At 66.5% G+C, this 230,686-nt stretch carries 196 protein-coding genes, 1 tRNA gene and 1 riboswitch (2 of these 198 cut by a window edge); of the genes, 115 read left to right on the top strand and 82 right to left on the bottom strand.

Annotated elements, in window-relative coordinates:
• The 8 genes from ACZ5CM_RS03015 to ACZ5CM_RS02980 form a co-directional block, all read right to left on the bottom strand.
• On the bottom strand, positions 1–1,331 hold the 5' portion of the coding sequence (locus tag ACZ5CM_RS03015) for a dynamin family protein (protein WP_464641140.1). 733 nt of this gene lie to the left of the window's left edge; the window shows 1,331 of its 2,064 coding nt (coding positions 1–1,331); it begins with the start codon at positions 1,329–1,331; the stop codon falls past the left edge of the window.
• A gap of 155 nt (positions 1,332–1,486) precedes the next feature.
• The gene (locus ACZ5CM_RS03010; RefSeq protein ID WP_464641138.1) at positions 1,487–2,695 is read right to left on the bottom strand and encodes a P-loop NTPase family protein; all 1,209 of its coding nucleotides are present in this window, start codon (positions 2,693–2,695) and stop codon (positions 1,487–1,489) included.
• A gap of 23 nt (positions 2,696–2,718) precedes the next feature.
• Positions 2,719–3,696: a PP2C family protein-serine/threonine phosphatase gene (locus ACZ5CM_RS03005; RefSeq protein ID WP_464641136.1), complete on the bottom strand. Its 978-nt coding sequence runs from the start codon at positions 3,694–3,696 to the stop codon at positions 2,719–2,721.
• A complete protein-coding gene (locus ACZ5CM_RS03000; RefSeq protein WP_464641134.1) occupies positions 3,665–4,942 on the bottom strand; it encodes an FHA domain-containing protein in 1,278 nt (425 codons plus the stop codon). The genes ACZ5CM_RS03005 and ACZ5CM_RS03000 overlap by 32 nt, the downstream gene beginning before the upstream one ends.
• Positions 4,943–4,963: 21 nt before the next feature.
• Entirely contained in the window at positions 4,964–6,286 is a 1,323-nt protein-coding gene (locus tag ACZ5CM_RS02995; protein ID WP_464641132.1) for a serine/threonine-protein kinase, read from the bottom strand.
• Positions 6,287–6,475: 189 nt separating this feature from the next.
• Positions 6,476–8,110 carry an ABC transporter ATP-binding protein gene (locus ACZ5CM_RS02990; RefSeq protein ID WP_464641130.1) on the bottom strand — a complete coding sequence of 545 codons (1,635 nt, stop codon included), beginning with the start codon at positions 8,108–8,110 and terminating at the stop codon, positions 6,476–6,478.
• The gene (locus ACZ5CM_RS02985) at positions 8,100–9,032 is read right to left on the bottom strand and encodes an ABC transporter permease (RefSeq protein ID WP_464641128.1); all 933 of its coding nucleotides are present in this window, start codon (positions 9,030–9,032) and stop codon (positions 8,100–8,102) included. Before ACZ5CM_RS02985 ends, ACZ5CM_RS02990 begins: the two co-directional genes overlap by 11 nt.
• A complete protein-coding gene (locus ACZ5CM_RS02980; protein ID WP_464641126.1) occupies positions 9,029–10,009 on the bottom strand; it encodes an ABC transporter permease in 981 nt (326 codons plus the stop codon). The genes ACZ5CM_RS02985 and ACZ5CM_RS02980 overlap by 4 nt, the downstream gene beginning before the upstream one ends.
• Positions 10,010–10,370: 361 nt before the next feature.
• Between ACZ5CM_RS02980 and ACZ5CM_RS02975 the strand changes: the two genes are divergently transcribed.
• Positions 10,371–11,969: an ABC transporter substrate-binding protein gene (locus ACZ5CM_RS02975; protein ID WP_464641124.1), complete on the top strand. Its 1,599-nt coding sequence runs from the start codon at positions 10,371–10,373 to the stop codon at positions 11,967–11,969.
• 64 nt (positions 11,970–12,033) lie between these two features.
• Here ACZ5CM_RS02975 and ACZ5CM_RS02970 read toward each other — a convergent pair whose 3' ends face one another.
• The 9 genes from ACZ5CM_RS02970 to coxB all read right to left on the bottom strand — a co-directional run bounded on the left by ACZ5CM_RS02970 (position 12,034) and on the right by coxB (position 19,523).
• Positions 12,034–12,624, bottom strand: coding sequence for a GNAT family N-acetyltransferase (locus ACZ5CM_RS02970; RefSeq protein WP_464641122.1), 591 nt, complete (start codon positions 12,622–12,624; stop codon positions 12,034–12,036).
• 10 nt (positions 12,625–12,634) lie between these two features.
• A complete protein-coding gene (locus ACZ5CM_RS02965; protein ID WP_464641120.1) occupies positions 12,635–13,897 on the bottom strand; it encodes a M16 family metallopeptidase in 1,263 nt (420 codons plus the stop codon).
• Entirely contained in the window at positions 13,894–15,285 is a 1,392-nt protein-coding gene (thrC, locus tag ACZ5CM_RS02960) for a threonine synthase (RefSeq protein WP_464642465.1), read from the bottom strand. The genes ACZ5CM_RS02965 and thrC overlap by 4 nt, the downstream gene beginning before the upstream one ends.
• Positions 15,285–15,962 (bottom strand): SURF1 family protein, encoded by a 678-nt coding sequence (locus ACZ5CM_RS02955; RefSeq protein ID WP_464641118.1) that lies wholly within the window; start codon positions 15,960–15,962, stop codon positions 15,285–15,287. Before ACZ5CM_RS02955 ends, thrC begins: the two co-directional genes overlap by 1 nt.
• A 102-nt stretch (positions 15,963–16,064) precedes the next feature.
• The gene (locus ACZ5CM_RS02950) at positions 16,065–16,880 is read right to left on the bottom strand and encodes a cytochrome c oxidase subunit 3 (protein WP_464641116.1); all 816 of its coding nucleotides are present in this window, start codon (positions 16,878–16,880) and stop codon (positions 16,065–16,067) included.
• An 11-nt stretch (positions 16,881–16,891) separates the two neighbouring features.
• Positions 16,892–17,503, bottom strand: a complete 612-nt coding sequence (locus ACZ5CM_RS02945) for a cytochrome c oxidase assembly protein (RefSeq protein WP_464641114.1) — start codon at positions 17,501–17,503, stop codon at positions 16,892–16,894.
• Complete coding sequence (locus tag ACZ5CM_RS02940; RefSeq protein WP_464641112.1) at positions 17,503–17,679, bottom strand: hypothetical protein; 177 nt, start codon at positions 17,677–17,679, stop codon at positions 17,503–17,505. The genes ACZ5CM_RS02945 and ACZ5CM_RS02940 overlap by 1 nt, the downstream gene beginning before the upstream one ends.
• Complete coding sequence (gene cyoE, locus ACZ5CM_RS02935) at positions 17,676–18,617, bottom strand: heme o synthase (RefSeq protein ID WP_464641111.1); 942 nt, start codon at positions 18,615–18,617, stop codon at positions 17,676–17,678. The genes ACZ5CM_RS02940 and cyoE overlap by 4 nt, the downstream gene beginning before the upstream one ends.
• A gap of 57 nt (positions 18,618–18,674) precedes the next feature.
• A complete protein-coding gene (coxB, locus tag ACZ5CM_RS02930; RefSeq protein WP_464641109.1) occupies positions 18,675–19,523 on the bottom strand; it encodes a cytochrome c oxidase subunit II in 849 nt (282 codons plus the stop codon).
• 204 nt (positions 19,524–19,727) lie between these two features.
• On the opposite strand from coxB, the gene tldD reads away from it, so the two are divergent.
• The 5 genes from tldD (at position 19,728) to ACZ5CM_RS02905 (ending at position 26,750) form a co-directional block, all read left to right on the top strand.
• The gene (gene tldD, locus ACZ5CM_RS02925; protein WP_464641107.1) at positions 19,728–21,149 is read left to right on the top strand and encodes a metalloprotease TldD; all 1,422 of its coding nucleotides are present in this window, start codon (positions 19,728–19,730) and stop codon (positions 21,147–21,149) included.
• A 120-nt stretch (positions 21,150–21,269) separates the two neighbouring features.
• Positions 21,270–22,427, top strand: a complete 1,158-nt coding sequence (gene dprA / locus ACZ5CM_RS02920; protein ID WP_464641105.1) for a DNA-processing protein DprA — start codon at positions 21,270–21,272, stop codon at positions 22,425–22,427.
• Positions 22,428–22,723: 296 nt separating this feature from the next.
• Positions 22,724–25,282 carry a type I DNA topoisomerase gene (topA, locus tag ACZ5CM_RS02915; RefSeq protein WP_464641104.1) on the top strand — a complete coding sequence of 853 codons (2,559 nt, stop codon included), beginning with the start codon at positions 22,724–22,726 and terminating at the stop codon, positions 25,280–25,282.
• Positions 25,283–25,415: 133 nt separating this feature from the next.
• Positions 25,416–26,120: a CoA transferase subunit A gene (locus tag ACZ5CM_RS02910; protein ID WP_464641102.1), complete on the top strand. Its 705-nt coding sequence runs from the start codon at positions 25,416–25,418 to the stop codon at positions 26,118–26,120.
• A gap of 3 nt (positions 26,121–26,123) precedes the next feature.
• On the top strand, positions 26,124–26,750 hold the full coding sequence (locus ACZ5CM_RS02905) for a 3-oxoacid CoA-transferase subunit B (RefSeq protein ID WP_464641100.1): 627 nt from the start codon (positions 26,124–26,126) through the stop codon (positions 26,748–26,750).
• Positions 26,751–26,791: 41 nt separating this feature from the next.
• On the opposite strand, the gene ACZ5CM_RS02900 is transcribed toward ACZ5CM_RS02905, so the two are convergent.
• Positions 26,792–27,607: a lytic transglycosylase domain-containing protein gene (locus ACZ5CM_RS02900; RefSeq protein ID WP_464641099.1), complete on the bottom strand. Its 816-nt coding sequence runs from the start codon at positions 27,605–27,607 to the stop codon at positions 26,792–26,794.
• A 348-nt stretch (positions 27,608–27,955) separates the two neighbouring features.
• Between ACZ5CM_RS02900 and ACZ5CM_RS02895 the strand changes: the two genes are divergently transcribed.
• From ACZ5CM_RS02895 to ACZ5CM_RS02825, 15 genes are all read left to right on the top strand, one after another.
• Positions 27,956–28,144, top strand: coding sequence for a hypothetical protein (locus tag ACZ5CM_RS02895; RefSeq protein ID WP_464641097.1), 189 nt, complete (start codon positions 27,956–27,958; stop codon positions 28,142–28,144).
• Positions 28,145–28,519: 375 nt separating this feature from the next.
• A complete protein-coding gene (locus tag ACZ5CM_RS02890; protein ID WP_464641095.1) occupies positions 28,520–28,708 on the top strand; it encodes a hypothetical protein in 189 nt (62 codons plus the stop codon).
• A 96-nt stretch (positions 28,709–28,804) separates the two neighbouring features.
• Positions 28,805–29,005 (top strand): hypothetical protein, encoded by a 201-nt coding sequence (locus ACZ5CM_RS02885; RefSeq protein WP_464641093.1) that lies wholly within the window; start codon positions 28,805–28,807, stop codon positions 29,003–29,005.
• A gap of 160 nt (positions 29,006–29,165) precedes the next feature.
• Positions 29,166–30,020 carry a Flp pilus assembly protein CpaB gene (gene cpaB / locus ACZ5CM_RS02880; RefSeq protein WP_464641091.1) on the top strand — a complete coding sequence of 285 codons (855 nt, stop codon included), beginning with the start codon at positions 29,166–29,168 and terminating at the stop codon, positions 30,018–30,020.
• A gap of 195 nt (positions 30,021–30,215) precedes the next feature.
• A complete protein-coding gene (locus tag ACZ5CM_RS02875) occupies positions 30,216–31,634 on the top strand; it encodes a type II and III secretion system protein family protein (protein WP_464641089.1) in 1,419 nt (472 codons plus the stop codon).
• A 16-nt stretch (positions 31,635–31,650) separates the two neighbouring features.
• Positions 31,651–32,274 (top strand): OmpA family protein, encoded by a 624-nt coding sequence (locus ACZ5CM_RS02870; protein WP_464641088.1) that lies wholly within the window; start codon positions 31,651–31,653, stop codon positions 32,272–32,274.
• Between the two features lie 195 nt (positions 32,275–32,469).
• Entirely contained in the window at positions 32,470–33,708 is a 1,239-nt protein-coding gene (locus ACZ5CM_RS02865; RefSeq protein WP_464641086.1) for an AAA family ATPase, read from the top strand.
• Between the two features lie 29 nt (positions 33,709–33,737).
• Positions 33,738–35,183, top strand: a complete 1,446-nt coding sequence (locus tag ACZ5CM_RS02860; RefSeq protein ID WP_464641085.1) for a CpaF family protein — start codon at positions 33,738–33,740, stop codon at positions 35,181–35,183.
• Positions 35,184–35,192: 9 nt separating this feature from the next.
• Positions 35,193–36,161, top strand: a complete 969-nt coding sequence (locus ACZ5CM_RS02855; protein WP_464641084.1) for a type II secretion system F family protein — start codon at positions 35,193–35,195, stop codon at positions 36,159–36,161.
• Positions 36,162–36,171: 10 nt separating this feature from the next.
• Positions 36,172–37,152 (top strand): type II secretion system F family protein, encoded by a 981-nt coding sequence (locus tag ACZ5CM_RS02850; RefSeq protein ID WP_464641083.1) that lies wholly within the window; start codon positions 36,172–36,174, stop codon positions 37,150–37,152.
• Positions 37,153–37,156: 4 nt separating this feature from the next.
• Positions 37,157–37,750, top strand: a complete 594-nt coding sequence (locus ACZ5CM_RS02845; RefSeq protein WP_464641081.1) for a tetratricopeptide repeat protein — start codon at positions 37,157–37,159, stop codon at positions 37,748–37,750.
• Between the two features lie 30 nt (positions 37,751–37,780).
• Positions 37,781–38,632 (top strand): tetratricopeptide repeat protein, encoded by an 852-nt coding sequence (locus ACZ5CM_RS02840; RefSeq protein WP_464641079.1) that lies wholly within the window; start codon positions 37,781–37,783, stop codon positions 38,630–38,632.
• 4 nt (positions 38,633–38,636) lie between these two features.
• Entirely contained in the window at positions 38,637–39,131 is a 495-nt protein-coding gene (locus ACZ5CM_RS02835; protein ID WP_464641077.1) for a prepilin peptidase, read from the top strand.
• A gap of 124 nt (positions 39,132–39,255) precedes the next feature.
• On the top strand, positions 39,256–40,563 hold the full coding sequence (locus ACZ5CM_RS02830) for an ATPase (RefSeq protein WP_464641076.1): 1,308 nt from the start codon (positions 39,256–39,258) through the stop codon (positions 40,561–40,563).
• The gene (locus ACZ5CM_RS02825; RefSeq protein ID WP_464641075.1) at positions 40,560–41,369 is read left to right on the top strand and encodes an NAD(P)-dependent oxidoreductase; all 810 of its coding nucleotides are present in this window, start codon (positions 40,560–40,562) and stop codon (positions 41,367–41,369) included. Before ACZ5CM_RS02830 ends, ACZ5CM_RS02825 begins: the two co-directional genes overlap by 4 nt.
• 46 nt (positions 41,370–41,415) lie before the next feature.
• Here the strand turns inward: ACZ5CM_RS02825 and ACZ5CM_RS02820 are convergent, their stop codons facing one another.
• From ACZ5CM_RS02820 to ACZ5CM_RS02805, 4 genes are all read right to left on the bottom strand, one after another.
• Complete coding sequence (locus tag ACZ5CM_RS02820; protein ID WP_464641073.1) at positions 41,416–42,447, bottom strand: MaoC family dehydratase; 1,032 nt, start codon at positions 42,445–42,447, stop codon at positions 41,416–41,418.
• Positions 42,448–42,654, bottom strand: a complete 207-nt coding sequence (locus tag ACZ5CM_RS02815; protein WP_464641071.1) for a DUF1737 domain-containing protein — start codon at positions 42,652–42,654, stop codon at positions 42,448–42,450.
• Between the two features lie 13 nt (positions 42,655–42,667).
• On the bottom strand, positions 42,668–43,228 hold the full coding sequence (locus ACZ5CM_RS02810) for an NnrU family protein (RefSeq protein ID WP_464641069.1): 561 nt from the start codon (positions 43,226–43,228) through the stop codon (positions 42,668–42,670).
• A gap of 110 nt (positions 43,229–43,338) precedes the next feature.
• Entirely contained in the window at positions 43,339–44,208 is an 870-nt protein-coding gene (locus ACZ5CM_RS02805) for an HpcH/HpaI aldolase/citrate lyase family protein (protein ID WP_464641068.1), read from the bottom strand.
• 243 nt (positions 44,209–44,451) lie between these two features.
• On the opposite strand from ACZ5CM_RS02805, the gene ACZ5CM_RS02800 reads away from it, so the two are divergent.
• Positions 44,452–44,748 carry a hypothetical protein gene (locus ACZ5CM_RS02800; protein ID WP_464641066.1) on the top strand — a complete coding sequence of 99 codons (297 nt, stop codon included), beginning with the start codon at positions 44,452–44,454 and terminating at the stop codon, positions 44,746–44,748.
• A 15-nt stretch (positions 44,749–44,763) separates the two neighbouring features.
• Here the strand turns inward: ACZ5CM_RS02800 and ACZ5CM_RS02795 are convergent, their stop codons facing one another.
• Complete coding sequence (locus tag ACZ5CM_RS02795) at positions 44,764–45,519, bottom strand: sulfite exporter TauE/SafE family protein (RefSeq protein WP_464641064.1); 756 nt, start codon at positions 45,517–45,519, stop codon at positions 44,764–44,766.
• Between the two features lie 156 nt (positions 45,520–45,675).
• Here ACZ5CM_RS02795 and mdh point away from each other — a divergent pair, with 156 nt between their 5' ends.
• From mdh to denD, 7 genes are all read left to right on the top strand, one after another.
• Complete coding sequence (gene mdh / locus ACZ5CM_RS02790; RefSeq protein WP_464641063.1) at positions 45,676–46,638, top strand: malate dehydrogenase; 963 nt, start codon at positions 45,676–45,678, stop codon at positions 46,636–46,638.
• A 485-nt stretch (positions 46,639–47,123) separates the two neighbouring features.
• Positions 47,124–48,317, top strand: a complete 1,194-nt coding sequence (gene sucC / locus ACZ5CM_RS02785) for an ADP-forming succinate--CoA ligase subunit beta (RefSeq protein WP_464641062.1) — start codon at positions 47,124–47,126, stop codon at positions 48,315–48,317.
• A gap of 66 nt (positions 48,318–48,383) precedes the next feature.
• Entirely contained in the window at positions 48,384–49,268 is an 885-nt protein-coding gene (sucD, locus tag ACZ5CM_RS02780) for a succinate--CoA ligase subunit alpha (protein WP_464641060.1), read from the top strand.
• 79 nt (positions 49,269–49,347) lie between these two features.
• Complete coding sequence (locus tag ACZ5CM_RS02775) at positions 49,348–52,311, top strand: 2-oxoglutarate dehydrogenase E1 component (protein ID WP_464641058.1); 2,964 nt, start codon at positions 49,348–49,350, stop codon at positions 52,309–52,311.
• A 1-nt stretch (position 52,312) separates the two neighbouring features.
• On the top strand, positions 52,313–53,848 hold the full coding sequence (gene odhB / locus ACZ5CM_RS02770; RefSeq protein WP_464641056.1) for a 2-oxoglutarate dehydrogenase complex dihydrolipoyllysine-residue succinyltransferase: 1,536 nt from the start codon (positions 52,313–52,315) through the stop codon (positions 53,846–53,848).
• 108 nt (positions 53,849–53,956) lie between these two features.
• Complete coding sequence (gene lpdA, locus ACZ5CM_RS02765; RefSeq protein ID WP_464641054.1) at positions 53,957–55,345, top strand: dihydrolipoyl dehydrogenase; 1,389 nt, start codon at positions 53,957–53,959, stop codon at positions 55,343–55,345.
• Positions 55,346–55,547: 202 nt separating this feature from the next.
• Complete coding sequence (gene denD, locus ACZ5CM_RS02760; RefSeq protein WP_464641052.1) at positions 55,548–56,546, top strand: D-erythronate dehydrogenase; 999 nt, start codon at positions 55,548–55,550, stop codon at positions 56,544–56,546.
• A gap of 99 nt (positions 56,547–56,645) precedes the next feature.
• Here the strand turns inward: denD and ACZ5CM_RS02755 are convergent, their stop codons facing one another.
• Positions 56,646–58,337: a thiamine pyrophosphate-binding protein gene (locus ACZ5CM_RS02755; RefSeq protein ID WP_464641050.1), complete on the bottom strand. Its 1,692-nt coding sequence runs from the start codon at positions 58,335–58,337 to the stop codon at positions 56,646–56,648.
• A gap of 128 nt (positions 58,338–58,465) precedes the next feature.
• On the opposite strand from ACZ5CM_RS02755, the gene ACZ5CM_RS02750 reads away from it, so the two are divergent.
• On the top strand, positions 58,466–59,155 hold the full coding sequence (locus ACZ5CM_RS02750; RefSeq protein ID WP_464641048.1) for a GntR family transcriptional regulator: 690 nt from the start codon (positions 58,466–58,468) through the stop codon (positions 59,153–59,155).
• A 404-nt stretch (positions 59,156–59,559) separates the two neighbouring features.
• Entirely contained in the window at positions 59,560–60,441 is an 882-nt protein-coding gene (locus tag ACZ5CM_RS02745) for an NAD(P)-dependent oxidoreductase (RefSeq protein ID WP_464641046.1), read from the top strand.
• Positions 60,442–60,537: 96 nt separating this feature from the next.
• On the opposite strand, the gene ACZ5CM_RS02740 is transcribed toward ACZ5CM_RS02745, so the two are convergent.
• The 3 genes from ACZ5CM_RS02740 to ACZ5CM_RS02730 form a co-directional block, all read right to left on the bottom strand.
• Positions 60,538–61,569 (bottom strand): permease, encoded by a 1,032-nt coding sequence (locus ACZ5CM_RS02740; protein ID WP_464641044.1) that lies wholly within the window; start codon positions 61,567–61,569, stop codon positions 60,538–60,540.
• Entirely contained in the window at positions 61,562–61,870 is a 309-nt protein-coding gene (locus ACZ5CM_RS02735) for an ArsR/SmtB family transcription factor (protein WP_464641043.1), read from the bottom strand. The genes ACZ5CM_RS02740 and ACZ5CM_RS02735 overlap by 8 nt, the downstream gene beginning before the upstream one ends.
• Before the next feature lie 146 nt (positions 61,871–62,016).
• Positions 62,017–63,303: an NAD(P)/FAD-dependent oxidoreductase gene (locus ACZ5CM_RS02730; RefSeq protein WP_464641041.1), complete on the bottom strand. Its 1,287-nt coding sequence runs from the start codon at positions 63,301–63,303 to the stop codon at positions 62,017–62,019.
• 249 nt (positions 63,304–63,552) lie between these two features.
• On the opposite strand from ACZ5CM_RS02730, the gene pdxR reads away from it, so the two are divergent.
• From pdxR to ACZ5CM_RS02710, 4 genes are all read left to right on the top strand, one after another.
• Positions 63,553–65,013 (top strand): MocR-like pyridoxine biosynthesis transcription factor PdxR, encoded by a 1,461-nt coding sequence (gene pdxR, locus ACZ5CM_RS02725; protein WP_464641039.1) that lies wholly within the window; start codon positions 63,553–63,555, stop codon positions 65,011–65,013.
• Positions 65,014–65,102: 89 nt separating this feature from the next.
• Complete coding sequence (locus ACZ5CM_RS02720; RefSeq protein ID WP_464641037.1) at positions 65,103–65,519, top strand: YqaA family protein; 417 nt, start codon at positions 65,103–65,105, stop codon at positions 65,517–65,519.
• A 203-nt stretch (positions 65,520–65,722) separates the two neighbouring features.
• On the top strand, positions 65,723–67,501 hold the full coding sequence (gene xsc, locus ACZ5CM_RS02715; RefSeq protein WP_464641035.1) for a sulfoacetaldehyde acetyltransferase: 1,779 nt from the start codon (positions 65,723–65,725) through the stop codon (positions 67,499–67,501).
• A 3-nt stretch (positions 67,502–67,504) separates the two neighbouring features.
• Complete coding sequence (locus ACZ5CM_RS02710) at positions 67,505–68,251, top strand: TSUP family transporter (protein WP_464641033.1); 747 nt, start codon at positions 67,505–67,507, stop codon at positions 68,249–68,251.
• Between the two features lie 127 nt (positions 68,252–68,378).
• Here ACZ5CM_RS02710 and ACZ5CM_RS02705 read toward each other — a convergent pair whose 3' ends face one another.
• The gene (locus tag ACZ5CM_RS02705; RefSeq protein WP_464641032.1) at positions 68,379–69,230 is read right to left on the bottom strand and encodes a phosphate acyltransferase; all 852 of its coding nucleotides are present in this window, start codon (positions 69,228–69,230) and stop codon (positions 68,379–68,381) included.
• A gap of 36 nt (positions 69,231–69,266) precedes the next feature.
• Between ACZ5CM_RS02705 and ACZ5CM_RS02700 the strand changes: the two genes are divergently transcribed.
• The 4 genes from ACZ5CM_RS02700 to ACZ5CM_RS02685 all read left to right on the top strand — a co-directional run bounded on the left by ACZ5CM_RS02700 (position 69,267) and on the right by ACZ5CM_RS02685 (position 75,046).
• Positions 69,267–70,403 (top strand): citrate/2-methylcitrate synthase, encoded by a 1,137-nt coding sequence (locus ACZ5CM_RS02700; protein WP_464641031.1) that lies wholly within the window; start codon positions 69,267–69,269, stop codon positions 70,401–70,403.
• A gap of 111 nt (positions 70,404–70,514) precedes the next feature.
• Positions 70,515–73,340 carry a molybdopterin oxidoreductase family protein gene (locus ACZ5CM_RS02695; protein WP_464641030.1) on the top strand — a complete coding sequence of 942 codons (2,826 nt, stop codon included), beginning with the start codon at positions 70,515–70,517 and terminating at the stop codon, positions 73,338–73,340.
• An 85-nt stretch (positions 73,341–73,425) separates the two neighbouring features.
• Positions 73,426–74,166, top strand: a complete 741-nt coding sequence (locus tag ACZ5CM_RS02690; protein ID WP_464641028.1) for a 4Fe-4S dicluster domain-containing protein — start codon at positions 73,426–73,428, stop codon at positions 74,164–74,166.
• Position 74,167: 1 nt separating this feature from the next.
• Entirely contained in the window at positions 74,168–75,046 is an 879-nt protein-coding gene (locus ACZ5CM_RS02685; protein ID WP_464641026.1) for a dimethyl sulfoxide reductase anchor subunit family protein, read from the top strand.
• A 101-nt stretch (positions 75,047–75,147) separates the two neighbouring features.
• On the opposite strand, the gene dapA is transcribed toward ACZ5CM_RS02685, so the two are convergent.
• Complete coding sequence (gene dapA, locus ACZ5CM_RS02680) at positions 75,148–76,020, bottom strand: 4-hydroxy-tetrahydrodipicolinate synthase (RefSeq protein WP_464641025.1); 873 nt, start codon at positions 76,018–76,020, stop codon at positions 75,148–75,150.
• Between the two features lie 149 nt (positions 76,021–76,169).
• Here dapA and ACZ5CM_RS02675 point away from each other — a divergent pair, with 149 nt between their 5' ends.
• Positions 76,170–78,131: a lytic transglycosylase domain-containing protein gene (locus ACZ5CM_RS02675; RefSeq protein ID WP_464642463.1), complete on the top strand. Its 1,962-nt coding sequence runs from the start codon at positions 76,170–76,172 to the stop codon at positions 78,129–78,131.
• Here the strand turns inward: ACZ5CM_RS02675 and ACZ5CM_RS02670 are convergent.
• Together ACZ5CM_RS02670 and mnmC2 are read right to left on the bottom strand one after the other, a co-directional pair.
• Positions 78,105–78,989, bottom strand: a complete 885-nt coding sequence (locus ACZ5CM_RS02670; protein WP_464641023.1) for a DMT family transporter — start codon at positions 78,987–78,989, stop codon at positions 78,105–78,107. The two genes, ACZ5CM_RS02675 and ACZ5CM_RS02670, sit on opposite strands and share 27 nt — an antisense overlap.
• On the bottom strand, positions 78,986–79,651 hold the full coding sequence (mnmC2, locus tag ACZ5CM_RS02665; RefSeq protein WP_464641022.1) for a tRNA (5-methylaminomethyl-2-thiouridine)(34)-methyltransferase MnmC2: 666 nt from the start codon (positions 79,649–79,651) through the stop codon (positions 78,986–78,988). Before mnmC2 ends, ACZ5CM_RS02670 begins: the two co-directional genes overlap by 4 nt.
• Positions 79,652–79,698: 47 nt before the next feature.
• Between mnmC2 and ACZ5CM_RS02660 the strand changes: the two genes are divergently transcribed.
• On the top strand, positions 79,699–80,742 hold the full coding sequence (locus ACZ5CM_RS02660) for an NAD(P)/FAD-dependent oxidoreductase (protein WP_464641021.1): 1,044 nt from the start codon (positions 79,699–79,701) through the stop codon (positions 80,740–80,742).
• A gap of 24 nt (positions 80,743–80,766) precedes the next feature.
• On the opposite strand, the gene ACZ5CM_RS02655 is transcribed toward ACZ5CM_RS02660, so the two are convergent.
• Positions 80,767–81,417: a GntR family transcriptional regulator gene (locus ACZ5CM_RS02655; protein WP_464641019.1), complete on the bottom strand. Its 651-nt coding sequence runs from the start codon at positions 81,415–81,417 to the stop codon at positions 80,767–80,769.
• A 246-nt stretch (positions 81,418–81,663) separates the two neighbouring features.
• Here ACZ5CM_RS02655 and pcaF point away from each other — a divergent pair, with 246 nt between their 5' ends.
• The 9 genes from pcaF to ACZ5CM_RS02610 all read left to right on the top strand — a co-directional run bounded on the left by pcaF (position 81,664) and on the right by ACZ5CM_RS02610 (position 88,560).
• Positions 81,664–82,866, top strand: a complete 1,203-nt coding sequence (gene pcaF / locus ACZ5CM_RS02650; protein ID WP_464641018.1) for a 3-oxoadipyl-CoA thiolase — start codon at positions 81,664–81,666, stop codon at positions 82,864–82,866.
• A 75-nt stretch (positions 82,867–82,941) separates the two neighbouring features.
• Complete coding sequence (gene paaA, locus ACZ5CM_RS02645) at positions 82,942–83,934, top strand: 1,2-phenylacetyl-CoA epoxidase subunit PaaA (RefSeq protein ID WP_464641016.1); 993 nt, start codon at positions 82,942–82,944, stop codon at positions 83,932–83,934.
• Between the two features lie 22 nt (positions 83,935–83,956).
• A complete protein-coding gene (paaB, locus tag ACZ5CM_RS02640; RefSeq protein WP_464641014.1) occupies positions 83,957–84,241 on the top strand; it encodes a 1,2-phenylacetyl-CoA epoxidase subunit PaaB in 285 nt (94 codons plus the stop codon).
• Entirely contained in the window at positions 84,241–85,008 is a 768-nt protein-coding gene (gene paaC / locus ACZ5CM_RS02635) for a 1,2-phenylacetyl-CoA epoxidase subunit PaaC (RefSeq protein WP_464641012.1), read from the top strand. The genes paaB and paaC overlap by 1 nt, the downstream gene beginning before the upstream one ends.
• A gap of 40 nt (positions 85,009–85,048) precedes the next feature.
• Entirely contained in the window at positions 85,049–85,519 is a 471-nt protein-coding gene (gene paaD, locus ACZ5CM_RS02630; RefSeq protein ID WP_464641010.1) for a 1,2-phenylacetyl-CoA epoxidase subunit PaaD, read from the top strand.
• Between the two features lie 13 nt (positions 85,520–85,532).
• Positions 85,533–85,895: a nuclear transport factor 2 family protein gene (locus ACZ5CM_RS02625; protein WP_464641009.1), complete on the top strand. Its 363-nt coding sequence runs from the start codon at positions 85,533–85,535 to the stop codon at positions 85,893–85,895.
• Between the two features lie 50 nt (positions 85,896–85,945).
• Complete coding sequence (locus ACZ5CM_RS02620) at positions 85,946–87,022, top strand: 2Fe-2S iron-sulfur cluster-binding protein (RefSeq protein WP_464641007.1); 1,077 nt, start codon at positions 85,946–85,948, stop codon at positions 87,020–87,022.
• Between the two features lie 13 nt (positions 87,023–87,035).
• Positions 87,036–87,794 carry a Phenylacetic acid catabolic protein gene (locus tag ACZ5CM_RS02615; RefSeq protein ID WP_464641005.1) on the top strand — a complete coding sequence of 253 codons (759 nt, stop codon included), beginning with the start codon at positions 87,036–87,038 and terminating at the stop codon, positions 87,792–87,794.
• A gap of 106 nt (positions 87,795–87,900) precedes the next feature.
• Positions 87,901–88,560 carry a HigA family addiction module antitoxin gene (locus tag ACZ5CM_RS02610; protein WP_464641003.1) on the top strand — a complete coding sequence of 220 codons (660 nt, stop codon included), beginning with the start codon at positions 87,901–87,903 and terminating at the stop codon, positions 88,558–88,560.
• 27 nt (positions 88,561–88,587) lie between these two features.
• Here ACZ5CM_RS02610 and ACZ5CM_RS02605 read toward each other — a convergent pair whose 3' ends face one another.
• From ACZ5CM_RS02605 to paaG, 4 genes are read right to left on the bottom strand one after another with little or no spacing between them, the layout of a single operon-like run.
• Entirely contained in the window at positions 88,588–89,187 is a 600-nt protein-coding gene (locus ACZ5CM_RS02605; RefSeq protein ID WP_464641002.1) for a TetR/AcrR family transcriptional regulator, read from the bottom strand.
• Between the two features lie 4 nt (positions 89,188–89,191).
• The gene (paaK, locus tag ACZ5CM_RS02600) at positions 89,192–90,502 is read right to left on the bottom strand and encodes a phenylacetate--CoA ligase PaaK (protein WP_464641000.1); all 1,311 of its coding nucleotides are present in this window, start codon (positions 90,500–90,502) and stop codon (positions 89,192–89,194) included.
• A gap of 15 nt (positions 90,503–90,517) precedes the next feature.
• A complete protein-coding gene (gene paaI, locus ACZ5CM_RS02595) occupies positions 90,518–90,952 on the bottom strand; it encodes a hydroxyphenylacetyl-CoA thioesterase PaaI (RefSeq protein ID WP_464642462.1) in 435 nt (144 codons plus the stop codon).
• Between the two features lie 25 nt (positions 90,953–90,977).
• Entirely contained in the window at positions 90,978–91,763 is a 786-nt protein-coding gene (paaG, locus tag ACZ5CM_RS02590) for a 2-(1,2-epoxy-1,2-dihydrophenyl)acetyl-CoA isomerase PaaG (protein WP_464640998.1), read from the bottom strand.
• A gap of 255 nt (positions 91,764–92,018) precedes the next feature.
• Between paaG and ACZ5CM_RS02585 the strand changes: the two genes are divergently transcribed.
• The 4 genes from ACZ5CM_RS02585 to paaZ all read left to right on the top strand — a co-directional run bounded on the left by ACZ5CM_RS02585 (position 92,019) and on the right by paaZ (position 97,072).
• Positions 92,019–93,056, top strand: a complete 1,038-nt coding sequence (locus ACZ5CM_RS02585) for a TRAP transporter substrate-binding protein (RefSeq protein WP_464640996.1) — start codon at positions 92,019–92,021, stop codon at positions 93,054–93,056.
• A gap of 83 nt (positions 93,057–93,139) precedes the next feature.
• Positions 93,140–93,646 carry a TRAP transporter small permease gene (locus tag ACZ5CM_RS02580; protein ID WP_464640994.1) on the top strand — a complete coding sequence of 169 codons (507 nt, stop codon included), beginning with the start codon at positions 93,140–93,142 and terminating at the stop codon, positions 93,644–93,646.
• Positions 93,643–94,983 carry a TRAP transporter large permease gene (locus tag ACZ5CM_RS02575; protein ID WP_464640992.1) on the top strand — a complete coding sequence of 447 codons (1,341 nt, stop codon included), beginning with the start codon at positions 93,643–93,645 and terminating at the stop codon, positions 94,981–94,983. The genes ACZ5CM_RS02580 and ACZ5CM_RS02575 overlap by 4 nt, the downstream gene beginning before the upstream one ends.
• Before the next feature lie 58 nt (positions 94,984–95,041).
• A complete protein-coding gene (gene paaZ / locus ACZ5CM_RS02570) occupies positions 95,042–97,072 on the top strand; it encodes a phenylacetic acid degradation bifunctional protein PaaZ (RefSeq protein ID WP_464640990.1) in 2,031 nt (676 codons plus the stop codon).
• A gap of 71 nt (positions 97,073–97,143) precedes the next feature.
• Here paaZ and ACZ5CM_RS02565 read toward each other — a convergent pair whose 3' ends face one another.
• Complete coding sequence (locus ACZ5CM_RS02565; RefSeq protein WP_464640988.1) at positions 97,144–97,908, bottom strand: DUF1013 domain-containing protein; 765 nt, start codon at positions 97,906–97,908, stop codon at positions 97,144–97,146.
• A 134-nt stretch (positions 97,909–98,042) separates the two neighbouring features.
• On the opposite strand from ACZ5CM_RS02565, the gene ACZ5CM_RS02560 reads away from it, so the two are divergent.
• Positions 98,043–98,678 (top strand): ribonuclease T2 family protein, encoded by a 636-nt coding sequence (locus tag ACZ5CM_RS02560; RefSeq protein ID WP_464640987.1) that lies wholly within the window; start codon positions 98,043–98,045, stop codon positions 98,676–98,678.
• Positions 98,679–98,721: 43 nt separating this feature from the next.
• Here ACZ5CM_RS02560 and ACZ5CM_RS02555 read toward each other — a convergent pair whose 3' ends face one another.
• Positions 98,722–100,062, bottom strand: a complete 1,341-nt coding sequence (locus ACZ5CM_RS02555) for a FliI/YscN family ATPase (protein ID WP_464640985.1) — start codon at positions 100,060–100,062, stop codon at positions 98,722–98,724.
• Positions 100,063–100,149: 87 nt separating this feature from the next.
• Here ACZ5CM_RS02555 and ACZ5CM_RS02550 point away from each other — a divergent pair, with 87 nt between their 5' ends.
• From ACZ5CM_RS02550 to ACZ5CM_RS02510, 9 genes are read left to right on the top strand one after another with little or no spacing between them, the layout of a single operon-like run.
• Complete coding sequence (locus ACZ5CM_RS02550) at positions 100,150–100,527, top strand: FlgB family protein (RefSeq protein WP_464640983.1); 378 nt, start codon at positions 100,150–100,152, stop codon at positions 100,525–100,527.
• Positions 100,528–100,537: 10 nt separating this feature from the next.
• Positions 100,538–100,927 carry a flagellar basal body rod protein FlgC gene (gene flgC, locus ACZ5CM_RS02545; RefSeq protein WP_464640981.1) on the top strand — a complete coding sequence of 130 codons (390 nt, stop codon included), beginning with the start codon at positions 100,538–100,540 and terminating at the stop codon, positions 100,925–100,927.
• A gap of 12 nt (positions 100,928–100,939) precedes the next feature.
• Entirely contained in the window at positions 100,940–101,230 is a 291-nt protein-coding gene (gene fliE, locus ACZ5CM_RS02540; RefSeq protein ID WP_464640980.1) for a flagellar hook-basal body complex protein FliE, read from the top strand.
• Between the two features lies 1 nt (position 101,231).
• Positions 101,232–101,504, top strand: a complete 273-nt coding sequence (locus tag ACZ5CM_RS02535; protein ID WP_464640979.1) for a flagellar biosynthetic protein FliQ — start codon at positions 101,232–101,234, stop codon at positions 101,502–101,504.
• The gene (locus ACZ5CM_RS02530; protein WP_464640978.1) at positions 101,504–102,220 is read left to right on the top strand and encodes a flagellar hook-basal body complex protein; all 717 of its coding nucleotides are present in this window, start codon (positions 101,504–101,506) and stop codon (positions 102,218–102,220) included. The genes ACZ5CM_RS02535 and ACZ5CM_RS02530 overlap by 1 nt, the downstream gene beginning before the upstream one ends.
• Positions 102,221–102,238: 18 nt before the next feature.
• Positions 102,239–103,024: a flagellar basal-body rod protein FlgG gene (gene flgG, locus ACZ5CM_RS02525; RefSeq protein ID WP_464640976.1), complete on the top strand. Its 786-nt coding sequence runs from the start codon at positions 102,239–102,241 to the stop codon at positions 103,022–103,024.
• A complete protein-coding gene (gene flgA, locus ACZ5CM_RS02520) occupies positions 103,024–103,440 on the top strand; it encodes a flagellar basal body P-ring formation chaperone FlgA (RefSeq protein ID WP_464640974.1) in 417 nt (138 codons plus the stop codon). Before flgG ends, flgA begins: the two co-directional genes overlap by 1 nt.
• Complete coding sequence (gene flgH, locus ACZ5CM_RS02515; protein WP_464642461.1) at positions 103,440–104,168, top strand: flagellar basal body L-ring protein FlgH; 729 nt, start codon at positions 103,440–103,442, stop codon at positions 104,166–104,168. The genes flgA and flgH overlap by 1 nt, the downstream gene beginning before the upstream one ends.
• A gap of 5 nt (positions 104,169–104,173) precedes the next feature.
• Positions 104,174–104,680 (top strand): flagellar basal body-associated FliL family protein, encoded by a 507-nt coding sequence (locus tag ACZ5CM_RS02510; RefSeq protein ID WP_464640972.1) that lies wholly within the window; start codon positions 104,174–104,176, stop codon positions 104,678–104,680.
• Between the two features lie 161 nt (positions 104,681–104,841).
• Here the strand turns inward: ACZ5CM_RS02510 and gyrB are convergent, their stop codons facing one another.
• The 7 genes from gyrB to mutM form a co-directional block, all read right to left on the bottom strand.
• Positions 104,842–107,259 carry a DNA topoisomerase (ATP-hydrolyzing) subunit B gene (gene gyrB, locus ACZ5CM_RS02505; RefSeq protein WP_464640970.1) on the bottom strand — a complete coding sequence of 806 codons (2,418 nt, stop codon included), beginning with the start codon at positions 107,257–107,259 and terminating at the stop codon, positions 104,842–104,844.
• A gap of 110 nt (positions 107,260–107,369) precedes the next feature.
• Positions 107,370–108,470, bottom strand: a complete 1,101-nt coding sequence (gene recF, locus ACZ5CM_RS02500) for a DNA replication/repair protein RecF (RefSeq protein ID WP_464640968.1) — start codon at positions 108,468–108,470, stop codon at positions 107,370–107,372.
• 60 nt (positions 108,471–108,530) lie between these two features.
• The gene (dnaN, locus tag ACZ5CM_RS02495; RefSeq protein ID WP_464640966.1) at positions 108,531–109,649 is read right to left on the bottom strand and encodes a DNA polymerase III subunit beta; all 1,119 of its coding nucleotides are present in this window, start codon (positions 109,647–109,649) and stop codon (positions 108,531–108,533) included.
• A 206-nt stretch (positions 109,650–109,855) separates the two neighbouring features.
• Complete coding sequence (dnaA, locus tag ACZ5CM_RS02490) at positions 109,856–111,244, bottom strand: chromosomal replication initiator protein DnaA (RefSeq protein WP_464640964.1); 1,389 nt, start codon at positions 111,242–111,244, stop codon at positions 109,856–109,858.
• Positions 111,245–111,801: 557 nt separating this feature from the next.
• Entirely contained in the window at positions 111,802–112,065 is a 264-nt protein-coding gene (gene rpsT, locus ACZ5CM_RS02485; protein ID WP_464640962.1) for a 30S ribosomal protein S20, read from the bottom strand.
• Positions 112,066–112,294: 229 nt separating this feature from the next.
• Positions 112,295–113,071 (bottom strand): enoyl-CoA hydratase, encoded by a 777-nt coding sequence (locus tag ACZ5CM_RS02480; protein ID WP_464640960.1) that lies wholly within the window; start codon positions 113,069–113,071, stop codon positions 112,295–112,297.
• 65 nt (positions 113,072–113,136) lie between these two features.
• A complete protein-coding gene (gene mutM, locus ACZ5CM_RS02475) occupies positions 113,137–113,988 on the bottom strand; it encodes a bifunctional DNA-formamidopyrimidine glycosylase/DNA-(apurinic or apyrimidinic site) lyase (protein ID WP_464640958.1) in 852 nt (283 codons plus the stop codon).
• A gap of 86 nt (positions 113,989–114,074) precedes the next feature.
• Here mutM and ubiE point away from each other — a divergent pair, with 86 nt between their 5' ends.
• Positions 114,075–114,827, top strand: coding sequence for a bifunctional demethylmenaquinone methyltransferase/2-methoxy-6-polyprenyl-1,4-benzoquinol methylase UbiE (ubiE, locus tag ACZ5CM_RS02470; RefSeq protein ID WP_464640956.1), 753 nt, complete (start codon positions 114,075–114,077; stop codon positions 114,825–114,827).
• A 1-nt stretch (position 114,828) separates the two neighbouring features.
• Positions 114,829–116,361 (top strand): 2-polyprenylphenol 6-hydroxylase, encoded by a 1,533-nt coding sequence (ubiB, locus tag ACZ5CM_RS02465; protein WP_464640954.1) that lies wholly within the window; start codon positions 114,829–114,831, stop codon positions 116,359–116,361.
• Positions 116,362–116,457: 96 nt separating this feature from the next.
• On the opposite strand, the gene ACZ5CM_RS02460 is transcribed toward ubiB, so the two are convergent.
• A tRNA-Arg gene (locus ACZ5CM_RS02460) sits at positions 116,458–116,534 on the bottom strand.
• A gap of 69 nt (positions 116,535–116,603) precedes the next feature.
• Between ACZ5CM_RS02460 and ACZ5CM_RS02455 the strand changes: the two genes are divergently transcribed.
• Entirely contained in the window at positions 116,604–117,674 is a 1,071-nt protein-coding gene (locus ACZ5CM_RS02455; protein WP_464640952.1) for a LacI family DNA-binding transcriptional regulator, read from the top strand.
• A gap of 383 nt (positions 117,675–118,057) precedes the next feature.
• On the opposite strand, the gene ACZ5CM_RS02450 is transcribed toward ACZ5CM_RS02455, so the two are convergent.
• Genes ACZ5CM_RS02450 through ACZ5CM_RS02435 form a run of 4 tightly spaced genes read right to left on the bottom strand, consistent with a single transcriptional unit; the run spans position 118,058 to position 124,780 of the window.
• Entirely contained in the window at positions 118,058–120,112 is a 2,055-nt protein-coding gene (locus tag ACZ5CM_RS02450) for a glutamine amidotransferase (protein ID WP_464640951.1), read from the bottom strand.
• Positions 120,109–122,901, bottom strand: a complete 2,793-nt coding sequence (locus ACZ5CM_RS02445; RefSeq protein WP_464640950.1) for a DUF4159 domain-containing protein — start codon at positions 122,899–122,901, stop codon at positions 120,109–120,111. Before ACZ5CM_RS02445 ends, ACZ5CM_RS02450 begins: the two co-directional genes overlap by 4 nt.
• Positions 122,898–123,776, bottom strand: coding sequence for a DUF58 domain-containing protein (locus ACZ5CM_RS02440; RefSeq protein ID WP_464640949.1), 879 nt, complete (start codon positions 123,774–123,776; stop codon positions 122,898–122,900). The genes ACZ5CM_RS02445 and ACZ5CM_RS02440 overlap by 4 nt, the downstream gene beginning before the upstream one ends.
• Positions 123,773–124,780 (bottom strand): AAA family ATPase, encoded by a 1,008-nt coding sequence (locus ACZ5CM_RS02435; RefSeq protein WP_464640947.1) that lies wholly within the window; start codon positions 124,778–124,780, stop codon positions 123,773–123,775. Before ACZ5CM_RS02435 ends, ACZ5CM_RS02440 begins: the two co-directional genes overlap by 4 nt.
• Positions 124,781–125,011: 231 nt before the next feature.
• Here ACZ5CM_RS02435 and ACZ5CM_RS02430 point away from each other — a divergent pair, with 231 nt between their 5' ends.
• The 4 genes from ACZ5CM_RS02430 (at position 125,012) to ACZ5CM_RS02415 (ending at position 129,224) form a co-directional block, all read left to right on the top strand.
• The gene (locus tag ACZ5CM_RS02430; protein WP_464640945.1) at positions 125,012–126,223 is read left to right on the top strand and encodes a calcium-binding protein; all 1,212 of its coding nucleotides are present in this window, start codon (positions 125,012–125,014) and stop codon (positions 126,221–126,223) included.
• Positions 126,224–126,455: 232 nt separating this feature from the next.
• Entirely contained in the window at positions 126,456–127,661 is a 1,206-nt protein-coding gene (locus ACZ5CM_RS02425; protein ID WP_464640943.1) for a calcium-binding protein, read from the top strand.
• A 146-nt stretch (positions 127,662–127,807) separates the two neighbouring features.
• Positions 127,808–128,395, top strand: a complete 588-nt coding sequence (locus ACZ5CM_RS02420; RefSeq protein WP_464640941.1) for a DUF1285 domain-containing protein — start codon at positions 127,808–127,810, stop codon at positions 128,393–128,395.
• A gap of 28 nt (positions 128,396–128,423) precedes the next feature.
• The gene (locus ACZ5CM_RS02415) at positions 128,424–129,224 is read left to right on the top strand and encodes a hydroxypyruvate isomerase family protein (protein ID WP_464640940.1); all 801 of its coding nucleotides are present in this window, start codon (positions 128,424–128,426) and stop codon (positions 129,222–129,224) included.
• 119 nt (positions 129,225–129,343) lie between these two features.
• Here the strand turns inward: ACZ5CM_RS02415 and polA are convergent, their stop codons facing one another.
• Both polA and ACZ5CM_RS02405 read right to left on the bottom strand, forming a co-directional pair.
• A complete protein-coding gene (gene polA, locus ACZ5CM_RS02410; protein WP_464640938.1) occupies positions 129,344–132,196 on the bottom strand; it encodes a DNA polymerase I in 2,853 nt (950 codons plus the stop codon).
• 94 nt (positions 132,197–132,290) lie between these two features.
• Positions 132,291–132,473 (bottom strand): zinc-finger domain-containing protein, encoded by a 183-nt coding sequence (locus tag ACZ5CM_RS02405; protein ID WP_464642459.1) that lies wholly within the window; start codon positions 132,471–132,473, stop codon positions 132,291–132,293.
• A gap of 239 nt (positions 132,474–132,712) precedes the next feature.
• Here ACZ5CM_RS02405 and ACZ5CM_RS02400 point away from each other — a divergent pair, with 239 nt between their 5' ends.
• Together ACZ5CM_RS02400 and ACZ5CM_RS02395 are read left to right on the top strand one after the other, a co-directional pair.
• On the top strand, positions 132,713–134,032 hold the full coding sequence (locus ACZ5CM_RS02400; protein WP_464640936.1) for a beta-eliminating lyase-related protein: 1,320 nt from the start codon (positions 132,713–132,715) through the stop codon (positions 134,030–134,032).
• Positions 134,033–134,114: 82 nt separating this feature from the next.
• Positions 134,115–134,369, top strand: coding sequence for a GlsB/YeaQ/YmgE family stress response membrane protein (locus tag ACZ5CM_RS02395; RefSeq protein WP_464640934.1), 255 nt, complete (start codon positions 134,115–134,117; stop codon positions 134,367–134,369).
• Positions 134,370–134,412: 43 nt separating this feature from the next.
• Here the strand turns inward: ACZ5CM_RS02395 and ACZ5CM_RS02390 are convergent, their stop codons facing one another.
• Positions 134,413–135,252: a universal stress protein gene (locus ACZ5CM_RS02390; protein ID WP_464640932.1), complete on the bottom strand. Its 840-nt coding sequence runs from the start codon at positions 135,250–135,252 to the stop codon at positions 134,413–134,415.
• Positions 135,253–135,449: 197 nt separating this feature from the next.
• On the opposite strand from ACZ5CM_RS02390, the gene ccoN reads away from it, so the two are divergent.
• The 9 genes from ccoN to ACZ5CM_RS02345 all read left to right on the top strand — a co-directional run bounded on the left by ccoN (position 135,450) and on the right by ACZ5CM_RS02345 (position 145,275).
• A complete protein-coding gene (ccoN, locus tag ACZ5CM_RS02385; protein ID WP_464640930.1) occupies positions 135,450–137,051 on the top strand; it encodes a cytochrome-c oxidase, cbb3-type subunit I in 1,602 nt (533 codons plus the stop codon).
• 14 nt (positions 137,052–137,065) lie between these two features.
• Positions 137,066–137,794, top strand: a complete 729-nt coding sequence (gene ccoO, locus ACZ5CM_RS02380; RefSeq protein WP_464640928.1) for a cytochrome-c oxidase, cbb3-type subunit II — start codon at positions 137,066–137,068, stop codon at positions 137,792–137,794.
• A gap of 11 nt (positions 137,795–137,805) precedes the next feature.
• Entirely contained in the window at positions 137,806–137,994 is a 189-nt protein-coding gene (locus ACZ5CM_RS02375; protein ID WP_464640927.1) for a cbb3-type cytochrome oxidase subunit 3, read from the top strand.
• A complete protein-coding gene (gene ccoP / locus ACZ5CM_RS02370; protein WP_464640925.1) occupies positions 137,991–138,860 on the top strand; it encodes a cytochrome-c oxidase, cbb3-type subunit III in 870 nt (289 codons plus the stop codon). Before ACZ5CM_RS02375 ends, ccoP begins: the two co-directional genes overlap by 4 nt.
• Positions 138,861–139,404: 544 nt before the next feature.
• The gene (gene ccoG / locus ACZ5CM_RS02365) at positions 139,405–140,835 is read left to right on the top strand and encodes a cytochrome c oxidase accessory protein CcoG (RefSeq protein WP_464640923.1); all 1,431 of its coding nucleotides are present in this window, start codon (positions 139,405–139,407) and stop codon (positions 140,833–140,835) included.
• A gap of 3 nt (positions 140,836–140,838) precedes the next feature.
• Positions 140,839–141,297, top strand: a complete 459-nt coding sequence (locus ACZ5CM_RS02360; protein ID WP_464640922.1) for a FixH family protein — start codon at positions 140,839–140,841, stop codon at positions 141,295–141,297.
• Positions 141,298–141,301: 4 nt separating this feature from the next.
• Positions 141,302–143,485, top strand: a complete 2,184-nt coding sequence (locus tag ACZ5CM_RS02355; RefSeq protein WP_464640920.1) for a cation-translocating P-type ATPase — start codon at positions 141,302–141,304, stop codon at positions 143,483–143,485.
• A gap of 4 nt (positions 143,486–143,489) precedes the next feature.
• Positions 143,490–143,648 carry a cbb3-type cytochrome oxidase assembly protein CcoS gene (gene ccoS / locus ACZ5CM_RS02350; protein ID WP_464640918.1) on the top strand — a complete coding sequence of 53 codons (159 nt, stop codon included), beginning with the start codon at positions 143,490–143,492 and terminating at the stop codon, positions 143,646–143,648.
• A gap of 46 nt (positions 143,649–143,694) precedes the next feature.
• On the top strand, positions 143,695–145,275 hold the full coding sequence (locus tag ACZ5CM_RS02345) for a bifunctional aminoglycoside phosphotransferase/ATP-binding protein (protein WP_464640916.1): 1,581 nt from the start codon (positions 143,695–143,697) through the stop codon (positions 145,273–145,275).
• On the opposite strand, the gene ACZ5CM_RS02340 is transcribed toward ACZ5CM_RS02345, so the two are convergent.
• The 4 genes from ACZ5CM_RS02340 to gcvT all read right to left on the bottom strand — a co-directional run bounded on the left by ACZ5CM_RS02340 (position 145,256) and on the right by gcvT (position 151,303).
• Positions 145,256–146,725: a D-alanyl-D-alanine carboxypeptidase family protein gene (locus tag ACZ5CM_RS02340; protein WP_464640915.1), complete on the bottom strand. Its 1,470-nt coding sequence runs from the start codon at positions 146,723–146,725 to the stop codon at positions 145,256–145,258. The two genes, ACZ5CM_RS02345 and ACZ5CM_RS02340, sit on opposite strands and share 20 nt — an antisense overlap.
• A 117-nt stretch (positions 146,726–146,842) precedes the next feature.
• Positions 146,843–149,689, bottom strand: coding sequence for an aminomethyl-transferring glycine dehydrogenase (gene gcvP / locus ACZ5CM_RS02335; RefSeq protein ID WP_464640913.1), 2,847 nt, complete (start codon positions 149,687–149,689; stop codon positions 146,843–146,845).
• Between the two features lie 109 nt (positions 149,690–149,798).
• A complete protein-coding gene (gene gcvH, locus ACZ5CM_RS02330) occupies positions 149,799–150,158 on the bottom strand; it encodes a glycine cleavage system protein GcvH (RefSeq protein ID WP_464640911.1) in 360 nt (119 codons plus the stop codon).
• A 20-nt stretch (positions 150,159–150,178) separates the two neighbouring features.
• Positions 150,179–151,303: a glycine cleavage system aminomethyltransferase GcvT gene (gene gcvT, locus ACZ5CM_RS02325; RefSeq protein ID WP_464640909.1), complete on the bottom strand. Its 1,125-nt coding sequence runs from the start codon at positions 151,301–151,303 to the stop codon at positions 150,179–150,181.
• A gap of 162 nt (positions 151,304–151,465) precedes the next feature.
• Positions 151,466–151,555, bottom strand: a riboswitch (glycine riboswitch).
• 161 nt (positions 151,556–151,716) lie between these two features.
• Between gcvT and ACZ5CM_RS02320 the strand changes: the two genes are divergently transcribed.
• Both ACZ5CM_RS02320 and ACZ5CM_RS02315 read left to right on the top strand, forming a co-directional pair.
• Positions 151,717–152,550 carry a bifunctional allantoicase/(S)-ureidoglycine aminohydrolase gene (locus tag ACZ5CM_RS02320; RefSeq protein ID WP_464640907.1) on the top strand — a complete coding sequence of 278 codons (834 nt, stop codon included), beginning with the start codon at positions 151,717–151,719 and terminating at the stop codon, positions 152,548–152,550.
• 59 nt (positions 152,551–152,609) lie between these two features.
• The gene (locus ACZ5CM_RS02315; protein WP_464640905.1) at positions 152,610–153,605 is read left to right on the top strand and encodes a type I glyceraldehyde-3-phosphate dehydrogenase; all 996 of its coding nucleotides are present in this window, start codon (positions 152,610–152,612) and stop codon (positions 153,603–153,605) included.
• Between the two features lie 163 nt (positions 153,606–153,768).
• Here ACZ5CM_RS02315 and ACZ5CM_RS02310 read toward each other — a convergent pair whose 3' ends face one another.
• The gene (locus tag ACZ5CM_RS02310) at positions 153,769–154,287 is read right to left on the bottom strand and encodes an ureidoglycolate lyase (RefSeq protein WP_464640903.1); all 519 of its coding nucleotides are present in this window, start codon (positions 154,285–154,287) and stop codon (positions 153,769–153,771) included.
• Positions 154,284–155,693 (bottom strand): allantoinase PuuE, encoded by a 1,410-nt coding sequence (gene puuE, locus ACZ5CM_RS02305; protein ID WP_464640901.1) that lies wholly within the window; start codon positions 155,691–155,693, stop codon positions 154,284–154,286. The genes ACZ5CM_RS02310 and puuE overlap by 4 nt, the downstream gene beginning before the upstream one ends.
• 167 nt (positions 155,694–155,860) lie before the next feature.
• Here puuE and uraH point away from each other — a divergent pair, with 167 nt between their 5' ends.
• Positions 155,861–156,214, top strand: coding sequence for a hydroxyisourate hydrolase (uraH, locus tag ACZ5CM_RS02300; protein WP_464640899.1), 354 nt, complete (start codon positions 155,861–155,863; stop codon positions 156,212–156,214).
• Between the two features lie 98 nt (positions 156,215–156,312).
• Positions 156,313–157,110, top strand: coding sequence for a DODA-type extradiol aromatic ring-opening family dioxygenase (locus ACZ5CM_RS02295; protein ID WP_464640897.1), 798 nt, complete (start codon positions 156,313–156,315; stop codon positions 157,108–157,110).
• 139 nt (positions 157,111–157,249) lie between these two features.
• Here the strand turns inward: ACZ5CM_RS02295 and ACZ5CM_RS02290 are convergent, their stop codons facing one another.
• Positions 157,250–158,182 carry a LysR family transcriptional regulator gene (locus ACZ5CM_RS02290; protein ID WP_464640895.1) on the bottom strand — a complete coding sequence of 311 codons (933 nt, stop codon included), beginning with the start codon at positions 158,180–158,182 and terminating at the stop codon, positions 157,250–157,252.
• Between the two features lie 99 nt (positions 158,183–158,281).
• On the opposite strand from ACZ5CM_RS02290, the gene ACZ5CM_RS02285 reads away from it, so the two are divergent.
• The 3 genes from ACZ5CM_RS02285 (at position 158,282) to ACZ5CM_RS02275 (ending at position 164,856) form a co-directional block, all read left to right on the top strand.
• Positions 158,282–159,511 (top strand): urate hydroxylase PuuD, encoded by a 1,230-nt coding sequence (locus tag ACZ5CM_RS02285; protein WP_464640894.1) that lies wholly within the window; start codon positions 158,282–158,284, stop codon positions 159,509–159,511.
• Between the two features lie 141 nt (positions 159,512–159,652).
• Positions 159,653–161,458: an autotransporter assembly complex protein TamA gene (locus tag ACZ5CM_RS02280; protein WP_464640892.1), complete on the top strand. Its 1,806-nt coding sequence runs from the start codon at positions 159,653–159,655 to the stop codon at positions 161,456–161,458.
• On the top strand, positions 161,455–164,856 hold the full coding sequence (locus ACZ5CM_RS02275) for a translocation/assembly module TamB domain-containing protein (protein WP_464640890.1): 3,402 nt from the start codon (positions 161,455–161,457) through the stop codon (positions 164,854–164,856). Before ACZ5CM_RS02280 ends, ACZ5CM_RS02275 begins: the two co-directional genes overlap by 4 nt.
• Positions 164,857–164,877: 21 nt before the next feature.
• Here ACZ5CM_RS02275 and ACZ5CM_RS02270 read toward each other — a convergent pair whose 3' ends face one another.
• From ACZ5CM_RS02270 to ACZ5CM_RS02255, 4 genes are all read right to left on the bottom strand, one after another.
• Positions 164,878–166,464 carry a calcium-binding protein gene (locus tag ACZ5CM_RS02270; RefSeq protein ID WP_464640888.1) on the bottom strand — a complete coding sequence of 529 codons (1,587 nt, stop codon included), beginning with the start codon at positions 166,462–166,464 and terminating at the stop codon, positions 164,878–164,880.
• A gap of 111 nt (positions 166,465–166,575) precedes the next feature.
• On the bottom strand, positions 166,576–167,724 hold the full coding sequence (locus tag ACZ5CM_RS02265; RefSeq protein ID WP_464640886.1) for an ABC transporter permease: 1,149 nt from the start codon (positions 167,722–167,724) through the stop codon (positions 166,576–166,578).
• Complete coding sequence (locus tag ACZ5CM_RS02260; protein WP_464640884.1) at positions 167,721–168,647, bottom strand: ABC transporter ATP-binding protein; 927 nt, start codon at positions 168,645–168,647, stop codon at positions 167,721–167,723. The genes ACZ5CM_RS02265 and ACZ5CM_RS02260 overlap by 4 nt, the downstream gene beginning before the upstream one ends.
• Complete coding sequence (locus tag ACZ5CM_RS02255; RefSeq protein ID WP_464640883.1) at positions 168,644–169,606, bottom strand: HlyD family secretion protein; 963 nt, start codon at positions 169,604–169,606, stop codon at positions 168,644–168,646. The genes ACZ5CM_RS02260 and ACZ5CM_RS02255 overlap by 4 nt, the downstream gene beginning before the upstream one ends.
• A 280-nt stretch (positions 169,607–169,886) precedes the next feature.
• On the opposite strand from ACZ5CM_RS02255, the gene ACZ5CM_RS02250 reads away from it, so the two are divergent.
• Positions 169,887–170,855, top strand: a complete 969-nt coding sequence (locus tag ACZ5CM_RS02250) for a glycosyltransferase family 2 protein (protein WP_464640882.1) — start codon at positions 169,887–169,889, stop codon at positions 170,853–170,855.
• A gap of 4 nt (positions 170,856–170,859) precedes the next feature.
• On the opposite strand, the gene ACZ5CM_RS02245 is transcribed toward ACZ5CM_RS02250, so the two are convergent.
• Complete coding sequence (locus ACZ5CM_RS02245) at positions 170,860–171,612, bottom strand: WecB/TagA/CpsF family glycosyltransferase (protein WP_464640880.1); 753 nt, start codon at positions 171,610–171,612, stop codon at positions 170,860–170,862.
• 206 nt (positions 171,613–171,818) lie between these two features.
• On the opposite strand from ACZ5CM_RS02245, the gene ACZ5CM_RS02240 reads away from it, so the two are divergent.
• From ACZ5CM_RS02240 to ACZ5CM_RS02205, 8 genes are all read left to right on the top strand, one after another.
• Entirely contained in the window at positions 171,819–173,282 is a 1,464-nt protein-coding gene (locus ACZ5CM_RS02240) for a hypothetical protein (protein ID WP_464640879.1), read from the top strand.
• A 249-nt stretch (positions 173,283–173,531) separates the two neighbouring features.
• A complete protein-coding gene (locus ACZ5CM_RS02235; protein WP_464640877.1) occupies positions 173,532–180,041 on the top strand; it encodes a type I polyketide synthase in 6,510 nt (2,169 codons plus the stop codon).
• A gap of 5 nt (positions 180,042–180,046) precedes the next feature.
• Positions 180,047–181,060: a glycosyltransferase family 2 protein gene (locus ACZ5CM_RS02230; protein ID WP_464640875.1), complete on the top strand. Its 1,014-nt coding sequence runs from the start codon at positions 180,047–180,049 to the stop codon at positions 181,058–181,060.
• The gene (locus tag ACZ5CM_RS02225) at positions 181,057–185,718 is read left to right on the top strand and encodes a MupA/Atu3671 family FMN-dependent luciferase-like monooxygenase (protein ID WP_464640873.1); all 4,662 of its coding nucleotides are present in this window, start codon (positions 181,057–181,059) and stop codon (positions 185,716–185,718) included. Before ACZ5CM_RS02230 ends, ACZ5CM_RS02225 begins: the two co-directional genes overlap by 4 nt.
• Entirely contained in the window at positions 185,715–186,410 is a 696-nt protein-coding gene (locus ACZ5CM_RS02220; RefSeq protein ID WP_464640871.1) for a 4'-phosphopantetheinyl transferase family protein, read from the top strand. Before ACZ5CM_RS02225 ends, ACZ5CM_RS02220 begins: the two co-directional genes overlap by 4 nt.
• Positions 186,411–186,462: 52 nt before the next feature.
• Positions 186,463–187,371, top strand: coding sequence for a hypothetical protein (locus ACZ5CM_RS02215; protein WP_464640870.1), 909 nt, complete (start codon positions 186,463–186,465; stop codon positions 187,369–187,371).
• On the top strand, positions 187,326–189,104 hold the full coding sequence (locus ACZ5CM_RS02210) for a hypothetical protein (RefSeq protein WP_464640869.1): 1,779 nt from the start codon (positions 187,326–187,328) through the stop codon (positions 189,102–189,104). Before ACZ5CM_RS02215 ends, ACZ5CM_RS02210 begins: the two co-directional genes overlap by 46 nt.
• A 5-nt stretch (positions 189,105–189,109) precedes the next feature.
• Complete coding sequence (locus tag ACZ5CM_RS02205) at positions 189,110–189,946, top strand: glycosyltransferase family 2 protein (protein ID WP_464640867.1); 837 nt, start codon at positions 189,110–189,112, stop codon at positions 189,944–189,946.
• Between the two features lie 5 nt (positions 189,947–189,951).
• Here ACZ5CM_RS02205 and ACZ5CM_RS02200 read toward each other — a convergent pair whose 3' ends face one another.
• Entirely contained in the window at positions 189,952–191,166 is a 1,215-nt protein-coding gene (locus tag ACZ5CM_RS02200) for a glycosyltransferase (RefSeq protein WP_464640865.1), read from the bottom strand.
• Positions 191,167–191,374: 208 nt separating this feature from the next.
• Here ACZ5CM_RS02200 and ACZ5CM_RS02195 point away from each other — a divergent pair, with 208 nt between their 5' ends.
• Entirely contained in the window at positions 191,375–192,736 is a 1,362-nt protein-coding gene (locus tag ACZ5CM_RS02195) for an oligosaccharide flippase family protein (RefSeq protein WP_464640863.1), read from the top strand.
• A 214-nt stretch (positions 192,737–192,950) separates the two neighbouring features.
• On the opposite strand, the gene ACZ5CM_RS02190 is transcribed toward ACZ5CM_RS02195, so the two are convergent.
• From ACZ5CM_RS02190 to ACZ5CM_RS02170, 5 genes are all read right to left on the bottom strand, one after another.
• A complete protein-coding gene (locus ACZ5CM_RS02190; RefSeq protein WP_464640861.1) occupies positions 192,951–194,177 on the bottom strand; it encodes a GumC domain-containing protein in 1,227 nt (408 codons plus the stop codon).
• Positions 194,178–194,228: 51 nt separating this feature from the next.
• Positions 194,229–195,104 carry a CpsD/CapB family tyrosine-protein kinase gene (locus tag ACZ5CM_RS02185; protein ID WP_464640859.1) on the bottom strand — a complete coding sequence of 292 codons (876 nt, stop codon included), beginning with the start codon at positions 195,102–195,104 and terminating at the stop codon, positions 194,229–194,231.
• A gap of 169 nt (positions 195,105–195,273) precedes the next feature.
• Positions 195,274–195,993 carry a sugar transferase gene (locus ACZ5CM_RS02180; RefSeq protein WP_464640858.1) on the bottom strand — a complete coding sequence of 240 codons (720 nt, stop codon included), beginning with the start codon at positions 195,991–195,993 and terminating at the stop codon, positions 195,274–195,276.
• Positions 195,994–196,440: 447 nt separating this feature from the next.
• Positions 196,441–197,535: a hypothetical protein gene (locus tag ACZ5CM_RS02175; protein ID WP_464640856.1), complete on the bottom strand. Its 1,095-nt coding sequence runs from the start codon at positions 197,533–197,535 to the stop codon at positions 196,441–196,443.
• Positions 197,535–198,062: a thioesterase family protein gene (locus tag ACZ5CM_RS02170; protein ID WP_464640854.1), complete on the bottom strand. Its 528-nt coding sequence runs from the start codon at positions 198,060–198,062 to the stop codon at positions 197,535–197,537. The genes ACZ5CM_RS02175 and ACZ5CM_RS02170 overlap by 1 nt, the downstream gene beginning before the upstream one ends.
• A 133-nt stretch (positions 198,063–198,195) precedes the next feature.
• Here ACZ5CM_RS02170 and ACZ5CM_RS02165 point away from each other — a divergent pair, with 133 nt between their 5' ends.
• Genes ACZ5CM_RS02165 through ACZ5CM_RS02155 form a run of 3 tightly spaced genes read left to right on the top strand, consistent with a single transcriptional unit; the run spans position 198,196 to position 202,551 of the window.
• On the top strand, positions 198,196–198,936 hold the full coding sequence (locus ACZ5CM_RS02165; RefSeq protein WP_464640852.1) for an ABC transporter ATP-binding protein: 741 nt from the start codon (positions 198,196–198,198) through the stop codon (positions 198,934–198,936).
• Between the two features lie 7 nt (positions 198,937–198,943).
• A complete protein-coding gene (locus ACZ5CM_RS02160; RefSeq protein ID WP_464640850.1) occupies positions 198,944–201,307 on the top strand; it encodes an ABC transporter permease in 2,364 nt (787 codons plus the stop codon).
• A gap of 38 nt (positions 201,308–201,345) precedes the next feature.
• Positions 201,346–202,551, top strand: coding sequence for an efflux RND transporter periplasmic adaptor subunit (locus ACZ5CM_RS02155; RefSeq protein WP_464640848.1), 1,206 nt, complete (start codon positions 201,346–201,348; stop codon positions 202,549–202,551).
• A 9-nt stretch (positions 202,552–202,560) separates the two neighbouring features.
• Here ACZ5CM_RS02155 and ACZ5CM_RS02150 read toward each other — a convergent pair whose 3' ends face one another.
• The 9 genes from ACZ5CM_RS02150 to ACZ5CM_RS02110 form a co-directional block, all read right to left on the bottom strand.
• Positions 202,561–203,898: an MmgE/PrpD family protein gene (locus ACZ5CM_RS02150; protein WP_464640847.1), complete on the bottom strand. Its 1,338-nt coding sequence runs from the start codon at positions 203,896–203,898 to the stop codon at positions 202,561–202,563.
• A 463-nt stretch (positions 203,899–204,361) separates the two neighbouring features.
• Entirely contained in the window at positions 204,362–207,019 is a 2,658-nt protein-coding gene (locus tag ACZ5CM_RS02145) for a TRAP transporter large permease (RefSeq protein WP_464640845.1), read from the bottom strand.
• A 23-nt stretch (positions 207,020–207,042) separates the two neighbouring features.
• The gene (locus ACZ5CM_RS02140; RefSeq protein WP_464640843.1) at positions 207,043–208,035 is read right to left on the bottom strand and encodes a TRAP transporter small permease subunit; all 993 of its coding nucleotides are present in this window, start codon (positions 208,033–208,035) and stop codon (positions 207,043–207,045) included.
• Positions 208,036–208,182: 147 nt separating this feature from the next.
• On the bottom strand, positions 208,183–209,271 hold the full coding sequence (locus ACZ5CM_RS02135; protein WP_464640841.1) for a TRAP transporter substrate-binding protein: 1,089 nt from the start codon (positions 209,269–209,271) through the stop codon (positions 208,183–208,185).
• Between the two features lie 163 nt (positions 209,272–209,434).
• The gene (locus ACZ5CM_RS02130; protein ID WP_464640840.1) at positions 209,435–210,229 is read right to left on the bottom strand and encodes a TIGR03084 family metal-binding protein; all 795 of its coding nucleotides are present in this window, start codon (positions 210,227–210,229) and stop codon (positions 209,435–209,437) included.
• Between the two features lie 2 nt (positions 210,230–210,231).
• Positions 210,232–212,208: an acetyl-CoA carboxylase biotin carboxylase subunit gene (locus tag ACZ5CM_RS02125; RefSeq protein ID WP_464640838.1), complete on the bottom strand. Its 1,977-nt coding sequence runs from the start codon at positions 212,206–212,208 to the stop codon at positions 210,232–210,234.
• Positions 212,209–212,219: 11 nt separating this feature from the next.
• Complete coding sequence (locus ACZ5CM_RS02120; RefSeq protein WP_464640836.1) at positions 212,220–213,842, bottom strand: acyl-CoA carboxylase subunit beta; 1,623 nt, start codon at positions 213,840–213,842, stop codon at positions 212,220–212,222.
• A complete protein-coding gene (locus ACZ5CM_RS02115; protein ID WP_464640834.1) occupies positions 213,839–215,659 on the bottom strand; it encodes an acyclic terpene utilization AtuA family protein in 1,821 nt (606 codons plus the stop codon). The genes ACZ5CM_RS02120 and ACZ5CM_RS02115 overlap by 4 nt, the downstream gene beginning before the upstream one ends.
• The gene (locus ACZ5CM_RS02110; RefSeq protein WP_464640832.1) at positions 215,656–216,999 is read right to left on the bottom strand and encodes an NAD(P)H-dependent oxidoreductase; all 1,344 of its coding nucleotides are present in this window, start codon (positions 216,997–216,999) and stop codon (positions 215,656–215,658) included. Before ACZ5CM_RS02110 ends, ACZ5CM_RS02115 begins: the two co-directional genes overlap by 4 nt.
• Positions 217,000–217,220: 221 nt before the next feature.
• Here ACZ5CM_RS02110 and ACZ5CM_RS02105 point away from each other — a divergent pair, with 221 nt between their 5' ends.
• The 5 genes from ACZ5CM_RS02105 (at position 217,221) to ACZ5CM_RS02085 (ending at position 222,556) form a co-directional block, all read left to right on the top strand.
• The gene (locus ACZ5CM_RS02105; RefSeq protein ID WP_464642457.1) at positions 217,221–218,429 is read left to right on the top strand and encodes an acetyl-CoA C-acetyltransferase; all 1,209 of its coding nucleotides are present in this window, start codon (positions 217,221–217,223) and stop codon (positions 218,427–218,429) included.
• A gap of 14 nt (positions 218,430–218,443) precedes the next feature.
• Positions 218,444–220,588: a 3-hydroxyacyl-CoA dehydrogenase NAD-binding domain-containing protein gene (locus ACZ5CM_RS02100; RefSeq protein ID WP_464640830.1), complete on the top strand. Its 2,145-nt coding sequence runs from the start codon at positions 218,444–218,446 to the stop codon at positions 220,586–220,588.
• Positions 220,589–220,960: 372 nt separating this feature from the next.
• Positions 220,961–221,344: a 50S ribosomal protein L19 gene (gene rplS / locus ACZ5CM_RS02095; RefSeq protein ID WP_464640828.1), complete on the top strand. Its 384-nt coding sequence runs from the start codon at positions 220,961–220,963 to the stop codon at positions 221,342–221,344.
• Positions 221,345–221,355: 11 nt separating this feature from the next.
• Positions 221,356–221,577 carry a 50S ribosomal protein L31 gene (gene rpmE, locus ACZ5CM_RS02090; protein WP_464640827.1) on the top strand — a complete coding sequence of 74 codons (222 nt, stop codon included), beginning with the start codon at positions 221,356–221,358 and terminating at the stop codon, positions 221,575–221,577.
• 169 nt (positions 221,578–221,746) lie between these two features.
• Positions 221,747–222,556 carry a division plane positioning ATPase MipZ gene (locus ACZ5CM_RS02085; protein ID WP_464640825.1) on the top strand — a complete coding sequence of 270 codons (810 nt, stop codon included), beginning with the start codon at positions 221,747–221,749 and terminating at the stop codon, positions 222,554–222,556.
• A 28-nt stretch (positions 222,557–222,584) separates the two neighbouring features.
• Here the strand turns inward: ACZ5CM_RS02085 and ACZ5CM_RS02080 are convergent, their stop codons facing one another.
• Both ACZ5CM_RS02080 and ACZ5CM_RS02075 read right to left on the bottom strand, forming a co-directional pair.
• Positions 222,585–223,817 (bottom strand): adenylate/guanylate cyclase domain-containing protein, encoded by a 1,233-nt coding sequence (locus ACZ5CM_RS02080; RefSeq protein ID WP_464640823.1) that lies wholly within the window; start codon positions 223,815–223,817, stop codon positions 222,585–222,587.
• 82 nt (positions 223,818–223,899) lie between these two features.
• The gene (locus tag ACZ5CM_RS02075) at positions 223,900–224,337 is read right to left on the bottom strand and encodes a MarR family winged helix-turn-helix transcriptional regulator (protein WP_464640821.1); all 438 of its coding nucleotides are present in this window, start codon (positions 224,335–224,337) and stop codon (positions 223,900–223,902) included.
• 130 nt (positions 224,338–224,467) lie between these two features.
• Here ACZ5CM_RS02075 and fahA point away from each other — a divergent pair, with 130 nt between their 5' ends.
• The 8 genes from fahA to ACZ5CM_RS02035 all read left to right on the top strand — a co-directional run.
• Positions 224,468–225,724 carry a fumarylacetoacetase gene (gene fahA / locus ACZ5CM_RS02070; RefSeq protein ID WP_464640819.1) on the top strand — a complete coding sequence of 419 codons (1,257 nt, stop codon included), beginning with the start codon at positions 224,468–224,470 and terminating at the stop codon, positions 225,722–225,724.
• Positions 225,725–225,815: 91 nt separating this feature from the next.
• The gene (locus ACZ5CM_RS02065; RefSeq protein ID WP_464640817.1) at positions 225,816–226,766 is read left to right on the top strand and encodes an MBL fold metallo-hydrolase; all 951 of its coding nucleotides are present in this window, start codon (positions 225,816–225,818) and stop codon (positions 226,764–226,766) included.
• A gap of 80 nt (positions 226,767–226,846) precedes the next feature.
• A complete protein-coding gene (locus ACZ5CM_RS02060; protein WP_464640815.1) occupies positions 226,847–228,460 on the top strand; it encodes an FAD-dependent oxidoreductase in 1,614 nt (537 codons plus the stop codon).
• A gap of 5 nt (positions 228,461–228,465) precedes the next feature.
• Positions 228,466–228,666 (top strand): DUF2783 domain-containing protein, encoded by a 201-nt coding sequence (locus ACZ5CM_RS02055; RefSeq protein ID WP_464640814.1) that lies wholly within the window; start codon positions 228,466–228,468, stop codon positions 228,664–228,666.
• Positions 228,667–228,670: 4 nt separating this feature from the next.
• The gene (locus ACZ5CM_RS02050; RefSeq protein ID WP_464640813.1) at positions 228,671–229,213 is read left to right on the top strand and encodes a VOC family protein; all 543 of its coding nucleotides are present in this window, start codon (positions 228,671–228,673) and stop codon (positions 229,211–229,213) included.
• Between the two features lie 99 nt (positions 229,214–229,312).
• On the top strand, positions 229,313–229,954 hold the full coding sequence (maiA, locus tag ACZ5CM_RS02045; protein WP_464640811.1) for a maleylacetoacetate isomerase: 642 nt from the start codon (positions 229,313–229,315) through the stop codon (positions 229,952–229,954).
• 242 nt (positions 229,955–230,196) lie between these two features.
• Positions 230,197–230,469, top strand: coding sequence for a lipid-A-disaccharide synthase N-terminal domain-containing protein (locus ACZ5CM_RS02040; RefSeq protein WP_464640810.1), 273 nt, complete (start codon positions 230,197–230,199; stop codon positions 230,467–230,469).
• A protein-coding gene (locus tag ACZ5CM_RS02035) for an ArnT family glycosyltransferase (protein WP_464640809.1) crosses the window boundary here: on the top strand, positions 230,466–230,686 show its 5' portion. Its footprint extends 1,354 nt past the window's final position; the window shows 221 of its 1,575 coding nt (coding positions 1–221); its start codon is at positions 230,466–230,468; the stop codon falls past the right edge of the window. The genes ACZ5CM_RS02040 and ACZ5CM_RS02035 overlap by 4 nt, the downstream gene beginning before the upstream one ends.

The raw sequence follows: 230,686 nt of genomic DNA, 5'->3' as shown, positions 1-230,686 counted from the left end.
CGCCCGATACGAGGCCGGAACGTCCCGCCGGCAATCGAAATCGAGCCGGCGATCCGAAGGCCGTTGGCTAGGTTGAGCGCGCTACGCGAGACCTTGTCCATCGTCTCGCGTCCGATTCCCTCGACGATGCGCTGGGACAGGATGCGAAACAGGGGGGGGATGCCCGACAGTTCCCACACGGTTTGCTGGGTTGTCATCCCGTCGGGAAGATCCGGCAGGCTGGCCTCGGCCCAGTTGAGCAGGGCCGCGGAACAGTCCTCGGGCATGGATTCGATGTCATCCTGCAGCGCGCGCGCCCCCCAGAAGGCGCTGCCGAAGATGATCTGCGCATCGACCGGGCCGTTGTGATCCTTCAGTGTCTGGCGAATCGCGGATTCGATCTCGGGCACCTGCCGGGCGGGGTCGGACAACTCGTCGATGCGGTTGACGAAGATCACCGCGTCACGCGATTTCACGGTGGAAATCAGTCGAATCAGGGCCATGTCCACCGATGTCAGGGCCTGGTGGGCCGAGAGGACCAGCACGCACAGGCGACTGTCGCGAAGGGCGCGAATGGTGATCTGCTCGCGCATCATGAAGGTGTCGTTGACGCCGGGCGTGTCGCGCAGGCACAGCGGCAGCGGAAAGGCATCGTGCCGCAGGTAGAGATCGGCCGAGCGGGTGATGTCGGCGAACCGGCCCTGTTTCGTCGCCGCAAGACCGGCGTCGCCGCCGATATCGTCGCCAAGGCAGATATAGCGTTCGATCAGGTCGTGATCGAATTCGGAATAGTGGTGTTCCTGTCCCAGCAGCAACTCGAACTTGCGGCCGAGGCGGGCGCGGGTCTTCTCGCGCATGGCCTGCACCTGGGCCCGGATGCGTTCCAGCTCCTGCTCGGCGCCGGCGCGACCTGCAAGCTCGCCGATGCGGCCGCCGCGCGTCAGCAGCCTGTCCCATTCGTCCGCATCGAAAAAACGGAACCGCGCCCCCGAGCCGAGCGCGCGCCCTTCCGGGGCAAGATGCAGCGACGTGACGACGGATGTCCACGGGTTCACATCGGCGGGAAGCAGGCCGGGACAGCCGGCCATGGCGTTTACCAGCGTGGTCTTCCCGGACTTGACCTGCCCGATCAGCGTGACGCTCGGCTCCAGGCCGGTCAGCGTTCGAATCAGCCGGCTCGCCTTGTGGGCGGTATCCCTGTCACCGATATCGACCAGGTGCCGCAGGGCCTCGGTCAGCCGTTCGATCTTCGCGGACAACCGGTCCAGAGGTTCCAGCCCCTCGCGGAACATCGGCAGGCCCGGGATCACCCGATCTGCTCCTTCCGTTCGTGATCCAGTTCCAGTGTTCATGCCAAACCCGGTTTCCATCGCCTCGGCGCGTTCGAAATGTTGTCACAGCCCGGAAAACCGCTCCGGCCGGGGCCGAAACGGCCAGACATTCTTCCCGTCACAGCATCCCGCCTGATTGTGGTCATTTTGCGGCCCCATTCCGTCGAAACCCGCAATCAATCCACTGCCACCGATTCCGCACCGCTTTCCACCAGCGCCTTGCGCATCTGAAGAAGTGCCGACAAGGCATCCTCGGCCGCAGAGTCCGTCCCTTCGAGCTGCATCAGCACGATCATGTCCACCCCTTCGCCCGCATCACCCGCCAGCGCCTCGATCAGAGGGTCGCCGCGAGGGGCCTGCATCAGAATCTCGGACAGTCCGGTGGCCGTCCTGAGGCAGCGATCCAGCACGAATTCCCGCGCCGCCGCGGCATCCTCGGGCAGGTCGCGGGCCATCTCGTCCACACCTTCGGCCAGCAGCTTCATCGCCCGGGCCAGCGTCTCGCTGTTTCCGACCCCGACGCCTCCTTCCGGCGCCGGCGCGGGGGACGGTTCGACCGGCCGCTCATCGCTGTCCGGGGCGGCACAGGTCGCGGCCCCGTGACGGCTGAGAAAGACCAGCGCATTGTCGGCATCGGCGGTGCGACCCAACGCCACCTGTCGACCGATCGCGGCAGCCAGCGCCTTGCCGCCGCTGGCCTTCCACAGCGCCTCGCCCTCCTCGGCCCCTCCCTCACGCGCCGCCAGCGCCTGCAGCGTGGCAAGCGGGAAAAGCCCGTAGAATTCCTCGGCCACGATATCCTGCAAGGCCGCGATCTTCGCGTCCAGCGCGCCGCGCATCAACAGCCGGTCGGCCTTGGTCAGAACAAGAAGGGCATGATCCTTGATCCGATCCGGCACGTCACGCCAAAGCGCCCGCTCGGCCTCGGTGAAGGCCTCCGAGCACCACAGCACGATATCCGCCCTGTCCACGGCAAGTTCGACTGCCGCGCGCTGCTCGCAAAACGATCCGGCAAGGCGGATTTCCGTCAGGCTCATCCCGTTCAGAGCGGGCACCGGCAACTCCAGCCGGACCAGTGCCACGTCGTCAGGGACCGCCCCCCGCAGGGCAAGCCCGTCCGTCCTGTCCGCCGTGCCGTCGGCGTGAACGAAATGGGTGCGGGGAATGCGGCTGCCAACGCATTCGATTACCGGAAGGTCAATCCCCTCGGGGATCACCACCTGCCCCAGCAACGCGTTGATCACGGAAGATTTTCCGCATCCGGGCAATCCCGTCGCAACCACCGAGACCGGAGCGTCGAGCCGGGCGAGAAGCCGGGCGGCGCGCTCCTTCTGGGCGCCGGCGATGCGACCCGAATCGATCGCCGCCTTCAGTTCCCGCGTCATGCGGTCGACCGCCGCCACCCCGGTCATGTCGCCCGCCCCGCCGCACCCGAGACGCGGCACATCATGGCGATACCGGAACGCGAACCGGAAGCCGCAACGGCAACACCGCCGCCCCGCACCGATTTGCGCATGATCGCGGCAGCACTGCCGGGACAGGGCAGATGCGCGGGCGCCGGCGCACTCTCGACCCGGGCGGCCGCCGGGCCGGGGCGAATCACGGCGAATGTCACGTTGTCCTGCCAGGGATCGTCCATCGCTTCGATCCGCATCATGAGTTCGGCGGCAATCTCGGCACTGGGCGCGTCGGAAAGCTTCAGGAGAACCCCCTCGATTTCCTCCTCTTCAAGAAACTCCAGCCCGTCGGTGGCGGCAATGACAACATCGCCCTGTCGCAACTGCACGGGCTTGTCGGGGCAGTCGATGCGGGGAATCTCGAGTCCGATCAGCACCGAGGTCAGGCAGCTTCGGTCCGGGTGATTGCGGCCGCGTTCAGGCGCCATCAGCCCCGCGCGGACGAGATGATCGATCTGCGGCGCCAGCGAATGATCCTCGTTGAGGCGCGACAGCCGCCCGTCGCGAAACAGCAGCAGCGGGGAATCGCCGACCGAAATCCAGTGCAGCCGGTCTCCGATCAGCACGGTGGCAAGCAATGTCGCCCCCATGCCGGTGGTGCCGGGATGCGTCGTGGCGTGGGACAGCACGCATTCATTCGCAATCTGCGCGGCATCGCACAGGATCCGACGAATGTCGCGTTCGAACCCGTCGCGATTGCCGGTCCTGAGCTTTAGTTCGCTGAACACCTCGGTCACGACGATCTTACTGGCCACGTCGCCGGCCGCGTGCCCGCCCATGCCGTCGGAAAGAACCACAAGCCCGACCCCCGCACCCTGCGGGAAATCGGTGACGATCGCATCCTCCTGGCAGTCACGGCCACCGATGCTGATGGCCGATGCCGCATCGTATTCGGGTTCAGCCGAAAACGGCTCTTTCGACATCGTCATCGCCTGTCCTGTCCCAATCGAATTCCGCCCCGCAAAGCGCCACGAACCGCAGGGTCGTCTCCCCGATGGTAATGATGCTGCCGTCCGGCAGTTCCTCGGTGCTGAGCACCGGCTTGCCGTTCAGCCGGACGATGTTCGCCTTGCCTCCATGCCCGAGATAGAATTTCCGTCGCCGCTGGTCATAGGCCACCGCCGCGTGGTTGCTGCGCGAAATGCTCGTGTCGCCGAAATCCAGCCGCACTGCCTGGTCTTCTCCCCGGCCGATCTGCGACACGCCGTTGAACAGGGTGAAGGCGTGGCCGCGCCCCGGACCGGCAATCACCACGATCCAGCCCGTCGGGAACGCGCTTCGCCCCGCCGGGGCAGCCGCCGCCGAATCAAGCGGGTCCGGCTCGGCAATGCCGCCGGCAAAACCCAGCAGGCGCGTCTTGACCGCCCGCCCCGAGCGGCGCGCAGCCCGCCCGACCGCCGGCGAAGGCATTTCCACGCCCTCCCTGTTCAATTGCGACGAAAGATCGTCGGAAAGGCGCGTTCGGGGGCGGTCGGCGCGGGGCGGCCGCTCGGGCGCCGCGGGGGGGCGCCGGTCCGCCGCCTCGGGACGCTGGAACGGCGAGGCTCTTTCCCTTTCGGTCGCGGGCGCCGGCCCTGCCCCTTCCGACTCGAGCCGGTCGAAGGGATCGGGCAGTTCGGCAATGGCTGGCTCCTGCGGGTTGGCGCGGGGGCGAAGCCTCGTCACCGATTCGCGTTGGTGCAGCGGACCGTCCCCCGGCTCCTCCATCTCGTCGGCGACAATCCCCGGCGCAGAGGAAGGCCGTGACCGCTCCGTCCGATCGTCGGCGGCCCTTGCTGCATGGCGGATGTCCCGCGATGACGCCAGTGCCGCCATTGCCCGCTGCGCGGCGCGCTCTCCCAGGTCGCGGCCCAGGGCCTCGTCGTCCTCGCCAGGGGTCTTCTCCTGCAATGGGCCGGGTTCGCCCGCGGCGTTCGCGCCTGAAATGTCCTGCCCGCCCTCCTCGGCCGGCCGGGTCGGCATCCAGGTGGACTCGGTCACCAGCCGGCACAGCTCGTCCTCGTCGACCGTCACCTCGTCCGCGCTCTCGGCGGGGGCGGGTGCCGGCTCGGACGGGAGGGAATATGCCTCGAGGTCTAGGGCATCGCCGGATGCGGCCGCTTCCCGGTCGAAGGCGTCTTCGACATGCCCGGTTTCATCCTGCCGCCTGGAGATGATTTCCTTGATGAACTTCATGTCCGTTCCTTTCCCAGTCCGTCACGAAACCGGCGCCTGCGGCGACCGGCGCCCCAGCAAGGTCCCGAAGAGGCCGGCGCGCCTTTCCATGGCCGGCTTCGACGTGCCCGCGCCCATATGCCTTGTCGCCGAGGCCGCGCCGGCCTTCCGGCCCATGCGCCGCAGCTCGCGTTCCTGCTCTTCCAGCCAGGCTTCCACGTCGTCGATGGGGTTGCCGAAAATGTCCACGAACCGGCGCCGCGGCTCGGGTCGGCCTTGTTCGGCATTGCCGAGGGCCTGATTCGCGGTCTCGCCATTGCGCCGGGGGCCGCGCGGTTCCACCCGATCGGCGCCTGCCTCGGCGATGGCCGCAGAAATGGCGCGCAGGATGTCGGCATCCTGCATCGCCGGAGTGTTGTCTTTCGCCGGCCGTTCGGCGCGGGCCGGACCGGCGATCGCGGCCAGCCAGTCCCGCGCGCTCTGGAACCGGTTGTCGGGGAACAGTTCCAGCGACCTGTCGATGGCGGCCAGAAACTCGCGGTCATACCACGGCGCGCGCGAGACCAGCGGCACGTAAGGGTCGGCCCCGCGCGTAGCCACTGCCGACAGGCGTTGCTGGCTGTCCGGCGGGGCCTCGCCGACGATGAGGTGGTAGAAGGTGGCACCCAGCGAATAGAGATCGCTTGCCGGGCACTGCGGCTCGTCCGACAGGTAGAATTCCTGCGGGGAATACCCGTCCTTGACCGCCGGAAGCGCCGAAACCGACCGGCTTTCGTGCGCCGCATATTCCAGCGCGGCGCCGAAATCGACCAGCGTCGGGTTGTCCTCGCCGTCCAGCAGGATGTTGTCCGGCGATATGTCGCGGTGCAGGATACCCTCTTCGTGGATGTAGCCAACGGCGTCAAGAACGCGCCGCAGGATGGAAGTCACGGTCTCGGGGGCAAGGCGGTCAGGCTGTTCTTCGAGCACCGTCAGAAGATCGCTTCCCTCCACGTAGTCGAGCGCCATGTAGGCGGTGCCGCGTTCCTCGAATACCTGGTGAACGCCGACGATATCGGGGTGATGCAACCTGGACAGGCGATGTGCCTCGCGGATGAAATGGCGCAGGATCGCCGAGAACTGGTCCTCCAGCCGGCGTGATCTGGCCTGCACGCGCCCGTCCACGCGGCGGCAGATGGCGCCGGGGAAACATTCCTTGATGACCACCGGCCGGTCGAGACTGTCCCGGGCAAGATAGGTGATCCCGAACCCGCCATGCACGAGGTATCGCTCGATCACGTATTGCCCGTGCAGCAGCCCGGTTCCCGGAGCAAGCTCTTCGGCAAATTCTTCTTCGGCCTCGATGACGTCGGGTCGCGCGATCATTGGAATGTCTTTCAGCAGCCATGTTTCCGCGAATGCGGGCGGGATTTCCGCTGGTGGCAAGTGTCTGACGAGAATGTGGTGAGAAAGTGGACGTGTTCGGAAAACATGATGGCAGAGGCCGCCGCGGACAGGCGGAACCGGCCCTGCCGGGCACGGGGCGGGGAAAACGGAAGCTGCCCGGGGAACCGCTCAGGACGTCCGATCGCCGCGCGCGGCCAGCAGATTCGTCAGCCAGTCGGGATCCATCTCGGGCACCGAGGACAGAAGAAGCTGCGTGTATTCGGGATGGGGCGGAGAGAGAATCTCGCTTTTCATGCCCTGTTCGATCACTTCTCCCTGATACATCACCACGATCTCGTCCGAGATGGCCTTCACCGTGGCGATGTCGTGGGTGATGAACATGTAGGTGATCCCGAATTCCTCCTGCAGGCGCAGAAGCAGGCGCAGGATGCCCTCCTGCACGATCTGGTCGAGCGCCGAGGTCACCTCGTCGCAGATGATCAGTTCGGGTTCCGCCGCAAGCGCCCGGGCGATGCAGATGCGCTGCTTCTGCCCGCCCGACAGTTCCGAGGGAAAGCGGTCGATGAAGGTTTCATCCAGCTCGATCATCTTCAGCAGTTCGACGACCCGCGCCTCGCGCGCGCGGCCCTTGAGCCCGAGATAGAATTCCAGCGGGCGGCCGATGATCTCTTCGACGGTCTGGCGCGGGTTCATCGCGGTATCGGCCATCTGGTAGATCATCTGGATCTTGCGGAGTTGGTCCTTGCTGCGGTCTTCGAGCCGCGGCGGCAGCGCCTCGCCATTGAAGCGCACCACGCCCCTGGTCGGCAGCAGAAGCCCGGTGATGACCCGCGCAGCCGTCGATTTGCCGGACCCGGATTCACCGACCACGGCCACGGTTTCCCCGCGGGGGATGGTGATGGTGACATCGTGCAGCACCCGGGCCGAACCGTAAGCGGCATCGACCCCCTCCATGGACAGGAGGATGTCTTTCCCCTTCTGCTCGGGTTTGTGCAATGCGCGCACCGACCACAGCGACCGCGTATAGGGTTTCTCGGGCGCGCTCAGCATCTTGCGGGTTTCTGCCTCTTCCACCTCTTCGCCGTAACGCAGGACCTTGATGACATCGGCCATCTGCGCCACCACCGCCAGGTCGTGGGTGATGTAGATCGCCGCGGTGTCGTATTCCTCGACGATCTTGCGCATCGCCGCCAGCACCTCGACCTGGGTGGTCACGTCCAGCGCCGTTGTCGGTTCGTCGAAGATGATGAGATCGGGCCGTGGCGACATGGCCATGGCGGTCATCACCCGCTGCAACTGCCCGCCCGAGACCTGGTGGGGGTAGCGTTCGCCGATATGTTCGGGGTCCGGCAGTTGCAGATCGCGGTAAAGCCGCACCGCGTCGGCGCGCGATTCGGCGTCGGGGCGCAGGTTCATGCGGTTGGCGGCCTCGACCGTCTGGTCGATGAGCCGGTGCGCAGGATTGAACGAGGCCGCCGCCGACTGCGCCACATAGGCGATGCGGGTGCCCCAGAGCCGGCGCTTTTCGGTTTCCGATGCCGCCCGCAGATCGATCCCGTCGAAGACGATCGATCCCCCGGTGATCCGCACGCCGGGCTGGGTGAAGCCCATGGCGGCCAGGCCCAGGGTGGATTTCCCTGCCCCCGATTCGCCGATCAGGCCCATCACCTCTCCGCGGCGCAGGGTCAGGCCCACGCCCTTGATGATCGGGTGCCATCTTTCATCCGAGAAGCCCTCGATGCGCACGTCGCGCATCTCCAACAGGATATCACCCTTGCCGCCTGCCGTGGAGTCAGAGGTCATCGCGCAGCCCGCTTGTCTGATGGAGGAACCAGTCCACGATGAAGTTCACCGCCACCGTCAGCAGCGCGATCGCCGCCGCCGGCAGAAGCGGCGTCAGCCCCGCCTTGAGATCGTACTTGGCGAACTGGATCAGCGAGGCATTGTCGCGCACCATCGACCCCCAGTCCGCGGTGGGCGGCTGGATGCCGACGCCGAGGAAGCTCAGCGCCGCGATCGTCAGGAACACGAAGCAGAAGCGCAGCCCGAACTCGGCCACCAGCGGGGGCATGATGTTGGGCAGGATCTCGCGCCGCATGATCCAGCCCAGCCCCTCGCCGCGCAGGCGCGCGGCCTCGACATAATCCATGACCACCACGTTGACCGCGACCGAGCGGGTCAGGCGAAAGACCCGGGTGCTGTCGAGGATCGCGATGATGAGGATCAGGTTGGGAATGGTCGAGCCGAAGATCGACAGCAGCATCAGCGCGAAGATCAGGCTGGGGATCGCCATCAGCACATCGACCGAGCGCGAGAGCAGCTGGTCCAGCCATGACCGGTTGATGGCGGCGACCAGGCCCAGTCCGCCGCCGATGGCAAAGGCCAGCAGCGTCGTGACCAGCGCAATGCCCATGGTGTTGCGCGCCCCATAGATCAGGCGCGACAGGATATCCCGCCCGATCTGGTCGGTGCCGAAGACATGCCCGCCCTCGCCCCATGGCAGAAAGGCGGGGAAGGAGCTATCGGCCTCGCCGTAAGGGGCCAGCCACGGGGCGAAGATCGCCACGAAGAAATAGAGGAACACGACGATCATGCCGAACCACGCCGTCGGTGGCGCCTTCCTGAGCACCATCCAGACGCGCTCGCGCCGCGAGCGGCGCTGCCGCACGGCCCCGACCTCGGCCGTCGCCGAATATGTTTCGGGGGGGTCGGGTGTCTGGGTCATCGCGGATGCAGCAGCCTCGGGTTGGTGACGATGCCTATGATGTCGGCGATCAGGTTCAGGATGATGTAGGTGGCGGCGAAGATGAGCGCGCAGGCCTGCACCACGGGGATGTCGCGCGTGGTCACCGCATCCACCATGAGCTGCCCGATGCCCGGATAGACGAACACCACCTCGACCACGACGACGCCCACGACCAGATAGGCAAGGTTGAAGGCGATCACCGTGGCGATCGGCGCCCAGGCATTGGGCAGGGCGTGCTTGAGGATCACCTCGGCCTGGCTGGCGCCCTTGAGCCGGGCCATCTGGATGTAGGGCGAGGCCAGAAGGTTGATGATCGCCGCCCGCGTCATCCGCATCATGTGTGCGACGATCACCAGCGTCAGCGTCATGGCGGGTAACGACACGCGGTACAATCGTTCGAAAAACGGCGTCGAGGCATCCACATTCGCAAGCGACGGAAAGATCGGCCAGAGCGAGCCGAACAGCAGGATCAGGATATAGGCCACGAAGAATTCGGGGGTGGCGATGGTGGTCAGCGTCAGAGCATTGACGACCCGGTCATAGACCGAGTTCCTGAAAAGCGCCGCCGTCAGCCCCAGAAAAAGCGCCAGAGGCACGGCGATCACCGCCGTCACGCCGGCCAGGAACAACGTGTTCCACAGCCGCGGTGCCACCAGTTCGCTGACCGGTCGGGAACGGTCCACTCCGGACGAGGCCCTCCCCGAGAACGAGGTGCCCAGATCGCCCTGCAGCACTGCGCCGAGCCATTCAACGTAGCGGACCGGGGCCGGCTTGTCGAGGCCGAGCTCCTTGCGGAAGGCGGCGACGGTTTCCTCGGTGGCGGCCTGTCCCAGCACCGCCTCGCCGAAATCTCCGGGCAGCAGGGAAATCGCACTGAAGATGATGACCGACACGACGAAAAGCGTGACGACCCCGAGCCCCAGCCGCTTGAAGATCGTCCTGACCACGGGATGCAAGAGCCGTTTCCCCCTGTTGATTCGCCTGTCCCCTTCCAGGCCGATCTGCCCGGCTTCCGTCCGGCACGGGGATCTTCACACTATTTTTGCATCGCCGAACCGGCAGCGCAACGAAAACGACGCCTGACCGACGAAAACGACATTGGCGGCGATACCGGCTCTGGCAGCCGGGAGGGCCCTGCATCGGCCCCGCCGTTCCGAAGCAAAGATTGCCGACGGATGAACGAAACGCTGGACATGAACGGGTGAATTTTGTGCAGTATCGGGTGGGTAGGGATCGCACGACCCCGGCGGGGCCGGGAGTTGGCGTGATCATGCGGCTTGGAACTCGCAAGACCCGAACATATCCAGGGAGGACCCCATGAAAGACCTTTTTCTGAAACTTCAGGCCAACCGCCTGACCAACGGCCAGATCGACCGCCGCCAGTTCATCACCTCGGCGCTTGCGGCCGGTGTGGTTCTGCCTGCGGCCCTGTCGCTGGCCGACAAGGCCATGGCGGCCGCACCCAAGCAGGGCGGCAAGCTGCGAATCGGGTCGGCACATGGTTCGACCACGGACTCGATGGACCCCGGCACTTACGAGAACGGCTTTTCCCTCAACATGGGCTTCCTTTACGGCAACTGCCTGACCGAGGTGGACAATACCGGCGAACTGGTTCCCGAACTCGCTGAAAGCTACGATTCTTCGGATGCGAAGACCTGGGTCTTCAAGCTGCGCAAGGGCATCCAGTTCCATAACGGTAAGACGCTGACCCCCGAGGACGTGGTCGCCACCATCAACTATCACCGCGGGGAAGATTCGAAATCTGCTGCCAAGGGACTGCTTTCCGCCATTACCGATGTCCGCACGGACGGCGACAGCGTGGTGTTCGAGCTCAGCGGAGCGAATGCCGACTTCCCCTATCTGATGAGCGACTATCACCTGATCATCCTGCCCTCCACCGACGGCAAGATCGACCCGCTGGCAGGCATCGGCACCGGCCCCTATTCCATCCAGAACTTCGAGCCGGGCGTGCGCGTGGCGGCCAAGCGCAACCCGAACTACTGGAAGGAAGGTCGCGCGCATTTCGACGAGGTGGAAATCCTGTCGATCATCGACGTGACCGCGCGCCAGAACGCGCTGATGAACGGGGACGTGGACCTGATCGATCGGGTGGACGCCAAGACGGTGAACCTTCTGTCGCGCAACCCGGCAATCTCGATCCTGGAAAAGACAGGTACGCTGCACTACACGATGCCGATGCGCGTGGACACGCCGCCCTTCGACAACCTGCACCTGCGGCTGGCGATCAAGCTGGCGGTCAAGCGGCAGGAGCTGCTCGACAAGATCCTTCTCGGGCATGGCGCACTGGGCAACGATCATCCGATCTCGCCGGCCATGCCATTCTATGCCGCCGACATCCCGCAGCGCGAATTCGACAAGGACAAGGCGATCTTCCACTACAAGAAGTCGGGCCATTCGGGCACGCTGCAGCTTTCGACGTCGGAAGCCGCCTTTGCCGGCGCAGTGGATGCGGCACAGCTGATCGCGGCCTCGGCCAGGGAATGCGGCATCGATATCGAGGTGGTGCGCGAGCCGAAGGACGGCTACTGGTCCAACGTCTGGAACAAGAAGCCGTGGTGCGTCAGCTACTGGGGCGGCCGTCCCACCGCCGACTGGATGTATGCGGCGGCCTATGTGAAGGACACCGAGTGGAACGAAACCGCCTGGCGCGACACCGAGGCCGCCAAGCGGTTCAACGAGCTGGTGGTCGCCGCGCGGGCCGAGCTGGACCCGGTCAAGCGGGCGGCGATGTATCGCGAAACCCAGCTGCTGATCCGCGACGACGGCGGCGCGCTGCTGCCGATGTTCGCCAACTACATCATGGGCGTGAGCAAGAAGCTGGCCCACGAAGATGCGGTTGCGGCGAACTGGGAACTGGACGGCGCCAAGGCCGCCGAAAGGTGGTGGTTCGCCTGAGCCCGGCCGGAAACGGCGGAAAAACCGGAGGCGGCGGCGGAACCTTCCGCCGCCGCCGACGTCTTCAGAGCGTTCCCGCATCCGTCCGCCCACGCCGGTCCGGGCGCAGGGCGGCATAGAGGACATGGGTGCGCCAGCGGCCGTTGATCTGGAGATAGGACTGGGCGACGCCCTCGTACTTGAAGCCACAGCTTTCCAGCAGCGCGCGCGAGGGCCTGTTCTCCGGCAGGCAGGCCGCCTCCAGCCGCGACAGATCCAGCCGCGAAAAGGCGTGATGCACCAGCGCGCCCACCGCTTCGCGCATGTAGCCCTGGCGGGCGAATTTCGCACCCACCCAGTAACCCAGCGTCCCCGCCTGCGAAGGACCGCGGCGGATGTTGTCCAGCGTCACCGCCCCAAGCAGTACCTGATCCTCGCGCCGGATCAGGAACAGCGGCACGGCCGAGCCGTTGGCCACCGACCGCTGCGCCCAGTAGACCCGGTTCGTGAACGCCTTGCGTGTCAGGTGATCGCTGGACCAGGCCGGCTCCCACGGGGTGAGGAAATCGCGGCTTTCGGCCCGCAGCGATGCCCACTGGCGGAAATCGGAATGGGTCGGCGGACGCAGTGTCATCCGCTCGGTTTCGATTTTCAGCTTGCGACGGGGAAGCAGCATCGGACGGGTTTCAGGCGGCGCGCCTCTCCTGCAGGCGGCTCAGGCTGGGCGCGGCCGCGATCGGGCCGTAAAGCGCCAGCGCCGCGGGGGCCTGCGTCGCCATGTGCTCGGCAAAGGCGCGCAAGCCCTGCAGGCTCACGGCGTCGATCCGCGCCACGGTTTCTTCAAGCGGCGGCACCCGGTCCCAGATCTGCACCATCCGGGCCAGCCGCTCGGCCCGGTTGGAGGAGCTTTCCAGCCCCATCAGCAACCCGGCCTTCATCTGTGCGCGGGCCCGCTCCAGTTCTTCGGCGGTGATGTCGGAGGCGGCGCGCCTGAGCTCGTCAATGGTGATCCCGGCCAGTTCGGCGATCTGTTCGGCGCTGGTGCCGGCATAGATGGTGGTGGTGCCGGTATCGGCATAGGCGCCGGCCTGGGCGAAGATCGTGTAGCACAGGCCGCGCCTTTCCCGGATCTCCTGGAACAGCCGGCTGGACATGCCGCCGCCCAGGACGCCAGCATAGATCTGCGCGGTATGAATCTCGTCGTCGCGATAGCCGGGACCTTCCAGCGCCAGCGCGAAATGCGCCTGTTCGAGATCCTTTTGCCGGCGCGCCTCGCCCCCGGTGAAGCGGGCCGGCGTCACCGCGCCCCGCTCAAGCGGCGGCAGGTGGCCGAACAGGCGCTCGGCCATGCGGACCAGTTCGTCGTGGTTCACCGCGCCCGCCGCGGAAAGGATCATCTGCCCCGGCCCGTAATGTTCGCCGACGAACCGCGCCAGGTCTTCGCGGGTGAAGCTGCGCACCCGCTCGCTGGGCCCCAGGATGGAGCGCCCCAGCGGCTGGTCGCGATAGCTTTCCGCCTGAAGCCAGTCGAAGATCACGTCGTCGGGAGTGTCGTGGGTCTGACCGATCTCCTGCAGGATCACGCCGCGTTCCACCTCGATCTCGGCGGCATCGAACAGCGGGTTGAGCAGGATGTCGGCGATCACCTCCAGCGCCAGCGGCACGTCGCCCGCCAGAACCCGCGCATAATAGGCCGTCACCTCGCGCGAGGTATAGGCGTTGATGTAGCCGCCCACATCCTCGATCGCCTCGGCAATCTGCAGGGCGGTGCGGTTGGTGGTGCCCTTGAACGCCATATGTTCGAGGAAATGGGCGATGCCGTTCTGTTCGGCCCGCTCGTGCCGGCCGCCGGCGGTGACCCAAACGCCGATGGCGGCCGACTGCAGGCCGGGCATGTGTTCACTGACGATGCGAAAGCCGTTGGCCAGTCGGTCGAGTTGAACGGTCACCTGGAAACCTGCCCCCTGATATGGTCCTCGATGGCGCCCAGGTCGTTGGCGATCCGGGTCAGGCGCTCGGGCCTGTCATACAGATCCGCCATGCGCGGGGGAAGGGGCGGATGCACGCCGCTGGCCTCTTCCACCGCGGCGGGAAACTTGGCCGGATGGGCGGTGGCGAGCGTGATCATCGGCACCTCGGGGCGGCGCATCTCGTTGGCAACCTTCACCGCCACCGCGGTGTGCGGACAGATCAGTTCGCCGCTTTCGCGCAAGGTGGCGGCGATGGTGGCGCGCGTTTCATCCTCCGAGGCCGAGCCGGAATCGAAATCTTCCCGCAGCATCTCAAACGCGCCCTGGCTGACTTCGAAGCGCCCCCGGGCAGAGAGCTCATCCATCAGTTGCGCCACCGCCGCTCCGTCGCGCCCATAGGCGTAGAACAGGGCGCGCTCGAAATTGGAGCTGACCTGGATGTCCATGGACGGGCTGATCGAGGGGCGGGTCTGCCCCTTCACATAGCCCTGCCCCGACAGGCAGCGGTGCAGGATGTCGTTCTGGTTGGTGGCCACCACCAGACGGTCGATGGGCAGCCCCATGCGCCTGGCGATGAAGCCGGCGAAGATGTCGCCGAAATTGCCGGTGGGCACGGTAAAGCTGACCTGCCGGTGGGGCGCGCCCAAGCTGACCGCCGCATAGAAGTAATACACGACCTGCGCCAGCACCCGCGCCCAGTTGATCGAATTGACGCCCGCCAGCCGCAGCTCGTCGCGGAAGGCGAAGTCGTTGAACATGTCCTTCACCCGCGCCTGGCAGTCATCGAAATCGCCCTTCACCGCCAGCGCATGCACGTTCGCATCCGCCACCGTGGTCATCTGCCGGCGCTGCACCTCGGAGACGCGGCCATCGGGGAAGAGGATGAACACGTCCACCGCATCGAGTCCCCGGAAGGCCTCAATCGCCGCCGAGCCGGTGTCGCCGCTGGTGGCGCCGACGATGGTCACCCGCTCGCCCCGGCGCTTGAGCGCCAATTCGAACAGCTGGCCGATCAGCTGCATGGCGAAGTCCTTGAAGGCCAGGGTCGGGCCGTGGAACAGCTCCAGCAGGAAGTGATTTGGTGCCAGCTGCTTGAGCGGCGCGCGGGCGGCGTGACCGAAACCGGCATAGGCGCGCGCAATGGCCCCGCGGAATTCGTCGTCGGAAAAACTGTCTCCGACGAAGGGGCGCATCACCCGAAAGGCGGTTTCCTCATAGCTCAGCCCGGACAGCGCCGCGATCTGATCGGCCTCCATCCGGGGGATCGTCGCGGGCACGTAAAGGCCGCCATCGCGGGCCAGACCGGTCAGCATCGCCGCCTCGAAATCCAGTTCCGGCGCTTTTGAGCGGGTCGAGACGTATTTCATCATGCATCACTCGTTTTGCGGGCGCGGTTGCGCCACAGGAAATAGGCGGTCATCAGGGCCCAGACCAGCGCCAGCCCGTACCATGTCACCGCGTATTGCAGGTGATTGTTCGGAATCCCGGCGGTGTCCACCGGTAAAGGTGTCACCCCCGGATCGGTCCGTGACCGCGCGATGACCAGAACCGGATCGGTTTCCAGCTCGGCGGCCAGGGCCGGCACGTCGCGGGCAAACCAGATTTCGGCCTTGCGGTCCGGTTCCGGGGTGAAGCTGTCGATCTCGTCCGGCCAGTGCAGATTTCCCACCACCGTCATCCGCCCGGTGCGGCGGCTGCGCTCCTTCGCCTGGGTCGGCACGAAGCCGCGATCGATCAGGATGCGCCGGCCGTCATCGGTACGAAAGGGCGCGATGATGCGATACCCGGCACCGAAATCGCGGGTCGAGATGAGAACCGCGATTTCGCCCGGCTCCATCGTCCCGCTCACGGTGACGGCAAGATACTTGTCGGTGTCCGGGTCGGGTTGCGCGGGAATCGGGACCGGATCTTCGCCCAGGCGCGCCTGAATTTCGGACAGGACCGCCTCTTTCCACTGCAGGCGCCGCACCTGCCAGTTGCCCAAGGACACCAGCACGGCAAGCCCGGTCACACCGAAGACGAGAAGAAACAGGATGGAGCGCATGAGTGATCCGTCCGTCAAAGGGAAAGGCGCGCGGGGATCGTCCCGCGCGCCCCGTTGTGTTGCCCATCGCCCGCGGAAATGCAACCGCGGCAGGCACCGGGCCTACATCACCACGGCAGTACCCCAGATATACACGGCGAAGAACAGGAACAGCCACACCACGTCGACGAAGTGCCAGTACCAGGCGGCGGCCTCGAAGCCGACATGCTGTTCCGGCGTGAAGTCGCCCTTGATGGCACGCACGAGGCAGACCATCAGGAAGATCGTCCCGATGATGACATGCGCCCCGTGGAAGCCGGTGGCCATGAAGAAGTTCGAATAGAAGATGTCGCCGCCGAAGGTCCAGCCGTCCTCGAGGATGAGGACGCCGTATTCGTAGGCCTGCAGCCCCGTGAAGGCCAGGCCCAGCACGATGGCGATGGCCAGGCCGTTGATCAGCGCCTTGCGGTTGTTTTCATGCACGAGGGCATGGTGCGCCCAGGTGACGGCAACGCCCGACAGCAGCAGGACCACCGTGTTGAGCAGCGGCACGTGGAAGGGATCGACCGGGACATATTCCGGCGGCACATATTCGGTGCCGGCATATTCCGACATCGGATACATGGCGTGCTTGAAGAACGACCAGAACCAGGCGGCGAAGAACATCACCTCGGAGGTGATGAACAGGATGAACCCGTAGCGCAACCCGAGACGGACCACCGGCGTATGATCGCCGGTCCTGGCTTCGCGCACCACGTCGGCCCACCAGCCGATCATCACGTAAACGACGCCAACCGCCCCGATCCAGAACAGCCACGGCGTGATGTCGCGCATCCACAGGACTGCGCCGAAAAGCATGACGAAGGCGCCGACGGCCCCGAGGAAGGGCCAGACGGAGGGCGCCAGAATATGGTAGTCGTGGTTCTTTGCATGTGCCATGTCAGTGTCCCTCACCTCTTGGCCTGGTTCAGTTTCTTCTCTGCCTGCCCTTGCGCTTCAAGCGACGCGTAGTCCTCGGGCAGGTCGATTTCATGGAAAGTGTAAGACAGCGTGATCGTGTGGATGTATTTCGCCTCCGGGTCGTTCACCAGCTCGGGATCGACGAAGAAGGTCACCGGCATCTGGACCCGTTCGCCCGGTTGCAGCACCTGCTCGGTAAAGCAGAAGCAGGCGATCTTTTCGAAATAGGCGCCGGCGGAATAGGGCGTGACGTTGTAGGAGGCCTGCCCGGCGATGGGGCGATCGGTGGGGTTGTAGGCCTCGTAGAAGGCAAGGCCGGTCTCGCCGATGCGGAGTTCCATGGTGCGTTCGACGGGCCTGAACTCCCACGCCATGCCGCGTTCGATGCTGGCGTCGAAGCGGACCTTGATCGTCTGGTCGAGGATCACGTCCGAACCCGTCTCGGCCACGTCCGTGGTGCCGCCGAAGCCGGTCACCTTGCAGAACCAGTTGTAGGCCGGCACCGAGGCCCAGGCCAGCCCGCCCATGACCACCACCACGCCCACGAGGCGGAACGCGGTGCGCGCGGGGTTGGCGTTTTCGCGGTTCGGCTGCCTGGACATCACGGCCTCCCCCCGCTTGCCGAAGGCGGCGCGTAGGGCGCCACGAAATCGCCGTTGGAGATCTTCGCCATGGTCAGGCCGAAGACGATGGCAACGAACGCCAGCAGCGTCAGGCCCAGCCCGACATTGCGGCTCATCCGGCGGCGGTGCAGCTCGTGAAGCGGTTTCAGAGTCATACCCAACCTCCCAGCCCCGCGGGCTTCAGCAGCGCCTCGGCGAGGATGGCGCCGAAGTGCAGGAACAGATAAAGCAGCGACAGTCTGAAAAAGCCCCGCTCGGCGGCGAAGTCGTCCGCCTCGGCGGCCGCTTCGTCGCGCCGCCAGATGCGCAGCGCGCCGCGCAGGAACAGAAGGTTCATCGCCACCGCCACGATCAGATAGAGCGGGCCGCCGATATCGGTGAAGGCGGTCCCCACCGACAGCACGGCCAGAAGAACCGTATAGACGAGGATATGCACCCGCGTCGCCCGGCGACCATGGGTGACCGTCAGCATCGGCACGCCCGCGTCGTCGTAATCCGAGCGCATGAACAGCGCCAGCGCCCAGAAATGCGGCGGCGTCCACATGAAGATCAGGGCAAACATCAGCCACGGCTCGATGGCCATGCCGCCGGTCGCCGCGACCCAGCCGATCACCGGCGGAAAGGCTCCGGCGGCGCCGCCGATCACGATGTTCTGCGGCGTCCGCCGCTTGAGCCACATCGAATAGATCACGACATAGAAGAAGATGGTGAAGGCCAGAAGGGCCGCGGCGGCGATGTTCGTGGCCAGCGCCAGCATGACCACCGCAAAGCCCGACAGCGCCAGCCCCAGCGCCAGCGCCTCGCCGGCCTCGACCCGCCCCGACGGGATCGGCCGGTTCCGGGTGCGCCGCATCAGCCGGTCGATATCCGCATCCCACCACATGTTCAGCGCCCCCGAGGCACCGCCGCCGATGGCGATGAACAGGATCGCGCTGAAGGCGATCATCGGATGCACCGTCCCCGGCGCCGCCACCAGCCCGACCAGCGCCGTAAAGACCACCAGCGACATCACCCGCGGCTTGAGCAGGGCGAAATAGTCGCCGAATCCTGCCTCGTCCTCGCGAATGCCGGTGTTGAGGCTGACGTCGCTCATGCGGATTCTTCTCCGGGCTGGCAGGCGGCGGGCATGGCGCGCCCGCGCCCCTGGACCTCAGTTCGATGCCACCTTGTAGTTCTGCGGGAGGCCTGCGAATTCTTCCTTCGCCCGCGCCAGCCATGCCTGGTAGGCCTCTTCCGAAACCACCTTCACGGTGATCGGCATGTAGGCATGGTTCTTGCCGCACAGCTCGGAGCACTGGCCGAAATACACGCCCTCGCGGTCGGCCTTGAACCACAGCTCGGCCAGCCGCCCGGGCACGCCGTCCTGCTTCACCCCGAAGGCGGGGATGGTCCAGGAATGGATCACGTCCGACCCTGTCACCTGCATCACGATGACCTTGCCCTTGGGCAGGACCACCGCGTTGTCGGTGGCAAGAAGATACTCGTCTTCACTGTAGCCGTAATCGGCAAGATCCTCCTTCGCCAGCATGAAACTGTCGAAGCCGAAGCCTTCGTCCACGTATTCGTAGCTCCAGTACCACTGGTTGCCGGTGACCTTGATGGTGATGTCGGCCTCGGGAATTTCCTGCTGGCGGAACAGCTCGGGCAGCGAGAAGGCGCCGATGAACACGAGGATGAGGATCGGCCCCACCGTCCAGAGGATCTCGATCGGGGTGTGATGGGTGAAAGAGGCCGGTTCTGGATTGGCGCGGCGGTTGTAGCGGACGATGATCACCAGAACCAGCGCCACCACCAGCACCACGATCGCGGTAATGATGACCAGGATGAGATAGTCGAGCGACTGCAGCCCGCGCGCAAGGTCGGTCGCAGCCGGCTGGAAGCCCACGCCGCCGGGAATCGGCTTGCCAACGGTTTCGAGCCCTTCCAGGCCATCCTGTGCCAGAGCCGGCACGCTCGAAAGGGCCGCGAAAAGGCCCGATAGCGTCAGTGCGTTCTTCATCTTCTGTCCTGATCGGTTGATCGCGTTGTTCCTCACCACCGACCCTGAATCCACTGGACACGGGCCGGTCCCGTTGTCATTGCGATCTTAAAAAACATAATCGAGGTACCAAATAAAGCGAAATGCTTGCGGCAAACGGACGCTTTCTTTGATTTGGATCAAATTCGCCCGTTTGAGCTGGATCAAATTGCGAGTCTACGGCACATGTCCACCCCTTCCTTCCTTCCGTTCGAATCACTCCTGCCCCTGGACGAGGCGATTCGCATCCTTCGGGCAGCGGCCGATGGCGCCGATGATGGCGAGCTGTTCGTCGAGCGCCGCAAGTCCGAGGCGCTGGTGTTCGATGACGGGCGCCTGCGCTCGGCCAGCTATGACGCGTCCGAAGGGTTCGGCCTGCGCGCGGTCTGCCGCGAAGTCACGGGCTATGCCCATTCCACCGATGTCTCGATCCCCTCGCTCAAGCGCGCGGCCGATACGGTTCGCCTTGCGGTCGGGGATGGTGGCGGCACGCTGGCCGACGCTCCGCCCGCCACCAACCGGCATCTCTATACCGATGCGGACCCGATCGCCGGCATCGACTTTCCGGTGAAGGTGGAGACGCTCAAGGCGATCGACGCCTTCGCGCGCGATCTCGATCCGCGGGTAGTCCAGGTCAGCGCCAGCATTGCGGCCTCGATCCAGGAAGTGGCAATTCTGCGGCCCGACGGCGTGATGGTCACGGATACGCGCCCGCTGACGCGGATCAATGTCTCGGTCATCGTCGAGCAGGGCGGGCGGCGCGAAACCGGCACCGCCGGCGGCGGCGGCCGGATCGGGCTGGACGGGCTGATCGCCCCCGAATCCTGGCGGGCGAAGACGCGCGAGGCGCTGCGCATCGCCCTGGTCAACCTGGACGCCGAACCCGCTCCCGCCGGCGTGATGGAGGTGGCGCTGGGCCCCGGCTGGCCGGGCATCCTGCTGCACGAAGCGATCGGGCACGGGCTTGAGGGGGACTTCAACCGCAAGGGATCGTCCGCCTTCGCGGATCTCATGGGCAGGCAGGTCGCGGCCCGTGGCGTGACCGTGGTGGATGACGGCACCATTCCCGACCGGCGCGGCTCGATCACCGTCGATGACGAGGGCACCCCGTCCCGGCGCAACGTGCTGATCGAGGACGGGATTCTGGTGGGCTACATGCAGGACCGGCAGAACGCCCGTCTCATGGGCATGGAGCCCACCGGCAACGGCCGCCGCCAGTCCCATGCGCATCGGCCGATGCCGCGCATGACCAACACGATCATGCTGGGCGGTGATTCGGACCCTGCCGACCTTGTGGCCGAAATCCGCGACGGGATCTGGGCGGTCGGCTTCGGCGGCGGACAGGTGGACATCACCAACGGCAAGTTCGTGTTTTCGTGCACCGAGGCCTATCGGGTGAAGAACGGCAAGGTCGGCGCCCCGGTCAAGGGCGCCACGCTGATCGGCGACGGCCCGACGGTGCTCAGGCACATCCGGGGACTGGGCAATGACATGGCCCTGGATCCGGGCCTGGGCAACTGCGGAAAGGATGGCCAGTGGGTGCCGGTGGGCGTGGGACAGCCGACCGTTCTGATCGAGGGGCTGACAGTGGGGGGCGCGGCGGCCTGACCGCCCCCCGATCGCCCGGGTCTGCCGGCACCGGAAAAAGTCTGCAGGAAATTCCGACGGGATTCACCCCCTGTTAACGACAGTTCGCCTAAACCGATCCCGCAACAGGCGGAGCGACGGATGACCGGAGAACAACACTCTTCCACTCACCCCCCACTCCCACCCACCACGGAAGACGACCGGTTTTCGTGGCTTCGCCTCTTGCGCTCGCGCCGGGTCGGTGTGACCACGTTCCACCGCCTGATGGCCGAGCATGGCACGGCGCAGAAGGCGCTGGCCGCGCTGCCTGAAGTGGCGCGCGCCGCCGGAGTAGAGGGGTATGAAACATGCCCGGCCGGCGTGATCGAAGCCGAACTCAAGGCCGCAAAAGCCGCCGGCGCGCGGCTTTTGTGCCTTGGGTCGCCGGACTACCCGGAGACGCTGGCGCAGCTGGACGATGCCCCGCCCATCCTGTGGGCCGTCGGCGATATCGGCCTGCTGAAGCGGCCGGCGGTCGCGCTGGTGGGGGCACGCAACGCATCCTCGCTGGGCACGCGCATGGCCCGCAACCTGGCCCGCGACCTCGGCGCCGAAGGCTGCACGATCGTTTCGGGCCTGGCTCGGGGCGTCGACGCGGCGGCCCATCTCGCCGCGCTCGACACCGGCACGATTGCGGTCATGGCCGGTGGGGTGGACGTGATCTATCCGCCCGAGAACGCCTCTCTCGCCGACAGCATCGCGCGCAAGGGTCTTCTTCTTTCGGAACAGCCCATGCGCCTTGCCCCCCGGGCGCAGCACTTCCCGCGCCGGAACAGGATGATTTCGGGCCTGGCCCGCGGGGTGGTGGTGGTCGAGGCTGCGGTGCGGTCGGGGTCTCTCATCACCGCCCGCGACGCGCTGGACCAGGGCCGCGAAGTGATGGCCGTGCCGGGCCACCCGTTCGACGCCCGCGCCGCCGGCTGCAACATGCTGATTCGCGACGGCGCGCATCTGGTGCGCAACGCCGCGGATGTTCTGTCCGCACTGCCGCCCCTCGTCGTCGAGAGTGCGCCGCGGCAGCCGGACATGCTGCGCGACATTCCCCCCCCCCCGCCCGAGCGGCGCAGCCTGCGGGAAACGGCGGCGCTGCACCAGCAGATCCTGTCCCGCCTTGGGCCGTCGCCGGTGGCCGAAGACCAGATCGTTCGCGACCTGGCGGTGCCGGCCCGACAGATCGGCCCGGTTCTCGTCGATCTGGAACTGGAGGGACACATCAACCGGCAACCGGGCGGGTTGCTGAGTCTTGCCCGCCCCGACTGAACCGGCTGCGCGCCTTCGCACATCCTGGCCGCGCAAAGGCGCATCCCCACGGGAAGAAACCCGAGCCGAAGGAAGCCGGAGGCGAACAACCGGGGCTTGCCTGCCTCCCCTCTGGCCCGGTCCCGCTGCGGGAAGAGGGTTCCCGGTTCGCACCGGGCCGGTGGATGGCTGTCCCCGCCCCGGCGCCAGAGGCGAAGCAGAGGCGAAAATGTGCGGATTGACAATCGGCGCTTGTGCACCACATGTTGCGCCGCCATAGAACGCGCCCAGCACCGAGCCAGGAGGTTTTCCCCTAAATGCCCGTCGTCGTTGTCGAATCTCCGGCCAAGGCCAGGACAATCAACAAGTATCTCGGTCCCGATTACAAGGTTCTCGCCTCTTACGGCCATGTTCGCGACCTGCCCGCGAAGGACGGATCGGTCGATCCCGACCACGGATTCGAAATGAAATGGGAGATCGACCCGGACAGTCGCAAGCACGTCAAGGCCATTGCCGACGCGCTCAAGGAGGACAACGCGCTGATTCTCGCCACCGACCCCGACCGCGAGGGCGAGGCGATCAGCTGGCACCTGCAGGAGGCACTGACGAAACGCCGCGCCATCAGGAAGGACACGCCCGTCTCCCGCGTGACCTTCAACGCCATCACCAAGGATGCCGTGACGAAGGCGATGACCAATCCCCGGCAGGTGGACATGCCGCTTGTCGAGGCCTATCTCGCCCGCCGCGCGCTGGACTATCTCGTGGGCTTCAACCTCTCGCCGGTGCTGTGGCGCAAGCTTCCCGGCGCGAAATCGGCCGGACGCGTGCAATCGGTCTGCCTGCGCCTGATCGTCGAACGCGAGATGGAAATCGAGGCCTTCCGCCCGCGCGAATACTGGACGGTCAAGGCCATGCTCGCCACCCCGCGCGGGCAGGAATTCGAGGCCCGGCTGACGGTTCTGGCCGGGCGCAAGCTCGACAAATACGATATCGAGAACGAAACCCAGGCCGAACTGGCCGTGCAGGCCGTCGAAAGCCGCGATCTGGCCGTGACCTCGGTGGTGGCCAAGCCGGCCTCGCGCAAGCCTGCCGCCCCCTTCATGACCTCGACCCTGCAGCAGGAAGCCAGCCGGAAATTCGGCATGGGCGCCCGCCAGACCATGAGCGCGGCGCAGCGGCTCTACGAGGCGGGATACATCACCTACATGCGGACCGACGGCATCGACATGGCGCCCGAGGCGGTCGCGGCCACCCGCCGGGCGATCGAGGCCCTCTATGGCCCGGAGTACCTGCCGAAAAGCCCGCGCATCTACAAGAACAAGGCCAGGAATGCGCAGGAGGCGCATGAATGCATCCGCCCCACCGACATGATGCGCCGGGCGCGCGATCTGAAGGTGACGGACGAAGATCAGCGCAAGCTTTACGACCTGATCTGGAAACGCACCATCGCCTGCCAGATGGAGGCCGCGCGGCTGGAACGCACCACCGTCGAAATCTCCAGTGCCGACGGGCAGGTGGGGTTGCGCGCCACCGGTCAGGTGGTGCTGTTCGACGGCTTCCTGCGCGTCTATGAAGAGGGTCGCGACGATGTGGCGGCGGACGAGGACGACCGCCGCCTGCCGCAGATCGTGCAGGGCGAGGCGGTCGAGAAGCGCCGGGTCACCCCCGAGCAGCATTTCACCCAGCCGCCGCCGCGCTATACCGAGGCCACGCTGGTCAAGCGGATGGAAGAACTGGGAATCGGCCGCCCCTCGACCTATGCCAGCATCGTCACCACGATCCAGGACCGCGGCTATGTCCGCAAGGAGAAGGGCCGGCTGATCCCCGAGGACAAGGGGCGCCTGGTCACCGCCTTCCTGATCAACTACTTCCCGCGCTATGTCAGCTACGACTTCACCGCCGGGCTGGAGGACGAACTGGACCACATCAGCGCCGGCGAGGCCGATTATCGCGAGGTGCTCTCGCGCTTCTGGCGGGATTTTTCGGCCGCGATCGCGGAAACCTCCGAGCTGCGCATCTCGGAGGTTCTGGAAAAGATCGACGAGGTTCTGGCCCCGCATCTCTACCCGCCCCGCCCCGATGGCGGCGATCCGCGGCAATGCCCGCTGTGCGGCAAGGGGCGGCTGTCCATGCGCACCTCGCGCGCGGGCGGGGCCTTCATCGGCTGTTCGAACTACCCCGAATGCCGCTACACCCGCCCCTTCGGCCCGCCGGGCACCGAAAGCGACGAGATCGGCCCCGACGGCAAGCTGCTGGGCCATGACGACGGCCTGCCGGTGACGCTGCGCAAGGGGCGTTTCGGGCCGTTCGTCCAGAAGGGCGAAGCCACCGAGGACAACCCCAAACCGCCGCGCGCTTCGATCCCCAAGGGCTGGGACCTGGACGAGATCGACCTGGAAAAGGCGCTGATGCTGCTGAACCTGCCGCGCCAGATCGGCCCGCACCCGGAAGATGGCGAGATGATCGAGGCCGCGATCGGCCGCTATGGCCCCTATGTGCGCCACGGCAAGACCTACGCCAATCTCAAGGACGTGAACGACGTCTTCACCATCGGCATCAACCGCGCGGTGGACGAACTGGCGAAGAAGGCCGCCCGCGGCAATGGCCGGGGTGCCGCGGCGGCTCCGATCAAGGAGCTGGGCGAACATCCCGAACATGGCGGCCCGGTCAACGTGATGAACGGCCGCTATGGCCCCTATGTGAAATGGGACAAGATCAATGCGACCCTGCCCAAGGATGTCGAACCGACGGATGTCACCATGGACATGGCGGTGCAGCTGATTGCCGAAAAGGCCGCGAAAAAGGGTGGGCGCAAGAAGGCGAGCACCAGGAAAAAGACGGCCGGGAAACGCAGCGCCGCGGCCGGAAAGGGCTGATCCGGCCTTGCCCGGATCGCCAGGCGGTGCGCCTGCCGGGGATAGGTAGAAATACCTGATCCGGCCAGGCTTTGTTGACTTGCCGCCGGCGCAGCGGCAAAAACGCGCCACACCGCGTTTTGGGGAGTCTTCCATGAAAAAAGTCTATGCCAATGCCGCCGAGGCGCTCGACGGTCTGCTGCATGACGGCATGTTCATCGCGGCCGGGGGCTTCGGTCTTTGCGGCATTCCCGAACTGCTGCTGCAGGCGATCCGCGACTCAGGCGTCAAGGATCTGACCTTTGCCTCCAACAATGCCGGGGTTGACGATTTCGGCATCGGTATTCTGCTCCAGACCCGGCAGGTGAAGAAGATGATCTCGTCCTATGTGGGCGAGAACGCCGAGTTCATGCGCCAGTATCTGAGCGGCGAGCTGGAGCTGGAATTCAACCCGCAGGGCACGCTGGCCGAACGCATGCGCGCCGGCGGGGCGGGCATTCCCGGCTTCTACACGAAAACCGGCGTCGGCACGGTGATCGCCGAGGGCAAGGAGCACAAGGAATTCGACGGCGAGACATACATTCTCGAACGCGGCATCGTGGCCGACCTGTCCATCGTCAAGGCGTGGAAGGCGGACGAGACCGGCAACGCCATCTTCCGCAAGACCGCGCGCAACTTCAACGTGCCGGCGGCCACCTGCGGGCGCGTCTGCGTGATGGAGGTGGAAGAGATCGTGCCTGCCGGCAGCCTCGACCCCGACAACATCCACCTGCCCGGCATCTATGTGCATCGCCTGATCCAGGGCGAGCACGAGAAACGAATCGAACAGCGCACCGTGCGCCAGCGTGAGGAGGCCTGATCCATGCCCTGGGACCGCAACCAGATGGCGGCGCGCGCCGCGCAGGAACTCGAAGACGGGATGTATGTGAATCTTGGCATCGGCATTCCGACGCTGGTGTCCAACTACATCCCCGAGGACATCCACGTCACGCTGCAATCGGAAAACGGCATGCTGGGCATGGGCCCCTTCCCCTATGAAGGCGAAGAGGATCCCGACCTGATCAATGCCGGCAAGCAGACCATCACCGAACTGCCGCACACCGCCTATTTCGATTCGGCCACCAGCTTTGCCATGATCCGCGGCGGCAAGATCGCCATGGCGATTCTGGGCGCCATGGAGGTCAGCGAAAAGGGTGATCTCGCCAACTGGATGATTCCCGGCAAGCTGGTCAAGGGCATGGGTGGCGCCATGGATCTGGTCGCCGGCGTCGGCCGGGTGGTGGTGGTCATGGACCACACCAACAAGCACGGTGAGTCCAAGCTGCTGCGTGAATGCACCCTGCCGCTGACCGGCAAGGGCGTGGTGGACCGGATCATCACCAACCTTGGCGTGCTGGATGTAACCCACAAGGGTCTGCATATCGTCGAACTGGCCGATGGCGTCACCCGAGAGGACATGATCGCCGCGACCGAAGCCACGATCGTCTGAGCTGCGTGGCCCTGAACGCCTTCAGGGCCACGACAGGATCGTCATTTCATGGTTACGAAAACACAGCCGTCCGAGATCAGCTCGGGCGGCGTTCTGCACAGGCCGCGGGCAACCTGGAACGCGGCCAGGACCCGAGGCACGTAATCGCGGGTTTCGGGAAAGGGTGGAACGCCCCGCCAGGACCGGACCGCGCCTTCCCCCGCATTGTACGCGGCGAGCACGAGAACCGGGTCACCGTCGAACTCCTGCATCAGCCGGTCGAGGAAGCGTACCCCTCCTGCGATATTGTCCTCGGCTGCCATGGAATCGGTCACGCCGAAGCGTTCGGCCGTCGCCGGCATCAACTGCATCAACCCCTCGGCTCCGGCAGAGCTTGTCGCATCGGCCTGCCCCGCGGATTCGACCGCAACCACCGCAAGGACCAGCGCCGGAGAGATGTGGGTGCCGATCGTCGCCTTAAGAATCGCCACTCCGCGCTCGCGCGCGATCTGCTGCATCACCTGCAATCGCGGAACGCGCACCTTGCCGGACGCGGCGAGAGCAGAAAGCGCCTCGGCCAGACGCCCCGGCCCGGCCGCTTCCAGAGCGGGAGAGATGCGCGCCCAGAAGGCGGGATAGCTCCCGACAGCTGCATTGTCCGTCTCGACAGGTGCCGTCTCGTCCTTCGTGCGCAGCCCTCCGGCATCTTCCCGGCCCGGCTCGATCTGGACCGTGATGCGCCTGCGGGTGCCGGGGGCTGGCGGCTTGACCCTGCGCGCTTCGAAATCGGGGAAAGGCGGCGGCGGCCCGGCCACCACCGGCACCGACAGGGCCGCCGAAACCGCGACCCAAATGGCAAATCGATACCACCTGAACATGAACCTGCCTCGGAACCTTTTTGAAGCAGTGTCGCCCGGACGGTGCTTTCGGGCCAGAGGGACGGGGAAAAATCTGACAAATTTGCCAGATTTGCCGCAGTTCTGCACCGCTCATACGCGGTGCGAAGCAGATATCTTCATTTTTTCACATTATTTTACAACGCATTAACGATTTTCTGCTCGAATCGGCCACCGTTCCGAAAAATCCTTGTTTCGGTCGAAATCCTGCCACCGGGCACTGGCTATATGTCCTCATACCGCGGTGGTTGGGCCGGAAGAGAGAGAGAAGGTTCACAACGGCCGCCGGGGTGGAAAAACAAATCTTGTGATCCTTTGGAGGGACAACCAATGCTGAAGCTCATCAACAAATTCCGCAAGAACGAAGACGGCGCCGTGACGGTCGACTGGGTGGTTCTGACCGCCGCTGTCGTGGCCCTGGCCGCCGCCGCCTACAACTCGATCGAGACCGGCACCTCGAACCTGTCGGCCGACACCCAGTCCTTCATCGAGGGCAAGGATCCGAATACCGGGAACTAACCACCTGACAAGGAAAGTCGCCTAGACTTCGGAGACCGCGCCCTAGTAACAGGGCGCGGTTTTCTCGTGCACGCCCCGGAGTCCCGTTGGCGGATCCGGCGCCGCCCCCGGCCGGTGCCAGAATTTTGCCAGATTTCCACCCCGCCGATTTCGACTGTTGCGATTGGGCAACTATTTTATTGATATATATCAATATATTAGCTGATTCTTCCATTCGGCCTCGACATTTTGCAACACTGGCTCATGTCGCCGCAAAGTTGCCCGAAACCGCCAGTTAGATATGCCCATACCACGCCGGACGGGCCGGAAGAGAGAGCCGGACCAGGGGATGGCGGGGTTGAGTGTGAACCTGATATCCTTTGGAGGGACCAACCAATGCTGAAGCTCATCAACAAATTCCGCAAGGACGAAGACGGCGCCGTGACGGTTGACTGGGTCGTGCTGACCGCCGCTGTCGTGGCCCTGGCCGCCGCTGCCTACAACTCGATCGAGACCGGCACCTCGAACCTGTCGGCCGACACCCAGTCCTTCATCGAGGGCAAGGATCCGAACAGCGGCAATTAACCACCTGACAACGAAAGTCGCCTAGACTTCGGGGCCACGTCTTGGACAAGGCGTGGCCCTCTGACTGAAACGCACCGAACTGGAAGAGAAACATACATGCCGTCCCGGATTTCATCTGCTCTCGGCAGGCTCGGAAAAATCGTTTCCGACGAATGCGGCGCGATCACGGTTGACTGGGTGGTTCTGGTGGCCATGGTCGTGGGGCTGACCGTTCTGGCCTCCACCACGATTTCGGACGGCGTGCTCGGGCTGACGGATTCGCTTACCTCCTACATGTCAGACTGGGATTTCGATTGACGAGATTCGTTGCCCCCGTCGCGGTTCACGGCCTGGAAACAATCCCGTCCTGATCACCGCTTCTCCCTCATTTCGCCACATTCCCGGGCTATCACGTCTTGGGAAACCCCGCGTCCGGCGAAACGTCACTGGCCGGATGCAAGCGAAGAAAGGTTCAGGCATGCGCGCAGTATTCGGCATCGTGCTGGTCGTCGGCATCGCCCTTGCGGGCGGGGCAGTGATGATGGCCAAGCAGTACATCGCCACATATCAGGAGGAGCTTGCACGACAGCGGGCAGACAGCCAGCCGGCCGTGCCGACCACGACGGTGTTCGTCGCCAACCGCCCGCTCCGCTACGGCGAGACGCTCTCGCCCGAAGACGTGCGGCCCGTGGAATGGCCGGTCAATGCCATCCCGGAAGGCGCCTTCACCGAGAAGGCGGCGCTCTTCCCGAACGACAACGAGAAACCGCGCGTCGTCCTTCGCGCCATGGAGAAGGACGAGGCGATTCTGACCGCCAAGGTGACCAAGCCGGGCGAAGATGCCGGGATCACCTCGCGACTGGAGCGGGGGATGCGGGCCTTCACCATCAAGGTGGACGTGACATCGGGCGTGTCGGGTTTCCTGCGCCCCGGCGACAGGGTTGACGTCTACTGGACCGGAACGGTGCGCGATTCGAGCGGCTCACGCGGCGAGATCACCCGCCTGATCGAAGCGGGGGTCAGACTCATCGCCATCGACCAGACGGCCGGGACCGACTTTCAGGAGGCGACGATCGCCCGGACGGTGACCGTTGCCGTCCGGCCCGAGCAGGTGGCCGCGCTGGCCCAGGCCCAGTCCACCGGGCGGCTCAGCCTGGCGCTGGTTGGGGCCGAGGACGACACGATCGCATCCGCCATCGAAGTGGATCAGCGCAAGCTGTTGGGCATCGTGGACAAGGCCCCGCCGCCGGCGAAGAAGGAAAAGAAGGTCTGCACGATCCGAACCCGCCGCGGGGCCGAGGTCGTGGACATTCCGATCCCCTGCACGAACTGACATGACATTGTCCGGATCAACGACGCTGGCGGGCCCTGCAGATCGCGGGCCCGCCTTCGCTTGTTGCCACTTGTCCACATCAACCGCGGCCCGGAAGTGCTTGATTCTTGCAATGTCGCGCCATCTGGCGCACACTGCGGCAAAGATCGGGCGGCAAGACCCGTTTTTCGAGGCGTGATCGGAGAGGCAGGCCAGATGAAACTTTGTGGATGGATCGGGGCGGCCCTGCTCTGGGCGGCTCTGACGTGGGCACCGCCGCCGGGTGGCGCGGTGGCCGAAACGCTGCGCGTGGTCCAGAATGGTACGGGATCCGTCCTGAAGGTGCCCATGAACCGGGCGGTCGTGATCGAAAGCGACGAACCTTTCGCCGAACTCAGCATCGCCAATCCCAGCATCGCCGACATCTCCTCGCTGTCCGACAGGACGATCTATGTCCTGGGCAAGGCACCGGGCCTGACCACGCTGACGCTTCTGGATGCCAGCGGAAAGCTCATCACCAATGTCGAGGTCCGGGTCGCGCCCGACATCACCGAATTCAAGGAGCGCCTGCGCCAGATCCTTCCCGGCGAGAAGATCGAGGTTCGCACCGCCAATGACGGCATCGTTCTTTCCGGCAGCGTGTCCAGCAAGGCGCGCCTGCAACGGGCGCTCGACCTTGCCGAGCGCTACGCGCCCGAGCGGGTCTCGAACCTGATGACCGTCGGCGGCGTCCAGCAGGTCATGCTCAAGGTCCGCTTTGCCGAGATGAAGCGCGCCGTGACCAAACAGCTTGGCGTGTCCTGGGGGATCAAGGGCGGCACCTCCTACGGCGTCAATGGTGGCACCGGCACCCTGAACAACCAGCTTTCCCTGGGTAACGCGCAGCTTGGCAACATCCCGTTGGCCAACGACAATGCGGGGGCCGTGGTGTTCGGCTTCAACGCCGGCTCCATGCAGGTGAACCTGCTGCTTGAGGCGCTGGAACAGAAAGGGGTGGTCCGCACCCTTGCCGAGCCGAACCTTTCCGCCCTGTCCGGGCAGGAAGCCACCTTCCTTGCCGGCGGCGAATATCCGATTCCGGTCGCCCAGGACAACGGCGTCTACACGATCGAGTACAAACCCTTCGGGATCGAGATGAACTTCATCCCCCGCGTGGTGGACGAGGATATCATCAACCTGGAACTCCGCGCCTCGGTTTCGGCCATCGACCCGAGCTCCACCGTCACCGCCAACGGGTTGACTCTAAACGCTTTTTCCAAGCGCGAAACATCTACCACCGTCGAGCTGCGCGACGGGGAGAGCTTTGCCATCGCGGGCCTGATCCAGGATGATTTCCTCGACAACGCATCACAGCTGCCGTGGATCGGCGACGTGCCGGTGCTTGGCGCCCTGTTCCGCAGCGCCGACTACCAGCGCGCCCAGACGGAGCTGGTGATCATCGTCACCGCCCATCTGGTGACGCCGACGCGGGGCGAGGCGCTGGCGCTGCCGACGGATCGGATCAAGCCGCCAAGCGAAAACGCGCTGTTCCTTTATGGCAAGGTTGCAAGCCGCAAGCGAGGCGGCCTTGGCAAGGGGGCAAGCGAAGTCGCCAAGCAGGATTTCAGCGGCTCCTACGGCTATGTGATGGATTGATCGGAAGGACGGGCAGATGTTCAGCAAGATTGCCGCTCTGGGCCTGACACTCACTCTGGCCGCCTGCGGTTACGAGGCCGGCCACGAAGTGGACATGGGGTCGTTCGGCAACGCCACGATGAACAACACCCTTGTTCAGACCGGGGAACGCGACTACGCGATCAGTCTTGCCAAGAGGTTTGCCGAAGAGGTCCCGACCACCATCAATTTCGACTTCGACAAGGCGGTCATCGACGCCGAGGCTGCCGCCATTCTCGACCGCCAGGCCGACTGGATCCGGCAGTTCCCCGAAGTCCGGTTCCGCGTTTACGGCCATACCGACGCCGTGGGCTCGACCGCCTACAACAAGGCGCTGGGCCTGCGCCGCGCCCGCGCGGTGGTGTCCTATCTCGCTTCGCGCGGAATCGACCGTTCGCGGCTTGAAGCGGTGGTGAGCTACGGCGAGACGCAACCGCTGATCCCGACCCCGGGGCGTGAGCGGCGCAACCGCCGGACGGTCACCGAGGTCACCGGCTTCGTCAAGAGCCATCCCGCTGTTCTTGATGGGAAATACGCCCAGATCGTCTACCGCGAATACATCAACAGCGCGGCCCCGAAGTCCGGTCTTTCCGACGGGCAGAAGATCAGCGCAACACAATAGGCGTTCGCCTTGGGGGATCGTCGCCCGATTCCCAACTAATGAGGCTTTTTCGCCCCACTCTCGCCTACATTACCGGACAGATTGCCAGCATGGGTTTGGCGCGGCCGATTCAGGTCGCGCGGCCGACAGGTGCGTGGCGGTCTGACAGGGGGCCAGACGCGCGCGTGGCGGCACCTGGCAACGAGGAAACGGGCAATGAGCAGCGGAACGCCACAACAAGACAGCAGTCCGATCCTGGCCTGCACCGTCAGTCGGGACGTTCAGAATTTCGACCTTCTCATCGAGGACATGGAGGCCGCACTTGGCGAAAGCTGGGGCGATCTGGGCTTTGCCGAGTCGCTGGCCTTCTTCAGTCAGCCCGAAGCCAATTCCCTGGAGTTCATCGCACTCGCCATCGATGACGAGGACGAGGACAATCTCGTCATGCTGGGCGAGATCATCACCCAGGCCAAGGCGCGCGGCATCAAGGTCATTCTCATCGCCGAGGATGTCGGCCCGATCGTGCTCCACCAGCTGCTGCGCAAGGGGGCCGACGAATTCATCCCCTACCCGCTTCCCGATGGCGAGCTGGCCCAGGCGATCGAACGGCTGCGGGCCAAGGAACAGGAAGCCGCCGGGGCGCAACACAACACCGCCAGCCTCAGCGCCGGAAGCTCCAAGGAAGGCGCCGTGATCGTGGTTCAGGGGTTGTCCGGCGGGACCGGCACGACCACGTTGGCGGTGAACCTTGCCTGGGAACTGGCCAATCTTGACGGCGACGATCACCCCAGCGTCTGCGTGATCGACCTCGACCTGCAGTACGGCTCGGTCGGGACCTATCTGGACCTGCCGCGGCGGGAAGCGGTTCTGGAACTGCTGGGCGATACCGAAAACATGGACGAGGAAGTATTCGGCCACGCGCTTCTGACCTTCCAGGATCGGCTGCAGGTGTTCACCGCGCCGGGCGAGCTGGTACCGCTGGACTTCATCACCCCCGAGGACGTGCAACTCATCATCGACCTTGCCCGCGCCCATTTCGATTACGTCGTGATCGACATGCCCAAGACGATCACCATGTGGACGGAAACCGTTCTGCAGGCGGCGCATGTCTATTTCGCGGTGATCGAACTCGACATGCGCTCGGCGCAGAACGTGTTGCGCCTCAAGCGGGCGCTGCAGTCCGAGGACCTGCCTTTCAACAAGCTGCGCTTCGTCCTGAACCGGGCGCCCAAGTTCACCGATCTGAGCAGCCGGACCCGCGTCAAGCGGATGGGCGAAAGCCTTGGCATTTCCATCGACCTGCAGCTTCCGGACGGGGGCCGCCAGGTCCAGCAGAGCAACGACCACGGCCTGCCGCTGGCCTCTTCGGTTCCGAAAAATCCGCTGCGCAAGGAAATTGCCAAGCTGGCGCGATCCATTCACGAACTCGGCCGCGGCGAAGCCAGGGCCGCGTGATCCGCAACAACCGATCGAGGCAGAAACCCGTGTTTTCGAAATATCGCAAGGCCACAGCCAGCAAACCGAAAGCCGCCCCTGCCGCGGTGATCGCGACGGGGGCAGGGAAAGGCCCGGCCGAACAGCGCCCCGGTACCATTCTGCGCAAGTCGATGACGCCGAAGGTCAAGGCCGAGGCCTCGACGCTTGAGCGCGAACGCAAGCGCAAGGAGCGTCTGACCGAAATCAAGATCGAGCTTCACCGCGAGCTTCTGGAAAACCTCAATCTCGCGGCGCTGGAACACGCGCCGGAGAAGGAGCTGCGGGCCGAGATCAGCGCCATCGCCAGCGAGATCCTCGAACGGAAGGGGATTGTCCTCAACCGCGAGGACCGCCAGCAGCTGAACAACGAGCTTTACGACGAGGTCACCGGCCTGGGGCCGCTGGAATCGCTGCTGCGCGACGACACGGTCAGCGACATCCTGGTCAACGGACCGCACCAGATCTTCGTCGAGCGCAACGGCAAGCTTGAATTGTCCGATGTCACCTTCAAGGACGAAAAGCACCTGCTGCGCATCATCGACAAGATCGTCAGCGCGGTCGGCCGGCGGGTCGATGAATCGAACCCCTACGTGGACGCCCGCCTGGCGGACGGCTCGCGCTTCAACGCCATGGTGCCGCCGATCGCCATCGACGGGTCGCTGGTGTCGATCCGCAAGTTCAAGAAGGACAAGCTGAGCATCGACGACCTGATCCGCTTCGGTGCCTTCACCGAGGAAATGGCCGCCTATCTTCAGGCCGCGGTGGCCACCCGGCTGAACATCATCGTCTCGGGCGGCACCGGCTCGGGCAAGACGACGACGCTGAACGCGCTGTCGTCCTTCATCGACAATGCCGAACGCATCCTGACCATCGAGGACACGGCGGAACTTCAGCTGCAGCAGGTCCATGTGGGCCGGATGGAAACCCGCCCGCCCAATGTCGAGGGCAAGGGCGAGGTCACCGCGCGCGACTGCATCAAGAACGCGCTCAGGATGCGCCCCGACCGCATCATCGTGGGCGAGACCCGCGGCGAAGAGGTGATCGACATGCTGCAGGCCATGAACACCGGTCATGACGGCTCGATGACCACGATCCACGCCAACAATCCGCGCGACGCGATTTCGCGGCTGGAAAACATGATCGCCATGGCGGGGCTGGAAATGCCGATCAAGGCCGTGCGGTCCCAGATCGCAAGCGCCGTGAACCTGATCGTGCAGGCCTCCCGCCTGCAGGACGGGTCGCGCCGGATGACCTCGATCACCGAGATCACCGGCATGGAGGGCGATGTCATCTCGATGCAGGAAATCTTCAAGTATCAGCGGGTCGGCCTGACCCCGGACAACAAGATCATCGGCCATTTCACCGCCACCGGCGTGCGCAGCCACTATTCGGAACGCTTCCGCATGTGGGGCTACGATCTGCCGCCATCCATTTACGAACCGACAAAGATGTGAGGAATTCCCATGGAAATCAGTATGGAACCGCTGGTCTACGGCCTCATCTTCGTCGGGGTCTTCGTTCTCGTCGAAGGGCTGTATCTGGTGGCCTTCGGCAAGTCGATCAGCCTCAATTCCCGGGTCAACCGCCGGCTGGAGATGCTCAACAGCGGCGCGGCGCGCGAACAGGTGCTGGAACAGCTCCGCAAGGAGATGAAGCAGCACATGAAATCCACCTCGATCCCGCTCTATTCGCTGCTGGCGGAAAAGGCACAGAAGGCCGCGATCGCCTTCTCGCCCCGCCAGCTGGTAATGATCATGGCGGGGCTGACGGCGGTGGCCTTCGTCGGCCTCAGCATCGGTACCCAGGCGCAGCTGGGTGTGCGGGCGCTGGCCTCGGTCGTGATCGGCGTGGGCGCGGTCTATTTCTGGATCAACCAGAAGGCCAAGAAGCGCATGTCCATGTTCGAAGAGCAGCTTCCCGACGCGGTGGAACTGATGGTGCGCAGCCTGCGGGTGGGCCATCCGTTTTCCTCGGCCATCCAGATCGTGGCCAAGGAGGCCGAGGATCCGCTGGCAACCGAATTCGGCGTCATCGCCGATGAATGCGCCTATGGCCGGGACGTGGGCGAGGCGCTCAAGGAAATGGCCGAGCGGCTGGACATGCAGGATCTGCGGTTCCTTGCCGTCGCTGTGTCGATCCAGCAGCAGTCGGGGGGCAACCTGGCCGAGATCCTGGCCGGCCTGGCCAAGGTGATCCGGGCGCGGTTCCGCCTGTTCCGCCGGGTCAGGGCGATCACCGCCGAGGCCCAGTGGTCGGGCAAGTTCCTGTCGGCCTTTCCCATCGTTGCGCTGATCGTGATCCTGGTGAACGACCCGAACTATTACGACGGCGTTCTGGATCACCCCTATTTCATCCCGGCAGTCTTCTTCGTCGGCATCATGCTCACCGCCAACCTGTTCGTGATGCGGTGGCTGACCAACATCAAGGTCTGAGGAGACGGTCATGGAATTTCTCGCCCCCATCAACGATTTCCTCACCAGTCAGTTCGGCCCCCTCGGCCCGCTGATCGCGGTCGGCATCCTCGGCCTGTTCATGGTGCTTCTGACCATTCCGATTCTGCTCAATCAGCCCGAGGATCCGTTGAAGAAGCTCCAGCGGAACCTGGAAAAGGAAAGGTCCGGGACTCCGAAGAAGAAACGCCTTCGCCAATCGAGGCACAACGAGCAGCTGGAAAAGTTCGCGACCTTCCTCGAACCGAAGGATGCCGAGGAGCTTACGGCCATTCAGCTCAAGCTGACCCAGGCGGGCTACCAGTCCCGCGACGCAGTGCGGTTCTTCCACTTCGCCCAGTTCGCGCTGGGGATGATCGGCCTCGTTGCCGGGCTGGTCTATGTCTTCGTTCTGAATGCGGACACCGAATTCACCGGCCAGCAGCTGGCCATGTATGTGGTCGGGCCCGGCGCCGCCGGATACATGTTCCCGAAATACTGGGTGACGCGCCGGGTCGAGGCCCGGAAGGAGGCGATCACCCGCGGCTTTCCCGATGCGCTGGACATGATGCTGGTCTGCGTCGAGGCCGGCCAGTCCCTGGATCAGTCGATCGTGCGCGTCGCGCGCGAAATCCGCGCCTCCTATCCCGACCTAGCCGACGAATTCGAGATCGTCGCCAATGAACTCAAGGCCGGCAAGGACAAGGAGCGCGTCCTGCGCGACATGGCCACCCGGTGCGGCGTGACCGACGTGTCGTCCTTCGTCACCGTGATGATCCAGTCGGCCACCTTCGGCACCTCGATCGCCGAGGCGCTGAGGGTCTATGCCAGCGAGATGCGCGACAAGCGGGTGATGCGCGCGGAAGAGGCGGCAAACAAGTTGCCAACCAAGATGACCCTTGCCACAATGATGCTGACGGTTCCGCCGCTGCTGGTGATCCTTGTCGGCCCCTCCGTCGGCGGCATCATGGAACTTGGCAACATGAGCAAATGACCAGATGACCACTCCGGGCGGCCTTGCGCTCCGAAAACCCGGAAAATTCCTGTTGGTCATCGCCGCGATCGCGGCGGTGGCCGCCTGCACTCTGCCCCCGGCCGGGCCCGACCTGTCCATGGGCCCCTTCGCCCCCGGCATCGACCCGGACAGGCCGGCCGTGGACGGGCTGGAGGTAGGCCACAGGCTGATGGCCGCGGGGGAATACGAACTGGCGCTCGAGGCCTTTACCCGCGCGGCGCTGCAACACGGCATGACCCCCGAGATCCTGATGGGAATGGGTAGCGCCGACCTGGGACTTGGCCGCTTGGGCCAGGCCGAGCGGATGCTGCGCAAGGCCGTCGAGGATGCCCCGGACTGGCCGGAAGCGTGGAACAACCTGGGGGTGGTTCTCATGGAGCGGGGCAACGTGATCGAAGCGCGCGCCGTCTTTCACCGGGCCTACGCGCTGGACAATGGCGAAAGTGACGCAATCCGGGACAATTTGCGCCTGGCACTCGCAAAAACGAAAAATCCTGATAATAATGCGCCAATAAATGAAGACTACAGATTGGTGCGGCGGGGCGCCGGCGACTACCGGATCCGCAAGACACCATGATCGAGGCAAGAGCAGTAAAGGACGCAAGACATGCGCCACCCCATCCTGATTGCCACCCTGCTGGCAGGCGGGCTGACGGTTTCAGCCTGCGCCGAAAAGAAGACCGACGCCACGGTCGAACGAGCCTTCCAGGACATCAACGTCATCGATGAAAGCGACCTGAGCGACGTCATGCTCACGGTCGCCGACCCGAACGAGGCGATCGACTACTTCACCCGCACGCTCAAGCAGTATCCCGACCGGATCGACCTTCGGCGCGGTCTGGCCAGGTCGCTGGTTCGCGCCAAGCGCAACACCGAGGCGGTCGCCGCCTGGACCCGCGTGACGCAGATGGAGGGTGCCACCGAAGACGACAAGGTGGACCTTGCCGATGCCCTGATCCGGGCGGGCGAATGGGAGAGAGCAAAGAAGGTTCTGGATTCCGTGCCGCCCACGCATGAAACCTTCAAGCGCTACCGGCTGGAAGCCATGGTGGCCGACGCCAACAAGGACTGGAAACGCGCCGACAGTTTCTACGAGATCGCCGTCGGGCTGACCACCCGGCCCGCGGGCGTTCTCAACAACTGGGGCTATTCCAAGCTGACCCGCGGCGACTATTCCGCGGCCGAGCGCCTTTTCGGCGATGCCATACGGCAGGATCCGACCCTGTTCACCGCCAAGAACAACCTCGCCCTGGCCCGCGGAGCTCAACGCAACTATACCCTGCCGGTCATTCCGATGGAGCAGACCGAACGGGCACAGCTTCTGTATACGCTTGCGCTCACCGCGGTGAAACAGGGTGACACCCGGATCGCCAAGGGCCTGCTGCAGGAAGCGATCGACACCCATCCGCAGCATTTCGAAGAGGCGGTTCGCTCGTTGCGGGCGCTCGAGACCTCCTGACGCCATGAGCATTTCGGCAACGGCGGCGCTGTGGTTCCTGCCCTTCGTCCTGCCCCTGTGCTTCTATGTGGCGTTTACGGATCTGCGCGAGATGCGGATCACCAACCAGGCGGTCCTGGCGCTGGCGGCGGTCTTTCTCGTGATTGGGCTGATCGTCCTTCCCCTGCCGGTCTATGGGCAGAGGCTGGTGCAGATGGTCGCTGTTCTCATTCTGGGGATCCTGCTCAACATGGGTGGGGCGATGGGGGCGGGCGACGCCAAGTTCATTGCCGCCGCCGCACCCTTCATCGCGCCTGGCGACCTGCGCCTGTTGCTGGCGATCTTCGCCGCCAACCTTCTGGCCGCCTTCGCCACCCATCGGATCGCCAAATACACCGCCCTGCGCCGCGTGGCCCCGGACTGGAAAAGCTGGACCATGGGATGGAAATTCCCGATGGGCTTCTCTCTGGGCGGCACGCTGGCGCTCTACCTGATCCTGGGCGCGATCTTTGGCAGCTGAGTGCGCGCCATCAGGCCCGAATCCCATCGCCCCGCCCCGCCCCTGCCAAGATGGCGCCACAATCCCGGGCCATCCTGCCGCGTGATCGAAAACCGCATGCGGTTACAGGGGGAAATACCGGCCCATGAACATGCAGACGACTACCGTGATGGCTCCGCCCGCGCCCAGACGGCTGTCGGAAATGCAGCTGCCCATGGTGATGATGCGGGATATCCTGCTCAAGACGATCTTCCGCAAGAGCGTCGATACGGTCAGCGCCATTGCCGAGGCGGTCTGCCTGCCGATCCCGGTCACGCAGGAACTCGTCGATCTCGCCCGCGAGCAGAAGCTGCTGGAGGCCACCGGCACGCTGCATGCCAACAGCGGCAGCGAAATGGGCTATCAACTTACCGATGCCGGCAAGGCCCGGGCGCTGGACGCGCTGTCGCAGTCGGAATATTACGGCCCGATGCCGGTGCCGCTGAGCGTCTATGCCGAACAGGTCAAGCGCCAGAGCATACGCAACATCCAGGTGACCCGCGACCAGCTGATCCGGGCCATGGGGCACCTGATCCTTCCCGACAGCCTGCTCGATCACCTCGGCCCGGCGATCAGCGCCGGCCGTTCGATCCTGATGTACGGCCCGCCCGGGAACGGCAAGTCCTCGATCTCGAACGGGATCCGCGATGCCCTTGGCGACAGGATCTACATTCCCCGCGCGATCGAATATGCCGGGCAGGTCATCACCGTCTATGATCCGATCATTCACAACGCCGCCGAAGAGGCCCGCGACGACCCGACCAGCCTGCGGCGCAACCGGCGTTTCGACACGCGCTATGTGCTGTGCGACCGGCCCACGGTGATTACCGGGGGCGAGCTGTCGCTGAAGATGCTCGACCTCGTCTACAACCCGACCGCGCGCACCTATCAGGCGCCGCTGCAACTGAAATCGACCGGCGGCGTTTTCATCGTGGACGATCTGGGCCGGCAGGAAGAGCCCCCACAGGCGCTGATCAACCGCTGGATCGTCCCGCTTGAAGAAAGCAAGGATATCCTCAGCCTGCAATCGGGCGAAAAGTTCGAGGTGCCCTTCGACACGCTGGTGATCTTCTCGACCAACTTCCACCCCAACGAGATCTTCGATCAGGCCGCGCTGCGGCGCATCTTCTTCAAGATCAAGATCGACGGGCCGAGCCAGGAAAACTTCCTCAAGATCTTCGCCATGGTGGCCCGCAAGAAGGGGATGCCGCTGGACGAAGCGACGCTGGTTCACCTGCTCAAGAACAAGTATCCCACCATCGACAACGTCTATGCCAACTACCAGCCCGGTTTCCTGATCGACCAGATGATCGCGATCTGCGAATTCGAAGGCATCCCCTACCAGATGACGCCGGAACTGATCGACCGGGCCTGGGCCAACATGTTCGTGCGCAACGAACATATCGTCAAATGATCGGGGTTGCCGGTTGCGGCCGGATGGGAGTGCCGATGCTGGCGGCGCTGTGCGGTGCCGGCTTCGATGCGGAAGGCTTCGACATCCGCCCGGCCGCCGAATTCGGGCCGCTGGCCCCCCATGTCGGCAACGATCCGGCCGCCTTCGCGCAACGGCTTGAGACGCTCGTCACCGTGGTTCGGGACATTGCCCAGACCGAAGAGGTGCTGTTCGGGCGCCAGAATTTCGCCACCGCCCCGCGGCTGGAGCGGATCGTCATCTGCTCGACCCTGTCGCCGCGCTATGTGACCGCCTTGCGCGCGCGCCTGCCCCGGCGCATCGCGCTGATCGATGCGCCGATGTCCGGCGCGCAGATCGCCGCGCAGGAGCGCCGCCTGTCCTTCATGCTGGGCGGCGAGCCCGAGGAGCTGGATGCCATCCAGCCGCTGCTCGAGGCCATGGGCCGCCATTTCCTCCGCATGGGCCCCTTCGGAGCGGGCATGCAGGCAAAGGTGCTCAACAACCTTCTGGCCGCCGCCAATACCGCCATGACCCGGATGGTGCTGGACTGGGCCGATCGCACGGGGCTCGAGGAAGGGGCGTTGCTTGCACTCATCCATACCTCCTCGGGGCAGAACTGGTTTGCGTCAAACTTCGATGACATCGAATTCGCCCGCGACGGCCACGCCGAGGACAACACCATCGGCATCCTGGTCAAGGATGTGGAAAGCGCCCTGGACGCGGCCCCCGAGGGCGCCGACACCGACCTGCCGCGTGCGGTGCGCGAGGCCGTCAGGGCGCTGACCCCGCGGCCGCGCAAATCCTGAACTCCTGAACGCGCATGCGCGCCGGGCAGGGCCGCCCGGCGCCCTCTCACTTCGGCATCAAGGCCCAGTAGTCGAGATCCAGAAGAACCCCCGGCAGGTATTTCCCGTCCTCCCCGCGCAGCGCGAAGGGCGCGCCCTCCTTGTATGCCACCAGCCGCAGCCGGATCGCACCCACCCCCGGCGCCGGGGTGTCGGCCTTGTCCAGCACCTCGGACCATGCCCGCACCGTATCGCCGGCAAAACAGGGATTGGCATGCGCCCCGGCATTGAGCCCCACGATCATCTGCGCATTGGCAAGCCCGTTGAAGCTGAGCGCCCGGGCAAGCGAAATCACGTGCCCGCCATAGATCAGCCGCCGCCCGTCGGGCCGCAAGCTGGCATCGAAATGCACCCTGGCGGTGTTCTGCCACAGGCGCGTTGCCATCATGTGTTCGGCCTCCTCCACGGTCACGCCATCCACATGGTCGATCTTTTCACCCACCTCATAGTCGCCCCAGCGATGCGGCTCGCCGGCCAGGGCGAAATCGTAATCGGTGAAGTCCAGCCCCTCGGGGATGACAAGCTGCCCGGGCGGAAGCGCATCGGCCAGCTCGGGGATCACCGTCTCGGGGGCGGGGGCCGCGGCGTCGCGCTTGCGCACCATCACCCAGCGGCAATATTCCAGCACCGCCTCGCCGCGCTGGTTCAGCCCGCGCGTGCGCACCCAGACCACCCCGGTCCTTCCGTTCGAGTTCTGCTTCAGCCCGATCACTTCCGATTCCGCGCGCAACGTGTCGCCCGGCCGGACCGGCCGCAGCCAGCGCCCCTCGGCATAGCCGAGATTGGCCACCGCGTTCAGCGAGATGTCAGGCACGCTCTTGCCGAAGACCAGGTGGAAGGCGGCCAGATCGTCGATCGGGCTGGCCGGCAGCCCGCAGGCGCGGGCAAACTCGTCCGAGGAATACAGCGCATGGCGCGCCGGATAGAGCGCGTGATAGAGCGCCCGCTCACCCCCCGAGACGGTGCGCGGGACGGCATGGGTCAACACCTCTCCGACGCGGTAATCCTCGAAGAAGCGGCCCGGACTGGTCTTGGCCATCTATTGCTCTCCCAGTTTCATATCGGGGGAATAGGGGGGCTCCACCTCCTTGGTCACGGCCTGCGCGCAGCGCATCACCCCGCGGGCGGAATCGAAGGCCATGGCCGGGCTGCCATGCAGCTCCCACCCCGTGGACAGGGCCAGCGACACCTTGTGGCAAAAGGCCGACGTGTCGTCCTCGGTCAGCAGACGGTAGATTTTCGGCATTGCGTTCTCCGTATCAGCCTGGGAATGGCCAGGGGCCGATCATCCCGTGGATCCAGCCGATCACCGCCAGCAGCACGGCCGAGGCGACAAGGAACATCGCATCCGCCCCCAGCGTGCCCGGAGCGCCCGGCGTCCAGTCGGGTTCGGCGCGGTTGACGGCGGCGGCCTGCACCGGAACCCATGCCAGCAGCCCGCCGAACAGGATCAGCGCCGCCAGATCGCCGTTGACCAGAAGATGGGCGATGGCCCACAGCGCCAGCCCGGTCAGCATCGGGTGACGCATCCCATGCAGGATCCGCCCCTTGCGGCCGGCCGGGCTCATCATGAAGATGGCAACCAGAACCAGCAGGTTGTTGACATGGCGCATCCACGCGGGCGGAGACCACAAGTCGATGACCGGAGCGGCCCGGAAGCCACGGGACATCAGCCAGATGGACAGCACCAGCACCAGCGCCACGACCGCCTTGCCCGGCATTTCACCAAGGGCGCCGCGGGCATTCGGCGCCAGGCGCTTGAAAAGATGGGCGACCCACCAAAGGGCCACGCCCGCGATCAGAACTCCGAATCCGCTCATGTTCCAAAACCTGTCCTGTTTGTCTCGCCCGAAACGCGCAAGCGGCCCGGGCACGCGCCCGCCCGCCCCCAGCTGCGGGCAAGGTTGCATCCATCCATGTCCGGCATGGCCTAGAACCCCAGTATTGATTCGATTGCCGCCGCCTTGGCAAGGATATCGCGCGCAGCTTCCACGTGAAGGTTCTCGACGATCCGGCCGTCCACGACGGCAACCCCCTGCCCCTGTGCCTGCGCCTGTTCGAATGCCTCGATCTGACGGCGGGCCAGCTCGATTTCTTCCGGGGTCGGCGCAAAGACACGGTTGGCCACCTCGATCTGGGCCGGGTGGATCAGGGTCTTGCCGTCGAAACCCATGTCGCGGCCCTGTTCGCACTCGGCAGCCAGGCCCTCGCTGTCCCGATAGGCGTTGTAGACGCCGTCCACGATCACCACGCCCTCGGCCTTCGCAGCCATCAGGCACAGGCCCAGCCCGGTCAGCAGCGGCAGCCGGTCGGGGCGATAGCGGGATTGCAGCTCCTTGGCCAGGTCGTTGGTGCCCATCACCATGCCGGTCAGAAGCGGGTGCGCGGCGATTTCGGCGGCATTCAGCATCCCCCGCGGCGTTTCCATCATCGCCCAGATCGGCAGGTCACCGGTGATTGCGGCCAGCGCATCCACATCCGCCGCGCCCGACACCTTGGGCAGCAGCACCACATCCGCGCCCATCTGCGTCACCGCCTCAGCGTCGTCCCGCCCCCATGGCGTATCAAGCCCGTTGATCCGCACGATCTTCATGCGCGGGCCATAGCCGCCCTCCTCCAGCATGGCCGCAAGCGTTCCCCGCGCGTTTTCCTTTTCATCCGCGGCCACCGCATCTTCCAGGTCGAAGATGATGGCGTCGACGGGAAGAGTGCGGGCCTTTTCCAGCGCCCGCTGCTTCGATCCGGGAATATAAAGCACCGAGCGGTACGGGCGGGCGCGCGGGGCGGTTTTCTCAGCCATAGCTCTCTCCTTCGGGACATATTGTTGCGCGGAAAGGGGCATTTCTGGTCGGAAAATTCAAGAAAAATATCGCCGCAACGCAGAATCCCGGCCTCGCCACGAGTATTGTGAACGGTTCGTTAACCATTTCCGGGCATTGCCGGACAGGGTTTTTCGACAGGAGGCGGATGATCCGCCCGAGATTCCGGCCGTCGGGCCGGCGTCGATCGGGGGTTGGCGATGAAACGGAAATTCATGAAGCCAATGACGGGCCTTGGCATGGCGGTGCTGGCGACGGCGCAGGCGCGGGCGGAAGCGCCGCGAAACTGCGCCCCGCGATCGGCGGTGGTCGAACGGCTGGCCTCGACCTACGGGGAAACGCTGCGGATCGTCGGGCTTGGCACGCGGGGCGCCGTCATCGAGGTTTTCGCATCGGCCGCGACGGGAAGCTGGACCATCACCGCCACCCGGCCGAACGGGCTGACCTGCCTGATCGCCTCGGGCGAGGCCTTTGAAACCGTTCTCAACCCGCCGCCCCTACCCATCGGTGTCGAGGCCTGAGCCCGACCCGCAGCCTCAGGTCAGGCCGTCCCGGATCAGTTTGGCGCCGGTCACCAGAAGCAGCACATAGGCAAGGCCGAAAAAGGCCCGCTCGGGCACGATCCGATGGGCGCGGACGCCAAGCCATGCTCCGGCCAGCGCGAAGGGCGTGAGGAGAAGGTCGGCCAGCGCGGTTTTCGCGGTAAACATGCCAAGCGCTGCGTAAGGTGCGAACTTCACGATATTGATGATCCAGAATATCAGGACCGTCGTCGCCTGGTACCGCGCCTTGTTCAACCCCCGCGAAAGCAGGTAGACCGCTGCCGGCGGACCGCCGGCATGGCTCACGAAACTGGTAAAGCCGGCGGCCATGCCCGCGATGATGCCGGCCCAGACGGGAAGCCGGCGACCCGAAAGGCGCAGCAAGCCGCTGCGGCGCCAGAGCTGCCATATCACGAACAGAACCGCGATCGTTCCGATCAGCAGGCGGATTGTGTCCGTATCCACCACGCCGAACAGCGCAACTCCCAGCCCTACTCCCGGAAGGCTTCCAAGGATGATCGCCTTCGCCTCGGGCCAGCTCCACCTGCGCCAGTAGGGTTTCAGCGTCGCCGCGTCGATGAGCATCAGCAGCGGCAACATCACGCCCAGCGCCTGCCCCGGATCGAGGACAAGCGCCAGAATCGTTGCCGAAGCGAAGGCCGCACCCGATCCGAACCCGCCCTTGGAGACACCCGCGAACATCACCGCCGGCGCCGCGACGAGGAAAAACATCGGCGTGAGTTCCGGCATCGCCCGCCACCTAACCCGTTCGTTTCAACCGCTTTAGCGGAAACATCCCCCGCGCGGCAATCGCCACGGCGCGGCGCAGCACGCGCGGAACCCTTGCGCGTCACGGCGTAACGCACTAGCAAACCGCCAATTTCAACCGGACCGGAGATCGAATCCATGGCCAGACCCAAGATCGCGCTGATCGGCGCAGGTCAGATCGGCGGCACGCTCGCCCACCTTGCCGCGCTGAAGGAACTCGGCGACATCGTGCTGTTCGACATTGCCGAAGGCATTCCCCAGGGCAAGGCGCTCGACATCGCCGAATCCGGCCCCGTCGCGGGGTTTGACGCCGCCCTCAAGGGCACCCAGTCCTACGAGGACATTGCCGGCGCAGATGTCTGCATCGTCACCGCCGGTGTCCCGCGCAAACCGGGGATGAGCCGCGATGACCTGCTGGGCATCAACCTCAAGGTCATGAAGGCGGTCGGCGAAGGCATCCGTGACCACGCGCCGAACGCCTTTGTGATCTGCATCACCAACCCGCTGGACGCCATGGTCTGGGCCCTGCGCGAATATTCGGGCCTGCCCCACAACATGGTCTGCGGCATGGCCGGGGTGCTGGACAGCGCGCGCTTCCGCCATTTCCTCAGCCTCGAATTCGGCGTCTCGATGAAGGATGTCACTGCCTTCGTGCTGGGCGGGCATGGCGATACCATGGTGCCTTCGGTGCGCTATTCCACCGTTGCCGGCATCCCCCTGCCCGACCTGGTCGAAATGGGCTGGACCACGCAGGAGAAGCTGGACGCCATCGTGCAGCGCACCCGCGATGGCGGCGCCGAGATCGTCGGCCTGCTGAAGACCGGCTCGGCCTTCTATGCCCCGGCAACCAGCGCCATCGAGATGGCCGAGGCCTTCCTCAAGGACCAGAAGCGGGTTCTGCCCTGCGCCGCCTGGTGCGATGGTGAGCTGGGCGTGAAGGGCATGTATGTCGGCGTGCCGACCGTGATCGGTGCCGGCGGCATCGAGAAGATCGTGAACATCAGGCTCACCCAGGAAGAGCAGGAAATGTTCGACAAGTCGGTGGATGCAGTGAAGGGCCTGGTCGAGGCCTGCAAGAACATCGACAGCGCGCTGGGCTGACAGCGGTAAGGGGGTGCGGGCGTCTTTCGTCCAGGCGAGGGGCGCTGCCCCTCGCGCTCCCCGGGATATTTTCAGCCAGAAAAAGACGTGATCCCGGCTTTGGCGATCGGCCAGGGTGAATACGTGAGGCTTGTTCCTCGATATGGCCCGTGGAGCCGTCGCCAACGCGAATGCCCCGACCACATGTGCGCCGCATGTCGAAGGTGCGCGGGCGGTGGGCCGTGCCTTGCGTGATTTTCGGGTGAAATGGGCGGCGATCGGGCCGACCGCGCGTTTCTTCGCCTCTTCTTTTCGTGTCTGCAAAGCGACTGCGAATCAAGCATTTCCCGTGCGCCCGAAGGTTCGTGATCACACACTTCAGAGCCGTGATCACAAACTGCTAAAATCCTCGCCAATTTCCGATATTCGTGCAAAAAAGGATTAACCGGACTGCGCATACATGCGTATACAGCCCCCAATTGCAGTCAGACGACGGGACGACTTCCATGAACATCCATGAATACCAGGCCAAGGCCCTTCTTCGCAGCTATGGCGCGCCGGTATCGGACGGCCGCATCGTCCTGAGAGCCGAAGATGCGAAGACGGCGGCGGGCGAACTGGACGGTCCGCTCTGGGTGGTCAAGGCGCAGATCCATGCTGGGGGCCGGGGCAAGGGCCGGTTCAAGGAAGCCGATGCAGGTGACGCGGGCGGCGTGCGCCTGGCCCGGTCGGTCGAGGAGGCCGCCGAAGAGGCAAAGAAGATGCTGGGCCGCACGCTGGTCACGCACCAGACCGGCCCGGGCGGCAAGCGCGTGAACCGCATCTATATCGAGGCCGGATCGGGCATCGCGCGCGAGCTGTATCTGGCGCTGCTGATCGACCGCCAGAGCTCGCGCATTTCCTTCGTCTGTTCGACCGAGGGCGGCATGGATATCGAAGCGGTCGCCGCGAAGACGCCCGAGAAGATCCTGTCCTTCGCGGTCGATCCGGCCACCGGTTATCAGCCGTTCCACGGCCGCCGCATCGCCTTTGCCCTGGGGCTGGAGGGCGCGCAGGTCAAGCAGTGCGTGCAGCTCATGGGCCTGCTTTACAAGGCCTTCACCGAAAAGGACATGGAGCTGCTGGAGATCAATCCGCTGATCGTCACCGACGAGGGCGACCTCAAGGTGCTGGACGCCAAGCTGGGCTTTGACGGCAATGCGCTCTACCGTCACCCCGACATTGCCGAGCTGCGCGACGAATCCGAGGAAGACCCCAAGGAGCTGGAAGCCTCGAAATACGATCTCAACTACATCGCCCTGGATGGCGAGATCGGCTGCATGGTCAACGGCGCGGGGCTGGCCATGGCGACCATGGACATCATCAAGCTCTATGGCGCGGAACCTGCGAACTTCCTAGACGTGGGCGGCGGCGCGACGAAGGAAAAAGTGACCGAGGCCTTCAAGATCATCACCTCGGACCCCAATGTGAAGGGGATCCTGGTCAACATCTTCGGCGGCATCATGCGTTGCGACGTGATCGCCGAAGGCGTGGTGGAAGCGGTGAAGGAGGTCGGCCTGAAGGTACCGCTGGTGGTGCGGCTCGAAGGCACCAATGTCGAGAAGGGCAAGCAGATCATCAACGATTCGGGCCTCAACGTGATCGCCGCCGACGATCTCGACGATGCCGCGCAGAAGATCGTGAAGGCGGTGAAGGGCTGATCCGCCCCACCCGGAACATTCGGGCGCAATGCCCGCCAGCAGACAGAAGGACAGGAGAAGGCCGACATGGCAATCCTCGTTGACGAAAACACCAGGGTCATCTGCCAGGGCTTTACCGGCAGCCAGGGCACCTTTCACTCGGAACAGGCCATCGCCTACGGCACGAAGATGGTCGGCGGCGTCACCCCCGGCAAGGGCGGGCAGACGCATCTGGGCCTGCCGGTCTTCAACTCGGTGCATGAGGCGCGCGCCGAAACGCAGGCCAACGCAACCGTGATCTATGTGCCCCCGCCCTTTGCCGCCGATTCGATCCTGGAGGCGATCGACGCCGGGATGGAGCTGATCGTCTGCATCACCGAGGGCATCCCGGTGCTGGACATGATGAAGGTCAAGCGCGTCCTGCAGGACAGCGACTCGATCCTCATCGGGCCCAACTGCCCCGGTGTGATCACGCCGGATGCCTGCAAGATCGGCATCATGCCCGGCCACATCCACAAGCGCGGCTCGGTGGGGGTGGTTTCGCGCTCGGGCACGCTGACCTACGAGGCGGTCAAGCAGACCACCGATGTGGGGCTGGGCCAGAGCACCTGCGTCGGCATCGGCGGCGACCCCATCAAAGGGACCGAGTTCATCGACGTGCTGGAACGCTTCCTTGCCGACCCGGAAACCGAAAGCATCATCATGATCGGCGAGATCGGCGGCTCGGCCGAGGAAGAGGCCGCGCAATTCCTGCGCGACGAGGCGAAGAAGGGCCGCAAGAAGCCGGTCGCCGGCTTCATCGCCGGCCGCACCGCGCCTCCGGGCCGGCGCATGGGCCATGCAGGCGCCATCGTCTCGGGCGGCAAGGGCGGCGCCGAGGACAAGATCGAGGCCATGCGCGCGGCCGGCATCGTCGTGGCCGAAAGCCCGGCGAAACTGGGCGAGGCGGTCCTGGAAGCAATCAAGGGATGAGTCCGATTGCGCCCGGCGGGGCTGTGATCCTGCCGGGCGCACCCTATCTAGAGGTTCGAACCGCGCCCGAGGTGCCACAATGACCGAGCAATCCCCGAACAAGATGTTTCATGCGTCGTCCTTCATGCAGGGACAGAACGCGGAATACCTCGAACAGCTCTACGCCCGTTATGCGACCGACCCCAGGGCGGTGGACGAGGCCTGGGCGGAGTTCTTCCGCCAGCTGGGCGATCCCGAACAGGACGTGAAGGCCGAGGCCAGGGGGCCGTCCTGGGCGCGAACCGACTGGCCGCCGCAACCGGCCGACGAGCTGACCGGCGCGCTGACCGGCGAATGGCCCGCCCCGCAGGAGGCCAGCGCCGCCGGGAAGAAGATCGCCGCCAAGGCCTCCGAGAAGGGGGTCGAGATCACCGATACCCAGATCCAGCGCGCGGTTCTGGATTCGATCCGGGCGCTGATGCTGATCCGCGCCTATCGCATCCGCGGCCACCTGGTGGCCGATCTCGATCCGCTGGGGATGCGCTCCAAGACCCCGCATCCCGAGCTGGACCCGAAGAGCTACGGCTTTACCGAAGCCGACATGGACCGCCCCATCTTCATCGACAACGTGCTGGGGCTGCAGATCGCCACGATGCGCCAGATCCTGGACATCGTGAAGCGCACCTATTGCGGCACCTTCGCCCTGCAATACATGCACATTTCCGACCCCGAGCAATCGGCCTGGCTGAAGGAGCGGATCGAAGGTTACGGCAAGGAGATCACCTTCACCCGGCGCGGGCGGCGGGCGATCCTGAACAAGCTGGTCGAGGCCGAGGGCTTCGAGAAGTTCCTGCATGTCAAATACATGGGAACCAAGCGTTTTGGCCTTGACGGGGGCGAGGCGCTGATCCCGGCGATGGAGCAGATCATCAAGCGCGGCGGCGCGCTGGGGGTGAAGGAGATCGTCATCGGGATGCCGCATCGCGGCCGGCTGTCGGTTCTGGCCAACGTGATGGGCAAGCCCTATCGCGCCATCTTCAACGAATTCCAGGGCGGCAGCTTCAAGCCCGAGGACGTGGATGGCTCGGGCGACGTGAAATATCACCTGGGCGCGAGCTCGGACCGCGAGTTCGACGGCAACAGCGTTCACCTTTCGCTGACTGCCAACCCCTCGCACCTCGAGGCGGTGAACCCGGTCGTGCTGGGCAAGGCGCGCGCCAAGCAGGATCAGCGCAACGACAAGGAGCGCATCGAGGTTCTTCCGGTTCTGCTGCATGGCGATGCGGCCTTTGCCGGCCAGGGGGTGGTGGCCGAGTGCTTCGCCCTGTCGGGACTGCGCGGGCACCGTACCGGCGGCACCATGCATATCGTCATCAACAACCAGATCGGGTTTACCACCGCGCCGCATTTCTCGCGCTCTTCGCCCTATCCGACCGACAACGCGCTGGTGGTCGAGGCGCCGATCTTCCACGTCAACGGCGACGACCCCGAGGCGGTCGTGCATGCCGCCAAGGTGGCCACCGAATTCCGCCAGAAGTTCCACAAGGACGTGGTGATCGACATCTTCTGCTATCGCCGCTTCGGTCACAACGAGGGCGACGAGCCCATGTTCACCAACCCGCTGATGTACAAGCGGATCAAGCGGCACAAGACCACGCTGCAACTCTATACCGAACGGCTGGTCAAGGACGGGCTGATCCCCGAGGGCGAGATCGAGGACATGAAGGCCGCCTTCCAGGCCCATCTGAACGAGGAATTCGAGGCCGCCAAGGATTACAAGCCCAACAAGGCCGACTGGCTGGACGGGCGCTGGTCGCATCTCGACCGTCATGGCGACGAGTATGTGCGCGGCGAAACTGCGATCGCGCCGGAAACCATGGCCGAGATCGGAAAGGCCCTGACCCGCGTCCCCGAGGGTTTCAACCTGCACCGCACCGTGGGGCGGCTGCTCGAGGCCAAAAGGGAGATGTTCGAGACCGGCAAGGGCTTCGACTGGTCCACCGGCGAAGCACTGGCCTTCGGGTCGCTTCTGGTCGAGGGCTATCCGGTGCGTCTCTCGGGCGAGGATTCGACCCGCGGCACCTTCTCTCAGCGCCACTCGGCCTTTGTCGATCAGGAAACCGAAGACCGCTATTACCCTCTCAACCACATCCGCGAGGGGCAGGCCCAGTACGAGGTGATCGATTCGGCGCTGTCGGAATATGCCGTTCTGGGCTTTGAATACGGCTATTCCCTGGCCGAGCCCAACGCCCTGACCCTGTGGGAGGCCCAATTCGGCGACTTCGCCAACGGCGCCCAGATCATGTTCGACCAGTTCATCAGCTCGGGCGAAAGCAAGTGGCTGCGCATGTCGGGCCTTGTCTGCCTGCTGCCGCACGGGTTCGAAGGCCAGGGGCCGGAACATTCCTCGGCCCGGCTGGAGCGGTTCCTGCAGATGTGCGGACAGGACAACTGGATCGTGGCCAACTGCACGACCCCGGCCAACTATTTCCACATCCTGCGCCGGCAGCTGCACCGCTCGTTCCGCAAGCCGCTGATCCTGATGACGCCGAAATCGCTGCTGCGGCACAAGCTGGCTGTCAGCGACGCCGAGGATTTCACGACCGGGTCCAGCTTCCACCGGGTGCTGTGGGACGATGCGCAAAAGGGACGGTCCGAAACCACCCTGGTCCCGGACGACAGGATCCGCCGGGTGGTGATGTGTTCGGGCAAGGTCTATTACGACCTCCTGGCCGAACGCGATGCCCGCGGCATCGACGACATCTATCTGCTGCGCATCGAACAGTTCTACCCGTTCCCGGCGCTCAGCCTGGTCAAGGAGCTCGGCCGTTTCAAGGATGCCGAAATGATCTGGTGCCAGGAAGAGCCCAAGAACCAGGGCGCGTGGAGCTTTATCGAACCCAATCTCGAATGGGTCCTGAACCGCATCGGCGCCCGGCACCAACGCCCCGCCTATGTCGGGCGGGCCACTTCCGCCTCGCCGGCCACCGGGCTGGCCAGCCAGCACAAGGCACAACAGGACGCGCTCGTGAACGAGGCGCTGACCATCGAAGGAAACAGGTAACATGACCATCGAAGTTCGAGTGCCCGCTCTGGGCGAATCCGTGACCGAGGCCACGGTCGCCACGTGGTTCAAGAAACCCGGCGATACGGTCGCGGTGGACGAGATGCTGTGCGAGCTGGAAACCGACAAGGTGACGGTCGAGGTGCCCAGCCCCGCGGCCGGAACCCTGGGCGAAATCCTGGCCCCCGAAGGAACGACCGTCGGCGTGGATGCCCTGCTTGCCACCATCGTCGAGGGCGCCGCCAAGGCCGACGCTGAAACGGCGCCGGCCCCCGAAGCCGCTCCGCCCGCTGCGGCTGCGGCCGCCGCCGCGACGATCGATATCCTGGTGCCGGCATTGGGCGAATCGGTGACCGAAGCCACCGTCAGCTCGTGGTTCAAACAGGTGGGTGAGGCGGTCGCGCAGGATGAAATGCTGTGCGAACTGGAAACCGACAAGGTTTCCGTCGAGGTGCCCAGCCCTGCCGCCGGGGTACTGACCGAGATCCTCGCCCCCGAAGGCGCGGCCGTTCAGCCAGGGGGCAAGCTCGCCGTGATCGCGACCTCGGGCGCGACCGCAACTGCCAGCTCCGCCCCGACCGCGCCGGCACCAGCACCGGCCACGGCCCCGCAGAAGGACGGCGCCGGCGCGCGCGACATCGAACACGCCCCCTCGGCCCGCAAGGCCATGGCCGAGGCCGGGCTTTCGCCGGACGCCATCACCGGAACCGGCCGCGATGGCCGCATCATGAAAGAGGATGTCGCCCGCGCGGTCGCCTCCGCCGCGACCTCTTCCGCCGCGCCCCCGCAGGCTCCGGCCGCGCCGCCCCCGCGCGCCCCGGTCCCGGCCGAGGACGCCGCCCGCGAAGAACGCGTGCGCATGACCCGCCTGCGCCAGACCATTGCCCGGCGGCTCAAGGACGCGCAGAACACCGCCGCCATCCTCACCACCTATAACGAGGTGGACATGTCCGCGGTGATGCAGCTGCGCAAGACCTACAAGGAGGCATTCGAGAAAAAGCACGGCGTCCGCCTCGGCTTCATGTCCTTCTTCACCAAGGCCTGCTGCCACGCGCTGAAGGAAATCCCCGAGGTCAATGCCGAAATCGACGGCACCGACATCGTCTACAAGAACTTCGTGCACATGGGCATCGCCACCGGCACGCCCCAGGGCCTGGTGGTGCCGGTGATCCGCGACGTCGACACGAAATCCTTTGCCGAGATCGAAAAGGAAATCGCCGAAAAGGGCAAACGCGCCCGCGAGGGCAAGCTCGGCATGGCCGAAATGCAGGGCGGCACCTTCACCATCTCCAATGGCGGCGTCTATGGGTCGCTGATGTCCTCGCCGATCCTCAACCCGCCGCAATCGGGTATCCTCGGCATGCACAAGATCCAGGACCGCCCCGTCGTCGTGGGGGGCGAGATCGTGATCCGCCCAATGATGTACCTGGCGCTCAGCTACGACCACCGGATCGTGGACGGCAAGGGCGCGGTCACCTTCCTCGTCCGCGTCAAGGAACTGCTCGAAGATCCGCGCCGCCTGCTGATGGATCTGTGACCGCACGGATGAGAGCTTCCTTCCTCTTGCAGCAAATACTCCGGGGGTGAATGGGCCGCAGGCCCAGAGGGGGCAGCGCCCCCACCCCCACCCAACCAGGAGACCGAAATGGCCCAATATGACGTGATCATCATCGGCGGCGGCCCGGGCGGCTATGTCTGTGCCATCCGCTGCGCCCAGCTCGGCCTGAAGACCGCCTGCGTCGAGGGCCGCGACAGCTTGGGCGGCACCTGCCTCAATGTCGGCTGCATCCCCTCCAAGGCGCTTCTGCACGCCACCCACCAGCTGCACGAGGCGAGGCACAACTTCGCGAAGATGGGGCTGAAGGGGAAGGCCCCCACCGTGGACTGGAAACAGATGCTCGCCTTCAAGGACGAGGTGATCGGCCAGAACACGAAAGGCATCGAATACCTGTTCAAGAAGAACAAGATCGACTGGCTCAAGGGCTGGGGCACGATTCCCGCGCCGGGCCGGGTCAGGGTCGGCGAGGAAGAGCACAGCGCCAAGAGCATCATCATTGCCACCGGCTCGGAACCCGCCACGCTGCCCGGTGTCGAGGTGGACGAAAAGACCGTGGTCACATCGACCGGCGCGCTCGCTCTCGGCAAGATCCCGAAAAGGATGATCGTGATCGGCGCCGGCGTCATTGGGCTGGAGCTGGGCAGCGTCTACAACCGCCTCGGCTCCGAGGTAACGGTGATCGAATATCTCGACGCCATCACCCCGGGCATGGATGGCGAGGTGCAAAAGACCTTCCAGCGCATTCTCAAGAAACAGGGCCTCAAATTCGTCATGGGCGCCGCGGTCCAGGGCTGTTCGGTCTCAAAAGGCAAGGCCAGTGTCTCCTGGAAGCTGCGCAAGGACGACAGCGAACATGCACAAGAGGCCGATTGCGTCCTCGTCGCCACCGGGCGCAAACCCTTCACCGACGGGCTGGGGCTCGACGCGCTGGGGGTGAAGATGACCGAACGCGGCCAGATCGCCATTGATGCGGGCTGGCAGACCTCCGTCTCCGGCATCTACGCCATCGGCGATGCGGTGCCGGGGCCGATGCTGGCCCACAAGGCGGAAGAAGAGGGGATTGCCGTGGCCGAACGGATCGCAGGCCGGCACGGGCACGTCAATTACGGCGTGATTCCGGGCGTGATCTATACCGCCCCCGAAGTGGCCAGCGTCGGCGAAACCGAGGAAAGCCTGAAGGCGCAGGGCCGCGCCTACAAGACCGGCAAGTTCATGTTCATGGGCAACGGCCGGGCCAAGGCCAGCCTCGCCGCTGAAGGCTTCGTCAAGATCCTTGCCGACAAGGGAACCGACCGCATCCTGGGCGCCCATCTGATCGGCCCTGCAGCCGGTGAAATGATTCACGAAATCTGCGTGGCGATGGAATTCGGCGCCGCTGCCGAAGACCTGGCGCTGACCTGTCATGCCCACCCGACCTTTTCCGAGGCGGTGCGCGAAGCGGCGCTTGCCTGCGGCGACGGCGCAATCCACAGCTGAGCACCTGCCGAGAGGCGCGCTGGGACCGACATGGGCCACCCGGCGCGCCCCGGCATCGTGCCCGCGCCCCGAAACCGGTTGGCGAAACCCGTTGGCGACGGGGCGAATGCTCCCCGCTCCCTCCTTCTGGACTCTGCCCGAAGCCTGCGCCACGGTTGCGGCAACGACCTCGGGCTTGGGAACCGCGGAAGGAGGGCCGACCATGCGCGTTCTGATTACCGGTGCGGCGGGCATGATCGGCCGCAAGCTGACCGAAAGCATCGCAACACGCGCAACGCTGGGCAAGCGCGAGGTCTCGGCCCTCGACCTCGCCGACACGCTCGCCCCCACGGCCCCGGACGACGCCCCTGGCGGGTTGCGCCTTGCCGCCGATATCGCCGCCCCCGACACCGCCGCACGCCTCGTTGCCAATCGCCCCGATGTCATCGTGCATCTCGCCGCACTTCCCTCTGCCGGTGCCGAAGATTTCTTCGAACGGGGCTATGCCATCAACCTCGACGGTACCCGGTCGCTGCTCGACGCCATCCGCGCCGAAGCGCGTTCCGCCCCCTACTGCCCGCGGCTGATCTTTTCCTCCACCATCGCCGTGTTCGGCGCGCCCTTTCCCGACCGGATCGACGACGATTTCCTCGCCGCCCCGCTGACCAGCTACGGCACCCAGAAGGCGATGGGGGAATTGATGATCTCGGACTATTCCCGCCGAGGCATTCTCGACGGCATCAGCCTCAGGCTGCCGACGATCTGCATCCGCCCGGGCAAACCCAACCTAGCCGCATCCGGGTTCTTTTCCAGTATCCTGCGCGAACCTCTGATCGGACAGAAAGCCGAACTCCCGGTCCCCGAGACGACCCGCCACTGGTTCGCCAGCCCCCGCGCCGCGGTCGGCTTCATCCACCACGCCACAGACCTCGACCTCGCCCGCCTCGGCCTCCGACGCGCACTCAACATGCCCGGTGTCTCTGCCACCGTGGCCGAGCAGATCGACGCGCTGCGCCGCATCGCCGGGGAAAGGGCGACCCGGTTGATCATCCGCAAACCCGATCCGAAGATCGCGGCAATCGTCGCCGGCTGGCCACGCGATTTCGACACGCGCCGCGCGAGCAAGCTGGGTTTCCGCACCGATGACGGTTTCGACGATATCCTCCTCTCCCATATCGAGGACGAACTTCAAGGATCCCTTCCGATCGATGCCCAGGCCTGAGAAGATCCTTTTTCTGGCCGCAAATATCCCGGGGAGCGCGAGGGGCAGAGCCCCTCGCCCGGCCGGATCGCGCAAGCGAGCCGAGCCCCCGTGCCGGCCTCACCCCATCCACTTGCGTACCGGGGCCCGGGCCTCTTCCAGCGGCTGCACCTCCACGTCCACAAGCGTCGGACCATCATGCGCCACCGCCCTGCCCAGGGCGGTTTCAAGTTCGTCCGGATCCTCCACCCGCCATGATTTCACCCCGAAGGCCGAAGCCACCGCTGCATGGTCGGTCGGACCAAAATCCACGTTGTGATACCGCCCGCCCCTGTCTGCCGCCTGGCTGGCCTTGATCCAGCCAAAGCTGGCATTGGAAAAAACGACATAGGTGATCGGAGCCCGGCACCGCACCACCGTTTCCAACTCGCCGCAGGTAAACCCGAAGGATCCATCCCCCATGAGCCCCACAACCTTGGACCCCGGCCGCCCGAACCATGCGCCCAGCGCTGCCGACAAGGCATAGCCCAACGCGCCATGCGCCCGATTGGTGATGAAATGCCGCCCCGGGCGCTGCAGTTGATAATAGGCCGAGAAATAGGGGCAACTGGTGCCCGGATCGGACACCACCGTCGCATCCTCGGGCAGGACCTTCATCAGCGCCGCGACCACCCGCTCGGGTCGGATGGGCACTTCGTCACTGGCCGCAAACCGCGCGAACGCCGCGAACTTGCGCCGCTTGCGCTCGGCCACCGCCGCCGCACCGCCAAAGGTTTCCGCCCCCTGATCACGCGCATCCAGAACGGCGTTCGCCTCCTCCAGCGACAACCTGAGATCGCCCACCACCGCCACCTCCGTCCGGTAATTGGCATTCATCACCATGGGGTCAATATCGAAATGCACGATTCGCGTGCCCGGCTTCGGGGCCTCCCAGCGCGCGGTCGTCGTTGACCCGGCCCGGCATCCCATGAACACCACCAGATCGGCCGCCTCCATCATCTCCCATGTCTCGTCGGTGCCACCGTTCGACCCCACCACGCCCAGACAGTTCGGATGCGTCTCGGCCAGCGCGCCCTGACCTGAAATCGAAGTGGCCACCGCAATGTCGAGCCGTTCGGCAAACCGCCCAAGCGCCTCCCACGCCCCCGAAATCACCACACCGCCCCCGCATATGATCAACGGCCTGCGGGCCGACAGGATCGCCTCCACGGCCGCCTCGACAGCGCCCGGTGCGGGCGCCTCGCGATAGGCCGGATAGGTCTGCGTCTCCGGATCGGCCCAGATGTCGCTTGCCCCGACCGGATCGCTCTGCACGTCATGGGGCAGGCCCAGATGGGCCGCCCCGGCCCGCCCGGTGGTCATCGCCCGAAACGCGGCTCGCACCATGCGCGGAATGTGATCGGCGCGGCGGATCACGGCATTCCATTTCGTCAGGGGACGCATCAACGCCTCCTGATCCACCTCGGTCAACGGATACTTGCCGTATGATCCAACCGACACATCCGTTGTAATCGCCAAAAGCGCATACGAACTTTCCGTCGCCTCGATCAGCCCCGGCAGGATGTAGGTCGCCCCGCCCCCCGAAGGCCCTTCGGCAACACCGGGCCGCCCCGTCACCCGCGAATAACCGTCGGCCATGTAGGTCGCGCAGCGCTCGTCCCGCACAAGCACATGGGCGATCCCGTGATCGAGCTGCCGCATCGCGTCGTAGAACGGCAACGTCGTATCTCCGCAAAGCCCGAACACATGCTTCACGCCATGCGCCTGCAACATGCGCACCATCGCCTCGGCGCCGTTCATCCGGTTGTCCATCCTGCCGCTCCTCACCGCATGCATAATTGCATACAGCCTTGCATGTAATCTTGCTCCCCTGTCAATCCTTGCATAAAGTCGTCTTGTCGCGCTCCGGGCCGGGGCCACGAAGCATCGGGAAAACCCCCATGTCCACTGCCGAAAGCAACGTCGATCGCCTGTACGAGACATTGCGCAGAATGGCGGCCGATTTCGTCTTCAAACCCGACGCCCGCATCAACGAAAGCGCGCTCGCCGCTCAACTCCATTCCAGCCGGACACCCATCCGCGAAGCGCTCAACCGGCTGGTGGCCGAGGGCTTCCTGACCTTCCGAAGCGGCCGCGGCTTCTTCTGCCGGCCGCTCGATCCGGCGCGCGTGCTCGACCTCTACCAGGCCCGCGTCGCCATCGAATGCGAAGCCGTCCGCCTTGCCTGCGCACATGCCACGACCGCGCAGACCGAAGAGCTGCGGAACTGGCTCGACGTGATCGCCCCTGACTATGGACCACAAGCCGACGTCGCGCGGATGCTCGAGCTGGACGAAGACTTCCACCGGCGGCTGACCGCCCTTTCGGGCAACGCCGAACTGGTCCGACTGCTGGACAATCTCAACGACCGCATCCGTTACGTGCGCATGATCGACCTGCGCCGGATGCAATCCGGAGCGGTACGGCAACGCGATCCTGTCGCCGCGCACCGGCGCATCCTCGATGCGCTCGCCTCCCGCAATTCCGATGCCGCAGCGGCGTCCATGCGCAAGCACATCGAACGCCGACGGGACGAGGCGACCGAGGCCGTCCGCGCCGCCTATGCCCAGCTTTACGTGCCCAACACCTGAAGGGGGAATGCCAATACCCCCGCAACATGGCGGCAAGACCGTTATCGGAGCGGCGGTCGGCATCCCGATCCGCGGGCCCTTCCCAAAAGCCTGGTGGCGCCGACCTGCTGCCCACCTTCATCGAGGCCAACCAAGCGCCAAGACGATTCGCAAGGGAACGCGACGACCACAGGCAATAATCCTTCCTCTTGCCGAAAATACTCCGGGGGTGTGGGGGCAGAGCCCCCACCCCGACCGGTCGCCTGCTCGGCCAGGCAAAACTTTCCTTGCGCGAACCGCGTGCGTTTGGTTAGTTTTCCTAACCAAATCCCCGAAGCATCCCAAGCGGGCGGGGAATCTTGACGTTTCACAGCCGGCCGCGCGGACATGCACCCCCGTGGAGATGAAATCGAAAGGATCGATGGATGGCAAAAGTCGCGTTTCTCGGCCTCGGTGTCATGGGGTACCCGATGGCAGGCCACCTGGTGGCGGCAGGACATGACGTCACGGTGTACAACCGGACCGCAGCCAGGGCCGAGGCCTGGGTGGGCGAACATGGTGGCACGATGGCGCCGACACCGGCCGCCGCCGCTCAGGGCGCGGAATTCGTCATGTCCTGCGTCGGCAATGACGACGACCTTCGCGCGGTCTGCACGGGCGAGAACGGCGCCTTCGAGGGCATGTCTTCCGGCGCCGTGTTTGTCGATCACACCACGGTTTCGGCCCGGGTCACGCGTGAACTTTACGCTGCGGCCAGGGATCGCGGCGTCTCCTTCGTCGATGCTCCGATCTCGGGCGGGCAGGCGGGGGCGGAAAACGGCGTACTGTCGATCATGTGCGGCGGCGACGAGGATGCCTATGCCCGGGCCGAACCGATCATGCAGGCCTATGGGCGCTCGATCAAGCGACTGGGCGAAAGCGGCGCCGGGCAGCTGACCAAGATGGTCAACCAGATCTGCATCGCCGGCCTGGTGCAGGGACTGGCCGAGGGCCTGCATTTCGCCGAGAAGGCCGGGCTGGATGGCCGGGCCGTGGTCGAAGTGATCTCGGGCGGCGCGGCCGGATCGTGGCAGATGTCGAACCGCTATGAAACCATGCTCGACGACAAGTTCGACTTCGGCTTCGCCGTGGACTGGATGCGCAAGGATCTGGGCATCTGCCTGTCCACGGCCAATGAAAACGGCGCATCGCTTCCGGTCACGGCGCTGGTGGATCAGTTCTACAAGGACGTGCAGAACATGGGCGGCGGCAGGTGGGATACCTCCAGCCTGATCCGACGCCTGCGCGCGCTTGACCGGAACAACTGACAACGGTTTCCGCAGCGTTCAGACGCAACCACCACTCACGAAGCGGAAAAGGCCCCGGCGAACACGCCGGGGCCAACGTCTTTCGGCACAACCCCGTCAGGCCACGATCCCGAACAGCAGTCCGGCCAGAACCGCGCCGGTCAGACCGAGCAACAGGTAGATTGCAAAGACCCGAGGGGTCACCAGCGACCACACCGCCGCCATCGCCGGCACCGAACTGACCGCCCCCGACACGATGAAGGCCATGCCGGCACCGGCGCTCATGCCCTGTTCCATCAGCCCCGCCACCATCGCCGGCGCGACATAGGAGTTGAGATATGCGGGCATCCCCACCAGCGCCGCCGCCAGCACCGGCAACGCTCCCTCGCCTCCGACCAGCCCGGCGATCAGCCGCGCCGGCACATATTGCACCAGCAGCGCCTCCAGAACATAGGCCAGGGCCAGCCATTTCAGCAGGAAGAGGGCATTGCGCACAAACTCGCCACGGAAAACCGCACGCCGGTCCGGTTCCGTCCAGAACCGCCAGAGCGGCCGCCCGCCAGATGCCGGACCACAGCTGCACCCGCAGGCGCGATACGCCTTCAGCGGCGCCGCGAACGCCCCGCGCCGCATCAGGGCGCGCACAACGAACCCTCCGAACAATCCCAACCCGACCGCCGCCACAGCCTTGGCCACCGCGAACGGCCAGCCCAGCGCCGCGGCGGTGATCAGCAGCGTCGGCGGATCGATCAGGGGCGAGGACAGCCAGAACGCCATCACCGCCGAAAGCGGCGCGCCCAGCGCCAGCAACCCGGCCACGAAGGGGATCACCTCGCACGAACAGAAGGGCGCCAGCCCTCCGAAAAGCGCGGCCAGCAGGATCATCCGAACCTCGTGCCCCTGAAAGGCACGGGCCACCAGGAGCTCGGCCCCGGTGGCCTTGAGCCACGCCAGGAGCAGGACCGCGAACAGGATGTAACGCGACGTGCTGGCCAGCGCACGGGCGGCGAACTCGACCGTCGCCCGCAGATTGCCGGGGTCGAGCAGCGCCACCGCCAGCAACAACGCCGCGATCGCCGCCCAGGGAGTTTTCAGCGCATCCACCGCCCCGCGCCAGGCGCGCCCCTCATTCAGTGACGTTTCAGACATCCCTCGCCGCCCCCTTTTCCTGATCGGCGCAGCATTCGGCCAGAATGAACCGCGCCAGTTTCTCCAACGCATCATAGTCGGCCCGGTTGATCACCGCCCGACCGGCCTTTTCCTGAATCACCAGCCCGCCGGCGGCGAGGAACTTGAGGTGATGGGCCAGGGTAGATGGCGCAATGCCGGTCCGTTCCCGTATCTCGCCCACGGTCAGCCCCCGCTCGCCCGCACGCACCAGCGTGCGAAGCACCTTCAGCCGCGATTCCGACCCCATCGCGGCAAAGCCCTGTGCAAAAGTTTCCCACATCGCATGATTCCCAATTAAACTATAAAACTAGTTATATCGAACCATAGTTCCCCGCAAGGCCCCCTGTGCAAGCCGGCTTCGGCATGATGACCAAAGAAAAGGACCGCCCGGGGGCGGTCCTGCACTGGCTTGCGCTGGCGGGCGGATCAGAGCCTTTTGACCTCGGTCAACTTGTTGATCCCCAGCACCTTCAGAAGCGCCTTTTCATAGAAGGGCTCGGAGGTGCCCTTGCGCAGCTTGCTCAGGAAGTATTTTTCAAAGCCGATCTTGGCCACATGCACCCACTTGCCCGAAGACGCCCAGTTGACGTTGCGCGGCGGAATCTGCGGCTGCGCCACGAAGGCCACGCCGGAATCTCCGAAATCGGCCAGGCACACGGCGTTCCAGCTGCCCTGGTGGTCGGGTTCCTGCCCGCGCAGGATCTGGCCGATGTTGAGCGCCGTCGCCGTGACCATGGATTCGATCATGAAGCCGGTCTTGGGCACGCCGCAGGGGACCGGGGTCGGCCCCACCGGCGGAATGGCCACGCAGACGCCGATGCCGAAGATGTTGGGATATTTCGGGTTACGCTGATGTTCGTCCACGATGATGAAGCCGCGCGGGTTCACCAGCCCCTCGATGCCCATCACCGCGTCGATGCCGCGAAACGCCGGCAGCATCATGGCGAAACCGAAATCCAGTTCCTTTTCCGCCTTGACCGATCCGTCCTCGGCGATCTCCTCGATGAACATCTTGCCTTCCTCGACCTTCTGCACCTTGGCCGAGGTGATCCACTTGATGTGATGCTCGCGCATCTCGGATTCCAGAAGGCCCTTGGTATCGCCCACGCCATCAAGGCCCAGATGCCCGATATAAGGCTCGGAAGTGACGAAGGTGATCGGTACCTTGTCGCGGATCTTGCGCCGGCGCAGCTCGGTATCGAGGATGAAGGTGAACTCGTAGGCCGGACCGAAACAGGACGCCCCCTGAACCGCGCCGACGATGATCGGCTTGGGGTCCTTGCAGAATTCCTCGAAGGCGACATGGGCCTTCTCGGCGTGATCTACGTGACAGATCGACTGGGTATGCCCGCCGAACGGGCCGAGCCCCTCGATCTCGTCAAAGGCAAGCTCGGGGCCGGTGGCGATGATGAGAAAGTCGTAATCGACAGAGGTTCCGTCCTCCAGCTCCACCCGGTTTTCGTCGGGGTGGACCTTTTTCGCCGGGACCGCTTTGAAATCAATCTTCTTCTTCGCCATGATCTTCGACAGATCGATCGATATGTTGTCGCGCTTGCGCCAACCGACCGCGATCCACGGGTTGGACGGGACGAAGTGATAAATCGGGTCCTTGGTAATGACTGTGATCCGGTCCTCGGGGCGCAGCTGCTCCTGCATCTCGTAGGCCATGATCGAACCGCCCAAGCCGGCCCCCATTACGACGATATGAGCCATCCAGTGTTTCCTCCTGACACCGCGAGCGCAGGGCACTCGTGAATTTCAAGTCAAAGACATTCGAACAATCGGCAAGCCCCCTTCGCCGGACTCGCCGTCCGGCGAAGAGGTGCACACATTCGGTTTAGTAGATATATCAGAAATTCATCGGAATGCCTACAAGATTTTTCATTTCTTGCGAGGCCGGGCGCGCCCGGGGAATATCATGACCGGTTTGCGCGCGGTATGGGTCCGGCATATCGTGCAATCATGGCGATTTCGGTCGAAACCTTTTTCCTCAATCCGGATGCAACAGGCACGCTGCAGGCGCAGATCCAGCAGATGATCGCCGAAGGGATCCTGTCCGGGCGCTTCCATGTCGGGGAAAAGCTGCCCTCGTCGCGCAGGCTGGCCCGGCATCTGGGGGTCAGCCGGATCACGGTGACGCTGGCCTATACCGAACTTGTCGCCAACGACTATCTCACCTCGCGCGGGCGGTCGGGATATTTCGTCTCCGAGAATGCACCGGTGCCGCCGGTCTACGACCCGCCAAAGCGGCGCGAAGACCGGATCGACTGGCCGCGCGTTCTGGCCCGCCGGTTTACCGGAGGCAACACGCTGCGCAAGCCCGGCAACTGGAGCGAGCTGCGCCACCCCTTCATCTACGGGCAGGCGGACCCGTCGCTGTTCGACCATGCCAACTGGCGGCTGTGCGCCCTGCGCGCGCTGGGGCAGAAGGATTTTGCCTCGCTCACCACCGACTATCACGACGAGGACGACCAGCTTCTGGTCGATTTCATTGCCCGGCACACGCTGCCCCGCCGCGGCATCACCGCCCGGCCCGAGGAAATCCTCATCACCCTGGGCGCGCAGAATGCGCTGTGGCTGACCGCGCAGATCCTGCTGAATCGGCGCCGCAAGGCCGCGATCGAGGATCCGTGCTATTATTCCCTGCGCGACCTCCTGGTACAGGCGCGCTGCCAGCTTGCCCCGGTTCCGGTCGATTCGGACGGGTTGCCGCCGCAAGCGATTCCCGCCGATACGGACGTGATTTTCACCACCCCCAGCCATCAGAGCCCCACCTCGGCCACCATGCCGGTTGCGCGGCGTCACGCCCTGCTGAAACGGGCCCGCGAAATCGGCGCCATGATCGTCGAGGACGACTATGAATTCGAGATGGCCTATCTGCGCGCCCCCACCCCCGCCATGAAGTCGCTGGACGACGACGGGCGCGTGATCTACGTGGGCAGCTTTTCCAAGTCGCTCTTTCCGGGGCTTAGGCTGGGCTATCTGGTCGGGTCCGAGGTCTTCATCCGCGAGGCCCGCGCCCTGCGCACAAGCGTCCTGCGCCACCCGCCCGGACACATCCAGCGCACCGCCGCCTATTTCCTGTCGCTCGGCCATTACGACGCCCAGATCCGGCGCATGGCGGAAAAGCTGCACGAACGCCGCCAGACCCTGGAAGAGGCCATCGAAAGGCACGGGCTGACCATTGCCGGGCGCGGGGCCCATGGCGGGTCGTCGCTGTGGATGCGCGCGCCCGAGCGGATCGACACGACCCGGCTGGCCGAAACGCTTTATTCCGAAGGCGTGCTGATCGAGCCCGGCGCGCCCTTCTTCTTCGGACCGTCTCCACCGACGCATTTCTATCGCCTTGGATACTCCTCCATCCCTGCCGCGCGCATTCACGAAGGGATCGAACGCATCGCCCGCGCCATCGAACGGCAGTGACGCGGGCGCCCCTTGCCCGTGGCAAACATGCGCCCCGCGTGGTAGCGACGCCTCGCCCCGATTCCCGAGCAGAAAGTTCCGCATCCGGCATGTCCACCCTCATCGCCCTCGCGACAGGCGCCTTCCTTGCCTCAACGATCCTGCCGTTCTCGTCCGAAGTGATGCTGTCGGCGGCCCTCGCGGCGGGCGATTTCGATCCCCTGCTGCTGATCGCCGTGGCCACGGCCGCCAACACGGCGGGGGCACTGGTGAACTGGGCGCTTGGCCGATGGCTGCTGAACTGGACGGATCGCAGGTGGTTCCCCTTCTCGCGGGCGCAGCTGGACCGGGCCGCCGGCCGGTTCAACCGCTACGGAGTCTGGTCGCTGCTGTTCGCGTGGGTTCCGATCATCGGGGATCCGCTGACCTTCGCCGCAGGCGTGCTGCGGGTTCGCCTCCATCTGTTCCTGCCCCTCGTCGCCTTGGGGAAAGGGGCCCGCTACGCCGCCCTGGACCTGCTCTTCTGACCCCGCCCCCCTCCTTCCTCTTGCCCCAAATACTCCGGGGGGCGGCCGAAGGCCGGGGGGCAGCGCCCCCTGCTCACCGCAACTGGCCCTAATCCGCTACCCCGACTGGCCCTAACCCCGCCCCGCCCCGCGGCCTAAACCCGAAGCAGACCCGGCCCCCTCGGCCGGCACGGCCTGCTGCGCATCAACGGGAGTTTCCGCACATGAAAATGACCACCGAGGAAGCCTTCATCAAGGTTCTGCAGATGCACGGGATCGACACCGCCTTCGGCATCATCGGCTCGGCCTTCATGCCGGTTTCCGACCTCTTTCCCAAGGCCGGCATCCGGTTTTTCGACTGCGCCCACGAAGGTTCGGGCGGGATGATGGCCGATGGCTACACCCGCGCCTCGGGGCGGATGAGCATGATGATCGCCCAGAACGGCCCCGGCATCACCAATTTCGTGACCGCCGTGAAAACCGCCTACTGGAACCACACGCCGCTGCTGCTGGTCACCCCGCAGGCGGCCAACAGGACCATGGGCCAGGGCGGCTTCCAGGAGGTGGAGCAGATGCGCGCCTTTGCCGACATGGTCTGCTATCAGGAAGAGGTGCGCGACCCCGCGCGCATGGCCGAGGTGCTCAACCGCGTGATCCTCAAGGCAAAACGCGCCAGCGCCCCGGCCCAGATCAACGTGCCGCGCGACTACTTCACGCAGGTCGTGGACATCGACCTGCCGCAGATCGTGCCGATCGAACGCCCCGCCGGCGGCGACGAGGCCGTGGCCGAGGCCGCAAGGCTGCTGGGCGAGGCGCGCTTCCCGGTGATCCTGAACGGCGCCGGGGTGATCCTGGCCGGCGCCATCCCCGACACCGTCGCCCTGGCCGAGCGACTGGACGCGCCGGTGTGCTGCGGCTACCAGCACAACGACGCCTTTCCCGGCAGCCACCCGCTCTTTGCCGGGCCGCTGGGCTACAACGGCTCGAAGGCGGCGATGGAGCTGATCGCACGGGCCGACGTGGTGCTGGCGCTGGGCAACCGGCTCAACCCGTTCTCGACCCTGCCGGGATACGGCATCGACTACTGGCCCCGGAACGCCAAGCTGATCCAGAACGACCTCAACCCCGACCGGATCGGACTGACCCGGAGGGTGGATGTCGCCATCGTCGGCGATGCCGGCAAGGTGGCGCGGCAGATCCTTGCCGCGCTGCCCGACCACGCCGGGGACGCAGGCCGCGAGGAACGCCGCGCCCTGATCGCGCAGACCAAATCCGCCTGGGCGCAGCAGCTGGCCGCCATGGATCACGAGGACGACGACCCCGGCACCGACTGGAACGCGCGGGCCCGGGCGGCCAGACCCGACTGGATGAGCCCGCGCATGGCCTGGCGCGCGATTCAGGCGGCGCTGCCGAAAGAGGCCATCATCTCTTCGGACATCGGCAATAACTGCGCCATCGGCAACGCCTATCCCAGCTTCGAGGCGGGCCGGAAATACCTCGCCCCGGGCCTGTTCGGCCCCTGCGGCTACGGCCTTCCGGCCATCATCGGCGCCAAGATCGCCTGCCCCGACGTGCCGGTGGTGGGCTTTTCCGGCGACGGCGCCTTCGGCATCGCGGTCAACGAACTCACCGCCATCGGGCGTCCCGAATGGCCCGCCATCACCCAGGTGGTGTTCCGCAACTACCAGTGGGGCGCGGAAAAGCGCAACTCGACCCTGTGGTTCGACGACAATTTCGTCGGCACCGAACTGAACGAACGGGTCTCCTACGCCGGCATCGCGCAGGCCTGCGGGCTGAAGGGCGTGCAGGCGCGGACGATGGAGGAACTCACGGAGGCGCTCAACCGGGCGATCCGCGACCAGATGGAGAACGGCACCACCACGCTGATCGAGGCGATGATCAACCAGGAACTGGGCGAGCCGTTCCGCCGCGACGCGATGAAGAAACCGGTCCGGGTGGCCGGCATCGACCCGGCGGACATGGCCCCGCAGCAGGTCGGATAAGCCTTGGAATTGCCCTTTGCGCTCCTGCCCGCCCAGGGGGCGTTTCTGGCCGCGGCACTGTTCGTGGCGGCCTTCATCCGCGGCTATTCCGGTTTCGGCTTTTCCGCGATCTTCATCATCCTCGCGGCATTGGTGACCAATCCGATCCCGCTGATCCCCGTGGTGTTCGCCTGTGAAATCGCCATGACCGCGTTTCAGGCGCGCGGAATCGGGGCCGATATCGACTGGCGCCGGGTGATCCCGCTGGGGCTGGGCGCGGCGCTGGCCACGGTTCCGGCGGTTCATGTCATGGCCCGGCTCGACGAGGGTCAGGCGCGGCTGGCGGTTTCGGCGCTGGTGCTGGTGCTCAGCCTGGTGCTGCTGGGGGGCTGGAAACTGTCGCGCCCGCTGCGCGGGCCGGGCCATTTCGGCGCCGGCCTGGTGGCTGGCATGGCCAACAGCGCCGGAGTCGGCGGGCTGCCCACGGCGGCGTTCCTCGCGGCCCAGCCGATGCGCGCGACCGCCTTTCGCGCCACGCTGATCGCGTTCCTGACTGCGCTCGACCTGATGGCACTGCCGGTGATGGCGGCGAACGGGCTGGTGGGGCCGGACACCGGCCTGGGCGCGGCGATCGCCTTTCCCATCCTCGGCCTTGGCATCTGGGCCGGCACGCGCCGGTTTGCGGCGGCCTCAGGCGCGCAGTTCCGCCGCGCGGTGGTGACGCTGCTGGCGGGGCTGGCCCTGCTCAACATCCTGCGAGCGGCGTCATGAGCGGCGCGGCGGGACATGCGCGCGGGCCACGCCCGAGGCCGGACCTGCGCGCCGCTTCGCGGCAACCCGGCAGGTCGCGGCCCACTCCCTCGATCCGCGCCGGCCGGCACCCCCCGGCGGGCCGGGCTCAGGCCTGCGCCGCCGCCAGCACCGTGGCCGCCACGATGTCTTCGACCGTGGCGCCGCGGCTGAGATCGCAGACCGGGCGGGCGAACCCCTGCAGGAATGGCCCCAGCGCCTGCGCCCCGCCCAGTTCCTGGCACAGCTTGTACGCGATGTTGCCCGCATCCAGCGACGGAAAGACCAGCACATTGGCATCCACCGGCGCAATTCCCTTCTTCCCGGCAATCCGCGCATTCAGCGCCGCATCCGCCTGCACCGGCCCTGCAAAGCCCGTCGCCTCGGCCGCCGCGCGCACCCGGCGCACGCTGTCGCCATCGCCCGAGGCGCCGGTGGAAAAGGACAGCAGCGCCACCCGCGCCTGCCCCAGCAGCGCCCGCGCCGATGCGGCCGAGGCCCGGGCGATTGCCGCCAGCCCCTCGGCGTCGGGGGCCACGTTCACCGCGCAATCGGCAAAGATCATCTCGCGCCCGTCCGGGAAGCGCATCAGGAAGAAGGACGACGGCAGCGCCACCCCTTCGGCCAGACCGATGGCGATGGAGGCGGCCTCGATCACCCGCCGGGTGGGGGCATCGGCACCGGCCACCATCGCGTCGGCCTCGCCCGCCGCCACCATCGCCGCGGCCCGATACAGGGGGCGGGCCACCAGGCGCCGGGCGATCGCCTCCTTCATCCCCCGCGCCGCGACCAGCGCCGCCACATGGGCCTCGCCCGGCGGCGCCAGCGGCAGGGGCCGGGCGAGTCCCTCGGCCGCAAGCCGCGCCGCTGCCTCGGCCACCCGGGGTTCGTCCATCTCGGGGAAAACGATGCGCGCCTGCCGCTGCCGGGCGGCCTCATGCGCCTTGTCCAGTACCGACATCTCCACCTCTCTGCCTCTGATGAGAAGGGTTCAGCAATGACCGACACCGTCAAGATCAATCGCGGCCTCAAGGGCATCTATTTCGAACGCTGCGGCGTCTCCGACATCGACGGCGCAAAGGGCGAACTCAGCTATCGCGGCTACTCGATCCACGATCTTGCCACGCAGTCCACATTTGAAGAGGTGGCCTATCTGCTGATCTTCGGAGACCTGCCCACCGCCGCCCAGCTGGCCGATTTCGATGCCCGCCTGAAAGCCGCCCGCACCCTGCCCGGGGAGATTTTCGACATCATCGCCGCCTGCCGGGACGGCCACCCCATGGACGTGCTGCGCACCGCCGTCTCGGCACTGGCGACGCTGGAGCCGCAAGCCCGCGAGGTCAGCGAGGAGGCCTTCATCGAAAACGGCATCCGCCTGACCGCGCAGGTGCCGATGATCGTGGCCGCCCATGACAACATCCGGGGCGGGCGCGACCCGGTGCCCGCCGACCCCGAGCTGTCCCATGCCGCCAACTGGCTGTGGATGCTCAAGGGCGAGAAACCCGATGCCGACACCGCGCGGCTGGCGGATGTGGATTTCATCCTGCATGCCGAGCATGGCTCCAACGCCTCGTCCTTTGCCGCCCGGGTCACCATCGGCACCGAAACCAACCTGCATGGCGGCATCGTCACCGCGATCTCCACCCTGGCCGGGCCGGCGCACGGGGGTGCGGCCGAGGACGTGATGAGGATGGTGCGCGAGATCGGCAGCCCCGAAAACGCCGCCCGCTACGTGCGGGAAAAGCGCCGCAACCGCGAACCGGTGATGGGATTCGGCCACCGCGTCTATCGCAAGGAGGACCCCCGCGCCCGCCATCTGCGCGAGGGGGTGCGCCGGCTGGGCGAGAAGATGGGCGCGCCGGAGTGGTACGAGATCCTTCAGGCCGTGGTCGAGGCGATGAAACCCTATTCCCGTCACGGGCTGAACGTGAACGTCGATTTCTACTCGGGCGTGATCTACCAGCTGCACGGCATCCCGATGGACCTCTATGTTCCGATCTTCGCCATCGGGCGCATGCCGGGCTGGGTAATCCAGTGCATCGAGCAGCTGCGCCGCAACATCCTGATCCGCCCGCTCACGCTGTACGACGGTCCGGCACCGCGCCCCTATGTCCCGATCGAGGAACGCGGCTGATCTCCTCCCGAGAGGGGCCGACAGGACGAGCAACACACATTCAAAAAAACAGTCGCATTTTTTTGAATGTTAAATTAACGTGCCCGCAAACCCGGGGAGGAGAGAGAGCGGATGGGATACCAGCAACCGGTCGTGGACACATCGCCCAAGGTCTCGGACGAGGTGCGCAAGACCACATGCTACATGTGCGCCTGCCGGTGCGGCATCAACGTGCACATGAAGGACGGGAAGGTCGCCTATATCGAGGGCAACCGCGATCACCCCGTGAACCGTGGCGTGCTTTGCGCCAAGGGATCCTCGGGCATCATGCAGCACAACGCGCCCTCGCGCCTGCGCGCGCCCATGAAGCGGACAGGCCCCCGCGGCTCGGGCGAGTTCGAGGAAATCTCCTGGGACGAGGCGCTGGAAATCGCCACCTCGTGGCTGAAGCCCCTGCGCGAAAAAGACCCTGAAAAACTTGCATTTTTCACCGGCCGCGACCAGTCGCAAAGCTTCACCAGCTTCTGGGCGCAGAATTTCGGCACGCCCAACTACGCCGCCCATGGCGGGTTCTGCTCGGTCAACATGGCGGCGGCGGGCATCTACACCATGGGCGGTGCCTTCTGGGAGTTCGGCCAGCCCGACTGGGACCACACGAAGCTGTTCATGCTGTTCGGCGTGGCCGAAGATCACGATTCCAACCCGATCAAGATGGGAATCGGCCGCATCAAGGCGCGCGGGGCGAAGGTGATCGGGGTCAACCCGATCCGCTCGGGCTACAACGCGGTGGCGGATGAATGGGTGGGAATCACCCCCGGCACCGACGGGCTGTTCATCCTGTCGCTGATCCATGTGCTGATGAAGTCGGGACGAATCGACCTCGACTATCTCGCCCGCTACACCAACGCCCCCTGCCTGGTGAACGCCGCTGAAGGCCCCGAAAAGGGCCTGCTTTTGCGCGACGACGACGGCAAACCGCTGGTCATCGACCGCGCCAGCGGCAAGCCGGTGCCCTTCGACCGCAAGGGCGTGCGCCCGGATCTGAATGCCACGCTGGAGCGCGACGGCACCACCCACCGCACCGTCTTTCACCTGATGGCCACGCGCTACCTGTCCGGGGAATTCGCCCCCGAATCGGTGGCCGAACGCTGCGGCGTGCCGGCCGAAAGGATTCGCGCCATCGCCGCCGAGCTGGCCCGCGTTGCCTTCGACGAGGCCTTCGAGCTTGAGCGCGAATGGACCGATTTCCGCGGCGAAACGCACAAGACCATGATCGGCCGCCCGGTCAGCTTCCACGCCATGCGCGGGATCTCGGCCCATGCCAACGGCTTCCAGACCTGCCGGGCGCTGCATGTGCTGCAGATCCTCCTCGGCACCGTCGAGGTGCCCGGCGGCTTCCGCTTCAAGCCGCCCTATCCCAAACCGGCCGAGGCCCACCCCAAACCGCATGTCGGCGTCACTCCCGGTGCACCGCTTGACGGGCCGCACCTGGGCTTCGTCCACGGCCCCGAAGATCTGGCGCTGAAGGAGGACGGCTCTCCCGCCCGCATCGACAAGGCGTTCACCTGGGAAAACCCGATGTCCAGCCACGGGCTGATGCACATGGTGATCTCGAACGCCCATGCCGGCGATCCCTACCGCATCGACACGCTGTTCATGTACATGGCCAACATGTCGTGGAACTCGACCATGAACACCCGGGCCGTGATCGAGTTGCTGACCGACCGCGATCCCGAGACCGGCGAATACGTCATCCCGCGGATCATCTATTCGGACGCCTATTCCTCGGAAATGGTCGCCTATGCCGACCTGATCCTGCCCGACACCACCTATCTGGAGCGCCACGACTGCATCTCGCTGCTCGACCGCCCGATCTGCGAGGCAGACGCCGCCGCCGACGCCATCCGCTGGCCCGTGGTCGAGCCCGACCGCGACGTGCGCGGGTTCCAGTCGGTGCTGATCGACCTCGGCGCACGGCTGGGCCTGCCGGCTTTCGTGAACGAGGACGGCAGCCCGAAATGGAAGGACTACGCCGACTACATCGTCAACCACGAACGCAAGCCGGGCATCGGCCCACTGGCCGGCTGGCGCGGCAAGGACGGCTCGAAGACCGGCCGGGGCGAGGTGAACCCGCAGCAGCTGGACCGCTACATCGAGAATGGCGGCTTCTTCGTGGCCCACATCCCCGAAGGCGCCGACTACTACAAACCATGGAACACCGCCTACCAGGACTGGGCGGTGGGCATGGGCCTCTACGACAGCCCCCAGCCCTACCTGTTCCAGATATATGTCGAACCGCTGCGCCGCTTCCAGCTTGCGGCCGAAGGCCACGGCACCCGCCAACCTCCCGAACATCTGCGCCAGCGAATCCTCGACACCCTCGACCCGCTGCCGATCTGGTACGAAACCGACCAGACCGGCAACGACGGCTTCACCATCAACGCCCTGACCCAGCGGCCCATGGCCATGTATCACAGCTGGGGCAGCCAGAACGCCTGGCTGCGCCAGCTGCACGGGCACAACCCGCTCTATGTGCCCACGAAGATCATGCGCGAGGCCGGCCTCAAGGATGGCGACTGGGCCCGGGTGAGCTCACCGCACGGCTCGATCGTGGTGCCGGTGATGGAAATGGCCGCCCTCAACGACAACACCGTGTGGACCTGGAACGCCATCGGCAAGCGCAAGGGCGCCTGGGCGCTTGAGCCCGACGCGCCCGAGGCAACAAAGGGCTTCCTGCTCAACCACATCATCCACGAACTCCTGCCGCCCAGGGGCGACGGGCTGCGCTGGGCCAATTCCGACCCCGTGACCGGCCAGGCCGCCTGGTTCGACCTCAAGGTGAAAATCGAAAAGGCCGCCGACCCCGACGAGCGCAGTGAATGCGACCCCGCCTTCCCGCCGATCAAGTCCCCCGTCGGCACCGGCCCGAAGGAACTGCGCTGGAAGGTCGGCAAATGAGACGTCTTTTTCTGGCTGCAAATATCCCGGGGTCCGGGGCAGCGCCCCGGCCCGGCTCTCTCAACCCGCGCCGAGGCCCGACGACATGACCCAACTCCCTGCCAAGACCGAAAGGAAGCTCGGCCTGGTGATCGACCTCGACACCTGCGTCGGCTGCCATGCCTGCGTGATCTCCTGCAAGGGCTGGAACACCGAGAACTACGGTGCCCCGCTCTCCGACCAGGATCCCTATGGCGCCAATCCGCGCGGCACCTTCCTCAACCGCGTGCATTCCTACGAATGCACCCCCGCAGACGGCGCCGCGCAACTGATCCACTTCCCCAAGTCGTGCCTGCACTGCGAGGACGCGCCCTGCGTCACCGTCTGCCCGACGGGCGCCAGCTACAAGCGGGTCGAGGACGGCATCGTGCTGGTCAACGAATCCGACTGCATCGGATGCGGGCTGTGCGCCTGGGCCTGCCCCTATGGCGCGCGCGAGCTGGACCGGGCCGAGGGCGTGATGAAGAAATGCACCCTGTGCATCGACCGCATCTACAACGAGAACCTGCCCGAAGAGGACCGCGTCCCCGCCTGCGTGCGCACCTGCCCCGCCGGGGCGCGCCATTTCGGCGACTTCGCCGATCCCGAAAGCAACGTGTCAAGACTGGTGGCCGAGCGCGGCGGCATGGACCTGATGCCCGAACAGGGCACGCGGCCCGTCAACAAGTATCTGCCACCGCGACCCAAGGACCGTATCGACAGCGATGCCGCGCCGGCTCTGACCCCCGTGGCCGAGGAGGCCTCGGGCTTCTTCGCGTGGCTCGACAAGGCTCTGGAGAAAATCTGACATGCACCCGGCTCCTTCCGTCATCATCTTCACCACCTTCTCGGGGCTGGGCTTCGGCCTGCTGTTCTGGCTGGGCATCGGTCTGCCGGAGGTGACCGGCATGACCGCCTTCCTGCTGTTCGCCGTGGCCTATCTGTTCGCCGTGGGCGGGCTGATTGCCTCGACCTTCCATCTGGGTCATCCCGAACGCGCGCTCAAGGCCTTTACCCAGTGGCGCAGCAGCTGGCTGAGCCGCGAAGGCTGGGCCTCGGTCATCGCGCTGGTTCTGATGGCGCTCTACGGAGCCGGGCTGGTGTTTCTCGACCAGCGGTGGGTTCTGCTCGGCTATGCCGGAGCGGCCATGAGCCTCGCCACCGTGTTCACCACCTCGATGATCTATACCCAGCTGAAGACCATCCCGCGCTGGCACACGGCGCTGACGCCGGTGAGGTTCCTCTCCTTCGCCCTGGCCGGCGGCGCGTTGCTGGCCGGACAGGTAAAGACGGCGATTCTGCTGCTGCTTGTGGCCGGGGTGGTACAGGTGGCGCACTGGATGCGCGGCGACAGCGCCCTGGCGGAATCCGGCACCACGCTGGCCAGTGCGACAGGGCTGGGCCGCATCGGTGACGTGCGCGCCTTCGAGCCGCCGCACACGGGCAGCAACTACCTTCTCGAGGAATTCGTGCACGTGGTGGGCCGCCGGCACAGCCAGAAGCTGCGGGTGATCTCGATCCTGCTGATGGTTGCGGTGCCGGTGGCGCTGCTGATGCTGCCCTTCAACCACCTGATCGCGGCGCTGGCGGTGTTCAGCCATGTGCTGGGCGTTCTGGTGGCGCGCTGGCTGTTCTTCGCCGAGGCCGAACATGTGGTCGGCCTGTATTACGGCAAGCGCCACGCTTGAGGGCGGGACGGTGCGAGGGGGCTCTGCCCCCTCGGCCCTGCGGGCCTCACCCCCGGAGTATTTGGGGCGAGATGAAGGCGGGAAAGCTCTGGGGACAGGTGTCAGAGCAGGCCGGCATGTTTCATGGCCGCGTCGATCGCCGCCTTGGTTGAATCTTCCAGCCCGGTAAGCGGCAGGCGCACCTCTTCGCTGCACAGGCCGAGTTTCGAGAGCGCGTATTTGGCCCCGGCAAGGCCGGGCTCGATGAAGATTGCCTCGTGCAGCGGCATCAGCCGGTCCTGGTATTCCAGCGCCTTTGCATAGTCGCCCGCCAGCGTGGCGTTCTGGAATTCGGCGCACAGGCGCGGGGCGACGTTGGCGGTGACCGAGATGCAGCCCACGCCGCCATGCGCGTTGAAACCCAGCGCCGAGGCGTCTTCGCCGGACAGCTGGATGAAGTCCGGTCCGCAGGTGGCGCGCTGCTTGCTGACGCGGGTGATGTCGCCGGTGGCGTCCTTGACCCCGATGATGCGCGGCAGCTTCGCCAGTTCGCCCATCGTGGCCGGGGTCATGTCAATCACCGACCGCCCCGGAATGTTGTAGATGATGATCGGCAGCGCGCAGCAGTCGTGCAGGGCGGTGAAGTGGGCGATCAGGCCGCGCTGGGTCGGCTTGTTGTAGTAGGGGGTGACTACGAGTGCGGCATCGGCTCCGACTCGGTGGGCGTGGCGCATGAAGCGGATTGCCTCGACCGTGTTGTTGGAACCCGCGCCGGCGATCACCGGGACGCGTCCGGCGGCGGCCTTGACCACCTCTTCGATCACGGTTTCGTGTTCCTCATGCGTCAGCGTGGGGCTTTCGCCGGTGGTGCCGACAGGAACAAGCGCCGTCGTGCCTTCGCCGATCTGCCATTCGACAAGGCGTTTGAGCGTTTCCAGGTCCAGCTCTCCGTTCCGGAACGGGGTGACGAGGGCGGTCATAGAGCCTTTGAACATGGGGCACGCTCCCTTTGCTTGGATTCTGGCGGGCCAAAACCCGCCGGTTGACGCCACCGGCCATTCAGGTGTTGATCCGGCCGCGGCAGGGCTTATCGTCAATGGCTCTAGCCTTGGTTGCCGTGGATTTGCAAGGGATGACGCGCAACATGTTTCGCGTGGTGGCGATGCTGGCCCTGGTGCTGGCGGTGTTGGTTCGGCCGGCCGAGGCGGGTGTGGACCGTCTGAAACAGGCGCTGAGCGAGATGCGAAGCGGCAACTGGGAGGTCGCTCTGGCCACCGCCGGCGCGCGCGGATCGGTGGCGCGCGACATCATTGTATGGCACTGGCTGCGGGCCGGCGAGGGATCGGCCGGCGATGCGCTGGTCTTTCTCGGCCGGCGCCCGGACTGGCCCGGTCTGGGCAGGCTGCGGCGCAAGAGCGAAGCCGCCTTTGACGGAGAACGCCCCGAGCGGGTTCTTGCCTTCCATGACGGGCACCCGCCGCAGACCGCCCAAGGCGCGCTGAACCTCGCCCGCACCCTGATCGCGCGAGGGCGCACGGGCGATGCCCGGGCCGAGGTGGTTCGCGCCTGGCGGACGATGCCGATGGAGCCCGAGCTCCAGAAGGAATATCTGGCCGAGTTCGGCCGCCTTCTGAAACCGCACCACTGGGCGCGGCTCGACCGGATGCTGTGGGACGGGCAGCTGGCCAGTGCGCGGCAGATGCTGCCTCTTGTCGATCCTGGCCGCAGGGCGCTTGCCGAAGCCCGCATCGCGCTGGCGGAAATGAAACCGGGGGTGGATGCGCGGATAAGGGCCGTTCCCAGGGCATTGGCGGACGATCCGGGGCTTGCCTGGGCGCGCTTCGTCTGGCGCGACCGCAAGGGACTGGACGACAGCGCGATAAAGCTGTTGCTCGATCGCAGCAAGAACGCCGAGCGGCTTGGCCAGCCGAAAAAATGGGCCGGGCGGCGGCGCAATCTGGCGCGACAGGAGATGCGCGAGGGCGATCCCCGGAGGGCCTACCGGATTGCCGCGCTGCATCGCCTGGGCCCGGAGGACGGCTATGCCTATGCCGATCTGGAATGGCTTGCCGGCTATATCGCCCTGCGCAAGCTGCGCGACCCGGCAACGGCGGTGAAGCATTTTCGCCGGTTCGACGCGGTCGTGGCCTCCCCCATTTCCAAGGGACGGGCGGGGTATTGGCTTGGCCGCGCCTACGAGGCGATGGGAAAGACCGACGAGGCCCACCGCGCCTTTGACATGGCCGCGCGTTACCAGACATCCTTTTACGGGCTGCTGGCGGCCGAGCGGATCGGGCGCCGGTTCGACCCCGCCCTTGCCGATCCGGGGCCGGCTCCGGATTGGCGCAATGCGCCCTTTCTGAAATCCAGCGTGGCTCAGGCCGGGCTGCTGCTGGCTGCGGCTGACGAGCCGGCCCTTGCCGCGCGGTTCTTCACCCATCTGGTCGATTCGCTCGATTCCCCGCAGATTGCCCAGTTGGCGCAGATGGCGATCGACTTGCGTCAGCCCCATGTCGCCGTGATGATCGCCAAGCGCGCGGCGCGGCGCGGGATGGTGCTGCCGGCGGCCTACTACCCGCTGCACCCGGTGGCCGATCTCGATCTGCCCATGGCGAAGGAGATGACCCTTGCCATCGCGCGCAGGGAAAGCGAGTTCAATCCGAAGGTCGTCAGCGGCGCGGGCGCGCGCGGGCTGATGCAGGTGATGCCCGGAACGGCCAAAAGGGTGGCGGCCGAGCTGGGCATCCTTCGCGGCCACCGCACCGACCGCCTGACCGGCGAATGGCGCTACAACGCCCGGCTGGGGGCGCAGTATCTTGCCGGCCTGGCCGCCGAGTTCGGCGGCAACGTGGTGCTGATGGCGGCCGGCTACAATGCCGGGCCGGGGCGGCCGCGGCGATGGATCGCGGATTTCGGTGACCCGCGCGCGCGGCAGGTGGACGTCGTGGACTGGATCGAAAGCATTCCCTTCAACGAAACCCGCAACTACGTCATGCGGGTGACCGAAAGCCTGCCCGTCTATCGCGCGCGGCTGGGCAAGCCGGCCCTGCCGATCCCGTTCTCGCAGGAGCTGAAGGGCTCAACCCTTGCGGCGTTCGCGCCATAGGGTGAACAGGCCGGCGGCGATCACCAGCGCCGCCCCCAGCACCACGTTGGTGCGCAGTGTTTCTCCGAACACGGTGAGGCCGAGAATCGACGCCCAGACCAGGTGGAAATAGGCGAAGGGCTGCACGGCGCTGGCCTCGGCCATCTCGTAGCACTTGATCAGCAGCCAGTGGCCGAAGGCGCCGCTTACGCACAGGACCGCCATCCAGCCCCAGTCGGCGGCACGCATCGGTTCCCAGAAGAAGATGCCGATGGCGGTCATCACCACGGCGCCCGTGGTTCCGGTCCAGAAGAAGCTGGTCGCCGTCGTGTCGCGGCGCGCCACATAGCGGGTCAGAAGGCCGTAGAGCGCGAACATGAACGCCGAGATCAGCGGGATGATCGCTGCCGGGTCGAACACGCCGCTGCCGGGGCGCAGGATGATCAGCACGCCCACGAACCCCACCCCGATGGCTGCCCAGCGCCGCCAGCCCACCGCCTCGCCCAGGACCGGGCCGCTCAGCGCCGCGACCAGCAGCGGATAGGAGATGAACACCGCAAGGCTGTCGATCAGACCCAGAAGGGTGAACCCGTAGACGGCAACGCCGATCTCGGCCGCCAGCAGCGCACCGCGAAAGGCCTGGACGAAGGGCTGGGTGGTGCGCGCCGCCGCCCGCAGGCCTCCCGGAGAGCGCGCCGCCAGCGCGATCACGAAAGCGGCGAAGAACCAGTAGCGGATCATCACCACCATCCAGGTATTGTAGGTCCCGGCCAGGTGTCGCGATATCCCGTCCTGAAGCGCGAACACGATCGTCGCCGCGATCATCAGCGCGATGCCCGCGGGCACGTTGTTGCGTTGCGCGACCGCCGGCCCCGTCATGCCAGCACACCCCGCGTCATGTGTCGCTTGCGCCCGAATCCGGGGCTTCGCTCGACGCGAAAGCCCGCCGCCCCGAGGGCGCGGCGCACATGGCCCGCGGCCGTGTAGGTGGCGACGGTTCCGCCGGGCAAGGTATGGCGGGCGACCTCGGTCAGAAGCGCCTCTTCCCACAGTTCCGGGTTTCGCGCCGGGGCGAAGCCGTCCAGAAACCACGCATCCGCCCGCCCCTGCCATGCGGGAAGGCTGCGCCGGGCATCGCCTTCAATCACGCGAAGCCGCAGGCTGCCCAGATCGGCCGCGCCGCCCTGCCAGCGGTCGAGAAACCGCGCGGCCCATGGGGCAAGTTCGGGGAAGGCGGCCAGCGCGCGGCGAATGTCGCCGGGCGCCATCGGGAAGGCCTCGAAGCTGGTGAAGCGCAGCGGCCCGTCGATGCCGGCCTTCTCCCACGCGGCCCAGGCGGCCAGCATGTTCAGCCCGGTGCCGAAGCCCAGCTCGGCGATATGGAACCCCGGCCGGAAACGCGCGGGCAGGTCGTTGCCGCCCAGGAACACGTGCCGGGTCTCGGCCAGCCCGTCGGCAAGCGAGAAATACGGATCGTCGAAGCGGGCCGAGACCGGCACCCGCCCGTTTCTCCAACTCAGTTCCGCGCTCTGGCCAGTCATGACCCGATCCCTTACACCCGTTGCATCTGTGGACAAGGACGGAGGCCTTGGCAATGGCCGATGTGACGATTCGCGGCGCCGGCATCTTCGGGCTTTCGATCGCCTGGGAATGCGCCCGGCGCGGGGCGCGCGTGCAGGTGGTGGACCCTGCCGGCCCCGGTGCGGGATGTTCCGGCGGGCTTGTGGGGGCCCTGGCCCCGCACGTGCCCGAGAACTGGAACGACAAGAAGGCCTTTCAGTTCGAAAGCCTGATCATGGCCGAAACCTTCTGGGCGGGCATCACCGAGGCGGGCGGCGTGCCGGCGGGCTATGCACGCACCGGGCGGCTTCAGCCCATCGCGGACGAGCGCGCGCTGGAACTTGCCCGCAGGCGCGCCGAATCCGCCCGCGCGCTGTGGCGGGGCCTGGCGGAGTGGCGCGTGCGCCCGGCCGCGGATCTGGGCCCCTGGACACCGCCCAGCGGCACCGGGCTGGTCATTCACGACACGCTCAGCGCCCGGATGTCCCCCCGCCGCGCCTGCGCGGCGCTGGTCGCGGCGCTGGCGGTTCGCGGCATCGAAGTGGTGAAAGAGGCCCCCGACCGGGGACAGGTGATCCACGCCACCGGCATGGCCGGCCTGGAGGAGCTGAACCGCGCCTACGGGCGAACCATCGGCAGCGGGGTCAAGGGGCAGGCCGCGCTGCTGCGCTTTCACGCGGACGAGGATGCACCGCAGATCTTCGCCGATTCGGTCCATATCGTGCCCCATGCGGATGGCACGGTGGCCGTGGGTTCGACCAGCGAACGCGATTACGACGACCCGCGGGCCACCGATTCCCGGCTGGACGACGTGATCGCGCGGGCGGTGGCGGTCATGCCCGTGCTGCACGGCACCGAGGTGATCGAACGCTGGGCCGGAATCCGCCCGCGGGCCAGGTCGCGGGCACCGATGCTGGGACGGCATCCGCTTCGCCCTGGGCAATTCATCGCCAACGGAGGCTTCAAGATCGGGTTCGGCGTGGCCCCCAAGGTGGCGCAGGTGATGGCCGATCTGGTTCTGGAAGGCCGCAACGCGATCCCCGAGGGGTTCCGGCCCGAGGCGTCGCTCTGAGCCTTTTCACCCGCCACTTTTCGCTCAGGACAGGGCCGCGAGAAGATCCATCACCGTCACTTCGTCGAACTGGACATGGGCGATCATGGCCGCCTCGGCCTCGTCCCGGCGGTGCGCGGTGATCAGCGCGGCAATTTCCCGATGCTCGCGCGCCGAGGTCGCGATGGCGCCGGGATAGCGGTAGCGCGCCCGGTAATAGGCCATCAGCTTGCGCGCGTTCATCTTGATCATGTCCACCAGAAACGGGTTGCCCGAGCTCAGCGCCACGACCTCGTGAAAACGCAGGTTGAGCTGATAATACCCGGCCGGGTCGGCATCGCCCTTTTCGCGCGCATGTGCTTCGCAGGCGGCAACGGCCCGTTCCAGGTCGCGTGCGTTCTGCGCCGACAGCCGCCGCGCGGCCAGGCCTGCCGCCTGTCCCTCGAGATTCGCGTGCACCTCCAGAATGGCCAGGAATTCTTCGAGCGTCGGCTTGAACACCACCGCGCCCTTGCGCGGCAGCCGGCGAATCAGACCGGCCGCTTCCAGCTGAATGAAGACTTCGCGCACCGGCGTTCGCGAAACACCGTGCCTTTCGGTCAGCCGCGCCTCCTCGATCACGTCGCCGGGATTGAGGCGTCCGGCATCGATGTCCCGCAGAATCGCGTTCAGAACGAGTTCCGTCTGACCTGCCATGTCTTCCCAAGCTCCGCTTTTCGCCGCAAGGTAAGCCGGGCGGGAGTATCGCGCAAACACTCCCGCACCGGGGCCGGGCATCCGCGTTGCCCGGCCCGAGGGAGGCCGACCGATGCGTCACGTTACACCAATCTCGAAAATCCAGGATTCGCGTTACATTTCTCTTGCCGCGAATCGACTTCGAGGTTATTAAACCGACCATTCGGTCGCTTATTGGCGCGCGAACAGGAGGGAGATTTCACCGAAATGGACGCATTCATCTGCGATGCGCAACGCACGCCCATCGGGCGCTATGGCGGCGCCCTGTCGTCGGTCCGCACGGACGATCTGGCCGCCATTCCCATTGCCGCGCTGGTTCGGCGCAACGGCGATGTGGATTGGGAACGCCTGGATGACGTGGTTTATGGCGATGCCAACCAGGCGGGCGAGGACAACCGCAACGTGGCCCGCATGGCCGCGCTGCTGGCCGGGCTGCCGGTGAGCGTGCCTGGCACGACCGTCAACCGCCTTTGCGCGTCGGGGCTGGATGCGGTCGGCTCGGTCGCCCGCGCGATCCGGGCCGGCGACTACGACATGGCGATAGCCGGCGGGGTCGAAAGCATGAGCCGCGCGCCCTTCGTCATGCCCAAGGCCGAGGCCCCTTTTTCGCGCGCGAACGCGGTTTACGACACCACCATCGGCTGGCGCTTCGTGAATCCGAAGATGCAGGCCGAATACGGCACCGATTCGATGCCGCAGACCGCCGACAACGTGGCCGCCGACTACGACATCAGCCGCGCCGACCAGGACGCCTTCGCCGCGCGCAGCCATGCGCGCTGGGAGGCGGCGCACAAGGCCGGGATCTTCGCCGACGAGATCACCCCCGTCACCGTGCCGCAGCGCAGGGGTGACCCGATCGTCGTGGATACCGACGAACACCCCCGCCCCGGCACCACCGTCGAAAAGCTGGCCGGGCTGCGCGGGATCAACGGCCCCGATCTGACGGTTACCGCCGGCAATGCCTCGGGCGTCAATGACGGCGCGGCGGCGCTGCTGATCGCCAGCGAGGCGGCAGCCGAAAGGAACGGCCTGACGCCCATGGCCCGCATCGTCGGCATGGCGGCGGCGGGGGTCGAACCCCGCGTCATGGGAATCGGCCCGGTTCCTGCCACCCGCAAGCTGCTGGACCGCACCGGGCTGACCATCGAGCAGATGGATGTGATAGAATTGAACGAAGCCTTCGCCGCCCAGGCGCTGGCGGTTCTGCGCGAACTGGGGGTGCCGGACGACGCGCCGCATGTGAACCCCAATGGCGGCGCCATCGCCATCGGTCACCCGCTGGGCATGTCGGGGGCGCGGCTGGTGCTGACGGCCGCCTGGCAACTGAAACGCACCGGGGGGCGCTATGCCCTGTGCACCATGTGCATCGGTGTCGGTCAGGGCGCGGCCCTGATTCTCGAACGCGTGTGACATGGCGCAGCCCGTGCCCGGCCGGCTTCCGCGGTTCGGGCTGCGCGACAGGAAGGAATGGGAGGACTGCCCGCAATGTATGCTCAGATGATCAAGACCGCCTCGAACGGCATCAAGCCGCGCGAGGAAATGACCGAGGAAGAGCGCCGCTTCCAGGACAAGATCGACAATGACGTGAAGATCGAGCCCAAGGACTGGATGCCCGAGGACTACCGCCGCACGCTGATCCGCCAGATCGGCCAGCACGCCCATTCCGAGGTGGTCGGCCAGCTGCCCGAGGGCAACTGGATCACCCGCGCCCCGACGCTGGAGCGCAAGGCGATCCTGCTGGCCAAGGTGCAGGACGAGGCGGGCCACGGGCTCTATCTCTACTCGGCGGCCGAGACGCTGGGCGTCAGCCGCGACGAGCTGATCGAGCTGCTGCACGAAGGCCGGATGAAATATTCCTCGATCTTCAACTATCCGACGCTCAACTGGGCCGATATCGGCGCGGTGGGATGGCTGGTGGACGGGGCGGCGATCATCAACCAGGTGGCGCTGCAGCGCACCTCATACGGGCCCTACAGCCGGGCCATGATCCGCATCTGCAAGGAGGAAAGCTTCCACGCCCGCCAGGGCTATCACGCGATCATGAAGATGGCCTTCGGCACCCCCGAACAGAAGAAGATGGCCCAGGATGCGGTCAACCGGCTGTGGTTCCCGGCGCTGATGATGTTCGGGCCGTCCGACAAGGACTCGGTGCATTCGGAACAGTCCATGGCCTGGAAGATCAAGGTGAAGTCCAATGACGAGCTGCGCCAGCAGTTCGTGGACCAGACCGTGCCGCAGATCGAGTATCTGGGCCTCGACCTGCCCGATCCGGCTATCAAATGGAACGAAGAGCGGGGCCACTACGATTTCACCCCGCCCGACTGGGACGAGTTCTTCAACGTCATCAAGGGCAACGGGCCGTGCAACAAGGACCGGATGCGCGAACGCATCAAGGCCTGGGAGGATGGCGCCTGGGTGCGCGAGGCGCTTCTGGAACACGCCCGCAAGAAAGCCGCCCGCAAGGTTGCGGCGGAATGATCCGCTCTTTGGAGGAAGCGACATGAAAAACGAATGGCCCCTTTGGGAAGTCTTCATCCGCGGCCAGCACGGCCTGGCCCACCGCCATGTGGGCAGCCTGCACGCGCCCGACGCGGAAACCGCGATCCGCAACGCCCGCGACGTCTATACCCGCCGCAACGAGGGTGTCTCGATCTGGGTGGTCGAGGCGCGCCATATCGCCGCCAGCTCGCCGGGCGAGAAGGGCCCGCTGTTCGAGCCGTCCGAGAGCAAGGTCTATCGTCACCCGACCTTTTTCGACATCCCGGAAGAAGTGGGGCACATGTGATGGCGAAGGTGGACAAGGACGCCCTGTTCCAGTTCCTGCTGCGCATGGGCGACAACACGCTGATCCTGGGGCACCGGGTTTCCGAATGGTGCGGACACGCGCCGGTTCTGGAAGAGGATATCGCGCTGGCCAACACGGCGCTGGACCTGATCGGCCAGACGCAGATGTGGCTGGGCTATGCCGGAGAGGTTCAGGGCGAGGGCCGCTCGGCCGATGACCTGGCCTTCCTGCGCGACGCCTGGGATTTCCGCAACCTGCTGCTGGTCGAGCTGCCCAATGGCGATTTCGGCCAGACCATGATGCGCCAGTTCCTGTTCGACGCCTGGGCCTCGGTGCTGCTGGGGCATCTGAAGGCAAGCTCCGACCCGCGCATCGCCGAGATCGCCGCCAAGGCCGAAAAGGAGGCGGCCTATCATGTGGAGCGTTCCTCGGGCACGGTGGTGGGGCTTGGCGACGGCACCGAGGAAAGTCACGCCCGGATGCAGGCGGCGCTGGACTACCTGTGGCCCTATGTGGGCGAGATCTTCGCCACCGACGCGGTGGACAGGGCCATGGCCGAGGCCGGGATCGCTCCGCTTCCCGAAAGCCTGCGCGGCGAATATGACGCGCTGGTGCGCAAGGTGCTGGACGAGGCCACGCTGACCGTTCCGCCGGGCGACTATGTGCACCGGGGCGGGCGCGACGGGCGGATGCACACCGAGCATCTGGGGCACATCCTGTCCACGATGCAGTGGCTGCAGCGCGCCTATCCGGGCTGCGAATGGTAACCGCCCGGGGGCTTCGAGATCCGGTTGCAGGGACTGGACGATGGTGGAACAGGTGAAACCTTCGACCGAAGAGGTCATGGCGTGGCTCGACGCCGTTCCCGACCCCGAGATCCCGGTGATCTCGCTGGTCGATCTCGGCATCATCCGGCAGGTGGCGTGGGAAGGCGACACCCTGGTGGTCAGCGTGACCCCCACCTATTCCGGCTGCCCGGCCACTTCGGTCATCAACAGGGACATCGAAACCGCCCTGCGCGCGCGGGGGATCGAGAAGCTCGAGCTTCGCCAGCAGCTGTCCCCGCCCTGGACCACCGACTGGCTGTCGGAAAAGGGCCGGGCGGCGCTGGAAAGATTCGGCATCGCCCCGCCCCGCCCGGCCGGCAGCCCGCAGCGCTGCCCGCGCTGCGGCGGCGAGGATCTCGAATTGCTCAGCCAGTTCGGGTCCACCCCCTGCAAGGCGCAGTGGCGCTGCCGCGACTGTCTGGAACCGTTCGACTATTTCAAGTGCATCTGAGGAGGCCCGAAACATGAGGACGGCCGACGCGATCGCAGTCAGGGAGGTGCTTGAGGACTATATCCGCGGCACCCGCAACAGCGACGCCGAGCTGTTGCGCGGCCTGTTCCACCCCGGCGCCGTGGTGGCCGGCCATTTCGGCGAGGAACTTCTGGTCAGCGGGCCGGACAGTTTCATCGAAAAGGCAGCCGTCACCCCCGCCGGACCCGATTACACGGCCTGCGTGGCCTCGGTTTCGGTCATCGGGCGGACGGCCACGGCCTGCGTCGTCGAGGACGGCCTTTGGGGCGGCATGTCCTTCGTGAACCGCTTTCACCTGGTGCTGGAGCCCGATGGCGACTGGGTGATCACGGCAAAACTCTATCACCGCGACTGACCGCAAGGACAGGCGCAAACCGACACAGAACGCAGCTTTGGGAGGAACCGATGGCGCGTTTCCATGACCTGAGGGTCACCGACATCCACAAGACAACCCGCGACGCAGTCGTGGTCACGCTCGAGCCGGTCAATGGCGCGGAGGGCAGCTTCGACTTTCGCGCCGGGCAGTATCTGACCTTCCGCCGCGACTTCGACGGCGAAGAGCTGCGCCGGTCCTACTCGATCTGCGCCGGCGAGGGCGAAGGAATCCTGCAGGTGGGGATCAAGCGGGTCGAAGGCGGCGCCTTTTCCACCTGGGCCAATGAGGAGCTCAAGGTCGGGGACATCCTGCAGGCGATGCCGCCGATGGGCAGTTTCCATACCGATCTGCGCCCCGAAAACGCCAGGCAGTATCTGGGTTTCGCGGGCGGGTCGGGCATCACGCCGGTGCTGTCGATCATCAGGACGGCGCTGAAGACCGAGCCGCGGTCCAATTTCACGCTGGTCTATGCCAACAGGGGCGTCAGCTCGATCATGTTCCGCGAAGAGCTGGAGGATCTGAAGAACCTCTACATGGGCCGGTTCAACGTGATCCACATCCTCGAACAGGACGCGCAGGAAATCGACCTGTTCACCGGCATGGTCACGGAAGAAAAATGCGCCCAGCTGTTCCGCACCGGCTGGATCGACATCGAACATGTGGACATGGCCTTCATCTGCGGCCCCGAACCGATGATGCTGGGCATCGCAAAGGCGCTGCGCGACCACGGGCTGGGGGACGACAAGATCAAGTTCGAGCTTTTCGCCAGCGCCCAGCCCGGCCGCCTGAAGCGCAAGGCGGTGTCGAAGGATGCGGCCTCGGGCGCCAACCAGGCCTCCATCGCGATCACCCTGGACGGGGCCACCCGGACGATCACCGCGCCCAAGGACGTTTCGATCCTGGACGTGGCGCTGGAAAACAGCATGGACGCCCCCTATGCCTGCAAGGCCGGGGTCTGCTCAACCTGCCGCTGCAAGGTGATCGAGGGCGAGGTCGAGATGGTCGCCAACCACGCGCTGGAGGACTATGAGGTCGAGAAGGGTTACGTGCTGTCCTGCCAGTCCTATCCGCTGACCGACAAGGTGGTCGTGGATTACGACCAGTAGGGGAGAGGGACACATGACCGAAGACATGAGCATCGAAAGCTACCTGGCGCAGGGCGGGGTTCTGACCAACCCGGCGAACGTGCCGCCGCGCTATCGCGCCGAGCTGCTGAAGCTGATGGCGACATTCGTCGACAGCGAGCTGGCCGGCGCCGCAGGCTTTGCCGACATCATCAACGAAGGCCCCGGCATCAAGGAACGCATCGCCGCGGCAAAGATCGTGCTGGAAAAGACCGACAATGCCGACCGGGTGCTGCGGATCATGGGCGAATTCGGCGCCGACACCGCCCGTTACGCCACCCACCACCCCTGGACCGCGCGGCTGGAGCGCAACGCCGACATCGGCGCCAGCCGCAGCGAACACGACATGCGCCTCGCCGTGTTCAACTACCCGCTTGAGGGCTGGGCCGATGCGGTGGTGATGAACCTGCTGATGGGCCGTGCGGTGGTGGTGCAGCTGGCCGAATTCGCGCTGGTCTCCTACCAGCCGCTGGCCGAGGCCTTCCGCGCCATCGCCCCGGTCGAGGCCCACCACGCCGAACTGGCCGAGGAGGGGCTGGCACGCCTGCTGGAGAGCGCCGACAGGGGGGCGCTTCAGGCCTCGGTCGATTACTGGTGGCCGCGGGTTGCGGCCAGCTTCGGTTCGGCCGATTCCAGAAAATTCGACATGCTGAAGGGCTGGGGCATCCGCCACACCCCCAATGCCGAGCTGCGCACCCGCTGGCAGGGCGAGGCCCGTACCGTCCTCGACCGGCTGGGGCTGAAGGCCGGCTGAGCCGGGCCGAACCGGACCGGGCGGCGGGGCGGGCCATTGCCCGCCCCTTGTCATTGGGCCACAATTCCGGCACTGCACCCCGAAAACCGGCACGAGGATCCCGCCCATGTCCGACAACCCGCAACCGACCGTCCAGGCCGCCGATGTCCGGCAGGTCAAGGAATGGCTCGACCGCAACGAAATCCTGCTGGTCGATGTCCGGGAGACCTCGGAATACGAAAAGGAGCACATCGCCGGGGCGGTGCTGCTGCCGCTGTCGAGCTTCGAACCCGAGATGTTCCCCTCGCTTCCGGGCAAGAAGGTGGTGCTGCATTGCGCGGTCGGCAAGCGCAGCGAGGCCGCGGGCAAGATGCTTCTGAAGGAAGGCTACGACTGCGTCATTCACATGAGCGGCGGATTGCAGGCGTGGAAAGAGGCCGGCTATGCGACCGAGGTGCAGATGGAGCCGGTCGAGGAAAAGCCGGCCGAGCCGGTTTTCCTCTGCCCGCCTCCGGGACAGGTGCTGATGGAGGAATACCTCAAACCGCTGGGCATCTCCCCGCAGGAGCTGGCCCGCGCCATTCATGTGCTTGAGGGCCGGATCACCGAAGTTCTGGCCGGAACGTCTCCGGTCGGGGTGGAACTGTCGCTGAGGCTGGCAAGGTACTTCAGCACCGCGGCCGATTTCTGGATCCACCTTCAGGTCGAACACGACCTGGAACGCGCCCGGCACAGCGTCGGCGAGCAGATCCGCCGGGACATCCGCCCGCGCGTCGCCGGGAAATAGGGCCGCCGCTGATCGCGGGGGGCGGCCTCACTTCAGTCCGCGCACGCCCTTCAGCGTCAGATCGCAGACCAGATCGGCATAGGCCTCGCGCGCGGCGGTGTCGGCGTCGGCGCTCCACATGAAATACCAGTTGAGCATCCCGAATACCGACATGGTGGTGGCCCGCAGGCGGATGCGGTCCTCGGCAAAGACTTCGGGGGCAAGTGCCTTGATGCAGTCGCTCATGAAACGTACCATGTCGCGCTGATAGGCCCGCATCTGCTCCTGCTGGTCCTCGGGCAGGGCCGAAAGCGCGTTGATCTGCACCTGGTGTTCCTCGTCCGCGCCCTTGTAGGCGTTGAGGATCTCGCGCACCATCCGGCGGAACCGCTTCTCCGGGTCGAGCCCTTCGGTATCCACCGACAGGATCAGATCGCGCAGTCCCGAAAGGTAGCTGTCGAGAATGTCGAAAAGGATCGCGTCCTTGCTGTCGTAGTAGTGATAGATGTTTGCCTTCGAGATCCCGCATTCGCGCGCAAGCTGGGTCATCGACGCCCGGTCGAACCCTTCACGCGCGAACACGCGGGCAGCAGATTTCAGGATCTGCGCGCGCTTGAGGTCGTGGTCCTTTGCAATCGTCCGGGCCAAGGGCCTACCCCTTGTCCCGGTTGTCGATCACGCGTTTGGCCTTGCCCTCGGAGCGGACGACCGCGCCGGGATCGCCGACGATGATCTCGGTCGAGACACCGACATTGTCCTTGATCCGCTTGGTCAGCATCCGCGCGGCGGCGGTCTTCGACAATTCGTCCGCCGCGTCCGGGGTCGCCTCGACATAGACGCGCATGGCATCCATCCTGCCCGACTTGTAAAGCTCGATCTGGTAGTGCGGGGCCAGCCCGCCGGTCGCCATCAGCTGTTCCTCGATCTGGCTGGGAAAGACGTTGACCCCGCGCAGGATGATCATGTCGTCCGAGCGGCCGGTGATCTTCTCCATCCGCCGCATCGAGCGCGCCGTACCCGGCAGCAGCCGGGTCAGGTCGCGGGTGCGGTAGCGGATCATCGGCAGCCCTTCCTTGGTCAGGGTGGTGAAGACCAGCTCGCCCATCTCGCCATCGGGCAGGACCTCGCCGGTCTCGGGGTTGATGATCTCGGGGTAGAAGTGATCCTCCCAGATGACGAGACCGTCCTTGGTTTCGACGCATTCATTGGCCACCCCCGGCCCCATGATCTCGGACAGGCCGTAGATGTCCACCGCGTGCATGTCGAAGGCCTCTTCCATCTCGGCCCGCATGGCGTCGGTCCAGGGCTCGGCCCCGAAGATGCCCACTTCCAGCGAGCTTTCGCGCGGATCGAGCCCCAGCTTGTGGAACTGTTCGAGGATGTTGAGCATGTAGGACGGCGTGACCATGATCGTCGTCGGCCGGAAATCGTTGATCAGCCGCACCTGCCGCTCGGTCATGCCGCCCGAAACCGGCACCACGGTGCAGCCCAGCCGCTCGGCCCCGTAATGGGCGCCGAGACCCCCGGTGAAGAGGCCGTAGCCATAGGCCACATGCACGATGTCGCCGGGGCGGGTGCCGCTGGCGCGCATGGAGCGGGCCACCAGATCGGCCCAGTTGTCCAGATCGTTGCGGGTATAGCCGACCACGGTCGGTTTGCCGGTGGTGCCCGACGAGGCATGGATGCGAACGATCTGATCACGCGGCACCGCGAACAGGCCGAAGGGGTAGTTGTCCCGCAGATCGTTCTTGTAGGTGAAGGGAAACTTCGCCAGGTCGGCCAGCGTCTTCAGGTCGTCGGGATGCACGCCGGCCTCGTCGAAGCGCTGGCGATACATCGGGACGTTCTCGTAGGCGTGGCGCAACGACCATTTCAGGCGCTCCAGCTGCAGCGCGGAGATCTCGTCGCGCGAGGCAATCTCGATCGGATCCAGGTCGGATTTCTTCGGGGTGAGGTCTTTCATGTCGTTCTCCGCAGCTCAGCTTTCGGGGAATACCTGGCCGCTGATCGCCCGGGACATGCCCCGGAACTGGGCGATCACGGCGCCGTCCTGATTGGTTACCGTGACATCATAGATGCCGTTTCGCCCGCTGAGATTCACTTCGCGCGCCACCGCCTTCAGCCGGTCGCCTTCCCGGCCCGGCGCGATGTAGCTGATCATGTTGTGCTGGGCAACTGTGGATCTGTTGCGGCTGTTGCAGGCATAGGCGAAGGCGCTGTCGGCCAGCAGGAAGATCACCCCGCCATGGCAGATGCCATGCCCGTTGCAGTGATGCGAACGGACGGTCATTTCCATCGTGGCCGTTCCTTCATCCACCTCCGCAAGTTTCATCTCAGCCCATTTCGAGGCGTGATCCGCGGCCCACATGGTCGCGGCCGCCCGTTCGGCACGCTGTTTCGCGTCAAGCATCATCTGTCCGCCAAAATCTTCGGCCACGTCATTTTCCCTTGAATTCCGGCCGGCGCTTTTCGAGGAAGGCGGCCACCCCTTCCGCATAATCGGCACTTTCGCCGCATGTTTTCATGGCCTCCGCCTCGATTTCAAGGTGGTCGCTCAGCGCGTTCACGGCAGCGGCCTGGATGCACTGCTTGGTCAGGCCCAGCCCCAGCGTGGGGCCACTGGCGAAACCTTCGGTCATGGCGCGGGCCTCGTCCATCAGCTGCTCGTCCGGCAACGCCTTCCAGATCAGCCCCCATTCCTCGGCCTGGCGGGCGCTCAGCGGCTGGGCGGTGAAGGCCAGCCCCTTGGCGCGGGCCTCGCCCAGAAGGCGTGGCAGGTGCCAGCTGCCGCCGGTATCGGGGATCAGCCCGACCTTGGAGAAGGACTGGATGAACTTCGCGCTCTCGGCAGCCAGCACCACGTCGCAGGCCAGCGCGATATTGGCCCCGGCCCCGGCCGCCACGCCGTTCACCGCACAGACCACCGGAAACTCGAGCGACCGGATCAGCCGCACCAGCGGCGCATAGAAGGTCCGCACGGTATTTCCCAGATCGGGCGGGCCATCCATCCTGCGCGGGTCGCGGTCGCCCAGATCCTGGCCCGCGCAGAACCCGCGCCCCGCCCCGGTCAGCAGGATCGCCCGCGCCCCGCCATCGCGCGCGCCCTCGATGGCAGCGCGCAGGGCAAGATGCATCTCGTCGGTGAAGCTGTTGAGCCGATCAGGCCGGTTGAGGGTGATTTCAACCCAATTTCCGTGATCTTGCGCAAGAATCGTATCGGACATGGCTTGGCCGCTTTGTGAATGTTTCGACAAATTCCTTGCATAAACCGAACGGTTGGTCAATAAATAACTCACCGACGCGATTCTCGTGGAAAGGACAGACGGATGTCCAGAACCTGTTCAGACCTTTCGGACCAGCGCACCCGCGCCCCGGTTCGAAGGAATCGGGCACGCCACGGGATCCCGGCCACCGTGGTTGATAGTTGCAATATTGACCATTAACGGCATCATCCATCGACAACCCCGGGAGGAAACAAGATGGCAAAATTCACGAAACTCGCATCCCTGCTTGCCGGCGCGGCACTCGCCGTTTCCGGCAGCTTCGCAGCTGCAGCCGAGAACAAGGCCGAATACACGCTGACCATCTCCAGCTGGGCCCCGCCGACCCACGGCATCAACGCGAAGATGTGGCCCAAATTCACCGAAATGGTCGAAGAGGCCACCGGCGGGCGCGTCACCACCGAGCTGAAGCTGGGCATGGCCCCGCCTCCGGCCCAGCCCGACCTGATCATGGACGGTGCGGCGGATCTGTCGATCATCTTCCACGGCTATCAGCCGGGCCGCTTCACCACCACCAAGCTGATCGAACTGCCCGGCTACGAAGGCTCGGCCGAGGCGGCTTCGGTCGCCTACTGGCGCGCCTACGACAAGTACCTCAAGAAGGCGGACGAGCATCGCGGGCTGAAGGTGGTGGCCATGTTCACCCATGGCCCGGCCCAGCTGCATTCGAACCGGAAGGTGACCTCGCTGGCCGACATGAACGGCATGAAGGTCCGGGTGCCGGGCGGTGTGGCCTCGGATGTGGCCGACAAGCTGGGCATGACCGGCATCAAGGTACCGGCGCCGAAGGTCTACGAGACTCTGGCCTCGAACGCAGCCGACGGCGTGGTAATGCCGATGGAATCGCGCAAGGGCTTCAAGCTGACCGAAGTGGCCAAGAACGTCTACGAGATGCCGGGCGGCCTGTATCGCGGATCCTTCGCCTTCATCATGAACCAGGACACGTTCGACGCCCTCCCCGAGGACATCCGCAAGGCGCTGGACGAAAAGGTCTTTGGCGAGCCGCTGAGCCGCGAGATCGGCAGGATCTGGGACGAGATCGACCAGATCGGGCGTGAGGCCACCCTCGCCGCACCCGACAACGCCATCATCGAGGCCTCGGCCGAAGATCAGGCGAAATTCGCCAAGATCGCCGAAGAGGTGCGCAAGAAGGTCATTGCCGAGGTGGCCGCCAAGGGCGTCGATGCCCAAGCCGCCTACGAGATGATCAAGGCGGACATGGCCGCCTACAAGTAAGGCCGGATGAGCGATCGGGGCCGGCCGCCACTGCCGGCCCCGTTTCCTTTACTTCTCCGACACCGCAATCGGGAGAGCCTCAGATGGGCAGCTTGCTGAAACTGATCCGGTCGGCCAGCGCGATACCGGTGCTGATCGCCTGCATCGCCCTGTTCGTCCTCATGGTGATGACCTTTTTCGATGTCGTCCTGCGCTCGATGTTCAACGCGCCCATCGAAGCGGCGACCGAGCTGACGCGCATCTTCATGGCCATCATCGTCTTTTCCGTGCTGCCCGTGATTTCGGTCAATGGCGGCCATATCGCGGTGGACCTGACCGACGGGATCTTCACGCGCTACCGGCTGCACCGCATCCGCGACGCGCTGATCCACATCCTCTCGGGCGTGATGCTCTACTGGCCGGTGCAAAGGGTCCAGGTGCTGGCCGAGCGCGCCCGCGACTACGGAGACGTCACCGAATACCTCGCCATCCCGACCTTCTACATCGGCTGGTTCATCGCCCTGTTCACGGCCATCTCGGCCTTGGCGATGATCGTCACCGGCCTTCTGCACCTGTTCGCCCCCCACCTGCTTTCGGAGAGAGCCCAATGACCGCCGCCCTGATCGGTTTCGCCATCGTCCTGGTGCTGGTGCTCATGCGCCTGCCCATCGTGTTCGCCATGGGGCTGGTCGGGGCGCTGGGCTATGCCTTCGAGCGCGGCGGCTCCATCTTCAGCGACCGTGGCCTCAACGCCGCCATGTCCATGGTCGGCCGGCAGGTCATGGATACCGCGCAGGATTACGGGCTGTCAGTGGTGCCGCTGTTCATCCTGATGGGGCTGTTCGTAAACAAGGGCGGCATGGCGCGCGAGCTCTACTCGGTCTCGGCGGCCTTTCTGGGCCACATGCGCGGCGGCATCGCCATGGCCACGGTGGCCGCCTGCGGCGGGTTCTCGGCCATCTGCGGTTCCTCGCTTGCCACCGCCGCCACCATGTCCAAGGTCGCCATGCCGCAGATGCGCCGCTATGGCTATTCGGACGAGCTGTCCACCGCCTCGATCGCCGCCGGCGGCACGCTGGGCATCCTGATCCCACCCTCGGTGATCCTGGTCATCTACGGGCTGCTCACCGAGACCTCGATCGGCAAGCTGTTCATGGCCGGCATCGTGCCGGGGCTGCTGGGCATCCTGTTCTATCTCTTTGCCGTGCGCTGGACCGTCTGGCGCAACCCCGAGGCCGGCCCGGCCGGCGAGCGCACCGGCTGGGGCGCGCGCATCAAGGCCCTGCGCGAGGTCTGGGCGGTGCTGCTGCTGTTCTTCCTGGTTATCGGCGGCCTTTACGGATTGTTCGATTTCGAGCCACTGAACCTGACCTTCTCTCCCACCGAGGCCGCCGGCATGGGCGCGATGGGTGCCTTCCTGATCGCCCTGTTCCGCGGCGGTCTGACGATCGGCTCCACCTTCGAGGTGCTCAAGGAAACCGCCTATACCTCGGCGGCGCTGTTCTCGATCCTGATCGGGGCGCAGATCTTTTCCAACTTCATCAACCTGGCCGGCCTGCCCGAGGCGCTGATCGGCATGGTAACCGCATATGACGTTTCGCCCTTCGTCGTGATCCTGATGATCCTCGGGATCTACATCATCCTCGGCTGCGTGTTCGAATCGCTGTCGATGCTGCTCCTGACCGTGCCGATCTTCTTTCCGCTGGTCACCTCGCTGGGCTACGATCCGGTCTGGTTCGGAATCGTCGTCGTGGTGGTGACCGAGATCAGCCTGATCACGCCTCCGGTGGGATTGAACGTGTTCATCCTCAAGGGCGTCGTCGGCGACGTGTCCACCGGCACGATCTTCCGCGGCGTCACGCCGTTCTGGGTGGCCGACATCTTCCGGCTGGGGCTGATCGTGCTGGTACCGATTCTGGTGCTCTATCTGCCCGCCCAGATGAACTGAGCCGGTGGGGCGGCAATCCGTCCGCCCGACCCGAACCCGATCCTGCAAGGACCAGACCATGACCATTCGCGAAATTTCAAGCTATGCCGCCGGGCAATGGGTGGCCCCGGGCGAAGGCGCCCGCAACATCGCCAGCGCCATCACCGGAGAGGTGATCGCGCGCGCCGGAAACGCCGCCCTGGACGTGCAGCTGATGCTGGATCATGCGCGGAATACGGGCGGGCCGGCCCTGCGCCGGCTGACATTCCACGACCGGGCAAGGATGCTCAAGGCGCTGGCGCAACACCTCAACGAACACAAGCAGGCGCTTTACGACATCTCCTTCGACACCGGCGCCACGCAGGCCGATCACCTGATCGACATCGACGGCGGCATCGGCACATTGTTCGTCTTCGCCTCGAAGGGGCGGCGGGAGATGCCCGACGGGCAGGTGTATCTGGATGGCGCGCCCGAGCAGCTTTCGCGGCAGGGCAGCTTTCAGGGGCTGCATGTCTGCACCCCGCTGCAAGGCGTGGCGGTGCATATCAACGCCTTCAACTTCCCGGTCTGGGGGATGCTGGAAAAGCTCGCCCCCACCCTGCTGGCCGGCGTTCCGGCCATCGTGAAGCCGGCCACCGACAGTTGCTACGTGACCGAAGCCGCGGTGCGGCTGATGCTGGAATCGGGGATCCTGCCCGAGGGTGCGCTGCAATTCGTGGCCGGGGGGCTGGGAGACATGCTCGACCGGCTGACCTGCCAGGACGTGGTCAGCTTCACCGGCTCGGCCGCGACCGCGCTGAAGCTGCGCGCGAACCCGAACATCCTGGCCGCCTCGGTCCGCTTCGTGGCCGAGCAGGACAGCCTCAACGCCTCGATCCTGGGGCCGGACGCGGTGCCCGGCAGCCCGGAATTCGACCTGTTCATCAAGGAGGTCGTGCGCGAGATGACCGTCAAGGCGGGGCAGAAATGCACCGCCATCCGCCGCATCATCGCCCCCGAGGAACAGGTGCCGGCGGTGATCGAAGCGCTGCGCGCAAGGCTGGGAAAGACCGTTATCGGCGATCCGCGGCTTGAGCAGACGCGCATGGGCGCGCTGATCTCGGCCGCGCAGAAGCGCGACGTGCTGGAAAAGGCCGCGATCATCGCCACTGAGGCCGAGCGCGTCTTCGGCGACCCCGAGGATTTCGAGGTGGTCGGCGCCAACTCGGACAAGGGCGCCTTCCTGCCGCCGATGCTGTTTCACTGCGCCGAGCCGGACCGCGCCGAGCGGGTGCACGATACCGAGGCCTTCGGGCCGGTCTCGACGGTGATGGGCTATCGCGACCTCGGCCACGCGCTGGAGCTTGCCAATCGCGGGCAGGGCTCGCTGGTGGCCTCGGTCATCACCCATGATCCGCAGGTGGCACGCGAGGCGGTGCTGGCGGCAGGCGCCTTTCACGGGCGGCTCTATTTCAACGACCGGGTGTCGATGAAGGAAGCAACCGGGCACGGATCCCCCCTGCCGCACATGGTCCATGGCGGCCCCGGCCGCGCCGGCGGCGGCGAGGAAATGGGCGGCGTGCGCGGGGTGATGCACTACATGCAGCGCACCGCCGTGCAGGGCAGCCCCGACATGCTGACGGCGGTTGGCGGCCGATGGGTGCCCGGGGCCACCGAGATCGAGGGCCCCGCCCACCCCTTCACCCGCCGCTTCGGCGAGTTGCAGATCGGCGAGACGCTGCACAGCGCCGCACGCACCGTCACGCTGGAGGATATCGAGCATTTCGCCCATTTCACCGGCGACACCTTCTATGCCCACATGGACGAGGAGGCCGCCCGGAGAAACCCCTTCTTCCCCGGCCGGGTCGCCCATGGCTATCTGCTGCTGAGCTTTGCCGCCGGCCTGTTCGTCGAGCCGGACGAGGGCCCGGTGCTGGCCAATACCGGCCTGGACGGACTGCGCTTCATGAAGCCGGTGAGCCCCGGCGACAGCATCAAGGTGCGCCTGACCGTGAAGCAGAAAACCCCGCGCAACGAAGAATATGGCGAGGTGCGCTGGCACGTTACCCTGACCAATCAGGACGACGAAAAGGTGGCGGAATACGAGTTGCTGACCATGAACGCCATGTAGCGCGCCCGGGCGGGCAGACGTGAAAAGGCTCCGGCCGTTTCCGGTTCGGAGCCTTTCGTCATGCTTCCGGCTCAGGGCCGCGATGCGTCGTCGTCTTCTTCTTCGTCGTTGCCATTCTTGGGCAGGTTGAAGAGGCTTTCGGCATCCATGATCGGATCTTCGTCGCGTTCATCATCGCGCGGATCGGACAGGCTGAAGGTTTCAAGCCCCTCGATCGCGGTCGGGATCTTCGGCTCGGCCGGCATGTCCAGGGACTGTTCGGTGCTGACCAGCTTGCGCCGCTCGTCGTCGCTCATCACCGACCCGTCGGCGGCCTTCTTCGCGGCCGCCTTCTGCACGGCGGCGTCCAGTTCGGACTGCTTGCACAGGCCCAGCGCCACCGGGTCAATCGGCTGGATATTGGCGATATTCCAGTGGGTGCGATCACGGATCGACTGGATCGTCGGCTTGGTCGTGCCGACCAGCTTGGAAATCTGCGCGTCCGACAGCTCCGGGTGGAACTTCACCAGCCACAGGATCGCGGCGGGGCGGTCCTGGCGCTTGGACAGCGGGGTATAGCGCGGACCGCGGCGCTTCTCCTCGCCCACGGCGGCCGGGTTGAACTTGAGCTTGAGCTTGTGTTTCGGGTCCTTCTGGGCCTTTTCGATCTCTTCCTGCGTCAGCTGGTTGTTGGCGATGGGGTCGAAACCCTTGACGCCCACGGCGACCTCGCCATCGGCGATCCCCTGCACCTCCAGTTCATGCAGGCCGCAGAAATCCGCAATCTGCTTGAAGCTGATCGTCGTGTTGTCCACCAGCCACACGGCAGTTGCCTTGGCCATCAACGGTTTTGCCATGCGTTCATCTCCTTCGAGCACATCTTCCCCGTCGCCTGAAATCGGCGGTCCCGGAGGTGGCTCCGGAACGGGTTTCCGTTGTCGGGGAACTTCAGGCCTATATAGTCGCCCCGGATCGATAAGGAAAGAGGCGAATGCACCGGGTTCTGATCGTGCTTTTGCTGCTTGCCGGCCAGCCCGCACCGGCCGGGGACGGGCGCGCGGGCGATTTCGACTATTTTGTCCTGTCGCTGAGCTGGTCGCCGAACTGGTGCGCCGCCCGGGGCGACGCGCAAGGTGCCGAACAATGCGCCCCGAGGCGCGGCATGGGCTGGATCCTGCACGGGCTATGGCCGCAATACGAACGCGGCTGGCCCGAGTTCTGCCGCACGGCCCTTTCCCCGCCCTCGCGCGCGATGACCCGGGAAATGGCGGATATCATGGGCAGCCCGGGGCTGGCCTGGTATCAGTGGAAAAAGCACGGAAGCTGCACGGGGTTGAGCGCACGCGACTATTTCGCCCTGTCCCGGCGCGCCTATGACAGCATCACTCGGCCCGGGATATTCCGCCGGCTCGATCGCGCGGTCAGGCTGCCGGCCAGTGTCGTGGAAGAGGCCTTTTTGCAGACGAACCCCGATCTGTCGCCCGACATGATCACCATCACCTGCCGCAACGGTCGCATCCAGGAGGCACGCATCTGCCTGAGTCGGGATCTCGACCCGGTGCCCTGCGGGCCGGACGTGGTGCGTGACTGCCGGCTGAAGGACGCCATATTTGCCCCGATCCGCTGAGCTTGACCCGCAGCGGCGGTGCCGGCGCCGACTTGCCCATCGCTCACGGGCGGCGCACATCCTGCCCCGCAGCCGAACGGCGCAGGATCAGCTGAAGGCGCTGGAAACTGCTGGCAATGCCATCGGTGTCGGTCCGGGCAAAGAAGGCGTCCAGATCGGGCCAGGCGCGAACGGCCTGGTCAAGCACCGGATCGGCCCCGGCCTGATAAAGCCCGGCCCGGATCATCACCTCGGACTGTTCATAGGCACCCAGCAGGCGGCGCGCCTCGGCGATGATCCGGTTTTCCTCTTCGCTGGCGGCATCGGGCAGGCTGCGCGAAACCGACCGCCCAACGTCGATGGCCGGATAGCGGCCGCGTTCGGCGATGTCGCGCTCCAGCACCACATGCCCGTCCAGAACCCCGCGCAGGATGTCGGCCACCGGCTCGTCCATGTCCGACCCGGCCACAAGCACGCTGAAGATGGCGGTGATATCACCCTGCCCCTCTGCACCGGGACCTGCACGTTCGCACAAGCCGGTGATCTGGGGCGTCAGTGACGGCGGAAACCCACGCAGCGCGGCGCCTTCCCCCGCGGCGACCGCCACCTCGCGATGCGCTTCGGCGAACCGGGTCACCGAATCGACCAAAAGCAGAACGTTACGGCCGCTGTCGCGGAAATGTTCCGCCACCGTCATCGCCGCCCAGCCGCAGCGCCGCCGCGTCAGAGCCGACTGGTCGGAGGTGGCCGCCACCACGACCGCACGGGCCATCCCTTCGCGGCCCAGCACCTTGTGCACGAAATCATTGACCTCGCGCCCGCGTTCGCCAATCAGGGCAAGGACGACCACATCCGCCTCCATGTGGCGCGCCAGATGTGCCAGCAGGCTGGACTTGCCAACCCCCGACCCCGCGAACAGGCCGACGCGCTGGCCCCGAACGATGGGCAGCATGGTATTGAGAACTGCAAGCCCGGTCGGCAACCGCTCACCCATCCCGCGGCGCAAGGCGGCCGGGGGCGGCGGCGCCACCACCTCGCGCGCTTGACCGCCCCGGGCCAGAGGCCTGCCGTCCAGCGCCCGCCCCCAGGGGTCGACGATACGCCCGATCCAGGCATCCGACGGGCAGAACGCCACCCGCCCCTGCAGAACGACCGCATCCCCAACCGCCACCCCGTCCGGAGCAGCATCCGGCAGCATCCTGATCCCCAGATCGTCGATCTGGAGCACCTCTCCCCCCAGCGGCCCGCATCCCCGGCGCAGCAGCAGCCGATCACCGACCGCCGCGCGCCGCTCAAGCCCGGAGACCACGATCAGCCCGTCCCGCACCGCCGCCACGCGCCCCATCGGCCGCGCAAGCCGGGCCGAACCCAGATGAGCCTTCAGGATGTCCAGCTCAAGCACCATCACCGCCTCCGCAAAAGATCCGCGCAAACGGTTTCTAAACGAATCGGGGTTAAGCCTTGATTGAAACCGATCGAGGGAGAAGCCCCGATGTTCAATACGCTGAACGTATTCAACATGGCGCGCGCGATGGCCGAACATGCCGCGTACCGCCAGACTGTCGTTGCCAGAAACGTCGCCAATGCCGACACGCCCGGCTATCGGGCACGCGACATCGCCCCGTTCTCGGACCTTGTATCCGGCGCCGGCGACTTTGCCATGCGTGCCAGCCGCCCCGGCCACCTGAGCGGCGTTGGCCTGCGATGGGACGAAGTCGAATCCCGACCCATGTTCGAACCGGGGCGCAACACCGTTTCCCTGGAGGAAGAGATGGTCAAGGCGGCCGAAATTCAGAGCGAACACAAGCGCGCGCTGGCGATCTACAGGTCTTCTCTGAACATTCTGCGCAGCAGCCTCGGGCGCGTGTAGGGGGGCGGACATGAGCGATTTTTCATCCGCCCTCGCGGTCTCGGCCAGCGGTCTGCGGGCCCAGTCGCAACGGCTTCTGCACATATCCGAAAACATCTCGAACGCCGACACGCCGGGATACCGGCGCAAGCTGGTGCCGTTCGAGGTGGCGCACGGCCCGTCAGGGGAAACCCTCGTTCGCGCCGGCCGGGTCCGGCTTGATCCGGCACAGCCGGAAAAGATCTACGACCCGTCCCACCCGCTGGCAGACGAAAGCGGGTATTACCGGGGTTCCAATGTCGATCTAATGATCGAGATCGCAGACGCGCGCCAGGCGCAACGCAGCTACGAAGCCAACCTGAAGATGTTCGAACAGACGCGCGCAATGTCCGCGGCGCTGCTCGACCTTCTTCGCAGATAGGGGAAATCCAGAATGGATATCAGCAGCTTTTCCGCAATCCGCAACTATGCATCGTCACGTCCGGCCACGGAGCCGGCCGCCGGGTCCGACAATTTCGGCCGGAAGTTCGACGCCGTCGCCCGTGATTTCACCGCCACCCTGCGCGAGGCCGAAAACACGGCCATCGGCGCCATGTCCGGAACTGCCGATACGCAGTCCCTGGTCATGGCGCTGGCACAGACGGAGCTGGCGGTGGAAACTGCGGTAACCGTGCGCAACAAGGTGGTCGAAGCCTATCAGGAAATTCTCAGGATGCCGGTGTGACATGCTCACCGATGGCGCGTTCTACGACCTGCTTCGCCAAGGTCTGTGGCTGGCCATGATGCTGTCGCTACCGATCCTGCTGGCGGCGCTGGTGACCGGCGTGGTGATCGGTCTGTTCCAGGCCCTGACCACCATTCAGGAACTGACGCTGACCTTCGCCCCGAAACTGGCCGCCATCGTCCTGGTATTCTGGCTTTCCATGGAGTTCATGACCCGGTTGCTGGTCTCCTTCTTCCAGGACCAGGTCATTCCCCTGATTTCAGGAGCGTCGTGATGGGAACCTTCGGACTGCCTGCCCTGTCCCGCCAATCGGGCTTGATGCGGGAAATGCAGATCATCGCCAACAATATCGCCAACGCCGCAACCACTGGCTATCGCCAGGAGGGCCTGATCTTCTCGGAATTCGTGCGCAGGGCCGAACCCGGCCTGCCCTCCATGTCCATGGGTGCCGCACGGGTGCGCGAAACCTCGCTCGCGCAGGGGGCGCTCGCCTCGACCGGCGGACCTTTTGACCTGGCGATCGAGGGCCGCGGCTTCTTCATGGTGGAAACACCGGAAGGGCTGCGTCTGACACGGGCGGGGAATTTCTCGCCCAATGCCGAGGGAGATCTTGTCAATCCGGACGGTTACCGGGTCATGGACGCGGGTGGCGCCCCCATATTCATCCCGCCCGATGCCGGGCCGATACGCATCTCGGCCGACGGCACGATCGCGGCGCGGGGGGGCGTTCTGGGGCAGATCGGCGTGTTTGAACCACATACGCCCGAGCAACTGACCCGGCAGGATGGCGTTCTGTTCCGCACGACCGGCGATCCGGTTCCCGTGGAAACGCCCCGGGTTCTCCAGGGCTTTCTTGAGAAGTCGAATGTCGATGCAATCCAGCAGATGGCGCGAATGATCGAGGTTCAGCGCGGCTACGAACTGGGCCAAAGCTTCCTCGACGCCGAAGACCGGCGGATCCGAAAGGCCGTCGATTCCATGCTCAAGTAACGTTTCAGGAGACCCCACATGCGAGCCCTTTCCATTGCCGCAACCGGGATGAGCGCACAACAGCTGCGCGTCGAAACCATCTCGAACAACCTCGCCAACATGAACACCACCGGCTACAACCCGCGCAGGATCGAGTTCACCGACCTTCTGTATCAGCAGATGTCCCGCGCAGGCACGGTCAATGCCGCCAATGGCACCGTGCTGCCGACGGGCATCCAGTTGGGAATGGGGGTGCGCCCGGTCGCGGTGTCGATCAACCTCGCCCAGGGCGCGCTGTCCGAAACCGGACAGGATCTCGATATCGCCATCGAGGGCGCCGGTTATCTGGAGGTCACCCTTCCATCCGGCCAATCCGCCTATACCCGGGACGGAAGCCTGAAGCGCTCTCCCGAAGGCGTCATCGTGACCTCGGAAGGCTACCCCGTCTCGCCGGAGATCGTCATTCCGAATGACGCCCGCAGCATTTCGATCAACGCCGCCGGCGAGGTTTACGCCTATTTCAGCGATGCGGCAGAAGGCCAACTGCTCGGTCAACTCGTTCTTGCCGGGTTTACCAACCCGAAAGGGCTGGAGGCCATGGGCGGCAACCTGTTCACCCAAACAGAAGCATCGGGGCCACCGCTCGTATCATCGCCCGGAGAGGACGGACTCGGCGTACTCCGCCAGGGATATCTCGAAGACAGCTCCGTGGACGCTGTGCGCGAAGTGACCGAGTTGATCGAGGCCCAGCGCGGCTACGAAATGAATGCCAAGGTTCTGTCCGCCGTGGACCAGATGCTTGGCACGACCACGCAGGTGCGCTGATGAAGCGGTTGGCCTTCGTTCTCCTGTTTCTCCTTTCTACCCCGGCATCCGCTCAATCGGTTGTCGCGGTGCGGATGATCCGGGCGCAGGAAATCGTGAAATCCGAGGATGTGGCACTTGGCAACAAGCGGCGCGAGGGGGCGTTCTCCGACCCGGCCAAGGTCGTCGGCCTGGAGGCCAGGCGCACCATCTATCCCGGCCGCTCGATCATGCCGCGTGACGTGGGGCCCGTTTCGATCGTGAGACCGAACGACCTGGTGATCATCCGTTTTCGGCAGAACGGCCTGAGCATCACCGCCGAAGGGCGGGCGCTCGGGCGCGCTTCCACCGGGGACTCCCTGCGCGTCATGAACACGATGTCGCGTTCTACCGTGGTCGGCTTGGTCACCTCGGACGGCACCGTCGAGGTCAGATGATGCGGAACATCCTCATACTCTGCGCAACGGCTCTTCTGCTTTCGGCCTGTGGCCGCGCAGATCATCTTGGCAAACCTCCCGGCTTTTCGCCGACGGATGACTCCGCCGAACGCGTCGCCATGATGTGGCCCGGCCTGCCCCGCAATGGGCAACCCGCGAGCGGCGTCTTCCGGTCATCTCTCTGGAGCGGGGAGCGCAACTCCCTCCTGGGCGACCGGCGCGCTCTCAGGAAAGGCGACATCCTGACCGTGGTCGTCGAAATCGATGAAAAGGCCGAGATCTCGAATGACACCAGCCGTTCGCGAACCGGATCTGAAAGCCTGGGCGTTCCGCAGCTTTTCGGAGTCCCGCAACGGCTGGAGCGCCGGCTTCCGGACGGGGCGGTCATGGCCAATGCGGTTGCCATCGATTCGCAAAGCCGGTCGAGCGGAAAGGGGTCGGTGAAACGGAAGGAAAAGCTCACGCTCCGGGTTGCTGCAACGGTGGTGGACGTTCTGCCCAACGGTGTCCTTTCGATTTCCGGATCGCAGGAGATCCGCGTGAATTTCGAAATGAGAGAGCTTCTGGTTTCGGGATTCGTGCGCCCCGAGGACATCTCGCGCCAGAACGAGGTGACCTATGACAAGATCGCCTCGGCCCGGATTTCCTATGGCGGCCGCGGGCAGATTACCGACGTTCAGCAACCTCGGTACGGACAACAGATACTCGATGCGGTTCTGCCGTTCTGAAGCCCATGATCGCAAAACTCATTCCAATCGTCTTTCTTGTCCTGGGTATGGCTGCCGGCGCCTCGGCTGCCTTGTTCATGGAGAAATCCGGCACTCCCTCAGGGGAAGAGAAAACCGCTCCCAACAGCAAGACTTCGGAGAAGGGCACAGAAATTGGACCCTCTGAAAATGGCAAGGAAGGGTCAGAAGAAAAGGAATATGTGAGGCTGGCCAACCAGTTCGTGGTGCCCGTGATCGAAAGGGGAAAGATCCGGTCCCTGGTCGTACTGACCATCAGCATCGAAACCAGCCCCGGACATCAGGAGGAAATTTTTGCCAAACAGCCCAAACTGCGGGATTCCTTTCTTGAAGTCCTGTTCGATTATTCCAACACGGGTGGATTTGCCGGCGCGTTCACCAATACGACCGCACTTCAGTCTCTCAAGGCGGATCTGACGAGGGTCGCCCGACGCGAACTGGGGGAGTTCGTCGATGCCGTGCTGATCGAAGATATCATGCGGCAGGACAAATGACGGTGTTCTGGTCCTGCTCCGTCATTTCGATATCGGTCGAACCCGAACTGACCCCCTAGTGAATGCCGCGCAAATCCATGTCACGATCGACACGATCCCCGTGGAAACACGCTCTGGAATCACCGGGGAGCATGCAGGCTTTCCCGGCATCGGAGAGCGGCTCAGAAGTCGAGGTTTTCCACGTTCAGCGCGTTTTTCTGGATGAATTCGCGCCGGGGCTCCACCACGTCACCCATCAGCTTGGTGAACAGGTCGTCAGCCTCGGCGACGTCGTCCACGCGCACCTGCAGAAGCGTCCTTGCATTCGGATCAAGCGTCGTTTCCCACAGCTGTTCCGGGTTCATCTCGCCCAGACCCTTGTAGCGCTGAAGTGTCAGCCCCTTCTGGCCCTCTTCAAGGATCGCGTCCAGCAGGCCGAGCGGACCGAAGATCATCTGTTCCCGCTCCTTGCGCACCAGCAATGCCGGCCCGCCGTAAACCTCCTGCAGGCCCGGCGTGAAACTGCCGGTTCTGCGCGCCTCTGCCGAGCGCAACATCGGACCGTCCAGAGTTCGCACCTCTTCCACGCCGCGCAGGACCCGCGAAAGCCGGATCCCGTGATCCTGCGTGACCCTGCCCTGCCATCCGCGTTCATATTCGGCCGCGATCATGTCAAGCCGCGCCGCCACCTTGTCGGCAACGCCCTGAAGATCCCTCTCGACCGCGCCGGGAGCAAAGGCGCCGGCAATCGCCGCCTGTTCGAGGATATGACGCGGATAGTGGGTGGGAAACGCCTCCAGCACGCGCCGCATCTGGCGGGCATCGTCAATGACGCGGATCAGATCCTGGCCGATGATCTCTTCGCCCGAGGCCAGCCGCAGCGCCGCGCCATCGATGCCCTGTTCGATCAGGTAATCCTCAAGGGCCGGCTGATCCTTGAGATAGACCTCGGACTTGCCGCGCGACACCTTGTAGAGCGGCGGCTGGGCGATGTAGAGATGCCCCTTTTCGATCAGCTCGGGCATCTGCCGGTAGAAGAAAGTCAGCAGCAGCGTGCGGATATGAGCGCCGTCCACGTCGGCATCGGTCATGATGATGACCTTGTGATAGCGCAGCTTCGAGATGTCGAATTCGTCCCGACCGATTCCGGTGCCCAGCGCCATCACCAGGTTGCCGATTTCCTGGCTTGACAGCATCCGGTCGAAACGGGCCCTCTCGACGTTCAGGATCTTGCCGCGCAGGGGCAGGATGGCCTGGGTCATCCGGTCCCGGCCGGTCTGTGCCGAACCGCCGGCGCTGTCGCCCTCGACGAGGAAAAGCTCGGTCTTGGCGGGATCCTTTTCGGAACAGTCCTTGAGCTTGCCAGCCAGAAAGTTCACGTCCATCGCCGTCTTGCGCCGGGTCAGTTCGCGCGCCTTGCGGGCAGCTTCGCGGGCAAGGGCGGCCTCGACGATCTTGCCGACGATGGTCTTGGCCTCGGCGGGATGTTCTTCAAGCCAGTCGGTCAGTTTGGCGTTAACCAGGCTTTCGACCGCCGGCCGCACCTCGGAGCTGACCAGCTTGTCCTTGGTCTGCGACGAGAACTTCGGATCGGGCACCTTGACGGAAAGGACGCATGTCAGCCCCTCGCGCGCATCGTCACCGGTGAAGTTCACCTTTTCCTTCCGGGCAATCCCGCTTTCCTGCGCATAGCGGGTCAGCGTCCGGGTCAGCGCCCCGCGGAAACCGGCCAGATGCGTGCCGCCATCGCGTTGGGGGATGTTGTTGGTAAAGGGCAGCACCGTTTCGTGGTAGCTGTCGTTCCACCACATCGCGATCTCGACCACGATGCCGTCACGTTCACCCAGAATGTGAATCGGCTCTTCCATCATCGGCTGCTTGTGCCGGTCGAGATATTTGACGAATTCCCGGACCCCGCCCTCGTAATGCAGTTCGACCCTGTGCGGCTCGGCCGGGCGTTCGTCGATCAGGACGATTCGCACCCCGGAATTCAGGAAGGCCAGTTCGCGCAGGCGCCGCTCCAGCACATCGAAGGAGTAGTCGAGGTTGGAAAACGTATCCAGCGAGGCGAGAAAACGCACCTCGGTTCCGGTGCGGTCGCCGCAATCGCCCACGACCTTGAGATGCTCGACCGTCTCGCCCCGCTCGAAGCGGGCGAAATGTTCCTTGCCGTCGCGCCAGATGCGCAGCTCCAGCCAATCGGACAGCGCGTTGACCACCGACACGCCGACCCCATGCAGACCGCCCGAGACCTTGTAGGAGTTGCTGTCGAATTTCCCCCCCGCATGCAGCTGGGTCATGATGACTTCAGCCGCCGACACCCCTTCCTCGGGGTGAATGTCCACCGGAATGCCACGCCCGTTGTCGCGCACCGAAACGCTGGAATCGGCATGGATGATCACGGTCACCTCGTCGGCATGACCGGCCAGTGCCTCGTCAATGCCGTTGTCCACCACCTCGTAGACCATGTGGTGCAGGCCGGACCCGTCATCGGTATCGCCGATATACATGCCGGGGCGCTTGCGAACCGCCTCCAGGCCCTTGAGAACCTTGATGGAATCGGCGCCGTATTCCTGCCGCGCCTGTGCCTGTTCGGACATTCGGAAAATTCCCCTGTTCGTCACGTCCTATATACGAACCGTGGGGGGCAATGTCACGCCGAAGCCCCAGATTTTGTGCCCCGGAACCGCGCCGATCTGCCCGCCCTGCATCACGCCGCGCGCAGCACGGACAGACCATTGGCGTCGGTGACCTCGAACCATTGCGCCCGGCCCTCCAGCCCCCCGAACAGCTCTGCCCCGGTGCCGGTCATCCAGGCCTGCGCCCCCAGCGCGCAGATCTCGTCGAACAGCGCGGCGCGGCGCTCCGCATCCAGATGCGCGGCAACCTCGTCCAGAAGCAGGATCGGAGGATCCCCCGTCCGGTCCGCAAGAGCCCGCGCATTGGCAAGGATCAGGGAAACCAGAAGCGCCTTCTGCTCTCCGGTGGAACATTGCGCCACCGCCACCCCCTTGGCCGCATAGACCGCCCGCAGATCACTGCGATGCGGCCCGATCAGGGTCCGTCCCGCCATCAGGTCACGCCGGCGACTTTCGGCAAGCGCCGCGCGCAGGGCATCCTCGTCCCCGGGCATCTCGCCCTCGGCCTGAACGAGGGCCAGATCAGCCGCGGGAAAGGCGGTCTCGGCCCGCGCCTGGGCCTCGGCCAGCAAGGCCAGCGCCGCCTCCCGTCCCTCGTGGATGCGCCGCCCCGCAACCGCCATCTGCGCCTCGAGCGCATCGTACCAGCCGGCATCGGTCACCTGATCCTTCAGCAGCCGGTTGCGCTCGCGCATGGGCTTTTCCCACGCCAGCACGGCCTCGGCATGGTCGGGCTCGAAACTCATCGCAACCCGATCCAGAAACCGCCGCCGCCCTTCAGCGCCCTCGGTCCACAGACGATCCATGGACGGCACCAGCCACAGAACCCGCGCAATCCGCCCCAGCGCCAGCTGGCTTGCCGCCTTTCCATCAATCCGCACCTGCCGGGCGGCGCCGCCTTCGGACCAGGTCGCAATTTCATGAAACCGCCCTGCCACCCGCAGAACGCCCGCCAGCTTCCAGCCCGCGCCCCCGGGCCTGCGCACCATCTCGGCCGCACTCGCCCGCCGCAGCCCACGCCCCGGCGAAAACAGGGAAACGGCCTCCAGAAGGTTGGTCTTTCCCGCCCCGTTCGGACCGAAGATCACGACCGGCCGCCCGTCCAGCGACAGGCGCGCCACGTCATGCGACCGGAATTGCGAAACCACCAGCTGCGTCAGGGCCAAGGCCATCGCCAGCCCCTTCCTCTTGCCCCAAATACTCCCGCCGGAGGCATCGCGCGGAACGCGCGATCACACCCGCATCGGCATGACCACGTAAACCGCGCTCGGGTCATTGCCCTCGCGCATCAGGGTCGGATCCCCGGACGAGTTGAACAGGAACACGGCATTTTCCCGATCGACCTGGCTGGCGATTTCCAGCAGGTATTTCGCGTTGAACCCGATCTCGAGCGGCTCGTCGCCGTAGGCGACGGCCAGTTCCTCCTCGGCGGCACCGCTGTCGGGAGCGTTGACGGACAGCACCAGCCGGTCGTTCTCGAGCTGCATCTTCACCGCCCGCGACCGCTCGGACGAAACCGTGGCCACCCGGTCCACAGCCTGCGCGAACTCGGCCGCATCCACTTCCAGCCGCCGCGAATTGTTCACCGGAATGACACGCGTGTAATCGGGAAAGGTGCCATCGATCACCTTGGAGGTCAGGGTGATGTCGGGCGTGGCAAAGCGCACCTTGGTTTCACTGACCGAAACGGCGATCTCCATGTCGTCATCATCCAGCAGCTTGCGCAGCTCTCCCACCGTCTTGCGCGGCACGATCACCCCCGGCATGTCGGCAGCACCCGGCGGCAGATCTGCATCGATGCGCGCCAGCCGATGCCCGTCGGTCGCCACGCAGCGCAGCACCTTGCCGCCATCCGCATCGGCCACATGCATGTAGACACCGTTCAGATAATAGCGCGTCTCCTCGGTCGAGATGGCAAAGCGGGACTTGTCGAACAGCCGCCGCAACACCGGGGCAGGCGCACTGAAATTCGACTGGTATTCCGACGAGGCCATCACCGGAAAATCCTCTTTCGGCAGGGTCGCCAGCGAAAAATGCGACCGCCCTGCCTCGACCGACAGCCTGCCGGCGGCATTGTCCGCGGTCAGCGTCACAAGCGCGCCATCGGGCAGCTTGCGCACGATTTCATGCAGGGTGGTGGCGGAAACGGTGGTCGCGCCCGGCCGCTCCACCCGGGCCGGAGCCTTGTCCACGATCTCGATATCCAGGTCGGTGGCCCGGAACTGAACCGTGTCGTCCTCGGCCTCGATCAGCACGTTGGCAAGGATCGGTATCGTGTTTCGGCGTTCGACAACCGATTGCGCCTGGGACACGGCCTTGAGCAGCGCGCCGCGTTCGATGCTGATCTTCATATCCCTTCTTCCCTTCAAACGGCCGGGACAGGCAAACTAGCCGTTTGCACCGCCGGCACAAGGTTTTTGTGGATTTGTCCGCTGCTTTGCGGAAAGGGTCAAGGGGGCCGGCCGAGGTTGACCGGCCGCTATGGCTTTGCCGTCAGTTATGGCTTTGCCGTCAGTCCGGCCGCAGCCGCTTTTCGGCCAGCCGCGCCCCCGCGCCGTTACGCTTCCAGGGCCCGGCGGAGAATCTCCACATCCTCGGCAAGCTGGCCGTCGGTCAGTTTCAGTTCCTCGATCCGGCGCACGCCATGCATGACCGTGGTATGATCGCGCCCGCCAAAGCGGCGCCCGATCTCAGGCAGGGAACGGCTGGTCAGCTGCTTGCACAGATACATCGCCACCTGCCGCGGGCGGGCGAAGGCGCGCAGGCGCTTGGGGCCGATGATATCGCTCAGGCGGATGTTGTAGTATTCGGAAACCTTGCGCTGGATTTCCTCGACGGTGATCTTGCGCTCGGACGCCCGCAACACGTCGGCCAGGCAGTCCTGGGTCAGCTCCATGTCGATTTCGCGCCCGACCAGCGACGCAAAGGCAAAAAGCCGCGTCAGTGCCCCTTCGAGCACGCGCACATTGGTCGAAATCCGCTGGGCCAGGAATTCCAGAACGCCATCCGCGATCTTCAGGTCGGGATAGGTGGAGGCGTAAAGCTGGACCTTGCTCTGCAGGATGCCCAGCCGCAATTCGTAATTGGTCGGGTGCAGGTCCACCACCAGCCCGCATTGCAGGCGCGACTTCACCCGCTCTTCGAGATCCTTGATCTCGCCCGGCGCGCGGTCGGCGGAAATGATGATCTGCTTGTTCTGATCCACCAGCGCGTTGAAGGTGTGGAAGAACTCCTCCTGCGTGCTGTCCTTGCCGGCGATGAACTGCACGTCATCTACCATCAGCACGTCCACGGACCGGAACAGATGCTTGAAATCCATCATCCGCCGTTCGCGCAGCGCCTGCACGAAACGGTACATGAACTGTTCGGCCGACAGGTAGATCACGTTCAGTTCGGGATGGCGCGAGCGCAGCTCCCAGGCAATCGCGTGCATCAGGTGCGTCTTGCCCAGACCCACCCCGCCATAAAGGACCAGAGGGTTGAAGGTGACCGGACCGCCTTCGCTGACCCGGCGGGCCGCGGCATGGGCCAGCTCGTTGGGCTTGCCGACCACGAAACTGTCGAAGGTAAAGCGCGGATCCAGCGGCGCAGCCTGAATCGCCTCGAGCCCGTCAGAGGCGGCCCGCGCCTTCGCGGTCCTCGATTCGGCCCTCGATCCCGTGCCCGCCGCCTTGCCGTCCGGCCGCGCCGGGGAAGCCGGGGAATTGGCAATCACGCGAAAGGCGACGCGCTGGGCCTTTTCACCGGCGGTGTTCAGTTCGTAAAGGATCAGGTCCGCGAAATTCTGGCTGACATAGTTTCCCATGAAATTCGTGGGAACGCTGAAGACTGCCACGCCATCCTGCAGTTCGAGGAATTCGAGGGGTTCGATCCAGGTGGTAAAGTTGTTCTTGCCGACCGTCTTGAGCAACCTCTGCCTGAGCTGACCCCATTTTTCCTCTGTCATTGCGTGCCTCACATATCCCACTTGTCCGGCCCCATCACCCGCCTTGTTCCTTGACCGGCTGTCGTTGCCGGCAGAGCGCACACGCAAAGGCCACGAGTTCCGCAGACAAAGCCATGCAGAAGGACACCTGCAACAGGCGCCCGCAACGGCCTGGTCCCCTACTCGCAAGGTCGAACCGTTCCTCCTTCGGGCCGACCCGACACCAAACCGTTACACACTCATGCCATGACAGGATGCGAGTCGGCGAAACCGATTTCGCACAGCAGACCGAGTCGACCGAACAGCCCGGCCATGCCGGCCCATGCCCGATGAGTGACGCCTTGTCCCACCGTCATCATCAGGCGCCGCCTGTCCCCCCAAGCGCGTGAATCGCTGCCAAAGGGATAACAATTCCGTGGGCGAGGCAGCAACGAAACTATGCTGTTGACTCGGCGATTCCGGGCAAAGAATCTCTCGCGGTTGCAGAAAGGCTCCTCCCCCGCCGGCCACGAAAAAAGGCGCCGCCGTCGGCAACGCCTTTTGGAAACTTGCGAATTCGTTCCTGCCGCGCTGCGGGATCAGCCAAGCGCCTTCACGCGGGCCGAAAGGCGCGACATCTTGCGGGCGGCGGTGTTCTTGTGGAACACGCCCTTGGTCACGCCGCGCATCAGCTCGGGCTGGGCGGCACGCAGTGCGGCCTGGGCGGCTTCCTTGTCGCCGGAAGCGATGGCTTCCTCGACCTTGCGCAGGAAGGTGCGGATGCGCGAACGGCGCGCCTTGTTGACGGCATAGCGCCTCTGGTTCTGACGGGCGCGTTTCTTCGACTGGGGCGTGTTGGCCATGTGTCTTTGGACCTCTTCGGGTTTGGTTCACTCGATTGGCGCGATGCCAAACCCGCCCGGCCACGCCTCTGCCGGGTGATTCGAGCCTGAGCGGGCTGCACGCGCATGTCTGACGGCGCTGGTTACCCGAGTTTCCCGTGCTTGCCAAGCCGGAAAAGAACCGCGGCGACGGGCCTGCCCCGCCGCCCCGGAATGGAGCGGTCGCCCCGCATTGCCGGGCCGCCGCGTGTCACTTGTCGCGGAACTGCGCGCTGCGCTTTTCCATGAAGGCGGCCATGCCTTCCTTCTGGTCCTCGGTTGCGAACATGGAGTGGAACACGCGCCGTTCGAACAGCACGCCCTCGCGCAGCGTGGTTTCGTAGCTGCGGTTCACCGCCTCCTTGGCGGCCATGACCGAAGGCATGGATTTCTCGGCGATCTTCTGGGCCGCGCCCAGCGCCTCTTCGACCAGCTTCTTGGCCGGTACGACCCGGCTGACCAGCCCGCTGCGCTCGGCCTCTTCGGCATCCATGAAGCGCCCGGTCAGGTTCATGTCCATCGCCTTGGACTTGCCGACGAAGCGCGTCAGCCGCTGGGTGCCGCCCATGCCGGCGATCACGCCCAGATTGATCTCGGGCTGGCCGAATTTCGCCGTATCGGCAGCAATGATGAAATCGCACATCATCGCCAGTTCGCACCCCCCGCCCAGCGCATATCCACCCACGGCCGCGATGATCGGCTTGCGGATGGCGGTGATGCGGTCGCTGGCATCGGCGAACAGGTTTTCCCCGAACACGTCGGCGAAGCTCTTGGACGACATTTCCTTGATGTCGGCCCCGGCGGCAAAGGCCTTTTCCGACCCGGTGATGACGATGCAGCGCACCTTGTCATTGGCGTCCGCCTCTTCCAGCGCCTGGCAGAGCTCGTTCAGAAGCTGGGTGTTCAGCGCGTTCAGGGCGTCGGGGCGGTTGAGCCGGATCAGGGCTACGTGATCCTCGACTTCGACGATGATCGTCTCAAAGGCCATGGGAACTGCTTTCGGTTGTTCACTGTCAGGGCCGATTCCTTACCATGCGGCGTGCCCGGTTCAAGCTATCTTTGGCAGCGCGGGCAGTAGAAGCTGGATCGCCCCGACTGCCTGATACGGGCGATGACGCCGGAACAGCCGGGCCGCCTGCAGGGTGTGCCCTCGCGGCCGTAGACATCGAAGGCGTGCTGAAAATACCCAAGCTCTCCATCGGCTTGGCGGAAATCGCGCAAGCTGGAGCCGCCCGCCCGGATGGCCTCTTGCAGCACCTCGCGGATCGCCGTGACCAGCCGCGCGAGGCGGGCGCGCGAAATCCGCCCGGCCTGGCGCCTGGGCGATATGCCGGCCCGGAAAAGCGATTCGCAGACGTAGATGTTTCCCAGCCCGGCAACGATTCCCTGGTCCAGCAGCGCCGTCTTGATCGGCGCGCGCCGCCCCCGCAGCGCGCCCGCCAGCCAGCTTTCGCTGAACCCGTTGCCCAGCGGCTCGGGCCCCAGCCCGGCCAGCAGCCGGTGGCCTTCCACCGCATCCGTTGCCACCAGATCCATCATCCCGAACCGGCGCGGATCGTTGAAGGTGATGCGGGCGCCATTGTCCATGTCGAGGATCACATGATCGTGCCGGTCATACGGGGGATGATCGCGCAGGAACCGGCCCAGAGGGTCACCCGAAACCGTCATCCGCCCCGACATGCCCAGATGCACGATCAGCGTCTCGACGCGGTCGAGATCGGCGAGGATGTATTTCGACCGCCTCCGCAACCGCAGGACCCGCGCCCCGGTCAACCGTTCGGCCATGCGCTCGGGAAAGGGCCAGCGCAGATCGGGGCGATTCACCTGCGCCCGCGCGATCACGGCGCCCTCCATCACCGGCGCCAGACCGCGGCGGACGGTTTCGACCTCGGGCAATTCGGGCATGATCGCGCTCCTTCTGCAATGGGCCGCATTGTGCCCGCCCCCAAGACCCCTATAAGGGGGGACGGAATCGACATTGGGCAACCGCCATGGCCGAGACAAGCGACAAGACCACCCATTTCGGGTTCCAGACCGTTCCGGAAGAGGAAAAGGCCGGCCGCGTCAAGGGCGTGTTCAACTCGGTCGCCTCCAAATACGACATCATGAACGACGTGATGAGCGCCGGCATCCACCGCATCTGGAAGGATGCGATGATGGACTGGCTGGCGCCGCGGCCGGGGCAGAGGCTGCTCGACGTGGCCGGCGGCACCGGCGACATCGCGTTCCGCTTTCTCAAGCGCGCAGGTTCCGGCCATGCGACGGTGCTGGACCTGACCGAGCCGATGCTGATCGAGGGCCGCAAGCGGGCCGAGGCGGCGCAGATGGCCGACAGCCTCGACTGGGTGGTGGGCGATGCAATGGCACTGCCTTTCCCGGACAACAGCTTCGACGTCTACACGATCAGCTTCGGCATCCGTAACGTCACCCGCCCCCAGGACGCCCTGGCCGAGGCCTTCCGGGTGCTGCGCCCGGGCGGCCGGCTGATGGTGCTGGAATTCACCCGGGTGCCGAACCCGGCGCTGCGCAGGCTCTACGACCTCTACAGCTTCAACGTGATCCCGCGCATGGGCCAGTTGATCGCCGGCGACCGTGACAGCTATCAGTATCTGGTCGAATCGATCCGCCGCTTCCCCGATCAGGAAACCTTCCTCGACATGATCCGCGCCGCCGGTTTCGAAAATGCGAAATACCGCAACCTGACCCTGGGCGTGGCCGCCCTGCATTCGGGATGGAAGCTCTGACATGCGCGGCCCGCACAATCTCTGGCGGCTGATCCGCACCGGTGCCACGCTGGAACGCAACGGCGCGATGAACGTGGTGCTCGACGCTTTCGAGGCGCCGAGATCGATCCGCTTCCTCGCCCACGCCCTGGGCAAGCCGTTCATGTGGCTGGGCTACAGGGGCGACCCCGACCTGCCGCCCGCCACCCGCGCGCTGACCGCGATGGGGCCGGCCTACATCAAGTTCGGTCAGGTCCTGTCCACCCGCCCCGACGTGGTGGGGCAGGAGCTGGCCGACCACCTGCGGGTGCTGCAGGACCGCCTGCCCCCCTTCCCCCGCGACGAGGCCATGGCCGAGGTCGCGCGCGAGCTGGGCCGCCCGGCGAAAGAGCTGTTCTCGGAGTTCAGCGAACCGATCGCGGCGGCCTCGATCGCCCAGGTGCACCGGGCGCGGCTGGCGGAAACCGGCCAGGACGTGGCGGTCAAGGTGCTGCGCCCGGGGATCGAGCGCGCCTTTCGCCGCGACATCGACGCCTTCTATTTCGCCGCCCGCATGGTCGAAATCTTCGCCCCCGGCGCCCGGCGGTTGCGGCCGATGGAGGTGGTGGCCCATTTCGACAGCGTGGTCCAGGGCGAGCTGGACCTGCGGCTGGAAAGCGCCGCGGCCTCGGAGTTCGCCGACAACACGAAGGGCGACAAGGGTTTCCGCCTGCCGCCGATCCTGTGGAACCTGTCGGCGCGGCGGGTGATGACCCTGGGCTGGGCCGACGGGGTGCCTCTGGGCGACAATGCGGCGCTGGATGCGGCCGGCCACGACCGGCGCGACCTGGCCCAGCGCGTCCTGCGGCTGTTTCTCACCCATGCGCTGCGCGACGGCTATTTCCACGCCGACATGCATCAGGGCAACCTCAAGGTCGCGCCCGACGGCGACATCATCGCCTATGATTTCGGGATCATGGGCCATATCGACGAATATACCCGCCGGGTCTATGCCGAGATCCTCTACGGCTTCATCCGCCGCGACTATCGCCGCGTGGCCGAGGTGCATTTCGAGGCGGGCTACGTTCCCGCCGACCGCGACGTGGACGAATTCGCCCGCGCCCTGCGCGCGGTGGGAGAGCCGATCTTCGGCGTCGATGCCTCGCATATCTCGATGGGCAAGCTGCTGAGCTACCTCTTCGAAGTGACCGAGCGTTTCGGCATGCAGACCCGGACCGAGCTGATCCTGCTGCAACGCACCATGGTGGTGGTCGAAGGGGTGGCGCGCTCGCTCGATCCGCAGATCAACATCTGGCAGGCCGCCCGGCCCGTGGTCGAGGATTACATCAAGAAATCCATCGGCCCGCGCGCCATCGCGTCGGATCTGCTCAAGACCGCGCGCGTCGTGGGCCGCTTCGGCCCCCGCCTGCCGGATCTGGTGGAACGCGCGCTGATCGCCCAGGCCAATCCGCAACCGCCGGCTGAACCGCCGCGCCGGGTGCCAGCCTTCTGGCCGGCATTGCTGGGTGTGCTGATCGGGGCGGCGCTGGTCATCTGCGTTGAACTTCTTCTCTGAATCCGGGGGATCTCCGCCTCGGGCAACTGCCCCCGGCGCGGGCAACCCGCGCCGATCGGGGAAATTCGCCTTTGGAAATCCCTGAGCGACGATCTCTGGCGACCCCGGCAGGATTCGAACCTGCAACCTGCCCCTTAGGAGGGGGCTGCTCTATCCAGTTGAGCCACGGGGCCGCACGCGGATCCTCTTAACCGGGTTTTCCGGGCTTGTCACCGCCCTTGCACAAGGTTGAACAGGATCGCATGAAGGGGATAACATTTCCCTGTAACATTCGTGGAAGCCGGACATTGGCCAGACCTCCCAAACGCCCTCTCACCCTTCGCGACGTCTCCGAAGCCTCGGGGGTGTCCGAAATGACGGTCAGCCGGGTGCTGCGCAACCGCGGCGACGTGTCGGAAAAGACCCGCGCCCGCGTGCTTGCCGCCGCCAAGGAGCTGGGTTACGTCCCCAACAAGATCGCCGGCGCGCTGGCCTCGAACCGGGTGAACCTGGTCGCCGTCATCATCCCGTCGCTGAAGAACATGGTCTTCCCCGAGGTTCTGACCGGCATCAACGAGGTGCTTGAAGGCACGGGGTTGCAGGCCGTGATCGGCGTGACCGACTACCTGCCGGAAAAGGAACAGAAGGTCCTGTATGAAATGCTGTCCTGGCGGCCTTCTGGGGTGATCATCGCCGGGCTGGAGCATACGGGTGCCTCGCGGGCGATGCTGCAGGCGGCCGGTATCCCGGTGGTGGAGATCATGGACACCGACGGCACCCCGGTCGATGCGATGGTGGGAATTTCGCATCGCCGCGCGGGACGTGAAATGGCCCGCGCGATCCTCGACTCGGGTTACCGCCGCATCGGTTTCCTGGGCACCAAGATGCCGCTGGATCATCGCGCGCGCAAACGCTTCGAGGGCTTTACCGAGGCGCTGGCCAAGGAAGGGGTGGAAATCGAGGATCGTGAATTCTATTCCGGCGGCTCTGCGCTGGCCAAGGGGCGCGAGATGACGAAGGCGATCCTGGAACGGTCGCCAAGACTCGATTTTCTCTACTATTCCAACGATATGATCGCAGCGGGCGGGCTGCTCTACCTGCTCGGAAAAGGGGTGGACATCCCCGGTCGGATCGGGCTGGCCGGGTTCAACGGCGTCGAATTGCTGCAGGGCCTGCCGCGGCAGCTGGCGACCATGGACGCATGCCGGCACGAGATCGGCCGCCGCGCGGCAGAGATCATTGCCGCCCGCCTTGAAGACCCCCCGCGCGAGGTCGAAACCTCGGTCATCCTGACACCCAGGATCAGCTATGGCGACACGCTGCGGCGGCGCTGACGGTGCGGTGCCGAAGCATGTCGCGCCGGAACGGATTCCCGTTCCGGGAAGCGCGGGCAGGCGACTGCCCGGATGGGCGGACATCTCCGTCATCCATGCGCGATTTCGGAACGGAAATCCGCCGGTGTGCAGGGGAACGCCGGGTGGGGGAGAAGGCTGGGCCGGGAAGGGGGGCTCTGCCCCCCTTGGCCCTGCGGGCCTCTCCCCCCGGGATATTTGCGGGCCAGAAAAAGAATTTCGTTTCGGGAGAGACGGAGGCGCCGGGCCGGAGTTGCCAGGGCGCTCCGGGCAGGGTGGACGGGTTTTGAACGCGACTGGCGCTGAAGCATGTCGCTCAAAAGTGGGAACCGGTTTTGAGCTTCTCGGACATGCGATCACATGCTCTAGCGGCGCCCCTCGCGCAGCCAGCCGCCCAGGATCAGCGCCGAGGCCAGCAGCAGCACCAGCCATGCCGGCAACAGCGGCACCTGGGTGACATCCAGCGTCTCGTAGGCCCCGCGCGAGGTCAGCCCGATCCAGCCCCGCCCGGCGGCCACGCGCCCCTCGCGCACGTCGCGCAGCACCGGCAGGCCGTCCTCCAGCCGCTTCACGCCGCCGCGCCGGGTGGCGATCAGCGGGGCCAGAACGTCGCCCGAGGCAATCGTCTCCTCGAATTCCCGCGGCGCCGCCGGGCCCAGCCCGATCACCGTCGACCTGTCGCCTTCGCTCAGGCGGTAAAGCCCGATTTCCGGCCCCTCATAGCTGGCCTCGAACCGCCCCGGCGCCACCTGTTCCAGCTCCACCCGGTCGGTTCCGCCATCGGGGCGGGTGACGGTCACCGGACCGACCGCGTCGCCCAGCGTGCGGCGGATGATGCGCATGTTCTGCCCGCTGGCTGCAGCCTGCAGCGCCTCTTCCTCAAGTTCGGGCTCCTTCATCATCCAGTGCGCAAGCCGACGCAGAAGCTCGAGCTGCGGGCCGCCACCTTCATAGCCGCGGTTCCACAGCCAGGCCTGGTCCGAGGCCAGAAGCGCCACGCGCCCCTCTCCCACCCGGTCCAGAATCAGAAGCGGCCGGCCGTCGACGCCGGCCATCACCACGTCGCCGCGCTCGGGTTCGACCTCGATCTGGCGCAGCCACGATCCCCATTGGTCCGAGCCGGGCAGACCCTCGGTCACCGGATGGCGGGCGCCGATATCGGTCACCGCTGGGCGATACTTGCGTTCGATCACCCGCGCGGAGGGACGGGCCGGCAGCACCTCGCCCAGCGGCGAACGCCAGATACTGTCGGCGCTGGCAAAATCCGGCCCGGCAGCGACCAGCACCGCGCCCCCGTTGCGGACATATTCGGCCACATTGCCAAGGTAGAGCGCCGGCAGGATGCCCCGCCGCTTGTAACGGTCGAAGATGATCAGGTCGAAATCGTTGATCTTTTCGAGGAACAGCTCGCGGGTCGGGAAGGCGATCAGCGACAGCTCTTCCACCGGCACGCCGTCCTGCTTTTCGGGGGGACGCAGGATGGTGAAATGCACCAGGTCGACCGAGGCATCGGATTTCAGCAGGTTGCGCCAGGTCCGGGTACCCTGGTGCGGCGCGCCCGTCACCAGCAGCACCCGCAGCCGGTCGCGCACCCCGTTCATCTGGATCAGCGCGCTGTTGTTGCGGTCGGTGATCTCGCCCTCGGCCACCGGCACGGAAAAGCGGATCACGTTGCGCCCGCCATGTTTCAGCGTTACCGGCACCTCGATGTCACGTCCCAGCGGCACGGTGAAGCGCTGCGCCTCGTCCCCGTCCACGGAGATGTCCAGCTGCACCGCCCCGCCCGCGCGCGGCGCGGCGCCGCGGTCCTCGATCCGCAGGGTCAACGTCACCGGTTCGCCGATGATGGCGAAGGCCGGCGCGTTGCGGACGATCAACCGGCGGTCCCAGTCGCTCGCCCGCCCGCTCAGCAGCAGGTGCATCGGCGCCGGCAGGTCGGGGGCACGATCGAGGTCGTGCACCTGCCCGTCGCTGAGCGCAATGATCCCGGCCACCCGCCCGCGCGGCTCTTGCGCCAGCGCCTGCGCCAGCGCCGACATCAGCCGCGTGCCTTCGTCCCCCTCGCCATCGCCCACCCGGATGCGGCGCAGTTCCGTGTTCGGACGCGCGGCAATCGCGGCGGCCAGCCGGTCGGCGGCCTGCCGGGTCTGCCCGGCCCGGTCGGAAAGCTTCTGGCTGGCACTTTCATCTTCGATCAGCAGGACGATGTCGGAAAGCGGCTTGCGATCCTCGACCTGCCAGGCAGGCCCCGACAGCGCGCCCAGAAGCACCAGCGCCCCCAGCGCCCGCAGCCCCCAGCCGGACAGCCCCCGCCAGGCGGCAAGCACCACCGCCGCCAGCGACAGCGCCGCCAGCGCGCCCAGCAGCGGCCAGGGCAGCAGCGGGTCGAAGATCACGGTTCCGCCTGACAGCCCGTTCATTGGCCCAGCCTTTCCAGAAGTGCCGGCACATGAACCTGGTCGGACTTGTAGTTGCCGGTCAGCACATACATCACCAGGTTGACGCCGAAGCGATAGGCCATCTCGCGCTGGCGCTCTCCGGTCAGGCCTCGGCCGATGGGAAACATGGGTGCCCCGTTGTCATCCACAGCCCAGGCAGCAGCCCAGTCATTACCGCCGATCGCCACCGGGGTGACGCCGTCGTTGAGGTTGCGAAACGGCATCCCCTCGGCCCTTTCGGCATCGGGGGGCGCGGCCTCGACCCACAGCGCGCCGCCCGCGTAACGCCCCGGAAAATCCTGCAGCAGGTAGAAGGTCCGGGTCAGGACGTGATCGCGTGGCACCGGCTCCAGCGGCGGGATGTCCAGCGCCGCCGCCAGCTGCTGCAGCTTGCGCCCGTTCGGGCTGGAGGCGCCAAGGCCCGCCACATCCGCGTCGCGGGTGTCGAACAGGATCATGCCGCCCGCGCGCAGATAGGCGTTCAGCCGCGCAATCGCGGCAGCCGAAGGCTGCGGCTGGTCCGGTGTTACCGGCCAGTAGAGCAGCGGGAAGAACGACAGCTCGTCGGTTTCAAGGTCAACGCCCACCGGGTTGGCGGGCTCGACCGAGGTGCGGAAGAACAGCGTGTCGGACAAGCCCCGCAGGCCGGCCCTTGCAACCGCGTCCACCTGCGGATTTCCGGTCAGCACATGGGCCAGCACCACGTCGCGCGTGGCCTCGATGGCCACCTCTTCGTCGGGGCCGCCCGCGCCGGCGGCGGTCTGCGCGCCCCCCGGCTGGGGCATCGCCACCAGCAGCGCGACCACCAGCCCGGCCGCCACCGACTGCCCCCGGAGCCGCCCGGACAGGGCCAGCGCCGCCAGCACATCCAGCGCCAGAAGCACAAGCGCAAGCGCCAGAAACCCCCCGCCCAGGGGGCGTTCCCCGGCGACCGCCAGCCCTTCCACCGGCACGTCCTCGGGCCATTGCGCCGCCACCAGCGCGTCGCCCGCCGCCAGCACGTTGCGCGCCATGCGCCGCGCGCCGCCGTCGTAATCATAAAGGCCGGGTCGCAGACCGGGGCCGAGCGGGGCCGAAACCAGCCTTGGCCCATCGATCCCCGGCAGGCTGTCCGCCGGTGCCAGGGCGCCGAAGCCGTCCATGACCTGCACCGGGCGCCAGATCGTGCCGTCAAGCCGTTCCGCATCCGAAGGCCGGGCGGCCGAGGATACCGCCAGCCGCTCCAGCATCTGCACGAACAGCCCCGAAAGCGGCAGCGACGACCATTCGGCATTGGCGGTGACATGAAACAGCACCACCTGCCCCTGGCCCAGCCGCTTGCGCGTGACCAGCGGCGTGCCGTCGGCCAGCGCTGCGATCACCCGCTCGGCAAGCGTCGGGTCGGGCTGAGCCACCACCTGCGCGCGCACCCGCACGTCTTCGGGGACGGGCAGGCCATGGAAGGGGGACTGCTCGGGGAAGGGGGCAAGACGCTTGGGTTCACCCCAGCTCATGGCGCCGCCGACGGTGCGCCCACCGCGGCGCAGGCGCACCGGCATCAGGGGGTCTTCCTCGCTCCGGCTGACATCGCTGGCCGCCAGGCGCGGCCCGGCGAAACGCAGCAGCGTTCCCCCGCCCTCGACCCATTCGCGCAGCCCGTCGCGCTCGGCCGGGGACAGGGTCGCCACGTCGGCCAGAACCACCGCATCCGGGTTGGCTGGCAGCAGGTCGAGCAGCGCCCCCTCGAGAATTTCCGCGGTGGGCACCAGCGCCTGCTTGAGATAGTGCAGCGGCGACAGCAGCTCCAGCCCCTCGCGGTCGCGGCGCCCGGCGATCAGGGCGACCTCGCGCCGGCGCAACCCGTCATCGGCCAGCGTCACCGCCCCGGCCGCGCGCTGGTTGCGAATCTCGAACCGGGTGATCCGGGCACGCAGTTCGGCCGGCAGCGACAGGGCGGCCTCGGCCCGGTCCGCGCCGGCGGCGAAGGTTGCGGACAGGCTGGCCAGCACCCGCATGTTGCCCGCCGGGTCGCGCCCGCGCGCCTCGATGGTCACCCGCCGCGCCGGCCCGGCCACGGAACGCAGCGCCGCGATCTTCAGCACCCCGTCCTCGAACCGGACCGGCAGCAGGCCCAGCACCGGCGCCGGAGACTGGAAGACGCGCAACTGGCCCCGTGCGCGCAGCGTCTCGACCAGCTGCCCCCGGCCGGGATAGTCGAGCCCGTCCGAAACCCAGAACGTGTCGAACCCGCCCTCGACCGCCGCCAGGGCCTGGATGGCCGCATCCAGCTGCGCCGGGCCCGGCACCCAGGGCTCGGGCCGCAGCCCCGCCAGCCGGCCACGCTGGGCATCGGCGGCGCGAAAGACCGGCGCCTCGGGGGCCGTCAGCCGCATGATCGCCACCGGCCGGCCGGCGCGGGCGGCATCGAGCAGCTGCGCCTCGATCAGGGCGATCTTTTCGGGCCAGCGCGCCGCCCCCGCCCAGCCGGCATCGAGCAGCACCAGAAGCGGTCCTCTCCCCCCTGCGCCTTCTTCGCGCGGGTTCAGCACCGGGCCGGCCAGCCCGACAATGGCCGCCGCCGCCGCCAGCATCCGCAGCAGCAGCAGCCACCAGGGCGTGCGGTCAGAGGTGCTTTCGTCATCCTTCAGCCCCAGCAGCAGCGACACGGCAGGGAACATCCGCCGCACCGGCGCCGGCGGCACCGCGCGCAGGATCAGCCACAGGACCGGCAGCGCCAGCAGCGCCGTCAGCAGCCACGGCGCGGCAAAGCCGACCCCCCCCAGCACCGTCATCGCCGCCCCCCGTCAAGCGCGCGCCAGATCCACAGCAGCGCCGACTGGGCACTGTCGCCGCTGTGATGCAGACCTGCCTGCCAGCCGGTGGCCCGGCACAGATCGCGCAACTCTGCCTTGCGGGCGGCCAGCCGCTCCAGATAGCGCCCGCGCAGATGCCCGGCCTTGAGCGTCTCGTGCCGCAGCGTGCCGCCCACGCTTTCGAACACGGTCCGGCCGCGAAACGGAAACGCCTCTTCGACCGGGTCGAGAAGCTGCAGCAATACCCCGCGCACGCCGCGATCGGCCGCCGAGGTCAGGGCACGCCGGATCCCGTCCATGTCGCCCAGGAAATCGGATATGAACAGGGCCCGAGAATGGGGAACCAGCGCCCGGATGTCGGGCAGGGCATATTCGGCCGGATCGTCCCGAACCATCCCCAGGGCCAGCTGCGTCAGCTGCGCCCGACCCCGGCGCGGCGGCAGCGGCGCCGCCCCGGCAAGGCCCACCCGCTCGCCCCCCCGGATCAGCAGGATCGCCGCCGCCAGCCCCAGCAGCCGGGCGCGGTCGATCTTTTCCGGCACGTCGCGCCCGCTGGCAAACCGCATCGAGGCACCCTGATCGACCCAGATCGTCACCGACTGCGCGATCTGCCATTCCCGCTCGCGGACATATTGCTGATCCCCCCGGGCCGAGCGGCGGTGGTCGATCATCCGCCGGCTGTCGCCGGGCTGTGCGGGGCGATACTGCCAGAAATCGTCACCCAGCCCGGACCGGCGGCGGCCATGCTCGCCCAGAAGGATGGTGCCGGCCAGATGCTCGGCGCGGGCCAGAAGCGGCGGCAACCGGGCGGCTTCGGCCTCGGCCCGTTCGCGCAGGGTCGGGGCCTGGATCACGCTGCCGCCCCGGGCCGCGCCAGACCAGCCACGGTTTCCTCGATCAGTTCGGACAGCCGGTCGCCGCGGGCCCGGGCAGCGAAGTTCAGCGCCATCCGGTGGCTCAGCACCGGTCCGGCCATCTCGATCACGTCGTCGGCATCGGGCGCCAGCCGCCCCTGCAGCAGCGCCCGCGCCCGCACCGTCATCATCAGCGCCTGCGCCGCCCGCGGCCCCGGCCCCCAGGCCACGGTTTCCGCCACCCGTTCGGAGGCGCCCGGTTCCTCGGGGCGGAAGGCCCGCACCAGGTCGAGGATCATCTCCACCACCGACTCGCCCACCGGCATCCGCCGCAGCAGGGTCTGCGCATCGAGAAGCTCCTGCGCCGTGAACACCTGTTCGGAGCACGCATCCTCGACCCCGGTGGTGGCCAGCAGGATGTCGCGTTCGGTGTCGCGGTCGGGATAATCCACGTCGATCTGCACCAGAAAGCGGTCAAGCTGGGCCTCGGGCAGCGGGTAGGTGCCTTCCTGCTCGATCGGGTTCTGGGTGGCAAGAACGTGAAACGGCGGCCCCAGCGGCCGGTCCCTGCCGGCCACGGTCACCATGCGCTCCTGCATCGCCTGCAGAAGGGCCGACTGGGTGCGGGGGCTGGCGCGGTTGATCTCGTCCGCCATCAGCAGCTGGCAGAACACCGGCCCCGGCACGAAGCGGAAACTGCGCGTGCCGTCGGAGGCGGTTTCCAGCACCTCCGAGCCGAGGATATCGGCAGGCATCAGGTCGGGGGTGAACTGGATGCGGTTGCCCTGCAGGCCCATGACGGTGGACAGGGTTTCGACCAGCCGCGTCTTGCCCAGACCGGGCAGGCCGATCAGCAGCGCGTGCCCGCCGCACAAGAGCGCGGCAAGAGCGAGATCCACGACCCTTTCCTGCCCGATGAAACGGCGATTGATCGAGGCCCGCGCACGGGCAAGCTTTTCTTCCAGCGCCTCGATATCGGCGACCAGAGCGGCGGGGTCGGACATGGGATTCCTCTCGTGGGCGTGTTGACGCGCGTGTTGCCCGGGCGAGTGTAGCCTTCCTGGAGAAAATGGCAAAACCTCCGGGATCACAAGAACGACAACAATGCAACAGGCATCCGGAAATCAGGTTCTGCCGTCCGGTTTCCGCCACAATTCCGTGATACCGGGGCCATATTGCTTTCAGCCCGGTGCAGTTTGCGCCCGGAAATGACCAAAGACCAAGGAGATTGCAACATGCCCCTGACCGGAACGTTTTACGGCCCAGACAACAATTTCTTCACCACCGCCTTCTTCGACTCGCCCGGCGGACCGGCAAATGTCACCGTCACGTCGGCCACCTCGACGCAAGTCATCCTCACGCAGCCGGTGACCGGTGCGGTGACGACCGTGATCGGGACCGGGCTCAGCTTCGATTCGCTCGGCAATGCTACCGGTGGGACCATCACCGCCATGACCTTCCAGCAAGGCGGTGCCACGGTCGCAACCTTTTCGGGAGTGAGCTGGGATGCCGTCACCTTCCAGAACGCGCTTGCCGCAAACACGTCCGCGCCGCTTGATGCGCTGTTCTCGTCCCAGCCGGTCGAGATCGACGCCTCTCCGGCCGGTGTCGGGTTCCAGATCGACGCCTCGGGCTGGAGCAGTGATCTCACCATCACCGGCAGCACCTACGGTGACATGGTCACCGGGGGCAGCGGCGCCGATTCGCTCCAGATGGGGGCCGGTAACGATTCGGTCCGTGGCGGCGCCGGCAACGACACGATCCGGGGAGATGCAGGCCGCGACGCGCTGGCCGGAAACGGCGGAAACGACCGGATTTTCGGCGGCGACAATCGGGACAACATTGCCGGCGGCGGCGGGAACGACACTCTGAATGGCGGAAATTCCCGCGACCTGATCAGTGGCGGCAAGGGCAACGACCTGATCAATGGCGGCAAGGGCAACGACCTGCTGGTCGGCGACAAGGGGGCCGACACGCTCAAGGGATCTGCGGGGAACGACGCCATCGGCGGCAGCGGTGGTCGCGATCTTCTCTTCGGCGGCAAAGGTGCCGATACCGTGCTTGGAGGCGCCGGGGCGGACACGCTGAACGGGAACGGCGGCAACGACACTCTGTTCGGCGGCGCCGGCAACGACATGATGAACGGTGGCGCCGGGGCCGACACGATCCGCAGCGGCAGCGGCAACGACACCATGACCGGAGGCGCCGGGGCCGATCTCTTCGTATTCATCCCCGCCAGCTCGGCCTCGAACAATGATGTCATCACCGATTTCACAGACGGGACCGACATGATGGACGTGTCGGCACTGAGCCTGACGGCGGCCGACATCACCATCACCGCCTCGGGCACGGATACGGTGGTGACGCTGGGCTCCAGCGGCATCGTGACCCTGACCGGCGTCGAAGCAACCCTGATCTCGGTGGCCGACGACTTCATCCTCGTCTGAACGCCGGGAGATGGCAGGCTTCGGGGCGTCCCCGCTCTTCGGGGGCGCCCCGTTTCCGTTCCAGCGTACTTCCCGCGCGGCATTTCCGCCATGACATTCCCAGCGCCGCAGAGCCCGTCGGCCATGAGCAACTGGCAGAACACCGGCCCCGGCACGAAGCGGGACTTAAAATAAATGGCGATTTCCTTTATCATGCCGGCACCCGGAGCGTAACATTTCGGGAGGTTAGCCAATGGCTGCCCTCATAGTGCTTTACGGGCCTGACAATTTTCCCATATCAACCGCCTTCTTCGACCCGCTCACCGGTCAGGCCGATTTCACCGTCGTCTCGAAGAGCGCGACCGAAGTGGTGGTCAAACAGCCGACGACCGGTGCCGTGACCACCATCACCGGCACAGGCTTTACCTTCGATGCGTCCGACAACCTGACCGGCGGCGTCATCACCAGTTTCACCTTTGAGCAGGGCGGCAGCACGGTGGGCACATTTTCGGGGCTGAGCTGGGGCGCAGTTTCCTTTCAGCTGGCCCTTGCCGACATACCGGCCGATTACACCAGGTTCGATGCGCTGTTCGCCGCTCAGCCGATCACTCTCGACGCCAGCCTGTCCAGCGTCGGCACCGATTTCGACATGACCGATATTGACACCAGTCTTACCCTGATCGGCAGCGATCACGATGACTGGGGCCGTGGCGGGGCCCGCAACGATCTTCTGAAAACGGGGCTGGGCAATGATACGATGCGCGGAGCGGGCGGCGACGACACCATCAAGGGCGGAGCCGGGCGTGACGTGCTGGCCGGCAATGCCGGCAATGACCGCATCGACGGCGGAGCCGACCGTGACCGCATCGACGGCGGCGGCGGCAATGACATCCTCAATGGCGGCGGCGGGCGCGACCTCATCGACGGGGGCAGCGGAGACGACCGCATCGACGGCGGGCGGGGCCATGATCGCCTCGATGGTGGCAAGGGGGCCGACTTCATCCGGGGCTCGGGGGGCAATGACGTGATCGGCGGCGGCAGCGGATCGGACATCCTCAAGGGGGGCAAGGGCGCCGATACCCTTTCGGGCGGGGCCGGGGCGGACACGCTGATCGGAAACGGCGGCAATGACAGCCTGTTCGGCGGCGTCGGCAACGACATGATGAACGGCGGCGCCGGCCGTGATTCGATCCGCGGTGGTGCGGGCGGCGACACGCTCTTCGGGGGCGGTGGTGCCGATGTCTTCCTGTTCGACGCGGCGATGGCCAATGACGTGATCCACGACTTCCAGGACGGGACCGACATTATCGACGTATCCGCGCTGGGACTTGCGGCCGCCGATATCACCATCGCTTCCGCCGGAACCGATGCGCTGGTGACGCTCGGCACTCTTGGAACCATTACCCTCACCGGGATCGCTCCGAGCGCACTCACCCTCGCAGACGACTTCATCCTCTGAAGGGCAGGATGCCACGGGCTACGGGGTGTTCTCCGATCATCGGAGACGCCCCGTTCCCATTTCGACCTGCCGGAACCGGAGCACCGCATGACATTCCGGTCATGCCGGCTATATTGCGTCTTCAGTCAACCGGGCGGGACAGGAAGATGACCGACAGCCACGACAGCCAGCATCCCCCTTCGGCCGACAGCCTTGTCGGCGCCGTGAAGGCAGCCCGCCGCAAGGGGCCGCCACCCGTGCATCTGTGGAATCCGCCCTTCTGCGGCGACCTCGACATGCGGATTGCCCGCGACGGGACGTGGTACTATCTCGGCACGCCCGTCGGAAGGCCCGAACTGGTGCGGCTGTTCTCCTCCATCCTCAGGAAGGAGGGCGAGCGGTATTTCCTCGTCACCCCGGTCGAGAAGGTGGGCATCACCGTCGATGACGCCCCCTTCGTCGCGGTCGATTTCGAGACCCGCGGCCAAGGGCGCGAGCGGGTTCTCGAATTCGTCACCAATGTCGGGGACAGGGCCGTTGCCGGCCCCGATCACCCGATCCGGGTCGAGCGTGATCCGCAAACCGGCGAACCGGCACCCTATGTGCTGATCCGCGCCGATCTGGAGGCGCTGATCGACCGCAAGAGCTTCTACCGGCTGGTCGATCTCGGCGAACATCACGAGGGCTGGTTCGGCCTGTGGTCCTCAGGGCGGTTCTTCCCGATCATCCCCTCCGAAGAACTCGAAGCGGGCTGACCCTCCCCTCTCCCGCTCGGATACGCCCATGACCGGACTTGCCGCCAACATCTCGCTGCTCTTTGCCGAGCTGCCCTTCTTCGACCGCTTCGCCGCAGCGGCGCGGGCCGGGTTTGCAGGGGTGGAGATCCTCTTTCCCTATGAATACCGCGCCGCCGACATCCGCCGGGCGCTGGAGGGGGCGGGGCTGAAGCTGGCCCTCGTTAACGCGCCGCTGCGGGACGATGCCCCCGGCGGCCCGGCCGGCCTTGCCGCCCTGCCCGGAGACGAGAGGCGTTTTCGCCGGGACATGGAGCAGGTGCTGGAACATGCCGATGCCACCGGGGCGGGGCTGATCCATGTCATGGCCGGCAATGCCCGCGGCGAGGCGGCCGAGGAGACCTTCATCCGCAACCTGCAATGGCTGGCCGATGCCCGCCCGGAGCGGCGCTTCACTATCGAACCGCTGAACGCGGCCGACCGGCCCGGATATTTCCTGAACGACTACCGCCTGGCGGCGCGTATCCTCGACCGGATCGGCCGCGCAAATGTCGGGCTGCAATTCGACAGCTACCACGCCCGGCGCATCCATGGCGACGCCCTTGCCGTGTGGGAAGAATTCGGGCTGCGGGCCCTCCATGTGCAGCTGGGACAGACCCCGGACCGCCGCGAACCCGGCCCCCCGAACGGCAAGGACACCATCGACTTCGACGCGCTGCTGGCGGCCATCGAGGCCAGCGGTTACGCCGGCTGGATCAGCGCCGAATACACCCCCTCCACCGCCCGCACCGAGGACAGCCTGGGCTGGATGAGCCGCCGCCCTGCCTCAAGGCGTTTCGAAACGCCTTGAGACAAGCGATTTCGAAATCGCTTGTCCCCGGGGCCGGATGCCATTCCGGCTTCGTCCAGATCACGCGGTTTCGAAACCGCGTGATCAAGCCGCTTCGAAGCGGCTTGATCCGGCCGGGATCAGTGCGCTTCGGCCCAGTTGGTGCCGGTCCCGGCATCGACGGTCAGCTTCACGTCCAGCTTCACCGCCGGCTCGGGGGCGTTTTCCATGACCGCGCGGGCTCGGGCGATGACCTCGTCCACCGCCTCTTCGGCCACTTCGAAGAGCAGCTCGTCATGGACCTGCAGCAGCATCTTCACCGGCAGCCCCTCAAGGGCCTCGGGCATGCGGATCATCGCCCGGCGGATCACGTCGGCCGCGGTTCCCTGGATGGGCGCATTGATCGCCGCCCGCTTCGCAAAGCCCGCGCGGGGGCCGCGGGCGCCGATCTCGGGGGTGTGGATCCGGCGCCCGAACAGGGTTCGGACATGGCCGTGCTCCTTCGCGAAGGCCACCGTTTTGTCCATATATGTCCGAATGCCGGGGAAGCGATCGAAATAGCGGTCGATGAAGGCCTGTGCCTCGGCGCGCGGGATACGCAGGTTGCGCGCCAGCCCCCAAGCGGAAATGCCGTAGATCACCCCGAAATTGATCGCCTTGGCGCGGCGGCGGATTTCGGGGGTCATCTTCTCCATCGGCACGTCGAACATCTCAGAGGCGGTCATGGCGTGAATGTCCTGCCCCTCGGCAAAGGCCTGCTTCATCGCCGGCAGGTCGGCGATGTGGGCGAGGATGCGCAATTCGATCTGGCTGTAGTCGAGACTGACCAGCAGATTGCCCTCTTCGGCAACAAAGGCCTCGCGGATGCGGCGCCCCTCTTCGCTGCGCACGGGGATGTTCTGCAGGTTCGGGTCGGTCGAGGCCAGCCGCCCGGTATTGGTGCCGGCAATCACATATGAGGTATGCACGCGCCCGGTCTCGGGATTGATGTGATCCTGCAGCGCATCGGTATAGGTGGATTTGAGCTTGCTCAGCTGGCGCCAGTCCAGCACCCGCGCCGGCAGCTCGTGCCCCTCGGCGGCGAGATCCTCCAGCACCTCGGCGCCGGTGGCGAAGGCGCCGGTCTTGCCGCGCTTGCCGCCCGAAAGGCCCATCTTGCCGAACAGGATCTCGCCCAGCTGCTTGGGCGAGCCGACATTGAACCGCTCTCCGGCAAGCGCGTGGATCTCCTCTTCCAGCGCCGCCATCTTCTGCGAAAAGGCCGCCGACATGCGCGAAAGCGTGTCGCGATCCACCTTGATGCCGTGCATCTCCATCCGCGCCAGCACCGGCACAAGCGGCCGCTCCAGCGTTTCATAGACGGTGGTGACACGCGCCCGGTGCAGTTGCGGCTTGAACAACCGCCACAGACGCAAGGTTATGTCGGCATCCTCCGCGGCATAGGCGGTGGCCTCGTCGATCGGCACCCGGTCGAAAGTGATCGCCGAGCGCCCCGAGCCGAGAAGCGGCTTGATCGGCATCGGCGTGTGCCCAAGATAGCGTTCGCTGAGCGTATCCATCCCATGCCCGTGCAGCCCCGCATGCATGGCATAGGACAGCAGCATGGTGTCGTCGATGGGAGCCACCTCGATCCCGTGGCGGGCGAAGATCTTGGCATCGTATTTCATGTTCTGCCCGATCTTCAGGATCGCCGGATCCTCGAGAACGGGCCTGAGCATCTCCAGCGCCTCGGCCATGGACATCTGCCCCCCGGCCGGCCTGTCCGAGCCGAACAGGTCGTCGCCTTTCCCGTCCTTGTGGGCCAGCGGGATGTAGCAGGCGGCGCCGGGTTCGACGCAAAGCGATATGCCGACCAGTTCGGCCCGCATCTCGTCCAGGCTGGTGGTTTCGGTATCCACCGCCACCCAGCCGCGGTCGCGGATCAGCTCGATCCAGCCCTGCAGCGTGCCGGCATCGCGAACGGTGGTGTAGGAGGCGGCCTCGAAGGGCGGGGCATCGGGAAGCGGGTCGCTGCCGCCATCGGTCCGGGCGGGTCGCCTTTCGGGGATGACCGGCGGCTCGACCCCCAGTTTCTCGGCGATCCGGCGCGACAGGGTGCGCAGCTCCATCTCGGCGAGAAAGGCCATGAGGCGCTCGGGATCCGGTTCACGCAGCGCCAGATCGTCCAGCGTGAAATCCAGCGGCGTGTTGCAGTCAAGCTGCACCAGCTTCTTCGACAGCAGGATCTGGTCGCGCTTTTCGATCAGGGTCTGGCGGCGTTTGGGCTGCCGGATTTCCGCGGCATGATCGAGCAGCGTTTCCAGATCGCCCCATTCGTTGATCAGCAGCGCCGCCGTCTTGACCCCGATCCCCGGTGCGCCGGGCACATTGTCGATGCTGTCTCCGGCCAGCGCCTGGACATCGACGACCTTTTCCGGGGGCACGCCGAAGCGTTCGATCACGCCCTCGCGGTCGATGCGGCGGTTCTTCATGGCGTCCAGCATCTCGACCCCGCCGCCGACCAGTTGCATCAGGTCCTTGTCGCTGGAGACGATGGTGACGCGCCCGCCGGCCTTGCGGGCGTGACACGAAAGCGTGGCGATGATGTCGTCGGCCTCGTAGCCCTCGATTTCGTGGCAGGGGATGTTGAAGGCCTCGACGGCGCGGCGGGTCAGCGGGATCTGGACGCGCAGATCCTCGGGCATCTCCTCGCGGTTGGCCTTGTAGTCGGGGTAGAGATCGTTGCGGAAGGTGTGACCGCTGGCGTCGAAGATCACCGCCAGGTGGGTGGGCGCATCGGGGCCGTGGTCGCCGTCCACATAGCGCTGCAGCATGTTGCAAAAGCCCGCCACCGCGCCGATGGGCAGCCCGTCGGATTGCCGCGTCAGCGGCGGCAGCGCGTGGTAGGCCCGGAAGATGAAGGCCGATCCGTCGATCAGGTGCAGGTGACAGCCCTTGCCGAAATGCTGCGACATGCCGGTCCTTTCGCCGTTGTTCCCCGGCGTTTGTGCCATGGCGGGCGCGGAACCGCCAGTGTCAACGGCGCGGGCCTGCCTGTCGCCATCTGCCGTGGCGGGACGGGACGGCCATGCGGGGGCTGGAGCGGTTTCAGGCGGCCTTGTCTTCGTGGCCCTTCAGCACATAGCGCGCGTCGCAATAGGGGCATTCGACCCAGCCCCTGTCATCCGGTATCTGGAGCCACACGCGCGGGTGGCCCAGCGCGCCCTCGCCACCGTCGCAGGCGACGCGGGCGGTTTCCACGATCCGGGTTTCGGGGACTTCGGTGGTCATGGCCTGGCTGTCCTTCTGCTGATCCGGCTGTTCCTCCGGGCAGCGCCCGGAGCGGTTGCGCATGTTATGGGACAAGGGCGGGCCGGGGGCAAGGGGCCGGCCGGGCCGGGGCCATGCCCCCTCGCCCAACGGCCCGGCCCGATCTCCGAAAGCGGCCCGGCCTGGCGCCGTCAGGCCCTGCTTTACTTCCGCCTTCGCAAGGCCCTAGCCTGATACGGAAAAGCCGTCAGGAGAACCACATGCCCCGACTCGCCCGCCGCTCCTGGGTTCCCGATCACTGCGAAACCCGCATCCAGAACCTGGCTGCCCGCACCGCCGAACAGGACACCTCCGCCACCCGCGCCCGCATTGCCGGGCTGATCGACCGCAACCACGCGATCCATGACGAGGAATGCTTCAACCTCAACCCCGCCACCAACGTGATGAACCCGCGCGCCGAGGCGGCGCTGGCCGCCGGACTGGGCACGCGCCCGTCGCTGGGCTGGCCGGGCGACAAGTACGAAACCGGACTGGAGGCAATCGAGGAAATCGAGGTGATCGCCGCGGAGCTGGCCGCCGAGGTGTTCGGCGCCACCTTTGCCGAGATCCGCGTGGGCTCGGGCGCGCTGGCCAATCTCTACGGCTTCATGGCCCTGACCCGCCCGGGCGACGCCATCATCGCGCCGCCGGCCACGGTGGGCGGGCATGTGACCCACCACCGCGATGGATGCGCAGGGCTTTACGGGCTGACGACCCACCCGGCGCCGGTGGATGCGGACGGGTATTCGGTCGATCTGGCCGGGCTGCGCGACCTCGCCCGCCGGGTGCGGCCCCGGCTCATCACCGTGGGCGGCAGCCTGAATCTGTTTCCCCACCCGGTGGCCGAGATCCGCGCCATCGCCGACGAGGTGGGGGCGAAGGTTCTGTTCGACGCCGCCCACCAGTGCGGGATGATCGCCGGGCGCGTCTGGCCCAACCCGCTGGATCAAGGCGCGCATCTGATGACCATGAGCACCTACAAGAGCCTCGGCGGCCCCGCCGGCGGGCTGATCGTCACCAATGACGCGGAGATTGCCGAACGGCTCGATGCCATCGCCTTTCCAGGCATGACCGCCAATTTCGACGCCGGTCGGGTGGCGGCGCTGGCCGTTTCGCTGCTCGACTGGGTGGATCACGGTACCGCCTACGCCAGGGCGATGGTGGATCTGGCCCGGGCGCTGGCGGACGAGATGGCCCGCCGAGGCCTGCCGCTGTTCGAAGGGCGCGAGGGGCCGACCGCGTCGCACCAGTTCGCGCTGCGGGCGGCCGGGTTCGGCGGAGGACAGCGCGCCGCCAAGGCCCTGCGCCAGGCCGGGTTCCTGGCCTGCGGCATCGGCCTGCCCGTGGCACCCGTGGAAGGAGACCTGAACGGGTTGCGGATCGGAACGCCGGAACTGGCCCGCCGCGGCGTCACCCCCGACCATGCCCCGCAGCTGGCGGCGCTGGTGGCCGAGGCCCTGCGCGCCGACAACCCCGCGACCATCGCTCCCCGCACGCGCAGGTTCCGGAGCGAGTTCCACCGCCTCCACTTCGTGACATGACGCGGGCCCGCCGGCGCATTTTTCTTGATTTGCCGGCCCGACAGGTCAAGCTGGCGGCGACGGAACGAAAGAGGGTTGACCGATGCAGTTCGAAAGCCTGCTGACAATGCTGATCGTCGGCGTCATCGCCGGGTGGCTGGCCGGGCGGATCATGAAGGGCCGGGGCTTCGGCCTGATCGGCAACATGGCCGTTGGGATCGTGGGAGCTGTTCTGGCAGGGGTGATCTTCCCCGCCCTCGGCCTTCCGGTCGGGGGCGGCACCTTCAGCGCGATAATCTATTCGACGCTGGGCGCGGTCATCCTGCTGGTTCTCGTGGGGCTGCTCAGGCGCGCCTGAACGCCAATCCGGAATACCTCGGCAGTACCCGGCGCGGATCCCGTCAATGCGCCATGAACATCGGCACCTGGGCCTGCTCGAGCATGTTGCGCGTGGCCCCGCCAAGGATCGCCTCGCGAAAGCGCGAATGGCCATAGGCCCCCATCACGATCATGTCGGCAGCGGTGTCGCGGGCATGGCGGTTCAGCACGTCCGACACCCGCGACATGGTCTTGCTGAGCACGTCGATCTCGCACCGCACCCCATGCCGCGACAGCATCTGCGACAGCAGCCCGCCGGGGTCCGAGCGCTCGGGGCCGTGCTTGGGCGGGTCGATGATGACGATCCGCACCAGTTCGGCGGTCTGCAGGAAGGGCAGCGCCCGGCGGATGGCGGTCAGCGCCTCGACGCTTTCGTTCCAGCCGACCAGCACCGTTTCCGGCCGCGGCTTGGGGTCGCCCTCGTCGGGCACCACCAGCACCGGGGCGTGCCCCTCGAACAGGGCGGCCTCGATGATCGGTTCGACCTCGGCGCCACGGCCCTCGCCATAGGGGCGCGGCATGATGACCAGATCGGAAAACCGCGCCCGGTGCGCCACGTGCCGGCCCAGATCGGCAATCTGCGCAACGCCGTCCTCGGTGGACCAGCGGATGCCGCTGCTGCCGAGGATTCCGTTCGCATATTTCAGGATCTCTTCCGACTCGGCGGTTGCCCGCGCCAATGTTTCCTGCAGGATCACGGCATTGGCGCCGGCATAGTAATACCCGGTCTGGGTGCGGTCGACGCCGAGGCACAGGGCCTCGGCATGGCCGTCCTGATCCCTGGCAAGGGCGATCATGTGCGCCAGGGGAGCTTCCGCGATCTTGCGATCGGTAAGCACGGTGAGCAGCGTCTTGTATGCCATTTCAACCTCGTGACTTCGTCCTTCTCCCCGGGAAAGACGGAAAAGTGTGGCGTTTCGCCCGATGCCTGTCATAGATTCCGGACCCACGTCTTGATACAGATCAAAGCGGACGCGCAGCGCGTTTCGCATCAAGCCGCCAGTCTGAATCCGTTCGGTGCGACGCAAGAATCGCGCGGGACAAGACGAAGGGACGCAAAATGGGAAATTACATCAAGCTGATCGTGCTCGGCTTGATCACGATCTTTGCCTTGATCGCGGTCAACAATGCACGTGATCTGGCCTATCAGGTACACGCGATCCTCATCGCGCTCATCTCGATCGGCCTTTTCATCTACACCCTGCGCCGGACGGACGAACCGGCACAGCCGGCCCCGGCCAACGAATACATGGATGACGTCATCCGCGCGGGCGTCATCGCCACCGCCTTCTGGGGCGTCGTCGGCTTTCTCGCCGGCGTGTTCATCGCCTCGCAGCTGGCCTTTCCGTCGCTCAACTTCGAATGGGCCGACGGCTACATGAACTTCGGCCGGCTTCGCCCGCTGCACACCAGCGCGGTGATCTTTGCATTCGGCGGCAACGCCCTGATCGCAACCTCGTTCTTCGTGGTGCAGCGCACCTCGGCTGCGCGGCTGTGGGGCGGCAACCTGGCATGGTTCGTGTTCTGGGGCTATCAGCTTTTCATCGTCCTTGCGGCCACCGGCTATGTCCTGGGCAACTCGCAATCCAAGGAATACGCCGAACCGGAATGGTACATCGACCTGTGGCTGACCATCGTCTGGGTGGCCTACCTGGCGGTGTTCCTTGGTACGATCATCAAGCGCAAGGAGCCGCATATCTATGTGGCCAACTGGTTCTACCTGTCCTTCATCGTCACCATCGCGATGCTGCACGTCATCAACAACCTCACCGTTCCGGTGTCGATCTGGGGCTCCAAGTCGGTGATCGTCTGGGCCGGCGTCCAGGACGCCATGACCCAGTGGTGGTATGGCCATAACGCGGTGGGCTTCTTCCTGACCGCAGGCTTCCTCGGCATGATGTACTACTTCGTGCCCAAGCAGGCCGAGCGCCCGGTCTACAGCTACAAGCTGTCGATCATCCACTTCTGGGCGCTGATCTTCCTGTACATCTGGGCCGGTCCGCACCACCTGCACTATACCGCCCTGCCCGACTGGGCCTCGACGCTTGGCATGGTGTTCTCGGTGATGCTGTGGATGCCCTCCTGGGGCGGCATGATCAACGGCCTGATGACGCTGTCGGGCGCCTGGGACAAGCTGCGCACCGACCCGGTCATCCGCATGATGGTGATCGCCGTGGGCTTTTACGGCATGTCCACCTTCGAAGGGCCGATGATGTCGATCCGCGCGGTGAACTCGCTGTCGCACTACACCGACTGGACCATCGGCCACGTGCATTCCGGCGCGCTGGGCTGGAACGGCATGATCACCTTCGGTGCCCTCTACTACCTGGTTCCGGTGCTGTGGAAGCGCGAACGCCTCTACTCGCTGAGCCTCGTGAGCTGGCACTTCTGGCTGGCCACCATTGGCATCGTGCTTTACGCCGCGTCGATGTGGGTAACCGGCATCATGGAAGGCCTGATGTGGCGTGAAGTGGATGCCAACGGCTTCCTGGTGAACACCTTCGCCGACACCGTGGCAGCGAAGTTCCCGATGTACGTGGTGCGTGCCACCGGCGGTCTGCTCTACCTCGCCGGCGCCATCATCATGTGCTACAACCTGTGGATGACCGTCAAAGCCGCCCCGGCCAAGGAAGGCCTGGCGACTCCGGTCCCGGCTGAATAAGGAGGGCCGGAGCAATGGCTATTCTCGAAAAGCACAAGATCCTCGAGACCAACGCGACCCTCCTGCTGATCTTCAGCTTCTTGGTCGTGACCATCGGCGGCATCGTGCAGCTGGTTCCGCTCTACTTCCTCGACAGCACGATCGAGAAGGTGGAGGGGATGCGCCCCTACACGCCGCTGGAACTTGAAGGGCGCGAGGTCTACATCCGCGAAGGCTGCTACGTGTGCCACAGCCAGATGATCCGCCCGATGCGGGACGAGGTCGAACGCTACGGTCCCTACTCGCTGGCGGCCGAGTCGATGTACGACCACCCGTTCCAGTGGGGATCGAAGCGCACCGGGCCGGATCTCGCGCGGGTGGGCGGGCGCTACTCGGATGAGTGGCACGTGGCCCACCTGACCAACCCGCAATCGGTGGTGCCGGAATCGGTGATGCCCAAATACGGCTATCTCCTGGATCGCAAGATCGACGGGAAATACATCGCCGACCTGATGCGCACCAACCGGGTCGTGGGCGTGCCCTATACCGACGAGCAGATCGAGGCCGCCGTCGCCGACTTCAAGGCGCAGGCCGATCCGGACAGCGATTATGACGGGCTACTGGAGCGCTACGGCGACAAGGTGCAGGTGCGCAACTTCGACGGGCGGCCGGGCATCTCGGAAATGGATGCGCTGGTGGCGTATCTGCAAATGCTGGGCACGCTGGTCGATTTCTCGACCTTCACGCCCCTGCCCAGCCGCTGAGGAGGCGAGACATGGAACATTACTATTCGCTTCTGAGGACCTTCGCGGACACCATCGGGCTTGTGTTCCTGTTCGCTGTTTTCGTCGGGGTGATCCTCTGGGCCTTCCGGCCGGGCAGCACCAGGACCTATCGCGATACCGCGAACATTCCCTTCCGGCATGAAGACAAACCCGCCCAATCCGAGGAGGCGCGGACATGAGCAAACCATCCAAGAAGTTCGAAGGCGATCCGGAAACCACCGGCCACGTCTGGGACGGGATCGAAGAGTTCAACAACCCCCTGCCGAAATGGTGGCTGTGGACGTTCTACGTGACGATCATCTGGGCGGTGATCTACACGATCCTCTACCCCGCCTGGCCGCTTCCCGGCGGGGCGACGCCGGGGATCCTGGGCTGGTCCACCCGCGCCGATGTGGCGGCCGAAATCGCTGCGGCCGAAGAGGCCAATGCGGCGATCAACGCCAAGCTGACCTCGACCGAACTGACCGAGATCTCGAAGGATCCGGAACTGAACAGCTACGCGGTCAATGCCGGGGGCGCGGTGTTCAAGACCTTCTGCGTCCAGTGCCACGGCTCGGGTGCGCAGGGGGCCAAGGGCTTCCCCAACCTGCTGGACAATGACTGGCTGTGGGGAGGCGACATCGAGTCGATCTACACCACGGTCACCGTCGGCATCCGGAGCCCGGACAATGACGAGACGCGCTTCTCGGAAATGCCGGCATTCGGTCGTGACGAGCTGCTGAGCAAGGAAGAGATCGACCAGGTGGCCAATTTCGTCATGTCGCTTTCGGGCGAGGCGAAGGACGCGACCAAGGTCGAGGCCGGCGCCGCGATCTTTGCCGAAAATTGCGCCTCGTGCCACGGCGACAGCGGCACCGGCAGCCGCGATTTCGGCGCGCCGAACCTGACCGACGCCATCTGGCTTTACGGTGGCGACTACGACACCATCGTGGAAACCGTCACCAACTCCCGCTATGGCGTCATGCCGGCCTGGTCGGGCAAGCTGACCGAGGCGCAGATCCGCGCGGTCGCCACCTATGTGCACCAGCTGGGCGGCGGCGAATAGACCGACCGCACGGCACGAAAACGACGGGCCGCCCATGTTGGCGGCCCGTTTTCTTTTCCTCCCGCGACCGGCGGAGGCAACCGGCATGGCCGCTCCCCCGGAAAACCTGCCGCAAGCCGCGAAAAATCGATCCCATTTGATTTCGGTCAAATCGCCGGGGGCCAGAACATGCGACCGATCGGGCAGTCGTGGTGTTCGCAAGATTCGGGCCATTGCGACACTCGCATACCCGCCGGTGACCGTATCGGCCACAGCGGGGCCTGGCGTCGGCTTTTCGATCTGTTCGCGCGTTTCCTGAAAAGCCGACGCCAACGCTTTCCCGACCGATTCACGAGGCGCCATCTCATCGGGCATCATTTCTTCGGGCCAACATGTCGCAGGCCCCCGAATGCGCAGCCTCTGGAACACCGCCGATCCCGGCTCCATATGTCAGAATGCCCCGACAAACATGATTGCACGATGCGCTTTTTGACCCATGTCAAGGTTTGCGCAAAGGGCATTTGTGACAAGGCGCCAGAAACAAGACCAACCCCGGAGCGATTCCGTGAGCGATTCCCCCACAGCCCAACCGCTTTACGCCGAACGGGAACCCATCTTTCCCAAACGCGTGAAGGGGCAGTTCCGCAATCTGAAATGGATCATCATGATCGTGACGCTGGGCATCTACTATCTGGTGCCCTGGATCCGCTGGGACCGAGGCCCCAGCCTGCCCGATCAGGCGGTACTTCTGGATCTGGCCAACCGCCGGTTCTACTTCTTCTGGATCGAGATCTGGCCACATGAGTTCTACTTCGTCGCCGGCCTGCTGATCATGGCGGGGCTGGGGCTGTTCCTGTTCACCTCGGCGCTGGGAAGGGTGTGGTGCGGCTATGCCTGCCCGCAAACCGTCTGGACCGACCTGTTCATGCTGGTCGAACGCTGGGTCGAGGGCGACCGGAACGCGCGTCTGCGCCTGCATCGCCAGAAAAAGCTGGACTTCCGCAAGGCGCGGCTGCGGGTGACGAAATGGACGCTGTGGCTGCTGATCGGGCTGGCCACGGGCGGGGCGTGGGTGTTCTATTTCGCCGATGCGCCGACGCTGCTGCGCGATCTGGTGACTGGCAATGCCCACCCGATCGCCTATACGACGGTGGGGCTGCTGACCTTTACCACCTTCTTCTTCGGCGGCTTCGCGCGCGAACAGATCTGCATCTATGCCTGCCCCTGGCCACGTATCCAGGCGGCGATGATGGACGAGGACACGCTGGTCGTCGCCTACCGCGAATGGCGCGGAGAGCCGCGCGGCAAACTGCGCAAGGGCAAGCTCGACCCCAACCAGGGCGACTGCATCGACTGCATGGCCTGCGTGAACGTCTGCCCCATGGGCATCGACATCCGCAACGGCCAGCAGCTGGAATGCATCACCTGCGCGCTGTGCATCGACGCCTGCGACGAGGTGATGGACAAGATCGGCAAGCCGCGCGGCCTGATCGACTACATGGCCTACAGCGACGAACAGCTCGAACGCGCAGGCAAGCCGCCCAAGCCGATCCTGAAGCACATCTTTCGTCCGCGGACCATCCTTTACACCTCGCTCTGGTCGCTGGTGGGGTTCGGGCTGGTCTTTGCCCTGTTCGTGCGCCCCGACATCGACATCTCGGTGGCGCCGGTGCGCAACCCGCAATATGTCACCATGGCCGACGGGTCGATCCGCAACACCTATGACGTGCGCCTGCGCAACAAGCATGGCGAGGCACGCCCCTTCCGGTTGACCGTCAAGGGCGACCCCAGCCTGAATCTCACGATCGAGGGATCGCCCTACGGCACGGTACAGGTTCCTGCTGACACCCTGTACCAGCAGCGGGTATACATAACCGCGCCCAGGGACTCCCTGCCGGCAAGATCGGAACGAACCGAGATCCGCCTGTGGGTCGAGGATCTGACCAACACCGAACGGGCCTACAAGGATACCACCTTCAACGGGAGGGGAAACTGAACCATGGCGGAACGCAAATTCACCGGCTTTCACGCGGCGCTGGTGTTCGGAGGCTTCTTCGGCACGATCTTCGTGGTCAACGGCGTTCTCGCCTGGAGCGCGATTTCCACCTTTCCGGGGCTCGAGGTGCGCAACGGCTATGTCGCCAGCCAGGAATTCAACACGCGGCTGGCCGCGCACAGGCGGCTTGGCTGGACGGTCGATGCCGACGAAGAGAATGGCGTGCTGAAACTTGCCTTCACCGACCGGCAGGGGCAACCGGTCAGGGTGGCCCGGCTTGACGCAACCGTAGGCCGTCCGACCCAGAACAGGGACGATTTCACCCCTGATTTCCAGTTCGACGGCTCGGCCTATGTGGCCAGCGTCGAACTGCCGCCGGGGCGCTGGGACGTGCGGCTGAAGGCGCTGGCGGATGACGGAACCGAATTCACCCAGAAGATCCAGATTCATGTGGTGAGATGATCCCATGACGGCCGAGCTTCGCCCGCCGACCGCAGCCGCCTGCCCCGGCTGCCTTGCCGCTCCGGCAGAGGCGGCGGACGCGGCTCTGCCCGATGCCCGGATCGCGCTTTCACTGCCGACGATTCACTGCCAGACCTGCATTGTCGATGTCGAAAGCGTGCTGAACGCCCATCCGGGCGTGCATGAGGCGCGCGTCAACCTGACCCTGAAGCGCGCGATGATCGAGGCCGATCCCGATATTCGTGCGGCCGACCTGATCCCCGCGCTGGAGAAGCTCGGCTATGAGGCGCATGAGCTGGACCCCGGGGTTCTGTCCTCGACGGCAAGCGACCGGGCCGGGCGCGAGCTCCTGATGCGCCTTGCGGTGGCCGGTTTCGCGATGATGAATGTCATGCTGCTGTCGGTTTCGGTCTGGTCCGGCGCCGAGGGCACCACCCGCGACCTGTTCCACTGGATTTCGGCGGCCATCGCCCTGCCGGCCATCGCCTTCAGCGCCCAGCCCTTCTTTCGCAACGCCTGGGGGGCGCTCTCGACCCGGCGGCTCAACATGGACGTGCCCATCTCGCTGGCGATCCTGCTGGCGCTGGTCACCTCGCTGTGGGAGACGTCGCTGTCGGGCGAACACGCCTATTTCGACGCGGCGCTGGCGCTGACCTTCTTCCTGCTGGCCGGGCGCTACCTGGATCATCGCACCCGCGCCATCGCCCGCTCGGCCGCCGAGGAACTGGCGGCGCTTGAGGTGCCCCGCGCGATCCGCATCCGCGATGACGGCGGAGAAGAAGAGGTCGCCGTCGCCGAACTGAAGGTCGGCGACCGCATCCGCATCCGCCCCGGCGCGCGCATGCCGGTGGATGGCGAGATTATCGAGGGCCGCTCCGAACTCGACCGTTCGCTGCTGACCGGCGAAACCCTGCCCGTCGTTGCCGAACCGGGCCAGCAGGTCAGCGCGGGAGAAGTGAACCTCACCGGCCCGCTGGTGATCCGGGCCACGGCCGTGGGCGAGGACACCTCGCTGCATCGCATGGCCGATCTGGTGGCCATCGCCGAATCGGGGCGCTCGCGCTACACCTCGCTGGCCGATCAGGCGGCCAAGCTCTACGCGCCGGGCGTGCACATCCTGTCGGCGCTGGCCTTCGCCGGCTGGTATCTGTGGACATGGGACATGCGCACGGCGCTCAACATCGCGGCGGCGGTGCTCATCATCACCTGCCCCTGCGCGCTGGGGCTGGCGGTGCCGGCGGTGACGACCGCAGCCTCGGGGCGGCTGTTCCGCAAGGGGCTGCTGATCAAGAACGCCACTGCGCTCGAACGTCTCGCCCAGATCGATACGGTGGTTTTCGACAAGACCGGAACGCTGACCACCGGAGAGCTGCGGCCGGTCAATCTTGAAGATCACGCCCGCACCGACGTGGAAATCGCACTGGCCCTGGCGCAGGCTTCTTCGCACCCGCTTTCGCGCGCGATTGCCGCCGCCGCGCGCGAGGCCGGAGTCCAGCCCGCCGCCGTCACCGAGGTGACCGAAGTGCCGGGCTTCGGGACCGAAGGGCAATACCGGGGGCAAAGGGTCCGGCTGGGCCGCGCGGACTGGGTCGGCGCGGCTCAGGGGACGCAGACGACCGCCTGGCTGGCCATCGGCGACCGCACGCCGATCCCCTTTGCCTTCACCGACAGGCTGCGCCCCGGCGCGGCCGAAGCCGTGCGCGCCCTGCGCGAGGCGGGCAAGGAGGTATTGCTGATCTCGGGTGACGTGGCACCGGCGGTAGAAAACCTGGCCCGGCAGGTGGGAATCGGCAAATGGGTGGCCGAGGCGCGGCCCGAGGACAAGGCCGCAAGGGTACAAAGCCTGACCGAAAAGGGTCACAAGGTCCTGATGGTCGGAGACGGCCTGAACGACACCGCGGCGCTGGCGGCGGCGCATGTGTCGATTTCGCCCGCAACGGCGCTGGATGCGGCGCGCGTTGCCTCGGACATCGTTCTGCTGGGCACGGATCTGTCGCCCATCGCCGATGCCTGCGCCACCGCCCGCAGCGCCACGAAACGCATCCGCGAGAATTTCCAGATCGCCACCATCTACAACGTGATCGCCGTCCCGCTGGCGGTGGCGGGCTTGGCCACGCCGCTGATTGCCGCATTGGCGATGTCGGCATCGTCGATTACGGTATCCCTGAACGCCCTGCGGGTAAGGTGACCCCATGGAAGTACTGATCATCCTCATCCCGGTTTCGCTGTTTCTGGGCGGTGTCGGCCTGCTGGCCTTTTTCTACACGGTCAGATCCAACCAGTATGACGACCCCGAAGGCGACAGCCGCCGGATCCTGTCCGGCCAGTGGGACGACCACCCCAAGCCGTGACCGCCGGCCCGGGCTGCAGTCGGCCTTCGGGCCATGAGAGGACCTGATGGCGCGCGATACCGACCAGAGCGAGGTTTTCGCCTTCCTCTCCGATCCGGCAACCCACGGGATCGACACCCCCGTGGAGGTGATCGAAACCCATCTGTCATGGGTCCTCCTCGCCGGTGAGAGGGCCTTGAAGATGAAGCGCGCCCGGCGCCTGCCCTATGCGGATTTCTCGACCCTCGCGCTTCGGCTTGAGAACTGCGAACGGGAATTTGCGCTGAACGCGCCGCATGCGCCCGGCCTCTACCTTGGCGTGCGGCGGATCACCCGCACCCCCGGCGGGGGGCTGGAATTCGACGGCCCCGGCGCGCTGGTCGAGGCGGTGGTCGAGATGGCCCGTTTCGAACCCGATGCCCTTCTCAGCTCCATCGCCGATCGTGGCGGGCTGAACGCCGACATGATCGAGGCCATCGCCCATGCCACCGCCCGCTGGCACGCCGGCGCCGCGGTCGTGCACGGCGAATCCGGTGCGGCCAACATCGCCGCGGTTCTGAAGATCAACCGCGCGGGCTTTGCCACCAGCTCGGTTTTCGAGCCTGCCGAGGTCGAGGCGCTGGACAGCGCCTTTCACGATGCGCTGACCCGCCACGCGAACATGCTGAACCAGCGCGAGGCGCAGGGCTTCGTCCGGCGCTGTCATGGCGATTTGCACCTGGGCAATATCTGCATGTTCCGGGGCCGGCCCACGCCCTTCGACTGCATCGAGTTCAACGACCGCATCGCCACCATCGATGTGCTTTACGACCTGGCCTTCCTGCTGATGGACCTGTGGCATCGCGGCCTGGCGCCGCTGGCCAATCTGGCCGCCAACCGCTATTGCGACGAGACCGGCGAGGACGAGGGGTTCGTGCTGCTCCCCTTCTTCATGGCCCTGCGGGCTGCGGTGCGGGCCCATGTCACCGCCACCCAGGCCGAGATGGCCGGGGCCGGCGCGCGGGTACACCTGGCGGCCACGGCGCGGCAGTATTTCGACCTGGCCCGGCAGCTGCTGCGCCCCGCCCCAGCGGTGGCCGAACCCGTTGCCGTCATAATCGGCGGGTTCAGCGGCACCGGCAAGACCACGATTGCCGAGGCACTCTCGGCACATCTGGGTCCGCCGCCCGGTGCGCGCATCATCGAAAGCGACCGCACCCGCAAGGCGCTGTTCGGCGTGCCGGCCGATACGCGCCTTCCTGCGACCGCCTACGCGCCGGAGGTGTCCGAACGGGTCTATCGCGCGCTGTCCAGACGCGCCGCCGCGGTCGTGAAGGCAGGCGGCAGCGTCGTGGTCGATGCGGTCTTCGACCGACCCGACCGGCGCCGCGGGATCGAGGCCGCCCTCCGCGACACCGGGCGCGCACGCCCCCTGGCCGTCTGGCTGGAAGCCGATGAAACGGCCCTGCGCGCGCGCGTCCGGCAACGCCGGGGCGGACCGTCGGACGCCACCGTCGAGGTGCTTGACCGCCAGCTTGCCCGCGACCCCGGCCCCATCGATTGGCACCGGCTGCGTTCGGACCGCCCGGTGGCCGCGATCGTGGACGAGATCCTTTCGCTGGTGAAGAAAAACCGGGGGGGCGGCTCCGTCAGGACGGACCGATCGTGAAGCAGGTGACGTTGCGCGCCTGCAGACGGCGGCAGGCCAGGTCGGCCTGTTCGCGGGTCATGCCGACGAAATTCGCGTCGAAGCCGCGCCGGCTCTGAACCACCTTGCGCAGGGCTCCGTCCAGCGTCGCCATCTCGGCCAGAGCGGTCCTCAGAAGAACCTTCTCGGCCTCGAACCGGGTCTTGTAGCGTCCGACATTGATGCCCCAGAAGAACCCGCCCGAGGTGGACAGGCGGGTGACGATCTCGCGCTCGGGGGCGTCGGGCTTGCTGCTGGTCAGAGCCAGTTTCACCTCGCCGGGGCGGGCCTGGGGGCGCAAGATGATTTCGCGGCCCGACCCGTCATCCATGGGAATGCGGGCGGCCACCACCGCCTCGGCCACGCCGGCGCGGATCTTGGCCTTGTCCTCGGCCACCGCCTTGGCCACCGCTTCGGCCACAACCACCGGGGCCTCGGGCCGGGCCCGGGGGCGAAGGCTCTCGCGCACGGCTCCTGCAACGACGATGGTCTTGGGGCCGGTCGGGTTCGGCGCGACGCCCGGCCCGCCCTTGTAGTCGGGCAGGGGCGGCTTGCGCAACGGCGCGCGCGCCGGAGCCCGGCGGAAACCGAGGTCGAGCAGTTCGGCGACCTTGGCATTGCGCGACGCGCTCGACTTGCCGCCGAACACGGTTGCGATGATCCGCTTTTCCCCCCGCTTTGCCGAGGCCACCAGGTTGAAGCCCGCCGCCCGCGTATAGCCGGTCTTGATCCCGTCCGCCCCGCGATAGGAGTCCAGAAACTTGCGGTTGGTGTTGCGGACCACCCGCACCCCGGCATTGGTCGAGCGGCGCGAAAACAGGTTGTAGTACTGAGGGTAGTCGTAAAGCAGGTGCCGCCCCAGCACGGTCATGTCGCGCGCCGTCGAAAGGTGCCCGCGCTCGGTCAGGCCGTTGGCGTTGCGAAAGGTGGTCCGGGTCATGCCCAGCGCCTTTGCCGTGCGGTTCATGCGCCGCGCGAAGGCTGCCTCGCTGCCCGAGATGGCCTCGCCGATGGCGGTCGCGGCATCATTGGCCGATTTCACCGCCGCGGCCCGGATCAGATAGCGAAGGGCGATCTTCTGGCCGGCCTTGAGGCCCAGCCTGGATGGAGGCTCGGACGCCGCGTTGCGTGAAATCCGTACCTGGGTATCGAGCGTGATTTCACCGTTACGGATCGCCTCAAAGGCGATGTAGAGCGTCATCATCTTGGTCAGAGAGGCCGGGTTCAGACGCGCATCGGCATTTCGCGAATACAGGACCTGACCGGTGCGCGCATCCATGACCATGGCCGCATATGGCGCGGCGAACACCACGACCGGCGTCAGCACCCATACCCACAAGGCAACCAGCAGGGAAATCCCCGCACGGGTTGCCGGCCCTGCCAATGGAACCTGCACGATCACGCCTCTGTCTGCCTCGTATCGCCGGTTCATCCGGCTGGTGTTGTCATGTCTTGACCCGAGGCTAGCACGGGAATTTTCAGAAATAAACCCGCCGGATACCGGGCAGGCACGGAAAGCCCGGCAACCGGCGGGTCGTCCAGACGGCGCTCAGCCGGTTTCGGAATAGGCATTCATCGGTGGGCAGGAACAGACCAGGTGCCGGTCGCCCCAGACATTGTCCACCCGGCCCACCGGCGGCCAGTACTTGTCCACGCGGAAGGCGCCGGGCGGGAAACAGCCCTGCTCGCGCGAGTAGGGGCGGTCCCAGTCGCGCACCAGATCCTCCATCGTGTGCGGGGCGTTCTTGAGCGGGTTGTTCTCGGGATCGATCCGGCCCTCCTCGATGGCACGGATTTCCTCGCGGATGGCCAGCATCGCGTCGCAGAAACGGTCCAGCTCGGCCTTGGTTTCGCTTTCGGTGGGCTCGATCATCAGCGTGCCGGCCACCGGCCAGCTCATGGTCGGGGCGTGGAAACCGCAATCCATCAGCCGCTTGGCGATGTCGTCCACGGTGACACCGGCGCTCTCGGCAAAGGGTCGGGTGTCGATGATGCATTCATGGGCCACCCGCCCGTTCTTGCCGCGATAGAGGATCTCGTAGGCGCCCTGCAGGCGGCTGGCGATGTAGTTGGCGCTCAGGATCGCCACGCGGCTGGCCTGGGTCAGCCCCTCGCCCCCCATCAGCAGGATATAGGCCCAACTGACCGGCAGGATCGAGGGTGAACCATACGGCGCAGCCGAGACCGGCCCTTCCTGCCCGCCGGTGAAGGGATGCCCCGGCAGGTAGGGAATGAGATGCGCCTTGACCCCGATCGGCCCCATGCCGGGGCCGCCGCCGCCATGGGGGATGGCAAAGGTCTTGTGCAGGTTCAGGTGGCTCACATCGCCGCCCAGGTCACCCGGCCGGGCCAGCCCGACCATGGCGTTCAGATTGGCCCCGTCGATATAGACCTGCCCGCCATGGCGGTGGGTGATGTCGCAGATCTCCTTCACCGTCTCCTCGAACACGCCGTGGGTGCTGGGATAGGTGATCATGCAGGCAGCCAGGTTGTCGGCGTGCTTCTCGGCCTTGGCGCGGAAATCCTCGACGTCGATATCGCCATTCTCGGCCGTCTTCACCGGCACCACCTTCATGCCCGCCATCTGGGCGCTGGCGGGGTTGGTGCCATGCGCGCTCATGGGGATGAGACAGATGTTGCGATGCCCCTCGCCGCGGGCGCGGTGCCAGGCCTGGATGGTCAGCAGCCCGGCATATTCCCCCTGGGCGCCGGAATTGGGCTGCATCGACATGCCGTCATAGCCGGTGATCCGGCACAGCTTGTCGGACAGGTCGGCGATCAGCTCGGCATAGCCTTCGGCCTGCTCGGGGGGCGCGAAGGGATGGATGAGCGAAAACTCGCCCCAGGAGAGCGGCATCATCTCGGCCGCCGAATTCAGCTTCATCGTGCACGAGCCCAGCGGGATCATGGCCCGATCCAGCGCCAGATCCCGGTCGGCCAGCCGGCGCATGTAGCGCACCATCTCGGTCTCGGCGCGGTTCATGTGGAAAACCGGGTGATCGAGATAGCTCGACTGGCGGATGAGCCCCTCGGGCAGGCGGTATTCGGGGGTCAGATCCTCGTCCTTCAGCACGATCCCGAAGGCGCGCCAGACGGCCTCGATCGTTGCCGGGCGGGTGCGCTCGTCCAGGGAAATGCCCACCTTGGTGTCGCCCACGCGGCGCAGGTTGATGCCCTCGCGCACCGCTGCCTGCAGCACGCCGCGCTGCAGCAGGCCCACTTCGACCGTGACGGTATCGAAGAATTCCTTCGGCTCCACCTCGAAGCCCGCGGCCTCGAGCACGCGGACGAGGCGCACGGTCTTGCGATGGATGCGCTGGGCGATGGCCTTGAGCCCCTCGGGGCCGTGGAACACCGCATAGAAGGAGGCCATCACCGCCAGCAGCGCCTGGGCGGTGCACACGTTCGAAGTGGCCTTTTCGCGCCGGATATGCTGTTCGCGGGTCTGCAGCGCCAGCCGGTATGCGCGGTTGCCGTGGGAATCCACGCTCACACCGACGATGCGCCCCGGCATGGCGCGGACATGATCCTTGTGGGCAGCCATGTAGGCGGCGTGCGGGCCGCCATAGCCCACCGGAACGCCGAACCGCTGGGTCGAGCCCACGGCGATGTCGGCGCCCATGGCACCGGGTTCCTTCAGCAGGCACAGCGCCAGCGGGTCGGCCACTACGATGCCCACCGCCCTTGCCGCGTGCAGCGCCGCGATCGGATCGGTGAAGTCGCGCAGGTGGCCGTAGGTGCCCGGGTACTGGAAGATGGCGCCGAACACATTCTCGGGCTCCAGATCCTCAGGAGCACCGACGATCACCTCGATCCCCAGCGGCCGGGCGCGGGTTTCGATCACCGCGATGTTCTGCGGATGGCAGTTCTCGTCCACGAAGAAGGCCCTTGCCTTCGATTTCGAGATGCGCCGGGCCATGGTCATCGCCTCGGCGCAGGCGGTGGCTTCGTCCAGAAGCGAGGCATTGGCGATCTCGAGCCCGGTGAGGTCGCTCACCATGGTCTGGAAGTTCAGAAGCGCCTCCAGCCGGCCCTGGCTGATCTCGGGCTGATAGGGCGTGTAGGCGGTGTACCAGGCCGGGTTTTCTAGGATGTTGCGCTGAATCGCCGGCGGCGTCACCGTGCCGTAATAGCCCTGTCCGATCAGCGATGTCAGAACCTTGTTCTTCGCCGCCACCCGACGCATGTGATACAGCAGCTCGCGCTCGGACTTCGGCTTGCCGAAATCCAGCGGCTCGGCCTGGCGGATCGAGGCGGGAATGGTCTGGTCGATCAGGTCGTCGAGGCTGTCGGCCCCCACGACCCGCAGCATCTCTTCCATCTCGGCCGGGCTGGGCCCGATATGGCGGCGATTGGCAAAATCATAAGGCAGGTAATCGGTGGGCTTGAACGTCATCCCGGTTCACTCCTGGCACGGGCGATCCCATGCGGGACCGCCTTCCTCTCGCTTCCGGCCCGGCCCGCCTTCGCCGCCCATCCCGGGCCGCGCGCGGCGGGCGGCCCGGTCAGCCGATGAATTCCTTGTAGGCGGCCTCGTCCATGTAGTCGTCAAGATCGGACATGTTGACGGGCTTGATCTTGAAGAACCATCCCGCGCCCAGGGGATCCTCGTTCACCAGCCCCGGATTGTCGGTCAGCGCCTCGTTGATCTCGACGATCTCGCCATCCAGGGGGGCGAGGATGTCCGAGGCCGCCTTGACGCTTTCGATCACCACGATCTCGTCGTCTTTGCTGACCTCGGTGCCGGCCTCGGGCAGTTCGACGAACACCACATCGCCCAGCTGCTCGGCGGCGTGTTCGGTGATGCCGACGACGACGATTTCGCCCTCGGGGCGCAGCCATTCATGTTCTTCGGTGTATTTCATGGTCCCTCTTCCTCCTGGACTCAGCGTTTGAACCGGGCCGCCACGAAGGGCAGCTTTTCGACCCTCAGGGGCAGGCGCTTTCCGCGCAGCTCTCCGTAAACCTCCGTGCCGGGGGCCGAGAGGTCAACGGGCACATACCCCATCGCCACCGGCCCGCCAACCGTGGGCCCGAAGCCGCCCGAGGTGATGGCGCCGATCGCCTCGCCCCCCTGGGCGGCGGCGAAGAGCCCGACGCCCTCGCGCATGGGCGCGCGCCCATCGGGGCGCAGGCCCACCCGCCTGCGGGGCGCCCCCTCGGCCAGCTGTTTCAGCACCACATCGGCGCCGGGAAAGCCGCCCTCGCGCGCACCGCCCGCGCGCCGCACCTTCTGGATCGCCCAGCTCAGCGCCGCCTCGGCCGGGGTGGTGGTCTCGTCGATGTCGTGACCGTAAAGGCACAGCCCCGCCTCGAGCCGCAGCGAATCGCGCGCCCCCAGCCCGATCGGCGCCACGTCCTCATGGGCCAGCAGCGCCCGCGCCAGCGCCTCGGCCGCCGCGGCGGGCACCGAGATCTCGAAGCCGTCCTCGCCGGTATAGCCGGAACGCGACACCCAGCACTCGGCCCCGTTCAGGTCGAGCGTGCGCACGTCCATGAAGCGCATCCCGGCCACCTCCGGGTTCAGCCCGGCCAGCACCGCTTCGGCCGCCGGCCCCTGCAGCGCCAGAAGCGCACGGTCGGTCACCTGGGTCACGGTGATACCGCGCGGCTCGAGCGCCGCCTTCATCCGCGCCAGATCGGCCTGCTTGCAGGCGGCATTGACCACCACAAGGAGGTGATCGCCACGGTTGGAAAACATCAGATCGTCGAGGATCCCGCCGCGCTCGTTCAGGAACAGCCCGTAGCGCTGGCGCCCCTCGGCCAGCCCCAGCACGTCCATGGGCACCAGCGCCTCGAAGGCGGCGGCGATCTCGGCCATCGGCGCCCCCGACAGGATCACCTGCCCCATGTGGCTGACGTCGAAAAGGCCCGCCCTTTCCCGGGTATGCCGGTGCTCGGCCATGATGCCGGCGAACTGCACCGGCATCTCGTAGCCGGCAAAGGGCACCATCCTGCCCCCCAGCTCGATGTTGAGGTCGTAAAGCGGCGTTCTGAGCAGATCCGTCATGTGCCCGTCCTGTCCTTCAACCGGCACGACTTTTGCGAAAAATCATGCGGCATCCCATGTTTGGCGCATTGCCCGCGCCATGCGATGCCCCCTCTGTCCTTTCGCCTGAGATCGTTATCCCTTCGGCGGGCGCGTCCCGCGCGCCTCTCTCCAGAGTTCCTTGTCAAGCATACGGTCCCTGCGGCCTGAGAGTTTCCGGGGCGGTTGCTCCTTCGGCACCGGCGCGGCGGCCGGTTCTCCCGCATGCTCGCGCATACAGATAACGGGCACGGGAAGCTGCGGCAAGGGCGAAAACGCACGCCGGAAAGGCGTGCCATCTTCAAATATTTCGGAACATTGCTATCCGCCCGCCCCCACTTGGAGAAGCTTCCCGCCGCGCCGCATAGTTGCCGCGCCGCCTAGCGAGGGATCCCATGACCGACCGCACCTATTTCGCGCCGACCGGTGGACATCCGGGGCAGGAGCAGCTTCTGACCGGACGGGCCGTCTTCACCGAAAGCTACGCGGTGATTCCGCGCGGCACCATGCAGGACATCGTGACCTCGCGCCTGCCGCACTGGCAGGGAACGCGGCTGTGGGTCATCGCGCGGCCGATGTCGGGTTTCGCCGAGACGTTCTCGCACTACATCATGGAGGTGCAGCCCGGCGGCGGCAGCGACCGCCCCGAAAGCGACCCCCAGGCCGAGGCGGTGCTGTTCGTGGTGGACGGCGCCGTGACCCTGACGATCGACGGGCAGGCGCATGTGATGGAGCCGGGGGGATACGCCTATCTGCCGCCCGGCTGCGACTGGACCCTGCACAACCGCGCCGGTCCCGCCGCCCGCTTCCACTGGATCCGCAAGGCGTGGCAGCCGGCCCCCGACCTGTCCCCGCCGGATGCCTTCGTCACCAGCGAAGGCGACATCGCACCCACCCCGATGCCGGGCACCGACGGCCGCTGGGCCACCACCCGCTTCGTCGACCCCGAGGACATGCGCCACGACATGCATGTGACCATCGTCACCTTCCAGCCCGGCGCGGTGATTCCCTTTGCCGAGACCCATGTGATGGAGCACGGGCTCTATATTCTCCAGGGCAAGGCCGTCTATCGCCTCAACCGCGACTGGGTCGAGGTCGAGGCCGGCGACTACATCTGGCTGCGCGCCTTCTGCCCCCAGGCCTGCTATGCCGGCGGGCCGGGACCGTTCCGCTACCTGCTCTACAAGGACGTCAACCGGCACATGCCGCTGAGCCCGTTCCGGCGATGAAGCGGCGCGGCGGGTTTTCACCCGTTGAGGCCGCCGGCACTCCCTGTCATACGGCGCACATGAAGATCGCGATCAACGGATTCGGGCGCATCGGGCGCACGGTACTGCGGCAGGTGCTGACCCGCCCGCAGAACCACGATGTCGAGGTGGCACTGATCAACGACATCGCCCCCCTGGACATCCTGTCCTATCTCTTCCGCTACGACAGCACCTTCGGCCCGTTCCCGGACGAGGTGCGAACCGGCCCCCGGGCGCTGCATGTCGGGGACCGGACCATTCCCGTCGCCCATTCGCCCGACCTGGCCCGCGTGGACCTTTCCGGCGTCGATGTGCTGCTGGAGTGTACGGGCATCGCACGCACGTCGGACGTGGCCGCCCGCGGTCTGGAGGCCGGGGCCGGCAAGGTCCTGATCTCGGGGCCGTCGCCCGCGGCCGAGGTGACCATCGTGCTGGGCGCCAATGAATCACGGCTGGGGCGGGCAAGGATCGTTTCAAACGCCTCCTGCACCACCAACGCCCTGGCCCCGCTGCTGCGGGTGATCGACCGTATCGCCGGGATCGAGCGGGCGCACATGACCACCATCCACTGCTATACCAACAGCCAGCCCATGGTGGATGCCCCGCGCGGCGACCCGGCCCGCTCGCGCGCCGGCGCCCTGTCGATGGTCCCGACAACCACCAGCGCGACGCAGCTGATCGACCACGTTCTGCCCGAACTTGCCGGCCGGATCAGCGGAGCGGCCGTGCGGGTGCCCACGGCCAGCGTGTCCTCGGTGGATCTGGTGGCGCAACTTGCCCGGCCAATGCCGCATGACACCTTCACAACCGCATTGCACACGGCCGTCGGAACCACACCCGTGCTGGGCTGGACCGACGAGCCACTGGTTTCCTCGGATCTGCGCGCCCGCCCCGAATCGCTGGTGATCGCAGGGCCCGAACTGCGCATGATCGGCAACCGGCAGGCCCGCGTCTTCGGCTGGTATGACAACGAATGGGGCTTCTCGGCACGCATGCTCGAGGTCGCCCGGCTGATGGCCGCCGCCCCCCAAGGCTGAAACGGGCCCCGCCGCCAGCGCGCAGACGCCGCATGTCCGCATGCCCTCGCGACCGGCCGTGCAATGCGCTTCACGCCCCCTTCATCTCGCTCCAAATACTCCGGGGGTGAGGCCCGCAGGGCCGAGGGGGCAGCGCCCCCGCCATCCCGACTTCCGCCGCCATTCAGCCTTCGGTGCCCTCCCCGCGCACCCCTTCCGAAAGCGCCGTCACCGTCCAGGGCTCATCGAACCAGTGCTCTTCCAGATTCTCCCCCGGACCGATCCGGTCCACCACCGCAAACAGCCCCGGAGCATGCAGCGGCGTCAACACGCCATGCCATGTGCCCCGAAGCAGGTTCACCCCCTGCCCCGGCCCGGCGATGAAGGCCACCGGCGCACCCGGACGACCGCACCGATCCGGGGCGACGACCACCAGCCAGGGGCGCCGGTGCATGGGAATGAAGGCCTGCGGGCCCAGCGGATGACGCTCCACCATCTCCAGCACATGCGGCAGCACGCAGGGCCGGGCCTCGAACAGGCTGATCCCGGCCCGTCCACCGGAAAAATCCAGCCGCGCCCGGTCGTGCCACCGCCCGCAACGGCCGCGATTGATGATCCGGTCGGGCGGGCCCGCGGCCTCAAGCACGTCGCCAAAAGGCGCAAAGATGTCCGCGCTCAGCGGCCGGGGGCGGATCGACCTCATGGCAGCATCTCGCGCAGGCGCAACAGGGCGATGCGCTCTACCTGAGCGCAGCTCTCGGCGAACTCGGTATCGCGGTCGTTCTCCAGCCGGCGCCGGAACGCAGCCAGGATTCCGGCCTTGTCGTGGTCGCGCACGGCAATGATGAAGGGAAAGCCGAAGCGGGCGCGGTAGGCGGCATTCAACTCGGTGAAGGTGGCACGTTCCTCGTCGGTCAGCGCGTCCAGCCCGGCCGAGGCCTGCTCGGCGCTGGATTCGGGGGTCAGCCGCTTCGCCCGCGCCAGCTTGCCGGCCAGGTCGGGATGGGCCAGAAGAACGTCAAGGCGTTCGCGCTCCGTCGCCGCGCGGAAGGCCCGCGCCAGCGCGTTGTGCAGCCCCTCCGCCCGGTCATGGGCAGGCCCCAGCTCCAGTTCGAAAGCCCGCTCCGCCACCCAGGGCGAATGTTCGAACACCCCGCCGAAGGTGGCCACGAACGCGTCGCGATCCATCTGCGACGGCCGCAAGCGGTCCCGGGGCGGATGCACCGCCGCCCAGTGCCGGGCGATCTGCGCCCGGGTTGCGAACCACACGCCCTCGTGGCTGCGGGCATGGTCCAGAAAGCGCTTCAGAGCCGTGATCCGCCCCGGTCGCCCAGCCAGCCGGCAATGCAGCCCCACCGACATCATCTTCGGTGCGCCGACCAGCCCCTCGGCATAAAGCGCATCGAAACTGTCGCGCAGATAGGCGAAGAACTGCTCGCCCGAATTGAAGCCCTGAGCGGTGGCAAAGCGCATGTCGTTGGCATCCAGCGTATAGGGCACCACCAGTTGGTCGCGCCCGCCCAGCCGCAGCCAGTATGGCAGATCGTCGGCATAAGCATCGGCCAGCCAGTCAAAGCCCCCCTCCTCGGCCGCGATCCGCATGGTGTTGACCGAGCATCGCCCCGTATACCAGCCGCGCGGGCGCTCGCCCACGACCAGCTCGTGCAGACGGATGGCCTCGGCCATGTGGGCGCGTTCCTCGGCCTCGGAAAAATCCCGGTAGTCGATCCATTTCAGCCCGTGGCTGGCGATCTCCCAGCCCGAGGCCTTCATGGCGGCGACCTGCTCGGGGCTGCGGGCCAGGGCGGTGGCCACCCCGAACACGGTGACGGGCAGGTCCTTCAGCAGCCGGTGCAGGCGCCAGAACCCGGCGCGCGCCCCGTATTCATAGATCGATTCCATGTTCCAGTGGCGCTGGCCCGGCCAGGGCTCGGCGCCGACGATCTCGGACAGGAAGGCCTCGGATTCGGAATCGCCATGCAGCAGGCATCTTTCGCCGCCCTCTTCGTAGTTCAACACCAGCTGCACGGCGATCTTCGCCCCGTTCGGCCATTGCGGGTCCGGGGGCTTCGGCCCATGGCCGATCATGTCGCGGGGATATCTGTTCATGCCGGCCTCCGATTTCTCTTCTACCTGCATAATCCTCCGCAACCGGGCGGTTTATCAAATTATCAAGAAAACACTGTCAAAGCCGGAGGATTTGCAAGACCCTGACCGGCAAGGCAGGAGTGATACCGGGACCGCACGCCGGCGGCGCAAGAGATGAGGCGCAAGAGATGAGTGGCTTTCTGACAACGCATGTTCTGGACACCGCGCGCGGCTGCCCCGCGCAGGGGCTGCGGATCGACCTGTTCCGCATCGACGGGGACGCCCGCCACCACCTGCGGTCCGTCACCACCAACGCCGACGGCCGCACCGACGCGCCGATCCTGCCCGCCCATGAATTCGTGATCGGCGTCTACGAGCTGCTGTTCCACGCCGGGGCCTGGCTGGACGCGACCGGCACGCCGCCGCAGCAGCCGCGGTTCCTCGACCTGATCCCGATCCGTTTCGGCATGGCGCAGGCGGCGCATTACCATGTGCCGCTGCTGCTTTCCCCCTTCGGCTATTCCACCTACCGGGGCAGCTGAGCCGCTGCGCACAGGGTCTGTTCGCGGATACGCCTGTGATCGGCCGCCGCAAACTGCCAGATTGAAGGCAGACACAACGACCGCGCGGAGGAGATCACATGACCGACAGACTGCCCACCTGGTTCATTTCCCATGGCGGCGGCCCGTGGCCGTGGTTGCCGGGGCTGCGGCGTCAGCTGGCAAATCTCGAAACCTCGCTGCGGAAGATGCCGGAACAGATCGGCTGCACGCCCAGGGCCGTGCTGGTGGTTTCGGGCCATTGGGAAACCGATGATTTCGCCGTGATGCACGCGGCACGGCCGCCGATGGTCTATGACTATTACGGCTTTCCGTCCGAAACCTACGAAATCGTCTATCCCGCACCCGGCGCCCCGGAGTTGGCCGAGCGGACCGCCGATCTTGCCGCGCAGGCCGGGCTGAATCTGCGCCTGGATGACGAACGGGGGTTCGACCACGGCACCTTTGCGCCGCTTTACGTCATGTATCCACAGGCCGATGTACCGATTTTCCAGGTCTCGATCCGCCGCGACTACGACCCGCAGGCGCATGTGGATCTGGGCCGGGCGCTGGCGCCGCTGCGCGACGAAGGCGTGCTGATCGTCGGGTCGGGGCTGAGCTATCACAACCTGCGCATGATGGGCCCCGAAGCGCGCAAGCCCTCCGCCGCCTTCGACGACTGGCTGGCCACGGCGATGGCGCTGCCGCCGCAAGAGCGGCTGGAGGCAGTCCTTGCCTGGGAACAGGCGCCCCATGCCCGCACCTGCCACCCGCAGGAAGATCACCTTGTGCCCCTGTTCGTCGCCCTGGGCGCGGCCGAGTCCGAGCCGGCCACGCGAACCTATCACGACACCGACCTGTTCGGCGGGGTGACCGCCTCGAACTACCGGTTCGGCTAGGGCAGGAGACCGGGCTTTTTCTGGCCGCAAATATCCCGGGGAGCACGAGGGGCAGAGCCCCTCGCCCGGCCGAGCGCGAACGCGACCCGGCGCGGCATGGCCGGACCCGGCCATCTTCCACGCGCCTGGCAAATGCGCTTCAGACCCGTTCGGCAACCCTGGCCTCGGCCGCCTTCACCACCGCGCCAAGGCGGGCGCAGATGAAATCCATGAACAGCCGCGTCTTGGGGTCCTGGTGCCGGCGATGGGTGAACAGGCAGGCCATCTGCACCGGCTCGGGCGGGGTGTCCACCGCCACCGGCACCAGCCGGCCGGCGGCAAGGTGATCGGCCACCTCGAACAACGGTTTGAGCGCAATCCCCCGCCCCGCCAGCGCCCATCCGGTCAGCACATCGCCATCGTCGCATTCGTAACGCCCCGAGACGTGGAATTTCCGCGGCCCGTCGGGCGTCATCAGGCGCCAGCGGAACTCGGCCGCCCCCGGATAGCGCAGGTTCAGGCACTCATGACCGTCGCGCACCAGATCGTCTCCGCTCCGCGGCATCCCATGCCGCGCCACATAGGCGGGCGCCGCGCACAGGACGCGGCGGCAATCGGCGATCTTGCGGATGCGCAGCGTGCTGTCCTGCGGCTGGCCCAGGAAAAATGCCAGATCCAGCCCCTCGCGCGGCACGTCCACATTGCGGTCGGTCAGGCGAAGCCGCAGCTTGATCTCGGGGTAACGGTCAAGGAAATCAGGCACCTCCGGCGCCAGCAGCCGCCGCCCCAGCCCCAGCGGAGCGGCCACGAACAGCGTGCCCCGCGGGTTCTCGGTCAGGTCCATGACCCGCGCCTCGGCCGCATCCACGGCCTCGAGCACCTTGACCGCGCCGCCGTAAAAGGCCCGGCCCTGCTCGGTCGGGGAAAGGTTGCGCGTGGTCCTCTGGAACAGGCGCACGCCAAGATGATCCTCAAGCTGCGAAATCCGCGCCGAGGTCACCGCCGGAGAAATCCGCAGATCGCGCCCGGCCGCGGACATGCTGCCCAGCTCGTAGACGCGGACAAAGGTGCGGATGTTGTCGAGATAGGACATTGTTCCGGGATTTTTGATACAGCTTGGCAATATCTGGCAATACCGAAGAATTGCCGCTTTGCCTAGCCTGACCGCACCACCGCGAGGGAAGCTGCACCGATGATCGATTCCGTCATTTTCTGGGACTGGGCCGCGTTCGCGGTCCGCTGGCTGCATGTGGTCACGGCGATTGCGTGGATCGGCTCGTCCTTCTATTTCATCGCGCTGGATCTGGGCCTGCGCAAGGCGCCCGACCTGCCGCCCGGCGCCCATGGCGAGGAATGGCAGGTGCATGGCGGCGGGTTCTACCAGATCCGCAAGTTCCTGGTGGCGCCCGAACGCATGCCCGAGCACCTGACCTGGTTCAAATGGGAAAGCTACGCCACCTGGCTTTCGGGCGCGGCGCTCATGGCAATCCTCTACTGGCTGGGGGGAGAGCTCTATCTCATCGATCCGGCCAAGGCCGATCTGGCGCTGTGGCAGGGCATCGCCATTTCCGCCGCCTCGCTGACGGTGGGGTGGATCATCTATGACCTGCTGTGCCGATCGGGCCTGGCCGAGCGGCCGACGGCGCTGATGGTGCTGCTGTTCGTGCTGCTGGTGACCATGGGCTGGGGCTACGACCAGCTGTTCACCGGCCGCGCGGTGATGCTGCATCTGGGGGCGTTTACCGCCACCATCATGACGGCCAATGTCTTCTTCGTCATCATCCCCAACCAGAAGATCGTGGTGGCCGACCTGATCGCAGGGCGCGCCCCCGATCCGAAATACGGCCGCATCGCCAAGCTGCGCTCGACCCACAACAACTACCTGACCTTGCCGGTGGTGTTCCTGATGCTGTCGAACCACTACCCGCTGGCCTTCGCCTCGCCCTTCAACTGGGTGATCGCTGCACTGGTCTTCCTGATGGGGGTGACGATCCGGCACTGGTTCAACACCCGCCACGCCCGCGCCGGCAGCCCGTGGTGGACATGGGTGGCAACCGCGCTGCTGTTTGCGGCCGTCATCTGGCTGTCCACGCTGCGCGGCGGCGAAACGATCGAAGAGGCCGAGGCCCGCCCGATGACACCGGCCGAGGCCAGGCTGGTCGCCGCCGCGGGGTTCGAAGCCGCACAGGAGGTAATCCAGTCCCGCTGCGCCATGTGCCATTCGCGCGAACCGGCCTGGGACGGCATCGCACGTGCCCCGCGCGGCGTGGTCTTCGACACCCCGGCCGACATCGCGCGCAACGCCCGGGCGATCCTTCTTCAGGCCGGGATCACCGATGCCATGCCGCCAGCCAACATCACCTTCATGGAACCGATCGAGCGCGCCGCCATCCGGCGATGGATCGACTCTGCAGGCGGCTGACGGCGGGCCGGAAACCGGCAACGCCGCCAATGCGGCAAGGGTCGAATCGGCTTTCGTTTTCCCCGGCTCTGTGCAAGATTTTCGCTGACGCCACGGGATTGTTCCGACCGCCCGTCCAACCGACGCCATTCGGGATCCGCCATGCCGAAATCTGGCCAGAGCAGATCTGCCCTGCGGGCTTTGGCCGTGGTCTGCGCGCTGCTGGCGGGCGGGCCGGTGGCGGCTCTGGAGACGGTATTCGTCGCACCCGGCGCCCCGGACGATCTGCGCGAGCGGCTTCGCTCGGCCTCGGCGGTCATGGCCATCGAGGCACGCGGACTGGACAACGCGCAGGAAGTCCTGGCCGCCGCCCTGTCCGACTACCGCACGCTGATTCAGGTGCTTTACGGCCAGGGCTATTTCAGCCCGGTCATTCGCATCCTCGTGGACGGGCGCGAAGCGGCCGACCTCGACCCGCTGAACCTTCCCAGGCGCATCGACCGCATCCAAATCACCGTGGCCCCCGGCCGGCCCTTCCGTTTCGGCCGCACCGAGATCGCGCCTCTCGCGCCGGGAACCGAACTGCCCGAGGACTTTGCCCCGGGCCGGCCGGCCTCGACCGGCGTACTGGAGGAAACCGCCATCGCGGGGGTGCGGGGCTGGCGCGAAGCCGGCCACCCCAAGGCACGCGTTGCCGATCAGCAGCTGGTCGTGCGCCACGCTCGGGCAGAGCTGGATGCCCGCTTCACCATCGCGCCGGGACCGAGGCTGCGTTTTGGCAGGCTGAACCTTGCCGGCACGTCATCGGTGCGCACCGAATCGATCTACCGGATCGCCGGCTTTCCGACCGGCGAGGTCTACGACCCCGAGAAGCTTCAGCGCGCGGCCACGCGGTTGCGGCGAACGGGGACGTTTTCCTCGGTCTCGATCCGCGAGGCCGAGACGCCAAACCCGGATGGCACGCTGGACTTCACCGCGACGGTCGAAGACATGCCGCCCCGGCGACTTGCGCTGGGTGGCGAAATCTCGTCGCGCACGGGGGTGGATCTGAGCTTTCGCTGGCTGCATCGCAACCTGTTCGGCGGCGCCGAGCGGCTTCAGTTCGAAACCCGCCTGCGCAATATCGGGGGGACCGAGGCAGTCGATGGCCGCATCGCCTTGCGGCTGGATCGTCCGGACCGGTTCGGCCCCGACGACAGCATGTTCTATCGCGCAGATGTGGAACGGCGCAACCGCACCCACTACGACGTGCTCACCGGGCTTGCCGGCCTCGGCGTCCGCCGCACGTTTTCGCGCAACCTGTTCGGAGAAATCTTCATCGCTGGCGCCGGATCGCGCTCTGACGATGCCTTCGGCATCAACCGCGAATTCCGCTATGCAATCCTGCCGGTGCGTGTCGAGTGGGACCGGCGCGACAACAGGGCAGACCCGCAGGGCGGCCTCTTCCTCGATGCCCGCCTGATCCCCTTCGCGGGCCTCGGCGGCACGAGATCGGGCGGTCAGCTGAGGGTTGACGGGCGCGGCTACTGGAGCCCGCCGGGCACCGGGCGTTTCGTTCTGGCCGGGCGGGTGCAGCTTGGTTCGGTGATCGGGCCGGCACTGTCCGAGGTTTCTCCCGATCTTCTGTTCTTCTCGGGCGGCTCCGGCACGGTGCGCGGCCAGCCCTATGAATCGCTGGGCATTCCCGTGGGGGCGCGGGTATCGGGCGGGCGCGCCTTCCTGGGCCTGTCCGCCGAAATCCGCAGCAAGGTCACCGACAAGCTGTCTCTGGTAGGGTTCTACGATTTCGGGGCGGTGGACAGCAGTTCCCTGACCAGCGGCCGCTCGGCCAGCCACGCCGGCGCCGGGTTCGGGCTGCGCTTTGATCTGGGCGGGCTGGGACCGGTGCGCTTCGACCTGGGCTGGCCCGTGAACGGCGCGACCGGGAGCAGGATGCAATTCTATCTGGGGATCGGACAGGCCTTTTGACGCGCTATCTCGCATATGCCCTGCTGCTTCTTCTCGGGCTGTCCGCGCCGCTTCGCGCCGGGGGGGACGAGTCGCGCGGCCTGCTGGTCGGCTTTCTCGAAGATACCCTGTCGGGAGACAGCCGGACGGTGAAGGTGAAGGGGCTGCAGGGGGCGCTGAGTTCGCGGGCGACGATCGAAGAGCTGACCGTTTCGGACGATGACGGCATCTGGCTGACCATGCGGGGCGCGGTGCTGGACTGGAACCGGCTTGCCCTGCTGAACGGGCGGTTTTCGGTCAATACGCTCTCGGCCGAGGAAATCGTCATCGCCCGGCGGCCGGGAACGACCACCACCCCGACCGGGCTGCCGTCCCCCGAAACCGCGCCGCTGCGGGTGCCGGAACTGCCGGTGGCCATCGAACTGGGGCAATTGCGCGTCAGCCGGCTGATACTGGGCGAGCCGGTGCTGGGCATTCCTGCCGAGCTGGAGGTGGATGGCCGGCTTTCCCTTGCCGATGGGGCACTGGACACACGCCTTGTGATTGCCCGGCTCGACCGCGCCAGCGACGCGATCCGCCTGTCCGCGCGGTTCGACAACGCCACGCGGCAGATCGCGCTGGACCTGACCGTAAGCGAGGGTCCGGGCGGTCTGATCTCGGCGGCGCTGAAGCTGCCGGGGCGGCCGCCGCTGAACCTGACCGCCCGGGGCGAAGGGCCGGTCAACGATTTCACCGCCCTTGTCGCGCTGGCCAGCGGAGGCGAGACGCGCCTCTCCGGGCAGGTGCGACTGCAATCGGCGGATGCGGTCGGGCAGGACATTGCCTTTGCCGCCGATCTGGGCGGCGACCTCACCCCGCTTCTGCCCGAAGCGTACCGGGACTTCTTCGGCACCGACGCACGGTTCGGCCTGACCGGGGTGCAGAAGGCCACCGGCCGCCTGGAGGTCAGCCGGTTTGCGCTGCGTTCGGATGCGCTGCGCCTTGCGGGCCGTTTCGCGATGAACGCCGCCGGCACCGTCGAAACCGTCACGGCCACCGGCTCCATCCTGCCGGCGCGCGGCGACGAGGTGATCCTGCCGGTCTCCGGCGCCCGAACGGCGGTCGCCTCGGCCCGCTTCGCGCTGGATTACGACCTGGCGGCGGGGCGGGGATGGACGCTCGATCTGAACGCCGAAAGGCTGAAAACCGCCGCCCTGTTGGTGCAGCAGGCGCGGATTTCGGCCTCCGGCCCGGTCGCGCCGGGGAAGGGGAATGTCCTGAAGGGGCAGATCACCGCCGCGCTGTCGGGCATGGGCTTTGCGGACGAGGCCCTGGCCGCAGCCGCGGGGGACGAAGTGGCGCTTGCCGGCGGCTTTGCCGTGACCGGGGACGGCGCGCTCCGGCTGTCGGGCATGGCGCTGAGCGGCGCCGGCTACAGCGCCGAGATCGACGGGCGCCTGGGCGGGTTTGGCAGCGGCTTCGCGGTGCAGGGCAAGGCCCGGGTCGCGGCGGATGATCTGGCCCGGTTCTCGGCGCTGGCGGGGCGGCCGCTGGGCGGGGCGGCCTCCATCGGCGTGCGCGGCACCGCCACCGTGATGAGCGGCGCCTTCGACATCCGGGCCGAGGCCCGCGCCCGCGACCTGACCGCAGGCATCGAAAGGCTCGATGCGCTGATCGGGGGGGAAACCGTTCTGACGCTGGATGCCGCGCGCGGGCCCGAAGGGGTGACGATCCGGGCCTTTTCGCTGCAAGGCAGCGCCCTTTCGGCCAATGCCCAAGGCAGGTTGCAGAGCGGCGCAAGCGCCCTGACCTTCGACGCCCGTCTGGCGGATCTGGCGCTGCTGGTCGAAGGGGACAGGGGGCCGCTCACCCTGGTCGGCAAGATGCGCCAGTCGGGGCCGATGTGGGATGGCAGGGTCCGGCTTGACGGTCCGCACCAGTCCTTTGCCGAGCTGACCGGGTTGGTCGGCGAAGACGGCACGGGCAAGGTGGATTTCCGGGCCGAGCTGGCCCGGCTGGAACGGTTCATCCCCAACCTGACCGGCACGCTGAAGGCCGGGGGGGCGGCCACGCGCGCGCCAGGCGGGAAATGGACCGTCCTTGCCGATGCGGCCGGCCCGGCCGGAATTTCCGCGAAGGTGGAGGGAACGCTGGACGAGGTGACGGGCCAAACCGACCTTTCGGCCACGGGGCAGGCGCGGCTCGATCTTCTCAACCTGTTCATCTCGCCCAACACGCTGGAGGGCTTGGCCCGTTTCGATCTTCGCCTTGCCGGCACGCCGTCGCTGGACGGGCTGAGCGGCGAGATCACCGTTGCCGACGCCACGCTGGCGGTGCCCGCGCTGCTGCAAAGGGTGCGGGACATGTCCGCGACCGTGACCATCTCGGGCAGCCGCGCCATCGTGATCACGACCGGCACGCTGGGCGCGGGGGGCAGTTTCCGCCTGAGCGGGCCGATCGGGCTTCGTCCGCCCTTCGACAGCCGCCTGGTGCTGGAGCTTGCCGAACTGGGCCTGACCGACAATCTCGGCGTGACCAGCTCGGCCAGCGGGCAGATCGTCTTCGCCGGGCCTCTGACCGGCAATGGCGCCCTGTCGGGGCAGGTGGTTTTCGGGGAAACCGACATCAACCTCAATCGCGTCTCGGGCGCAATCGGCGCGCCTCCGATCCCGCCACTTCTGCACGAAGGCGAATCCGCCCCGGTGCGGGCAACCCGACGCCGCGCCGGGCTGATCGCCGAGGAAAAGCAGGGCAACACCCCGGTCATCTCGCTGGATCTGCGCCTTGCGGCCCGGGACCGGGTCTTTGTCCACGGTTTCGGGCTGACAGCCGAGATGGGCGGGAACATGACCCTGCGCGGCACGACCGCTGCGGTGGTTCCATCCGGCCAGATCACGCTCAAGCGCGGCGCGATCGACCTTGTCGGGCGCAAGGTCAAGCTGACCAAGGGGATCATTTCCCTGCAGGGGAACCTGCAGCCATATGTCGATTTCGAAACCACAGCCTCTACATCCGAGGGCCAGGCCACGTTCCGCATCGCCGGCCCGCTGAACGCCCCCGAAATCGACGTCTTCGCCGAACCCGAACGCCCGGCGGAAGAGGCGCTGGCCATGCTCCTGTTCGGCAACCGCATGTCGGAACTTTCGCCTCTGGTGATCGCGCAGATGGCAGCTTCGCTGGCGCGGATGAGCACCGGCGAGAGCCTTGCAGACACCGCCGGCAAGGCCGTCACCGGCGGGGAGGGCGGCGGCAGCGGGCTGGCGCGCCTTCTGTCCGGGGGCTATATCGCCCGCAACGTCTATACCGACTTCACGGTGAACACCAAGGGCGAGACCGAGTTGAACCTCAATCTCGACGTTTCCGATTCGGTCACTCTGAAAGGCACCGTGGACAATTCCGGCAACACCGGGATCGGCGTCTTTTTCGAGCGCGACTACTGAGGCCTCCCCCTGCGGGCGACGTCACAGCAGGAAATTGTCGGCGCTCAACGGCCCCTCGAACATGAGGACGAAATCGCCGGCGGCGGAAATCTCGGTCGCCATCCAGGCGTTGGACGAGCTGTTGGTGATCCGGTCGGCGCCGGAATTGCCGGTGACCGAGCCGCCGGGGGCGATCAGGTAAACGCCCGAAAACCCGGTGCCAAGGTCGAGGTTGCCGGTCACGATCCCGTCGATGCCGTTGCCGGACAGGTCGATCTCGTCATCGGCCGCAATGTCGGGGAAGGCGAAGGTGAACTCGGGTGCCGCATCCGCCGCGACGCGTTTCCACGGAAACGGCCCCGAAATCGCGATCCGGTCGGCCCCGCCGCCGCTTGTCACCGTGACATCCACCCCCGGTACCGCCAGCCGCGCCTCGGGCAGTCGCGCCATGCGCAGGGTGACGGATTCATCGCCGGCCGTCATCTCGAGCCGCTCCAGATCGGGGGCGGCGATAACTGCAGCGCCGGTGCCGGGGGCCAGCCTGACCGTCTCCACATGGCGGGCATCCAGCGTCACCGGAGCGGTCACGATCACGGTATCATCGCCCCCGCCCCGCGCGGTTTCCACGACGCGGTCGCCGTAATTGTCGAAGATGAAGACGTCGTTGCCGGCGCCGCCGATCATCAGGTCGGCCCCCCTGCCGCCATCCAGCAGGTCCCGGCCTCCCTCGCCCAAAAGCGTGTCGGCGCCGGCGCCCCCGGCAAGGCTGTCGGCCCCGGCCCCGCCGAAGAGGCTGTCGCGGCCGGCCATGGCATCGATCCGGTCGGCCCCGCCCGCCCCCGAAAGGGTATCGTCCCCGCGCCCGCCGGCCAACACGTCGCGCCCGCGCCCTCCGTCGAGAACATCGTGCCCTGGCCCGCCGCTCAGCGAATCGGCCCCAGCGCCGCCCGACAGCCGGTCCGCGCCGCCGCCGCCCGACAGCGTGTCGTTGCCCGCCCCGCCCCGCAGCCGGTCGCGCGCACCCATCCCGGCAAGCACATCGTCGCCTCCAAACCCGCGCAGCACATCGCGCCCCGGCCCGCCGGCGATCACGTTGTCGCGGTCGTGATTGTCCACGAAGGAGGCAGGGGCCGCATAGCCCGCAAACAGCTTCAGATATTCCGAAAGCGAGGTGTTCAGCGCATCCTGCCCGTCCACCTGCCCGCCGGAAAGGATGAACTGGCGCAGCCCCGGATGGGCCTCGGTCCCGATCCCCTTGAGGTGTACCGCCGCGATCATGCCGGTTTTCGTCAGCTTCACCCCGTTGATCACCTGGCCCGCGTAGAATTCCAGGTCGAAGAAGCGGATGCGGCTCCACAGCAGCGAAAACCAGGCCTCGGCCGCCATGTCCTGCACCGTCGGGGCATTGAGGAAATCGGCGGCCGAGCGGATCCCGTCCTTGCCGGTGAAGCTCGCCGGGTTCCAGTCGTTCGCGGTGGTGCCGTCGGCGGTGTAATAGCCCAAGTCGATCAGCGCGGCCTCGCCGAACTGGTAGGCGCCGAGATAGCCGAAGGCGTTGACGGCCTGATAGTTGCCACCCGATTCACGCGCGCGCAGCGCCGCGAAGAAATCGCTCCAGGAGCCCTTCATCCTGCCCGACCTTCCGTTCTGCTCCGGGCGCGGCTCGACCGCTCCGCGCCTCGACGGTCAGCCCCCGGCGATGTTCATGCCACGCCTGCGGCAACCGGGCAAGCCCGCCCCTCAGTCGAGCCGCTTGCGAAACCGCAGCGAGGCGACGGCAAGGCCGATCAAGGAAAACCCCGCCAGCCAGATCATGCCGCCGGCAAGTTCGGCCAGGCCCGCATCGCGCAGGACGACGCCCCGGATCATCGAGATGAAATGCGTGGCCGGCAGAATCCGGGCGATGGCCTGCGCCGGTCCGGGCATCCCGTCGAAGGGAAACATGAAGCCCGACAGCAGAATCGACGGCAGCAGCACGAACACCGTCATCTGCATGGCCTGAAGCTGGCTTTTCGCAAGGGTCGAGAACACCAGACCCAGCGACAGGCTGGCAAGGATGAACAGCAGCGTGATCGCCAGCAGCACCCACAGGCTGCCGTTAACCGGAACGTCGAAGATGAGGTATCCGAGCCCGAGAATGATTGCCGTCTGCAGCAGGCCGATCCCGACATAGGGCACGATCTTGCCCAGCATGAGCTCGAAGGGTCTGACCGGGGTGTTGATGAGCATTTCCATGTTGCCGCGCTCGCTTTCCCGCACGATGGCGGCCGAAGTGAACATGATCATGGTCATGGTCAGGATCACCCCGACCAGACCTGGAACGATGTTCACCTCGGTCCGCTGTTCGGGATTGTAGAGCAGCGCCACTTCGAAGGTCGGAACCGCCCGGTTGGCGGTCTGCCGGAACAGTTCGGACAGCGGCATGTTGCGCAGGCTCTTGATGGCGCCGGCCACCATGGTGTCGGAGCTGTCCACCAGCCACTGCCCGACGGGGCGGCCGCTGGTGCCGTTGGAGGAGGCGGCGGGCGGCGCCAGCCCCAGGGCCGGGCTGCGGGCCACCCGGGCGGGCAGGTCGGGGGGCAGGATCAGGACCGCCCGCACGTCCGAAGCCACAAGCGCCCGCTTCGCCTCGGCCACCGTGGCAAGGCGCATCGTCACGTCCACGACCTGGGTTGCCTCGACCATCTGGATCAGGGCCCGGCTCAGCCCGGTCCGGCTCTGATCGACGACGGCGACGGGGACGTGGCGCAGGTTGGTGTTGATCGCATAGCCGAACAGGATGAGCTGGATGAACGGGATCATCACGACCATGGCAAAGGTGGTGCGGTCGCGCCGCAGCTGGACCAGTTCCTTGCGCAGGATCGCTAGGATACGCCGCAGTGATTTCATGCCGCCGCCCTCCGGGTCGCCGAGACGAACACGTCTTCGAGATTCGGGCGCACCACCGCGCATGAAACGGAACTGCCCAGGGCCGCGGCCTGCCGCACATGCCCCGCCGGATCGGCCATCGCCTTGTCCACGAGGACCCGCAGCCTTTCGCCGATCTGGGCGGTCGACAGGATCCCCGCCTGCCCGTCCAGCGCCCGTTTCACCTGCCGCAGGTTGGCGCCCTCGACTTCCACCACATTGGCGTCGAGCGCCGCCATCAGCTCCGGCGGCGCTCCGTCCGCCCGCTTGTGGCCGCGGTCCAGAATGGCAATGCGGTGACAGCGTTCGGCCTCGTCCATGAAATGGGTGGAAACGATGATCGTCGCGCCATCGTCCACGAGGTCGAAAAGCTGCTCCCAGAAGGCGCGGCGCGATTCCGGATCCACCGCCGAGGTCGGTTCGTCGAGAAAAAGCAGCCGCGGCCGGTGCAGAACCGCCGCCGCCAATGCCAGCCGCTGCCGTTGCCCTCCGCTCAGGCTGCCGGCCATCTGCTTTGCCTGCTCGGTGAGGTCGTAGATCTGAAGCAGCTCGTCGATGCGCAGGCGCCGCTCGTGCCGGGTGAGGCCGTAGACATCCGCCGCAAAGCGCAGGTTCTCGAGCACCGTGAGATCCCGGTAGTGGGAAAAGATCTGGGTCATGTAACCGATCTGCCGCTTGAGCGGCTCGGCATTGCCGGGAAGCCGCACGCCCAGCACCTCGGCCTCGCCCGCGGAAGGCCGCAGAATGCCGGTCAGCATCCGCATCAAGGTCGTCTTGCCGCTGCCATTGGGGCCGAGGAAGCCGTAGATCGTGCCGCGATCGATGCGCAGATCGACCGCGTCCACGGCCATCTTGTCGCCGAACCGACGCGTGAGGCCCGATGTCCTGACGACGGTTTCGGTCAAGGCATGTCCACCTGCACGGGCACCCCCACCGGCAGGTCGGCTGCCGATTCGGGCAGGTCGATTTCGGCCAGGTACATCAACCGGCTGCGATCCTCCTGATTGAGCGCGTAATAGGGCGTGAAGGCGGGATCGGCGCTGATCCAGCGCACCGTGCCGCGCAAGGGCGTCTCGAGCCCGTCCACCCGCACCGTCACTTCGTCGCCAGAGGCGACCCTCACCCGCGCCGGTTCCGGCACGTAGACCCGGGCGAAGGGTGCATCCCCCGTCAGGAGCACGGCCACCGGGCTGCCGGCGGAGACGCGCTCGCCCAGGTTCCATGGCAGGCTGTCGAGAACCCCGTCGCGCGAAGCCCGGATCGACAGGTCGTCCAGACGCAGCCGGGCCACATTGACCCGTGCCAGCGCCGAAGCGACGGCCGCCTTGGCCATGCGGATTTCCTCGGGGCGGGCCCCGTTCCTCAGCTCGCGCAGGGCTTCTTCGGCGCTGCGCAGTTCGGCCCGGGCGGCATCGCGCCGGGCGCGGGCGCTGTCGACGCTGGCCTGCGAGCGCGCGTTGCTCCGCGCCAGCGCAAGGTCGCGTTCGAAAGTGGCCTGCGCCTCCTGCAAGGCCGCCCGCGCCCCGGCCACGCGGGCCTCGGCAATGGCGATTTCCTCCTGCCGCGCGCCGGCCTTGAGCTTTTCGAGATTGGCCAGCGCACTGGCCAGCTCCGCGCGGGCGAGCTGAAGATTGGCCCGTTCAATCCGATCGTCGAGCCGCACGAGAACATCGCCCCTGGACACCTCCGTTCCCTCGGGCACCGGCAACTCGGTGACGATGGCGCTGGCGGTCGCGGTCAGCACCACCCGTTCCCGCGCCAGGACGCCCAGCGCGATATCGCTTCTCTCGGACGAACAGCTTTCGAGAAACGACGGCAGACCGATGGCCAGAGACAGCATCAGCGCCGGGAAAATCCCCTGCATGATTCGAAATCCCGTGTTCTTGCGAAGGGATAATGCCCCGCGTGCGACGGCCTGTCCATGTCCCGGCCGGTCCGGCGGAGAACGGCGGCGCCCGACGCCAGCGCCGATCGATTTGCACCCTTTGCCGGTCCTGCACAACGCTCGAAAGCATGTCGCGTTCATTCATATTCACACGACATGCTCCGCCCCCTTGTGATCGCATGTCCGGGAAGCTCAAAACCGGTTCCCACTTTTGAGCGACATGCTCTAGGCTGGCGGCGTCGGAAAGCAGGAGCCGGGCATGGCCGATCCCATCATCGATGCCGTGGTCATCGGTCGCAACGAAGGCGCGCGGCTTGCGGCCTGCCTGGCCTCGCTGGAGGGGCAGGTGCGGCGGGTGGTCTATGTCGATTCGGGGTCCACCGACGGCAGCCCCGACATCGCCGCCGCTGCCGGGGCCGAGGTGGTCGCGCTCGATCTGTCCCGCCCCTTCACCGCCGCGCGGGCGCGCAATGCCGGACTGGCGCGACTTTACGGCGGCGGGGCCGATTTCGTGCAGATGGTGGATGGCGACTGCACCGTGGCGACGGGCTGGGTCGAACGGGCGGCGGCCTTTCTGCGCGACAATCCGAAGGTTGCGGTCGCCTGCGGCCGACGCCGCGAACGCCACCCCGAAGCCTCGCTCTACAATCGCCTGTGCGACCGCGAATGGGATACGCCGGTCGGAGAGGCCCGCGCCTGCGGGGGCGACGCGCTGATGCGGCTCGACGCCCTGCAGGCGGTGGGCGGGTATGATGATGCGCTGATCGCCGGCGAGGAACCCGACCTGTGCCTGCGCCTGCGCGCGAGGGGCTGGAAGATCTGGCGGTTGGACGCGGAGATGACCCTGCATGACGCGAACATGACCCGCGTCAGTCAGTGGTGGGCCCGCGCCCGTCGCGCCGGCCACGCCTTCGCCGAGGGCGCGCACCGCCACGGGCGCAGCCCCGAGCGGCACTGGCTGCGCGAAACCCGCCGCGCGCTGTTCTGGGGGGCGGGCCTTCCCCTGACGATCCTGGCTGTAGCCCCGCTGCAGCCCTGGGCGCTGCTCGCGCTTCTGGCCTGGCCGGTGCAGGTGATCCGCATCGCCCTGGCCAATGGCGGCAGCCGGGGCGACTGGGAATATGCCTTCTTCGTCACTCTGGCGAAATTTCCCGAGGCCCTTGGCGTGCTGTCCTTCCACTGGAGGCGGCTGCGCGGCAAACGCCCGGAGTTGATCGAATACAAGTAGCCCTTCACCGGCGGCGCTGGCGCAGGGCCGCCACCACCTGCCCCGGCAGTATGGCGAAGCACCTGGCATAGCGCGGCCCCAGCCGCAGCGGGTCGCTCAGCGCCCGCCACAGCCATTCCAGCCCGACCCGGCGCATCCACGGCGGCGCCCGGCGCTGATGCCCGCCCAGAAAGTCGAGCCCCGCGCCGATACAGGCAAAACCCACCGCCGGTGCCCGCGCCCGCCCGCGCAGGGCCAGGGTCTCCTGCCGGGGCGCGCCCAGGGCCAGAAAGCACAGCCGCACGCCCCCCTCGCGCAGCCGGTCGAGGATCGCGTCGGCCTCGGGCCCCTGGGGATCTAAGCCGCGCGAAGGGGCAATGCACAGGACGATGCGCAGCCCCTCCACCTGCGCGGCAAGCACCCGCGCCGCATCCTCCAGCGCCGCCTGCGTGCTGCCGACCAGCGCCACCGGCATGCCCTCCTGCACCGCCAGCCGGCACAGCGGCAACACCAGGTCGGACCCCGGCAGCAACTCTACCAGGCGCCCGGCCAGCCGCGACAGCAGAACCACCGGGCGACCATCGGCAACCACCAGATCCTGGGCCGCATAGACCCGGGCGAAATCTTCCGAGGCCGTCATCTTCACCAGATGGTCCAGATTGACCGTGGCCAGAGCAAAGCCCTCGCCCGCGCGGAACCTTCGGCGAATCTCGCCCTCCAGCGCCGCACGGGTGGGCATGTTGACCGCCACCGTCCCGCCGCGAAAGATGAACCGCATGTGCTCTGTGCCCTCCGGCCGACAGGTTCCCCGCCCCGCCCGGCCCCGTCAAGGCCGACGCCACAGCCGGACGCACCGGGGACAGAGGCGTTGCCCCACGGTCATCTCCGCAGCGCGGTTTTCGGCAAATTCCCGGCACGGGCGAGACAGCGGCCGCCGCGGCGGCTAGACTGGACCCGAGCAACCCTTCGGAGCAGCCGCACCCGATGCCCAACGCTTTCGCCTATCTGATGCTGCTGATCTGGCCCGTGGTCTGCGTGGTACTGTTCCGCCGCCTGTCGCTGGAACGCGCGATCATCTGGAGCATTCTCGGCGGCTACCTGCTGCTGCCGCCCAGGGCCAGTTTCGACCTGCCGCTGGTGCCGGAACTCGACAAGTTCTCGATCGCCAGCCTGAGCGCATTCTTCATCTGCGTGGCCGTGATGAAGAAGCCGGTGCGCCTGTGGCCGGAATCGGCCGCCGGGCGGGCGCTGATCGTGCTGTTCGTGCTGGGCGTGGTGCCGACGGTCCTGACCAATGGCGACCCGATCCTGTTCCGCTACGGGCCGAACGCCGACCCCCTGCACCCCGGCACCGACGGGATACCCGGAATGACGATCCGCGACCTTCTGTCGGTAGTGGCACAGCGGGCAATCGTGCTGCTGCCCTTCCTTCTGGCCCGGCAATATCTTTCGACCGAACGCGGCCTGCGCGAGATCCTGGTGGCGCTGGTGGTGGCCGGGCTTGCCTACTCGGTGCCCGCGCTGATCGAGATCCGCCTCAGCCCGCAGCTCAACACCTGGATCTACGGCTTCTTCCAGCACAGCTTTGCCCAGATGATACGCGATGGCGGCTTCCGCCCCATCGTGTTCCTGCCCCATGCGCTGTGGCTGGCATTCTTCCTGGTCGCCACCATCCTTGCCGCCGCGGCCATGACCCGCAGCGCGCCCGAACCCGCCCGCAGCCGCTATCTGCTGGCGATGATCTGGCTTGCCGGCGTTCTGTTCCTGAGCAAGAACCTCGCCGCGCAGCTTTACGCCGTGGCCTTTGCGCCGCTGGTCCTGTTCGCCTCGCCAAGGATGCAGATCAGGGTCGCGATTCTCCTTGCCGTGGTCGCAGTGATCTATCCGGTTCTGCGCAACAGCGGCCTTATCCCGACCGAGCAGATCCTGCAGCAGGCGCTCGACTTCGACCCGTCGCGCGCGCAGTCGCTGGAATACCGCTGGACCAACGAGGATCTGCTTCTGGCGCGGGCGGCCGAACGGCCGTGGTTCGGGTGGGGAAGCTGGGGACGGAACCTCGTCTACGATGCCGAGACCGGCCAGCGCCTGACCATCCCGGACGGGCGCTGGATCATCGTCTTCGGCGCCTGGGGCTGGGCCGGTTACGTGGCCGAGATGGGCCTGCTTGCCCTGCCCATCCTTCTGGTCGCGCGGCGCGCCCGGGTCGCGCACGGCGCCGGCATTTCCCGCCATGCGGCCGCGGTCGCAGTCATTCTTGCAGCGAACATGGTGGACATGCTGCTGAACGCGACGCTGATCCCGTTCACCTGGCTGTGCGCGGGGGCGGTTCTGGGCCACGCGGAACGGTTGCGCAACCCGGTTGGACACGACATCCCGAACCACCCGTCGGGCAAAGGCCCGATGATCGGCGGACCCCCGCCGGTCAAGGGACGACGGACGGTTCTGTAGAAACGATTTTCCTTCCCGGTAAAACAGTTTGTTTTCGATTTGGAACCAATAGCCGGATATTCGGCAATTTTCGCCACGCACCGGAAACGGAAAAACCTCCGGGCCTCAAGAATTTTCAAATTATTTACAAAACCTTGCGCGATTCGAACCCGACCTGTGCTTTACTGTTTCTAGGTGGAACCGGCGCCGGGCTGCAATAATGATCGCGTTGGGTTGAACAAATCGTTTACCGAGTCGATTGGCCGAGATATGGGACCTGGGGGTAACAAGTACTACGACGGCGATATCGCCATTGTCGGAATGTCGGTCAGGGTGCCGGGGGCGGAAAGCCTTGCGCAATACTGGGACAATCTCCGCCGCGGCGTGGAGTCGGTGCGCCGGCTTGATCGCAACGCCCTGATCGCGGCTGGCGAGAACCCCGACCTGATCGACGATCCCGATTACGTTCCTGCCTCGGCCCCGCTGGAGGGGTTCGCCGAATTCGATGCGGATTTCTTCGGCTTCGGCCCGAAGGAGGCGGCAATCCTCGACCCCCAGCACCGCAAGTTTCTGGAAACCGCGTGGGAGGCGATGGAAATTGCCGGCCACCCGCCGCAATCGCTTGGCGGGCGCGTGGGCGTATTCGCCGGATGCGGGATGGGAAGCTATTTCAATTTCAATATCTGCTCCAATCCCGACCTGCTCGAAGAGGTCGGCATGTTCCTTCTGCGCCATACCGGCAACGACAAGGATTTCCTGGCCACACGCGCAAGCCATATCTTCGACCTGAACGGCCCGTCGGTGAATATCCAGACGGCCTGTTCGACCTCGCTGGTGGCGGTTCACTACGCCTGCAAGGCCCTGCGCGACGGCGAATGCGACATGGCACTGGCCGGCGGCGCAACGATCGAGCTGCCGCAGGGGCGCGGCTATCTCTACAGGGAAAACGAAATTCTCAGCCCGGACGGGCATTGCCACGCCTTCGACCATCGCGCGCAGGGCACCGTGTTCGGCTCGGGCGCTGGGGCGGTGGCGCTGCGGCGGCTCGACGATGCGCTGGCCGACGGGGACCATGTCTGGGCCATCATCAAGGGCAGCGCGATCAACAATGACGGCGCCGCCAAGGCTGGCTATCTCGCACCCTCGGTCGACGGGCAGGCCGCAGCGGTGCGCGCGGCGCTCAAGGCCGCGGGCGTGAGCGCCGACACGGTGGATTACGTGGAATGCCACGGCACCGGCACCTTCCTCGGCGATCCCATCGAGGTGTCGGCCCTGGCGCAGGCCTTTCGCGGCGACACGCAGGCCACGGGGTTCTGCCGCATCGGCTCGGTCAAGACCAATATCGGGCATCTGGACACGGCGGCCGGGGTCGCCGGGCTGATCAAGGCGGCGCTGGCACTGCATCACCGCCAGATCCCGCCAAGCCTGAATTTCGAGGCCCCGAACCCGGCGATCGACTTCGCGCACAGCCCGTTCCGGGTGGCCGACCGCCTGACCGAATGGCCCGCCGGCAGCGGTCCGCGCCGCGCCGGGGTCAACTCGCTCGGCGTGGGCGGCACCAATGCGCATGTGATCCTCGAAGAGGCGCCCGACCGCCCCGCTTCGGACGCGGCCGAATTTCCCTTCCATGTGCTCTGCCTGTCGGCGCGCAACAAGGCGGCGCTGGATGCCAATGCCAAGGCGCTGGCCGCGCATCTGCGCGCCAACCCCGACCTGCCGCTCGCGGACGTGGCCTGGACGCTGAAGGAGGGCCGCCGCGCCTTCGAAAAGCGGCGGGTTCTGGTGGCGGAAACGGCGGCCGAGGCCGCCGCCCTGCTGGAAAGCGGCGATGCGCGCCGGGTTTTCACCCACGAGATCGCCGGAACAAGACCCGAGGTCGTCTTCATGTTCCCCGGCGGCGGCGCACAATATGCCGGCATGGCCCGCGACCTGTACGAGACCGAGCCCGTCTTCGCCGAATGGATGGACCGCGGGCTGGATCACCTGGCCGGCCGCGCGGATCTCGACCTTCATGCGCTCTGGCTGCCCGAGCCGGGGCAGGAAGCGCAGGCAGAAGCGCGGCTCGACCGGCCCTCGGTGCAGTTGCCGCTGATTGCGCTGGTCGAGTACGCGCTGGCGCAGCTGTGGATCAGCTGGGGCGTGCGGCCGGCCGCGATGATCGGGCATTCGATGGGCGAGAACGTCGCCGCCTGCCTTGCCGGAGTGATGTCCTTCGAGGACTGCCTCGACCTTGTCGTGCTGCGCGGGCGCCTGTTCGACTCGGTTCCCGCCGGCGGGATGCTGAGCATCCCGCTGCCGGTGGACGAGGTGAAGGCCCTGGTCGGGGACGAACTGGACATTGCCAGCGTGAACGCGCCGGGGCTGACCGCCGTATCCGGCCCGCGGGACGCGCTGGAGCGCCTGTCACGCAGGCTGGATGGGGACGGGGTGGATCACCAGCGCATCCGCATCGGCATCGCCGCGCATTCGAGGATTCTCGACCCGATCCTTGACGACTACCGCGCCTTCCTGCGCGGGATCGGCCTGAAGGCTCCGCAACTTCCGGTGATTTCCAACCGGACCGGGGCCGAGCTGTCGGCCGAACAGGCGACCGATCCCGACTACTGGGTGGAACAGCTGCGGCGCACCGTCCGTTTCGCGGACGGTCTGGCCACGCTGGGCGAAAACCCCGAACGGGTGTTCCTCGAAGTCGGTCCCGGTCACGCGCTGAGCACGCTGGCGCGCATGAACCCTGCCGTTGCGCCCGGGCGGGCACTGGCCACGCTGCGCCACCCCGACGAGGACATCGCCGACGATGCCTTCTTTCTTGGCGTCATCGGGCGGCTCTGGGCCTGCGGAGTCGAGGCCGACTGGACACAGATCTGGGGCGAGGCCCGCCGCCACCGCCTTCCCCTGCCGACCTATGCGTTCCAGACACGGCGCTATTTCATCGAACCGGGCAGGCAGGACAGCCCGCAAAAGGCCGCGATCCCGGAAAGGGAAGAGGACATTGCCCGCTGGGGCTGGCGGCGCGCATGGAAACCGCGCCATGCCGATTGCGACATCGACGTGGAGCGGGAACTCGACGCCGAACTCCATGACTGGCTGATCTTCGAGGACGATGCCGGCATTGCCGCCGACCTGGCCGACCGGCTGGTGCAGGCCGGACACCGGGTCAGCCGGGTGCGCGCGGGCGACGCTTTCGCGCGGCTGTCCGAGGATTTGTTCACCATCGCCCCGGAACAGGCACGCGAGGGGCTGGAGGCACTGTTCGGAGAGCTTTCCTCCGCCGGCCGCCTGCCCGACCGTATCGCGCATTTCTGGCTGGTGACCGAACGGGAAAGCTGGCGCCCCGGCTCCAGCTTCTTCGACCGCAACCTCGAACACGGGTTCCACACGCTCACGGCGCTGGGACAGGTTCTGGGCGGGATGGACCTGCCCGGCCCGGTGCACCTGACGGTCGTGACCTCGGGCGCGGCGCAGGTCCGCGACGAGTCCCTCCCTCACCCGGAAAAGGCGATGATCGCGGGCCCGGTGGGGGTGATCCCGCGGGAAATACCGGGGGTGAGCTGTTCTTCCCTCGACATCGAGCTGCCCCGGCGTCCGGCGCGCGGCCTGTTTGCCCGGCCCCGCGACACGGACGCGCCACGCGCCGCGCTGACCGAGAGGCTTCTGGAAGAGCTGATGGCCACCCCCGCCAATGTCACCGCCGCCCTGCGCGGCGAGAGGCGCTTCGAGCTGGTCCACCGCCCCGAACCTCTGGACACCACCGCCGATTCCGCCCCGTTCGGCGGCGGCGGCGCCTGGCTCATCACCGGCGGGTTCGGCGGCATCGGGCTGACGATTGCCGCAGATCTGGTACGGCGGCACGGGGCCCGGGCCGCGCTGCTGTCGCGCACGCCGCTGCCCCCGCGCGAGACATGGGCGGACCAGCTGGAAACGCACGCGGCCGACGACCCGATCTGCCGCCGCATCCGCGCCATGCAGCAGCTGGAATCGCTGGGCCGCGGCGCGGTCATGGACGTGGCGGCGGATGTTGCCAATATCGACCGGATGCGCGAAGCCGTAGTCCGCATCGAGGCACGCTTGGGCCCGGTCACCGGCGTGATCCACGCCGCCGGGCATATCGAGGACGGCCCGCTGCTGTCGCGCACGCCCGACGAAATCCGGCGCGTGTTCGCACCCAAGGTGACCGGGCTGAAAGTGCTGGAAGAGCTGTTCCCCGACGGCAGGCTTGAACAGATGATCCTGTTCTCCTCCACCTCCACCGTCACCCGGCCGGCCGGACAGGTCGATTACGTGGCCGCCAACGAATATCTCAACGCCTGGGCCAGGTCGCGGCAGGGCGGAAAGACGCGGGTCTGCGCCATCAACTGGGGGGTGTGGGCCGATACCGGCATGGCCGCCGAGGCCATGGAACGACGGCTTGGCACCGACAGCCCCGAACGCCTTCCCGCCGGCGCGCCGCTTCTGGACGAGGGCGGGCGCGACGGCCGGGGCAACCGCTTTTTCGTGACCCGCCTCGATGCCGCGAAGCACTGGGTCCTGGACCAGCACCGCACCGGTGCGGGCGTGGCGCTCATGCCCGGCACCGGGTTTCTCGAACTTGCCGCCGAGGCGATGACCGAAACCGGAAAGGACGGCGCCTTCGCCATTCGCGACCTGTATTTCTTCCGCCCGCTGGACGTGGCCGACGGCACCTCGCGCGAGGCCGTGCTGCGGCTGAAGCCGGATGGCGAAGGGCTAGCCTTCACCGTGCATGGCCAGATGCCGGGCGGCTATGCGCTGTGCGCGCAGGCCCGCCTCGTGCCGCTGGCCGCGGCGGCGCAACCGGCACCGGTCGATCCGGCCGCGATCCGGTGCCGCTGCCCGAAGGTCGAGACGGCCGACGACGAATCCGGCCTTCGCTCGCTGCAAGAGGCGCATCTGCGCTTTGGCCCGCACTGGCGCGTGCTGCGCGAAACCGCGCGCGGCGATGGCGAAGGGCTCGCCCGGCTGGAACTGCCCCCCGCCCTGCGCGGCGAGTCCGAATTCCGGCTTCACCCCGGGCTGATGGACATTGCCACCGGCTGGGCGATCAGGCTGGCCCCGTCCTACGACCCGTCGCGCCTGTGGGTGCCGGTGTCCTATGGCGAGGTGCGGGTGTTCCGCCCGCTGGAGGCCGAGATCCTCAGCTGGGTCCGGCTGGGCGAGGCGGGCGGGTCCACCGACGGGTTCGCCGAGTTCGACGTGACCCTGACCGATACGGACGGCAATGTCCTGGTCGAGATCCGCCGCTTCCGCATGAAGCGACTGGATGGCGAACTGGATTTCACCCCGCCCCCGCGCCCGGACGCGGATGCTGCATCTCTCGGCCTGACCGGGCGCCGCCCGGACGTGCCGCTTTCGCCCGAGGAAAAGCGCCTGCATCGCCTCGTCGCCCGTGGCATCCGGGCCGAGGAAGGTCCCGAAGCCCTGCGCCGGGCCCTGTTGCGGGCGGCGGCAAGATCCCTGCCCGAACTCATCGTCAGCCCGCTGGATCTGCCCGGCCTGATCGCCCTGGCCGACAGCGCGCAAGCCAAACCCGTGCAATCCGGGCAAAGCTTTGACCGCCCCGAACTCGACACCGACTACGTGGCGCCGCGCAACGCGGTGGAAGAAACCCTGGCCGGCTGTTTCGAGGCCTTGCTGGGCCTGTCGCGGGTGGGCGTCGAGGACAGCTTCTTCGACCTCGGAGGACATTCGCTGATCGCGGTGCGGCTGTTTGCCCGGATCAAGGCGGCCTTCGGCGTCGATTTCCCGATTTCCGTCCTGTTCGAGGCCCCCACCGTCGCGGCGCTGGCGCGGCGGATCGGCCCGGCCGCCGGCGGGGCAGAGCAGCAAGACCGGGACGGCGCGCAGGCCCCGGCCGGGGTCGCCCGGACAGATGATTTCCGCCACCTTGTCGCGCTTCACCCCGGTCCGGGGGGCGACAGGGCGCCGATCTTCATCGTCGCCGGCATGTTCGGCAACGTGCTGAACCTGCGCCACCTTGCCCTGCTCCTGGGGCGCGATCGCCCGGTGTTCGGGCTTCAGGCGCGCGGGCTGATCGGCGAAGACGAACCGCATCGCTCCATCCCCGAGGCCGCGGCCGACTACATTGCCGAGATGCGCCGGGCCGGGGCGAAAGGCCCCTGGCTTCTGGGCGGGTTCTCGGGCGGGGGCATCACCGCCTGGGAGATGGCCCGACAGCTGACCGAGGCCGGCGACGAGGTGGCGCTGCTGGCCATGCTGGATACCCCGCTGCCGGTGCGCCCCGCACTGTCCCGCCGGGACAAGGCGTTGATCAAGATTCAGGAGTTCCGCCGCAAGGGCGCGGGCTATGCGGGCGAATGGCTGCGCAACCGCATCGCGTGGGAATTGCACAAGCGCCGGCAGGGAACCCGTACAACCGGGGCACCGGATACCGATCACGGCTTCAACAACCGCCGGATCGAACTGGCCTTCCGCGAAGCGGTGGGCCGCTATGACGCCAGACCCTGGAACGGGCCGGTCACGCTGTTCCGTCCGCCGCTGGACCGGCACTGGAAGGTGTCGGGCGGTCGCTGGGTCAGCGCGGCGCGGGAGTATGTCCTGCACGACAACGGCTGGACCAGCCGGGCCCCGGATCTCGAAGTCGTCGAAGTGCCCGGCGACCACGACAGCATGGTGCTGGAGCCTCATGTCACCGTGCTGGCCGAGGAACTGCGCGCGCGCCTTGCCCGCAGCGGCGCCGATGGCGGGGACAAGCCGAATCCCGGTGACGATGATGCAAACTGGCACAGCCGGGCGGCAGCGGAGTGATGACCATGACAGAACCCTCCGTCCTGACCGTGATCCTGAACTGGCGCACGCCCGACATGACGCTGGACGCGGCCGCGGCGGCCATGACCGCGATGGACGGCCTGCGCGGCGAAATCGTGATCGTGGACAATGATTCCCGGGACGGGTCGTTCGAAAGGCTCTCGGCCGCGGCCAGGGAAAACGGCTGGACCCGGAACAACCGGCTGCGGGTGATCCGGGCGGGGCATAATGGCGGTTTCGGCGCGGGGATGAATTTCGGCATGGCCGCCGGCCTGTCCACCGGCGGCGCCCCCGATTTCTACTATCTTCTCAACTCCGACGCCTTTCCCGCGCCGGGGGCGATCCGGGTGCTGCGCGACTATCTGATGGCCCGGCCCGATGCCGGCATCGCCGGAAGCCGCATCCACGGCCCCGACGGTACACCGCACGAGACCGCCTTCCGGTTTCCCTCGATCCCCGGCGAACTGGAAGCGACCGCCCATACCGGCCCGATCTCGCGCCTGCTGTCGCGCTGGCGGGTGACGCTGCCCCTGCCCGACAGGTCGACGCAGGTGGACTGGATCGCCGGCGCCAGCATGATGCTGCGCCGCGAAATTCTGGTGACGGTGGGCGGCTTTGACGAAGGCTATTTTCTCTATTTCGAGGAAACCGACCTGTGCCGGCGGGCGGCCCGCGCCGGGTGGAGCACCCACTACGTCCCCGAAAGTGACGTGACCCATATCGGTTCGGCCTCCACCGGCATGAATTCGTGGGAGCGGACCCCGCAATTCTGGCTGGATTCGCGCCTGCGCTATTTCGTCCAGAATCACGGAGTCGCCTATGCCGCGCTTGCCACGGCGGCGGCCGCTGCCGGCGGATCGATCTGGAAGATCCGGCAATGGCTGACGCGGGCACCCGACAAGAACCGGCGGTACTTCGTCACCGACCTGCTGCGGCATGTCCTGACCGCACGGGCGCGGGCGTTTTCGCCGCGCTCTTCCCCCCGATTCCCGAAACCTCTTGCGGAGGAGGGCAAATGACCAGTTTCACCAGTCTTCTCATCGGTAACGAATCGCTTCTGGTCGGCTGCGGCGATGCGCTTGTCGCACGGGGCCATCCAATATGCGGGGTCGTCTCCGACAACCCGGAAATCCTGCGATGGGCCGAGCGGCAGGGGATCGAAACCCTGCCCGATCTGGAGGCCGTCTCCCGGCGGTTCGGGGGCGGCGAATTCGACTGGCTTCTGTCGATCGCCAACCTGACCATCATCCCCGACGAGGTTCTGGCCCTGCCCGCCAGGGGCGCGATCAACTTCCATGACGGACCGCTGCCGCGCCATGCCGGGCTGAACGCGCCGGCCTGGGCCCTGATGCAGGGCGAAACGGAATACGGGGTCGCCTGGCACCTGATCGGCGATGGCAGCAAGGGAATCGACCGCGGCGACATCGTGGCCCGGCGCATGTTCGACATTGCCCCGGACGAGACCGCCTTTTCGCTCAATTCCAGGTGCTACGCGGCGGGGCTGGACAGTTTCGCCGAGGTGCTGGAAGGGCTGGAGAGCGGCCGGTTGCAGCGCATTCCGCAGGATCCGGCGCTGCGCAGCTGGCACGCACGCGACGATCGCCCCTCGGCCGGAGGCTGGCTCAATTTCGGCCGTGATGCGCGGTCGCTGGCGGGTTTCGTGCGCGCGCTCGATTTCGGCGACTACTGGAACCCGCTGGGCCGCGCGAAGATCGTCGCCGGCGGGCAGGTGGTCCTGATCCGCCACGCCGCCGAAACGGAGGTGCCCGCGCGGACGCCGCCGGGCACGGTCGTGGACATGGAGCCCGGCCATCTGCTGGTGGCCACCGCCGCGGGCGGCGTACGGCTGAGCGGTTTTTCCGACAGTCGCGGGGATCCGGTCGAAATCGCCGATCTGGTCCGGGTGGGCGACGTCCTGCCCTCGCCCGATCCGCGCATGACCGAACGCCTCGACGCGGCGATTCGCAACTGCGCCCGTGGCGAGGCCCACTGGCGCCACACCCTGCGCAAGGCCCGGCCCGCGCCGGTTCCGATGGGCGCGCAGCACGCGACTCCGGACCGGCCGGGGGGCCGGTCAGGCAACTGGTCGGGGCGCGAAGTTCCGCGGCCCGACGGGATGAACGACGCCCGCGTGATCGCGGCGGTCATGGGATGGGCGCTGACGGGAACCGGCGAGACGGTCGCCGATCTCGCCCTGACCGACGCAACGCTGACCACCACGGCGGAGACGGTTCCCGGCCATGTCTGCCCCTGGGTGCCCCTGCAGGCGCGGGGCGACGAAACCCTTGCCGATGCCGCCCGACGGATCGAAAGGGAACTGGTCACGATCACGCGCCTTGGAGGTTTTGCCGCCGACCTGCCCGCCCGCGATCCTGCCATCACCAGCACCGGAACGCCGGGCATCGGCATCGCGCTGGACGGCGTCGGGCCGGTGGAAGGGAGCGCGGCCACCGTCTCCGTCGCGCCCGGTCGGGTGGTTCTGCACACCGATCGGCAATGGATCGACGACCGCGCCGCGATGCTTCTGGCCGAGCGGCTGGAAGGGGCGCTGCACACCGCCGCGGCCGGCGCCGGGCATGAAACGGTGAAAGAGCTCTGCCTCCTGCCCGCTTCGGAACGGCAGCTGATCGTGAGCGAGTGGAACCGCACCGCGCGGGATCACGACCGCGAGATGACGATTCACCGCGCCTTCGAAGCCTGCGCCGCCCGGATGCCGGATGCCACGGCGCTGGTGTTCGAAGCGACGGAGCTGAGCTACGCCGAACTGAACACGCGGGCCAACGCGGTGGCGGCGCGCCTGCGCGCACTTGGCGTCGGCCCCGGCACGCATGTGGGCCTCTACCTGCGGCGATCGCCCGAACTGGTGATCGGAGCGCTTGCAGTGCTCAAGGCCGGGGGCGCCTACGTGCCGCTCGATCCGGCCTATCCCGCCGATCGCATCACCCATTACCTGTCCGACAGCGCGGCAGCGGTGGTCGTGACCGCGCCGGAACTGCGCGCGGCACTGCCCGACGTTCCGGTGCAGGTGCTGGAGATCGGAACCGCAGCAGCCGCCGATCCCTCCGCCCCGAACGTGGACGGGGGTGCGACGGCTGCGGATCCGGCCTATCTGATCTATACCTCCGGCTCGACCGGCACGCCCAAGGGGGTCGTTGTCGAACACCGCAACGTGGCCAATTTCTTCGCCGGAATGGACGACCGGATCGACCATGAAGAGGGCGACGTGTGGCTGGCCGTCACCAGCCTGAACTTCGACATCTCGGTGCTGGAACTGTTCTGGACGCTGGCGCGCGGCTTCAAGGTGGTGCTTGCGGGCGACGACAACCGCGCCGCCGTGTCGAACGGCCCGGTCGCCCACAGCGACCGGCACATCGATTTCAACCTGATGTACTGGGGCAATGATGACGGGCCGGGGCCGAAGAAATACGAACTGCTTCTGGAGGGGGCGAAATTCGCCGATGCCCACGGCTTCAACGCGATCTGGACGCCCGAGCGGCACTTTCACGCCTTTGGCGGCCCCTATCCCAACCCGGCGGTGACCGGCGCCGCAGTGGCGGCGGTTACATCGCGGCTGAGCGTGCGTGCGGGAAGCTGCGTGGCGCCGCTCCATCACCCGGCGCGGATCGCCGAGGAATGGGCAATCATCGACAACCTCACCGGGGGCAGGGCGGGGCTGGGCATTGCCTCGGGCTGGCAGCCGGACGACTTCATCCTGCGCCCTGAAAACGCCCCGCCGCACAACAAGCGGGCGATGTATGACACCATCGAGATCCTGCGCCGGCTGTGGCGCGGGGAGGAGGTGGAATTTCCCCGTGCCGACGGCTCCATGCACGCCGTCGTCACCCAGCCGCGTCCGGTATCGAAGGAACTGCCGATCTGGGTCACCACCGCCGGCAATCCCGAAACCTGGAAAGAGGCCGGCCGGATCGGGGCGAATGTGCTGACCCACCTTCTGGGCCAGTCCATCGACGAGGTTGCGGGCAAGATCCGCATCTACCACGCAGCTCTGCGCGAGGCCGGCCACGACCCGGCCGATTTCAAGGTCACCCTGATGCTGCACAGCTTTCTGTCGGACAGCCGCGAACACGCAGCCGAAATCGCGCGCGAGCCGATGAAGGACTACCTGCGCAGCGCCGCCGGCCTCATCAAGCAATACGCATGGACTTTCCCCGCCTTCAAGAAGCCCAAGGGCGTGAACAACCCCTTCGAGATGGACCTCGGCATTCTCGGCGAGGACGAACTCGAAGCGATCCTGGATTTCGCCTTCGAGCGGTATTTCGAGGAGTCGGGCCTGTTCGGCACCGTCGAGGACGGGCTTGCCCGGGTCGAACAGCTCAAGCGGATCGGGGTCGATGAAATCGCCTGCCTGATCGACTACGGCATCGCGCCGGAGCTGGTGCTGGAAGGGCTCAAGCCCCTGGCCGAACTGCTGCGCCGCGCCAACGTCCCCACCCGGCTGGCCGAGGACGATTTCTCGCTGGCTGCCCAGATCGTCCGCCACGGCGTCACGCATCTGCAATGCACGCCGTCCATGGCCCGGATGATCGCCGCGAATGACGAGGCACGCATGGCGCTCGGCCGGTTGCGGTACCTGCTTCTGGGGGGTGAGGCGCTTGCCGGAGAGCTGGTCGAGGATCTGCGCGAATGCACGCCGGCGACCATTCTCAACATGTACGGCCCCACCGAGACGACGATCTGGTCCACCTGCGAAACCGTCGGCGCCCGCCCCGAGGGGGTGGTGAATATCGGCACGCCCATCGCCAACACCGCCGTGTATGTCCTCGACGACGAGGGCCGGCCGGTGCCGGTGGGGGTGCCGGGTGAGCTGTGGATCGGCGGCGAAGGCGTCGCCCGCGGCTACTGGCAACGCCCGGAGTTGACTGCCGAACGGTTCCGCCCCGATCCCTTCGCGGACGAGGCCGGCCTGCCCCTGCCCCACCCGCGCATGTACCGCACCGGCGATCTGGTGCGCTGGCGCAGCGACGGCAGGCTCGACTTCCTGGGTCGCACCGATCATCAGGTGAAGATCCGCGGCCAGCGGATCGAGCTGGGCGAGATCGAAGCCGTCATTGCCGGCTTCGGCGATGTGACCGGCGCCGTGGTCGTGCCCCGCGAAATAGCCGGCGACCGGCGGCTTGTGGGTTATGTCACCACCTCGGTCCCGCTGGACGAGGCCGCGCTGCGCGACCACCTGGCCCGGCGATTGCCGGATGCGATGGTCCCGGCACATATCGTCACGCTGGAGGCGTTTCCGCTCACGCCCAATGCCAAGATCGACCGCAAGGCGCTGCCGGACCCGACTCCACCGCCGCGGCCGGGCGCCGACGACGCCACGGCCCCGCGCGACGGAACCGAGGCCGAGATCGCTGCGATATGGTCACGGATCCTCGGTGTCGTCGGCATCCGCCCCGAAGACAATTTCTTCAGGCTCGGCGGCCATTCCCTGCTGGCAGTGCAGGCGCACAGGGAAATCCGCGATCGCCTGGGGCGGCCCGATCTGTCGATTACCGACATCTTCCGCTTTCCGACGCTGGGCGGGCTGGCCGCGCATCTGGATGCGGCCGATGGAAAGGCGGCGCAAGAGCCCCGCCTGCCGCCCGGCGCCGGGGAGCCAGACCGCGCGGCAACCATGTCCCGCAGGCGGGCCATGCGCGCAAACCGGCGGGGGCGGGCATGATGGCCGGGGCAGGAGAGACGGGCACCGTGGCCCCGGAACTGGCGCTGGCGCGGCCGCTGCTGCCGCCCAGCATCGCGCTGGCGGCAACGGACCCGCGCAGCACCCGCCACCGGCCGCTGCCGGAAGAGGCGGAAGGATTGACACGGTTTGCGCCCAAGAGGGCGCGCGAGTTCGCCGCAGGACGTGCGGCGGCGCACCGGGCGATGCGGCAACTGGGGGAACCCGCGCGCCCGGTGCGATCCGGCGACGACCGGGCGCCGATCTGGCCCGACGGCCTGACCGGCAGCATTTCGCACTGCTCGACCGCCTGTATCGCGGCGGTCGCCCGGAAGGACGAGGTTCGCTCGATCGGCGTCGACGTGGAGGAGGACAAGCCGCTCTGGCCCGAAGTGATCCCCACCGTCTGCACGATTACCGAGCGCGCCTGGCTGGCCACCCTGCCCGAAGAGGATGCCGGCCGCATGGCCCGGCTGATCTTTTCCGCCAAGGAATGCGCCTACAAGTGCCAGTATCCCCTCAGCCACGCCCTGTTCGGCTTCGAGATGTTCGAGATCACGCTCGACCTGGACACCGGGCAGTTCGAAGCCACCTTCACCGCCGATGCGCCTCCCTTTCGGCGCGGCGAATACCTGTGCGGGCGCTTTTCCATCGGTCACGGGCTGATCGTCACGGCGATGACGGTTCAGGCGTGAACTGCCGGGCGGAAGAGGATAAGCTCGCCGGTGCCCGCGAACAGGAGGATCGATGCCCCTGCGGAGATTGCTGACACGCTCTGTGGTGGCGCTGCTTTGCGCCCTGCCCCTTCTTCCACGACCCGCCGCGGCCGCCCCGGTGGCGCCGCCCGAGGGGCCGATGCGGGTCTATCACCTGGGGCACAGCCTTGTCGGGCGCGACATGCCGGCCATGCTGGCCCAGCTTGCCGGGCCCGGACACGGATATGAAAGCCAGCTCGGATGGGGCACGTCGCTGCGCGAACACTGGGAGCCGGGATTGACCATCCGCGGTTTCGACGCCGAAAACGACCACCCGAATTTCCGCCCGGCGCGTGAGGCCGTCGGATCGGGCGACTATGATGCCGTGATCTTCACCGAGATGGTCGAGATCCGTGACGCGATCCGCTACCACGCCAGCGCCGCCTATCTTGCCCGCTGGGCAGCTCTGGCGGCACGGGCGCGGGGCGACGTGCGGGTCTACCTCCTCGAGACCTGGCACAAGCTGGACGACCCGGAGGGGTGGCTCAACCGGATCGACCGCGACCTGGGGCGCTACTGGTTGCGACGGATTGCGCTGCCGGCGCAGCGGAAGGCAGGCGTGCCGATTCACCTGGTGCCGGCAGGGCAGGTTCTTGCTCGCCTCACGCGCCGGATCGAGGCCGTGGGCGGCGTTGCCGGTCTTCCCGACCGGACCGCCCTCTTCGCCCGCCGCCCGGACGGCAGCACCGATCCGATCCACCTTGGCGACCTGGGCAACTACCTGCTGGCGCTGACCCATTACGCGGTGCTCTACCAGCGCTCGCCGGTGGGGCTGCCCCGGCGGCTGGCCCGCGCCGATGGCACACCGGCCACCCCACCTTCGCCCCAGGCCGCCCGGATCATGCAGGAGACGGTGTGGGAGGTCGTCTCGTCCATGCCGGAAACGGGGGTGTCGCCATGAACCGGCGCGAGGTTCTGGTCGGCCTGGCCCTGGCGGTCGGCGCCCTGCGCACCCCTGCCCGGGCGCAGGCCGTCCTGCAGCGGGGCAATGGTGCGGGTGGGCGGGCGGTTCGGCCGCTGGCCATCGGCCTTGCCGGCGTCAACGACTGGAGCGTCCAGCAACCCTTCATCGACGTGATGAAGACCGCGCGGCCATGGATCGGACACATGCCCGGCCGCTGGGGTGGCGCCGGTCACGACGACCTGGAACAGGCCGGCTATCTGGACGAAAACGGCTGGCCGCTGGCGATCCCGCCCGAGCTGGGCTCGATCGGCACGGTGGTTCTGACCGACCTGCCCGAAGAGGCGGTATCCACGGCCGGGCGCTACCGGCTGGCCTTCCGCGGCGACGGTATCGTCGAGGTGGGCGGGCGCGCGCGCCGCGTGCGCTATGGCCGGAACGAGGTGCGCTTCGACTTCACGCCCGGCCGCGGCCCGGTGGACATCCGCATCCAACGCACTGACCGGCGCGGCACCGGCGATCATGTGCGCGACATCACCATCGTCCGCGAGGACCAGATCCCCGCCTTCGAGGCCGGCGCCGTGTTCAACACCGCCTGGCTCGACCGGCTTCAGGGCTTTGCGGTACTGCGTTTCATGGACTGGATGCGCACCAACGATTCACCGCAATCGGCATGGGCCGACCGCCCCCGGCCCGGCGACTATACCTATGCCCGCCGGGGCGTGCCCGCCGAGGTGATGATCGAGCTGGCCAACCGCACCGGCGCCGATCCGTGGTTCAACATGCCGCACCTGGCCGATGACGACTATGTGCGACGCTTTGCGGCCATGGTCCGCGACCGGCTGTGGCGCGAGCAGGGGGTTTTCGTCGAGTTCTCCAACGAGGCCTGGAACTGGCAGTTCGAACAGGCGCGCTGGGCCGGCCGTCAGGCCGAGGCGCGCTGGGGCACCAGGAACGGCTGGGTCCAGGCCTATGCGGTCCGCGCCGCCGAGATTGCCCGGATCTGGAGCGAGGTCTTCTCCGGCCCGGAGCGCGCGCGGCTGGTCAATGTGATCTCGACCCAGACCGGGTGGCTCGGGCTGGAACGCGACATCCTCGACGCGCCGCTATGGATGGCCGAGGACGGCACCGGCCGGCGCCAGCCCCCCCATGTCCACTTCGATGCCTACGCGGTGACGGGCTATTTCGGCTACGGCCTGGGACGGGAAGAAAACGCCCCCATGGTGCGGGAATGGATCGCCGAAAGCGCCCGTCTGGCCGAGGCCGAAGCCGATCGGCGCGGGCTGAGCGGGGCCGAGCGCCAGGCGTGGCTGGAGCGCCACCGCCTTGACGCTGCCTTTGCCCAGGCCGCGGCCGAGATCCGCGACGGGCAATCCTCGGGCGAGACGAAGAACTCCCTGCGCGACCTTCTGGGACGGATCCTGCCGCATCATGCCGATGTTGCGAAGACCTACGGGCTGGACCTGATCATGTATGAAGGCGGCAGCCACGTGGCCGGTATCGGCCCGGTCGTCGATGACGACGCACTCACCGCGTTTTTCACCCGCTTCAACTACACCCCCGAAATGGGCGCGCTGTACACCGAGATGATCGAAGGCTGGCACGCGCTGGGCGGACGCCTGTTCAACGCCTATGCCGATGTCTACAAACCCAACAAGTGGGGAAGCTGGGGCACCCTGCGGCACCTGGACGATGAAAATCCGCGCTGGGACGCCCTGGTTGCGTTCCTGTGAAAGGGGTGGCGAACATCATCCTGCCCGCCCATGACGAGGCGGGCTATCTCGGGGCCAGCCTGTCGGCGCTGCTGGCCTCCGATCCCCTGCCCGAGGGCTGGCGCTGCCGGGTGATCGTCGTGGCCAATGGCTGTCGCGACAAGACCGCCGACATCGCGCGCGGATTCGCCGAACGGGCGTCCGGCCGCGGCTGGGATCTGCAGGTGATCGAGACCGCCGCGCGCGGCAAGCCGGGGGCGCTGAACCTGGGCGATGCGGCGGCGGGACACGGAATCCGCATCTACCTGGATGCGGACGTGATCGTGTCGGCCGCGCTGCTGCGGCAGCTGACCGAGGCGCTGGACCTGTCCGCCCCGCGCCACGCCGGCGGCACGCCGCGCATCAGGCCCGCGCGCAGCCGGGTGACCCGCGCCTATGCCCGGTTCTGGCAGCAACTGCCCTTCCTGAAGACCGCCACGCCGGGTTTCGGCATCTATGCCGTGAACGAGGCCGGGCGGCAGCGCTGGGGCGACTGGCCGGACGTCATCTCTGACGACACCTTCGCGCGGCTCAATTTCGCCCCGGACGAAAGGCTGACGGTTCCCGCCACCTATGAATGGCCAATGGTCGAGGGCTTTACCCGGCTGGTCCGCGTCCGGCGGCGGCAGGATGCGGGCGTTGCGGAAATCGCCGCGCGGTTTCCCGAACTCATGGTCAACGACGACAAGAGACGGCTCCGCCCCGAAGAGGTCGCCGCGCTGGCCCTGCGCGACCCGGTGGGGTTGTGCATCTACGGGGCTGTGGCGGCGGCCGTGAAAACGCCGCTCTTCCCGGCGCGGCAGCAATGGGCACGCGGGCGCTGAAGCGTTTACCCTTCCGCCGCCACCGCCCGGCGAAACAGGGTGGCCAGCCTTGCCGCCTCGGCCCCGGCATCGTGGCGCTCGAACACGAGCTGCCGCCCGGCCTGCCCCATGGCCGACAGCCGCGCCGCCGGGGTGGCGGCCATTTCCGTCACCGCATCCGCAAGCGCCCGCGCATCCCCCGCCGGAACCAGCCAGCCGGTGCTGCCCGGCCGGACCAGCTCGGGAATGCCGGCAACATGGGTGGAAATCACCGGCCGGGCTGCCGCCATCGCCTCCATGATGACCACCGGCAGGCCTTCGGCGAAACTGGGCAGGACCAGCGCATGGGCACGGTCGAGCTCGGCGCGCACGCCCGCCTCGGGCAACCAGCCCGTCAGCGTCACCCGATCGCTCAGCCCCCGTTCGGCAATGGCCCGTTCCAGCGCCGGGCGCATCTCGCCATCACCCACCAGAGCGAGGTGAAAATCCGCCACTGCCTCCTGCAGAAGCGACAGCGCCTCGATCAGCACCATCTGGCCCTTCTGCTCGCTGAACCGCCCCACCGAGACGAGGCGCAGCGTACCGGCCGGGAACGGCGCCGGATCGGCGAAACTGGCCGGCTCGACCCCGCAACGGACCACATGCAGGCGCGGCCATGCGTCGAAATCCGCCCAGCGGCACAGCTGGGCGCGGCCGAACTGGCTGACCCCCACGGCAAAGGCCGCGCGCCTCAGCTTGAGCGGAAGCGACAGCGCCGCGGGCGCGTCGAACTCTTCGGGCCCATGCACCGTCAGGCTGAACCCCGGGCCGCCCAGCGCATTGGCCAGCAACGCGACCGAGGCCGAATTGGTGCCGAAATGGGCGTGCATGTGCCTCACCCCTTCCCGGGCGCAGCGGCGCGCAACATGGGCGGCCTCGGCCAGGTAGACCAGATGCCGGGCCACCCCCCCGGGCGATGCCCGTCCCATCCTGACCGCCAGCCGCAGCGCCGCCCCGAACCGGATCGGCGAAACGAACGCCGCCCGAACAAGCGCCAGCGCCAGCCCGGCGGCGCCGCGATCGAGCACGTATTCGGTTGCCGCCGCCTCCTCCCTGTCCTGCGGATCGGGAAGGTCGGCCTGCGCGCGGCGCATGGACAGTCTCACCACTTCGGCGCCGTCACGTTCCAGCGCGCGCAGCTCGCGCCGGATGAAACTGTGCGAGGGCTGCGGATAGGTGTTCAGGACATAGGCGAGTTTCAAACGATCACCGGCAGAAGGAAGCTTGCGCAGCCACACTAGCCGCGCATGCCCCGTGTGAAAAGCGCGGGCCGGCCCGCCCCGGCACGGCAAAGCCACAGGCACGAAGCGAATGCCGCACCCCGCCTCGCACCTGATTGACCCCCGCCCTTCCCGACCCATAGCCTGCCCAACCAGATGCCCGGACGGGCGATGCGCGGGTTCACGCGGGATGAGACGGATCAGGGCGGCATTTTCCGGCGACGGGCTGGCGGCGCGGGTATTGCGCAGCGCCTCGTGGATGATGCTGGGCTTTGGCGCCGGGCAGGGGCTGCGGCTTGCCTCGAACCTGATCCTCACGCGGCTGCTGTTTCCCGAAGCCTTCGGCCTCATGGCACTGATCAACCTGGTGATGATGGGGCTGGCGATGCTTTCGGATGTGGGCCTTGGCGCCGCCATCACCCGAAGTCCGCGCGGCGACGATCCGGAGTTTCTGAATACCGCGTGGACCCTGCGGGTCATCCGCGGGTTCCTCCTGTGGGGGTTGACGGCGGCGCTGGCCTGGCCCGTTGCCGAATTCTACGCCGAACCGGACCTGGCACTTTACCTTCCCGTATCGGGGCTGGCCCTGATCGTCGCAGGCTTCCTGCCGACACGGGTGGACACCGCGAACCGGCATCTTCTGGTGGGACGGGTCACGGCCCTGAACCTGCTGGCCCAGGCCATCGGCATCGCCTCGATGGTCCTGCTTGCCTGGCAGACCGGATCGGTCATTGCGCTGGTCGTGGGCAATCTGGTGCAGGAGGCCACCCGGCTGGCGCTGATGCATGTCCTTCTGCCGGGCCCGAGAAACCGCTTTCGCTGGGAGGCCAGCGCCGCGCACGAACTGATCCACTTCGGCAAGTGGATATTCTTCAGCACCGCCTTCTGGTTCGTCTCCAGCCAGAGCGACCGGGCCATTCTGGGCAAATTCCTGCCGCTTCACGCGCTGGGCCTCTACAATATCGGCTATTTCCTGGCGAGCTTTCCCTACCAGCTTGCCCTTTCGGTCAACCAGCGGCTGATGATGCCGGTCTATCGTGACCGCCCGGCGCAGGACTCGCCGGAAAACTTCCGCCGGCAGCGGCAGATGCGCAGCGGGCTGACCGCGCTGATTCTGGGGCTGCTGATCGTCATGGCCTTTGCCGGACCCGCGCTTGTCGATCTGCTGTATGATGACCGCTATGCCGGTTCGGGGCATGTTGTCACTCTCGTGGCCTGCGCACTCATGCCGGCGGTGATCGGCATGACCTACGAGCCGGCGGCGCTGGTCGCAGGCGACAGCCGATCATACGCGATCTTCCAGGGGGCCAGAGCCATCGCCAAGGTCGCGCTGATGCTGGCCGGGGTCGCCACGTTCGGCGTCTTCGGCGCCATCGCGGCCATGGGCGCGGCATCGATCCTCGTCTATCCGCTGCTGGTGCGGATCGCCCGCCGCCATCACGTCTGGGACTGGAAACACGACCTGTTCTTCGGACTTGTCGCGGCGGGGGCGGCAGCGGCCGCCCTGTCCCTGCATAGGGAATTGCTGACCGACCCGACCGGCCTGATCTGATCCCGTCCCATCCTCCGCCTCCTCCCGACAGCCACCCTCAAAACCGCCCCCCCAAGGATCAGGCTCCTCCGAATTTCGCGCTTCCCGATGCTCTTTTTCTGGCCTGCAAATATCCCGGGGGGTGAGGCCCGCAGGGCCGAGGGGGGCAGAGCCCCCTCCCGAACCCGAACCTTCCCTGATCAAGTGCGCCGTTCTGCGCCGGCGCGCCGGTGCGCTAGCCCCGCCGGCGCCGGGTCCCGGTTTCCATCACCGGAATGGTCACCACCGGACGAAAGCCCAGTTCGCGTTCCATCTGCGCGGCCGAGCGGATCACCGGCCTGCGAAATTCCAGCAGGAAAGCGAGGAACAGGGCAAGGGCGACACTGGCCGCACCGCCGAGAACCGCGATCTTCCGGCGCCCGCCGGAGACGGGATAATCGGGCAGTTGCGCCGGTTCGATGACGACAAGGCGCTGGGATTGACGCGCTTCTTCGAGGCGATAGCCGATCTCGGCCGCCGAACGGCGATCGGTCGCATCGTTCAACTGCTCCTGCAACTGTCTCAGCTTGCGGTCATAGGCGCCCAGCTGACGTTCGATCTCGGGCGTCGTTTCAATGGACTTGCGCAACTCGGCCTTGCGCTCCAGCAAGAGGTCCCTCTGCGCATCGATGGTTGCGATCTGTTCGGCGATGTCAGCCTTCATTCGCGCGGCGGTGGCCGGACGTTCCCTTGCATCGACCTGCTGGGCCTCGCGCTGCAGGCCGATCCTTTCCCGCGCCAGCGCCAGCAGGGCCTCGTTCAGCGCAGCCAGTTCGTTGCGGGTGAATTCGATGCTGCCGGGCAGTGCCACGTCGTGCCGCTCGCGAAAGTCGGCGATCTCGGCTTCAAGGCGGGCGACCTGTTCGGCCAGGGACTGTTCGCGCACGCGCAGGAATTCGAGCGTGGCGCGCGCCTCGCCCAGGCGCGCCTCGCGGCTCAGCGCGATGGTCCGTTGGGCAAGCGCGTGCGCCACATCGCGGGCCTGCAGCGGCGAAGGCATGTCGGCCGATATCCGCAGAACCGCCAGCGCCCCGTCCGGACGCGTTCCTTCGCGGGCGGCCTCGACCCCTTCCATGCGCACCGAACTGCGAAAAAGCGCCACCCGCTCGCTGTCGAGAAGCGCGGGCATGTCGGTGTAGAGACCGAACCTGTCAATGATCTCCAGGACGCTGTCACGCGCCATCAGGCGCTGTTCGACCAGTTGCAGCCGCCGCGCCGCAGAGCCTTCGACGGTGGAACTGGCCATCTCGTCCGAGATCTGCGGCCGCACGACCTGGAGCACCTCGGACGCACGGTAGAGCACCGGCTGGGCCAGGGCGTAGAGCACCGATGCGATGCTGCCGGCCACGACCACCAGCAGGATCAGGGGCGCACGCCGCCTCACCATGTCGGCGAAATCGGAAAAGCTCTGGATCGGTCCCATGTCTCGATATCCCTGCCTGTGCCGCCCGTGTCGGCATGCGCCAGTTGTCCTCTAGCATTCCACCCTGTCGCGGGTTCGCCTGCGCACCCGGTTGAGCACCACGCCGAACAGCCGCGTGCGCCCTGCGAATACCCGTTCGCAGGCCTCGATATCGGCGGCGGTGGTGGATTCGCCGTCCGCGACCAGAAGCACGCCGTCCACATGCGGAAGAAACGCCGCCGCATCGTCATGCACCAGGACCGGCGGCAGATCGTAGAGCACCACGTCGGGGCGCAGCGCCGAGAACATCCGGCCGAGCGACTTGGCCGTGCGGCCGTCATGCAGATGTTCGGCGGCATCCTTGTCCGACGCGGCCGCCATGCCCAGCGCCAGGGTCTCGCCAACCCGGACGAACTGTTCGCGCACCGGCACCTCGCCACCCAGAAACCGGCGCATGTCGCCATTGGCGGGCACGCGCGCGCCCAGCGCCGCGGCCACGCCGGGTGTCCTGAGATTGAGATCCATCAGCACGGTCCGGCTGTCGGGAATGCGCGCAAGGCTGAGCGCCAGATTGACCGCCGTGAAGGTCGCTCCGCACCCCGGCAGCGGCGCGGCAATGGCGACGCGGCTCCAGCCGTTGTCGCGCAGCGCCTGCAGCAGACGCGTCCGCAGCAGGTCGAAGGCCCGCGCGGCCGGATCGTCCCGGCAAAGGTTGACAAGCGGCCGGTCGCCGCCCCGCACCGGCCCCTCGATGGTCGGCTGCGCAGGCAGGAAGGGCCACTCATCGCCGATCCGGGCCGGAAGGTTGGTCACCGGCGACGGCGCGGCATCCTCTTCGCCGCGAATGAAACCGTCCTCGTCGGGGCGCATCGGCCTTTCCCCTCCCGCCAGTTCGGGAGAGAGATGCGCCCTGCGCCTGCGGAACCGCTTGAACCCCTGCTCGGTCATGGCCGTCCCGTCCTCCGGGACCGAACCGGCGCCGCATTCCTGTCCAGGGCCCGCTGCATCGAAATCCCTCATTCCCTTTCCCCCGGCGGGATCATAGCAGAAGCGCCCCGCGGGTCACCCGCCCGCGGCGCCCGCGAAGGGCCGGGAAACCGCGTGGCGGCCCGCACGATCAGTACCCCGTGCGCCGCAGGACAACACCCGCGGTGCGAAACAGGATCGACAGATCGCCGGGCAGCGACATCGAGGCACAATAGGCGGCATCGACCGTGGCACGATAGGAGAACACGCTTTCGTTGCGGGCCGAGATCTGCCACAGGCCGGTGATTCCCGGCCGGACCGCGAAATAGGCCCGCGTATCGCCGTAAAGCCCGAGCTGCTCGGGCATCATCGGCCGCGGCCCGACAAGGCTCATGTCACCCCTGAGCACGTTCCACAGTTGCGGCAGCTCGTCCAGCGACGTGATCCGAAGGAGCGCGCCGACCCGGGTCACGCGCGGGTCGTTCTTGAGCTTCTGCGTCCTTTCCCATTCCTGCTGCAACGCCGGATCCACGGACAGGTAGTGCTCCAGCAGTTCGTCGGCATCGCGGACCATGGTGCGCAGCTTCCAGATATGAAAGCGCCGCCCGCCCCGGCCAAGACGCTCCTGGCGATAAAGCGGAAAGCCGCTTTCAATCCACAGCGCGAGCCCGAACAGCACCATGACCGGAACGGTCAGCGGCGCCGTCAGAAGAACCAGGGCGACATCCAGCACCCGCTTTCCCGTGTCGGGGTACCAGCCCGACCGCACGCCCGAACTCAGGCGTGCCCGCCCGTGATGCCCCCCGGCCCCCAGCCGGCGGGAGCGCCCCCCGGGATTCAAATGCGCTCCCGCCGTGAATTTCCTGGTCACGCGGACTGGCCGAACGGCAAGCCCGGTTCGCGAAAGATCTTTCATGACGTCCCCAATCGTGGCAGCGGACGCCGGCCGGAAGCCGGCAGTCCGGAAACCCAACCAACAAACCCCGGCCAAGCAGAAAACCGGGATTCCACCCTTTACTGTCTGCCGTTTGGCGACCCCCTCGCTTCCGGCAAATCGGCAAATTCAAGACCCGTTTGCGCCCCGAAATTGCCACAATTGAATGTATCACGATGGGACGGGGAATTAACTTTTCTTGACGAAACAGAACGTTTCAGACGGAAAAATCACGAAAATTCGATCATTCTTTCAATTCTTCCAAAAACAATAGTCTTGCAAAATACTTATTGTTTTCATTTTGGAAACAGTATGCATGAATGCAAGAATCAGTCGGAGTGCGCGGGATTCGCCGAAAATGTGGCGAAATCGGGATTCCCCCCCTCACATCCGAATTGTGGCGCCGCGCTCACCCACCTTCCCGGCGGGGTCCGGACATGCGGCAATGGCCGCATCCGGCTGCGCCCGGAACTGCTGCGCGGCCGCCTCGAACACCGGCGCCAGGGGGGCGGTGACGCGCGTGCGCACCGCGAAATGGGCGCCGACCCGCAACAGCTGGATGACGAAATCGGGATGCACCCCGGCATCGTCCAGCTCCCGCACCCTGCCCTTGGGCTGCCACCCGCGAAGAGCGGCCTCGCGCAGGATCAGGCCGATCCGGTGCGCCGCGTGAAAGGTGGTGTAGATCGCGAGATAATCCAGATAGTCCTCGCGGCGCCGGTCACGGCCCGGGTCGAAGGCATCGGCAACGATCTCCTCCATGACGGCGGGGGCGACCGGCCAGGTCTCGTCGGCCACCAGCCAGGCAACGTCCTCGGCCCCGTGGCGCAGGCCGGCATATTCGAAATCGAACCAGCGGACCCGGTTGTCATACCCGATCGCTGCATTTCCGGCCCGGCAATCCCACTTGACGAAGCACCACCCCGGCCGGGCCACGGCGGCGCAGGCCGCAGCATGATCGAAGCCGCCAGGGACGCGCTGACCGAACGACCGCAGAACCTCGACCTGCCCGACGAAACGGGCCACCCAGTCACGGCGCACCCCCAGATGCGGCAGCCGCGCCCGCAGCCCCGGCCGCGCCGCCGCACGCTGATAGCGGAAAATCGCGGCAACCGCCTGTGCGGCCAGATCGACCTGAGCCTTTCGGCGATAGAGCGCGATGCGCTGCGCCAACCGGTCATGCCCCACGTCGGACTGGAACAGGACGTTGCGGCTGAGGCCGAGGAATTTCGGCGTGTCGTCGCAATGCGCGCCCAGATGCTCGAGCAGTTGCGCCTCCAGCCGGGTGCGCGCGGGATCGGCACGCATCGTCGCAATGACCGAGCGACCGGCAAGCAGCAGGCGAAAACTCGACCGCCCCTCCCCGCCCGGAGCCGAGACATGGCGGACACGCTCGCCGAAATGGGCCTCGGCCAGGGACAGGATGCGCGAAAGGCGGGCATCCGACCGGGTTTCGGTGCCGGGCGACAATTCCGGCATCAGGCGCCGGCCGGGGCGCGCCGTCTGATTGCCAGCGGCGCACCGATCTGCGGCGCCCGTGGCAAGGCGGCGTGATCCGCCTGCATCCGGGCAAAGCGGCGGCAGGCCCAGTCCGGATAGGGTGTCGAGCGCCGCGCGCCAAGATCCACGTTCACGACCAGAACTTCCTGCGTGGCGGTGATACGCCCGTCATCCGTCACCATCTCGGCAAAGAAATGCAGCCGCTTTGCATCGTGATCGAGTAGCCGGAAGCGGACCGAGAAGCGCTCGCCTTCCAGCATTTCGGCCAGAAAATGCAGATGCGCCTGCACCACGTAGGGCCCCTGGCCCGACGCTTCCACATGCTCGACCCCGACCCCGAGATGTTCGCTGAGCATGACGTCGAGCGCCTGATCGAAGGCTATGCTGTAATAGCCCACGTTCATGTGGCCGTTATAGTCGATCCAGTCCGCCTGCACGGTGCGGCCGGCCACCACCACGGGGGCCGGATAGGGGCCGTCATGGCCGGTCAGGGGGTGATCCGTCATGGAATTCCTCTCGCGCTGGGACATGCTTTCGTGGCGGCACTCTGGCCGGATTGCCGCCTTTCGCCAAGCCCGGCAGTTGAAATTTGCCGCCATGAGGGAAATGCTGGCAACCGGGACACGGAGGCCGGAACCGATGACGAGACCCAACCCCCAAGCGGGCGCGACCGGACCTGCCAACAGCTTCACCACCCGCGACCTTCGCAAGACCTACGGCGAAGGTCCGACGGCGGTGCACGCCCTGCGCGGCGTGGATCTCGAAATCCCCGAGGGCGAAATCGTGGTCCTCCTCGGCGCCTCGGGCAGCGGCAAGTCCACGCTTCTGAACATTCTGGGCGGTCTGGATCGCGCCTCCGCCGGCGTGGTGATGTTCCGCGACCTCGTTCTTTCCGACATGACCGACCGCGAACTGACCCGCTATCGCCGCGATCACGTGGGGTTCGTGTTCCAGTTCTACAACCTGATGCCCAGCCTCACCGCGCGCGAAAACGTCGAACTGGTGACCGAGATCGCCCGCAGCCCGATGGACCCGGACGAGGCGCTGGCGCTTGTGGGTCTTGGCGCCCGGGCCGACCATTTCCCCTCGCAGCTTTCGGGCGGCGAACAACAGCGCGTCGCCATCGCCCGGGCGGTGGCCAAGCAGCCCGACGTGCTGTTCTGCGACGAGCCTACCGGCGCGCTGGACAGCGTCACCGGACGGGTGGTGCTCAAGGTGCTTCGGGACGTGAACGAAAAGCTGGGCGCGACGGTGTTCATCGTTACCCATGCCGCTTCGCAGGCGGCAGTTGCCGACCGGGTGATCCGGTTCGTGGATGGCGAGGTGAAGGAGGTGATCGAGAACACGGCGAAGAAGGCCCCGGAAGAGATCGAATGGTAGCTCCGCCATGTCCCCTCTGAACCGGAAACTCGCCCGCGACCTGTGGCGGATCAGGGGACAGGCCGTTGCCATCGGCATGGTGATCGCCGTGGGCGTGCTGCTGCTGGTGATGATGACCGGGTTGATCGCATCTCTGGAAGAGACCCGGAGGGCCTATTACGAACGCTACCGGCTGGCCGAGGTGTTCGCTCCGGTCGCGCGGGCGCCCGATCACCTTGCCGCTGCGCTGCGCCGGATTCCGGGCGTCGCCGCGGTCGAGACGCGGGTCGTCGGGCGAGCCCTGATCGACATGAAGGGCATGGCCCTGCCGGTTCAGGCAAGGGCGGTTTCCCTGCCCGAGCTGCGCCCGCCGGACGTGAACGCGATTCACCTGACCGAGGGGCGGATGCTGGAGGGGGGGCGCGCAGACGAGGTGATCGTTCTCGACAGCTTTGCCCGCGCCCACGGCCTGCGGCCGGGCGACCGCATGAGCGCAACCATGAACGGGCTTCGCCGCAGCTACCGCATCGTTGGCCTCGCGCGCGCGCCCGAATTTCTCTACGCCACGCCGCCGGGCGAAATGGTGCCCGACGACGCCCGGTTCGCGGTGCTGTGGATGAACCGGCGCACGCTCGCGGGCGTGATGGAGATGAAGGGGGCCTTCAACGAAGCGCTCATCTCGCTGACCCGCGATGCCGAACCGGCGGCGGTGATCGCCGCCACCGACCGGCTGCTGGACAGGTATGGCGGCCTAGGCGCCTTCCGGCTGAAGGATCTGCCCTCGGACCGTTTCATCGGCGAGGAAATTCACGGCCTGCGGACCTCGGCCGGCATCGTGCCGCCCGTATTCCTCGCCGTCGCCGCCTTTCTCCTCTACATCGTGATTTCGCGCATGGTGCAGGCCGAACGCGAACAGATCGGGTTGCTGAAGGCGTTCGGTTACAGCAACCGCGAGGTCGGCGGCCACTATTTCCGCATGATCCTGACCATTGCCGTGCTGGGGGCGCTGGCGGGGTGCCTCATGGGGATCGTGGCCGGACGGGCCATGGTGAACCTGTATCTCTATTTCTACAAGTTCCCCTTCCTCGTGTTCCGGCTCGATCCGTCCTCGTTCCTCACCGGCTTTGCCGTCAGCATCCTGGCGGCCTCGGCAGGCGGGCTGCTGGTGCTGCGCCGGGTCTTCGCCCTGACCCCGGCGGTGGCCATGCGCCCGGCGGTTCCCCCCGACTACAGCCGCACGGGGCGGTTTGGCGGTTTCCTGAACCGGTTTCTCGACCAACCGACGCGCATGGTTCTGCGGCGCCTGACCCGCGCACCGGCACGGATGGCCGGAGCGGTGCTGGGCATCGCCGCGGGCGTGGCCCTGTCCGCCGCCATGACCTCGGTCATGTCGAGCTTCGACGAAATGGCGGACCTGACCTTCGGCGTCGTGGACCGCAGCGACATTACCGTCACCTTCACCCGCCCGATCGAGGCGCGAAGCATCTTCGAACTGCAGCGCCTGCCTGGCGTGATCGAGGTCGAACCGGTAAGGCTGGTTCCCGCGATCCTGAGCCACGGCCCGAAAACCTACCGCGGCGCGGTATTCGGAATGCGGACGATGCCACGCCTGAACCAAGCGGTGGATCGTCGCCAGGCGCCGATCTACATTCGCGGCGACGGGATCATCCTTTCCGTGGGCCTTGCCCGCACGCTGGACATCCGCCCCGGCGACGTGCTGACGCTGGACGTGCGAGAAGGCCGCCGGCCGCGCGCCGAGGTGCCGGTGATCGCGGTGGCCGAAACCCTGCTCGGGTCGCCCGCCTACATGGAACTGAACGCGCTCAACCGTGCGCTCAGGGAACCGCTGCGCGTCTCCGGGGCCTTCCTGCGCATCGATCCGGCACGCGCGGACGAGGTCTTTCGCCGGCTCAAGTCGATGCCGATGGTTGCCGGCGTGAGCCGCAAGTCGGACAGTCGCCGGTCACTGGAAAGGATCATGGACCAGGGCGCGGGCGGCATGCGCTACGTGATGGCGGCCATCGCGGCGGTCATCACCTTCGGCGTGATCTACAACGCCGCCCGCGTGGCACAGGCCGAACGGGCCCGGGATCTGGCCAGCCTGCGCGTGCTGGGGTTCTCGCGCCCGGAAGTGGCCTTCGTGCTGCTGGGCGAACTGGCGGTCGTCACCCTGCTGGCGCTGCCGCTGGGCGGGCTGGGGGGATGGGCGCTATCCTTCGCGATCTCGCGCGGGTTCAGCACCGACATCTACCAGATCCCGCCGATCTTCAGCCTGGAAAGCTATGGCTGGGCCATGGTCGTCGTCGTCGCGGCGGCGCTGGCGTCGGGCTGGCTGGTCAAACGTGATATCGACAGGGCGGACATCGTTGCCGCCCTGAAAACGACGGAGTAGATCGCATGGCGCCCAGACGCAGACGTTCCCGAAAGGTGATGACACTGGCCGCCGCACTCGTGGTGGCGGCCGCTCTTGCCGGGGCTTTCTGGCCGCGCGCAACGCTGGTGGACATGGCCGAAGTGCGCACCGGCCGGATGGTCGTCACCATCGACGAGGAAGGCCGGACACGGGTACGCGAACCCTATATCGTGTCTTCCCCCGTCGGGGGCGACCTGCAGCGGGTGGAACTCGAACCCGGCGACCGCGTGAAGGCCGGGGATCTGGTGGCGCAGATGCACCCGGCGCTGCCGGCTGCACTTGACGTGCGGACGCGCGAACAGGCCAAGGCCGCGGTGGACGCGGCCGAAGCCGCTCTGCGCGTGGCAAGATCCGACCTCAAGGCGGCCCAGGCAAAAAGCGACTTCGCCCACAGCGAGCTGGCGCGCATCCGCAAGCTGGTGGAACGCAACATCGTCTCGCGGGTTCAGCTTGAACGGGCCGAGCAGGAGGCCCGCGTGGCCGATGCCCAGCTGGAAACCGTGAAGGCGGCCATCGCCATGCGCGAGGCCGAGGTCAACAACGCGCTGGCCCAACTCATCAGTTTCGACGATCTCGGGCTGGCCGAGGCAATGACGACCAGGGCGCTGAACCTGCCCACGATTCCGATCACCGCCCCGATCGACGGCACCGTGCTTCGGGTCATGCACCGAAGCGAAACCACCATCCCCGCGGGCGAGGCGATTCTCGAAATCGGCGACGTGGAACATGACCTCGAAATCGTGGCCGAACTTCTTTCGACCGACGCCGTTCAGGTCGAGAAGGGCGCGCGTGTGGTGATTACCAACTGGGGCGGGGACAAGGACCTGGAAGGCGTGGTCAGCCGGGTCGATCCCTTCGGCTATACCAAGCATTCGGCCCTGGGCGTCGAGGAACAGCGGGTCCGAACCGTCATCGACTTTGCAGGCGCCGAATCCGAACGCGCCCGGCTGGGTCACGGATACCGGGTCGAGGTGCGTATCGTCATCTGGGAAAGGGACAATGCCACCATCGTGCCGTCGGGCGCGCTGTTCCGGCAGGGGCGGGACTGGGCGGTGTTCGTGGTCCGCGACGGGCGCACCGAGCTGCGGCCTGTCGAGATCGGCCGGAACAACGGAATCGACGCCGAAGTGCTGCGCGGCCTGAAGGGGGGCGAGCAGGTGGTTCTTTTCCCGTCGTCCTCGCTGAGCGAAGGGCAGAAAGTCGCCCAGCGGCAGGTGGAATGAACGGGGCCGTCAGGCTGCGGCTTCGGCGAAGAACCGCGCAATGTCGGGTGCGGCCGGCCATGTGAGAACCCACGAAAAGCCCGACGGGTCGCGGCCCGTGATCTCGTGGAACTTGGCCGCCAGGCGTTCGGGGCTCATCGGGTTCAGGGGTGCACCGAGGGGATGGACGCAGGATGCGTGGATGCTCTCGTTCGGCCCGAAATGGATGGTCAGAAGATCGGGCTGCCCCGGATCGTGGTCAAGCGCGGGGGTCCGCGCGGGTTCGGAGGCGACCGTCGTCAGCCGGATCAGCCGCTCCACCTCCGGGTCGCGCCAGAAACCGGCGTCGATGTCCTGAAGGCCAAGCCTGCCATGCACGAGCATCTGGGCAATGCAGGCAGGAACCGAAAGCTTGGCTTCCTCCGCCGTCTCGGGCAGCTCGACGGGGGGTATCACGTCGTGAAAATCGGGAATCGTGGCGTGCAGGGCGGTGATCTCGTCCAGCCGCCCCGCGACCCTGTCGCGCAGGCGCAGGGCGATGGTCATCTGCCGGTGCGTGCTGGCGCAGGATGGCCACGGCTTCAGGATCACCCCGCGCTCTTCCAGCGCCCAGGGCCGGCCAAGGCACGAGACCGCATGGCGAAACCGCTCTTCGCTTCCTGCGCCCAGCAGACCTCCGAAACCGCGTGCATCGTCCAGAACCTCGGGCCGGGCGGAAATGCCCGCCGCAGCGAGGCGCACTGCCTCGAACCCGGCGCGGGCGGCAAAACCGGCCTGAAGCTGTTCGGCATTGGTCCCGAACTGGAGCATGTAGCCCACCGCCTGTGTTACCGCGATGGCAAGGGCGTCGGCGGTCTGGTCCCGATTCAGGCGGTTGAGCCGGGCGACTGCCGCCGCCGCACCCACCGCACCCAGCGTGGCCGTGGAATCGAACCCGCGCCCGTGGTGATGCAGCGTCACCGCCTGCCCGATGCGCGAGATCGTCTCGAACCCGACGCAATAGGCCTCGAAGAACCGGGCCCCCGAAGCGGGGCGCATATGCGCCGCCGCCAGGAGCGCCGGGACCATGACGACGCTGGGGTGCGAACACCCCACCTCCTCCCAGTCGTCAAGTCCCAGCGCATGGCCCGCCACGGCATTGACCAGAGCGGCATGACCGGGTGCGAACGAGGCGGTCGTGCCCAGCGCGGGCACCTCCCCCGCCGCAATTCCGGCCAGCCCGTCCCTGGCCCGCCGGGCGGGATCACTGCCCGAACCGGCCAGGATGCAGCCGAAACAATCCGCAACCGCAGCCGCCACCATCGGCTCAAGCCGCGGGGCCGGTTCGGAATCGACGACGAATCGGGCAATGTCGGAAAGCGCGGTCATCCCCCGCCCCTTCCGCAAGGACGCGCAGGCATGCCGCGTCCGAGTGGTTTCAGCCGCCAGTCGGGAGGAAGGCAGGCAACCGCCCGGGTGGGTGCCAATGTGCCCGCCACGAGGGAAAGGAATGCGACCGATGCCCGCCCACTCCCCGTGTCGGAAAAGGGATGGCGTGCCATGCACGAGGCAGAGCCGGTCAACGGCCCGAACATATCCACGCCTTTCCCGACAAGCGCCGCACCGGTCGCTTCCCGCATCGTCAACAATCCCGAACTCGTTACCGACTCGACGGTAGCAGGGATGGCTTGCGCCGGCCAACCCCAATATGCGGGTAATGGACGACCCGCCGCGCGCCTTGCGACGCTACGTCACCGGCAAGGCCGAAGATCGGCGGCCCGGTAGCGGAAACGCCAGGACGCCCGGCCCGCATATCCGGACCGGGCGTCCTGCCCCACCTGCGCGACTGCGATCAGAAGCTCAGGGAAATGTCGCGATGGTTCGCCGCACAGGAGGCCATGTAGAGCGCCTGCTCGCGCGTGAAGCGCGGCTGCACCCGGATGCCCAGCGTGCCGCGGATCACCTCGATATAGGCAGAAAGCTCGGGCCGCAACGCCTGCGCCGCCCGGTCGCGCCAGGCTTTCTGCGCCTCGTATTCGGCAATCGCCTGATCCAGATACTCCAGCGCCTTTTCGCGATCCGGCTTGCGCTTGTCCTTCAGCTTGCGACGCGCCTTGGACAGAAGCTTCTTGACGTCGCCGGCCCCTTCGACCGCGTTGAACCGCTTGGCAAGCTGATTGACCAGCTCATGCGTCTCGGCCTCGGGGCGGGTCTCGACGATGCCGCGCATCTCGCGCAGCGGCTCTTCCAGCGCTTCGAATTCCGCGGTCGCGTCAAGAACGGCAACCAGCCGGGCGATGCCCTCATAGCTGGCATCCGCATTGCGACGCCAGAGTTTCCGCGCGTCGTCCTCGGCCTTGACCAGCGCAGAGAAGGTCGCGTGGGTTTCCTCCCATTCGGCCGGGATGCGCGATTTCAGCGCGTCGATTTCGGCATCGATCCGCGCCAACCGGTCTTCGAGGCGCAGCTTGCGTGCCGGCTGTTCGCCTTCGCGGATCCGTTCGATCTCGGTCCTGACCTCTTCGCGGTCGGCTTCGAGACGACGGATGTCCTTCTCGATGTCGCGCACGCGCGCACGGATCGGACGATAGGCTTCAGCCGCCTCAGCCACTTTCTCTGCGGCCCGCTCGGCCTCTTCCAGAGACGCGATGGCCGCTTCGGCGCTGTCGATGGAGGCACGAAACTCCTTCGCCAGCTTGTCCGGCAGCAGCGAAACGTCCAGCCCCCGCACGCGGGCGATCGCGTTGGGAACGTCGTCGCTGGCGGCGAGTTTCTCGGCCACGTACTGCTCGAGGCAGGGTTGCAGTTTCGGGTTACGCGGCGGCGGCGCGGTTTCCGACAGGTAATTCACCCGGGCCGGCAGGTAGTTCACCAACGGCGGATACCAGGCCACGATCACCAGCGCCGTCAGCTGCAGCAGGATGAAGGGAATGACGCCCTTGTATATCTGCAGCGTCTTGACCGCCGCCGGGGCCACTCCGCGCAGATAGAACAGCGCAAAGCCGAAGGGCGGGGTCAGGAACGAGGTCTGGATGTTCAGGCCGATCATCACGCCAAGCCACACGGCGGTCACGTTGGCGCCGGGATCGGCCAGAAGGATCGGCGCGACGATCGGCACCACGACCACCGAGATCTCGATGAAATCGAGGAAGAAGCCGAGGATGAAGATCACCGCCATGACCACGATGAACTTGGCCCAGAAACCGCCCGGCAGGCCGTTGAGGAACTCGCGCACAAGCTCCTCGCCGCCGAAGGCGCGGAAGGCCGAGGTGAGGATCGCCGCCCCCATCAGGATGACGAAGACCAGCGAGGTGGTCTTGGCAGTGTCCAGCATCACCCCGTGCATGGTGCGATTGATCCGCAGCACCCGCAGGCCGCTCCAGACCAGCGAGACCAGCAGGCCCACCGAACCGGCCACGCCGATCCAGATCCCGGCCATGTCGCGGCCGTCGCGGATCAGCTTGACGTTCATGTCGTAGTTCTGCAGCGCATAGACCAGCACCCCCAGAGAGACGATCCCCAGGATTGCCGGCCAGTACCTGTCGCGGTCGCGTTCATGCAGACGGTAGCCGGCCATCACCATGGCCCCGGCGGCACCGATAGCGCCCGCCTGGTTGACCGTTGCGACGCCCGCGATGATCGACCCCAGCACCAGGAAGATCAGCGTCAGCGGCGGCACCAGCGTCAGCGTCACCCGCTTCCAGAATTCGAAGCTGTAGGTGCCTTCCGTATGCACCGCCGGCGCGGCCTGCGGGCGAATCAGCGCAAAGACCAGGATGTAGAGCATGTAGAGCCCCACCAGAACCAGCCCCGGGATCAGCGCACCCAGGAACATCTCGCCGGCGCTGGTTGATCCCACGTCGAAGATCGACGGCATCGAGAATTCCCCGGTGGCCGCCTTGTAGAGCCCCTGCCGCAGAACGCCGGCCTGGTCGGTGGCCGAGGACAGCTGGTCGGCCAGGATGATGAGCACGATCGAGGGTGGAATGATCTGCCCCAGCGTCCCCGACGCGGCGATCGTGCCCGTGGCCAGCGGCGTCGAATAGTTCGACCGCATCATGGCCGGAAGGCTGATGAGGCCCATGGCCACCACCGTGGCACCCACGATGCCGGTGGTTGCCGCCAGCAGCGCGCCGACGAACACCACCGAGATGCCCAGACCACCCGGCACCGGGCCGAACAGCTGCGCCATGGTCACCAGAAGATCCTCGGCGATCTTCGATTTCTGCAGCATGATGCCCATGAAGATGAACAGCGGCACGGCTATCAGCGTGTCGCGCTCCACCACCCAGTAGACGCTTCGCAGGTTGGTCACCCCCGCCGACAGCCACTGCCACGGCCCGCCGTTGAAGAAATAGGCGCTCGGGTCTCCGGCGAAGACCAGGCCGGCTCCGCCAGCCAGCAGGATGGTCAGCACCGCCGAGCCGGGCAGCGCGAAGGCCACCGGGAAACCCGACCCCAGAGCCGCGACCATCAGCAGGACAAGAACGATCAGAAAGAACAGTTCCATCTCATTTCCTCACTTGTCGCGGATCAGTGGGCCGCGCCATCGAATTCGCGATGGCCGGGTTCGCCGCGCCAGTCGGCGACGGAATCGAACAGCATCGCCACGAACTGGATCAGCATGGTCAGGCCGAATATCCCCAGGAACGCGGCCATCTGGTATTTCACATACATGCCGATGCCGCCGGTCTGGGTGATTTCGAAATTCATCACCGGGCTGTTGATGATCGATTGCGGCCCTGCAAAACCGACCGCCAGAACGGTCCACGCCGTCGGCATTCCCAGCAGGATCACGCCCCAGGCATTGAACAGCCCCTTCTTGCGCACGGACAGGCCGGCATAGAGAATGTCCACCCGCACATGGCCCTCCTCGTACAGCGTGTAGGCCGAGGCCAGCAGGAACAGCGCCGAATACCAGTACCGCACCAGGTCGCCCATGAACGCCTGTTCGTAGGAGAACACGAAGCGGGTGATGACAATACCCAGCTCGGCAATGATGATCAGAAGCGCCAGCCACGGAAACCCGAGCGATCGCGAGAACAGGGCAACCACGAAGCCCAGGATTACCAGCGGCAGGTGGAACCAGAGGCCGACGAAGTCGGGTCGCTGAAAGGTCAGGACGGTTTGCCGGTCGAAGAACAGGTCGAAGATGTTTTCGACCCGAAAGAAGGAGATGATGACGTCGGCAAGCCCGACGAACAATATTCCGAAATAGAATGCCCGCACCAGGTAGACATTGAACCGGTGAATGCGGTCGGCATCCCATCGCAGGGCGTTGCGGGAATTCGTCACCGCATAGGCAATGCCCGCGGCGATGCAGACGGCATAGACCAGCACGGGGATCAATGCGCCGGCATCACCGCTCAGGATGGCCTGGGGCGGCGGATATCCGAAACCGACATTCAGGACATTGGCGATCATGAAGGCGGCAAGAGCTCCCAGCGTCGCCCAGCCGAACATCCGGGTCAGCGGCGCGGGATCTCCATGGCGTTCGATTCCGGCGCTCATGTCCGTTGAAGACATTCTTTCCCCCACATTCTTTTCCGGGCGCCTCGCCGGTCGCGACCCGAGTCCCGATCGGCCGGCGTGGCGGTCACTCCTCGGCGCCGGAAAGCCCCATGGAAAAAGCGGGGCCCGAAAGCCCCGCCCGTTTTCTGCGGTTTAGTCCGGTCAGGTGTCGAGACCCAGAACACGGTTGCGCTGCGCCGTGAACTGACCCTGCATGAGCGCCATCGAACGGCCGATGTCGCGCAGCGCCGCCTGGAAGGCATCGTCCACCTCGGCGGCCAGCGCCGACTTGGCGCGAGTTTCCTCGAACACCTCGGCCGCGGCTTCGCCGAAGGCATCCCAGATGTCCTCGTTGAAGGAGGCCACCTTGACGCCCTGCTCTTCGACCAGCTTCTTGAGGTATTCCCCGTTCTTGGCCTGCATCTCGGCGAACATCAGCTGGTTTTCCATCAGCGCGGCGGCCTCGATCACGGCCTTTTCGCCGTCGGTCAGGCTGCCCCACCAGCTTGCGTTCATGGCCAGCGCGAGGTTGGCGTTCGGCTCGTGCATGCCCGAGGTGTAGTAGTACTTGGTCACCTCGTAGAACTTCATGAAGTAGTCGTTGAAGGGGCCGACCCACTCGGTCGCGTCCACGGCGCCCGAGACCAGGTTTTCATAGATCTGTCCGCCCGGCAGCGAGATGGTGGAGACGCCCAGCTTGCTCATCACTGTGCCGCCAAGGCCGGGGATGCGCATCTTGAGGCCCTTGAAGTCCTCGGGATCGTTGATTTCCTTCTGGAACCAGCCGCCCGCCTGGGTGCCGGTGGCGCCTGCGGGAAAGGCCTTCAACCCGAAGCTTCCCGAAACCTTGTCCCAGAGCGCCTGGCCGCCCCCGAACATGATCCACGCGTTCCACTCGTCCACGGTCATGCCGAAGGGCACGGCGGTGAAATAGGCAAAGGCCGGATCCTTGCCGACCCAGTAGTAATCGGCCGCGATATAGGCCTGCGAGTTGCCCGAAGCGACTTCGTCGAAGGAGTCGAACGCCTTGACCCGCTCGCCGGCGGCAAAGTAGTTCACCTTGATCGAACCCTGCGACAGGATCTCGATATTCTTGGCCAGGCGCTGGGCCGAGGTTCCCAGACCGGGGAAGTCCCGCGGCCAGGTGGACACGATGTTCATTTCTTTCCGGCCTTGTGCGAGGGCCGGAGCCGCCAACGCGCTTGCCCCGGCGCCCAGAGCGGCGCCCTTCAGGAATTTACGACGATCCATGCTGTTTCACTCCTCCGCGATGTCGTTTGTTGTTGTTGAATTGCACCGTTATGCTCATCACCGGCCGCGGAATGTCAATACCGATGACCCGAAAGCGGACAAGAAAAAGCACCAATTCGGGAGTGCATCCGGGCTGCGCGCTCAACCGATCCGAAAGGGCCGCTCAGACCGAACGCCGGAACCGTGTGCCGGGTGGCGGCGGCATCTCGGGTCCGCCGGCAAAGCACTGCGCAATCCGCATCCATTCGGCAGCCACCGGACCCTCGACGTCCAGCTGCGTATCGGCGATGTTTCGCGTCTGCGTCACCACCTGCGCGAACGCGACGGCACTGCCCCGGATCAGATCCCGCGCGTCCTCATCGCCAAAGCTCCACTGCGCCCCGGATGGAGCGACGAGCCGCAGCTGCGGCATGGTCTGGGGCACCTCGCGGCCATGCACCCGGAACGACCAGCCGAAGGTGTTGACACCCAGCACGACGATGTTGCGAACCCGGTCGGTTTCGCGCCGCTCAAGTCCCAGCAGATCGAACACCGCCTGGCCATGCGCCCAGGTCTCCATCTGCCGCGCGGTCATCGAAGAGCGCACCGACATCTCCGGCCCCACCCATCTGACCCGCGCCTTCGGATCCAACCCCTCCCATCGCCGGGCCATGTCGATGCAGCGCGTGTGCCATGCTTCGCGCAATTCCTCGCCGCGCAGCGCAACGGCGGCATTCTCGGTCGCGCGTATGCCGTGCGAGGCGATCCCCGCCATCGTCCGCTCAATCCGTTCCGCGAAATCGTCCGGCGCCACCAGCGACAGGTCCGCCATACCGTTCCAGAAATGCAGGTGAACGAACACGTCGTTCAGTGTCCAGCCCTTGAACTGGGTCTGCCGGTCCCAGTCGGGACCGGAAAGGTCCGCAACCGCCGCGTGGAGCGCCTCGCTTTCTTCAAGAAAATCCCGGGCCTGCTGCATCGTCAGTTCTCCTCCAGTTCGGCCAGAACGGTCCCGGCGGCAACCTGCTGGCCCGCCTCCACGCAAAGCCTGGTCACCGTTCCGGCAACGGCCGCCACGATCCTGTGCTGCATCTTCATCGCCTCCAGCACCACAAGCGTGTCACCCTTTTCGACCGCCTGCCCCGGCCGCACGGCAATCTCGCGCACCAGCCCCGGCATCGGGGCACGGTGCAGGCCGCCCGCGCTCTCGGCGCTGTCTGCGGCACCCGCGCGAAGGCGACGGAAGGTTGTCCGCCGACCGTCCAGGGCCAGATGAACCCGATCCCCGGAGACCCGCGCCACGGCTTCGAACACGCGCCCGTCAATGCGGACGATCAAGGACCCGTCCCCGACCCGTTCGTCCACGGCAATCCCGAATTCCTCGCCCCCCGCCTGCACCTGCCAGCCGCCCGGCCGGGCGCCGATGCGCAGGTGAACCGTCGCCCCCCCGGCCCCAAGCGCGAGGTCACGCGGCAGCAGCGGCGCGCTCGACCAGCCCAGCTGATCCGGCGCGACGAAGCCCGCACGCGCCATTGCCGCCCTCTGCCCGGCCCGCATCAGCAGCGTGGCGGCAAGGGCGAAATCGCGGAAATCCGGGCCGGCGGGTGAAAATCCCCCCGGGAAGGCACGGTCGAGAAACCCCGTCGTCGCCTGCCCGGCCACGAATTCGGGTCGCGCCAGGGCCTCGGCAAGAAAGGGCGCGTTGGTCACGCAACCCAGAACCACGCTGTCCCGCACCGCCTGCAGCAGCCGGGCGCGGGCCTCTTCGCGTGTCGCCCCATGCGCGACGATCTTGGCCAGAAGCGGGTCGTAGAACGGCGTCACCTCGAACCCCGTCGCGATCCCCGAATCAATGCGGATGCCGTCCCCCCTTGCCGGGCGCCACAGCTCGATCCGGCCGGTGGCCGGCAGGAACCCGTTTGCGGCGTCCTCGGCATAAAGCCGGGCCTCGATCGCGTGGCCGGCCAGGCGCAGATCCTCCTGCGCGAGCCCCAGAGCTTCGCCGCGCGCCACCCGGATCTGCATGGCCACGAGATCGAGCCCGGTCACCATCTCGGTCACCGGATGTTCGACCTGAAGGCGGGTGTTCATTTCCAGGAAGTAAAACGCGCCACCTTCGTCGAGCAGGAATTCGACCGTCCCCGCCCCACGATAGCCGACGGCGCGCGCCGCCTCGACCGCGACCTGCCCCATCCGGTCGCGCAGGTCGGGGGTCATCACCGGGCAGGGCGCCTCTTCGATCACCTTCTGGTGACGGCGCTGCACCGAACAGTCGCGCTCGCCCAGATGGACCACGTTGCCGAAAGCGTCGGCAAAGATCTGGAACTCCACATGCCGGGCATTTTCGACCGCCCGTTCCAGGACGAGTTCGTCCGACCCGAACGCCTCTGCCGCCTCGGACCGGGCCTGCGCGAGCGCCTCCGGCAGATCCTCTGCCGCACGCACCAGCCGCATCCCGCGCCCGCCACCCCCGGCCGCCGCCTTGACCATCACCGGATAGCCGATTCGCCCGGCTTCGGCCGCAAAAGCCGCGTCGCTCTGGTCGGCACCGTCATAGCCCGGCACGCAGGGGATCCCGGCCGCCGCCATCAGCCGCCGCGCCGCGGCCTTGTTTCCCATGGCGCGGATCGCCTGCGCCGGCGGACCGATGAAGACCAGCTCGGCGGCCTCGACGGCCTCGGCAAACCCGGCATTCTCGGACAGGAAGCCATAGCCGGGATGGATCGCGCCGGCACCGCTTTCGCGAGCGGCGGCCAAGATCTGCCCGGGGGACAGATAGCTTTCCTGCGCGGGGCCCTCGCCGATGCAGATGGTCATGTCCGCGGCCGCCACATGGGGCGCGCCCGCATCGGCCCGGCTGTAGACGGCCACGCCGCGCAGCCCCATCTCGCGCAGCGTACGCATCACCCGCACCGCGATTTCACCCCGGTTGGCGACAAGCACCGTATCGAACGCCATTCTTCCGCCCCCTAGAACCTGTGCACGGCATAGCCCGAGGGCCTGACCCGGCGCTCGCGCCCCTCAAGGCAGGTCTCCAGGCAGAAGCCCAGCACCCGCCGCGTGTCGCGCGGGTCGATCACCCCGTGATCCAGGCACCGCCCCGAGGTGTAGAACGCGTCCGACTGGCGGTCGAAATGGGCGATGATCCGGCGGCGTTGCTCGGCAAGTGCGGCCTCGTCCACTGCCTCTTTCCGGCGATCGGCACTTGCACGCGCGACGAGTTCCATGGTGCCGGCGGCCTGTTCGCCGCCCATGACCCCGGTCGTCGCATTCGGCCAGGCGAACAGGAAGTCGGGCTCGAAGGCGTGGCCGCTCATGCCGTAGTTCCCGGCCCCGAAACTTGCCCCGACATACAGCGTGATCCGGGGCACATCGACGCCGGTCACCGCCTGGATCATCTTGGCCCCGTGCTTGATCATGCCGGCGCGTTCGTATTCGGTGCCGACCATGAAGCCGGTGGTGTTGTTGAGAAAGATCAGCGGCATGTCCGACTGCCCGCACAGCTGGATGAACTGGGCCGCCTTGGCCGCTCCGTCCGGGTCGAGCGGGCCGTTGTTGCCGATGATGCCGACGGGAATGCCGGTGACCGCGGCCTGAAGGCAGACGGTGGCGGCGCCGTGGCCGGGCCGGAAATCCTCGAATACCGACCCGTCGACCACCCGCGCGGCGATTTCGCGCATGTCCACGGGCGTGCGGTAGTCCACCGGCACCACCCCGGCCAGCTCGTCCGGGTCGAGGGCCGGTTCGTCGAAATCCCTCGGCGCCCGCGGCGGCAGGTTGCGGTTCCAGTCGAGCCGCGCGAACAGATCGCGGGCGATCTCGATGGCGTGGGCATCATCCTCGGCCAGGTAGTCCACCAGCCCCGAAACCGTCGCGTGCATCTCGGCCCCGCCAAGGTCGCGGTCGCTGGCCGCCTCGCCGGTGGCGGCCCGCACCAGCGCCGCCCCGCCCAGCGCCGCCATGCCGTTGCCGCGCACGCCCACCACGTAGTCCGCAAGGCCCGGCATGTAGGCCCCGCCCGCCGTGGACGGCCCGTGCAGCACCGCCAGGTTGGGCAGCCCCGCGGCGCTGAGCCGGGCCAGGTTGCGAAACAGGCGCCCGCCATGCGCCCACAGCTCGACCCGGTATTCCATCAGGTTCGCGCCGGCGCTTTCCACCAAGTGGATGAACGGCAGCCTGTGCCGCAACGCGAGTTCCTGCGCACTGAGAAAGGCCGGAACCGTCATCGCGCTCATGGCACCGGCCTTGATGCCGGAATCGTCCACCACGATCATCGACCGCACCCCGGACACGAAACCGATGCCGATGATGACCGAAGCCCCGGGGATCGAGCGCGCCTCGTCATCGGTATCGGTCAGGTAGCCCGCCAGCGAGTGCAGCTGCACGAAGGGCATCCCCGGATCGAGCAGCCGCGACAGGCGTTCGCGCGGGGTGATCTGGCCGCGGGCCTCCATCCGTTCGCGGCGCCTCTCTGACAGCGCCGCCGCGCGGGATTCGAGCGCGCGCAGGCGATCGACCAGCGCCAGCATGTCGGCGCGGTTCGCGTTGAACGCCTCCGACCCCGGAACCGCCCGGCTTTGAAACCGCATCATGCCTTCCCCCCGTCATTGCCCCCGTGAATTTCACCGTCAACGTCTCTGTCGATGCCCGCAACCAGCCCCGCCGTCACCCGGACCGGCCGGGCCAGAAGGATCTGGGCAAAGCCCTTGCCCTGCGGGTCATTGCGCAGGCTGGCCACGCCGCCGCCGCCCAGGGCCCGGCGCAGCACGATGTTCATGGAATGGGTACCGGGCAGGTGGAAGCGCTCCACTTCGCCCTCCAGATACGGGGCAAAGATCTCCGCCACCCGCGCCGGCGTCAGCGCCGCCCAGATCCATGGCAGCAATGCCGGATCGCGGGCGATGACACCGATATTGACATCATCCCCCTTGTCGCCCGAGCGCGCCCAGGCAAGCTCTTCCAGCGGCCGCGCGACAAGGTCGGCGCGCGCGGGATCGACCGGCCGGGGCTCTGTGCCCGGACGGGGCGCGGGTTCGCGCACGGGCACCGCGGGCGGGGCGAAATCCACCGCCTTGCCCTCGAGGCTGACACGGCAGTGCACGTGACCGGCCTCGACCAGAAAGGAGAACAGCCGCACCACGGGCGAGGGCCGCGGCCGTCCCGCGCCGGTGAAGAAATGCAGCCCCGGCGGCGCCGCCAGCGCAGTGCCGGTGAGTTCCTTCAGGAATATCCCCACGGCGCGGGCATCGTCATGGCGCACCGCCGCCTTGAGCGAAATCTCCTCGTACGCGCCGGCCCCGCAGACCCCGCCGAAGGTCTCGACCGACACCTCGCGGAAATCCCCCAGACCCAGCGCCCGCAACCGCTCACACGCGCGCGCCAGCCCGGCATCGGCAAAAGCCCGCGCCTTGGCGCGCGCGGCGCGGCCGTTGAACTGAACGACCATGCCGCCACGGAAACCGTCGGCCCAGGTGGCCGACACCTTGAGCATCCCCGTCGGCGCCCGCCCGCGCGCACCCGCCACGGCAACCCGATCCGGCGCCACCTGCTCCATGGTCACCTGAGAAAAATCGCAAACCACGTCGGGCAGCACGTAGGCGCGCGGATCGCCGATTTCGTAAAGCATCTGCTCGCCCACCGTGGCCGGGGTGACAAGGCCGGCCGTGCCCTCGGGTCTGGTCAGGACCATGGCGCCGTCCGGGGCGACCTCGGCCACCGGATAGCCGATGCGGGCGATGTTGCCGGTCTGCTCCCAGTCGGTGAAATTGCCGCCCGTGGATTGCGGCCCGCATTCCAGCAGATGCCCGGCCAGCGAGCCGGCAGCAAGGCGGTCGAAATCGTCCCACCCCCAGCCATGCGCGTGAACGCAGGCCGCCAGGGCCAGCGCACTGTCCGCGCAACGCCCGGTGACGACGATATCGGCCCCCGCATCCAGAGCCGCCACGATCGGCGCCGCACCGACATAGGCATTCATCGAGGCAATCCGGTCGCGCGGCGGCATGGGCGCGCCGGAAAACATCTCGGCCCGGTCGGCAAATTCCTCGGCCCTCGTCAGCAGGTCGTCGCCCTCGACCACCGCCACCTTCAGCGCCAGCCCCGCGGCCCTTATCCGGTCGCGCAGGGCCTCTGCGCAGGCAGCCGGGTTGACACCACCGGCATTGGACAGCACCCGCACCCCGCATTCGGCGATGCGGGCAAGGTTGGGCGCCATCGCCTCGGTGACGAAATCGGTGGCAAATCCGGCGCCCGGATCCTTCAGTCGCGCCCGGGCCATGATCGACATGGTGATCTCGGCCAGGTAATCGTAGACGAGAAAATCCAGCCCCTCGACCGCCAGAAGCTGAGCCGTGGGATGCGCGGCCTCGCCCCAGAACCCGGCCGCGCCGCCTATGCGGAGCGTGCCGGTCACGCCGGCGCCACCATGGCCTCGGTTTCCCGCCTGAGCCGCGCGGCAGAGGTAGTTCCGTCAACCGCGACATCCGCCCATGTCAGGATCCGGTCGCGCGCCACCGGACGCAGCACCCGGGCCCCGCCCGCAAGGCCCAGCGGCAACGCCCCCATCGCCACCGAAATCCCGGCCGGGCGCAGCTCGCCGGCAACGCAATATCCGCCCTCGCCGTCAAGGATCTCTCCGGGCGCGAGATTGCGCTTGGCCACCGCCACAACGTCGGCGCAGAATTCGGTGGCGGTGCCGGTAGCCTCGCCGCGCAGGCCGACATTGGCAACCGACATGCCCAGCTCCAGTCCGATCAGGTGCCAGCGCTTCCAGGCGGCGAAATAGCGGCCGCTGTCATCGGTGGCGACATGATATTCCTCAAGGCAGCGGCGCTGGTATTCGGTGACCGCCTCGACCACCACCCACACGCCCATGCGGATGTCGTTGCCGATCACGCGCCCATGCGCGTCGAGGCAGTTCTGGACCTCGACGAGCCCCTTGCCCTCCAGCACGCCGCCATCGGCGCGCGGTCGCATCTGGTCGGCCAGATCGTCGATCGAGCCGGACGGATAGGCCAGCCCGCCCGAAGGCGCCTCCAGCCCGCAGGCATTGGCGATGGCGGCGCTTTCGATGGCCGGCTTGGTGCCGTCGAGGAAGGAATTGAACATCCTCGGGTTGAGCCGCCCGCGTTCGGCCTGCTCGGGCGTCAGGCCCCAGTGATCCCAGACCGTGTCGGGGGTCGAGAAGCGGTATTCCGGCTTCCACTTGTGCCCGCGCCCGGCGGCGACCACCTCGAAGCCGCATGTCCGTGCCCAGTCCACCAGCTCGACCGTCATGGCCGGCTGGTCGCCATAGGCCATCGAATAGATGACCCCCGCCGCGCGCGCATGTCTCGCCAGAGCCGCTCCGCAGAGCGCATCGGCCTCGACCGTGGCCGAGATGACATGCTTGCCGGCCTCGAACGCCGCCAGCAGGTGGCCCACCGCGACCACCGGGTCTCCGGTCGCCTCGACGATGATCTCGGGGCCGGGATGGGCGATCAGGGCGGCGCTGTCATCGGTGATGCAGGTCCCGCCACTGCGCAGGGCCTCGTCCAGCGTCGGCGCCGAGATGCGTTCGCGCGGCCAGTGGGCGTATTCCATGTTCGACCGCGCCCGGGCCACGTCCAGATCGGCGACCCCGACCACATGCACGCCCGGCAGGCGCAGCGCCTGCGCAAGGAACATGGTTCCGAACTTGCCCGCCCCGATCAGGCCGACGCGGATCGGCCGGCCCTGTGCGGCGCGGGCCTGCAACTGCTGGTAAAGCCCCATGCGAACCCCCTCCCTTTCCGCGGCGCAAGAATGGCGTGACCCTCAGGGAAAGGCTACCCTGTTTGCGCCCGGCTCCGGCCGCTCTGGCCCGCCCCCGGCCGAAATGACGCTGCGTTCCCTGTCCAACCGGCGCATTGCCGCAGGCGAAAGAGCCATGCCAAGCTGCGCCCCGTGGCACCGCGCGAGGGCGCGACCGGACATGGCCGGACATGGAGGAACCCATGGCGACAACCGCCTGCATCTTCGATGCCATCCGCACGCCCCGCTCGCGGGGCAGGCCCGACGGAACCCTGTACGAGGTCAAGCCCGTGCAGCTGGCCGCCGGCCTGCTGCGCGAACTGCAGGCCCGGCACGATCTGGACACGGCGCGGGTGGACGACGTGATCCTGGGCTGCGTGGATCCGGTGGGGGACCAGGGCGCCTGCATCGCCAAGGCTGCCGCGCAGGCCGCGCACTGGGACGAATCGGTGCCCGGCGTGCAGCTGGACCGGTTCTGCGCCTCGGGGCTCGAGGCGGTGAACATGGCCGCGGCCAAGATCGGATCCGGCCAGCAGGATCTGGTGGTGGCCGGCGGCGTGGAAAGCATGAGCCGCGTGCCGATGCTGTCGGCCGGCGGGGCGATGTTCACCGATCCCGACTTCGTCATCGACCAGCTTTCGGTCCCGCAGGGGATCGGCGCCGACCTGATCGCCACGCTCGACGGCTACAGCCGCGAGGAGGTGGACGCCTTCGCGGTGGAAAGCCATCGCCGCGCCGCCCGCGCCCGCGACAGCGGCTGGTTCGACCGCTCGGTGGTTCCGGTGCGCGACGAAAACGGGATCGTGATTCTCGAACGCGACGATTTCATCAAACCCGACACCGACATGCAGAAGCTGGCGGCGCTGAAACCCTCCTTCGCGCAGATGGGCGCATATGGCTATGACGACATGGCACTGGCGAAATACCCGCAAGTGGAACGCATTCGGCACGTGCACACGCCGGGAAACTCCTCGGGCATCGTGGACGGGGCCTCGGCGGTGCTGATCGGCAGCGAACGGGCCGGGCGCGAGCTGGGGCTGACTCCCCGCGCGCGCATCCTTGCCGCCACGGTGATCGCCACCGACCCGGTGATCATGCTGGCCGGGCCGGGACCGGCGGCGAAGAAATGCCTCGCCCGGGCGGGGCTGACGGCGGACGACATCGACATCTGGGAAATCAACGAAGCCTTCGCCTCGGTCGCGCTGCGCTACATGCGGGATCTGGGGCTGGAGCACGCGGTCACCAACGTCAACGGCGGCGCCATCGCCATGGGCCACCCGCTGGGGGCCACGGGCGGGATGCTGATCTCCATCGCCCTGGACGAGCTGGAGCGGCGCGGAGCGCGGCGGGCGATGATCTCGCTTTGCGTGGGCGGCGGCATGGGCATCTCGACCCTGATCGAGCGCGTGTGAGGAAGGAGGGCGCAATGGGCGAATTCCGCTTCCATCAGGATGACGAGGGCATCGTCACCGTCACCATGGACATGGACGGCCCGGTGAACACCATGTCCGAAGCCTTCTGGCCGCTCTATTCCGGCACCATCGCGCGGCTGGAGGCGACCGAAGGGCTGACCGGCGTGATCTGGACCTCGGCCAAGGACACGTTCTTTGCCGGCGGCGACCTGAACATGCTGCGCAGCATCGGCCCGGACGAGGTGGGCCGCATGTTCGCCGCCGTCGAAGAGATCAAGGCACTGATGCGGCGGCACGAAAGGCTGGGCGTGCCGACGGTGGCGGCGCTGGGCGGCGCGGCGCTGGGCGGCGGGCTGGAGCTGGCCCTGACCTGCACCCGCCGCATCGCCGCCGACACACCCCGCACGAAGATCGGCCTGCCCGAGGTCACGCTGGGCCTGCTGCCCGGCGGCGGCGGGGTGGTGCGGCTGACATGGCTGCTTGGGCTGGAGGCGGCCATGCCCTTCCTGCTGGAGGGCCGGCAGGTCGGGCCCGAAGAGGCAGCCCGGGCAGGGATCGTCCATGAGGTCGTCCCCGCCGCGCAGCTGCTATCGCGCGCGAAGGAATGGATCCTGTCGGTGCGGGGCGATGCGGCCGCCGCGACCCAGCCCTGGGACGCGAAGGGATACCGCATCCCCGGCGGGCGCTCCACATCGCCCGCGAACATGACCCGCATCGCCGGCGCGGCGGCGATGCTTTACCGCAGGACGCGCGGGCTGCTGCCGGCGCCGGTGCATATCCTCGACACCATGGCCGAGGCCGCCGGCAAGGTCGATTTCGACACCGCCACCCGCTATGAAAGCCGCCGCTTCGTGTCGCTGCTGCCGCGGGCCGAGACGAAGAACATGATCTCGACCCTGTTCTTCGACATGAACAAGGTCAAAGGCGGCGCCAGCCGGCCGAAAGACGTGCCGCCCACGCAGGTCCGGCGGCTGGGCATCCTGGGGGCCGGCATGATGGGGCACGGCATCGCCCATGCGGCGGCGATGGCTGGCATCGAGGTGGTGCTCAAGGACATCTCGCCCGACGCGGCCCGGCGCGGCAGGGACCAGGTGGCAGCCCTGCTGGACCGACGCGTCGAAAAGGGCCGGATGATGCCGGAGGCGCGCGATGCGGTGCTGGCGCGCATCACCCCCACCGACAGGGCCAAGGACCTGCGGGGCTGCGACCTGATCATCGAGGCCGTGCCCGAACGGATCGAGGTGAAGGACGCGGTGCTGCGCGAACACGAAGAGTTGCTGGCCAAAGACGGCATCTGGGGCTCCAACACCTCGACCCTGCCGATCACCCGGCTGGCGCAAAAGGCGCGCCGGCCGGAAAACCTCATCGGTCTGCATTTCTTTTCGCCGGTGGACCGGATGCCGCTGCTGGAAATCGTCCTGGGCGAAAAGACCGGCAACCAGACGCTGGCGCGGGCCTTCGACTTTGCCCGGCAAATCGGCAAGACACCGATCGTGGTCAATGACGGTACCGGATTCTACACCTCGCGCACCATCGGCACCAAGATGATCGAGGCGGTGCAGCTTGTGGCCGAAGGGCATGACCCGGTGCGGGTGGACAACCTGACACGGGCGCTGGGGATGCCGACGGGGATGCTGGCGCTGCTGGACGAGGTGCAGATCAGCCTGGTCAACGAGATCCACGACACGCAGGTGGGGATGGGGCTGCTGGACCCGGCAAGCGAGCCGAACCCCGAGGCCCGCGCCCTGCTGGCGGAGATGGTCGAACGGCACGGCCGCACCGGCAAGGCGGCTGGCAAGGGGTTCTACGACTACGGCCCCGAAGGCCGGACGATCTGGCCGGGCCTGTCGAAATGGCGCAACCCGCAGACCCGCATATCCGATGACGACATCAAGGACCGGATCCTCTTCCGCCCGGTTCTGGAAAGCCTCCGATGCCTCGAAGAGGGCGTCCTGCGCAGCGTGGCAGAGGGCAATGTGGGTTCTATCCTCGGAATCGGCGCGCCGCTCTGGACGGGAGGCTATATCCAGTTCGTGAACACCTTCGGGCTGCGGCGCAGCCTGAACCGCTGCAACGAGCTGGCATCGAAATACGGAAACCGCTTCGCCCCGCCCGAGATCCTGAAACGGCACGCAGCGGACAACAGACCCTTCACCTGAACACCGCCACCACCCCGCCTCTTCCTCTTGCCCCAAATACTCCGGGGAGCGCGAGGGGCAGCGCCCCTCGCCCCCACCCTTCACCCCCGGCCCGAATCCGGGGTTGATCCGCTGCCCCATCCCGCCTATACGTCCGCCGTTCGGAATCGCCCCGTACCTCATCGGCGTGCGGCTCCGGGCCGATGGATCGTTGCCAGATCGGCGCAACCGGCTTTCTTCGGCCACCCCGCGCCGGGCAGCAGACCGGGACGGAACAAGGAAACCGACGACCTGAACTCCGGCGGGCGCTGCATGCGGACCCGGTGAAGACCAGGAGCTCTGAGGCGCGAGACAACTTCGTGGACCAACCACGAGCAAACCAGGAGACTTGCGATGGACCTGATCGCACAGCTCGAGGCGGAACAGATTGCCGCCCTGGGGAAGAAGATCCCCGATTTCAAACCCGGTGACACCGTGCGCGTGGGCTACAAGGTGACCGAAGGGTCGCGCTCGCGTGTGCAGAATTACGAAGGCGTCTGCATCAGCCGCAAGAACGGCAACGGCATCGCCGGTTCCTTCACCGTGCGCAAGATCAGTTTCGGCGAAGGGGTCGAACGCGTCTTCCCGCTCTACTCGACCAATATCGAAAGCATCGAGGTGGTTCGCCGCGGCCGTGTCCGCCGGGCCAAGCTCTACTACCTGCGCTCGCGCCGGGGCAAGTCGGCCCGGATCGCGGAAGATACCCACTACAAGCCCAAGGCAGGCGCAGAGTCGTAAGGACCGGACCGATGAAAAAAGACACTCATCCCGATTACCACCTGATCGATGTGAAGCTGGTCGATGGCACCATCGTGAAGATGAAATCCACCTGGGGCAAGGAAGGCGACACGCTGTCGCTTGAAATCGATCCCAGCGTGCACCCGGCCTGGACCGGCGGCGGTACCCGCCTGATGGATGCCGGCGGCCGCGTGTCCAGGTTCAAGAAGAAATACGAAGGTCTGGGTTTCTGACCCGGCCCGATCAGCGAAACGACAGGCGCCGCCCCCCGCAAGAGGGGCGGCGCTTTCTATACCAGGGAAAGATCCGGTTTCCCCTGTCTGGCGCTTCCAATCACCGGCCCCACAACATATAGTGCGGGCAGATGCCTCGGAACCGGGACCAGCAGGGCGCGAACAGGCCATGGCGCATATCATCGTCGTCGGAAACGAAAAGGGTGGGGCGGGAAAGTCCACCGTCTCCATGCATATCGCCACCGCGCTTGCGCGGCTGGGCCACAAGGTCAATGCACTCGACCTGGACCTGCGCCAGAGATCGCTCAGCCGCTACGCGGAGAACCGGCGCGAATTCATGAAGAATTCCGGGCTCGACCTGCCCAGCGCAACCTGCCACGACCTGCCCGAAATCGACCCTTCAGCCCTTCGCCCCGGCGAAAACATCTATGACCATCGCCTGTCGGCCGCGGTCGCAACGCTGGAACCGGACAGCGATTTCATCCTGATCGACTGCCCCGGTTCGCATACCCGGCTCAGCCAGGTGGCGCATTCGCTGGCCGATACGCTGGTCACGCCGCTCAACGACAGCTTCGTGGATTTCGACCTGCTGGCACGAACCGACCCGAGCGGAGAGAAGATCCTCGGTCCCTCGGTCTATTCGGAAATGGTCTGGAACGCCCGCCAGCTGCGCGCGCAGGCCGGGCTGAAGCCGATCGACTGGGTGGTGATGCGCAACCGCGTCGGCACCCAGCGCATGGTCAACAAGGAAAAGATGGAACGCGCGCTCAAGATGCTGTCGGCACGCATCGGCTTTCGCATCGCCCCGGGTTTCAGCGAGCGCGTGATCTTCCGCGAACTGTTCCCGCGCGGCCTGACGCTGCTGGATCTGAAGGATATCGGGGTCAAGCAGCTCAACATCTCGAACGTCGCCGCCCGGCAGGAGTTGCGCGACATGCTCAAGGCGCTGCGTCTGCCGGGGGTAGAGGTGTCGTTCTGACCCCCTTGCCGCCCAGGGGCCGCCTTTCTCAGGCGCGGCCAGTGCCTTCGTAGACCGTGAAAAGCTCGCGCGGCTCGGCCACACCGCGCATCATGTAGCGGCCCAGCGAGACCATGTCGTGCCGCCCCGGCGTGGCCAGGCGCCGGACCTCGTCCGACAGGATGAGATCCTGCCCAACGGTCCGATGCATGCCCGACAGGCGCGCGGTCAGGTTGACCGCCGGGCCGATGGCCGTGAAGTCCAGCCGGTTCTCGGCCCCGATATTTCCATAGAGAATCCGTCCGGCATGCAGCGCCAGCGTCGCCTCGGTCGCGGGCAGGTTGCGATCGCGCCGGGCACAGTTGCGCCCCGCCATGCAGCGCCGCAACGCCACCGCGGTATCCAGCGCCGCATCCGCCGCCTGCCCCATGTCGTCATGCCCGAACATGGCAAGCAGCCCATCGCCCAGGAACTTCAGGATATGCCCGCCATTCCGGTGAATCTCTTCCACCGCGATCCCGAAATAGTCGTTGAGCATCGCAATGAGATCGGATCCCGGAAGCCGTTCGGCCATCTGGGTAAACCCGTTCAGGTCGAACAGGCACATCACCGCGTCGATCTCGCGCAGCGACCCGCGCCGGAACTCGCCCGACAACACCCTTCGGCCCGCATCCCGCCCCAGGTAGACACGCAGAAGCTGCTGCGCCATCAGCCGGTTCGATGCCGATTTCAGGGCAAGCGCAAGATAGGGCTGCGCCCCCCGGATCAGGCCGAGATGCCGTTCGGAAAAACCGTCCGGCGCATCGGTGGTCCATGACATTGCCACCCCTTCCGGCAGATCGTCCAGGTCGACCCCGGCGGAGGGGTCGCGCCGCTCCAGAACCACCGAGGCAGCAAGATAATCCGTGGCGCCCCGGGCCTTCAGGTCGGCGAGAGCCGGGAATCTTCCGACCTCCGCCATTTCGTCAAAACGCATTCGCATTTCCGTCAGCCCGTTGCGAATCATGTGGTAGAACGGGCTGCGGATCCATTGTTCGCTCGGCTCTTCGGTAAAGGCGAAGGTTTCGCTGGTCACCCCGTCCGCCGGGCTCCAGATCACCGAGATGCCGCCATATTTGGGGTGAAACGCGCTTTGCGCCACGTGAAGACGCATCAGCGGCACGCCCAGCGCAACCAGCTTTTCGCAGTATCCGGACACCAGTTCCTGCTGGGTCGCCCCCATGATGCCCTGCTGCACCAGCCAGTCGCGCAAGGGAAGCGCCGCTTCACTGTCCATCGTCATGTTCACACCATTGGCACGGGATTTCACATCTGGGCACGAAAACCCGGAATTGCCAGAGACGGCACCGGAAATTTCCGCGCCCTCAGCCCATTCCCGCCAGGCGACGCAACATCACCCGCAACAGCGCGTTCTCCCCCCGCGTGAACTGGGCCGAAAGCTTCGCGTCGTATTCTTCGGCTATCCCGCGCAGATCGGCATAGACCGCCCGCCCCGCCGGCGTCAGCTCCAGATGCTCGGACCGGCGGTCCCTTTCGTCGCGCGTCCGGGTCAGAAAGCGGCGCTCGGCCAGCCGCTGCACGGCGCGGCTGATCTTGGTCTTGTGGATCTTCGACCGCTGGCCGATCTCCTTGGCCGTCATCCGCCCGTGAATGCCCAGATGGAACAACACCCGCCAGTCGGTTCGCAGCAGCCCGTAGCGGCTCTTGTAAACCCGCTGGAACGCCAATGAACTTTCCTCGGCCGCCTGGTTGAGCAGGAAGGGCAGGAAATTCTCCAGATCGAAGTCACCTTTTTTGTCCATTTCGGCCTCAAATCTGTTGTTAGTTACAAAAACAACTATTACCCCACCGCTGTCAACAGATGAAAGCGCGCGGCGAGTCGCCCTCCGGGCCGCATGGTCCCGGAGGGGAAGCTCGCAGGAGGAACAAGACATGACGCTGAAGCGAAGCTGGGTCGCATCGGCCAACGATGCCGACCATCCGTTTCCCCTGAACAACCTGCCCTGCGGGGTGTTTTCGACCGCAGGCACCGAACCGCGCTGCGGCGTGGCGATCGGGGACATGATCCTAGACATGGCCGCGGCCGAAGAGGCGGGCCTGATCACGCTCACCGACGATCCGCTTTTCGACGTGCCCTACTGGAACGACCTGATGGAGCAGGGTCCGGCGGTCTGGGCGGCGCTGCGCGAAAGGCTGACCGCCCTGCTGGCGGAAGGCGCGCGGGAACGGGACAGGGTCGAGCCGCTCCTCGTCCCGCAGGAGGGCGCCACGCTGCACATGCCCTTCGTGGTTTCCGAATATACCGACTTCTACGCCGGCAAACACCACGCCACCAATGTCGGCACCATGTTCCGCGGCCCGGAAAACGCCCTGCCGCCGAACTGGCTGCACATTCCCATCGGCTATAACGGCCGGGCCTCGTCGGTGGTCGTCTCGGGCACCGAGATCCGCCGCCCCTGGGGGCAGATCAAGTCGCCCGAGCACGACCGCCCCGCCTTCCTGCCCTCGCGCCGCTTCGACCTCGAACTCGAAATGGGCGCCATCGTCGGCACCGCGTCGGATGGCCCGATCACCGTGCAGGAAGCCGATGACAACATCTTCGGCTACGTGTTGCTCAACGACTGGTCGGCACGCGACATCCAGGCTTGGGAATACCAGCCGCTGGGACCGTTCCAGGCCAAGGCCACGGCGACCACCATCAGCCCGTGGATCGTGACCAAGGCCGCGCTCGAGCCGTTCCGCTGCGACACGCCTGCGCGCGAGGTCGAACTGCTCGACCACCTGAAGGACTGCGGGCCGATGCTCTACGACATCGACCTTGAAGTAACGCTCGCCCCCGAAGGCGGGCCGGCGACCACCATCGCCCGCACCAACTACCGGGAAATGTATTACTCCTCGGCCCAGCAGCTGGCCCACCACACCACCGCGGGCTGCCCGATGAACGTGGGCGACCTGCTGGGCTCGGGCACCATCTCGGGGCCGACGAAGGACAGCCGCGGCTCGCTGCTGGAGCTCAGCTGGGGCGGGAAGGAACCGATCACCCTGGACAGCGGCGAATCCCGCAGCTTCCTCGAAGACGGCGATACCATTACCCTGAAGGGCGCGGCCCGCGGCGACGGCTTCACCATCGGCTTCGGCGAGTGCACAGGCAAGCTGCTGCCGGCGCTCGAAGACCCCTACGCAAGGTAACGGCGCGCAGCGCTCTTCCTCTTGCCACAAATACTCCCGCCGGAGGCTCCCGCACTCTCCTCCGGCGCACAGACGGAAGGAACAGGAAAACATGGCAAAGGCATTCGCGTCGCAAGGCGACATGACCGAAAAGAAGATCAGCTTCACCGAGATCGGCGAAGGACTCTATGCCTTCACCGCCGAGGGCGACCCCAATTCCGGCGTCATCATCGGCGATGACAGCGTCATGGTGATCGAGGCCCAGGCCACGCCCCGCCTCGCGCAGAAGGTGATCGACTGCATCCGCAAGGTCACCGACAAGCCGATCACCCATGTGGTGCTGACCCATTACCACGCCGTCCGCGTGCTGGGGGCCTCGGCCTTCGGGGCGCAGCAGATCATCATGTCCGACATGGCCCGCGCCATGGTGGTCGAGCGCGGCCAGGAAGACTGGGACAGCGAGTTCCAGCGCTTCCCGCGCCTCTTCGAGGGGCATGAAAGCATCCCCGGCCTGACCTGGCCCACCACAACCTTCAACGACACGATGACCGTCTATCTGGGCAAGCGCCAGGTCAACCTGATGCACCTGGGCCGGGCACATACCGCCGGCGACATCGTCATCCACGTGCCCGACCAGAACGTGATGTTCACCGGCGACATCGTGGAATATCACAGCGCCTGCTATTGCGGCGACGGCCATTTCGCGGACTGGGGCGACACGCTGGACGCGATCAAGTGGTTCGACGTGGACGCCATCGCACCGGGCCGCGGAGATGCCCTGGTGGGCAAGGAGATGGTCAATGCCGCCATCGAAAGCACCCGCGATTTCGTGGAAAGCACCTATCGCCCGGCCGCCCGGGTCGCCGCCCGCGGGGGCTCGCTGAAAGAGGCTTGGGATGCGGTGCGCGCCGAATGCGATCCGAAATTCAGCGACTACGCGATCTACGAACACTGCCTGCCCTTCAATGTCAGCCGCGCCTATGACGAGGCCCGCGGCATCGACACCCCCCGCATATGGACCGCCCAGCGCGACCTGGAGATGTGGGAGCAGCTGCAGGGCTGATCCGTTTCGCGGCCCGCAAGGCCCGGGGCCGCATCCCGGCGGGTGAACGCGCGCACCCGCCGACCCAACCGGAGGAGAACATGAACAAGATCTTCGAAATCCCTCTTTACCCCTATGCGCGCAGCACCGATCAGGACGCTACCGCCCCGGTGCGCCACAAGGTGGTGGTGGTCGGCGCCGGGCCGATCGGCCTGGGCGCGGCAATCGATCTGGCCCAGCAGGGCGTCGAGGTGGTGATCCTCGACGACAACGACAAGGTCAGCTTCGGCTCGCGCGCGGTGTGCTATGCCAAGCGGCCGCTGGAGATCCTCGACCGGCTGGGCTGCGGCCGGCGCATGGTCGAAAAGGGGGTCGAATGGAACGTGGGCAAGGTGTTCTTCGACGAACGCCTGGTCTACGAATTCAACCTGCTGCCCGAGGACGGGCACGAATTTCCCGCCTTCATCAACCTGCAGCAATACTATTTCGAAGAATACATGGTGGATCGCATCCGCGAACTGCAGGCCGAGGGCGCGCCGATCGAGATTCGCGGCCGCAACAAGGTGGCAGCGGTCGGCGTGCATGACGATCACGTGGCGATCGAGGTGGACACCCCCGAAGGCCCCTACAACCTCGAAGCCGACTGGCTGATCGCCTGCGACGGCGCCAATTCCTCGATCCGTTCGATGCTGGGGCTCGATTTCATCGGCCGCGTGTTCGAGGACAACTTCCTGATTGCCGACATCATCATGGAGGCCGATTTTCCCACCGAGCGCTGGTTCTGGTTCGACCCGCCCTTCAACCGCGGCCAGTCGGCGCTGCTGCACAAGCAGCCCGACAATGTGTGGCGGATCGACTTCCAGCTGGGCTGGGACATCGACCGCGAGAAGGAAAAGAAGCCCGAAAACGTCATCCCGCGGCTCAAGGCGATGCTGGGCGAAGATGCGCAGTTCGAGCTGGAATGGGTCTCGATCTACACCTTCCAGTGCCGCCGGATGGAGAAATTCCGCCACGGCCGGGTGATCTTTGCCGGGGATTCCGCCCACCAAGTATCGCCCTTCGGGGCGCGCGGGGCCAACTCCGGGCTTCAGGACACCGACAACCTGTGCTGGAAGCTGAAGCTGGTGATCGAGGGCCGCGCCCCCGAAAGCCTGCTGGACAGCTATGATTTCGAGCGCATCCAGGGCGCCGACGAGAACATCCTGAATTCGACCCGCTCGACCGATTTCATCACGCCGAAGTCGGAAATGTCGCGGCTTTTGCGCGATGCGGTTCTGGACCTCAGCGAACGCTACGACTTCGCCCGCCCGCTGGTGAATTCGGGGCGGCTGTCGGTGCCCTGCATCCATGACGGCTCGCCGCTGAATTCGGCCGATGCGCTGGCCGGCGGCCCGGCCCGTTCGCGCCCCGGCGCCCCCTGCCCCGACGCACCGCTGGGCGACGAATTCCTGCTGCCGAAGCTGGGGGGGCGCTTCGTGCTGCTGACCATCGACGCCGACGCCCCCGACGTGATCGAGGAGGACGGGATCGAAGTTGCGCGCCTTGCCCTGTCGGTCAGGGACGACCCGACCATGGCGCTGAAGGAGCGCTATCTGGGCGAGGCGACCTCGGCGGTCTATCTGATCCGCCCCGACCAGATCGTCGCCGCCCGCCGCCCGAGCTACGACGACAACCTGATCCGCGCCGCGATCCGCCGCGCCACCGGCAAGGAGTAGGACCCATGGCCGAACTGATCCTGACCCCGAACATCGACAACCCGGACGATTTCTATGCCGAGCTTCTCGCCACCCATGAGGGGCTCGACAAGGCGGCGAGCGATGCGCTCAACGCCCGGCTGGTGCTGATACTGGCGAACCACATCGGCGACCGGCAGGTGCTGTCTCAGGCCCTTGCTGCCGCTGCCCTGAAAAAGGAGGACTGACCCCATGAAGATTCAACGGATTCACCACGTCGCCTATCGCTGCAAGGATGCGAAGGAAACGGTGGAATGGTACAAGAAGATGCTGAACATGGACTACACGCTGGCCTTTGCCGAGGATCGCGTGCCGTCCACCCATGAGGAAGATCCCTACATGCACATCTTTCTCGATGCCGGGAACGGCAATGTTCTGGCCTTCTTTGAACTGCCGACCAAGCCCGAGATGGGGCGGGACGAGAACACCCCCGTCTGGGTGCAGCACATCGCCTTCAAGGTGGCCGACCGGGACGAGCTGATGGCCTACAAGAAGCACCTTGAAGAAAACGGCGTGGAGGTTCTGGGCCCCACCGATCACACGCTGTTCCATTCGATCTATTTCTTCGATCCCAACGGGCACCGGATCGAGCTGGCCTATGACGATCCCGAGGCCGCGCCGCTGGCGGCCAAGGCCGCCGAGGTGAAGGAGGCGATGCTGGAAGAGTGGTCGCAGACCAAGCGGGCGCCGAAACACGCCGCGTGGCTGCACCAGAAGGAACTGAGCAGCGATTGAGGCTAGGTGGCCGAGCCCGTGTGCCGAAGGGGGCTCTGCCCCCTCGGCCTGCGGCCTCACCCCCGGAGTATTTCCGGCAAGAGGAAAGGGAATGGCTGAATGGGAGAGGTGATTCTCTACGACTACTGGCGATCGTCGGCGAGCTATCGCGTGCGCATTGCCCTCAATCTGGCGAACATTGCCTATCGCCCGGTTTCCGTCGATCTGGTCGAGGCAGAGCACAAGTCGCCCGAGCATCTTGCCCGCAACCCGCAGGGGCTGGTGCCGGTGCTTGAAATCGACGGGCTGCGGCTGACGCAATCGCTGGCGATTCTGGATTATCTCGACACCACCCGCGGGCTTGGATTGCTGCCCGAAGGGCCGGCCGAACGCGCCCGTCAGATGGCGCTGGCCCATGCCATTGCCGTCGATATTCATCCGGTGTGCAATCTTTCGGTGGTGAAACATGCCATGGAGATCACCGGGAACCGCGATGGTGTGCGGGAGGCCTGGATGCGGCGCTTCATCCGTCCGGGCCTGCTGGCTTTCGAGGAAATGCTGGGGCAATGGGAGCAGGCCCCGTGGTGCTGCGGCGCGCGACCGGGGATGGCCGACATCTGTCTGATCCCCCAGATTTACAACGCCCGGCGCTGGAAGGTGGACATTTCCGACATGCCCCGCCTGCTGGGGGTGGAAGCCGCCAGCGCCGATCACCCGGCCTTTGCTGCCGCGCACCCGGATGCGGTGAAACCGGCCGGCTGAGTATTCGCCCTGGGACAGAGATTTGCAGATTTCTCCGGCCACGGCCGCCTTCGGCGGCTTTCCGACCACACGGGAAAAATCTGGTTGAAACGCTACCGGCAGGGTAATAAGCGGCGCAGGGACGTCAGAACCGGACAGGCAATGCGCTCCCGTGCCTCGCGGGACACCGGGACATGGCTGCCCAGGCGCCGCGGGCGCCGCGGGGCACATTGCCGGTTTCACGAAAGGAGCGCCGGATCACCATGTCTGAAACCGTCTGGATCGGCATCGGCCTGCTTGGCCAAGTGTTCTTCACCTCCCGTTTTCTCGTGCAATGGGTGGTCAGCGAACGCCGCAAGGAAAGCGTGATTCCCATGGCTTTCTGGTGGCTGTCCATCCTTGGCGGGCTGACGCTTCTGGCCTATGCGATCTGGCGCATGGACCCGGTCTTCATCCTTGGCCAGTCCTTCGGCGTGATCGTCTATGGCCGCAACCTCATCCTGATCTTTCGCAAGCGCCGGGAGAGCGCCCAATGACCCGAACCTGGCCGGTATCCTGGACCGTGGCCGCATTCATGTCCGTCGCCGTGATCGGCATTCTTCTGCGCCCCCTGCTGCCCATCGACGAAACCCGATACGTTTCGGTCGCGTGGGAGATGTACCTGAGCGGCGACTGGTTCGTTCCCACCAAGAACGGCGAGATCTATACCCACAAGCCGCCTCTGCTCTTCTGGCTGATCAACCTTGCCTGGAT

The organism is Piezobacter thermophilus (genome assembly GCF_055386745.1).
Note: the sequence above shows the minus strand (reverse complement) of the source record. Positions and strands in the feature narration are given on the sequence as shown.

Coding starts and splice junctions, on each gene's coding strand:
- maiA (WP_464640811.1), top strand. CDS start 229,313: ATGGGAGAGGTGATTCTCTACGACTACTGGCGATCGTCGGCGAGCTAT.
- ACZ5CM_RS02705 (WP_464641032.1), bottom strand. CDS start 69,230: ATGTCGGTACTGGACAAGGCGCATGAGGCCGCCCGGCAGCGGCAGGCG.
- ACZ5CM_RS02720 (WP_464641037.1), top strand. CDS start 65,103: ATGTCCACCCTCATCGCCCTCGCGACAGGCGCCTTCCTTGCCTCAACG.
- ACZ5CM_RS02040 (WP_464640810.1), top strand. CDS start 230,197: ATGTCTGAAACCGTCTGGATCGGCATCGGCCTGCTTGGCCAAGTGTTC.
- topA (WP_464641104.1), top strand. CDS start 22,724: ATGCCCGTCGTCGTTGTCGAATCTCCGGCCAAGGCCAGGACAATCAAC.
- ACZ5CM_RS02850 (WP_464641083.1), top strand. CDS start 36,172: ATGGAATTTCTCGCCCCCATCAACGATTTCCTCACCAGTCAGTTCGGC.
- ACZ5CM_RS02550 (WP_464640983.1), top strand. CDS start 100,150: ATGTTCAATACGCTGAACGTATTCAACATGGCGCGCGCGATGGCCGAA.
- ACZ5CM_RS02310 (WP_464640903.1), bottom strand. CDS start 154,287: ATGAGGTCGATCCGCCCCCGGCCGCTGAGCGCGGACATCTTTGCGCCT.
- ACZ5CM_RS02425 (WP_464640943.1), top strand. CDS start 126,456: ATGGCTGCCCTCATAGTGCTTTACGGGCCTGACAATTTTCCCATATCA.
- ACZ5CM_RS02995 (WP_464641132.1), bottom strand. CDS start 6,286: ATGATCGCGCGACCCGACGTCATCGAGGCCGAAGAAGAATTTGCCGAA.
- ACZ5CM_RS02805 (WP_464641068.1), bottom strand. CDS start 44,208: ATGGCTGAGAAAACCGCCCCGCGCGCCCGCCCGTACCGCTCGGTGCTT.
- ACZ5CM_RS02105 (WP_464642457.1), top strand. CDS start 217,221: ATGGCGACAACCGCCTGCATCTTCGATGCCATCCGCACGCCCCGCTCG.
- ACZ5CM_RS02220 (WP_464640871.1), top strand. CDS start 185,715: ATGATGGCCGGGGCAGGAGAGACGGGCACCGTGGCCCCGGAACTGGCG.
- ACZ5CM_RS02900 (WP_464641099.1), bottom strand. CDS start 27,607: ATGTTCAGGTGGTATCGATTTGCCATTTGGGTCGCGGTTTCGGCGGCC.
- coxB (WP_464641109.1), bottom strand. CDS start 19,523: ATGAAGAACGCACTGACGCTATCGGGCCTTTTCGCGGCCCTTTCGAGC.
- gcvP (WP_464640913.1), bottom strand. CDS start 149,689: ATGACGTTCAAGCCCACCGATTACCTGCCTTATGATTTTGCCAATCGC.
- dprA (WP_464641105.1), top strand. CDS start 21,270: ATGACCGGAGAACAACACTCTTCCACTCACCCCCCACTCCCACCCACC.
- ACZ5CM_RS02815 (WP_464641071.1), bottom strand. CDS start 42,654: ATGCCGAAAATCTACCGTCTGCTGACCGAGGACGACACGTCGGCCTTT.
- ACZ5CM_RS02340 (WP_464640915.1), bottom strand. CDS start 146,725: ATGAACCGGCGATACGAGGCAGACAGAGGCGTGATCGTGCAGGTTCCA.
- ccoS (WP_464640918.1), top strand. CDS start 143,490: ATGGAAGTACTGATCATCCTCATCCCGGTTTCGCTGTTTCTGGGCGGT.
- ACZ5CM_RS02190 (WP_464640861.1), bottom strand. CDS start 194,177: ATGGGACCGATCCAGAGCTTTTCCGATTTCGCCGACATGGTGAGGCGG.
- ccoO (WP_464640928.1), top strand. CDS start 137,066: ATGGCTATTCTCGAAAAGCACAAGATCCTCGAGACCAACGCGACCCTC.
- ACZ5CM_RS02270 (WP_464640888.1), bottom strand. CDS start 166,464: ATGAAGGGCTCCTGGAGCGATTTCTTCGCGGCGCTGCGCGCGCGTGAA.
- ACZ5CM_RS02835 (WP_464641077.1), top strand. CDS start 38,637: ATGAGCATTTCGGCAACGGCGGCGCTGTGGTTCCTGCCCTTCGTCCTG.
- fahA (WP_464640819.1), top strand. CDS start 224,468: ATGACGCTGAAGCGAAGCTGGGTCGCATCGGCCAACGATGCCGACCAT.
- sucD (WP_464641060.1), top strand. CDS start 48,384: ATGGCAATCCTCGTTGACGAAAACACCAGGGTCATCTGCCAGGGCTTT.
- ACZ5CM_RS02530 (WP_464640978.1), top strand. CDS start 101,504: ATGGGAACCTTCGGACTGCCTGCCCTGTCCCGCCAATCGGGCTTGATG.
- ACZ5CM_RS02250 (WP_464640882.1), top strand. CDS start 169,887: ATGGCCGATCCCATCATCGATGCCGTGGTCATCGGTCGCAACGAAGGC.
- ACZ5CM_RS03010 (WP_464641138.1), bottom strand. CDS start 2,695: ATGACGCGGGAACTGAAGGCGGCGATCGATTCGGGTCGCATCGCCGGC.
- ACZ5CM_RS02215 (WP_464640870.1), top strand. CDS start 186,463: ATGCCCCTGCGGAGATTGCTGACACGCTCTGTGGTGGCGCTGCTTTGC.
- ACZ5CM_RS02740 (WP_464641044.1), bottom strand. CDS start 61,569: ATGTCTGAAACGTCACTGAATGAGGGGCGCGCCTGGCGCGGGGCGGTG.
- paaK (WP_464641000.1), bottom strand. CDS start 90,502: ATGAAAGACCTCACCCCGAAGAAATCCGACCTGGATCCGATCGAGATT.
- rpmE (WP_464640827.1), top strand. CDS start 221,356: ATGAAAAAAGACACTCATCCCGATTACCACCTGATCGATGTGAAGCTG.
- ACZ5CM_RS02620 (WP_464641007.1), top strand. CDS start 85,946: ATGGCGCGTTTCCATGACCTGAGGGTCACCGACATCCACAAGACAACC.
- ACZ5CM_RS02230 (WP_464640875.1), top strand. CDS start 180,047: ATGACAGAACCCTCCGTCCTGACCGTGATCCTGAACTGGCGCACGCCC.
- ACZ5CM_RS02450 (WP_464640951.1), bottom strand. CDS start 120,112: ATGAACGGGCTGTCAGGCGGAACCGTGATCTTCGACCCGCTGCTGCCC.
- ACZ5CM_RS02975 (WP_464641124.1), top strand. CDS start 10,371: ATGAAAGACCTTTTTCTGAAACTTCAGGCCAACCGCCTGACCAACGGC.
- ACZ5CM_RS02830 (WP_464641076.1), top strand. CDS start 39,256: ATGAACATGCAGACGACTACCGTGATGGCTCCGCCCGCGCCCAGACGG.
- ACZ5CM_RS03000 (WP_464641134.1), bottom strand. CDS start 4,942: ATGAAGTTCATCAAGGAAATCATCTCCAGGCGGCAGGATGAAACCGGG.
- dnaN (WP_464640966.1), bottom strand. CDS start 109,649: ATGAAGATCAGCATCGAACGCGGCGCGCTGCTCAAGGCCGTGTCCCAG.
- ACZ5CM_RS02225 (WP_464640873.1), top strand. CDS start 181,057: ATGACCAGTTTCACCAGTCTTCTCATCGGTAACGAATCGCTTCTGGTC.
- ACZ5CM_RS02895 (WP_464641097.1), top strand. CDS start 27,956: ATGCTGAAGCTCATCAACAAATTCCGCAAGAACGAAGACGGCGCCGTG.
- ACZ5CM_RS02345 (WP_464640916.1), top strand. CDS start 143,695: ATGGCGCGCGATACCGACCAGAGCGAGGTTTTCGCCTTCCTCTCCGAT.
- denD (WP_464641052.1), top strand. CDS start 55,548: ATGCGCGTTCTGATTACCGGTGCGGCGGGCATGATCGGCCGCAAGCTG.
- odhB (WP_464641056.1), top strand. CDS start 52,313: ATGACCATCGAAGTTCGAGTGCCCGCTCTGGGCGAATCCGTGACCGAG.
- cyoE (WP_464641111.1), bottom strand. CDS start 18,617: ATGAGCGACGTCAGCCTCAACACCGGCATTCGCGAGGACGAGGCAGGA.
- ACZ5CM_RS02240 (WP_464640879.1), top strand. CDS start 171,819: ATGCCCAACGCTTTCGCCTATCTGATGCTGCTGATCTGGCCCGTGGTC.
- ACZ5CM_RS02100 (WP_464640830.1), top strand. CDS start 218,444: ATGGGCGAATTCCGCTTCCATCAGGATGACGAGGGCATCGTCACCGTC.
- ACZ5CM_RS02050 (WP_464640813.1), top strand. CDS start 228,671: ATGAAGATTCAACGGATTCACCACGTCGCCTATCGCTGCAAGGATGCG.
- ACZ5CM_RS02615 (WP_464641005.1), top strand. CDS start 87,036: ATGACCGAAGACATGAGCATCGAAAGCTACCTGGCGCAGGGCGGGGTT.
- ACZ5CM_RS02855 (WP_464641084.1), top strand. CDS start 35,193: ATGGAAATCAGTATGGAACCGCTGGTCTACGGCCTCATCTTCGTCGGG.
- ACZ5CM_RS02120 (WP_464640836.1), bottom strand. CDS start 213,842: ATGATGCGGTTTCAAAGCCGGGCGGTTCCGGGGTCGGAGGCGTTCAAC.
- ACZ5CM_RS02355 (WP_464640920.1), top strand. CDS start 141,302: ATGACGGCCGAGCTTCGCCCGCCGACCGCAGCCGCCTGCCCCGGCTGC.
- ACZ5CM_RS02750 (WP_464641048.1), top strand. CDS start 58,466: ATGTCCACTGCCGAAAGCAACGTCGATCGCCTGTACGAGACATTGCGC.
- ACZ5CM_RS02685 (WP_464641026.1), top strand. CDS start 74,168: ATGCACCCGGCTCCTTCCGTCATCATCTTCACCACCTTCTCGGGGCTG.
- ACZ5CM_RS02055 (WP_464640814.1), top strand. CDS start 228,466: ATGGCCGAACTGATCCTGACCCCGAACATCGACAACCCGGACGATTTC.
- ACZ5CM_RS02395 (WP_464640934.1), top strand. CDS start 134,115: ATGCAGTTCGAAAGCCTGCTGACAATGCTGATCGTCGGCGTCATCGCC.
- ACZ5CM_RS02130 (WP_464640840.1), bottom strand. CDS start 210,229: ATGCAGCAGGCCCGGGATTTTCTTGAAGAAAGCGAGGCGCTCCACGCG.
- flgA (WP_464640974.1), top strand. CDS start 103,024: ATGAAGCGGTTGGCCTTCGTTCTCCTGTTTCTCCTTTCTACCCCGGCA.
- ubiE (WP_464640956.1), top strand. CDS start 114,075: ATGGCCGAGACAAGCGACAAGACCACCCATTTCGGGTTCCAGACCGTT.
- paaC (WP_464641012.1), top strand. CDS start 84,241: ATGGCGAAGGTGGACAAGGACGCCCTGTTCCAGTTCCTGCTGCGCATG.
- rpsT (WP_464640962.1), bottom strand. CDS start 112,065: ATGGCCAACACGCCCCAGTCGAAGAAACGCGCCCGTCAGAACCAGAGG.
- ACZ5CM_RS02690 (WP_464641028.1), top strand. CDS start 73,426: ATGACCCAACTCCCTGCCAAGACCGAAAGGAAGCTCGGCCTGGTGATC.
- tldD (WP_464641107.1), top strand. CDS start 19,728: ATGTCCACCCCTTCCTTCCTTCCGTTCGAATCACTCCTGCCCCTGGAC.
- ACZ5CM_RS02675 (WP_464642463.1), top strand. CDS start 76,170: ATGTTTCGCGTGGTGGCGATGCTGGCCCTGGTGCTGGCGGTGTTGGTT.
- ACZ5CM_RS02110 (WP_464640832.1), bottom strand. CDS start 216,999: ATGGGGCTTTACCAGCAGTTGCAGGCCCGCGCCGCACAGGGCCGGCCG.
- ACZ5CM_RS02080 (WP_464640823.1), bottom strand. CDS start 223,817: ATGACGATGGACAGTGAAGCGGCGCTTCCCTTGCGCGACTGGCTGGTG.
- ACZ5CM_RS02150 (WP_464640847.1), bottom strand. CDS start 203,898: ATGACCGCGCTTTCCGACATTGCCCGATTCGTCGTCGATTCCGAACCG.
- dnaA (WP_464640964.1), bottom strand. CDS start 111,244: ATGACAGAGGAAAAATGGGGTCAGCTCAGGCAGAGGTTGCTCAAGACG.
- recF (WP_464640968.1), bottom strand. CDS start 108,470: ATGGCCTTGGCCCTGACGCAGCTGGTGGTTTCGCAATTCCGGTCGCAT.
- ACZ5CM_RS02320 (WP_464640907.1), top strand. CDS start 151,717: ATGACCGACCGCACCTATTTCGCGCCGACCGGTGGACATCCGGGGCAG.
- cpaB (WP_464641091.1), top strand. CDS start 29,166: ATGCGCGCAGTATTCGGCATCGTGCTGGTCGTCGGCATCGCCCTTGCG.
- ACZ5CM_RS02840 (WP_464641079.1), top strand. CDS start 37,781: ATGCGCCACCCCATCCTGATTGCCACCCTGCTGGCAGGCGGGCTGACG.
- ACZ5CM_RS02135 (WP_464640841.1), bottom strand. CDS start 209,271: ATGGATCGTCGTAAATTCCTGAAGGGCGCCGCTCTGGGCGCCGGGGCA.
- ACZ5CM_RS02455 (WP_464640952.1), top strand. CDS start 116,604: ATGAAGGGGATAACATTTCCCTGTAACATTCGTGGAAGCCGGACATTG.
- ACZ5CM_RS02585 (WP_464640996.1), top strand. CDS start 92,019: ATGGCAAAATTCACGAAACTCGCATCCCTGCTTGCCGGCGCGGCACTC.
- ACZ5CM_RS02390 (WP_464640932.1), bottom strand. CDS start 135,252: ATGGCATACAAGACGCTGCTCACCGTGCTTACCGATCGCAAGATCGCG.
- ubiB (WP_464640954.1), top strand. CDS start 114,829: ATGCGCGGCCCGCACAATCTCTGGCGGCTGATCCGCACCGGTGCCACG.
- ACZ5CM_RS02730 (WP_464641041.1), bottom strand. CDS start 63,303: ATGGCTCATATCGTCGTAATGGGGGCCGGCTTGGGCGGTTCGATCATG.
- mutM (WP_464640958.1), bottom strand. CDS start 113,988: ATGCCCGAATTGCCCGAGGTCGAAACCGTCCGCCGCGGTCTGGCGCCG.
- lpdA (WP_464641054.1), top strand. CDS start 53,957: ATGGCCCAATATGACGTGATCATCATCGGCGGCGGCCCGGGCGGCTAT.
- gcvT (WP_464640909.1), bottom strand. CDS start 151,303: ATGACGGATCTGCTCAGAACGCCGCTTTACGACCTCAACATCGAGCTG.
- ACZ5CM_RS02755 (WP_464641050.1), bottom strand. CDS start 58,337: ATGGACAACCGGATGAACGGCGCCGAGGCGATGGTGCGCATGTTGCAG.
- ACZ5CM_RS02990 (WP_464641130.1), bottom strand. CDS start 8,110: ATGACCTCTGACTCCACGGCAGGCGGCAAGGGTGATATCCTGTTGGAG.
- ACZ5CM_RS02075 (WP_464640821.1), bottom strand. CDS start 224,337: ATGGACAAAAAAGGTGACTTCGATCTGGAGAATTTCCTGCCCTTCCTG.
- ACZ5CM_RS02875 (WP_464641089.1), top strand. CDS start 30,216: ATGAAACTTTGTGGATGGATCGGGGCGGCCCTGCTCTGGGCGGCTCTG.
- thrC (WP_464642465.1), bottom strand. CDS start 15,285: ATGAAATACGTCTCGACCCGCTCAAAAGCGCCGGAACTGGATTTCGAG.
- paaB (WP_464641014.1), top strand. CDS start 83,957: ATGAAAAACGAATGGCCCCTTTGGGAAGTCTTCATCCGCGGCCAGCAC.
- ACZ5CM_RS02175 (WP_464640856.1), bottom strand. CDS start 197,535: ATGCCGGAATTGTCGCCCGGCACCGAAACCCGGTCGGATGCCCGCCTT.
- fliE (WP_464640980.1), top strand. CDS start 100,940: ATGGATATCAGCAGCTTTTCCGCAATCCGCAACTATGCATCGTCACGT.
- ACZ5CM_RS02905 (WP_464641100.1), top strand. CDS start 26,124: ATGCCCTGGGACCGCAACCAGATGGCGGCGCGCGCCGCGCAGGAACTC.
- ACZ5CM_RS02795 (WP_464641064.1), bottom strand. CDS start 45,519: ATGCCGGAACTCACGCCGATGTTTTTCCTCGTCGCGGCGCCGGCGGTG.
- polA (WP_464640938.1), bottom strand. CDS start 132,196: ATGGCACAAACGCCGGGGAACAACGGCGAAAGGACCGGCATGTCGCAG.
- ACZ5CM_RS02575 (WP_464640992.1), top strand. CDS start 93,643: ATGACCGCCGCCCTGATCGGTTTCGCCATCGTCCTGGTGCTGGTGCTC.
- flgG (WP_464640976.1), top strand. CDS start 102,239: ATGCGAGCCCTTTCCATTGCCGCAACCGGGATGAGCGCACAACAGCTG.
- ACZ5CM_RS02315 (WP_464640905.1), top strand. CDS start 152,610: ATGAAGATCGCGATCAACGGATTCGGGCGCATCGGGCGCACGGTACTG.
- ACZ5CM_RS02535 (WP_464640979.1), top strand. CDS start 101,232: ATGCTCACCGATGGCGCGTTCTACGACCTGCTTCGCCAAGGTCTGTGG.
- mdh (WP_464641063.1), top strand. CDS start 45,676: ATGGCCAGACCCAAGATCGCGCTGATCGGCGCAGGTCAGATCGGCGGC.
- ACZ5CM_RS02295 (WP_464640897.1), top strand. CDS start 156,313: ATGACCGACAGACTGCCCACCTGGTTCATTTCCCATGGCGGCGGCCCG.
- ccoP (WP_464640925.1), top strand. CDS start 137,991: ATGAGCAAACCATCCAAGAAGTTCGAAGGCGATCCGGAAACCACCGGC.
- ACZ5CM_RS02290 (WP_464640895.1), bottom strand. CDS start 158,182: ATGTCCTATCTCGACAACATCCGCACCTTTGTCCGCGTCTACGAGCTG.
- ACZ5CM_RS02285 (WP_464640894.1), top strand. CDS start 158,282: ATGATCGATTCCGTCATTTTCTGGGACTGGGCCGCGTTCGCGGTCCGC.
- paaA (WP_464641016.1), top strand. CDS start 82,942: ATGTATGCTCAGATGATCAAGACCGCCTCGAACGGCATCAAGCCGCGC.
- ACZ5CM_RS02155 (WP_464640848.1), top strand. CDS start 201,346: ATGACACTGGCCGCCGCACTCGTGGTGGCGGCCGCTCTTGCCGGGGCT.
- uraH (WP_464640899.1), top strand. CDS start 155,861: ATGAGTGGCTTTCTGACAACGCATGTTCTGGACACCGCGCGCGGCTGC.
- ACZ5CM_RS02375 (WP_464640927.1), top strand. CDS start 137,806: ATGGAACATTACTATTCGCTTCTGAGGACCTTCGCGGACACCATCGGG.
- ACZ5CM_RS02865 (WP_464641086.1), top strand. CDS start 32,470: ATGAGCAGCGGAACGCCACAACAAGACAGCAGTCCGATCCTGGCCTGC.
- mnmC2 (WP_464641022.1), bottom strand. CDS start 79,651: ATGACTGGCCAGAGCGCGGAACTGAGTTGGAGAAACGGGCGGGTGCCG.
- flgC (WP_464640981.1), top strand. CDS start 100,538: ATGAGCGATTTTTCATCCGCCCTCGCGGTCTCGGCCAGCGGTCTGCGG.
- ACZ5CM_RS02400 (WP_464640936.1), top strand. CDS start 132,713: ATGCCCCGACTCGCCCGCCGCTCCTGGGTTCCCGATCACTGCGAAACC.
- rplS (WP_464640828.1), top strand. CDS start 220,961: ATGGACCTGATCGCACAGCTCGAGGCGGAACAGATTGCCGCCCTGGGG.
- ACZ5CM_RS02845 (WP_464641081.1), top strand. CDS start 37,157: ATGACCACTCCGGGCGGCCTTGCGCTCCGAAAACCCGGAAAATTCCTG.
- ACZ5CM_RS02195 (WP_464640863.1), top strand. CDS start 191,375: ATGAGACGGATCAGGGCGGCATTTTCCGGCGACGGGCTGGCGGCGCGG.
- ACZ5CM_RS02555 (WP_464640985.1), bottom strand. CDS start 100,062: ATGGTGCTTGAGCTGGACATCCTGAAGGCTCATCTGGGTTCGGCCCGG.
- flgH (WP_464642461.1), top strand. CDS start 103,440: ATGCGGAACATCCTCATACTCTGCGCAACGGCTCTTCTGCTTTCGGCC.
- ACZ5CM_RS02060 (WP_464640815.1), top strand. CDS start 226,847: ATGAACAAGATCTTCGAAATCCCTCTTTACCCCTATGCGCGCAGCACC.
- dapA (WP_464641025.1), bottom strand. CDS start 76,020: ATGTTCAAAGGCTCTATGACCGCCCTCGTCACCCCGTTCCGGAACGGA.
- paaI (WP_464642462.1), bottom strand. CDS start 90,952: ATGATGCTTGACGCGAAACAGCGTGCCGAACGGGCGGCCGCGACCATG.
- sucC (WP_464641062.1), top strand. CDS start 47,124: ATGAACATCCATGAATACCAGGCCAAGGCCCTTCTTCGCAGCTATGGC.
- xsc (WP_464641035.1), top strand. CDS start 65,723: ATGAAAATGACCACCGAGGAAGCCTTCATCAAGGTTCTGCAGATGCAC.
- pcaF (WP_464641018.1), top strand. CDS start 81,664: ATGGACGCATTCATCTGCGATGCGCAACGCACGCCCATCGGGCGCTAT.
- ACZ5CM_RS02800 (WP_464641066.1), top strand. CDS start 44,452: ATGACGGGCCTTGGCATGGCGGTGCTGGCGACGGCGCAGGCGCGGGCG.
- ACZ5CM_RS02140 (WP_464640843.1), bottom strand. CDS start 208,035: ATGTCTTCAACGGACATGAGCGCCGGAATCGAACGCCATGGAGATCCC.
- ACZ5CM_RS02420 (WP_464640941.1), top strand. CDS start 127,808: ATGACCGACAGCCACGACAGCCAGCATCCCCCTTCGGCCGACAGCCTT.
- ACZ5CM_RS02185 (WP_464640859.1), bottom strand. CDS start 195,104: ATGACCGAGCAGGGGTTCAAGCGGTTCCGCAGGCGCAGGGCGCATCTC.
- ACZ5CM_RS02970 (WP_464641122.1), bottom strand. CDS start 12,624: ATGCTGCTTCCCCGTCGCAAGCTGAAAATCGAAACCGAGCGGATGACA.
- ACZ5CM_RS02145 (WP_464640845.1), bottom strand. CDS start 207,019: ATGGAACTGTTCTTTCTGATCGTTCTTGTCCTGCTGATGGTCGCGGCT.
- ACZ5CM_RS02560 (WP_464640987.1), top strand. CDS start 98,043: ATGCACCGGGTTCTGATCGTGCTTTTGCTGCTTGCCGGCCAGCCCGCA.
- ACZ5CM_RS02360 (WP_464640922.1), top strand. CDS start 140,839: ATGGCGGAACGCAAATTCACCGGCTTTCACGCGGCGCTGGTGTTCGGA.
- gcvH (WP_464640911.1), bottom strand. CDS start 150,158: ATGAAATACACCGAAGAACATGAATGGCTGCGCCCCGAGGGCGAAATC.
- ACZ5CM_RS02670 (WP_464641023.1), bottom strand. CDS start 78,989: ATGACGGGGCCGGCGGTCGCGCAACGCAACAACGTGCCCGCGGGCATC.
- ACZ5CM_RS02255 (WP_464640883.1), bottom strand. CDS start 169,606: ATGCAGGGGATTTTCCCGGCGCTGATGCTGTCTCTGGCCATCGGTCTG.
- ACZ5CM_RS02165 (WP_464640852.1), top strand. CDS start 198,196: ATGACGAGACCCAACCCCCAAGCGGGCGCGACCGGACCTGCCAACAGC.
- ACZ5CM_RS02430 (WP_464640945.1), top strand. CDS start 125,012: ATGCCCCTGACCGGAACGTTTTACGGCCCAGACAACAATTTCTTCACC.
- pdxR (WP_464641039.1), top strand. CDS start 63,553: ATGGCGATTTCGGTCGAAACCTTTTTCCTCAATCCGGATGCAACAGGC.
- ACZ5CM_RS02435 (WP_464640947.1), bottom strand. CDS start 124,780: ATGTCCGACCCCGCCGCTCTGGTCGCCGATATCGAGGCGCTGGAAGAA.
- ACZ5CM_RS02280 (WP_464640892.1), top strand. CDS start 159,653: ATGCCGAAATCTGGCCAGAGCAGATCTGCCCTGCGGGCTTTGGCCGTG.
- ACZ5CM_RS02625 (WP_464641009.1), top strand. CDS start 85,533: ATGAGGACGGCCGACGCGATCGCAGTCAGGGAGGTGCTTGAGGACTAT.
- ACZ5CM_RS02985 (WP_464641128.1), bottom strand. CDS start 9,032: ATGACCCAGACACCCGACCCCCCCGAAACATATTCGGCGACGGCCGAG.
- ACZ5CM_RS02940 (WP_464641112.1), bottom strand. CDS start 17,679: ATGACTCTGAAACCGCTTCACGAGCTGCACCGCCGCCGGATGAGCCGC.
- ACZ5CM_RS02125 (WP_464640838.1), bottom strand. CDS start 212,208: ATGGCGTTCGATACGGTGCTTGTCGCCAACCGGGGTGAAATCGCGGTG.
- ACZ5CM_RS02700 (WP_464641031.1), top strand. CDS start 69,267: ATGACCGACACCGTCAAGATCAATCGCGGCCTCAAGGGCATCTATTTC.
- ACZ5CM_RS02810 (WP_464641069.1), bottom strand. CDS start 43,228: ATGAGCGGATTCGGAGTTCTGATCGCGGGCGTGGCCCTTTGGTGGGTC.
- ACZ5CM_RS02955 (WP_464641118.1), bottom strand. CDS start 15,962: ATGCGCTCCATCCTGTTTCTTCTCGTCTTCGGTGTGACCGGGCTTGCC.
- ACZ5CM_RS02695 (WP_464641030.1), top strand. CDS start 70,515: ATGGGATACCAGCAACCGGTCGTGGACACATCGCCCAAGGTCTCGGAC.
- ACZ5CM_RS02950 (WP_464641116.1), bottom strand. CDS start 16,880: ATGGCACATGCAAAGAACCACGACTACCATATTCTGGCGCCCTCCGTC.
- ACZ5CM_RS02480 (WP_464640960.1), bottom strand. CDS start 113,071: ATGGCCTTTGAGACGATCATCGTCGAAGTCGAGGATCACGTAGCCCTG.
- ACZ5CM_RS02945 (WP_464641114.1), bottom strand. CDS start 17,503: ATGTCCAGGCAGCCGAACCGCGAAAACGCCAACCCCGCGCGCACCGCG.
- ccoN (WP_464640930.1), top strand. CDS start 135,450: ATGGGAAATTACATCAAGCTGATCGTGCTCGGCTTGATCACGATCTTT.
- ACZ5CM_RS02170 (WP_464640854.1), bottom strand. CDS start 198,062: ATGACGGATCACCCCCTGACCGGCCATGACGGCCCCTATCCGGCCCCC.
- ACZ5CM_RS02910 (WP_464641102.1), top strand. CDS start 25,416: ATGAAAAAAGTCTATGCCAATGCCGCCGAGGCGCTCGACGGTCTGCTG.
- ACZ5CM_RS02405 (WP_464642459.1), bottom strand. CDS start 132,473: ATGACCACCGAAGTCCCCGAAACCCGGATCGTGGAAACCGCCCGCGTC.
- ACZ5CM_RS02245 (WP_464640880.1), bottom strand. CDS start 171,612: ATGCGGTTCATCTTTCGCGGCGGGACGGTGGCGGTCAACATGCCCACC.
- ACZ5CM_RS02415 (WP_464640940.1), top strand. CDS start 128,424: ATGACCGGACTTGCCGCCAACATCTCGCTGCTCTTTGCCGAGCTGCCC.
- ACZ5CM_RS02610 (WP_464641003.1), top strand. CDS start 87,901: ATGTCCGACAACCCGCAACCGACCGTCCAGGCCGCCGATGTCCGGCAG.
- ACZ5CM_RS02510 (WP_464640972.1), top strand. CDS start 104,174: ATGATCGCAAAACTCATTCCAATCGTCTTTCTTGTCCTGGGTATGGCT.
- paaG (WP_464640998.1), bottom strand. CDS start 91,763: ATGTCCGATACGATTCTTGCGCAAGATCACGGAAATTGGGTTGAAATC.
- gyrB (WP_464640970.1), bottom strand. CDS start 107,259: ATGTCCGAACAGGCACAGGCGCGGCAGGAATACGGCGCCGATTCCATC.
- ACZ5CM_RS02885 (WP_464641093.1), top strand. CDS start 28,805: ATGCCGTCCCGGATTTCATCTGCTCTCGGCAGGCTCGGAAAAATCGTT.
- puuE (WP_464640901.1), bottom strand. CDS start 155,693: ATGAACAGATATCCCCGCGACATGATCGGCCATGGGCCGAAGCCCCCG.
- ACZ5CM_RS02655 (WP_464641019.1), bottom strand. CDS start 81,417: ATGGCAGGTCAGACGGAACTCGTTCTGAACGCGATTCTGCGGGACATC.
- ACZ5CM_RS02265 (WP_464640886.1), bottom strand. CDS start 167,724: ATGAAATCACTGCGGCGTATCCTAGCGATCCTGCGCAAGGAACTGGTC.
- ACZ5CM_RS02160 (WP_464640850.1), top strand. CDS start 198,944: ATGTCCCCTCTGAACCGGAAACTCGCCCGCGACCTGTGGCGGATCAGG.
- ACZ5CM_RS02235 (WP_464640877.1), top strand. CDS start 173,532: ATGGGACCTGGGGGTAACAAGTACTACGACGGCGATATCGCCATTGTC.
- paaZ (WP_464640990.1), top strand. CDS start 95,042: ATGACCATTCGCGAAATTTCAAGCTATGCCGCCGGGCAATGGGTGGCC.
- ACZ5CM_RS02820 (WP_464641073.1), bottom strand. CDS start 42,447: ATGGCCAAGACCAGTCCGGGCCGCTTCTTCGAGGATTACCGCGTCGGA.
- ACZ5CM_RS02580 (WP_464640994.1), top strand. CDS start 93,140: ATGGGCAGCTTGCTGAAACTGATCCGGTCGGCCAGCGCGATACCGGTG.
- ACZ5CM_RS02085 (WP_464640825.1), top strand. CDS start 221,747: ATGGCGCATATCATCGTCGTCGGAAACGAAAAGGGTGGGGCGGGAAAG.
- ACZ5CM_RS02870 (WP_464641088.1), top strand. CDS start 31,651: ATGTTCAGCAAGATTGCCGCTCTGGGCCTGACACTCACTCTGGCCGCC.
- ACZ5CM_RS02745 (WP_464641046.1), top strand. CDS start 59,560: ATGGCAAAAGTCGCGTTTCTCGGCCTCGGTGTCATGGGGTACCCGATG.
- ACZ5CM_RS02565 (WP_464640988.1), bottom strand. CDS start 97,908: ATGGCAAAACCGTTGATGGCCAAGGCAACTGCCGTGTGGCTGGTGGAC.
- paaD (WP_464641010.1), top strand. CDS start 85,049: ATGGTGGAACAGGTGAAACCTTCGACCGAAGAGGTCATGGCGTGGCTC.
- ACZ5CM_RS02735 (WP_464641043.1), bottom strand. CDS start 61,870: ATGTGGGAAACTTTTGCACAGGGCTTTGCCGCGATGGGGTCGGAATCG.
- ACZ5CM_RS02065 (WP_464640817.1), top strand. CDS start 225,816: ATGGCAAAGGCATTCGCGTCGCAAGGCGACATGACCGAAAAGAAGATC.
- ACZ5CM_RS03005 (WP_464641136.1), bottom strand. CDS start 3,696: ATGACGATGTCGAAAGAGCCGTTTTCGGCTGAACCCGAATACGATGCG.
- ACZ5CM_RS02825 (WP_464641075.1), top strand. CDS start 40,560: ATGATCGGGGTTGCCGGTTGCGGCCGGATGGGAGTGCCGATGCTGGCG.
- ACZ5CM_RS02445 (WP_464640950.1), bottom strand. CDS start 122,901: ATGACGGTGCTGGGGGGGGTCGGCTTTGCCGCGCCGTGGCTGCTGACG.
- ACZ5CM_RS02890 (WP_464641095.1), top strand. CDS start 28,520: ATGCTGAAGCTCATCAACAAATTCCGCAAGGACGAAGACGGCGCCGTG.
- ACZ5CM_RS02775 (WP_464641058.1), top strand. CDS start 49,348: ATGACCGAGCAATCCCCGAACAAGATGTTTCATGCGTCGTCCTTCATG.